This is a genomic window from Polaribacter reichenbachii (assembly GCF_001975665.1).
GTDB lineage: Bacteria > Bacteroidota > Bacteroidia > Flavobacteriales > Flavobacteriaceae > Polaribacter > Polaribacter reichenbachii.
In genome coordinates, this window is the sequence record NZ_CP019419.1 from 403,257 (window position 1) to 633,942 (window position 230,686).

Genomic DNA, 230,686 nt, shown 5'->3' on the forward strand with positions numbered 1-230,686 from the left:
GCATCAAAAGTATTTCTGTTAGTTTGTGTTTTCATCATGATATTATCTTGTTGCCCAAGCTTTTTGGTTAGGTTGTAATTCTGTTATTGCTATGTATTTTCCTGGAGCAGGATCGTATGCCAACATCTGTGTTGCTCCTATTTCTGAAGTACAATACCCTTCTACTGTTAGTGTTTTAAGTATATTAAAAAAAGATCTACCTCTTATTTTAGTATCAATTTTAGTTAATAAACTGTTTGCATCATTACCAGTATCTAGATTTTTGAGCATTATGGTTTTTTGTGTTATTGTACACTCTTCAAAGGAAGTATTATAGTCACTTAAGGCAGTTTCTTGCAAATCATTTAATCCATTAAAAAAACGATTAAACTCTTTATTTGATGAGCAATATTCCATAAAATCGATGATATAGTCGTGCACCTTAGCTTCTTTTGCTCCAGGAGTATCTGTAGTCGGAATAATAACATCTACTAATTCTGCTAATAAATTTTTATAATCTTTTAGTTTTCCTCTGTTAGAGGTACCATAAAAAAAACCTATCCCTTTAAAGGAGGCAAAACTAATACCTATAATTCCCAAAATACCTCCTATAGCTTTTCTTCTATCCATAATTGATAATATTTTATTTTTAGAATTTATATAATTTAAGCTGCTCTTTTTGATCTTTCCCAATTTACTGATTGCGAATTTTTTAGATATCTAAAAAAACCTAATACAACAGATAAATTCATAATAAAAAAATAATATGGTACAAATAGTAGCTTGATTCTAGTTTCTCTATTCTCTAAAAACCAACCTAACAACGCAGCTGCATAAAACAGCACTTGTAACCAAAAAAATATGGGGTAAATTGATAAGGTAAATAAACCGTCTTGGATAGCCAATATTGACAAAACCGGTATTAACGCAATTAAACATAAAGGTGTTAAACTCCAACGTAAAACGCGATGAGAAATATATTGAAAAGACAATGTACCATATTTAAAAACATTTAATAAAGAACGTAATCTTACAATAGATTGAATACCACCTGCTGATATTCTTATTTTACGCTTCAATTCTTCTTTAACATTAGCAGATGCAGTTTCTATGGCATACGCATCCGGATCATATTGAATGGTGTAGCCATCTTGCGCAACACGTAAGGAAATGATAAAATCATCGAGAATCGTATCTTTTTCTACGTGTCTGTACAACTCCGTTCTAATGGCAAACAATTCTCCTGCAGCACCTACTACTGAGTATAATTCTGCATCCCATTTTTTTAAGGTAGATTCATATTTCCAATACAAGCCTTCTCCTGCTCCAGAAGCTACATCACTTTCTTTATCAACGATTCTTTTTTCACCAGAAACACAACCTACTTTTGGGTAACTAAATAAATTAACAATTCGCCTTATAGATTGTTTGCCCAAGTTTGTGTTGGCATCACTAAAAATAACAATGGGTGTTTTTACGAATTCCATACCACGATTCATAGCACCAATTTTACCATTTCTTGCATCTAAATGATGAACAGCTGTGTTAGGATATCCTTTTAATAAGTCTGGTGTACCATCATCTGAACCATCTGTAACCCAAATAATGTTTAATTTTTCTTTAGGATATTCTAATTCTAATGAATTTTTCATTTTTGCTTCTACATAATCCTTTTCATTGTAAGCAGCAATAAACAAGGTTACTTCTGGCTCATAAGTTGTATCGATGGCTTTTTTTTGCCCGATGTTAAACATCCTTCTGATTTTAACAATTGCATATAAAAGAATTCCATAGCCAACATAGGTGTACACTATAATGAATAATAATACCCAAAAAATAATTTCTAAAACTTCCATATTATTTTACTTTTTCCCAAACTTTAGTTTGATGGTTATATTGTTTTAAAACTCTTGCAGGATTACCTACGGCTACTGAGTAAGGAGGTATATTTTTGGTTACAATACTACCTGCTGCTATTATAGAATGTTTACCAATGGTAACTCCCGCAACCACAACTACATTTGCACCAAGCCAAGAATCATCTTCAATAACAATAGGCGAAGTTGACACACCTTGTACATGAATAGGTAAGTTTACATCTTCATAATTATGATTTAATCCTGAGAGAGTTATATTTTGTGCAAGTCTAATATCGTTACCAATTCTTACTGGACCAATAATAGTGTTACTTAAGCCTATTTTGGTTCTATCACCAATAATTACTGAGCCAACGCCATTATTTATAGCTGAAAAATCTTCTATGGTAGAATCTTCGCCCATCTCAAATTTATTCCATGGAACCACATCCATCCTTGTTCTTGGCCTTACAATAGCCCCTTTTCCTTTTTTATGGTAAAAAGGATTTACAAACCACTTGATCCATAATCGTGGTCTGGTTTGCTTTGGAATGAGAATTGACCAATGCACCAATTTTTTTATACGCTCATTCGATTTTATTTTTTCTTTTAATCCCATTGAATATTGTCTTTGGTTGCCTTAATAATTGATTCATAAATGGTTTTTACGTTGTTTACCCAAGTATGGCTTTTTGCAAATTCTATTCTTTTATCTATCAGATTTTGTGAATTTTCTGCCAAAGCCTTTTCTATTAAAACTACATAATCTTCTTTAGTTTCACCTAAATACACGTTTTCTTTAAACATTTGCATTGCTTTAGTTTGTGTAGCAATAATAGGTTTTCCCATAGCTAAATACTCATCAATTTTTCTTGGGTAATTACCTATAGTTAGGTTATTTATTAACTGCGGATTTGTGGCAATATCAAATCCTTTAACATAATTGGGTAACTGAGAGGCATCTTTTCGTCCTAAAAAATACACATTAGACATATTGTGTAGATTAGATTTTTTAAAATTATCATCTTCTGGACCAACTAAAACAATACTCCATTCTTTTCTTTCTTCAGCTATAAATTCTAGTAATTTTATATCTAGCCGTAAACTTGTTAAAGAACCTACATAACCTATAACAGGCGATGGAATTTCTTTAAATTCATCTGGTATTTTTATGCTGTCATCCTCATCACTAAAATGCGAAACATCGCATCCTTGGCCAACCATATAACTGTGTGAATTGTAATTTCTACAGAAATCTTCAAAAAATTCTGAGTTTGTTAACACCACATCTGCTTTTTGAACTACCAATGGTTCTATGCGCTCTCCATGTTTTTGCCAATAAGGCACTTTTACCAAATAATCTCTCATATAATAAGCATACACTTTAGGTTTTAACAACTCCTTTAAGTGTAAACCTAAAAACATTGAGCTATCATTAAAAAGTATTACATCATTAAAATTCATTCTAGAAATTGCATTCTTTATATCGTTTGTATAAATTGTTGCATTTCTTTTATTTAATAGCTTAAATAAAAAATGCACAGGAATAGAATTGATAGACTCTACCAAAGATTTGGGATATAAATTCCATAAATTATCATCAATTTTAACTAAATCATCTTCTTCTCCATTTTTAATTCTAATTCTTTTTTGAATCGTTTCTTTATCTTTTTGACTACTCATAACAGATCTAGTCATTGGTGGATTTACGTATAAAACACGATTATTTTTAGCAAATTCTGCAGCTATGTTTTTACAATTGCTACCTATTTCAATATCCCAAGCTTGTATACCAAGTACAATGATGTCTTTACCTTTAATCATATCTTTATTTTTTAGAATTATTAACATCAATTAACGCATAGAGTTTTAAATATTCTCTAGCCATATTATGCCAAGAAAACTGTTTACTACGAGTTAACCCTTTTTCACAAAGAGAGGCGCTATAATTTTTATCATTTACTATCTTAATGATTCCTTGTGTAATTTCTTCTGGTTTAAATGGATCTATAATATGAGCTGCATCTCCTGCAACCTCTGGCATAGACGAAGTACTTGAAGTTATTACAGGCACATTACAAGACATAGCTTCTAACATTGGTATACCAAAACTTTCTCTCAGTGATGGATATAAAAATACATCGCATTGCGCATAAATAGCTGGTAAATCGGTATTTACAACATAACCTGTTAATAAAATATTATTAATAAGTGATGGGTTATTAATTTCATTTAAAAGTTTTTTCAATTCTGTTTGATCATAATCTAGCATAACTAATTTATGAGCTGTACCTGAATCTTTTAAAAAATCAGAAAATGCTTGTAGAGTTCCTTTAGTATTTTTTTTAGGATCTGTATTCCCTAAGAAAAAGAAAAATTGATCTGGCAATTGGTATTTTTCTTTAACTCTTTTCAACTCTTTCTGATCGGTTATCGGTTTAAAATGCTCGCTAACACCATTGTAAATTGCATCTAGTTTTTGGTTGCCTTTTATTCCAAAAAAATCTCCAATTCTATTTTTCTCAAAATGAGAAACTGTAATTACTTTATGACTCTTTTTTACAACTTTTGGCACAACTAGCTTTCTATAAATATTTCCAAATTTTTGATAAGTACTAGCACTACTAGTTAGTATTTTTAAATAACTACTTTCCATATAAATGATATCATGCAAAATGGTTATTAAGGGAATATTTGTAAAAAAAGGCGCTGTATTACTTGTACAATGTAGTACATCACAACCATATTTTTTTGCAGCCTTTGGTAAGGCTATCTGCTCCCAAGTTGGGTAAGGACCTCCATTTAATTCTATAATTTTAAAATTGGTTGTTTCTTTTAGAACCGAGCTATCTTCATCTGGTTTTACAAAAATATAATACTCATTTTTATGGTCTATAAGCTGAAGATTTTTAATCAATTCTAGCGCAACCATATCCATACCATGTTTTTTCTTACGGAAAATTCTTTGAGCTTCAATACCTATTTTCATAATGCACTATTTTAAGAGTTAATTGTATAATAACTCATTATTCTTTTTTTAATTTTAGGGTAAACAACCACTTCTACAATATACGAAAAGAGTAGCATTAAAAGAAGATATAATGAATATTCAACAATCTTATTATCGATAAAATTTAAGTATGATGCCTCTACAACTAAGTAATGATGAGAAATATAAATCACATAAGAAAAAGGTGCTAAATACTTAAAAATTCCAAATATTTTATCAAAACCAAACCAATTTAATTTGTTCCATACAACTCCAGCAAACATTGCAATAAAGGCAAACATAAAATGCCTTAATTCTACAAAAGGAAATGCTACTAGAGGGTAATCATAAATTTTTGTATACTTAAAATTGATGTACAGATTCAGCCCCAAAAGACATAATATAAGGAGCAAGAAATAGGCGTATTTTTTTATTGATTTAAATGTGTAAATTTCACCTTTTAAGTAGGTATCAGCAAATCTCACTCCAATCCACCAAATTGCAAAGTACATAATTACTCTATTCAAAATAAAAGGATAAAATAAATATGAAATTGTTGCTATTAGCGTTATCGCATTTACATACACATTTAGTTTAGGTGGTTTTACTCGATCTGATAACAGAAAGAAAAGCATATAAAACCACCATTCGTAAGAAAGTGACCAAAGCACTCCATTTCCTAAATATGTAGCCGAAATTACATTTGGTTTTAAAGAAATTACATCTTGAAGCATCAACAAATTCCCTAAAAGAGTTTTAAATTCAGGGTCTACTAATGTGCCTTCTGAGTAACACTTAAAAAGGTAAGCAGATAAAAAAATGAATAAAAGCGGAATATAAATACGTATAAACCTTTTTAAAAAATAAGTTTTAAATGATTTGTCAGGATTTTTTTCCCAAGTATATTTTATTACAAATCCACTTAAAATAAAAAACATAATTACTGCTTCAGAACCAAAACGGAATAAAAATCCGATGTTAATTCCGAAAACATCTATTTTTTGAGGTAGCATATGAAAAAGCACCACATAAATTGCGGAAAATCCACGTATGGCCTCTAATTTTTCTAGCTTTTTATTTTTCATTGGGGGATTTTAAAATATTTGCTATTATTTTTTTTGATTTATTTCTTCTGAGCTTGAAGTGTGTTGTGTATGAATAAATGTTTTATTAGCTCCTTTTATTTTTAATAATGACAACAACATCATAAACATTCCTTTTGGTAAACTTGCTAAAGCATTTAAAGTTTTTAAATTATAAAAAGATTTAGGTACAGAAAAAATAAATGATAATATACAAGCTGATGCCAAAATAATCCAATACTTCGAGTAAATAATATCATTTTTCAAAACATAGTTTGCTATAAGAAAACCAATAGTAAATAATTTTACAGCACCAAGCAACAAGATTCTTGGAGGTTGCACAAACTGAATAGCTTTATCAAAATAATCTACATTTCCTTTTAAAATTAAATGTTTTATGGCTGATAAAATATCTTTTCTAAAATAATGGAACTGTGCAGACAACCACCTACGCCTCTGATTGCCAAATACTTCAGATTTTTGTATTTTTTCATCATAGACAACTGCATCATCTAAATACACGATTTTACGCCCTTCTTTTAGCATTTTTAATTCAATTTCTTTATCAAAACCACCAATAGCAGTAACTGTAGCCATTAATGATTTAAAATACTGATAACGAAATGCCATACCAGAACCAATAATTGCCGACGAAAGTCCCAATACTCTATGTCCTTTTCTAAAAATATTATTGTTAATTTCTTCGCTAATGGCATCTAAAATAGCCCAAGAATTATTCACATTTTTAGCAGTTCTATGGCCTTGAACTGCTATAAAATCTTGTTCAAAAACTGCATTAATTTTTTTTAAAAAATCAGAAGCCATAACATTGTCTGCATCTAAAACTACAGCAATATCGTAATCTGCCTCAAGTTGAGCCATCGCTTTATTTAATGCTTTTGACTTTGTGCTTTTTTCAAAACTAACTTCAATCAACTTTATAGGCAAAGTTTTTAAGGTAGCTAACGTTTCTTTTTGAAAAGAATCTGCAATAATTACAACATCATATAAATCTGAAGGATAATCTTGCTGTAATGCCAGATTGGCTACTTCTACAATTACACCATCTTCTTTATAACCAGGCACTAAAACTGCCATTTTTTTTAGATTTCCGTTATCAGAATATATTTTTTGCTTGTAAAAAAGACTGGCTACCGAAAATATAAAAATATAGAGGGTTGCTAAACCTAAAAGAGTTAGCAAAATGATTTGTATAATATTAAGTGCTAGCATAGTAAAATGGTAAATGGTTAGTTAGAAAATGAAATAACTATTGCTCTTTATTTTTTTAATTTTCTTAATTTATTACGAACTTTTAAACCAAATTCTCTTAAAAATGGTAAGTGTTTTCCACTTTTAAGGTTATACATAAAGGATTCCGATTCAAATATCATTTCAAAATTAGCAGTACATAATACTGGTTTTTTTGAAATTCTATTAATTTCTAATGCTTGGTTTAACTCGCTCTCAATAAACAGTACATAAGGTTTAGACATATAAGCTTTCGCCTTATGGCCTCCGTGATTGTTTGCTTTTTGCCTTGCAGCCATATCAGGTAAATCTAACATAATTAAATCATTATATTTAATATTTTGAGCTGCCAGCCAAGTTTCAGTTTCTTTTCTATATTTTTCTAAACGCGAAGTAACTATAGTACCGATTTTAGCCCCAGGAATAAATAATGGTGGTGCATTTAAAATAAAATCGATGTATTTTTCTCCATCATCATTTTGTTCTGGTGATGGATCTTCGCATAAAACACCATCAATATCAAAACACGCTTTTTCTAAAGTAGTATGGTTTAAAACATTCCATTGAAAATATCTTGGTAAAGGAACAACTTCAAAGAAATAATCTACCATTTTTTCTTTTCCAGGAATAATAAATATTGCACAATATTTTAAATCGAATTTGTCTTCAAGATGTTTTAATTTCTCTTTACATTCTATCATTGCAGAACCAGAAGCAATACTATCATCTATAACTAATACCTTTTTATATGCTCCTTCTTCAAAAAACTGACTTCTTGCTCCTGCTTTGTATATATGACCATTTAAAAAGGAATCAATATCTGTATAAGGTCTATTTAAATATAGTGACAAAAGATTTGCTGGCAACATACCACTTCTTGGTACACCAACAATTAAATCGAAATCACGTGGAATTATACTTAGTCTTTTAAGTATGATATTGTTTAAATCTTTTATGTTTCTATAATTCATAATAATTATTTTTAGAGGATTGTTAGATTGATTTTTATTCTGTAACTAATTTATTTTCAAAAGTTTCTGGTGTAGACATTATTGCCATGGAGCCATAAAACAATAATGCTGTTGGCATACCACCTAATATGGCATTACCATAAGAAGCCAACATAACACCTGCCATTCCAGAAATGAGTGCACTCATTTTTATTTTTGTTATTGGATCTCTAATTTTAAACATTACTTTATAAGAAGCCATACCGATTGTAAAAAAAAGCACACCTAGGTGAAACACTAAACCAATTATGCCCATCTCTGCCCAAATCATAACATACCAACTATCAGTAGCTACATTCGATAAGTATGCGTGAGGTAAAAATCGTTGTGCTTTATCTCCTGCATGCCCAATTCCTCCACCTAAAGGTCTAGATGCTAAATATACTTTTAATTTTGCCTGATTTGCTTTTCTAACCAATAAAGAAGGATTATTAGGATCAAACCCTGTTCTCATTCTTCTTATTTGATAAACTCCATTACCAATCATGGTATACTTAAAAAAAATAAAAATAAGGGCTACAAAAATAACTCCAGCACTCAAAACTTTTATATTTTTTCTCAATACAAAAAAGGTCATCAGTCCTGCAAAAGGTACTGCAATAGAACCCCTTGTTCCAGAAATCATCATTCCGTAAAAACCTAAAATGCTAACTGTGATAAAGAATACTTTTTGAATTCCTTTTTTTGACATTGAATAAATCATAAATACAACTCCAGCATAACCCTGATTACCACCAAATTGACCTGCATCACTAAAAAAAGAAAACACCCTAAGCTTGCCAAAAAGTAAGTGAGTTTCAGCACCACCATTATCTAACCAAGCCTGTTCAGCATAATCTACACCAAAAGCCATTTGAACAAACCCCTTAAATGTTGCAAGAATAGAAAAACAACCCCATACATATAAAAAGGTATCTAACTTTTTATGTGTATTAATTAACATAAAAGTTAAAATTAAAAAGAAGAAAAAATAGAAACCTACACCCCTACCAGCAATCCAAGGCTCAATCATTCTTGCTTCAGGGTTTGCAATTTGTAATATACAATACAGTAACCAAATACCCGCTAATTTTGTAATGGTTTTGTTTGCTGGAGCCCAATCTACCCGTTCTCTAAATCTAGAAAAAATAAGGGCTAAATATGTAATAATCATAATTCCATCAATAGCAAAACCCAATGGTAATCCTTTAATATATCTGCCTATACCAAGTATTACAAAGTTAAGTCCGATAGCTGTATAAAAGCCTAAAATTGGATTTTTAAATAATAAATTTAAATACACAGCGCCAAACACAAGTGCTAAAAAAATACCTACACCTACCATTTTTAGTTTTGCAAGAACTAATGCAACAAATAAAATACCAGCAAAAAATAAGACAATAATCTTAGGATTTGCTAATGCAGCTGAACCTGGTATTTTTTCAAAAGGATTTATATGTTGGTTATTTGTATTCAAAAAAAATTATTTAAACAAAATCTTTAGGCAAATCGATTCTTTAATATTTTATCTTTTAAGTTTTTATAGAATTCTATTCCACTAATAAATATTTCTTTGTATGACAAAGAGAGTTCTTTGTTTAAGAAATACATCCCCATCCAAATGCCAATTAAAGTAAAAATTATCGAAGCAACCGCTACAAATATCAAGGACTCAAAAACAAAAATGGCTATGAAATCTCCAATAACGTTTGCGGCAACCATAACAAATACTTTAATAGCATTAATATTCGGTTTATTTATACTGTCTAATCCAATACCTGTCATTCTATCTATAGGTAATAAAAGACCATAAATGGAAAAGACTCTTACAATATTTACTACATTAAAACCAGTAACAGGATCTACTTTTAAATACTGTTCCCCTGATAAAATCAACACTAAAAATTCTGCAAATACAAAAGTACAAATGCTCATTAATACAAACAGATAGGTTAAAGCACCTGAATAGGTATAAAATAATTCTTTAACCTCATTTACCCTACCTTGTACACTAGCTTTAGACATTTTAGGGAATGCTGTTGCCACAAAACTACGTAGAGGAATTTGCTGTAATTCTGTTAATTTTAAAGGAATACTATATAGTGCAACTGCTTCGTTACCTAAAGGGCTTAAACTTAAAATTAAAGTATCTGCACTTCTTAATAAGTTACTTCCGATGAGTGTAAACGTAGTAAATTTACCAAAATCTAATAATGTTTTATTTGTAGCTGATGTTGCTTTAGTAATTAATTTAGTGCCATCCCAACCTAAAATTATAGTTATAAAAGATGTGAATGCATTAATGATTAATAGTGCAATTACGAGTTCGTTTAATGACATATTTAGGAAAAAGAAATTCACTAAAATGGTTAAAAAAAATAATCCACTATTTATTGATTTTACAATTAATATTTTTCCATACTTTCTATCGGCTTGTAAAACTACCAAAGCATTATTCCAAGGAAGGTTTAAAAAAGCTAAAATAGGATACCATTTGAAAAACAGATTATATCCTGAATTACTAATTGTGTCTTTAAAAACAACATTACAAAATACTAAAATTACTGCTATAAATAGGGTTGCTCCTAAACCAATTAGCGCATTAGAACCTATTAGTTTGTTTCTAGAAGATTTGTCTGCACCCGATAAAAAACGAATTAAACCAGTATTTGTAATACCAAATCGAAACATTTCTACAAAAGAACCACCTGTTATAAAAAGAACCCATTCTCCAAAAACATCTATAGATAAAGTTCTAGCTAATAGCGCAAAGCCACTAATACCTAAAAGTGCAATAACTACGTTACCTGCCAGAGATAAAAAATTATCTTCTTTAATTATTTTTTTCAACATTTTCATTGGCCTGAGTTCAGATTTGGTTTTTTGAAAGAAATTGAAACTTGAATAACGCTTTTATTTTTTTTCTGAATTTTGATCTTCTTCTTGGCAAATCTCCAAGCATAGATTCTACTTCGTTAATATTTACACCATTTACAATTATATTAATTTTTTCTCCACAAGCTTCTTTTAAGTTTCTTATTGCAGATTTATCTGCTGTAGACCATGTTCTGTTTGCTCTACAGACTAATATATTTAAATCTGCATTCACCATTAATTCAGTTGGGTAATTAGAATAAATAATAGCTGGTATTTCAATTATAATAAAATCTAAATTGTTTTTTAATCTGATATTAATACCATTCAAAATATCTATATGATTTTTAGCATTAAAGAAATCATTATTTAAATCATAATAATCATGTTCTGATGGTGATAGGTAGTTAGAAACATCTGCTAAAAAAGCATCATCAACAGCTATTCTTGGATCTGGATACCCTAATATTTTATTTAAAATTGGCGATTTACCTTGTTCTTTAGCTGTAATTTGCTCTTGCTTATAGTTGAGTAATAACACTTTTTTACCTTCTTTTTTAAAGGTTTTTGCAATATTACCAGCCGTAACTGTTTTACCTTCTAATTTTTGAGTACTAAATACTACAATAATTTTAGTTTTATTGGTATTTTCTTCAGAACCAAAAAATTGAAATATATTTTGTGTTACAATTTCTATTAATCTATTTTTTATAAAATTTAAATTATAACTACCTGGGTCTATGACTATTTTAGGTACCATTCCTAAAGAAAGAAAACCAATTTTTTTGCTAGCAATGTGAGAGTTTTTAAGCGAATCATCAAAATATTCCATCACAAAAATTATTCCTAGCGTTAAAATACCCCCTAAAAATGCTGCTGCAATAATTAAAATAGCTCTTTTTGTAGGGTTTGGAGATACAGGATAATATGGTACATCTATAGGCTTTAAATCTGATGATAGTTCACTGTCTTGCAGTTTTAGTTTTGCTAAATTTAAACCATGAAGAATTTCTAAATAGCCTTGTTCTGCTACTGAAATTTCTCTTTCTAAACGTTTCATATTCGCGCCAGCAGGTGCATATCTTGCATAGGTTTCTTCAAAATCGTTATTTTGTTTTTTTAGAACACTTAATTTAGCTTTTAGGTTTTCAGACTCCACAACGTTATTCATCCAATCTGGTAACAACTTAGAAACGGGTAAACCATCAATTGAATTTTGATATGAATATAATTGATCTATACCTTGTTTTATTTCTTCATTCAGTTTTTGTGTTTCATTTTCTAGTTGTGTTATTTTATTAGAACTTTCTGAGCTATAGCTCGATTGATTTTCAGCTTTTATTAATGCTAGTCGATAGTTTAAGTCTCCTAATTGTTTCTTTTTATCGAGTATAAGGTTGTTTTTTTCTTGAATAATTTCTTGTATCTCTAATTTTTTTTCTAGACGTCTTATTCCTGCATTTAAACCAGCTAATTCTGCAATATTCTTTTTATAATCAACATCCATATCTTCTTTAACAACAGCAACAGCTTTACTTTGCTCATAATAATTTATGATTTTAGAAGATTTATTAAATTCAAGAAGCTTATCCTCAGCATTTTTTAACTCAACTCTTGCCTTTTTTAATTCGTTTTGAAAATATTTTACAACAGCATCAGATCTATTTTCTTTTATATTTTTGTAATTTTTAATACAAACAGTATTATATATAGCAAGAGTTTGCTGACATATGCCTGGATCGTTTACAGTGTAACTTAATTTAATTAAATCGCTACTATTTATTCTTTGCGCACTTAAACTAGAAATTGCCTTTAAAGAATAATGATCGTCTTCATCGTAATTTAAAAGTTCATATACATAGTTATCATTACTACTCTTCATTAAAGCTGTTAAATTTTCAACAGTTTTTTCGTACTTGTTTCGATCTATTTGATCAGGAAAAAGTTTGTCATCAATTCCAATGATATTCTTTTGAATATCAGAACTAACATCTTCTTTAGCAACATAATTGTATAAGCGTTTTGGTATTTTTTTTTGAAATTTTTTAAATAAATCTTCTGATATATATTTCGGGTTTGCCTCTGGTAGCATTAAATGTAAAGCCAGTAATCGAATCGCTACTTCTTCTTGAGTTTCTCTAGACTTTATTATATTAATTAAGTTATCAAAAGCAGAATTTGTAGCTTGATAATTAAAGGTTTTATCCATTTCAATAGAAGAACCTGTAGCCAAACCAGTATATAACAGTGTTTCTGATGAATACTCAAAAGACGGTTTCATCGTTAGTAAAATTACCAATACACCTAGTAAAATAGGTACCGTAATTAATAATACTATATGTTTTAAGATTAAGCGAATAAAATCGACTATTGTCATCTTTAAAATTTTAATTAGTTAAACCAAATACAAAACCCGCCATGTCTTCTAACATTTTTTTTACGGTTATAAATTCAGACAATGCTTTTTCATATTCTGCCTCTATATTTGATGTTATATTGTTTATTCTTACATATTCTGATACAGCTACAACACCGTTTCTGAATTCTTTTTCTACCATTTGTTTATTTACTTTAGCATCTGCCAAACTTTTAGCTCTAATTTTTAGTACATTTCTTTTTAAGAGCATATTTTGATACATACGAATTACTGTTTGCCTAATTTCTTGTTTTTGAAATTCTGCCATACTTCTTGCTTCATCAATTTCTAATTCTGCAAGTTTTATTTGATTTTTTCTATTTAAAAAATCAAAAATTGGAAATTTCAAATAAACCCCAAAACTATAATTCACTTGTCTTCTTGTAGTTAATGCGGCTGTACTTGAAACACCATCGTTATCAGTAGCAAAAGTACTTAGATTACCATATAATACATCTCCTTGAATACCAAAATTTCTTGTCCAATAAATTTGCTCTGATGCTAATGTAGACTCCATAACACCAATATGACTTTTTCTAAAATTAACCATACCACTTTTTTTAATTACAGAATCTATAACTACCTCAAGAGGCGGAAATTCAGATCTAATATTGCCTATTTTAATATCTTTAGAGTCATTAAATGTTTGAGCATTTAAATTACTAAATTGTAAAAGAATTAAACCTACAATAGATACAATTTTAAAAATTTTACTCATTCTATACACTTCTTTAATTATACAGTATCTGATTGAAACAATGCAGGTACAGTTCTTAATATCAACTTAATATCATACCAAAAAGAATAATTATCACCTTCAAACTGTTCTGCATATTCGTTATCTAGCCTCATTCTTTCTTCTTCAGACATTTTACCTCCTTTACCTCTTAATTCTACTTGCCATAAACCAGTTATTCCTGGAGGTGCTAAAAATCTTTTCGATAAATCATCTCCTGTTAGCACTTCTGCTTCATACACTGGTAATGGTCTATTACCTACAATAGACATATCTCCTTTTAAAACATTAATTAACTGTGGTAATTCGTCAATACTAGTATTTCTAATAAATTTACCTACTTTGGTAATTCTTGGGTCATCAACAATTTTCACAAAAGTTGAATCGTTTTTAGAAGCCTCTCTTTTTTGAACATTAAACCAATAATCACATATTTGATGAGTATCAATATACATTATAGGAGAGCAAGTTTCTCCCTCTGGTAGTTTACTACATTTTGGACACGGAATGTCTAACGAACTATTTTCTGTTTTTACCTCTTCTTTTTTGTACTGATTTTTTTCTGCTGCTAATTTTTTTAACAATTCGTCAGAACCTGTTCGCATTGATCTTAATTTATAAAAATCAAAAGTTTTTCTACCAACTCTTTTGGATATATAATACACCTTACCTTTCGATTCTAGTCTTATTGCTAATATAATTAATAACAAAAATGGAGATGCTAAAAGAAGTACAGATGAAGCTACAAAAATATCGAACAAACGTTTAGACAGTGGCATTTTATAGTTTGCTGATTCAACAATTTTAGATGCCTTCTGAGGAGGTTCTGGCTTTTTATTTGCACATAAATAAGTTAACCTACTTAAAACATCTTTAGATTGGGTTACAGAGGGTACGTAAAAATCATCTATATGCTTTTTGAATGCTGACTTATAAATCTCAGCATTAAACTCTTTACAAAGTATAATAAAAGGCGTTGAATCATATTCACTTTGTGCTCGCAACCATTTATAGAGAAAAAAACCTGTATTTCCTGGCAAATAATAATCACATATTATTCCGTCGATATTCTTATTAGTTTCTAAATATCTGGTAGCTTCTAAACTATTTTTTAGAGTTACAATTGAACAATTGTAATCTTCCGCTTGGCTAAAATAGTTCTTAATATTGCCAATATATAAAATGTTAAGTTTTGCGCCCATAAAATGCGAATTAGTTTATAACTTTAATATTAATGGTTACCACTCAATTGCATAATGAATTGGGTAAAGGTTCTTTTTTACCAGTTCTTCAAGTTCTTCTGGGTTAAATGGCTTTGTTAAGTAATCTTGGGCACCTAATCTATAACACTTAATACGTTCTTTACTTTCAGATCTACCAGATAGCATTACAACTGGTGTATGTTTGGTAAAACCTCGCTGACGAACTTTAGTTAAAAAACCATAACCATCCATCTCTGGCATTTGAATATCACAAATAATAAGATCTGGTATAGTACTATCAAGCCACTCTAAAGCTTCTAGTGGGTTGTTTTTAGTAATTACATCATAATCTTGGGATAAAAAGTTTTGCAATAACATACAAATACTTACTTCATCATCTAAAATTAATATAGTTTTCTTCATTTTTAATTTATTTTATAGTCGGTCTTCAACTCATTAATAACCTCGCTAGCATAAAAATTGATATTTTTAATAATATGCTTTAAATCGATTTCACCTAATTCGTTTACCGTTTTTCCATCGATTACTAAAAGTTGTTCTTTTAACTTAAAAGCACCAAAAAAATGAACAGTTGGTTTAATTTTATGAACTTCATTTTTTATTTTTAGGAGGTCATTATCTGAAAAAGCTGTGTTGAGTTCATTGATAAATTTTGGAATTTGATCAATAAAAACTTCAACCATTTTTAAGATTGATTCTTTATTGCCTCGACACATTGTTTCTACATCTTGAAGATTATAAAACTTGATGTTTGAACTGCTGGAATTGCTTGAATTTGGGGATAAATTCATAATAGTAACTTTTTTATTTGTTTACACTATAAATATAGCATTTATATTTTAAAGGTAACTTACTTCTTTTTAAATAAAATATTTGTAAAATAATATTGAGACTCGCAGAAATATATTGATGAAAAACTAATATTCAAATTTGAAAAACATCACATATTTCAACTTTTTTTAGAAACTTTAGTGACCTTTAAAAAAGAAAATTGATCTCTAGATGTATTTTTTTATTCTGGAAGCTATCAACAAAATTAATATTGGTTTATGTTTTAAATTCAAGGCAATAAATAACTAGAGCAATATGCCAGCCTTTTAATGTAGTAACTATCATAATTTAACTAATTGGGGAACATTATTATAAAGATAATATTTTTTTTGAAAAACAAAACCATTAATCTAAAAAAACACAAATTATTTTTTTTATCAATTACAAAATGATAATTTTATAAAACTTATAGTATATAAAATAGTGACACATAGTTGTATTTATTCATTTTTTTAAGGTATAATTAAAACCACAGATGACAGATAAAAGCAATATAGTTTTAAAAGGTAAAAAAGTTCTTGTGGTAGATGATAACATAATGAACAGAATGGTAGTTAATGTTATTTTAATTGATTTTGGCGTAATCGTTTCTGAGGCATCTGATGGAGAACAGGCTGTAAACTTTTTAAAAAATAACGCATACGATTTAATTTTAATGGATTTAAAAATGCCTAATTTAAACGGATTTCAAGCTACAGAAATCATTAGAAAAAAAATGGAGTTAACAACACCCATTATAGCTTTAACAGCTAACTCTTTAGATGATGAAAGAGAAGAATGTTTAGAATTAGGTATGAACTATTACCTTACCAAACCCTTTGATAGAAAGGTTTTTATTGATGTAATTTGCAATTATATTTGTTAAAATTATTAAATAGCAATTTTTTACATAAAATTTAGTAGACTTTTGGCAATATAAAATATAACGAGATTTTTAAATTAAAAACGTGTAGTATAATAAACATGTTGTAAAGTGTTTTATAATGGTGAAATAGTAATTTTAGCAAAATACCTGTTGTCTACACTTTCTTACTTTTAAACGCGATCAAATATTCAATAATCTCAATTTAATAAAATAGAAACTAATATTTTATAGTTTTGTAGTATAACTTTAACCTTCGAATAACAATCATAAAAAAAATAAGATTATGAAAAATTTTCCCTCAATTTCATTAGTAATGATTCTTTTAATTTTAAGTTCTTGTAATAATAAATTCCCTGAAGAAGATGATTTAACTCCTGAAACTACTACAATTAACAATTTAAAAGCGAATGCTAGTTTTGATTGGAGTAATTCTAACAAAACCAAAATAAGCATCTTTACTAAAGATAATTCAAACAATCCTGTTGCTAATGTTAAAGTGAGTGTTTGGACCAACTTAGAAGATGAAAGCGGAATAGAAATTACAAATGGAGTTACCAATAGCCAAGGAGAATTAAGTTTTGATTATGATTTTGAAGCAGATATGACTGAAGTTGTTTTAAAAACAGATTTTATTGGTTTTATTCCTGAAGTAAAAGTACCTATAGAAAACGGGAATGTATATTATACGTTTGGTGGAGAGGATACTAGTAAGTCAATAGTAAATTCTAAAAATAAAATACTATACGATAAAGTAGAAAATACCCTTCAAAACAAATTTAATGCAAATATTAAGATAAATTATATAGGTGGCTATGATGGTAATGGTGTACCAAATTATTTAGAAAAAGAAAGAGATTATGTTAGTCGTAATTTTTTATATGATGTTAACGCAGCTCTACCAGAGAACAGACCAGTACCTAAGTACCATCCTGAATACTTAACAGGTGTAAACGAGCAAAATTTAGTAGTTTTAGACAGAGCTGATATTTGGGTTACCTTTGTTTCAGAAGGAGCTGGTTACAGAAATTCACTCGCATACTATACATACGATAGAGATTTTCCACCCAAAACTCCAGCAGATATTACAGAATGTAATGTAATTTTCCCTAATGTATCTTTCAAGTATTCTGGAGGTGGTTTACGTTCTGGAGATAAAGTTTACTTAGGAACTTTTGAAAAAAATACAGTTGTAGGTTGGGTATTAATGAGAAATGGTTGGAATGGACAAGAAGTTACAGAAGGTGGAGGTTTATTATATTCGAATTTAGAATTAAACCCAGAAGAAAATATCGAACATCGCCAACATTCTGTATTACTTTTAGATCAAGAAAGAGATGTTATTTTAATTGGTTTTGAAGACTTGATAAGACCAGGTGGAGATAATGATTTTAACGATGCTGTTTTTTATGCATCAGCCAATCCAATGGAAAATATTGAAATTGAAAACGTTCAGATATCTAACCCAGACCCTGTAGATACAGATAATGATGGAGTATATGATAGTTTCGATGATTACCCAGAAGATCCTGAACGTGCATTTAACAATTACTATCCTAACAGCACCAACTTTGGTTCTTTAGCTTATGAAGATTTATGGCCATCTACTGGAGACTATGACTTTAACGACCTAATTATTGACTATAATTTTAATAGAATTACCAATGCAGATAATAATGTAGTTGCCTTAGAAGGTAAATTTATTGTAAGAGCCATTGGTGCTAGTTATGAAAATGGTTTTGGATTTACAATAGATGATATAAATTCTTCTTTAATTGAATCGGTTACAGGAACAGAATACACAGAAGGTTATATACAAAACAATGCAAATGGTACAGAAGCCAACCAAAGTAATGCAACTATTATTGTGTTTGATAATGCCAAACAACACGGGTTTGCGAATACAAGACAAGACCAAACATATCAAGCTGCAGATACTTTAAAGGTAAATATTAAATTAACAACACCTGTAAATCAAGACGTTTTTGGGTTAGCACCTTACAATCCATTTATCATCATTAATAAAGAAAGAGGTAAAGAAGTGCACTTAGCAAATTATGCACCAAGTGATTTAGCAGACACTTCTATTTTTGGTGTATCTGCCGATGATAGTAATCCTAATATTGGCAAATATTATAAATCAGTAGATAATTTACCTTGGGCAATTAATTTTCCAAGTAAATTTGAATATCCTATTGAAAATGCAAGTATTGATACTGCTCATTTAAATTTTATTACTTGGGTTTTAAGTGAAGGACTTGACTATGAAGATTGGTATAAAAACATCGGTAGTTATAGAAATTCTAGTAATATTTATAGTGAATAATTATTTGACACCAAACCATAAAGTGTGTTAGTAAAGTTATTTTGAAATTTTTCTATAGCAATATTTAAATTGCTCCCTAACGAAAAATTTCAAAATAACTTTGCATTTAAATTAATCACTAAATTTACTGACACATATTTATTATAAAATCAGAAAATTTATAAAACGAGGACTTTTTTTTAATAATTTTAAGATAGTCTAAGAACCTAATAGTTCTATAAAATAACTTCAAAAACCCAGATTTGAGACATAGTTACTAAAACAAACCCAGCACAATAGGCAAGTTAGATGCATATGTAAAGACTACGGTAAGCATCAAAAAAGTAACAATCTAGATTCAAGCTATAGCTATAAGCATAAACGATCAAGACCACTTTAGGAAAAACACAAATACAAGTTCCTAGAGACTGAGGCAGTTCGTTAAAAGCGAATACACCTCTTTATAGACGACTAGTTTAAAAGACTTTAAAATAAAACCTACTGAAAATTTAAACGAATTTACAGGTACTACTATAATCATTTTCTGGAATTCAGCTACCCAAATTAGTTTATCACATCTAATTATAAATTCTTGTAGACAAATAAGCTTGGAAAGATAAAAAAACATCTATACTCCACTTACAAAAGAAGCTGAAAGAGTTATTTTAAAAGACTTCTAAAATAAAATGGAACTAACCAAATTAACACATCAGAAAACACCTTAAAACCTTCAGAAAACAACTGGTATGAGCTCAGTGTCTTTTTTTTGATTTTCTTCTTGAAACTAATACTATTATTTGCGCACTAATCTAATAGAAAAAATTAGAAAACACAAAAAAACTCTTTTACCCTTCTAATGATCTTATACTATGATAAATTCTATCTTTCTTACCCGAAGATAATCTACAAAAAATGTAAAATGCCAATTAGAAACTGGGAATTATTTTAAACCAAGTTTTAAGCTTATATATTTTATCTATACCAAAAAGACAAATCAAAATAAATAGGCCCGATATCTAACTTAATTTGAAGTTGACATTTTATTGTTGCCATAATTTCGAACGCTTAAACATTCAAATACAAACATTAATCATAAATTAATCAACATCTAGTTAATCATTTTAAAACACATTCAATTTTCATTCAACTTTTACAAAACCAAAACCCAATGTAATTATTGATTTCATTACAAAATAACTTTTCTAAATAGGTAATTGAAAATCTAAAAAACAATTATTTAACTCTCGGCATTTCCCCCTTTTATCTCTGTAAATAAGTTACTAAAAGGATTTAGTATGAAATTTATCTAACAGAATTCTTACTGAAAAACAAAAAGATTTTGAAGAATTATTCTTCAAAATCTTTTTTTATAAATCTAGTTTTATTTTTTAGTAGTCTATTGATCAATCAGATCTTTATTTCTATTACCTGAACTATCTGTGTACCAATTAACATAATTCAACCCTCCTGATTCTGCCCATAAACTAAAGAAGTTATATGCATCAGTAATTGCCACTTTTTCTTTTGGAACCTTAAAATCGTGAATAATACTTATAGCCCAAGGATATCCATTATCTGATATATAATTACCGTCTTCATCTTTATTTGTGCCGTTAAAAGTTGTACTATTGTTACCTAAACTTGTTGGACTCATATATGGCAAATGTATTTCTTTTTCCCTAACCATATTTACAATTAAGAAAGGATTAAAAGGAGCAACACCTAACTTTTCTGTGCTAATTGGTTGTGTAAATCTTATTGTTATCTTAGTTTCATTTAAAATATTATCTACATCATCAGCAAGAATAATTACCGCTTTCTCTTGATCTGCTTCAGTTCCATTTTGATTTAGAGTGATAAAGTTTTGCGTAAATACAGAACCAGTTACACTTTCGATTTCAGTAGGTAACAATCCATCAATTTGAAAGCCAATTCCATTAGTAAAGCCAGCACCATTAGCTTTAATATTACACGTAAAATCTAACTGAACTGCCATATTATCTGAATTTAATTTAGCAACTGCTTGATAACTCAAAGCTGCATCATTAAAATCGTAATCTCCAGTTGTAGGCCATAAATCTTCAAAAGAAATTGTACCCTGACCATATTTACTTGGTGTAAAATATTCAAATGCAACCTCTTTATCTTCTGGGTACGCATCATCTATATCAGGAATACCATCCCCATCTGTATCTGTATCATTTACATTTTCAGAGATTACTCGAAATGTAGTCAAATCATTAATTGTTCTTCCAAAATCAGAACCATTATTTGCATCTGGACCATATTTATATTGCCAACCACCTGTTTGTGTATCCATAACAATTAAATTACTACTTGAAGCGCTATTTGCTAACCATAATTCTTGGTTTGAATCAAAAGTCATAGAAGTTGGTTGAAAAGGCAAGCTGTCTGCACTTATTCTAGTGCTTTGGAATACGTTATTAGCATCTAACTCTAATAGATATAATCCAGAAAAAGTACATAAATATAGGGTACCATCATCAGCGAAAGCTAAATCTCCTCCTGATGTACTGTCAAGACCTTCAATATTCCAAGTATTTAACTTTTCTCCAGTAGCAGGATTAAAGGTGTATAGTTTAGCTTTAGTAGAAAAATAAAGCAAACCGTCGTTGGCATTATAGTCTAATCTAGGACCTCCTATACCAAGATTTGCAACAGTTTCCCATATATCTTTTTCAATTGAATATTTCATTAAAGGATAAGGATTTGATCTACCAATAGAATATAACAACTTATTTTCTTGGTCAATTGCACATGTATAACTACCCATTGGCATTTTAGATAAATCAGTAAGTAATCCTGTTAAAGGATCTACCTGAAACAATTGCCCTGATCCATTAACGCTATATAAATAGTCTGTTGTACTTTTTAATCCACTTGACTTTATGGATTTTTTCGATTCAGCTGCATTAAAATTTACTTCTTGATTTACAATATCCTCAATGCTTGCAGTAAATTGTAAACTCTCATTTCTTCGGATATAAACTTTATCATAGAACTTAGGTAAGTTTATAGTTTGCTGTAAAGTACCATTTTTGGCTACACCAGAGAAAATTAATCTATCTAAAACATCAGATTTATAAACAGTTTCTGTTACTATTTCTCCTGATTCATTTTCGAAAGTCTCAGTACCAGCATCATACAATTCATCCGAATATGCATAAATATCATACTTTGCATAATTTCCATCATCAACTATATTAATTTTAACATCATGATAAGTACTAAAATCAAACCCATCTGGAATAGATAGTACTGTACCAGGATCTTCGATGACTATATCATCATCGTCTACAACAGGTTCATCAAAACCACAACTATTTAACAATAATAAGAAAAAGGCGTATCTCAAAAGAGAGTTTAGTGAGGGATTCATACGATTTTGTTTTTTTAAAGATCTTTTCATAGTAAGATACAAATTATAATGTTAATCTTTAAAAGATGATAAAATCTTTTAAAAAATGTTTTATTTAATTTTTAGAATAATAAATTATTATTTACCAGTTCAACAACAAAGTTAAAGCTAAATAAAGTTCATGAAGTTGAAAATAGATGACACTTTTTTTACTGTCGATTAAAGGAACACAACTAAAGTTAAACGCTTAAAAATCTAATTATTAATTTTAGTAAAAAGAACCAACATATATAAAAACACTATGCTTAAATTAGGTTTTAAGACTTAATTAAAAACGAATAAAAGATAACTACAAAAGCAAATAAAAAACCTCAATTAAATAATCTAATTGAGGTGTATTATTCATTAAGAAGTGAATTTTATTTAACTCCCTCTCCTTCTTCGCATTCTTTTGCTACGTATCTCTAACATTTTTTTCTTTCACAATACTAACATAATTATCTTTAGTTGTTTCAGAATCTTTTTCTAAAACAACTATTTTTACTTTTCCCTGTGGGTTAAGTAACACTTTCTGTTATCCTACATCGAATGCCCTCTATAATACTCCAATACTTTTACTCTTAAAAAATAATCGTATTTAGCAATAGACACATTAATTTTTGCATTTTCTAAATTATTTTTACTAGTGATGTAAGCCAGGAAATTAGAAACTCCGTTATTAAATCTAGTTTCGTTAATTTCAAACGATTTTTGAAAAGCTGTTACTTGCTTTTTTAAACTTTGATATCTGGCAAAAGCAGCTTCCATATCAAAATGGACTTGTTGAATGGCATTTTTAATTTCGAATTGCGTTTGCTCTAATGCAATTAACGACTCTTGTACATTCACTTTTTCTAAAGCGACATTATTTTTTGCTCTAAAACCGTTAAAAATTGGCACACTTACAGAAATACCAATTACAGAATTAAAATTATTATCAAACTGATCTAAATAATTAATTTGCTGAGCATTGTAAAGTTTTTGATTAGTTAAGACTTGTATGTTTTGATTATTGATTGACACAAAATCTCCTGTTTCTGCAATAGTTGTTCCTATTTCTGTAAAGGTTTCTGCTGCACTAGAATAATTGGTATTTAACTGCCCAAACAACGAAATTTCTGGTATGTATTGTGCTTTAGCGACACTTACTCCTTTTTTGGCAGATGCCAACCTCAATTCATTGGCTTTAAAAGTTGCTAAGTTTAATAAGGCATCCTTATAAACTTTTTCTGATGTAAATTGATATTTATCTAAACTGAACAAAAAATCATCAGCAGAAACATCAACATTTGAGTTTAAATTTAGGAGGTTTCTCAAATTCAATTTGGCATTATTCAACGCAATTTCAGCTGATAAAATATTGGTTTCATCCGAAGATTTCTGGCCCAATAAGTCTGTATAATCAGCAGGATTCTCTCTACCTTCATCATACAAATCTTTTTGAATTTTTAGTTGTTTATCCGTAGTTATTAAACGCTGTTTATTTAACGCTAATAAATCTTTATTATTTAATACTTGCAAGTAGGCTAATGTTACTGAAAGAATTAAATTTTGCTTTTCTTGTTCTACTTCTAAAGATGCTGCTTTTGCATTTAGTTTTTGTTGTTTTAATGTATTTAACAACCGAAAACCATTAAAAACAGTAGTATTTAAACTTAAATTTGCGTTAGAAAACGTTAACTGTTGATTGATAAAATCATTGGTAAACGGATCTATACTTCTACCATTATTTATCCCTAAATTATAATTAGCATTTACATTTGGTAATAAATTTGCTTTAGATTGTTTGTGATTAATTTTAGCAGTTATAGCTGTATTTTTAGATGATTTTAAACTTAAATTATTTTCTAAAGCGATTTGTAAACATTCTTCTAGCGTATATTTTTTTTCTTCCGGATTTTGGCAAAACATAGAAATACTAAAAGCAAATGCAATTACATAAACGAAACTTCTTTTTATCATTTTTAATACTTTTAAGCTGTTCTAATTTTCATCAGAACAAATTAATTTTTGATGAACATAAATTGTAACTTATTCTGTTTTTAAAGAATCTACAGGATTTGATGTTGCAGATTTTATTGCTTGATAACTCACTGTAATTAAAGTTATTATTAATGCACCTACACACGCAATTGCAAAAACCGACCAAGAAATATTGGTTCTATAAGTAAATTTTTGTAGCCATTGATTCATCATTAAATATGCAATTGGAGAACCAATTAGTAAAGAAATTACAACCAATTTTAAAAAATCTTTAGACAACAGAACCCATAATTGACTTACAGAAGCACCTAATGTTTTACGTATACCTATTTCTTTTGTACGTTGTTCTGCAACAAAAGAAGCCAAACCAAATAAACCTAAACAACTAATAAAAATTGCTAATAAAGTAAATACTTTAGAAAGGTTAGCGATTCTTTCTTCTGATCTAAATTTTCGTCCATATTCTTCATCAACAAATTGATATTCAAAAGGCAAACTAGGAAAATTTGCTTTAAAAGTTTTTTTAATAATCGCTAAATTATCAGCAATACTTTTGTTTGGGTTTAACCTTAAATTAAAATAAGCAGCTCCATCATTAATATCAAATGCATAAATAGATTGCTTTACTGGACTGTAAGGAGATTGCATTATCATATCATCAATAACCCCAATAATTTTTAAAGGCGGGTTTGGTTCATCAGTATCTGGATCTCTTAAATATTTTCCTACTGGATCTTTAATTCCCATATAATCTACAGCAGTTTTATTTAAAATTATAGCTGTAGAATCTGAAGCAAATTTTCTTGAAAAACCTCTTCCGTCAATAATTTTTAACCCCAATGCTTCTACAAATTCGTAAGAAACGTGTGTATAGGCAAAATTTTCTTGAAATCCTGGTGGTTTTCCTTCCCAAGTATAACCACCACTATTAGACCAAACACTAGTTGTTGGGCTAGATGTGGTTGCCATTTCTGTAACTGCACCAGAAGCAATAAATTGATTACGCATTACATCTGACTTGCCTAAAAACTCAGAACTCATTACTGGTATTTGTACTAAACCTTCTTTATTGTAACCTGCTGGTCTATTTTTTGCAAAATCTATTTGATTCATTACAACCATAGTTCCAATAATTAAGGCAACAGAAACTGTAAATTGAGTAACTACTAATATTTTTCTTGGTAATGCTGCATATCTTCCTGTTTTAAAAGTTCCTTTTAAAACAGTTACAGGATTAAAAGATGATAAATACAATGCAGGGTAACTACCTGCTAAAAATGATATAATAATTATAAAGAGAAAAGAAACTCCCCAAAATTGAAAATCTGACCAAGGAAAAATTATTTCTTTACTTGCCAAATTATTAAAACCATTTAAAAACAACAAAACCAACCCAATAGCCAAAATAAATGATAGTAAAACTATTAAAAATGATTCGCTTAAAAACTGAGCAATTAATTGACTTCTTTTAGATCCAATAGATTTTCTAATACCAACTTCAATCGCTCTTTTTTCTGATCTAGCAGTACTTAAATTTATAAAATTGATACAAGCCAGCAACAAGACAAAAACTCCTATAATACCAAATAACCAAACATTTTCTATTCGCCCACCAACTTGTATACCATTTTCAAAATTTGAACGTAAGTACCAATCTTTCATTGGAAATAAAAACATTTGAGGGTTAAACTCTACTTCATCTGGAGCCATTCTTTTTTTTACATCAATAATTTTTGCTGTAACTGCATCCATTGTTGTGTTTTCATTTATTTGCACAAATAGTTGAAAAGAATTATTACCCCAAGATGTTTTGGCGTTCTGAATCCAAGGCCTTTCTGATACATAAAAATCCCAAGAACCAATAAATTTAGTCTCATAAAAATCATTATTAATAGGAATGTCTTTATAAACGGCACTTACTAATAAATCTGCTGTATTATTTACTTTAATAATTTTTCCAATAGGATTTTGGTCCTTAAATAAAGATTTTGCTATAGATTCAGAAATCATAATCGATTTTTGATCATCAATTCCGTTTTTAACACCAGATATAATTTCTAAACTCAACATTTCTGGTGCATCTTCTTGCATAAAATTCCCATTAATATTGATGTTAATATCTCCATATTTTAAATATCTACTTTGTGTCCAAGAAGACATTACTATATGTTTAAAATTGTCTGCATAATCTTTTCTAATTGCAAACTCTAATGGTCTAGGAATAGAGGGGCCAGTTTCTGTTTTTCCGTTGTTTGTTTGGTTTTGAAATATTTGAGCAATAGTTTCTTTATCTTCAAAAAAATCGTTGTAATTCAGTTCATCATTAATCCACAAACCAATCATAACAGTTGCTGTAATACCAATAGCTAAACCTAAAATATTAATTAACGAATACACCTTATTCTTTAAAAGATTTCTAAAGGCAATTTTTATATAATTTTTAAACATAATTTTTACGTTTTATTTTTTCTGATTTTAGTTATTCTGATCGTAATGAATTAACAGGATTAGCATTTGCAGCTTGTAAGGTTTTTGCACTTATAATAATTAAGGCAAATACTATCATAGCAAAAGCACTAACAACAAATACCCAGAAGCTAATATTGGTTTTGTAAGCAAAATTTTGAAGCCAATTATATGTGCCATACCAAGCAATTGGTGCAGCTAGTGCAAAAGCAATTAATACCAAGCTTAAAAACTCTCTACATAATAATGCGTTAATTTGAAATAAAGATGCCCCCAGTACTTTACGAACTCCAATTTCTTTAACTCTTCTGTTGGTGGTATAAATTACTAGCCCTAATAACCCCAAACAACTTATTAATATTGATAACCCTGTTGCCCAGTTTAATAGTTTTGATACTTTTTGTTCTCTTTTGTAAAATTTAGCAATGGTTTCATCTAAAAACTCTAGTCGCATATTTGTATTAGGATATACTTCTTTATAAACATTTTCAATTTTTGAAAGACTATTTTTTAAATTTTCTGTAGAATTGCTTTGCAATGAGATGTGCACAGCCTGAAAATAAGACCATTGACCTCTATACCAATCTCCATGTAAAGTGAGCGGTTTAATATCAGACTTTAAAGAACGTTGATGAAAATCTCCAATAACACCAACAATTTGCAAGTTTTCTTTATCATAAAGTAAAGACTTACCAATAGCATCTTCTGCAGACTTAAATCTAAAAAATTTTCTTGCAGCTTCGTTTATTACCAATTCTTTTATAGTATCATTTCTTTGTACACGACCAGCAAGTAAATCAATTTCAAAAAGATTTAAATAGTTGGTATCACCAGCTAGTAATTGTATTTCTCCATACACTTCTTGATTGTCAATCATTCTTCTCATATCAGTTCTATTACTACTTTGAGATGCAGGTGGATGACCTCCAAGACTAATTTCTTTTATATTTGGAATTGAAGCTAATTTTTCTGAATACAGTTTAATTTTCTCAAAACTTTGTTCTTCTAAAGGTTTGTAAACAGATACAATAGCATCTTTTTTGAAACCCATATCTTTATTTAGTAAAAAATTAATCTGTTTGCCTACTAAAAGAGTAGCTATAATAAAAACTTGGGCAATTGTAAACTGAAATACAGTTAAAAACTTTCTTAAACGCACCTTTTTATCTCCTACTCCTAAATGATTTTTTAAAACTGAAATTGTATTAATTTTTGATAAAACCATAGCTGGATAAAAGCCAGATAAAAAAGTTACTAAAACTAATAACACAATTATACTTATAGCAACAATTGGTACTGTAAACAATTCGAAACTTAAACCTACAGGTACAAAATCTGAAAATACAATTATTAACCATTTAGAAAGTATTAAAGACAAAAGTGCAGCAACCAAAACCAACAAAAATGTTTCTCCCATAAACTGACTTATTAACTGGTTTCTAGAGCTCCCTAAGGTTTTTCGAATACCAATTTCTTTGGCACGTTGTGCAGCTTGAGCTGTATTTAAATTGATAAAATTAATACAACCTAATAGCAATAAAAAAACAGCTACAAATACCAAGTTTTTTAATAATGCTTTACTTGCTCTACCTGCAGACCAATTATAAATTCCATAGTTATCATTAAAATGAATATCATTTAAAGGTTGAAGATTAAATATTCTTTCTTCTCCATACTTTATATCATCTTCATCTCTATGTTCTATAGCAATTTCTTTAAGATCATTTTTTACTGATGCTTTGTTTGCATTAGCACTCAACTTTACATACAATTGAGAGTTAGAATTGGTGTTATTCCATCTTTTACCAATTATATTTCCACGTAATCGTGTTTGCAACAAAGTTGGATGAGAAATAAATTCTTGGAAAATAATATCTGTTCTGTTTTTAAAACTCTCAACAATTCCAGTAACTTTTGCGTTAATAGAATCATTATACACCAAGGTTTTACCTATAATTTCAGAAACTGCTGTATTTGGGAAATATTTTGATGCGCGTTCTTCTGTTAATATTACTTCATTAGGGTTTTGTAGTGTTTTAATATTATTACCTACAATAAATTTATAATCAAAAATTTTAAAATAATTTTCATCTGCATAGATTACATCTTTGGGTAATTTAAATTCTAAATCTTCTGTTCTATTATTAACCTTCATTGGTCTTTCTAAATAAAACTCACTAACTACATCAAAATTAGAATTATCTTGTATAGCACCTTTTAATGCTAAGGTTACTCCTGAATTAAAAAACTCACCTTCTGGCGATTTAAAATCGGTAACTACTCTATAAATTCGGTCTCCATCTTTATGAAAATCATCAAAAGTATAATCGTAATACACCATTAAACCTATTATAAAAGAAGCACTAAAACCAATTGTTAAACCAATAACATTTATAAATGAAAACACCTTGTGATTCATTATATTTCTAAATGCTATTTTTATATAATTTTTAAACATTTACTCAGTTTTTATTGGTTTGTTTTTTAAGAATAATTGAATTTAATTTTAGGCAATAACACTTACACTAAAATATTCTCTGTTACTTTTTGGCCATCTAACATTCTAATAATTCTATGGCTATATTTTGCATCGTGTTCACTGTGAGTTACCATAATAATTGTAGTGCCAGCCTCATTTAAATCGATTAACAAATCCATAACTTCGTTACCATTTGTACTATCTAAATTACCTGTTGGCTCATCTGCTAAAATTAATTTAGGATTATTTACAACTGCTCTTGCAACTGCAACTCTTTGTTGCTGACCACCAGATAATTGTTGCGGAAAATGATTACGTCTATGCATAATCTGCATTTTTTCTAAAACCTCTTCCACTCGTTTTTTTCTTTCTGATGTTTTAACACCTGTATAAATTAAAGGCAGTTCTACATTTTCGAAAACGGTTAATTCATCTATCAAATTAAAGCTCTGAAAAACAAAACCAACATTGTGTTTTCTTAACTGTGCTCGTTTTCTTTCATTATAACCAGCAACCTCTTCTCCATTAAATTTAAAACTACCTGCATCAGGATCATCTAACAAACCTAAAATGTTTAATAAAGTTGATTTCCCACAACCTGAAGGCCCCATAATTGCAACAAACTCTCCTTTTTTTACTTCAAAAGACAACTTATTTAACGCAATAGTTTGTACTTCATCTGTTCTATAAAATTTCTCTAAATTGTTAATTTCTATCATTATTTTTGGCTTTATGCTATTCGCTTTTCGCTATTAGCTTTGGTTTTTTAATTGTAATTTATTTTTACGTCTTTTATGTTATTTCTTTATTCTATTTCCTCTCATCTAAAGTCTACAGTCTAACTACTTCAAAATAATTTGTTCTATTTCGTTGTAAGAATCGTAGCTAGATGTTATTACTTTATCGCCTATATTTAATCCGCTAATAACTTCGTAATATTTTGTGTTTTGACTTCCTAATTGAATATCAACTTTGTAAGCAGAAGCACCATCATCAGATAATTTAAAGATCCAATTACCACCTGTTTTTTGAAAAAACCCTCCAACAGGAATTAACATTGCCTCTTTTTCTGCACTTAAAGCCACTCTAATTTGTAAATTCTGACCTCTTCTAATTCCTTTTGGCACTTCGTTTTCAAAAACCATATCTACTTGAAAACGACCATTTGTAACTTGTGTAAATATCTTTTTTATGACCAAAGTATATTGTTTGTTATTTAGATTAAAAGCTCCTGTTTGTCCTGTATAAATTCTAGAAATATAATGTTCATCAATATCTACCCTTACTTTATAGCCTGTTACCACATCAATTTGCCCTAAACGTTCTCCTTTATTTTTAGATTGACCAATTTCTGCATCTAAAGAAGTTAATTGTCCGTCAATTGGGGCTCTAACAACTAAATCTTCTACTTTTTTTCGCATTAATTTTAAAGCGTTTTGCGTTCTTTGATACGAGTTTTTTGCTTGCTGAATTTCTTGCTTTGTAGCAATAGAATCTTCTTGTAAAATCTCATTTGTCAATTTCATTCTTTGCTTTTGGTAGTTGTAATTGTTTACTGAAGATTCATAATCTTGACGTCCAATTGCACCTTTTTCATATAATTTAGAATTCAAATCGTACAAACGTTTGGCTTCAATTAAATTATTTTCTACATCTGTAAATTGATTTAATCTATTAATTGTATTCTGTCTTGCAGCATTCTGTGAAATTTGCATTTGCGTTAATAAATTATAAACAGATGTTTCTTGGTTTATTAAACTCAATTCTAAATCTGTATTTGCAAGTTTTAAAATAGGCTGTCCTTTTTTCATAATTGCGCCATCTTCTACAAACTTCTCTTCTACTCTACCACCTTCTACAGCATCTAAATAAATAGTTGTTATGGGCAATACAATTCCGCTTACAGGTATATTTTCTTGAAAAACTCCATTTTTTACGGTATTAATTGCAATTCGTTCTTTATTTACAGAAAGTTTTGCGCCACCAGAAGTTGCGTAAATCACATAAATTATCAGCAATAATAGAAGTGTAACACCACCAATCATTAGCAGTTTTGAAGTTGAAAGTTTCTTTTTTTCTATTTTGATGTCCATTTTTACTTATTTATTTCTCTTTCTACATAGACAAGATGATGCCAAAAATAAAAACTACTGATTATCAGTATTTTAATATTTACATCAAAAATAAAAGTGTTCGGTTTTGATACACTTTCTGTTCGGTTTTGATACAAAAAAATCATCTTAATAATTTTCTTTCATCAATTTAAAATCTTGAGTATAAAATTGTAATATTGTAAATATGGTTTTAAAGAGAGCAAAAATATTGGTAATTGATGACGATTTTGATGTGTTAACAGCAATCAGACTTTTGCTAAAACCATTAGTTGCAGAAATTGTAGTTGAGAAAAATCCGAATAATATCAATTTTCAAATTGAAAGTAAAAAGTTCGATTTGATAATTTTAGATATGAATTTTAACGGATTAGTAAATACGGGTAATGAAGGTATTTATTGGTTAAATAAAATAAAACAATTTAACCCAAATATTGCTGTAGTTTTAATGACTGCTTATGCTGATATTGACTTAGCTGTTAAAGGTTTAAAAGAAGGTGCATCTGACTTTTTAATAAAACCTTGGAAGAATGAGAAAATTATTCATACAATAAAATCCATTTTAAAATCAGAAAAAAAACCGAAAGATAATTTTTCTTCAAACAGCATTCCTATAATTGGCGAAAGCGCTGTAATGAAAGATGTTTTTATCAAACTAAAAAAAGTTGGCCCAACAGATGCAAACGTTTTAATTTTAGGTGAAAACGGAACAGGAAAAGATTTAATTGCAAGAGCTTTACACGAAAACTCTAATAGAAAAAACCAACCTTTTATTAAAGTAGATGTTGGTGCATTAACATCAACCTTGTTCGAAAGCGAATTATTTGGTTACAAAAAAGGAGCATTTACAGGAGCAAATGAAGATAGAAAAGGACGTTTTGAAGCTGCAAATGGAGGAACTTTATTTTTAGATGAAATTGGTAATATTTCTTTGGGTCAGCAAGTGCGTTTATTAACGGTTTTACAAAACAGGCAAGTAACCCCTTTAGGTTCTAATAATCCTGTTGCTATAGATATTCGTTTAATTTGTGCCACCAACGAAAATCCTAGTGTTTTAGCTGATGAAAAGAAGTTTCGTAAAGATTTAATTTATAGAATTAATACTTTAGATATTACAATACCTCCACTTAGAGATAGAGGAACTGACATTATTTTACTAGCAAAATATTTTGTGAATTTGTATGAAGAAAAATACAATAAAAGCACTTTTGAGTTTGATGCTGATTTTACTAAAAAACTAAAAAAACATAACTTTCCTGGTAATGTTAGGGAACTGCAATACATTTTAGAAAGAGCTGTAATTATGACTGATGGAAATGTTTTAAATGCAGAAGATTTGGTTTTTTCATCCATAGAAAGAACAGTAGAAAACAATATTCCAGAAACACTAAATTTAGATGATTTAGAAAAAAATGCAATTCTAACTGTTTTAGAAAAACACAATGGAAACATTTCTAAATCTGCCAAAGAACTAGGTATTACTAGAGCTGCACTTTATAGAAGATTAGAAAAGTATGAATTATAAAGGATACATTTTAAAACTATTCTTCAGAATTTTTATACTTATTGCATTAATTCTGGGACTCATTTATTTTAGCTATAAAGATCAAATTACGTATATAATCTTACTTAGTTTTGGTTTAATAATTGCCATTGTAAACTTATATCAATTTATAAAAAGACGTTTTTCTGCTATTGATGATTTTTTTGAATCTGTAAAATACAGAGATTTCTCTAGATGGTTTCCAGAAGATAGAGGCCCTAAAGACATTCGGTTTTTATATAATGGTTTTAATGAAGTGAATAGAACTATCAAAGAAATAAACATTAAAAACGAAACACAATACATCTACCTACAAAAGATTTTAGAAATGATTGATGTTGGAATTATCGCATACAATTTAGAAAATGGCGATGTTTTATGGCTAAATGATATGTTTAAAGAAATTATCGATTTTCCATCATTTAAAAACATTCGTTTTGTTGAAAGCAGAAAACCAGAGCTTTTTAATATTATTTTCGAAACGTATAACAGAGAACCAAATTCTATTACAATTGCCTTACAAAATGAACGTTTAAAAGTTTTAATTTCTGATACCATATTTCAGATTAAAGATGATTCTTTTAAATTAGTTGTGCTTCAAAATATTGACAATACTTTAAATAAAAACGAATCTGAAGCTTGGAAAAAATTATTAAGTGTAATGACACATGAAATAATGAATTCGATTGCGCCTATTTCTTCTTTAGCAGATACTTTACAAAGAAATCTAGAATTAAATATTGAAAATCCTAATGAAAATTCTTTAGAAGTAGAAGATTTAAATGCTGGTATTAAAACGATAAAAAATAGGAGTCAGGGTTTATTAAAATTTGCAAAAACCTACAGAAGTTTAAGTAAAGTAACCAACTTAAATCTTCAAAAAACACAAGTTTCTGAGCTTTTTAATAATATTGAATTGTTAATGGCGCCATCAATAAAAGCTAAAAATATTGATATTCAATTTTCAGTTTCTTCTAAAAGAATACAATTAGATATCGATGTTCATTTAATAGAACAAGTATTGATTAATTTAATCTTAAACGCCAAAGATGCTTGCCAAAAACAACAAAATCCTTTAATTAAAGTTACAGCTTCTCAAACCAAAAACCATAATACAATTATTAAAGTTTTTGATAACGGATCAGGAATACCCAAAGAAATTTTGGAAAATATTTTTGTGCCATTTTTTACAAGTAAATCGACAGGTAGTGGAATTGGTTTAAGTCTTTGTAAACAAATAATGCTGTTGCATAAAGGTAAAATTTTAGTGAACAGTATAGAAAATGAAGGAACCGTTTTTAGCCTTATATTTTAGTCAGTATTATTAAAAAAGTGTTAAAATTAATATTGATTGTAATTTTTTTAAAAAAGAAACGTCTTAATAAGTGATAAGAGTAATCTTATCATTCTTTTTCATAGCAATTTTCCCACTCCTCACTGAGGAGTGGGTTTTTTATTTTTTATATTGGTGTGGATTTTCTCTAATGCCTTTTTTAAAAAACTTTCGAATAGAGCTTCGTAAATTATTATCAATCTTTAAAAACAGATCTTTAACTGTTTCTTTAGGCCTACCTCTAAAAGTTGTTATATGAAAATTATCTTCATATAATAAGGGTTTCTCCGAGAAATAATAATTAGAAACACAACACCTAACATCATCAACCAAAACTTTATTTACAGAATGCCAAGAATTTTGATGTGTTGACATAACAACTAACCTGTTAAACCTACTTTCAATTTCTAATGGTTTATTTTTTACTCCGTTATTCCACAATTCTAAATTTCCACCATTTTCTAATTTCCAATCTGGGCTTACATAATATAAAAGATTTAAAACTCGCCATAACTCTCTATCTTTATTATGAGAATTATCTAGATGTGGACTTAAAAAATTATTTTTTGTCATTAAAGATAAACCTCCAGCATATAAATCTTCATCTGGTAGTATATTTTTAATTTCACATATTTCAGAAATAATTTTTAAAACTGTAGCATCTTGAAATGAATAAATAACTTCTTCTAAAAGCGCATTATATTTGTTCATTTGGTAAGCAATATACTTATTTTCCCTAAGGTTCTTACGTTGTTTAGTTTCAGATAATTTTGGGAAGTTTCTATAAATTTCTAGAACAATATCCTTAGGCAAGAGATCATCAATATAAAAAAAACCAATTTCACATTTTGTCTTTTTAAAATTGCTTTTTAAATATTGCTTCTCTTTGTTTAATCTATCAACTATAAGAGCTGCTATTTCTTTTCTTTTAATCATTTACAATTTTTCTTGATAAAAATTTGGATAGAGCTATAAAATAAAAAAAAGGAACAAAGTACCTTGAGCTTAATTCAGTTTTCAAATTAATTTCCTCCTTATACAGTTCCCACTTTCCGTTTTTAGAAACCCCATCTGAAGTACACTTTGCAATTGTTTTATGAATAACCTTACACTTCGCTTTTCTTTTAAATAAATATAAATTAAACCAATAATCTGATAACGTTTTAAATTTTAAAGGGTATTTTTCATCAATAAACAAGATTTTTTTATAGAAAGTTCCTTGATGATGCAATCCATTTCTCAACCACATTAAAGCAGACCAACTAGGGTTTTTTATTATTTTATTCTTACTGTATACAAAAGGATTTACAACTCCTTGATAACTAATTCTACCTGAAACTAAAAGGCAATTTTCTAAATTGATTTTTCTAAAAACTTCATTTAAAGTGTTATCATCAAAAAAAATATCTTCTGCTCCCATAAAATAAAGCCATTCACCTTTAGATAAAGAAATTCCTTTATTCATTGCATCATAAATTCCTTTATCTACCTCAGAATGAAAAAAAAATGGAGAATTCAAACCATTCAAATACTCTTGAGTTTCATCATTAGAATTACCATCAATAACCCAAACTTCAAAATCTTTAAAGCTTTGGTTTTTAATGCTTTTAATTGTTTTTTTCAACCCATTAAGGTTGTTTAAAACAGGTACAATTATGGATATTTTTGGATTGATAAAATGATATTATTTAAAAAATTTATCTAATTTTTTACTTTCAATTTCCCAACATAAAACTTTTTTTGCTTTTAGCTGATTTTCTTTAATTTTAGATAATAACGCTTTATCTTCTAAAAGATTGTGAATTGTTTTAGCTATTGTTTCTGGCTGATAATCATCAACCAACACACCAACTTTAAAATCACTTATAATTCTTGAAATTTCAGGTAAACGACCAGCAATAATAGGAATTCCTGCATGTATATAATCGAACAATTTGTTAGGTAAAGAAAACTGAAAACTTAAGCCTACTGGTTCTTCTAAAACCATTCCTAAAGTTGCTTGTTTTGTATAATTGAATAATTTATCTCTATCTACTCTCCCTAAAAAATAAACCCTATTATTCAGCTGATGTTTTATCACAAATTTTTTTAATTCTTCTTCTACCTTACCATAACCAATAATAATTAAATCTAAATCTTCAATATATTTCAAGGCTTTTATCATTGGTTTTATTCCTCTGCCAGGATTTAAAACTCCTTGATACAAAATGGTTTTATTTTTAGTAGGGAAACTTACTTCTTCAACTTTTAAAACATCTTTTTTTAATGGAATATTTCTAATTAATCCCATTTTATTTTGATACTTATCATTATAAAAATTAACAATAGATTGACTTACTGTATAGGATTTCTTAATTCTTGGCAAAAAAAAATCTTCTAACTTTCGCCAAAACCCTTTTACGAATTTCCTACCTTGTAATTCTACACTTTCAGAAAATAATTCGTGACTATCATATACTAACTCTATATTTTTTAACTTACTAACAAAAAAACAAGCTGGCAAAGTATCTAAATCATTTGCAAGGATATAATCGTACTTTTTAAATAAAAGATAAAAAAACAAACGAATATTAAACTCAGCATAAAACCAAGCTTCATTATTAAAAAAATGCTTTTTTCTAATAATTTTATAATCTCTATTTACATTAATTGTATTTGGCAAAACTCTTCCATAAACATCTATCTGAAATTTTTTACTGATTAAATAGCTGCAAATTTTATGCACTCTATAATCTGTGGAAATATCATTAGTAACTGCTACAAAAATTTTTTTCTTATCCAATAAAATAAATATTTTAAACTGTTGCTTGTTGCACAACTTCAAACAGTTCTCCTGCTTCTACTTTTAAGGTGTTGTGTTTAAACTTTACAATTAATTGATAATCGTGAGTTGCCATTAAAATGGTTTTTCCGCTTTTATGAATTTCATTTAAAAGCCCCATAACTTCTAACGATGTTTTTGGATCTAAATTTCCTGTAGGCTCATCTGCTAAAATTAATTCTGGGTCGTTTAACAAAGCTCTTGCAATGGCTATTCTTTGCTGTTCACCTCCAGAAAGTTCAAAAGTGTTTTTGTAATATTTAGATTGCATACCAACTTTCTCTAAAACTTCATTTATTTTGGCTTTAATTTCTTCTTTATTTTTCCAGCCAGTTGCCTTTAAAACAAATTCTAAATTCCCGAAAACAGTTCTATCACTTAATAATTTAAAATCTTGAAAAACAATTCCTATTTTTCTTCTTAAAAACGGAATTTCTTTATCCTTTAGGTTTCTTAAATCAAAATCTACAATAGAACCAGTTCCTTTTTGCAGTTTTAAATCTCCATAAAGCGTTTTCATCAAACTACTTTTTCCACTTCCTGTTTTACCAATTAAATAGTAAAAGCCTCCTTTTTGAATCTTTAAATTCACGTTAGATAACACCAAATTATCTCTTTGATAGATGTCTGCATTTTCTAATTGTAAAACTGGTTTTTCCATAAAAATAGTCGTTTTTACAAACTTATTAGTTTCTTATGATTTTAGCATACTAAAATTCAATAATTCTTATTTTTGTAATAAATTATTTTGAATATTTTTTTAGCTTTCATCCAACAAATTAAAAAAATGTTCGTTAATTAGGTTATAACAAAAACAATTGTATGAAATTTAGTTTTAGTATAAAATCTATTTTATCATTTACTTTCTTACTATCAACTTTTGTTGCTTTTTCACAACAATCTATTGCAGAGGCAAGTGTAATTACAGACTTTAACAATGCACTTAAACTTTATAATAATAAAGCATATGCTGCTGCTCAAAAAAACTTCGAAAAAGTACAAACAAATGCCAAAGAAAGTTCTAGTTTAAAAGCAGACGCTTCTTATTATGATGCAATGTGTGCTGTAAAATTAAACCAAACCAATGCAGATGATAAAGTTTTAACTTTTGTTGATGAAAACCCAACAAGCAATAAAAAGAACAAAGCATTTTTTAATGTAGGTAATTACTACTTTGCCAATAAAAAAGCGGCGCACGCTTTAAAATGGTATCAAAAAGTAAATATGGATTTAATTTCTGAGGATAACAGAAAGGAATTAAATTTTAAAATGGGTTATGGTTATTTAGTTGCGAATAGATTAACTTTAGCTAAAGATCGTTTTTTACCGTTAATAAACGATGCTAAATATGGTAATGATTCTAGATATTATTATGGCTACATTGCATATAAACAAGAAGATTATGGCATTGCAGAATCTACCTTAAAAGAAATTGCTGATAACAAATCTTATAAATCAGAAATTTCTTATTATTTATTAGACATCAGTTTTAAAGCTGGGCAATTTGATCGTTGTGTAAAAGTGGGCCCAGAACTTTTAAAAACAGCCAAAAGAAAAGACATTTCTGAAATTTCTAAAATTGTAGGTGAAAGTTATTTTAATTTACAAAAATACGAAGAAGCAATACCTTATTTAAAAGCGTATAAAGGCAAAGCTCGTAAATGGAATAACACAGATTATTATCAATTAGGTTATGCGTATTTTAAACAAAATGATTTTGAAAATGCCATTAGTTATTTTAATAAAATCATTACTCAAAAAAATGAAGTATCACAAAATGCTTACTATCATTTAGCTGAATGTTACTTAAATATTGATAAGAAAAATGAAGCTTTAAATGCATTTAAAACTGCAAGCGAAATGACATTTAGCACTAAAATTCAGCAAGATGCTGCTTTAAATTATGCTAAATTGAGTTACGAAGAAGGTAATCCTTTTGAAAACGTTTCTGATGTTTTACAGAATTATCTAAAAAAGTACCCAAACTCAACTTCTTATAACGAAATTAATGAATTGGTAGTTTCGTCATTTATACATCAACAAGATTATCAAGGTGCTTTAGATTATTTAAAAAAGAAAAAATCGCAAGAAAATTTAATTCTAACTTCAGAAGTTTCTTTATACAGAGGTATTCAGTTGTTCAATCAAAAGAAATTACAACAATCTCTACCATATTTTGCAACTGCTAAAAGTGCAAATGATGCAGAAATTTCTCAAAAAGCAAATTATTGGGAAGCAGAAACTTTGTATCGTTTAGAAAATTATATAGAAGCTTTAGCCAAATTTAAATCAGCAAAAAATAATTTAACATCAATAAACAAAGAAGAATTTTCTTTGATAGATTATAATATTGGTTATACATATTTTAAACTGAAAGAATACGAAAATGCAATTAATGCTTTTAATCGTTTTTCTAAAACTAAAGTTGATGATGAAGTTTTAATTGATGACGCATTTATACGTTTAGGTGATAGTTATTTTGCCTTAAGTAACTACTCAAGTGCCATTAGCAATTACAAAACTGTGGTTGATAAAAATGGTGCTGAAGCAGATTATGCACAATATCAAATTGGTATGAGTTATGGTTTTCAAAACCAAAATGATGCAAAGATTGATGCTTTAACTAAGGTTGTAAATGAGTATAGTAATTCTACTTTAAAAGATGATGCTTTATATCAATTAGCAAATACATACACTAAAATAAAAGACAACAGAAAAGCGCACCAAGCTTACGATCGTTTGTTGGCAAAACACCCAAAAAGTGCTTTTTTACCAAGAGCTTTAGTGCGTCAAGGTTTATTGTATTACAATGAAAATCAGAATAGAAAAGCTTTAGAAAAGTTTAAATTGATGGTGAGTAAATTCCCAAATTCTTCGGATGCTTTAGAGGCTGTAAGAAATGCTAAAAACATTTATGTAGATGAAGATAATTTAGATGGATATGTTGCTTGGACTAAAACTTTACGATTTGTAAATGTTTCTGATAATGAATTAGAAAACTCAACTTTTGCAATTGCAGAACGTAAATACTTTGAGGGTAAAAATGATGGAAGTATTTTAAGTCTAAAAAAATATTTAAGAAATTTCCCAGATGGTAAAAACAGTTTAAAAGCGAATTATTACTTAGCAGATATTTTGTTTAAAGAAGGCTTATTTAATCAAGCAGCAGATAAATACAAAGTTGTTTTAGAAGCTGGCCAAAGTGAATTTAGCGAAGATGTTTTGGCTAAATTATCTCAAATATATTTACAAAAAGAAAATCTTAATGAGGCAATTCCTTTATTAGAAAGATTAGAACTTGAGGCTTATGTTTCAGAAAATATTTTGTTTGCTCAAAGTAATTTAATGAAAGTGTATTCAAAAACAGAGTCTTATTTTTTAGCAATAGAATACGCCGAAAAAATATTGAAAAAAGACAAATTAGATGATAGTTTAGAGTTAGATGCAAAAATTATTATTGCAAGAGCATCTTTCTTAAATCTAGATTTACAAAAAGCGCAAGAATATTATAGTGTTGTAGAGCAAGAAGCAACAGGAGAATTAAAAGCAGAAACCTTGTATTACAATGCCTACTTTAAAAATTTAGAAAACGAGTTTGAAGCATCTACCAAAGTTGTGCAAGAATTAATTGCAAATTATTCTGCTTATAAATATTGGGGAGTAAAAAGTTATGTAATAATGGCTAAAAATTATTACAGCTTAAAAGATGCTTACCAAGCAACATTTATCTTAGAAAACGTAATTAAAAACTTTACGCAGTTTGAGGATATTGTAAAAGAAGCTCAAATAGAACTCGATAAAATAAAAGAAAACGAAGCCAAAACCAATAATTCTATAACTCCACAAAATAAAAATTAATGAAAAAAGGCTTAATCATATTTTTAATTTTCTTTGCATTAATAGGCACAAAAGCGCAACAAACAAAACCTGTTGTTGCAAAAGATACTGTAAAAACTGAGGTTGTAGAAGTAATAACTACTTACAATCCAGAAATTGCAGATGCTAACAAGATTCATAAAAATCCTGTTATAAAACTATCAGACAAAAGCAAAAAGAAAAAACTAACCTATAATATTTTTTCTGCTCCTGTTGCTTCCACTTTTATTCCTAAAAGTGGTGTTGTAAAAGGGATAGATGTAGGTGTAAAAGAACGCATTTACGACAATTATATAGCTGCTGGTTTTGGTAATTTTACATCTCCTTATTTTGAAGCGTATTTGCATAACTACACTCGTTTTGAAAGCGAAATTGGTGTTTCTTTAAAATACCAAGCTTCTTTAGCAAACATAGAAAACACAGATTTAGACAGTGATTTTTCTAACCTTTTAGCAAGTGTTTCTTACGAACAAGAAGAACGTTATTTCGATTGGAAATTTATTTTAAACACAGAATTAAATAATTACAATTGGTATGGTTTACAAGAAAATTCTTTTGCTCCAAGCACCATTCAAAATATAGAAGAAAACCAAGCGTATAAATTTTTTAATGCAACAGGAGAAATAGATTTCTTAGATTCTTATATTGATAAAAGTGTTTTGTCTTTGTCTTATTTTATGGACGATTATAATAGCAGTGAGTTTTTTATCAACCTAAATACAAATTTTGACTTGCCTATCGATTTTATTAGCAGAAGTCTAAATAATTTACAATTAAAAACTTCTTTAGAATTATTAAATGGCGAGTTTAAAAGCAATTACACAAGTGATACAGCTTTAAAATATTCCATTTTTACAGCTAAAGTAAATCCAGAATACAATACCACTTTCAGTGGATTCTCTATAAAATTAGGGGCAAAACTTTTTGGCTCATTTGATGCTGAAAATAATGTAAATAATGTTTTAGTTTATCCAGATGTTAAGATTCAAAAATCGATTATATCAGAAACACTGAATGCTTATGTAGGTGTTTTTGGTGATTTTAAAACCAACACTTACAAGAAATTTACAGAAGAGAATCCTTATGTTTCACCTACTTTATTTATAACTCAAACAGCAGAAAAGTACAATGCTTTTTTAGGTTTTAATGGGGTAATTAATAACGATTTGAGTTTTAACATATCAGCAAGTTATAAAGAAGAGCAAGACAAGGCTTTGTTTATCAGAAATAATTCAAAATCTGATGGTACCAATAACTTTATAAATGGTGTTGTTTTACAAGGTTTTGAATATGGTAATTCTTTTAATTTGGTTTATGATGATGTTAAAACAACATCTTTTTTAGCTGAATTAGAATACGATTTAACCAAAAGAATTACACTTTCTACCAATGTTCAGTTTGATAATTATACAATGACTTCTCAGTTTGAAGCTTGGAATTTACCAACAATTCAGGCTGCTTTTATTGGTAAATACAATAACAATAAATGGTATGCAACCACAAACATTTTTTATATAGGCGATAGAAAAGACGTTATATATGAATCAACTTCTCCATCAGCAGTTAGTGCCATACAAACTTTAGATGCTTTTGTAGATGTAAACCTTAATGGCGGTTATCATTTTAACGATAAATTTTCGGCTTTCTTAAGATTTAACAATATTCTAAACTCAGACTATCAACGTTTTGCTAACTTTAACGTACAAGGTTTTCAAGTATTAGGAGGTGTAACTTACAAGTTCGATTTTTAATTTTACATTTATTAAAGATTAATAAGTATTCTAAAAAAGGTATAAGTTAAAATTACATTTTTCTTATATTTACGCCCTATGCTTTATTACATTATAATCGCTTTTCAGGCTTTTTGTATTTTTCACGTTTATAAAAGTAGAAACGAGACTTATTGGTATTTTGTTATCTTTTTTGTACCTGTAATTGGTTCTATAGTTTATCTATTTATGCACATTTTAAATGGATCTAATTTAAGAAACTTAACAGATGCTGTAGATACCGCCCTAAATCCTACAAAAAAGATTAAAGAATTAGAAAAAAGATTAAGTTTTTCTGAAACCTATCAAAATCTAATTGATTTAGGAGATGCTCATAGAGATAATAAAGATTTTGCATTAGCAATACCTTATTATGAAAAAGCTTTAGAGGGGAATTACAAAAACAATCCTCATACATTAAATAAAGCTGTAAAATGCTATTTTGAATTAAAGGATTATAACAAAGTAAAAGCTTACGCAAATAAAATAGACTTAGACAAATCGTTTAGAAGTTCTATTTATATTTACGCTATTTCATTAGAAAAATGTGGCGATTTTGAAGAAGCAGAACATCAATTTAGAAAAATTGACAAAAGGTATTCTAATTACCCAGAAAGATTAGAACTTTCTAAATTTCTAATTAGAAGAGAGAAAAAAAACGATGCTAAAATTGTTTTAGATGAAATAATTACTGAAATAAACAACATGATAGAAGTAAATCAACGAAAATACAGATACATCTATCAAGAGTCTAGAAAATTATTAAAGGAAACTTAATTCCTGCTTAAATTCACATCACATGAAAAAAATTATAATTTTATTATCCCTTTCTTTTTTAATTTTTTCTTGTAATCAGAAAACTGATAAAAAAGAGAATCCTAAGTTACTTTCTAAAGCAGAAAAAACAGATTCTACTCATATTAAAACCATATTTAATTCTGCTTTAACAGAAGGTAAATCTTATGAATGGTTAAGAGATTTAACAACAAATATTGGTGGTAGATTATCAGGCTCTCCAGAAGCCCAAAAAGCTGTTGAATGGGGAGAAAAATTAATGAAAGAAGTAGGTTTAGATTCTGTATGGTTGCAACCTGTAATGGTACCTCATTGGGTTCGTGGTGAAAAAGAAGTAGCCACTTACACTACAAACGGAATTCAGAAAAATGTACCAATTTGCGCTTTAGGTTTTTCTGTTGCAACTCCAAATTCTGGAGTTTTAGCAGAAGTTATTGAGGTAAAAAGTTTAGAAGAAGCCAAAGCTTTAGGCAGTAAAATGGAAGGCAAAATTGTTTTTTTTAATCGCCCTTTCGATGATACATTAATTAACACTTTTAAAGCTTATGGAGGTTGTGTAGATCAACGAGTAAGAGGTGCTGCAATTTGTGGTGAGTTTGGTGCAAAAGGTGTAATTGTACGTTCTATGACTAATTCTATTGATGATTATCCGCATACAGGGACAATGAGTTATGGAGATTTACCAACAGAAAAACACATACCAACAGCTGCTATTAGTAGTAAAGCTGCCAATATTTTAAGTGACGATTTACAAAAAAATCCTAATTTAAAATTCTACTTTAAACAAAGTTGTAAAACGTTACCAGATGCACCTTCTTTTAATGTAGTTGGTGAAATTAAAGGTGCAGAAACACCAGAAAATATTTTTGTTGTTGGTGGTCATCTAGATTCTTGGGATTTAGGTGAAGGTGCTCATGATGATGGTACAGGTATTGTACAATCTTTAGAAGTTGCCTATTTGTTTAAAAAGAACAACATTAAACCAAAAAACACCATTAGAATTGTATTTTTTATGAACGAAGAAAATGGTACAAGAGGTGCTAAAAAATATGCTGAATTAGCTACTTTACATAAAGAAAATCATATTGGAGGATTAGAATCTGATGCTGGTGGACATACACCTAGAGGTTTTTCTATAGATGCGAATAGTGTAAATACAAAGTTATTACAAAGTTGGAAAAAATTACTATCTCCTTATGGTTTACACGATTTAGACAAAGGTGGTTCTGGTGCAGATATTAGCCCATTAAAAGGCGAAAATGTAACTTTAGTAGGTTACAGACCAGATTCGCAACGTTATTTCGATTATCATCATACAAGCAGAGATACTTTTGATAAAGTTAATAAACGTGAACTAGTTTTAGGTAGTGCATCTATGGCTAGTATTGTTTATCTAATGGATAAATATTTATATTCAAATTCACCCCTAAAACCCTAAAACTTATTGAAAACTATTGTTCTAATATTAAAAATATTTTATAGCATCCTTTTCTGCTTTGCAGGAATTATGCACATCATAAAACCCAACATCTTCAAGCACTTTATTCCGGAATTATTTCCTAAAAATTTAGTGAATTATATTGTTGGGTTCGTTGAGTTTATTTTAGGATTAGGACTCTACTTTACATCAACAGTAAAATATGCATCATTAGGTATTTTTATTTTACTCGTTTTATTATTACCCATTCATATTTGGGATGCAAACAAAAAAAGACCTGCCATAGGTTCAAAGAAATTAGCAATCATAAGAATTCCCCTTCAATTTCTATTGATGTATGGAATATATTTTGTGTATATTCACTAATTATTTATGAAAAGAAGTATCCTTATTTTTATAATATCTCTCTTTTTATTTTCTTGTGGTAAAGAAAAAGTAGATCTAATTGTCTATAATTCTACCACCTATACTATTAATGACTTTTTTCAAAAAAAAGAAGCCTTCGCTGTTAAAGACGGTAAATTCGTTGCAATTGGCACAGATGAAGAAATTCTAGACAACTATATTGCATTAGATACTGTTAATGCTAATGAAAAGGCAATTATACCAGGTATAATTGATGCTCATTGCCATTTTTATAGAATGGGCTTGCAAAAGCAAAAAGCAAATTTAGAAGGTACTAAAAGTTACGATGCTATTTTAGATACACTGGTAGCGTATCAAAAAGAAAAAAATGCAAGTTTCATCACTGGTCGTGGTTGGGATCAAAATGATTGGGAAGTAAAAGAGTTCCCTACAAAGGAAAAATTAGATGCTTTATTCCCATCTACACCTGTTGCAATTACAAGAATAGATGGCCATGCGTTATTAATAAATCAAGCAGCAATTAATTTGGCTGGTATAAATAAAAATACGCCTGTAACTGGAGGAGAAATCATAACCAAAAACGGAGAAATGACAGGTGTTTTGATTGATGCTGCTATGGATTTTATAAAAATACCTGAACCAACAAGACAAGAATCTATTGATGCACTTTTAGATGCTCAAAAAATCTGTTTTTCTTACGGTTTAACTACAGTAGACGATGCTGGTTTAGATAAAAACATAATCGATTTAATTGATGATTTACAAAAGAAAAATCAATTAAAAATGCGAATTTACGCGATGGTTTCTGGTGATAAACAAACACAAATCGATTACTATATTAAACAAGGAATTTACAAAACAGACAGATTAAATGTACGCTCTTTTAAAGTTTATGGTGATGGTGCTTTAGGCTCTAGAGGTGCTGCTTTGCGTGAACCTTATTCTGATAGAGAAAATCATTTTGGAGCATTAATTTATCCGCCAGAAAGATATAGAGAAATTGCCAAACAAATTGCTGCTTCAGAGTTTCAAATGAACACACACGCTATTGGCGATTCTGCAAATACCTGGATGTTAAAGACCTATAAAGAAGCTTTAAAAGATCAAGAAGACAGACGGTGGCGAATTGAACACGCACAAATAGTATCTAGTAAAGATTTTAGAAGTTTTAATAACATTATACCTTCTGTACAACCAACTCATGCAACATCAGATATGTATTGGGCAGAAGAAAGATTGGGTAAAGAAAGAATGATTGGAGCTTATGCTTATAGAAATTTATTAAACCGGTATGGTAAAATAGCTTTGGGTACAGATTTTCCTGTAGAAAAAGTAAATCCATTTTTAACCTTTTATGCTGCCAGACATCGTAAAGATTTAGAAGGTTTTCCAGAAGAAGGATTCCAAATGGGTAATGCTTTAACAAGAAGTCAAACTTTAAAAGGGATGACAATTTGGGCTGCACATGCCAATTTTGAAGAGCAAGAAAAAGGAACTATTGAAGTGGGTAAATTTGCAGATTTTGTAATACTAAATCAAGATCTCATGAGTATTGATGGCAATGAAATACCAAAGACAAAAGCTGTTGCTACCTATTTAAACGGAGAAAATGTTTATACTTTGAAAGAAACTGAAAAAGAAACGGAAGTAAAAGCGGAAACTCTAACAGAAACAGAAAAAACAGAGTAATATTTAATTATGAAATCATATTTATCAACACTTATTATTGTATTAGCATTTAGTTCTTGTTTAAATTCTGAAACACCCATAGAAGAACCAATTGATTATGATGCTTTAAACGAAATTGAAATTCAAGATTATATTACTGAAAACAACTTAAATCCTGAAAAAAGTGATTCTGGGTTATACTACATTCTTAAAGAAGAAGGAGTTGGTGTTTCACCAACAACTACATCAAATGTAACTGTGTATTACAAAGGCTATACTACAGATGGTGTTGTTTTTGATGAAAGCACTGCTGATGGAACAAATTTTAATCTAAATGGATTAATTACAGGTTTTTCTGAAGGTATAACTTATTTAAAAGAAGGTGGTGAAGCTACTTTAATAATACCTTCTAAAATTGGCTACCCATATTATGTTTATTCATCTTTTGCAGGTAAAGTTGTTATATTCGATGTAAAACTTTTAACCATTAATTAAAAAATATTTAAGTCAAAAAAAAAAGAGTTGATATAACAATGTATTATATCAACTCTTTTTTTTTTATAGTTTAGTTAAATTATTTAAGATCTTGTAATAAAACCTCAACAGCTTTTTTTAGTTGATCATCTTCATTTCTTGCTTTCCAACCTGGTTTATTTTCTACCAAAACATCTGGTACAGCTGGTCCATGTTCCATATTTAATCCAGATTCTTTTACATACCAAGCTCTATATGGCATTCTAATTGAACCGTCTTGCAAACGGTGACTCCCCGTAGAAATTACTGCACCGAATGTTGGCTGACCTACTAATTTACCTAATTTTAAGCTCTTAAATGCGTGTGCAAAAATCTCTGCATTAGAATAACTACTTTGGTTAGATAATGCCACTAAAGGTTTAGTATTCACAGATAAAACTGCTCTCTCATTAAAAGGATAATTTTCTTTATACTTTAAATTGTTTTTCTGAAGATTATCAGTTGCATCTCTAGGTACTGTATATGCATGTTGTTGGTAAGTTAAAACAGCTAATAAACGATCAGTGGTCCAACCACCACCATTATTTCTAACATCAATTACAATTCCTTTTTTACCATAACCACTTGCTTTTAATTCACGTTCAAAACGCTCAAAACTTGGTAAGTTCATTCCTTGAATATGAATGTAACCTAATTGTCCATTAGAATATTCATCAACCAATTTTTTACGAGAATTTATCCATTCTTCGTAACGTAAACGACTAATAGTTCTTGTAGATTCTGTTCTTACAACTACCTCTTTTTTATCAGCTAAAGTTAAAAGAATTTCATCACCAGAAGTATTTCTTAAAACACTGTAAAAATTTGTGTTTTTACTAATTTGCTTTCCATTTACAGCAGTAATTACATCACCAGTATTTAAGGAAACATTGGTTTTTGTTGCAGCTGAATTTGGTAATATATAATCGATTTTTACACCATTATTTACATTAAAAACTGCTAAACCTAAAAGACCAACTTTATCACTAGAAACTTCTTCTGGGCTGCTACCTCTATACCCCATATGGCTTGCATTTAACTGACCTAACATATTATTATACATAAAAGTATAATCTTGTTTAGTAGCTGCAGATAAAACCCAAGGCGTATATCTTTTTACAATCTTATCCCAATTATAACCATGATATTGAGGATCGTAAAAACCAGCAGTTATTGCTCTTACTCCCTCATAAAAAACTTGCTCGTTTAATTTATAATTATCAACTGTATAAGTTGCTGAGTGAGAAAAAGATGAAACTTTATCAGTCTTTAAGTTTAAAGATTTTAATTTTCCTCTAGAAGAATAATACAAAGTGCCTTTGTTTAAACTATTGCCACCAACATAATTTACACCTTTTACTTCTTTAGGAGTACCACCTAATAAATCAACTTTATAATATCCGTTTTTTCTAGTTGCAGGATTAGTTGCAGAAATGTAAATACTTTTACTATCTGCACTAAATAGTGCACCATATTCGTTACCAGCCCAACTTGTTAATTGTACTAATCTATCGTAAATTTTATCTTCATCAATTTTTACAACAACCTCTTTTTTATCGTTCTTTTTTTCTTCTTTTGGTTGATAATAATCGCCTTCTTTATAATCAGCTCTTGTTTTTTCCCAGTCAGATTTTTGTAACCAAACCATCCAAGTATCATAATTGATGCCTCCTCTATCTCCTGCTCTATTCGAAACAAAAGAAAGTTTTTTACCATCTGGACTCCAAACTGGTCTAGAATCTGATCTTGGATGCATAGAAATATTCATCTTTTTTGATGGATTTTCTATAGATTGTATATAAATTTCACTATCAAAATCTAAGTCAGATTGCGAGTAAGCAATATATTTACTGTCTGGACTCCAAGAAAGATCATTGGCAGATGCCCAAGTATCTGAATAACTTTTTGGCTTGTCTAATTTTGCATCATTTACATCAGCAATAACCAATTGACCTCTACCAATTCTGTAAGCTAATTTCTTTCTGTTTGGCGATAATAATGGCTCAAAAACATCAATTTTACTATTAGTTAGCTGAGTAACTTTTGTTTTTAAACTTCTGCTTAAAGTCACGTTTTCATCCGTAGAAACAACTTTATACAATTCGTTTTGCCCACTTCTGTCTGATAAAAACCCTAAAGTATTATCATCAATCCAAAAAGGATTATCATCTCTAAAAGGATGATTACTTACATTATTTGCTTTTGTTTTGTCTTTGTTGTTTTCTTTTACAAAAATTTCTCCATTAATACTTAAAGCGATTAATTTACCGTTTGGAGAAACACTTAAATCTCTAATTCCGTCTGAAACGGTTTTAGTTTCTTCTAATTCGAATCTATTATCTGTAGCTAAATCTAAGTTTACTTTACTAGATTTTCCATTCTGAATTTTAAAAACTTCAATTCCGCTATTGTAAACAATTGTACCATTGTTACTCACAGAAAAAGATAAAACTCCATTAACTTTTAAATGTGTTAATTGAGTTTCTGTACCAGATTTAGCACCATTTGTACTTAAAGATGTTTTATAAATATTATACCTACCACTTTCTGAACCTATATAATATAAATTGTTATTTGCATCCCAAAGTGGCGTATGATCGTTCTTTTTACTGGTTGTAATTTGATGATATTCTTTTGTTTTTAAATTATAAATCCAAATATCTCTTTGAGCAGGACCATTATAATCTTCTCTAGAAATTCTACAAGTTCCTTTTACAAAAGCTACAAAATTACCATTTGGCGAAACAGAAGCTTGACTTCCTAAAGCAGTTATAAATCGAGTTGGAGTTTCTCCATTTTGATTAATCTTGTATATTGATGACTCTCTTTCTGTACCCTTAAAAATTCGGTTACTAGAAAAAAGAATATCACCATTTGCCATCCATTGACTTGGTGTATCTGTAGTAGGGTAATAGGTTAATTGGTTGGGAACACCTCCATTTAAATCAGTTTTAAAAATATTTCTACTTCCTTTTCTATTGGACATAAAAATAATTTCGTTGCTTTTAGAATTCCAAATAGGATTACTTTCATAAGCTTGATGAATTGTTAATCTTTTAGGTTGATTAGTGTTGTTATCTAATACCCAAACATCACCATCAAAACCAAATGCTATTTTTGAAGCATCTGGACTAATTGTGGGCGTTCTTACCCAAGAATTCTGGGCGTTTAAAAAAGTTAAATTGCAGAGAACTGCAAAGAATAGAATAGTTTTTTTAGTCATTTTATTTGAATTTAAAACAACTAAGTTAGACTTTATTAAGACTGATTCTTAAGTTTCGAAAATTGTTTAAGACTGTTTTAAGTTTTATTTAACTAATTATCGGTTTTATAAAATCATTAATAGAAGCAACTCCATTTTTTCCTAAATTTTTAATAAAAGCAGAACCTATAATTGCACCATTTGCATAATTACAAGCTGTGTTAAATGTCTGTTTATCAGAAATACCAAAACCAACAATTAGTTTACTTTTTAAATTCATTGCTTTAATTCTTTCGAAATAAGCTATTTGTTGGCTAGAAATTTCTCCTTTAGCACCAGTAATCGAAGCAGAAGCCACAACATAAATAAAAGCTTTAGTATAGGAGTCTATCTTTTTAATTCTTTCTTCGGATGTATGAGGAGTAATTAAAAACACGTTGGTTAATCCATATTTATCGAATAATTTTTGATAATGATTTTCGAATTCTACCATTGGTAAATCTGGTAGAATTAACGTATCTATACCACAATCTACAACTTTTTGACAGAATTTATCTTCGCCATATTTTAGCATCTGATTTAAATATCCCATTAAAACTAAAGGTGTTTTATTGGTTACTTTAATCGTCATTAATTGCTCAAAAACCAAGTCTAAATTAATTCCGTTTTGCAATGCTTTTTGACTACTATCTTGTATTGTTGGCCCATCCGCTAAAGGATCTGAATAAGGCAAACCAACTTCTATAAAATCTACACCACTAGTTTCTAATGCCGAAATTACCTGTGTAGTATCATTTAAATTTGGGTAACCACAAGTAAAGTATATTGATAATAAATTTTTATCTTTTTGTTGAAATAATTCTTGAATTGAATTCATAATTTTTGTTTCATTCTGTCATTACGAGGTATGAAGCAATCTCATAATTAATTAGCAGATTCCTTCACTTTGTTCGGAAAGACGTTGCTAATCTTCTAAATGTTTAATATACGTTTCTAAATCTTTATCTCCTCTACCCGATAAATTTACAACAACCACTTGGTCTTTTTTAAATTTAATTTTAGGTAAAACAGCCAATGCATGTGCAGTTTCTAAAGCAGGAATAATTCCTTCAATTTTAGTTAACTCATAAGCAGCTGTTAAAGCTTCTTTATCTGTTGCGTTCATAAAATTGGCTCTTTTGCTTTCGTATAAATAAGCATGTAAAGGACCAACTCCTGGATAATCTAAACCAGCAGAAATTGAATAAGGCTCTACAATTTGCCCATATTCATCTTGCATTAAAATGGTTTTAGAACCGTGTATAATTCCGACTTCACCTAATTGAGAAGTTGCGGCACTTTCACCTGAATTTACACCTAAACCAGCAGCTTCTACAGCAATTAACTCAACATTTTCATCCTCCATATAATGATAAAAAGCTCCTGCTGCATTAGAACCACCACCAACACATGCAATAATTGTATCTGGAGTTTCTTTACCCGTTTTTTCTTTTAATTGCCATTTTATTTCTTCGGATATCACAGCTTGTAATCTGGCAACCATATCTGGATGTGGATGTGGACCAACAACAGAACCAATTAAATAAAACGTTTCTGGATTCTGAATCCAATAACGAATAGCCTCATTTGTAGCGTCTTTTAAAGTTTTAGAACCAGATGTTGCAGGCACAACTTTAGCCCCTAACATTTTCATTCTGGCAACATTTGGTGCTTGACGAACAATATCTTTTTCGCCCATAAAAACGGTACAATCTAAGCCCATTAAAGCACAAACTGTTGCAGTTGCAACTCCATGTTGCCCAGCACCTGTTTCTGCAATAATTTTAGTTTTCCCTAATTTCTTAGCAATTAAAACCTGACCTATGGTATTATTTACTTTATGCGCCCCTGTATGGCATAAATCTTCACGTTTTAAATAAATATGAGCTCCATATTTTTCTGATAAACGTTTGGCTAAATATAAAGGTGTTGGCCTACCAACATAATCTTTTAATAAAGCTTTGTATTCTTTTTGAAATTCATCAGATTCGATAATTTGAATATAATTATCTTCTAACTCTTTTACATTTGGATACAATAATTCTGGAATAAATGCGCCACCAAATTGCCCAAAATATCCGTTTTTGTCTGGCTGAAATTGTGATTTCATATCTTAATGTTGTGTAATTGTTTATTCGTTTAATCGTGTAAATGTTGGTTTGTGTTTCTTATACATATCAACATGAACACAATTACACATTTAATCTTTTTTTAAACTCTTGTAACTCTTCTATTTTCTTTCTACCTGGTTCAACTTCAAATTTACTATTTATATCTAAAGCGTAAATTGGCAATTCTGAATTGAATATTTCTTTAACTTGATCAACATCTTCTAAACCAATTCCTCCACTTAAAAAGAAAGGTTTATCAAAAGGATATTTTTCTAGAACAGACCAATCAAATTTTGTTCCATTTCCTCCTCTTTCTTTTCCTTTAGTATCAAACAAAAAGAAATCTACTACATCTAAATAAGGTTGTAAAACATCAAAATTAAATTCATCTTTAATTCCGAAAACTTTAATAATTTCTACTTCATTCTTAGAAATATAATGTTGATTTTTCTTCTTTTTAATTTGCTTATTTTCTTCAATAAACAAAGCTCTATTATCTGCTAATTGCTTTTTTAAATTAACAATATAATCTACAGATTCATCTCCATGCAATTGAATGGCATCTAATCTATATTCTTCTACTAAAGAAATTACAATCTCTATATACTCGTTAACAAAAACTCCAGTTTTTTGAATTGAATTTGAAAATTCTGGAATAATGCCTTCAAAATTTCTTTTGGATTTTTCATAGAAAATAAATCCCAGATAATCAGGATTTAAGTCAGCAACTTGCTGAATATTTTCTACGTATTTCATTCCACAAACCTTCAGTTTCATATTATCTAATTTGACTGATAAACTCTTGACAAGCTTCTCCAGGATTTTCTTCTTTCATAAAATTCTCACCAATTAAAAAACCTTGAAAACCAAACTCTTTTAATCCTGTAATGATTTTTGGATCAGAAATTCCGCTTTCAGAAACTTTAATACAAGTATCAGGAATTTGATTTGCCAATTTAATTGAGTGTTCTAAATCCACTTCAAAAGTTTTTAAGTTTCTATTATTGATTCCGATAATCTTGTTATCTAAATCATTAATTTTATCTAAATCTTCTTGCGTGTGTACTTCATACAAAACACTTAAACCCAAATCTGTAGCCAAATTCCCGTAGTTTTTTAACTCTGTAGCTGTTAAACAAGAAGCAATTAATAAAATTACATCTGCACCAATTGCTTTTGCTTCTACTATTTGAAAACCATCTACCACAAAATCTTTTCTTAGAATTGGTTTTTGTTGATTGATTGTTCTTGCCTCCATTAAATCTGCCATAGTTCCACCAAAAAAAGAAGTATCTGTTAAGATAGATTGTGCAGCTACATTTGCATCTAAATATCCATTGGTAACTTCTGCAATAGTTGCTTTATCATTGATGATTCCTTTGGATGGAGATTGACGTTTAAACTCGGCAATTATACCTGTTGAACCAACTTCTAATAAAGCCTTTTTTAATGAAAAAGGTGTTCTATCAAAATTAGGACTTTCTACTAATTTCTTTACAGGAACTTCTGCTTTAATCTTAGCAATTTCCTTCTTTTTAAATGCGATTATTTTATCTAGTATAGTCATTCAATTTTAAATAACATCTCGATACAAATTTGTTCATTCTTCACAAATTCACTCGATGTGACAGTCCGTTTGTCAGTTCGAGTGATTTTCGATTTTATGAGAAAATTGTATCGAGAACATTTTTATTTATTTTTAATTTTATTATTTCTGTTTTTCAAAAAAAAGTAAACAATAACTCCAACAATTAAACCAATAATCATCTGTTTAAAAAGATCTTTGGTTTGAATTCCTACAGCAGTTCCCATCAAAAGAAACCCTGGAATAATAAGAATTAAATTGTTTTTCTTTTTTGTCATCTTAAATACTTACTAATTTTTCTAATGTTTGTTTTGCTTTTAAACCAAAAAGTGATTCTTTAGCTTCTTCAAACGCGTTTTCAAAAGACTTAGTTTCATCAACAATTGTTAGCGCAAAAGCAGCATTTGTTAAAACAACATTATTTTGTGCTTCAGTTCCATTTCCTTCTAAAATTGATTTAAAAATCTTTGCTGCATCTGCAACAGAATTTCCTCCAAAAATATCTGATTGTTGCAATCTCTTTTGACCTAAATCTTCAGGATTTATCAATTGTTCACCTTTTTTAGTAAAGATTTTAAATCCGCTTGTCAACGAAATTTCATCATAACCATCTAAAGCGTGAATAATACCATAATTTATGTTTTCTTCTTCTTGTAAAATGTAATTATACAAACGTGCAACTTCTAAATTAAAAGTACCTAACATATGGTTTTTAGGCGAACTTGGGTTTACTAAAGGTCCTAACATATTAAAGAACGTTTTTAATGCCAATGCTTTTCTAGTTGGTCCAACAGCTTTCATTGCTGGATGAAATTTTGGCGCATGTAAAAAACAAATGTTCGCTTTTTCTAAATGTTCTTTTAAAACATTTTCATCATTGGTAAATTGGTAACCAAAACTTTCTAACATATCAGAAGAACCAGACTGAGAAGACACAGAATAATTACCGTGTTTAGCAACTTTTTGTCCTGTACCTGCAACAATAAAAGATGTTAATGTTGAGATGTTAAATGTATCTTTTCCATCGCCACCTGTACCTACAATATCTATGGTATTATAATCAGAAAAATCTACTTTAATTGCCAATTCTTTTAACGCATCTCTAAATCCTGAAAGTTCTTCCGCAGTAATTGGACGCATCATAAAAACGGTCATAAAAGAAGCCAAATGCGCATCATTATATTTCTCAGCAGCAATATCTTTTAAGATTTGTTTTGCTTCAGATTTAGACAATCTTTCGTGGTTATATAATCTATTTAAAATTGCTTTCATTACGAATTTGCATTGATAAAATTAGTAACCAATTGCTCACCAACATCTGTTAAAATAGATTCTGGATGAAATTGAACCGCAGAAATATTAAAACGTTTATGTTCAATTGCTTGAATTAATCCATCTTCATCTCTAGCTGTTACTACTAATTCTGTTGGAAAACCTACATCTGTTGCTGCCCAAGAATGATAACGTGCTGCTAAAAATGTTTCTGGAACATCTTTAAAAATTTCAGCTTCTTTATTTATAACTCTCATTTCTGTTGCAACTCCGTGAAAAACATCATCTAAATTAATAATTGTTCCACCAAAAACTTCTGTAATGGCTTGTAAACCCAAACAAACTCCAAAAATAGGTTTTATACCTGCATAGGTTTTAATTACTTCTTTTAAAATACCTGCTTCATCAGGAATTCCAGGTCCTGGAGATAACATAATGATATCGTAATTTCCAACATCTGCAACACTGATTTCATCATTTCTAAAAACCGCTGGAAAATTTCCAGTAATTTTTTCTACCATGTGTACTAAGTTATAGGTAAACGAATCGTAATTATCTAATATTAAAATCTTCATTTTAAAAAGCTTTTGGCTTTTGGCTCTTGGCAATTAGCAAAAAGCTAACTGCAAATAGCCAAAAGCATTTTTTTTAAATATTCTCTGCTAAAATCAACGCTTTTTTTAACGCTGCTAATTTATTATTTACTTCTTGTAATTCTTTTTCTTCATCAGAATGGATAACGATTCCTGCTCCTGCTTGGTAATACAAAGTTTTGTTTTTACTTACAAAACTACGAATTGCAATGGCTAAATTTACAGAACCATCTAAACCTATAATTCCTACTGCTCCACCATAAAATCCACGAGATTGATTTTCGTATGTATCTATTAACTGCATTGCCTTGTATTTTGGTGCGCCACTTAAAGTACCTGCAGGAAAAGTATCGCCCACAATTTCTATTGGGTTTCCTTTTAACTGACCAGAAACTGTTGATACCAAATGAATAACGTGGCTAAAATATTGCACTTCTTTAAACACCTCAACTTCTACATTATCTGCGTGTTTACTTAAATCGTTTCGTGCTAAATCTACTAACATTACGTGTTCTGCAGTTTCCTTTTTATCTGCGGATAATTTTTTACCTAACTGAATATCTTTAGCCATATCTCCAGTTCTTCTAAAAGTACCTGCAATTGGATTGATCGTTGCTTTACCTGCAGCAATTTTAATTTGAGCTTCTGGTGATGAACCCATTAATTTAAAAGAACCGTAATCGAAAAAGAACAAATATGGAGATGGATTTATAGAACGTAATGCTCTATACACATTAAATTCATCTCCTTTAAATTTTTGTTGAAATTGGCGTGATAAAACGAGTTGAAAAACATCACCTCTTTTACAATGAGATTTTGCTTTTCTTACATAATCAATAAATTCTTCTCCTTTTACATTTGATGTTTCATCACCAACAATTTCAAATTTTTGAGTATTAAAGGTTTGTGCATCGATAATAGTTTGAATTTCTTTTATGCGAGATTCAGTACCTTCTTCTATATTTTCTATCAATGTCATTTCATCATTAAAATGATTAATGGCGATAATAAACCTGTAAAAACTATATTGTAATAAAGGAATCGCAGAAGGAGCATCTGTTACAGATAATTCAATATTTTCGAAATACTGAACAGAATCATAAGTTGTATAACCATACAAACCATTGAATGATTTTAATTCTGCTGGGCAATCTAAAACTATTGATTTGCTATAATTCTCGAAAATAGTATTAAAGTTTCTGCCAATTTTTTGGTTTTCTAGCTCAATCCCTCTATGAGAAAAACTTAAATGATGATTTTCTGCTTTTATAGAAATCACAGGCTCAATAGCGATAAACGTAAAACTTTCGTCTTTACTATGATAATCTGAACTTTCTAGTAAAAGTGTATTTGCATATTTATCTCTAAAACGTAAATACAAACCTACAGGAGTTATAGTATCTGCAATTTTAGTTTTGTGAATGGTTTTAAACTGTATTTTTTTCATTTTTAGGCTGAATTAGATTCAGAGTCTTTTTAATTTATAATGCTGAAATAAATTCAGCAACAAAAAAGGCTTATCGTGAGATAAGCCTTTTTTATATTTTATTTATATAGGTTTAGTTCTCACTTATTAGATAAGAGAGTTCCACCACCAAGTATTGTTTATTATATTCTTCATACTGAGTTACAAATGTAAAGCGCTATTTCTTTTTGCACAAATTTTATTTTATCTTTTTTTCTCTTAATTAGACTTTTTAAAAGAAAATTTTAATAAATCGATTTCGTTCTTACACTTGTATATGTTATTTATAATTTTAACTCCATATTATAACAGGTTAATCCAATTCTATTTATAATACCAAACAAAAACCTTTAATTTGTACCTCCAAACAACGTGTTTGATTTGAATTTACTGAATTAATGTCTACACCAATGATTTATCTTTTAAATTATTGGTGTTTTCTTTTAAAAACTAATTAATTAACGTGGCAGACAAAACAATTCTGTATATATTTGCCACCAATTAATAATGATTATGAATAATAACAACAATACTAATTTTAATAATCCTAATTTTTAGGATTGGAAGGTTGTTGTTTAAAAATATATAAATAAAGCCTTCCAATTTCGGAAGGCTTTACTTTTTAATTAAAAGCAATATTAAGATGAGTAAAATTATGACAGTAGACATATTGTCTAGTATTAAAGGAGCTCAGCCATCTGAAGCTGTAAATAAATTATTTGAGGTAATTAAAAATGCCAATTCAACGAATAACAATTCTTTTAAGAATAATCATAATAATGCTGTTTCTATAGATGATTTAAGAGAGGATGTTGTAATTGACAGCCCAAATGAAGAGAAAAAAATTATCATTGAAAATTTCCCTAAAGAAAAAAACGGCTATTTAGTTGTTTCTAAAGTGATTGAAGAATAAATATGAAATCGCAAATACACAAAATCCATCAGCAATTGATGGCCAAAGAATTTACTTGTACAAAACTAGTACAAGACAGGTTAGATTTATTAAAATCCAACGCTTACAATTCTGTAAATTCCTTGTTAGATAAAATGGCTTTAGAATTGGCAGCAAAAGTTGATGCTAAAATTGAAAGCGGACAAGAAATCGGACTTTTAGAAGGAATACCTTTCGGAATTAAAGATGTTTATATGGTACAAGGAACTTACACAACTGCAAGTTCTGATTTACTTAAAAATTATAAATCGGCTTATACAGCTACAGCAATTCAGAAATTATTAGATGCAGGAGCAATTCCTTTAGTAAAAGAAAATTGCGATAGTTTTGGTCACGGATCATCCTCTGAAAACACCATTTTTGGTGCCGTAAAAAATGCCATTAATTCTGATTTAGTTTCAGGAGGTTCAAGTGGTGGTTCTGCTGTAAATGTTGCCAAAGATTACACCGTTTTTTCTATTGGTGGAGATACAGGTGGTTCTATTCGTCAGCCAGCAGGTTACAATAATGTCTTCGGATTAAAACCAACTTATGGTAGAATTTCGCGTTTTGGAATTATGGCATATGCATCTTCTACAGATTGTGTTGGGCCAATTGCAAAATCAATTGAAGATATTAGAATCGTTTTAAATGTAATGAGTGGTAAAGATGTTAAAGATCAAACTACTTATCAATCTTCAAAAATATCCGAAGAAACTATTTTAAGTACTGATGAAATAAAAACCGTTGGTTATTTTAAAAACTTTATAGAAAGTGATGCTATTGATACCCAAGTAAAAACAGACTTTTTAGCATCCATAGAAAAAATAAAAGCAAAAGGAATTGAAGTTAAAGAATTAGATTTCTTTGAATCTGATACTTTAGTTTCTACTTATTATACTTTGGCAATGGCTGAAACTGCTTCTAATTTATCAAGATTAGATGGTACAAATTACGGAGCAAGAATTGAAGGAGATAATTTAAAAGACACTTACGCAATTACACGTTCAGAAAATTTTTCTGAAGAATCTAAAAGAAGAATTGTTGGTGGTAATCAAGTATTATCTCAAGGTTTTTCTGATGAAATTTACTTAAAAGGTTTAAACTTAAGAGATCAAATTGCTGATAATTTTGAAAAAGACTTTAAAGAAGTAGATATTATTTTATCGCCAGTAACACCAAATACACCTCCAAAAATCGGAGACAGCTTAAACGACCCTTTAGCAATGTACTTATCTGATGCTTATACAGTTGGTTTTAGTTTAGGGCAATTACCAACCTTAACAATACCTAAAGGAACTGCAACAGGTTTGCAAATTTCTGCAGCAAAAAACAATGATGCCTTGGTTTTACAATTCGCTAATTTCTTAAATGATTTGATATAATGGAGCTAGAGAAATTAAATAATTTACTAAAAAAATACGATTTAGAACTTGTAATTGGTTTAGAAACACACGTACGTTTAAATACAAAAACGAAGCTTTTTTGTTCTTGTGCAAATACAGAATCTGCACATCCAAATACAAATATTTGTTCTGTTTGCACAGGGCAAATGGGTGTTTTACCTTCTATTAACAAAGAAGCAATTACTAAAGCAATTTATTTTGGTAAAGCTGTAAAATCTACTTTTGAAAATGAAGTGATTTCTTGGGATCGTAAACATTATGAATATCCAGATAATCCAAAAAACATACAGATTACACAGTTTCATAATCCTGTAATTCCTGATGGACAAGTTTCTTGTTTTAGAAATGATGGTTCTCAATTTACAGTGAATTTAACACAAGTTCATATTGAGGAAGATGCTGCAAAATTAATGCACGAAAAGAAAGTTTCTCTAGTCGATTTTAACAAAGCTGGAGTGCCATTAATTGAGATTGTAACTGAACCTTGTATCAGACATATTGAGGATGCTTCAACGTACGCACAATACATTCAAAGAATTGTGCAGAATTTAAAAATATCCGAAGCAAATTTGGAGAAAGGTGAATTTAAATCGGATGTTTCTGTATCACTTAGAAAAAAACACAGTTATAATTTAAATCCTAGAACAGAAATCAAAAACTTGAACTCTTTTAAGTTTATGATAGAAGCTTTAAAAGAAGAAGTTGAAAAACAATTAAATTATTATATTGAGCATAAAGAATTTAGACCAGACCAAACCACTGTATTGTTTGATGCAGATTTAAAGCAAACCAAAACAATGCGTAAAAAAGAGTTTGAAGCTGATTATAGATTTATTTCTGAGCCAGATTTACCTTTTGTAAGTATTAAAAATGTTGTTGAAAGTATAGATGTTGATGTTAGTTCTTTGCCTTTTGCAGTTGAATCTATTTTGATAAAAGGTGGAGTTTTACCACAAGATGCTAAGTTTTTTACTGCGGATTCATTGCGTTCTGAAACTTTTATTGCTATTAATAATGTGATAAAAGACCCGTCTTTTGTTGCTAAAACTTTGGTAAACAATATTGGTGCAGATGAATATGCAAATATTCATAATGTAAATCAGTTAATTGAAATTTTCCAATTATTTAAAGCAGATAAAATTACGTCTGTTTTAGTACAAAATGGAATTACTAGATATTTAAAAGACAGAACTTTCGATTACAATAAGTACTTTGAACAGAACACCATTTCTGAAGATAAAATTAAGGATGCTGTACAAAAAGTAATTAACGAAAACGAAGCAATTGCCAACGACATCAAAAATGGAAATCAAGGTAAAGCCGGAATTTTAGTTGGAAAAGTGATTAAAATTATTGGTAAAGGAGCTTCAGGAAAAGTGATTCGTGAAGAGATTCTTAATGCTGTTAGCGAAAATTCAGCCCTTATCAATTCGCCTTTAGCAGTTAGCGAAAAGCCAAGGACTAAAAGCCAACAGCCAGCTGCTAAAAACGAGGAAGAGTTGCAACAAACTCCCATAATAATCAAGGACAACTACAGAAGCCATAAAATATCAGAATTATCTGATGACGCTATCAATACAGAAGTAACATTATCTGGTTGGGTTTCTAGTGTTAGAGATCATGGAGAATTAATTTTTATCGATTTACGTGATTCTAGTTATCAAGTTTTTCAAGTGCGTTTAAGTAGAGAAACTTTCCCAAATTTAGATGAATTGGTAAAACTAAAACCAGAAACTGTAATTATGGTTACTGGTGTTGTTGTTCAGAGAAGAGAAGATGATTATAATACTGGTTTAAGAACTGGAAAAATTGAACTAGAAACATCAGAATTAGAAATACTAAATCTTTCAAAAACATTGCCTTTTGAAATAAAAAGAGCAATGAAAACGAATGAAAATGTTCGTTTTCAATACAAGTTTTTAGATCACAGAAATGATGAAGTTCGCAAGGCAATTGTAAACAGACATAAAGTAATTAAATTACTTCGTGATATCTTGGATGAAGAAGAATTCTTAGAAATAGAAACTCCGATTTTAACTGCAGGTACAGACGAAGGTGCAAGAGAATTTATTGTACCAACAAGAAAACAAGCAGGTTCTTTTTACACTTTACCACAAGCACCTCAACAATTTAAGCAAATGTTGATGGTTGGTGGATTTGAAAAGTATTTCCAAATTGCACGTTGTTTTAGAGATGAAGATTCTAGAGGAGACAGACAACCAGAATTTACACAATTAGATATAGAAATGGCATACGCAAGTATGCAACAAATTATAGATTTAAACACCAAAATGTTTAATGAAATAGTGAAAAAAATCTATGGTAAAAAATGGATTTTACGTCCTTTTGAAGTGATTACTTACAAAGAAGCTATGGATAAATATGGTTGTGATAGACCAGATTTACGTTATGGTTTAGAAATGCAAGACATTACAGAAATTGTAAAAGACACTACTTTCCAGGTTTTTAGTAAACCTATTGATGAAGGTGGAATTGTAAAATGTATTAAAGTTTCTGCGGAAGAGCAAGGCAACAAACGTATGTCTAAAGGTCAGATTGAAAACTTGACTGCAATTGCACAACAAAATGGCTTAGGTGGTTTGGCTTACATTATTGTAAATGAAAACGATTTACAATCGCCAATTATTAAGTTTTTAGGAGAAGAAATTGCTGCAAATATCATAAAAGCTACAGATGCTCAAATTGGTGATATTGTATTTTTCTCTGCTGCTGATTATGCTACTGCAAACAAAGCTTTAGATGCTGTTCGTCAAGAAATGGGACGAATTTTAAAGTTGATAAATCCAAAGGAATTAAGACCTGCTTGGGTGGTAGATTTTCCAATGTTCGAAAAAACGGATGAAGGCAGATGGACGTTTACACACAATCCTTTTTCTATGCCAGCTGTATATGATTTAGAAAAACATATGAATGGTGAAGGTGAAGAAATTGGAACAATTATCGCTCAACAATACGATTTAATCTTAAATGGTTACGAAATTGGTGGTGGTTCTGTACGTGCACACAAAGCAGAAATTTTAGAAGCAACCTATAAAAATATGGGTTACAATAAAGAAGAAATGATAAAAAGTGTTGGAACGATGTACAAAGCGTTTCAATATGGAGCACCTCCTCATGGAGGAATTGCTTGGGGTGTAGACAGATTAATGATGATTTTAGAAAAGAAAACTTCTATTAGAGAAGTGATGGCTTTCCCTAAAACAGGAACATCTGAAGACTTATTATTTAATGCGCCATCCATTTTATCAGACAAAAAAGTAGAAGAAATGAATGTGAAAATTATGAGATAAAATAATTTATTACTTCATTTTAATACATAAAAAAAAATTCTGCGAAAAGCAGGATTTTTTTTTATGTATTCTATTTTAAATTATCTCTATTTCAAAGAAATTTGATATTGTAAAACAGCCATACCTTTATATTTTTTTTGTTCCATTGTTGCTGCATCAAAAATAGGACGATGTTGATATCCTAAACTCAATTTATTTCCGTGAGTTCCGTTCATTAAAAAGTTTACTGTAAAATCATAGACAACCATTCTTTCATTTAAAGCATCCCAATCAGAACTTTGAATGGCAATATTTGGCTGAATTACCATAGGATAATCAAAGACTTTTGTTTTCTTAAAAGCATAACCAAATTGGGTATAAAAAGTTGTACCTGTACCAATCATAGGAAAAGCAACTCCTGCTCCATTATAATCTGTTCCACCACCAGTTGTTGGGTTATTTGCACCCACATTTCTCATATAATCTTTACCAAAATCATAATCATAGTAACCTGCATAAGCTGTAATTGCACCTCCATTATTTAAAGGTAAGTTTAAAAATGAATCTACAGCCCAATGTTTCATATCATATAAATTAGTTTCTGCCAACAAAGCATCTCCATCGCTCATTGCTTTTTCTTGAAACTGAAAACCTGCTCCTATATTAAATACTTTTTTAGCTTGAACATAGGTACCTGTTTGATAGGCAGATTTATTTGATTCGTGTTCAAAAAATTGATATTTAACGTAAGAAGAAGTTTTTATTCTTGGTCTATTATTTGCAAAATCTACTTTACCAGTTGGTATACTTGTTACCAAAATAGGATTTCCAAGAGACAGTCTATAATCTATTTTACCCACTTGCCCTTTAAACCAAACTCCTAAAACTCTACCAATATCATCGTTTTTATTTACCGTATTTAAGGCAAAAACAGGAGAATCTAAACCCATTAATGTTTTATTAGAACGTACATTCCATCTATTTAAACCTTGCCAACCAGATTTACCAAAACCAACTTCGAATTTTTTACTAAATGCATACTCAGCATACATATCTAATACTCTAAAAGGGAAATTGCTAGATTTATAATTGTAGTTATTACCACCAAAAATTGAATAGAAATATAATTTCGGAGTAATTTGAGCTGTTAAAGGAATTCTTAAACGTCTTAAAGAAACATCTGTATAGCTACTTGTTGGTTCGCCATTAATTGTAGAACCTTCATTTAAATCAGAATAACGCAACCAGATTTGGGCTCTTACATTCCATTTTATAACTGGTTTAAATTTTTCTTTTTCTTGTCCGCTTGAAATGATTGAAGAAAAAAGTACGATTATCAACAAACATTTAGTAATTATTTTCATCTTTCTGTTTTAATTATAGGACAAAATTATAGGTTACTTTCTTTTTAAAACGTGACAATAATCATATCTAAAGAAGTTTTTTCATCAGCAATAAATAAAAGAATAAAAGCGCTTGATAGACGTAATTTATCAACTTTAAAAACTTAAAACTGTAAGATTAAAGAACTTTTAATTTTCTTCGGATTTACGAATCATAAAAAAATACAAATATTTAATTTAAGGCACTTTTTAGCTGATTTAAGCCATTTTTAGAGTTATCAACAATTATCAATTTTATCAACAAAAAACTTTTAGAACTTCTGTTTTTCCTTATATTTGATAGGTTGTATTTTTTACAACTAACAATCAAATAATAGAAAATTTTAGACAGATAATGAGCGAAGAAAAAAAGCATAATTATGATGCCTCCAGTATTCAGGCATTAGAAGGTATGGAACACGTAAGAATGCGTCCATCAATGTATATTGGTGATGTTGGAGTACGTGGTTTACATCATTTAGTGTATGAAGTTGTAGATAACTCTATTGATGAAGCAATGGGTGGTTATTGTGATACTATTGAAGTTACAATTAACGAAAACAACTCAATTACTACCAAAGATAATGGACGTGGAATTCCTGTAGGTTTACACAAAAAAGAAGGTGTTTCTGCATTACAAGTTGTAATGACAAAAATTGGTGCAGGTGGTAAATTTGATAAAGATTCTTATAAAGTTTCTGGTGGTTTGCATGGTGTTGGTGTAAGTTGTGTTAATGCATTATCAGATCATTTAACAGCTACAGTTCATAAAGAAGGTAAAGTTTGGCAACAAGAATACGAAAAAGGTAAAACGTTATACCCAGTAAAAACTATTGGAGAAACTGATTTTACAGGTACAATTGTTACTTTTTTACCAGATAAATCTATTTTTCAGCAGTCTACAGAGTACAATTATGAAACTCTAGCAACAAGAATGCGTGAATTAGCGTATTTAAATAAAGGAATTACTATTACTTTAACTGACAAAAGAAACACAGATGATGAAGGAAACTTTATTTCTGAGACTTTTCATTCTGATAAAGGATTGCCAGAATTTATTCAGTATTTAGATTCTACACGCGAGCAGTTAATTGCGAACGTAATTTCTATGGAAGGCGAAAAAAACGGAATTCCAGTAGAAGTTGCTATGGTTTACAACACTTCTTATGCAGAAAATTTACATTCTTATGTAAATAATATTAATACTCATGAAGGTGGTACACATTTATCGGGTTTTAGACGTGGTTTAACAGGTACTTTAAAAAAGTATGCTGATGAATCTGGATTACTTAAAAATGTAAAATTTGATATTGCTGGTGATGATTTTAGAGAAGGTTTAACAGCAATTGTTTCTGTAAAAGTTTCTGAACCTCAATTTGAAGGACAAACAAAAACGAAACTAGGAAATAGAGAAGTTACTTCTGCCGTTTCTCAAGCAGTTTCAGAAATGTTATCTGATTATTTAGAAGAAAACCCTGCAGATGCTAAAACCATTGTACAGAAAGTAATTTTAGCTGCAACTGCAAGACACGCTGCACGTAAAGCACGAGAAATGGTGCAACGTAAAACAGTAATGTCTATTGGTGGTTTACCTGGTAAATTATCTGACTGTTCAGAAACAGATCCTGCTCAATGTGAAATATTCTTAGTTGAGGGAGACTCTGCAGGTGGAACAGCAAAACAAGGTAGAGATCGTAATTTTCAAGCTATACTTCCACTTCGTGGAAAAATCTTGAATGTTGAAAAAGCAATGCAACATAAAGTTTTTGAAAACGAAGAGATTAAAAATATGTTTACGGCTTTAGGGGTTTCTATTGGTACAGAAGAAGACCCAAGAGCTTTAAACTTATCAAAAGTACGTTATCATAAAGTTGTTATTATGTGTGATGCCGATGTTGATGGTTCGCACATTGCTACTTTAATTTTAACATTCTTCTTTAGATATATGAGAGAAATGGTTGAGCAAGGTTATATTTATATTGCTACACCTCCTTTATATTTAGTTAAAAAAGGTCAGAAAAGAGAATATGCTTGGGATGACAATCAACGTGACTTAATTGCTCAAAAATTAGGTGGTGGTGTTAACATTCAAAGATATAAAGGTCTTGGAGAGATGAACGCAGAACAACTTTGGGACACTACAATGAATCCTGAATTTAGAACTTTGCGTAAAGTAGTTATTGACAATCAAACAGAAGCAGATAGAGTATTTTCTATGCTAATGGGAGATGAAGTTCCTCCTCGTAGAGATTTTATTGAAAGAAATGCAAAGTATGCGAATATTGATGCTTAATACTTTAGATTATAATAAATAAAAAAAAGGTGTAAAAAATTATTTTTATACCTTTTTTTTATATTCTAATTTTATATTTTTTTACCTAATACTGAATCCTGCTCTTACAGAAAACACATCGTATTCTTGTACTGCATATTCTGCTGCAATATTTAAGAATAGTAATTTTATACTTAAACCTAAATTAGCCCTCATAGAACTACCGTCATATTTTAAACTAATTGGATCTGTGTATGTAGTATTAGAAGCAGACGTTGTGTACGAACCTAACATATTTACATCTGTTTTATAATTTGTTGTACCCACACCACCATAAATAGTAAAAATAGAGAGTTTTTTAGATGCCAAAACTTGAAAAATAAAAGTCTTTGTATTAAACTCTAATGCTTGAGATGGTTCATCTTCTGGGTCTAAAAAGAATTTAGACTTTACATCGTTCCATCCAACCAAAGCAGATACATCAAAAGGTAAACGTTTAACGAAAGGTATCCATTGTTTTAAATCGTGTTTAATACCAAAACCAAATGTTGAAAATTGATAATCTGTATCGTTTTGCTCTGGAATATATCTAATTATTAAATCGGTATTTTTAAATAAACCAATGCCAGCTTGTAACATTGCAGAAGGAACAACATTGAACCCAATAGATTCTTTTAAACCTGAACCTGGTAAAGATGAAGTAGAAATAGAATTCCCTGTATCATCAGTAAATGTTAATAATGGCCTATCATCTAGCTTTTGAGACCCGAATAAAGTTGGTATTTCTGCAGAAGAAATACTTGAATCTTCTAATTTAATGTTAGAATAATCTGCATTATTAAAAGTAAAAGTTTCTGCTGAAGATGGTACAGAAGCACCATTAGCAATTACAGCAATATCAATACCCAATAACTTATGCGTTTTTGCAGTAGTATACCAACCTCCATTAATTCCGTTTCCAAAACCTGTAGGAAAAGGCTCTACGTATCCTTGTAATAAAGTTCTTGCATCTGCAACACCACCTTCTAAAATAGATTCTAATTCAATTTGTGAATATGAAGTTAACGTAAATGCAGTAAATAAAAATAAAAATACTTTTTTCATATAGTTTATAGTTTAGTTAATTATAGAAAAGTTATTGCATTTTATTGCACAGTAGCTTTAACTTTAAATTTTAGATTGATAGTGAAGCTATCATCTGCAGGTGTTTGGGTAAAATCAGCCTTAATTACATAAGGAAAAACACCAGAATTAATTACTGATAAAATACTTGATGCGTTTGTAGGTATAATAACTTCTACGCCTTCTCCCTTTGTTAAAGTTAGTGATTCATTTATATTAATATTACCTACTGTTAAATCAAAATTTCCTGTTATAGCTTCTCCAGAATAATCATCTGCTAAAGTTAAAGTAACTTTCTCAATTTCTGCTTCAACAAATTCGCTTGCATTATCTAATAAATCTTGAATGTTAATAGAGTTAGACGTTTCAAATGAAGTTGCAGTGTTTAAACCTGTAACCAAAGCATTACTTTCAAATTCATCTATTACAATAAATTGTATTTCTCCATCTTCTTCACAGTTAGTAAATGTAAAAGCTACAAAGAGCACAAGCATTGTTTGAATAATTTTAATTTTTTTCATAATTTTTTTATTTATAAGTTATTAAATGTTGTTTCACAAATATAGAAAAATAATGAAGTTATTATTTACAATTCATACAACATTCCATACAATCGATACAACTTTTAAACATAAAACCAGATTATTCTTTCCAATTTATAGGATTAACCAATAAATTTGATATCTTTTTTTATGACATAAATCACGATAATACATTCAGAATATTGTATTTTTGTGTGAGAACTATTTAACAAATTTTAAAAATATTTATATGAAAGTTACAGTTGTTGGTGCAGGTGCAGTAGGTGCAAGTTGTGCAGAATATATTGCAATTAAAGATTTCGCTTCTGAAGTTGTAATCTTAGACATTAAAGAAGGTTTTGCAGAAGGTAAAGCAATGGATTTAATGCAAACTGCTTCTCTTAACGGTTTTGATACTAAAATTACAGGAAGTACAAGTGATTATTCTAAAACTGCAAATTCTGATGTTTGTGTAATTACTTCTGGTATTCCTAGAAAACCAGGTATGACTCGTGAAGAATTAATTGGAATTAATGCAGGAATCGTAAAAACTGTTTCTTCTAGTTTAATAGAACACTCTCCAAACACTATTATTATTGTGGTTTCTAACCCAATGGATACTATGACATATTTAGTGCATAAAACTACAGGATTACCAAAAAACAGAATTATTGGTATGGGTGGTGCTTTAGATTCTGCTCGTTTTAAATACAGATTAGCAGAAGCATTAGGTGCTCCTATTTCTGATGTTGATGGAATGGTTATTGGTGGACATTCTGACAAAGGAATGGTACCTTTAACTAGATTGGCTACTCGTAACTCTGTTCCTGTTTCAGAATTTATTTCAGAAGAAAGATTAGAGCAAGTTTTACAAGACACTAAAGTTGGTGGTGCTACTCTAACTGGTTTATTAGGCACTTCTGCTTGGTATGCTCCAGGTGCTGCAGTTTCTGGTTTAGTACAAGCAATTGCTTGCGACCAAAAGAAAATTTACCCTTGTTCTACTTTATTAGATGGCGAATATGGTTTATCTGATTTATGTATTGGAGTTCCTGTTGTTTTAGGTAAAAATGGTATAGAAAGTATTGTAGAAATTAATTTAAGTGATGCTGAAAAAGCACATTTAGAAGAATCTGCTGCAGGTGTTTCTAAAACAAATGGTTTATTAGAACTATAATATAAAGTCTTTTTTTATTGACTTATCTAAAATCCAGCTTTTTTGAGCTGGATTTTTTTATTGCTTTTATTTAAAAATTAGATTCTCTTTTTTAGATAAATCATTAATATAAATCTATTTTTTATTTAGCTATTTAAACTACGTATTTTTGTAAAATAATTGCTAAAAAAATGACAAACCAAACAAACACTATTTTAAAAAACGTATTCGGTTATGATAATTTTCGTCCCTTACAAGAAGAAATTATCAACAGAACCTTAGAAGGTAAAGATAGTTTTGTATTGATGCCAACTGGTGGAGGAAAATCGATGTGTTTTCAAATTCCTGCTTTAATTTTTAACGGAATAACAATTGTAGTTTCTCCTTTAATTTCTTTAATGAAAGATCAAGTTCAGGCATTAAAATCAAACGGAATTAAAGCAGACTTTTTTAACAGTTCTATTTCTGTTGAAGAAGAAAACAATGTTATCAATAAAGCAATTAATGGCGAATTACAGCTTTTATATTTATCTCCAGAAAAACTAATTACAGTAAGTAATTCTTGGCTAAAACAATTAAACATAAAATTAGTTGCTATTGATGAAGCACATTGTGTGAGTATGTGGGGTCACGATTTTAGACCAGAATACACACAACTAAAAATATTTAGAAACTCTTTACCAAATGTACCTTTTATGGCGTTAACTGCTACTGCAGATAAATCTGCCAGAAAAGATATAGAAGCGCAATTAGGTCTAAGAAACTCAAAATTATTTATCTCTTCTTTTGATAGAAAAAACTTAAGTATTGAAGTAAGAGGTCAAGTCACTAAAAAGAAAAAACTACAAGAAATTATCACCTTTATTAAAAGAAGGAAAAATGAAAGTGGCATTATTTATTGTTTAAGCAGAAAAAACACAGAAGAAGTAGCTAATTACCTGCAAGGTGAAGGCCATAATGTAGCCTTTTATCACGCAGGAATGAGCAATGAAGAAAGAGAAAAAACACAAACAGATTTTATAAATGATGAAACAAAAATAATTGTAGCAACGATTGCTTTTGGTATGGGTATAGACAAATCTAACGTTCGCTTTGTAATTCATTACAACTTACCTAAAAATCTCGAAGGATATTATCAAGAAATAGGAAGAGCAGGAAGAGATGGATTACCATCAGAAACGATGCTTTACTATAATATGAGAGATTTTGTATTGTATAGCCAATTTGCAGATGATGGCGCAAATACTGCCATGCAAAAAGAAAAGCTGAATAGAATGCTTCAATTTGCAGAAGCCAAATCTTGTAGAAGGAAAATATTATTATCTTATTTTGGAGAACATCTTACTGAAAATTGTGGCAATTGTGATGTTTGCGAAAATCCACCTAAAGATTTTGACGGTACAATTTTATCACAAAAAGCGCTTTCTGGAATTGCAAGAATGAAAGAAAAAGATGGAATTACAATGCTAATAAATGTTTTGAGAGGTAGCAATAACGCAGATATTCATTCCAATCAATATTTTAATCTAAAAACTTATGGAATAGGAAAAGAAATTTCTTTTTTCGATTGGAGAGATTATGTAATTCAAATGGCAAACCAAGGTTTAATAGAAATTATGTATGCTGAAAATTCTGCTTTAAAAATTACACCCATTGGTTGGCAAGTTTTAAAAGGCCAAAAAAAGATTCGACTAACAACGCCTATAAGCCCTAATGATAAAAAGAAGAAACAAAAAATAGTAAAAACTACTGTTTTGGGTGATGTAAATAACGATTTATTTACGGCGCTCAAAAAATTGAGACATTCAATAGCTAAAGAAGAAAATATGCCAGCTTACATTGTTTTTAATGATAAAACATTAAAATTAATGGCTAGTGAACAACCTACTACCGAAAATGAATTTTTAGCGATTTCTGGGGTTGGAATGAGCAAAATGGAAAAATATGGAGATGATTTTATGAATGTAATACGTGAGTTTAATAATGTAGCTAAACCTCGTAAAACACCTACAACACAAAAAACATTCGATCTTTACAAACAAGGTTTAAACCCGAAAGAAATTGCAGAAAAAAGAGAGTTATCTGTAACCACAATTTTTTCGCATTTATCTCAACTTTACTCAGAAGGAAAAGACATCAATTTAGAAAAATATGTATCCGAAGAAATTATAGATAAAGTTAGAATTGTTTTTAATCAATTAAATCGAAAACAAGAATTAAAACCTATTTACGAGAAACTTAACGAAGAAGTTTCTTACAGTCAAATTAGAATTGGCATTACTTTAATTCTTAAAAACGAATAAGAGACATCCTTTTCCTTATTACTGATTATCAAATCAATAAAGCTTTAGATTATATTGGGTGGTTTTTATCAGAAATAGAATAAATTCAGGGTTTTTTATATTCTTTTAGCCTCTTTTTTGTAACCTTTTAGCAAAAAAGGCTGTATTCCTAAAATTGAAGTTTTTTACTTCTACAAAAAGCAATCTTTTTTTATATATTTGGCGCATGAACCCAAAATGGTACTTTAGTGCACTTTTAGTTTTATTTACATTTCTTGGCACTTTCCAAGAAAATATTCCTGTACCTAATCAAGAAATTGTTTTAGAGTTTAATAATTCTAAAATTGATGCTAAAGAAATAGCATATACCATTGCCGATTTAAAAAATCGACTAACTACAGCTGGTGCTTCAAATATTCAAATTAAAGAATCTACAAATGGCACTTTAAAGATTTTTTATTACAGTGCAGATCACGTTTCTCATATTAAAGATGCGCTTTCTAAAAAAGAAAAAATCGCTATAAAAAGTTCATCTAACAATACTGATGAAAATAAGGCCCCATCAGAAAAAACATCAAACTTTAATTTTGATGTTTACGAGTTAGAAAAAGACTCAAATACATCAAATTTTGATGGTAATTCTATACTAGAAATCAAATACGATTCAGATAGATATACAAATACTCAAAACTATGCTTCATCAATAAAAATATTATCTATTGAAGCCAACACTGTTTTTAAATCTAAATCTAGATTTTATAAAAGATTATTTATTGTAAAAAACAGTACATCTCACAACATTCCAGAGGTTAGAGCTGGTCCATTTTATCAGTTCGTATAAAATTATTTAGGTAGATATTTTTTTTAATATCTACCCTCAGAATTGAACATCTTCTCAATCATCTGAAAACAAATCAATAAACATAATTAAATGTCAAAAAGTTCGAGAAGTTATCTATATTTGCTCGTTTTAAAAATTTTTGACTAAAAACATATAAAATGCAAAATAAAGGACTAATTAAAATATTCGCTATTCTTTTCGGATTAGTGAGTTTGTATCAATTATCATTCACTTTTTTAGCTAATAAAGTAGAAGATGATGCAGTAACTTATGCTAACAATAAAACTGTAGAAGGTGATGATGCAAGACAAAAAGCAGCTTACGAAAGAAAATATCTAGACAGTGTTGCTAACAAAGATATTATCGATTTAGGAATAGCAGAATATTCTTATAACGATGTTAAAGACAAAGAAATGAATCTTGGTCTTGATTTAAAAGGTGGTATTAATGCAATTTTACAAGTATCTGTAAAAGAAGTATTAAAAAGCTTAGCTAACGATTCTAAAAATGAAGTATTTAACAATGCATTAGAAGCTGCAGACTTAAGATTAAAGAACAGTAATTCTAATTATTTAGATTTATTTTTCGAAGAATTTGAAAAAATTGCAGGTACTACTAAATTAAGTGATCCTTCTATTTTTGGTACAAAAGCTTTAAGCGAAAAGATTTCTTTTGATGAAGATAATGCAACCGTAAAAGAAACATTACAAGAAGAAATTAACGGTTCTATAGTTACAACTTTAGAAGTTTTAAGAAGTAGAATTGATAAATTTGGAGTTGCTTCTCCTAAAATTCAAAGAATTGGTAACTCTGGTAGAATTCAAATAGAATTACCTGGTGCTAAAGATATAGATCGTGTATCTAAATTAATTACAAGTAAAGCTGAATTACAGTTTTGGGAAGTACATTCTAATGTAGAAGTACAAAACTTTTTCTTTTCTGCAAATGCAAAAGTTGCAGAATTATTAAAAGATGATTCTGTTTTAGAAGTAGAAAAAGACACTACTAAAAAAGATGAAATTGATGATTTATTAGGTGAAGAATCAGATTCTACAAATGTTCAGAAGAATTTATTTACCTACTTAATGCCAAACTTTGCGCAGTCTCAACAACAAGTAAGTTCTGTAGTAGCTTATGCAAAAGTATTAGATACAGCTACTGTTAACGATTTATTATCTAAAAAAGAAATTAGAGCTTTATTGCCAAAAGAAGTAAAATATGCTAAATTCTTATGGGATTATAAATCGAACACAAGTAATGATGATACATCAGAAATAATTGCTTTATACGCTATTAAAGGAAATAGAAATGATGTTGCAAATATTGAAGGTGATGTAATTTTAGATGCAGGTCAAGTATTTGACCAATTAAACAAACCAGAGGTTTCTATGACAATGAATACTTCTGGATCTAAACAATGGGCTAAATTAACTGGTGATAATACTGGTGGTTTTGTAGCTGTTGTTTTAGATGATTATGTGTATACTGCACCATCTGTTCCTGGAGCAATTACTGGTGGTAGAACATCTATTTCTGGAGGAACAATGACAGTTGCAGAAGCAGAAGATATTGCAACTGTATTAAAAGCTGGTAAATTACCTGCTGCTGCAAGAATGATTCAAGCACAAGTAGTTGGACCATCTTTAGGACAAGAAGCAATCGATGCAAGTTTTATCTCTTTTGGTTTAGCTATCGTTTTAGTTTTACTTTGGATGATTTTATATTATGGTAAAGCAGGTTTATATTCTGATATCGCCTTAATTGTAAACATTTTATTTATCTTCGGAATCTTAGCTTCTTTTGGAGCTGTATTAACTTTACCTGGTATTGCTGGTATTATCTTAACAATAGGTATGTCTGTAGATGCCAACGTAATTATTTTCGAAAGAATTAAAGAAGGTTTATTTAAAAAGAAAGGTTTAAAACAATCTGTAGAAGAAGGTTTTAGTTTTAAAGGAGCTTTATCTGCAATTATAGATGCTAACATTACTACATTCTTAACAGGTATTATCTTATATGTTTTTGGTACAGGACCAATTAAAGGTTTTGCATTAACATTAATGATTGGTATTTTAACATCTTTCTTTACAGCTGTATTTATTACACGTATTTTAATTGATGGTGCTGTTAATAAAGGAAGTATATTAACTTTTAATACATCTATTTCTAAAGGATGGTTCCAAAACATAAATGTAGAGTTCTTAAAGAAACGTAAGATTGCCTATATCATTTCTGGAGCAATTATTCTTGCAGGATTAGTTTCTATTTGGCAAATTGGCTTAAAACAAGGAGTTGACTTTAAAGGAGGTCGTTCTTATGTTGTTCGTTTCGATCAAGATATGAGTGCTACAGAAGTTGCAAGTACTTTAAAAGATGCTTTTGGTACAGCACCAGAAGTAAAAACTTACGGACAAGCAAATCAATTAAAAATAACAACTGTTTATAAAATTGAAGAAGAAGGTCAAGAAATTGATGATGTTGTTCAAAATGCTTTATACACAGGTTTAAAATCTTATTTAGGCGATACTACTTACGAAAACTTTAAACCAGGTTTTGAAAAAGAAGGTGCAGGTGTAATGAGCTCTATTAAAGTAGAACCAACTATTGCAGATGATATTAAAACATCAGCTTTATATGCCGTTTTCGGATCTTTATTAGTAGTTTTCTTATACATTTTATTACGTTTTAGAAAAGTATCTTTCTCTATTGGTGCTGTATTAGCAGTATTCCATGATGTATTAATTGTATTAGGTGTTTTCTCTATCACTTACAGTTTTATGCCTTTTGATATGGAAATTGGGCAATCATTTATTGCAGCCATACTAACCGTAGTTGGTTACTCTCTGAATGATACCGTGGTTATTTTCGATAGAATTAGAGAATTTGCTGGTACACATACCAACTGGAAATATAGCGAAGTTGTAGACAAAGCCTTAAGTTCTACTTTAGGAAGAACCATAAATACATCTTTAACAACATTATTAGTAATGTTAGCGATCTTCTTATTTGGTGGTGATTCTATTAAAGGATTTATGTTTGCACTAATTGTAGGTGTAGCAGTAGGTACGTATTCATCATTATTTGTGGCAACACCAATTATGTACGACACAACAAAAAAAGAAGAAAAAAACAAATAGTTTTATTTTAAATAAGAGAAACCGTTTTTAAACTCTGTAAATCAGATTAAAAACGGTTTTTTCTTTAATATATAGCTATTATATTTGCATTCCTTATGAGTATTTTACAACTTCAAGATTTATACTTTAAACCTTTCATCAAAAAAGATGAATTAAGTGCTATAGTAAAACATTTAGCAGAACAAGTAAAAGAAGATTTACCTAAAAACGAAGTACCTATTTTTGTAGGTATTTTAAACGGTTGCTTTTTATTCGCTGCAGATTTTATTAGAGAGTTTAATGGCAATTGCGAAGTATCTTTTGTAAAATTAGCCTCTTACCAAGGTACATCAACAACAGATACAGTAAAACATTTAGTGGGTATTAATGAAGATTTAACAGGTAGAACTGTTATTATATTAGAAGATATTATTGATACAGGAAATACCCTTCAAGAAATTTATAATATCTTTAAAAACTTAGATGTTAAAAAATTAAAAATAGTATCATTATTTTTTAAACCAGATGTGTTTAGAAAAGAATTACCAATAGATTATATAGGTAAAAGTATTGAAGACAAATTTATTGTTGGATATGGATTAGATTACAATGGAATAGGAAGAAATTATCCAGAAATATATCAATTAACACCAAAACCCAAAATGAAAAACATCGTATTATTTGGCCCTCCAGGAGCAGGAAAAGGAACACAAGCAAACTTCTTAAAAGAAATGTACAATTTAGTACACATTTCTACAGGAGATGTTTTTCGTTTCAATATTAAAAACGCTACTGAATTAGGTTTACTAGCCAAAAAATATATGGATGAAGGCGATTTAGTACCAGATGAAGTTACCATAAATATGCTAAAAGCAGAAGTAGAAAAAAATGCAGATGCCAATGGTTTTATTTTTGATGGTTTTCCTAGAACACAATCTCAGGCAGAAGCTTTAGATGCCTTTTTAGGTGATAAAGGAGAACAAATTAATGCAATGGTTGCTTTAGAAGTACCAGAAGATGTGTTAGTAACGCGCTTGTTAGAAAGAGGAAAAACAAGTGGTAGAACTGATGATACTGATGAATCTAAAATTAGAAATCGTTTTAACGAATACAACACAAAAACGGCTATTCTAAAAGACTATTTTGATGCCCAAAACAAATACTATGGAATTAATGGTGTTGGTTCTATAGAAGATATTACCAAAAGAATTGCAGAAGTATTTGATACTTTATAAAAAAGTAATCATACATTTACAAAACACACGCTCAAATACTAAAAATGACAGAAGGAAACTTTGTAGATTACATAAAAATATATGCTTCTTCTGGTAAAGGTGGACAAGGTTCTGCTCATTTACACAGAGAAAAATATATAACCAAAGGTGGTCCTGATGGTGGTGATGGAGGACGTGGAGGACACATAATTTTACGTGGAGATAAAAATATGTGGACTTTATTTCACCTAAAATTTAAACGTCATTTTAGAGCAGAAGGTGGTGGAGCAGGAAGTAAAAGTAGAAGTTCTGGTGCAGATGGTGAAGACATTTATGTTGATGTACCTCTAGGAACAATTATTAAAGATGCTGATACTGATGAAGTAATTGTAGAAATTACTGAAGACAAAAAAGAAGTTATTTTATTACGTGGTGGAAAAGGCGGACTTGGAAACTGGAATTTTAAATCATCTACTAATCAAACTCCTAGATATGCACAACCTGGTATGGATGGTGCAGAAGGTTGGTTTAGAATTGAATTAAAATTATTAGCAGATGTTGGATTAGTTGGTTTCCCAAATGCGGGTAAATCTACTTTATTGTCTGTTATAACTGCTGCAAAACCAAAAATTGCAGATTATGCTTTTACAACCTTAAAACCAAACTTAGGTATTGTAGAACATAGAAATCATCAAACTTTTGTAATGGCAGATATTCCTGGTATTATAGAAGGTGCTGCAGAAGGTAAAGGTTTAGGACATCGTTTTTTACGTCATATAGAGCGTAATTCTGCGTTGTTATTCTTGATTCCTGCAGATTCTGATGATATTAATAAAGAATATGAAATCTTGTTAAATGAGCTTAAAAAACACAATCCTGAGTTATTAGACAAAGATAGATTGCTAGCCATTTCTAAAACAGATATGTTAGATGATGAACTAAAAGCAGAAATAAAAGCTGATTTACCAAAAGGTATAGAAGCTCTGTTTATATCTTCTGTTGCGCAATCTGGGTTACAAGAATTAAAAGACAAACTTTGGAAAATGTTGAATTAAACTTTTTTTAAACAGTAAAATACAAACTCAAACTTTAAAACGTTTGAGTTTTTTTGTGTCTATAATTTAATTCTAATTGGCAATTGATATTTTGTAGTAACAGGAATTCCTCTTTTTACAGCAGGTAAAACAGTTGGTAAACTATCAATAGAACTACGAATTACATTTTCTAATTCTGGTAATTCTGCATTTACTTGACTTGACTGTAATCCGTCAAAAACTATTTCTCCTTTTACGTTGATAATTAAATCTACCAAAACAGTAGTATCAATAGAATCTTTAATAGAAAAAGTATGTTTTTGTAACTCCTCTCCTATTTTTTGATGTATTGTATTTCTAAAACAATCTTGTTTTTTTATTTTATCAATAAAAGAATCGCAATCTTTAAAAGACGGAAAAGTATCTACAGAAGTAAAATCTACAATAGTATCTATAACTTGTACATTCTTGTTTTTAGAGAAAGAGAATTTATCGCACGAAGTGCAAAAAATCATCAAAATTAAAAAAGAAAAAACGCGCATTTATAGTTTTCTTATAAAGCGTAAAATTACTAAATTTTAATGACTTTTAATTTAAAGTTTCTCCTCTTAAAAAATACTCCTTTTTAATCTCTTTTATCCTATTTCTAACAAAAGCAGACATCCCTTCATCAGTATCATAAAAAGTTTCTATATATTTTATATAATGCTTGTAAGCTATCTTTTTATCCTTGTAATAATCATCAGAAAGTTTGGCTAATTGATACAAAGCTCTGTAATTTCTTGGGTTTTCTTTATAAGCATTTTGATATGCATTTATAGCTTGTTTTGGTTTTTTTAATTCATAAAACACTCTTGCCATTCCATAATATTCTTCATCTCTTTTTTCTTTTCCAATAAAAGTAGCCATTATATAATTCATTCTTGCTGAATTATATTTCTCTTGCTTAAAATCGATATGCCCTAAATATGTATGTGCTTTAAAATTTTCTCTGTCTTTAAATTTTAATTTGGTAAAATATTTTTTAGCTTTATCTAAACTATCAATATTATAATACGCTTTACCTAAAAGTGATGTGCCATAGGTTTCTTTAGTATAAAGTGAATCTATATTTAATAAAAATGGTATACTTTCTTTGTACTTTTTATCTCTAAAAAATTGATTTATTTTTAATTTATTTAAGTCTAAATCGTTGGGCGAAATTGCCAAACCTTTATTTACAAATAGCTGAGTAGAGTCTAAATCTTTTAATTTATGAAAACTTTTAGCCAATCTAGAAATTGCTTTAATGTGTGTAGAATCTTTTTGATATGTATCTATAAAACTATTAATCATAGGATCTCTTTGGCCATTTAAAGCATAAGACAACCCTAAATGATAAGAATAATTCGCATTTTCGAAATCGTTTTTAACCAAATATTTAAAAGTAGCTACTGCTTTTTTCGGCTTTTTGTTAATGAGATAAAGTTTACCCAATTGATATTTTAACACCAAATTCAAAGAGTCTTTGGCTAATATTTCTTCATAAATAGGTATGGCTTTTTTTGATTGCTTTAAAGCCCTATAATTTTTAGCCAACTTTAATTTTGCTTTTTCATTATCATTAAAAGTTATGGCTTGTTCTAAATAAAAAGCTGCTTTTTTATAATTATCTATAGACTCATAAATAACCGCTTTTTTATAGTTTGATAAAAAGGAAGCTTCCTTATTATCTAATTCTTTTAACGCCAATTTATATCTGCCTTTGGCAAACAAACTATCTGCAACAGAAAAAGTTGAAGTTTGAGCTTCAACTTTTACAATCGCAAATATTAATATAAATAAAATCTTCTTTTTCATAAATCGTTTATTCTATAAATATGGTAAAAGGTATTGAATATTTTACTGTTATATTTTTTCCTTGGTGTTCTCCTGGAGTCATTTTAGGTAAAGAATTCATCACATTTAAAACTTCATTTTTAATTTCTTCATGTGGTGCTCTTACTTTTACATCAACAACATCTCCTTCTTTATCAATTTTAAAAGCGATAAAAACTCTTTTTCTACCTGGTGCTAAACCTAATGTTTTTGGCATTTCTGAATCAAAGTTTTTAGTAAAATGTTTTTGAACCATTAAAGAAAAACACTTTCTATCTCCTTCTTCACAACCAGGAAAAGTAGGTACTTTGTCTATTACCATAAATGAAACTTCTTCTGTTTCAGTTTTAGAATCTGTGGAACCTTTTTTATAATCATCTGGATTATAAAGGTGAATTAATACCTTTCTACCTGTTTTCGTTTGATAAAGTTGATGATCATCTTGACTTAAATCAGATCCTCTTTCTTTTTCACCTTTAAACATTGTATCAAATTCAGTTCTTTCTTCTGTTGACAGCGATTCAAGATTTGTTTTTTTGAAATCTGAAGGAACTGTAACACCAACATAAATATCAAAATAAGAGTATTTATCTTTAGACTCAGATGTTTTAATTTCACCATCTTTAAATGAAAAATACATTTTTTGAAGTTCCAGTTTATTTTCTATTATTTCAGTTGAACTTTCATCAGAACAAGAAGTATAAAAAAGCATACTTGCTAATACAGGAATCAATACTAAATACTTTAATTGGTTCATTTTTTTGGATTGTTTTTTAGTCATCATAGTAATTCTTTTTTTAATGAAAGTGGGTTTATAAAATTGATTGATAAACATTATGTTTTCAACCTGAAAAAAGTTGGATAGTAAATTATTAATATAGCTTTCTTTGTTTTCGGATTTACTAACTTCTGCATCAGAAATATATTCGTGAATTAAAGTGATTCTCTTTTGATAAACATAAATCATAGGATTAAACCACATTACAATTTTTAAGAATTCGAACAACAATAAATCTAAAGAATGTTTTTGTTGGCTATGTACAATTTCGTGTTTAATTATCTTATCTCTATTGGTTTCTTTAATGGCAGCTCCTAAAAAAATATAATTGAAAAATGAAAAGGCTTTGGTTTCATTAGGAATCATTATCAAACTAAAATCAGATAATTTTTGAACTCCGTATTTTTTAATAAAGTTGATAATCTTAACGAGTTTTATTAGAAATAAAAAAGTACATAATGTAACTCCAATCCAAAATAAAATATTAATATAATTTATAGATTCTGTAAAATTATCAGTTGTTATACTTTCTTTAATTACTTTATCTGGATTTAAAACAATTTCTGGTAATTGTATAAAAAATTCTTGTGGAACAGCTTTTCTAAAGGTTGGTATTTTTATCAACGGAATTAAAAAAGACAATATTGGTGTACTTAATAAATACCATCTATTCTTTGTGAAAAAAGTTTCTTTGCTTAAAAAGAAGTCATAAATAGCTAAGAACAAAACTTGGAATAAAATAACTTGAAGGATGTAATTAATCATTAGGTTTTTATTTTTTATACTTTTTATTTTTTATACTTTTTATTTTGTCACTTCGAGTGATTTTATTGAGATGGTAATCGAAATAAAATTATATCGAGAAGCTATTTATTAGTTCAAAAAAGTTCTCGACACAAATTTTTCATTCTTCAAAATTCACTCGAACTGAAAGTGTAGGAAAACTATTTCTTATTTATCTCTTTTAAAATAGATTCTAGCTCAGTAACATCCATATTGTTTTCTTTTACAAAAAACGATACCAAACTTTTAAAAGAACCATTAAAATAACCATTCATTAATTTGTGTAAACTTTGGTTACTATACGTTTCTTTATCAATTAAAGGGTAATAAGTATAGCCTCTTCCTTCTGGTTTATGCCCAACAAATTCTTTGGTTTCTAAAATTCTAATAATGGTAGAAACTGTATTGTAAGCTGGTTTGGGCTCTGGTAATTTTTCTATGATTTCTTTTACAGAAGATGCTTCTAAATTCCATAAAACTTGCATAATCTGTTCTTCTGCTTTTGTTAATTGCTTTTGCATATTTTTTAACTAATCTTTTAGTTCAATAAAACAAATATAACTAAAAAACTAGTTTAAACTAATTTTTTAGTTTAAAAATAATACTATTTTAATTCGATTACAGATTTTTACCCAAATAAAAAAGGCTTGTAATTCAACAAATTACAAGCCTTTTAAAATATTTAATAAGAAATATATTATTCCTTTTCTGCCATCTTTTTTACATAGTCAGTTACAATAACTATTTGTGTAGCACCTACTTTACCCTCAATATATTTTGCATTTTCGTGGTCTAAAGAAATTCTACGAACAGCTGTACCTTGTTTTGCAACCATACTAGAACCTTTTACTTTTAAGTCTTTTATCAATACAACAGAATCTCCTGATTGTAAAATTGCACCATTAGCATCTCTATGAATTATCTTTTCGCTTTCTGATAAATGATCTCCTGTTTCTTTTGCAAAACGAATTTCATCATCTTCTAAATACATCATTCCTAATAAGTCTTGTGGCCAACCTTCGTTTTTTAAACGATGTAACATTCGCCAAACTGTAACTTTTACAGGCGTAAATTCACTCCACATAGCATCATTTAAACAACGCCAATGATTTACATCTACTTCCTCAGGATTTTCTATTTGAGTTATACAAGTTTCACAAGCCAAAATACTACCATCAAAACCACCAGTAGAAACTGGTTTAACTTCGTAAATAGATAAATTATTTGTTGCTGAACACAGTTCGCATTGGTTACCACTTCTCTTTTCTAAATCTTGTTGTAAGCTCATAAATTCATTTTATTCTAAAAGCAAAAGTAAACAAACACTTTTATTTATTGAGTTGAAAAAAAGGAATTAAAAAGTTTTTGTTTTAAATAACTTAAGTAAATAAGTTCTCGCAAAAATACTTCTTAAATTTGCAGTATAAATTTAAGTATGATTAAAGCTTTTATAAGACATATTAAAAGTATCCAATTTATAAAAGGGGTTTTAGTTGCATTGGCAATGGCAATTCCTGTTTTTATATCTATCTATTTTTTTAATAGTATGGATATTGGTTTTAGTATTGCACTTGGTGCTATATTAAGTGCACCTGCAGATACAAGTGGTAGTTTAAAACATAAGTTTTACGGTATTTTAGCCTCTATTTTTTTAGCTTTTACAATTACATTACTTATCGGTTATTTTAGCGATTATTTGCCTATAATAATTCCATTATTAATAATTTTAGTTTTTTCTGTTTCCTATATTTCTGTTTTTGGTTTTAGAGCTTCATTAATTTCTTTAGCGGGTTTATTAGCCTTGGTTCTAGCCTTTGCTTACGATAGTGTAGAGATTTCTGTTTTTCAGCATTCTTTATTTATTGTATTTGGTGGTCTTTGGTATTTATTTTTAACCATAGCAACACAATTGATTTTTCCTCAAGTTCAAACCGATTTCTTATTTGTTAACTTATTAGAAAAAACTGCCAATTTTATAAAATTAAGAGGTGAATTATTAGTTGAAAAAAACGATAGAGCTTTACTCTTAGAAACCAGTTTTAAACTTCAAATAGAAATAAACGAATTACACGAAACAATAAGAGAAGTAATATTAGAAAAAAGATCTAATGCTGGTTTTAGCAATAGAATTAGACGTCAGCAATTAATATTTTCTAAAATTATAGAAATCTATGAGTTGGCAATTTCTAATCCTATTAATTATGATAAGTTCGATGAATTGTTTAACAATCATCCAGAGAAAATAGATGAATTTAAAGTTTTAATTTTCGAAATTTCTGAAAGATTACACCATATTTCTAAAGTTATTTTAAAGGAAGAAAAACTTTCTTTTAACACCAATTTTGATATCCTTCTTAAAAAAATAGAAAATCAGATTGAGTTATTTGAACTTCAGGTTGGTTTACCCGAATCTAGAGAAGATGTTATTCTGTTATTAAATTATAAAACTTACCAAGAAAAACAAATTCAGAATCTTGTAGATATTGTTAGAATATTAAGTAATTATTCTAAAAATGATAAAATTAGAGGCATAAAAAATGCCGAAAAATTTATAACTCCACATGATTATGATTTTAAAAAATTAAAAGGAAATTTTAGTATAAAATCGCCCATTTTTAGACATTCTTTACGATTAACACTTACCACATTAATCGGTTTTATAATTGGTAGTTTTATTGAATTACAACAATCTTATTGGATTTTACTGACCATCATCGTAATTATGAGACCTAGTTATAGTTTAACAAAAGAACGAACTAAAAACAGGGTTATAGGTACAATTATAGGTGCTTTTGTTGGTGTTGCCATTGTTTTAATTACACAAAACACAATTATTTATGCATTAATTGCTTTAACATCTTTAATAGTTGGTTTTTCTTTGGTAAAACAAAATTATAGAAATGGTGCTGCATTTATAACACTTTATGTTATTTTTATGTATGCTTTAATTTATCCTAATATTTTAGAAGTTATTCAGTTTAGAGTTTACGACACTTTAATTGGTGCTTCTTTAGCAATTGCAGGTAACTACTTATTTTGGCCAGCTTGGGAAGCCAAGAATATAAAAGATTACTTAAAAGATTCTACAAAAAGTTTTTCATCATTTTTAAAAGAAATTAATACATATTATCATAAAAAAGGAGAAACCTCAGTTAGTTATCGATTGGCTAGAAAAGATGCTTTTTTAAAAGTTGGTAATTTAAATGCTGCATATCAAAGGTTAATACAAGAACCAAAATCTAAACAAGAAAATAGCGCAATTATTTACGATTTGGTTTCTATAAGCAATACATTTTTATCTTCTCTTACTTCTTTAGGAATGTACATTAGAAGTAATGAAACTGGTATAGCACCAGAACAATTTGAAATTTATGTAAAACATATTTTAACCAATTTAGAAAGTGTTATTGATAAAACGAACAACATAGAAACCAACAATTCTCTAGATGCAAAAGGCTTAAAAATTGCCAAAAAAAACTACGAAAATCATTTTAAAAATTTATCATCTACCAGAGACCAAGAAATAGAAAAAGGGATACCTATTTCTAATGAAATGAAAGTTGCATTACATGAAACGCAGTTGGTTTTTGAGCAAGTGAGATGGCTACTTAATTTATCAGAAAATTTGGTAAAGAAAATAAATAAGATTTAAGTTTTAGTCAATTTCTAATGATGTAAATTGAAAACTTGTTCCATCAAACAAACCTTTATCAGATAGTTTTAAAGACGGAATAACCAACAGCGCCATAAAAGACAAACTCATATAAGGTGCCCTTAATTGGCTGCCCATTTCTTTAGCCATTTTATCTAATTCTGCATAGGCTTCACCAATTTCTTTGGCTGGTTTATCAGACATAATTCCTGCAACAGGTAATGAAACTATTTTTTCTTTGGATGATGTTACAGCACAAACTCCACCTCTATTTTCGATAATTAAATTTACTGCTTTGCAAATCATCTCATCAGAAACTCCTATTGCAATTATATTATGAGAATCGTGCCCAACAGAACTTGCAATTGCCCCTTCTTTTAATCCAAAATTTTTGATAAATGCTATTGATGGTTCAGCATTTTTATAACGATTTACAACCATCATTTTTAAAATATCAGTCTCAGTATTCGAAACTAAATTACCATTTTCTATTAAAGATTTTACTTCTATTTTATTGGTTACTAACTCACCATCTAAAGCTTCAATTACTTTAATTTTTGCTGATGAAGATTCAAATTTAAAATCTTCTACGTTCTTTTTGTCTGTATTAAAATTATTCAAAACTTCAAAGTCAACATCATTTACAAATGAGTTTCCGTTTTTGGCAACTAATTCACCACTAATATAGGTTTCTAAAACGTTGAATTTCTCTAGACTATCAACCACAATAAAATCAGCAAAATCATCTTTTTGTAATAAACCAACATCCAAACTATAATGTTTTACAGGATTGATACAAGCTGCTTGCAACACTTTAAAAACGTCAATTCCTTTAGCTACAGCTCTTTCACACAGTTGATTTATATGGCCTAACAACAAATCATCAGGATGTTTATCATCTGAGCAAAACATCATATGCTCATAATTATCTGGCAAAAGATTGATTAAAGCTTCAAAGTTTTTAGCAGCAGAACCTTCTCTAATAATTACTTTCATTCCTTTTTCTAGTTTCTCTTTGGCTTCATCAAAAGAAAAACATTCGTGATCTGTAGAAATGCCTGCAGCAATATATTTTGTAGCATCATCACCTCTTAAACCTGGTGCATGACCATCAATTGGTTTGTTGTTATTTTTTGCATGTTGAATCTTTGCTAAAACTTCCTCATCGTCAAACAAAACGCCTGGATAGTTCATCATTTCTGCCAAATATTTAATGTCTGAATTTTCCATCATTTTTTTGATGTCATCAGCATTAATAATGGCTCCTGCACTTTCAAAAGAAGTAGCTGGCACACAACTTGGTGCTCCAAAATTGAATTTTAACGGAACTTTTTTTCCGTTTTCAATCATAAAATCAACACCTTTTACTCCTAAAACATTGGCAATTTCATGCGGATCTGAAACTGTAGCTACAGTTCCATGTACAACTGCAATTTTAGCAAACTCAGAAGGTACTAACATTGAGCTTTCTATGTGAATATGAGCATCAATAAAACCTGGTAAAATGTAGGTTTCTATATCGTGATTAGATTCACGAATAGCAATAATTTTATCATTTTTAACCTCAACTTCTCCTTTAAAAATAGTTTTATTCTGAATATCGACAATGTTTCCTTGTACTATCATGTATTTGCTTTTACACAAAATTACAAATAATAAAAAAGGATTTTATAAATTGTAATGAGAATATTCTATTTTTGATTATGGATGAAAAACAACGCTATCAAAATTTTATCAATTGGGCTAAAAACCAACAATTTTCTTTAAAAAAATTATTCCCAACAATTCAAAAAACAGCACTTTACTCTATTGATTTAAGCATTAACAATTCCACAGTAAAAACGGAAGCCGAATTCAATAATCCTACTTATTTTGAAGCTCAATTATTGGCAATTCAAAATCAAAATCCGAAGAAAATAATTGCTGGTGGTTATTTAGAAAAACGTGCTTTATACACTTCTGATATTTACAATGCAGAAAATTCATCAGAAAAAAGAAACATTCATTTGGGTGTTGATTTTTGGTTACCAGAAAAAACTACTGTTCATGCCATTTTAGATGGCAAAATTGTATGTGCGGTTCATCAAAAAGATGTAAAAGGTTATGGCGGATTTATCATTCTAAAACATCAGTTTCAAGAAGTTGAATTTTATACTTTATATGGACATTTATCCGAAGAAAGTATTCTAAAACTTAATTTGAATGATGAAATAAAAACTGGAGAAAAAATTGGTGATTTAGGAAATTATGACGAAAATGGTGAGTGGGTTCCTCATTTACATTTTCAAGTAATTCTCTCATTATTAAACTATAAAAATGATTTTCCTGGTGTTGTTTTAGAAAGTGAACTAGAGTATTGGAAAATGATTTGTCCTAATCCTAATTTATTATTTATGAGTACTGATTTGCAATAAATTAGTCATTACTAAATGCATATTAAATTTCATTAAAATAATTAATTCTTGAATTCGTAGCAAGAATAAAAACCTTACATTTATAAAGTATAATTTTTAATCAAGATCAATTATGTCTAAAAATATATTACTGCTGCTATGCTTGGCGTTTTCGATACAAATCAATTCGCAAGAAAAACCTAAAAAATGGGATGTAAATAATCCGCATGAAGATTGGAGATACAATTCTTTTCAACTCAGTACAACAGAAGGAACTTGGATGAATCTGGACGTTTCTCCTGATGGAAAAACCATTATTTTCGATTTGTTAGGTGACATTTATAAAATGCCAATTTCTGGAGGTACAACTACTATTTTACGTTCTGGTTTGGCTTATGAAGTACAACCTAGATTTAGCCCTAATGGAAAATATATTTCGTTTACAAGCGATGCTGAAGGTGGTAATAATATTTGGGTGATGAAAGCTAATGGTAGTGATGCAAAATCGATTACCAAAGAAAAATATAGATTGTTAAATAATGCTGTTTGGACACCAGATGGAAAATCTTTAGTGGCCAGAAAACACTATACTTCGCAACGTTCTGTTGGTGCAGGAGAAATGTGGCAATATCCACTTTCTGGAGCTGCTGGTTTGCAATTAACCAAAAGAAAAAACGATCAACAAGATGTAAATGACCCATCAATTTCGCCAGATGGAAAGTATTTATATTATGCAGAAGATATGTATCCTGGAGGATTTTTTCAGTACAATAAAGATCCTAACAAACAGATTTATGTAATTAAACGTTACAATTTTGAAACTGGAGAAACTGAACAAATTACTGGTGGTCCTGGAGGTGCAGCAAGACCTGTTGTTTCTAAAGATGGTAAATTATTGGCATTTGTAAAACGTGTAAGAACAAAATCAGTTTTATACATTCACGAATTAGAAACGGGTAAAGAATGGCCTATTTACGAGAACTTAAGTAAAGACCAAAGTGAGGCTTGGGCTGTATTTGGTGTATATCCGCATTTTGCTTGGATGCCAGATAGCAAAGACATAATTATTTGGGCACAAGGTAAAATTAATCGAATAAATATTGATACAAAGCAGATTCAGAATATTCCATTTCAAGTTGATCAAGAAATTAAATTAGCAAAAACACACAGTGTAAAAAGAAAGGTTTTTGAAGAAAATTTCATATCAAAAATGATTAAAAATGTGCAAACTTCTCCTGATGAAAAAACGATAGTTTTTACGGCTTTAGGTCATATTTACAAAAAGGTGCTACCAGATGGAAAACCAACAAGAATTACAACTTTATCTGATTTTGAAGCTGAACCACATTTTTCTTCGGATGGAAATTCGGTATTATTTGTAACTTGGAATGACGAAGAATTAGGAAACATTTACCAAATAAATTTAGATGGAACCAACTTGGTAAAAATCACACAAGAAAAAGGGATTTACAGAACACCTGCTTTTAATAGTGATGATTCTAAAATTGTGTACAGAAAAGAATCTGGAAATGGAGACCAAGGTTTTGATTACACCAAAAAAACAGGAATTTACTTAGCAAATGCAGATGGAACTGACGCAAAATTGATTTCTAAAAGTGGAGAATTCCCAAGTTTTTCTGCAGATGATAAACGTATTTTCTTTCAAACTGGAGGTTCGTTTTTTGGTGGTTTAACCAAGAATTTAAAAAGTGTCGATTTAAATGGAAAAGAAGAAAGAAGTCATTTTTCATCAAAATTAGCCAACAGATTAGTACCAAGTAACGATAATAAATTTATTGCTTTTATTCATTTGCATAAATTGTATGTTGCTCCTTTTGTAAAAAACGGAAGTGAAATCAACTTAGATAACAACACCAATTCTTTTAACGTAGAAAGTTTGTCTAAAAATGCAGGAATCAATTTGCATTGGGCAAAAGACAACTCAAAAGTATTTTGGACATTGGGTGATGAATATTCATCGAAATCAGTGGTAAATAATACAACAGATCCTTTTGCAAAAACAAATTTAGCAGCAACTGATGTACCTAGTATTATAATAAATCTAACTAAAAAATCGGATGTTCCAGAAGGTAGAATCGCTTTTAAAAATGCAAGAATTATTACAATGAATGGCAATCAAGTGATTGAAGATGGAACTATCATCATCCATAAAAATAAGATTGAAAAAATTGGTAAAACTAATGATATTGATATTCCTTCTGATGCTAAGGTATACAAAATGTTAGGTAAAACCATTATGCCAGGAATTGTAGATGTTCATGCTCACGTTGGTGCTTTTAGAAACGGATTAAGCACACAAAAACACTGGCAATTTTATGCAAATTTAGCTTTCGGAGTTACCACTTCTCACGATCCTTCTGTACATACTGCAGCTGCATTTACCTTAGAAGAGTTGCAAAGAAGTGGCGATTTAGTTGGTCCTAGAATGTTTTCTACTGGTTTTATTTTATATGGAGCAGAAGGCGATTTTAAAGCAGTTGTAAACAATTTAGATGATGCACGTTTTGCAGTTGCAAGAACCAAAGCTTTTGGTGCAAAATCGATTAAAAGTTACAATCAGCCAAGAAGAGAACAGCGTCAGCAAATTATGCAAGCAGCCAGAGAATTAGGTGTAAATGTGGTACCAGAAGGTGGTTCTAATTTTTACTCAAATATGTCTATGATTTTTGATGGGCATACAGGAATTGAACATAATATACCTGTTGCACCAGTATATAAAGATGTTATATCACTCTGGAAAAATAGTGAAACTGGCTACACACCAACTCTAATTGTAAATTATGGAGGTATGAATGGAGAAATGGAATGGTATCAAAAAACTAATGTTTGGGAAAATAAAACCTTATTAAAATACACACCTAGATATGTAGTTGATTCACGTTCTAGACACAGAATTAAAATACCTGAAGAAGAATATAAAAACGGACATGTTTTAACTTCTGAAACCGTAACTGCTTTAGCAAAACAAGGTGTAAAAGTTAATTTGGGTGCACATGGACAATTACAAGGTTTAGGTGCTCATTGGGAATTATGGATGCTACAACAAGGTGGTTTAAGCAATCACGAAGCTTTAAAAGCAGCCACTATAAATGGTGCAAATTATATTGGTGTTGCAGATGAAATTGGTTCTTTAGAAAAAGGAAAATTAGCAGATTTAATTATTCTAGAAAATAATCCTTTAGAAGACATTAAAAACTCGAATTCAGTAATTTACACAATGGTAAATGGACGTTTATATGATGTAGATACCATGAACGAAATTGGAAATTACGACAACAAAAGAAGCAAATTCTATTTTGAAATGGACGGATACAATCAAGGAGTTCCTTTAAATATGCATACTAATAGTTTTATGACACCTAGTTGTAGTTGTCATTAGAAATCCTAATTAAACTTGTAATATCTGAATACAATTAAAATTTAGAATGTCTTTCTGAGCTTGTCAAAGAATAAATAATAGTCTTCGACAAGCTCAAACTGACAAACGTTAACTTAATTAGTTTTTAGCAAATGATAATAAAGGCATTATATCTCCATTATCTGCGGTTCTCAATGCTATAATATATTTTTTCCTTGTTTCATCTGCTTTCACCATATTCGACTTATGCCAACTAAAAATTTCTTTAGCAAAAATGGATTCCATAATAATATCAGCCATTAGTCTTGAATGCCTTCCATTTCCATTCGGAAAACAGTGAATAGATACGATTCTATGTTTAAATCTTATTGCAATTTCATCAGGTGAAAAAGTTTTATTTTCTATCCAAAATTTAGTGTCGTCAAACAAATTTTTTAATTCAATTGCTATTAATGTCCATTTTATTCCAATATTCTTATCAGTTTTACGAAATTCACCTGCCCATTTCCAAACATCAGCATACATCTTTTTATGCAAATTTTTTATAAACTTTTCAGTTAATATATTTTCAGGTTTTGAATTTGTTTTTATAATCCATTCTACAGCTTTTTCTATATTTAATTGTTCAAATTCGTTGTGTTCTCTTTGTGTAGTAATCGATTTTATTTTAAGACCCTCTTTTTCTTCTTCATCTAAAGGAGTTTGTCCTTCATTATAATTTAAATCTAATCCCATAACGATTTGCTCATTTCCCTTTTTAATTCATCTGCCAAATCATTTATAGATTCTTCAATTTTCTTTTCACTGATCGCTTGATCTTCTAATTTCATATTTTGATTTGTTCTCAAAACAATTTTACGTGCTAACTTTTCTGCCTTTAAATTAATTAAATTTTCAATGGTACCATCTTCAGGAACAAATCCATAAATAAATTTCATATTTAAGGCCCTACCTGCATCTTTTAATTTATTTAATGTTATTTGACCTGTAGCTTCTCGTTCTTCAATTTTTTGAATTCCGCCTTTGGTCAAATTTAATTTCATTCCTAATTGTTCTCTTGTCATATTAAGAGAAGTTCTAATAGTATTAATCCAACCTTTTGAAGGAACCAAAATCTTTTCTGCTTCTTTAAAAAGGATTAATTTTTCATCCAATTGTGCTATGAGTAGTTTATTTTTGTTTCTCATTTTATAAAAAACTATACATATAAGTATATAAATTTCAATAAAAGTATACATATAAATACAAAAAAACAAATTTATTAATACATATATGTATTAATATATAAAATTAAGAATACACATAAGTATACTTTAATATAAGTTTAAGTTAGTATTTAATTAGATTCTTTTGGATAAAAAACCTGATCCAAAGCAATATCAAAGGCATTAAGATCTTCGATTTTAGAAATCGGTTTAAAGAAATTTAGACCGATTTTTTTTACATCTTTTCTACAATTGGTTAAAAAACGATCGTAAAAACCTTTTCCATAACCAATTCTATAATTTTGTATATCAGAAATTAAAAGCGGTACAAAAACCAAATCTAATGCTGTTTCTGAAACTGGTTTTGCATTTTTAGGTTCTGGAATTCCGTATTTGTTGAGTTCTATTTGAGTGTCTTTTTCAAGATAAAAATGAGTTAACGTATTGTTTGTAAAATTACTTTTAGAAACTACTATTTTTTTATTTTGATTTCTAAAATAATCAATAATAGGTTTTGTATCTATCTCTTGAAACTTTTCTAAAGTTAGAAAAATATGAATCGTATTAATGTTAGTAATATCTAAATCATAAATCTGATTGTAGATACTTTCTTGAAGTTGACGAATTTCATCCGAAGATAAATTTTGCCTTTTTTGTTTGTATATTTTTCTAAGTTCGGCTTTTTTCATCTTACAAATTCGCTAATTCCGTTTTCGCTTTTTTAGTTAAACCCTGTACAACCAAATCATAAGAATGATTGATTAATTTAAAAACCAAATCATCAGAAACATCAGCTGTATTAATTTTTATAGTATTCCAATGTTTTTTGTTCATATGAAAACCTGGGTAAATACCTTCGTAAACCGAACGTAATTCTTCTGATTTATCAGGATTACATTTTAAATTGATTTTCTGTTCTCCATTTTCCCAATGGTTTAAACCAACCAATGCAAACATTTTATTCATCACTTTAAAAACAAGCGTAACATCATCAAAAGGAAAATGTTCTGTTACGCCTTTTTTGGCCATACAAAAATCTCTTAATTGTACGATATGCATTTTAGTTTTGGTTTTAAAAAAGTATCTTTATAAAACCAAATCTACAATTAATTTTATAATGGAGAAGGAATTTTTAAAACAGACATCATTGATTAGTTATTCTGAAAATAATTATCAAAAGAATAAATATGATGCTATTTCTGATATTATTTTATCAAACAAAATACCTTCTACAGAATGGGTAAATACTTACGGACATAAATTTTCTGAGATTTTTAAGACCATTGTAAACAATAATAAATTAGATGATTTTTTGATAAAATTATTTATGGATGAAGAGCATTCTAATAAAGTTATTTTATTAGATGATTTGGTTTTTGTTTCTACACGTGTTTTAATTACAAAAAGTGAAACTTTAGAATCTGAACAAATGCTTTTTATAGTTTCTTCTAGTTATTTATGGAGTATTCAAGAAAAAGAAGGCGATTATTTTGATTGGATTCGTGAGCGTTTAGAAGCGAATAAAGGTATTGTTAGAAAGAAAAAAACGGATTATTTATTGTTTTTAATTTTAGAATCTATTGTAGACAATTACCAAGAAACGTATCAAAAAAATGCAGCGTTAAGTGCAGACAAATTAAACTCTACTCAAATAAAACCAACTCCAGAATTTACTGCTGCAGTAGAAAAAAGAAAGCAAGAATTATTTAATTTTAAAAAAGCAACTTTAAGTTTAAGAGATACTATTATTAAACTCGAAAAAATAGAAATTGATAATTTTGATATCAAATATTTTAGCGAATTAAAAGAGCAAACGAATAATTTAACTTCGAATATTGATTTTGAATTGCAAGAATTAGAAAGTAAAATAAACTTAATTTTTAGTATTCAAGGTCACAGATTAAATGAAGTCATGAAAACCTTAACTATCTTTTCTGTAATATTTATTCCGCTTACTTTTTTAGCTGGTATTTACGGAATGAATTTTGAAAACATCCCAGAATTAAAATACAAATATGGTTACTTTATTTTACTGGGAATTATGGTTCTGGTAACTGCTGCTGCTGTTTGGTATTTTAAACGTAAAAAGTGGTTTTAATTTTCCTTTTTAACAATGATTAGTTTTATCAGAAAAATTAATGAAATTATGCAAAATAAAAAAGCAACATATTTAGCAATATTAATTGCTATATAAGCCCCAAAAGCTCTACTTGAGCTACTTTTTGCTAACATTATAATTGTGTTATTTACTCTTTCTGAAAACTCCATAAACACATATATATAGAGTGAACAGAAAAACACTAACATCAGCCTAGCATTTTTTATAACTGTTTTCATCAAAAAAATAAAAAATGTTATTATTTTAAAATTTCATACAAAACAGGTTTACTTGGTGTGGCATCATTCTCAAAAGGTGCAATCATCAAATTTAATAAATACTCACCATCTTCTACATCATTTGGCACATAAATAAATTCTGTAATAGTTGCATCCATTCTAATTTCTCCAGCAGTATTCCAAAAAGCATTGTGCGATAATAGTTTACCATCATCCTTTTCTTTATCTACGGAAGGTAAATCTATTAACAAATGTTTTATGCCTTTTTCTCGCAAATAAATGGCCGCTTTTTCTGACAAATAGGTAGGATTAGTGTTCGAGTATTCCATACTTTTTTTATCTTCTAAATTGGGTAGCGTACGAATTACAATAGCATCTCGTTTTTTATTTTTTAAAGCTGTTTTTAATTGTTTTACACCAATTAAAAAATCTCCATTATGAAACAAAGGAGCAATCGTTACAACCTCTGCCAAAAAAATAAAATATTTTAAATTTTTATTTACAGAATGTACTTCTTTGGTAATATGACCTACACATTCTGTATGTGTAATGTGCGAATGTGGATTAAAATGAATACTGTTAAAGTTTACAACTGCACCATTTACAACACTAATTTCATAACCTTCTTGGGTTTCTGCAGAAATCTTTGGTCCATCTGTATACCAAGCATTTACATTTTTTTTTGATGAATCAATTGGAATTGAAATATCTATAGGATTAGAAATATCTACTATTATTTTTCTTGAGTTGTATTCTACTGTTGCTTTCATTTATGCTGAACTGATTTCAGTATTTTAAGTTATAATTATTTACTTTCTACTGGCTTCTAAATATGTTTAAAACTAGTTAAAGACAAATTTTAAATTGCTAATTTACAAATGCTTTTTTAATGCAGCATAAATAAATCAGATGCAATTCCGTCTGATAAAAACTTGCCTTTTTTTGTGGTTTTTAAAATTTGGTTTTCAAGATACAATAATTCTTGCTGTATATATTTTTTTGATTGATTTTCTAAATACTCAACAAAATGAGCACCAAAATCATTTTTTATTTTTGATAAAGAAACTCCCCAAATTGTTCTTAATCCAGTCATAATATATTCATTATATCTGTCAGTTTTAGACAAAATTTCTCTTTCTATTGGCAATTCGTTTTTATGAACTGTTTTAATATATTTCGAGTTATTTCTAACATTCCAACTACGTTGATTTCCGCTAAAAGAATGTGCTGATGGACCAATACCTAAATAAGGTTTACCCAACCAATAAGCAGAATTATTCTTACTAAAAAAGCCTTCTTTACCAAAATTTGATGTTTCATAATGTACAAAATTTGCTTTGTCTAATTCATCAATTAAGATATTAAATTGTTCTTGGGCTTTTTCATCATCTACATTTTTAATAATTCCTTTTTTAATAAAACTTGCTAAAGGCGTTTTTTCTTCGACAGTTAAAGCATAACTAGAAATATGTGGAATATTAAAAGCCAAAACAGTTGCTATATTTTCTTGCCACTGCTCATTTGTACAATCTGGAATTCCGTAAATTAAATCTACAGAAATATTGTTAAAATATTGATTTGCAATTTGCAAACATTTTTTTGCTTCATTGGCATTATGAGCTCTATTCATTAACTTTAAATCCTTTTCAAAAAAAGATTGTACACCAATACTTAATCTATTTATTGGTGATTTTGATAGCTCAATTATTTTTTCTTCGGATAAATCATCTGGATTAGCTTCTAGCGTAATCTCTGGATTTTCTACAACATTATGATTTTGATAAACAGCGTTTACCAACAATTCAATTTCTTTAGTTGATAACAAACTCGGAGTTCCACCACCAAAATAAATGGTTTCTATAATTGCATTACCTAGTTCTTCTTTTCTGATTTCAATCTCTTTAATTAAACAAGAAATTAACTCATTTTTCTTTTTTAATGAGGTAGAAAAATGAAAGTCGCAATAGTAACAAGCTTGTTTGCAAAATGGTATGTGAATGTAGATTCCTGCCAAAATAGTGTTCAGTTTTCAGTAACAGTTTACAGTTAATTTGCTCCAAACTTACTTGGGTTATTAATCATATAATTTATAAGCTTAACTACTTTTAAATTCTCTTTTGTTATAGATTTGGAAACTTCATTTTTTTTCATTGATACAACAAATATTTTTTTAAATACTACTAAAAGCTGTTACTGCTTACTTTTTTACACGCTTCTCATTCTGTTTCACAAAACTTGCCCAACCTGTATAATTCTTACCACCTACAACTTTACCAGAATTATAATAATGGCAAACTGCAGCTGCTAAACCATCTGTAGCATCTAAATTTTTTGGTAAAGTTTTTAAATTTAAAAGCGATTTTAGCATTAGAGCCACTTGTTCTTTACTTGCACTTCCATTTCCTGTAATTGCCATTTTAATTTTCTTTGGCAAATACTCTGTAATTGGTACTTCTCTAGATAAACCTGCAGCCATAGCAACACCTTGTGCTCTACCCAACTTTAACATAGATTGTACATTTTTACCAAAAAAAGGGGCTTCAATAGCAATTTCATCTGGATGATATGTATCTATTAACTCTACAGTTCTTTCAAAAATGAGTTTTAATTTTAGGTAATGGTCATCGTATTTTTTTAAGATCAATTCATTCATTTGAATAAATTCCATCTTTTTACCAACAACTTTTATAATGCCAAAACCCATTATTGTTGTTCCTGGATCGATACCTAAAATAATTTTTTCTATTGCCAAATAATTAGAATAAAGATTTTATAAGTGATTCTGCATTAAACCATAAAAACAAAGCGAGTGCTAATAATAAAATTAAAAAAAGCCCTTTTGTAGGTTTTGATTTTTTTTGTCTTCCAAATTTTCTTTTGAATTCCATTTATATGTGAATTATTTCTTATTAATTTTTAAAAGTTCTTAATACAATTTTATAATCTAAAAATGATAGAACTCTTTTATTGAATTCTATTTTTTATAAACTGCTAACTACTTTTTCGTTGCTCTTAGCATTTCTCTTTTCCCTGGAGGACCTGCTAACCTTTCTACAGTAAAACCAACAGCTTGCATTGCTCTTCTAACGCTTCCTTTTGCAGAATATGTAGTTAAGATTCCTTCTTTTTTTAATGCTTTAAACATTTTTAAGAAAATAGCCTCTGTCCATAATTCTGGTTGATTTGTTGCACCAAAAGCATCAAAATAAATAAGATCAATTTTATTTTCATCTTCTATATGCTCAAAGAATTGCTTTCTTTTTGTGAGCTTAAATGTATCAGAAATCTGATGTCTCTTATCCCAAGAAACTGAATGTATTTTATCAAATTCTGGTTGATATTCTTTTACTTTTAATTCTGAAACATAATTCAGTTTTTCAATTTCATCATCTAAAACAGGATAAGCTTCTACACCCACATAATTAACTTTTAAACTCTTTTTTTTACCTTCTAAAAAAGTAATAAAAGTATTTAAACCTGTACCAAAACCTATTTCTAAAATTGAAATTTCATCCTCTTTTTTATCAGAATTAGTAATAAAATCATCATAAAAATGCTCTAAACCTGCATTTATAAAAACGTGATACGCTTCTTGTATAGCTCCATGTTTAGAATGGTATTGTTCATTCCAATCTGGTAAATGTATGGATGTTGATCCATCAGAAGTTATTATAATTTCTCTCTTCACTATTCTTTAATCAATAGTTTTTTTATCTTAGGAATTGGGCCAATACAAGTTGTTTTATGACAAGCAATACAGCTATTAATTGTATTGTTATAGTTTATCTTTAAAGAGTCTTTTGACGACTCAAAAAGCATTTCATAATTCTTTAAATAAAAGTCAGAAAAACCTTTAAATGCTGCATTTCTATCTGTAGAATCTGTAAGTTTTGCTGTATGAATATTTAAAAATTCTTGGTTAAATTTTTCAGGAGATTTACCTTCTAAAATTAACTTTTTGTTTTCTAAATTTACGGCATACATTTTAAGCATTAAAGCAGCCATTTCTGACTGCTTGTATTCTTTATTTTCTGTAATTACTATTTTGTCTTGTTTTTTTTGAGAACAAGATAAAGTAAATAAAAACAGTAAAAAACAAAGTGAATGCTTCATTATTTTTTCATTAAAACACCATTTGCTTCAAAAGCAAATTCTTTTTTAGGTGCTGTAATTTTTGCTATTTCTTCTTCAGATTTACCAGCATCTTCTGCATAATGTTTTAATTCATCTACAGAAGTTTCTTTTAAAAATGCTTTACCTTCTACAATAACTTCTCTGTCTTTAGAATCTAAAGGCATAAAAAAACCATAATCTTTAAAACGTACCATAGTTTCAGTTTCACCAACAGGTAATTTCATCCAACATCCTTTTTTAGAACAAACCTCGTTTATTTTAGATGCAAATTTTACGTTTACAGTATCACCAACACTTAATGTATTAAATTTTGCCAGCATTTCATCCGAAGACATTGCTTTATCCGAAGTAATTTTATCACCAAAAGAATCGAAATTCATTGCTAATTTTTCTTCTTTAACTTCTGTAGTTTTTTCTTCTTTCCCATTTTTACAAGCTGTAAATACTAAAAGAAATACTGCACAGAATTTTATCAAATTTTTCATCTTATATTATTTTTACGGATTCATCACAAAAGTACTAAATTTAATAAGAAATGTGAATTTACTTATGAGTTTTGAATAAATAAATTGCGTACATTTGCTTTTACATAATCAACAAAAAATGACATCAAGTATAGAAATTCAACGTGTTAAAAGTTCGAAGATAGCTTCTGTAGATTTTGATAATTTACCTTTTGGAAGTGTATATTCTGATCATATGTTAACTTGCGATTTTGTAAATGGCAAATGGCAAGAACCTAAAATTGTGCCTTTTGCACCAATTACTTTAGATCCTTCTGCAAAGATTTTTCATTATGGACAGTCTATTTTTGAAGGTATGAAAGCCTATAAAGATACTGATGAAAATGTGATGCTTTTTAGACCTTTAGAGAACTGTAAGCGTTTAAATAAATCTGCTGAGCGTTTAGTAATTCCGCAAATTCCTGAAGATATTTTTATGGACGGATTAAAAGCGTTATTAGAAGTTGATAGTGATTGGATACCAACAAACGACGGAAGTTCTTTATACATAAGACCTTTTATGTTTGCATCTGGAACTGGTTTTCATGCATCGCCTGCAGACGCTTATAAATTTATTATTTGTTCTGCACCTTCTGGACCTTATTTTGCTGGAAAAGTAAAAGTTTTAATTGAAGAAAAATATGCACGTGCTGCAAATGGTGGCGTTGGTTATGCAAAAGCTGGAGGTAATTATGCTGCGCAATTTTACCCAACACAATTGGCAATCGATAAAGGTTACAATCAAGTAATTTGGACAGATGATAACTCGCACCAATTTATAGAAGAAGCTGGTGCTATGAATATTTTTGTAAGAATTAACGATACTTTAATTACCAGCCCAACAAGTGATAGAATTCTTGATGGAATTACACGTAAAAGTATTTTACAGATTGCAGAAGATAATGGTATAGATACCGAAATTAGAAAAATTTCTGTTGGTGAAGTTGTAGAAGCTGCTAAAGACGGAAGTTTAAAAGAAATGTTTGGTGCAGGAACTGCTGCTGTAATATCGCCAATTTCTGGTTTTGGTTACAATGATAATGATTTTGATTTACCCGAATTAGAAAACCCTTATGCTGCTCAATTAAAGAAATTAATTACAGACATACAAACGAATAAATCTGAAGACCCTTATGGTTGGAGAGTTATGCTTTAAAAAAACAAACTTTTTTTAGTTTGATTGATGGTAAATTAAACCATATAAATAAAAAAAAGCATCAATTAATTTTGATGTTTTTTTTTATTTATAAACTTAATCCTTCAATTTAAACTCCATAAAAACAGGCAAATGATCTGAAGCTTGCTCAAATTCATTTAACACTTTTCCTGAAATATATTCTATTGAGTTTTTAGTGTAAAAAATATAATCGATTCTTTTAAAAGGTGCTTTAGAATTGAAGGTGTTTTCTATTGCAGATTTGTTAAAAGCAGCATTACCAACATCTTTTAATGCAAACATTTTTTGAATAATTGCATCTTTATCTCTGGCTTCAGAATTAAAATCGCCCAATAAAATTGTAGGATATTTCTCTTTATATTGATTGAATAATTTTAAAACCTCATCAAATTGTTTAACTCTAGTACCTTTATCAAAAGCCTCTAAATGAACATTTATTAAAACTACTTCTCGTTTGTTTAAAGTAACTTTTACAATTTGCGCCAAACGCTCTAAATAAAAAGCATTTCTATGAAATGGTGCATCTGCAACTCTTTGTAAAACAAATCTCTGTTGATCTTTTAAAGGATATTTACTAATAACAGATTGTCCAGAAACTACTTTACCAAAATGCATAGAAATGGGCCAATATGGAAAAGGTAAATAACGTTTATCCCAATTAACAGCCTTTGCTCTAAAACCATACCCCAAATTGGCTATTTCTTCTTCTTGATTTATATTATAAGAACGAGAAGCATCATAATCTATTTCTTGAAAAGCAATAATATCTGGGTTTATCCTTTTTATTTCTGATAAAACTTTTTGCAAATTAGCATCAAAAAGAGACTTGGGTTTTGCAACTGGCAAATTATTTGTCATTCCGCTTAAATACCCAATATTATACGTTACAATACTAAAAACGGAATCATTTTCTGTTTGATAATCTACATTTATTTCAGTTAACTTTTCATATTCACTTTCCTTTAATGTAGATGATGAAGCCCAAAAAAAGAAAACTACACAGGCTATTATCAATAATAAAAAAAAACGAAAAATAAATTTAAAGAAACGTTTCATTAGCTTTCTGGCGTATTTTCTGGAGGAGTATCATTTCTAAAATTCTCCAAAACTTTATCTAAAGACTTTTTTATTTTTTCTTTATCTGTGTTGTATTTTGGAGACAAATTACTTTTATCTGGAAATTGCTCTATAGTAACAGTTGTAGAAGGAAAAGCAAATTCAACACCCAATTCTGCAGCTAATTTTAATATAGCCATGTGCAATCTGTGTTTAGAAGATTGTTCTGTACCCCAAGCTAAACTTTTAAAATACACATTCATCATTACTAATAAAGCAGAATCTCCAAAACCAGTAAACTCAACATTATAAGAATCAGATTTTGTTTCTGGATGTTCTTTAATAATAATACGAACTCCGTTTACAAAAGCCTCAATTAATTCTGGTGGTGTGTCATAACGCAAACCTAAATTTGTGTTGTAACGTCTATACAAACGTAAACCACTATTATTAATTACCATTTCTGCTAATTTGCTATTTGGTATTTGATAAACTGTGGTGTCTGCTGCTCTTACTCTTGTTGATCTAAAACCAACTTCTTCTACAGTACCTGTAACTTCTCCTGCAGAAATCCAATCATCAATATGAAAAGGTTTATCTAAAAATATGGCCACAGTACCTATAAAGTTTTTTACAGTGTCTTGAGATGCTAACGCAAAAGCCAAACCACCAATAGTGGCACCTGCTAAAATGGTTGTTGTATCTACACCAAATAATTGTAAGACTTTAAAGAAACCAAAAATTAAAACAACGCCTGTTAGTAAATTATTTAAAATTGGCACTAATTGATCATCTAATCTATTGTCTGTTTTTGAGGTAAACTCTTCATAAATTTTCATAATAACCTTAACCAGTTTTAAGAAAACGTAAATCCAAAATACTGTTTCTGCAATATTTATAGCTAAAAACACCCATTTATTTACAGTTAAAGAAAATTGTAAAGACGGGAAAATGTTATCAATAAATTTTACAGCAACTAACAAACTTATAGGATGTGCTAATTTTTTTAATACAGTATTTATGGCTAAACTAGAATTACTTTTGGTTATATAATGTTGTAGTTTTTGTAAAATAGTATAAGTAATCTTCTTAAAAATTATAAAGATTAAAATAGCTAAAATGAACATAATAATTACCGCTGCAAACTGCCATAGTTCTACACCTAATACTTTAGTATAACCAGAATTGGGAATAAAATCTTGAAATTTATTTACATACCAAGGAAAAACTTCTTTGTAAATTCTATCTATACTTGCTACAGTTTCTGAAGAATAATACCAACTATTTTCTACCTTTTCTACATAGATACTTGGCATTCTTTGGGGAAACAAAACATACCTTTCTTTTGAGTTATAATCTAAAGTATCTTTATAATTAGCGTTTGTTGGTAGTCTATTAAAATCGATAAATAAACCCTTACCATCTAAAACTTTTTTAATTTTTATTGCTTTTTCTATTGCTTTTTTTTCGGGTAAACCTAAGATAGTTTTTGCGGCTTTTTTTGGCTCATAAGAATCGTTTTGCAAAAAATATATATGCGTATAAACTGTTGATTTTGGACTACTTAAATCTACTTTTACAATCTCTTGCGCATTTACTAAAAAGGATAAAAAATATATTAAAACAAGTAGTTTTTTCATAAGAGTAATTTGTTAAACAGCTGTTAAATAATATAACAAATTTAAACCTTTTAATTTTTTTGATGTCAAAGAAGCGTAACAAAAAAACAATTTATATTATGAAAAAATTAATAGGCATATTCGTTTTAGTATTCGTTTTTACTTTAACAACACAAGCACAGAAAAAAAGAGGATATAAAAAAGCACAAATGACTGTTGAACAACATACAGATTTAGCCGTTAAGAGAATGACTTTAGCTTTAGATTTATCTGACAAGCAACAAAATCAAATTAAACCTTTGATTAAAGCTCAAGCAGAAGAAAGAAAAGCAGGAATGGAAAAAAGAAAAGAGGCTAGAAAAAGTGATACTAAGCCAACAGCTGATGAAATGTATGCAATGCAAAGCAAACGTTTAGACGCTCAAATTGCATTTAAAAGCAATATGAAAAAAATCTTAAATGATGAACAATTTGCAAAATTTGAAAAAATGAACAAAGGCAGAAAAATGAAAGGGAAAAAGAATAAAAAAGATATGAAAGAGAGAAGAATGGCTAGAGAAAAATAAAAGTAACTGATTTGGTTGATTGGTTTATATATGGCTCAATTTCCTTTCGAGGGAATTGGGCTTTTTTTTATGCTCTTAAATCAACATACTAATCTTTACTTACCCAAAAAAGTTTTTAGATCTCTTTTCTTAGCTTGATATTTTCTTTCGTAAAATTAAGACTGATTACTACTCTTTAAACCAACTCGAATACTTTAAATAATTATTGGCTATTCTATCAATTTCTCCAGAAATTAATTCTTCTGAAATGTCTTTTACTTTTTTAGCGGGTACACCTGCATAAATACTACCACTTTCTACTTTTGTGTTTTTAGTAACTACTGCACCTGCTGCAATTATAGAATTCGATTCTATAATGCAATCATCCATAATAATTGAACCCATACCTACTAAAACATTATCGTGAATTGTACAACCGTGCACAATTGCATTATGCCCAATAGAAACATTATTACCAATTGTGGTAGGCGATTTTTGATAAGTTGCGTGTATTACTGCTCCATCTTGAATATTAACTTTATTACCAATTTTAATAAAATGTACATCTCCTCTAATTACAGCATTAAACCATATAGAACAATCTGAACCTAAAGAAACTTCGCCTAAAATAGTAGCGTTTTCTGCGATATAACAATCTTCTGGTATTTGTGGATGATTTCCTCTTACTGATTTTATGATAGGCATATTCTTTTGGCTTTTAGTTTAGCAGTAAATGTAAAAATTAAAAAAATACCTCAATAGAAATTTAATGAAAAATCAAATTAATTCCAATAATTTTGATTTTACTTTCTCTACCCTTTGGGAAGAATAAGATGGGATTTTTTTTATTTAAAATAAGACAGCAAATTACTTTTTTGTGAAGCAGAAACCAAAATTTCTTTTCCATTAGAAACAATGACACTTCCTCCTTTTCCTTTTTTGTATTTTGTAATTGCATTTACATTTACCAAATACGACTTATGAATTCTGGCAAACGTATATTCTGTTAAAGCTTCTTCAAAATATTTTAAGGTTTTACTAACTAATTTCTTAGAATTTGCCAAATGGATTTCTGTGTAATTATCATCTGCTTTGCAAAAAACAATATCATCAATATTTAAAACTTCAAAACCATCTTGTTGCGGAATGGTAATTTTACCTTTTGCAGAATTCGTTTTTGGTGCTAATATTTGATGCTGTAATTTATTTTCTTTTTCCTTAATTTCAGTTACAATATTTACAGCTTTTATTAACTCATCAATAGAAATTGGTTTAAGTAAATAATAACTAGCGTGATTGTTTAAAGCCTCTATTGCATAATGATCGTAAGCCGTTACAAAAACCGTTTCGAAAGTTCTGTTTGCTACTTTTTCTAACAAATCAAACGCATTACCAAAAGGCATTTCTACATCTAAAAACACTAAATCTAATTCGTGTTTTTGTATCAGTTCATAAGCTTCATCAATATTTTCTGCTTCACCCAATAAAGAAACATTTGGGCAATATTTACTTAAATAATTGCGTAAAATTTCTCTGCTAATCTGTTCGTCTTCGACTATAATGGCTTTTAATTTCATTATTATTTTTGTTGGGTGTTAGATGTTTGGTGTTTGGTGTATGGTGTTACTCTACTGATACATTTTTTTAGTCAATTTTTGAAAAAGATTTCATAGGTTTTTACAATTTTTTGAGTTATCACTTTTTACTATATAAATTAACTTTAGTTTCATCTAGCATCCAACTTCAGACATCTAACCTATTTACATTTTAAAAGCAACTCCACTTTTGTTCCTTCTCCATTTTGTAAAGCATCAGAAACATTTACAGCAATTCGTTCTTTGTACATATCATTTAGAATAGCAATTCTATTTTTTATCGTGCTCATTCCTTTAGATTTTTGTTTCAGCTGATTTTTTGTTTTCAGTTCCTGCGATTTTTTTCGTCCAATTCCATCATCAATAATAGAAATTGAAACAGTTTCATCATCTTTTTTATGGATTGCTATTTCTAAATTCCCTTTCTCTTTTTTATAACGTAATCCGTGCCAAATTGCGTTTTCTATATAAGGCTGCAATAACATTGGCGGAATTGAAAATTGTTCTAAATCAATAGTTTCATCAACAGTAATTCTGTAATCAAACTTGTCTTTAAAGCGATTATGTTCTAGTTTTACATACAATTCTAGCAATTCAATTTCTTTGTTTAACGGAATAAAATCTTCATCAGAATTTTCTAAAACCGAACGCATTAAAACTGAAAACTCGCTTAAATATCGGTTTGCATTTCGTTCGTCATTTACAGCAATAAAGCTATTTACAGAGTTTAAAGCATTAAAAATAAAATGCGGATTCATTTGAGATCGCATTGATTTTAAAGCCAATAAATTGTTCGCTAATTTTTGCTGTTTGTTATTTCTAAACATAAAATAAGCCAACAAACTCATCAATAAAAAACCACCAATTAAAGAGTAAATAATTAAACGTTGTCTTTGATTACTTTCTTCTGATAATTTTTGATCTATATAAGCCAAACTGATTTTGCTTTGGGCTAATTCTTTATCCTTTTCTAAACTTGCAATTCGATTCTGATTGTCTGCAATTTTCTTAGAAAAACGTTTTATTTGCTGAATTTCTTGTTCTTTTCTAACATATAAAGAATCTACCAAAGCAACATATTCTTTGTAGTTTTTAAGTGCTTTTTCGTTATCACCTAAACTGGCAAAAACCTCAGAAATTTTTCTTGTAGCATCTTTAGCAACCACAATATCTTTTTTCTCTTTTGCATCATTTATACTCTTTTCTAAAAACGGAATTGCACTTTCATAATCCTCTTTTAAGAGGTAAGCATTCCCAATTTTATAATTTATTTTTTGCGAAGTAATTGAATCTTTTTCTTTAGATAGTTTTTTAGAAGAAGTATTACTTTCTGCCTTCTGTAAACTTTTTTTACGAAGCGCAATTTCTTCGTCAAAACGTTGATTAGAGTTATAAAAATCTGCTACTTTTTCTTCTTCTTCTAACGCTCTTTCAGGATTTTCTTTTTTCGCAAAATTTAAAGAATTTATAAATTGATTTTCGGCTTCATTTACTTTTCCTTGTGCAGCTAAAACATCAGCGATTTTAGAACTTACATCTGTAATTTTAGGAGTTACTAAATTTTCTTTCGCAATTTCTAATGCTCTTTGATAATTAGTTTTGGAAAAACTCCATTTTTTTTGAGCAAAACTCACATCACCTAAACCTTCATAAACCAGAATTCTTTCGTAATTACTCAGTTTTTCTGGTATAATTTCTAGATATGTTTTTTCGCTGTCTGTATATTCTTTCTGTAAAAACTGTGCTTTTGCTAAAGCGATTTTAGTAGCTAAATCTTCTTTAATTTGATGCGATAATTTGTAGTTATAAACGGCTAAATCGTATTGTTTCCAATACAAATAAACATCAGCAAGTAATTTATAAGTAGCTGCATTTCTTTGTTTAATTTGCTTGTTTTCTAAAGCTTTTTCTATAAAAGTTAAACTTTTTTCTATGTCTTTTTCTTTATAAAACTTAACAGAATCTAAGTGCTGTAAATACAAATCTTGATTGCTAGTTTTACTTAAAAATTTTGATTTCCCATTTCTAATATTTCCAGAATTTTCTACAAGAACCTTAATATCTTCACTAGATTTTATTGTATAATAAATAGTTTCAAAATCTGGATGAGAAACTCTAAGTTCATCACCAACTCTAGCCTTTACAATATACCTACCACTAATATCTGGGTAATTATAATTAATTCCGTTTACAGAAACTTCAGCATTTTTTATTTTTTCATTATTACTATCATCTACAATTGTAATTCTCACAGAAAACTCCACTCCTTTTTGAGTTATAATATTTTCTTGACTAAAGACAGTTGCAAAACTGAATAAAATAAAAGCAAATAATATGTGTATGTGTTTTAACATTTAATATCTTCTGTTTTCTTTTTTTCTAAAAAGATTACCAATTCTTTTAAAAATATTTGGTCTTTTTATGGTTACCATTCCAACTGTTACAACTGTTACAACTTCACCTAAAAGCTCATTATTCTCTTTCATTTCGATTATTAAAGGTTTTTTGATTGATAAAACATCAATTTCTTGTGTTTCATACCCCAAATAAGAGATAACTAATATAGTTGACTTTGCCTTTTTATTGGGTATTTTGATAGAAAAATTTCCATCGAAATCTGTTTGTGTTCCAATTCCTGTTCCTTTTAATACAATATTGGCTCCAGGTAAAACATCAAAAGAATCTTTCACTTTACCTTTAATAATAACTTCTTTCTCAATTGAATCATTCTCAACAAATGCTTTACCCAATCTAATACTTAAAACTTCAATTTTTTCTTTTTTGGATTGTGCAAAAACAGGTTCTGAACCTGCAATTGTAGAAATTAAAGCCAAACCTGCAGCAACTTTCGATAAATTATTTTTTTGTATTACGTCTAATTCTGTATTCAATTGATTGTTTTTAAAACGACTACAAAGATTCTCTTTATTTCCTAGTTTTTTAGCAATTTCTGAGTTTGATAAATTTGTAAAATCAACAACTTCTTTACTACAACTTTTACAAAACTTACCTTTTTCTGTAGCTGTCATTTTACTCCAATCTTCGTGACAAGGTTTTGGTATTGTAATTTGATATTTCATAGTAAATCGTTTTAAATTCTTTGTAAACATATACACAAATTGGCATCCAAAAAAATCGGAAAAATCAATTATAGCTTATAAAAACAGTAAAAAAACAGGGTTTACTAATTTTATAGTCTTGTTCACTCATTAAAATAACCATTTTACTCATTCTGGATTTATTTAGAAAAAAGATGGTATTAATATTGAAGAGAATTAAACAAATAAAACTCTTTACAATGAAAAAAATTAGTTTCCTAATCTGTTGTCTTTTTACAATTACATTTTTTGCACAAACACAAGTTCAAAAACCATATATAGAAGTAACTGGTGTTGCAGAAACTGAAATTGTACCTAACGAAATTTATTTAGACATCTGTATAAAAGAAAGAAATGAAAAAGGCAAAAAACTAAATATTGAATATTTAGAAAATGAATTAAAAATGGTTTTAAAGAAAGTTGGTATCCCAGAAAAAAACCTTTCTATTTCTGATGTTAATGCTGTACTCGCAAAAACGGGTTGGTGGACAGAAGAAGTTTTATCAGTTGCTAATTACACACTAAAAGTAAATGGTGCAAACAAGCTAAAATTACTTTTTGAGAACTTTAAAAAAATGAAAATTTCTGATGTTAATATTACAAAAGCTACTCATTCAGATTTAATAAACTTAAAGAAAAAAAATAGAATTAAAGCCATAAAAACTGCTAAAGTAAAAGCAGATTATTTATTAACTGCAATTGGTGAACAAACAGGAAAACCAATAATTATAAATGAAATAAATAATGGTATTCAGCCCAATTTTGTAAATGTAAATTACATTCAGCAAACTCGTGGTTATGCATCATTGAGTAAAACTGCAAACTTTAAAAATGAAGCTGTAGAATTTAAAAAGATAAAAATTACATCATCTATTTATGTAAAATTCCAGATAAAATAACATCAACAAAAACACCAAACTTTTAATCAAAATATAAATCTCAAAAAAACATCAATTATGAAATCTATTGTATTAAAAGTAACCTCAATTTTATTTGTTTTAGCAGCCAATTTTAGTTTTGCTAATCCATCCACAGAAGAAGAAACAACAAAAAACCAGACTATAAAAGTGGCGCTTTTATTAGATACTAGCAATAGTATGGATGGTTTAATCAATCAAGCAAAAGCACAACTTTGGGAAATTGTAAACGAACTTTCTTACGCAAAATACGGAATGCAAAAACCGAATTTAGAAATTGCACTATATGAATATGGAAACTCAAATTTACCTTCTAGAGAAGGATTTATTAGACAAGTGTTACCATTTAGTAACGATTTAGATGAGATTTCTGAAAAACTATTTTCACTAACCACAGATGGTGGAAATGAATTTTGTGGTCAAGTAATTGCAACCTCTTTAAAAGAACTTTCTTGGGGTAAAAATAAAAATGATTTAAAGTTATTATTTATTGCTGGTAACGAACCTTTTACACAAGGAAAAATTAATTATAAAGATGCAATTACAGATGCTAAAGAAAAGGATGTTGTTATCAATACTATTTTCTGTGGTAATTATTCTAATGGAATTTCTGGAATGTGGAAAGATGGTGCAGATTTGGGTGGTGGAGATTATTTAACCATTAATCAAGATAAAAAAGTAGTGCATATAATTACACCTTATGATGATGAAATTATCATTTTAAATAAAAGATTAAATGCCACTTATATTTATTATGGTAATGATGGTTATACTAAATTTTCAAATCAAAAAGAACAAGATAATAATGCTTTAGAAATGGATGAAGTTGTTGTTGTAAAAAGAGCAATAAGTAAAAGTTCTAGATTGTATGAAAATTCGAATTGGGATTTAGTAGATGCTGATAAAAAAGAAAAAATAGATTATAAAACTATAGAAAAGAAGAATTTACCAAAATTTTTACAAAATAAATCTGAAGCAGAAATAAAAAATTATGTAAAACAAAAAGCAAAAGAAAGAACAGAAATTCAAGAAAAAATTAAAGAATTAGATGCAAAAAGAAGAAGTTTTATCGCAAAAAAGCAAAAAGAAGGAACTCAAAAAGATGTTCTAAATAATGTTATGATTAAAGCGATAAAAAGACAAGCTAAGTTGAAAAATTACACTTGGTAAATGTTGTTAGTGGGTTTGTTTAAAGTCTGTAAATTTAATTTTACAGGCTTTTTTATTTCACTAAAAGTTGCTGACCAATAGAAATAGTGTTATCATTTAAACCATTAAGTTTCTTTAAAAAATCTACAGTAATTCCGAATTTTCTGCTGATTGAATATAAAGTATCACCTTTTCTAACTTGATACATATTCTCTTTACTCTTTTTAATTACAATAGGTTTTTTAAAGGTTTTACCTTCGTTTAATTTTTTAATTTCTTTGGTGTATTTCCCTTTTTTAACATCATCAAACTCATATAATTTATAGTCTTTAATGATTTTTAAAAGTTTGGCAGGATACTTTTTATCAGTAGCATAACCCGCTTTTCTTAAACCATAAGCCCATTTTTTATAGTTTTTTATATTATAATCGAACAAAAAAGCATAACGTCTTCTTTGCGTTAAAAACAAAGAATGATCGTTGTAAGAAGTTTCTGGATACACATATTTTCTAAAACATTCGCCTTTTTCATCATCATCATGATATACGCGTTCGCCTGTCCAACCTGTATGACATTTAATACCAAAATGATTGTTAGATTTTAAAGCCAATTCACTTCTACCTCTTCCCGATTCTAAAATTCCTTGAGCCAAAGTAATACTTGCAGGTATTTTATATTCGTGCATTTCTTTTACTGCAATTGGCGCATATTTTCGAATATAAGCCAAAGTATATTTATTTAGACTTGGGTTTTTCTTTTTTAATTTTTGGGTAAGTTCTTTTTGGTTTACAGAAGGTAACTCAATAGGTTTTGGCTCAACAATTACAACTCCAGGATTTTTTTTATTAACTACTTTCTTTTTAGAACCACAACTGGCTAAAAATAAAATTGAACATAAAAAAACTAAAACCCTTAATTTCATATTTATTGTATTATTTGTTGTCCTTTTCTCTTTAATTTTTGATTAAAACCTTCTATTCCTTGAATTCCTCCTGTATGAATGGCTAAAATTTTAGTGTTTTCTATGAACTGATTTTTATCAACCAAATCTAAAATTCCGAAAAGCATTTTACCTGTATAAATAGGATCTAACAAAACATCCGTTTCTTTTTTAAAATTGCTGATGAACTCAATTAAAGCTTCATTATATTTTGCATAACCTCCAAAATGATAATTAGTTTGTAAATTCCAATTCCTTTTTTTGACAAATTGTTTAATTTCATCAACTAAAAAATCACCTTTTAAGGCAGGAAAACCAATAATTTTTTGATGCTTTTCAGAAGCATTTATCAAACCAGAAATTGTACCTCCTGTTCCTACAGCAGAGCAAATATAATCGAAATTCGCATCATCTTTTGTTAAAATTTCTTCACAACCTTTTACAGCAAATTCGTTGGTACCACCTTCAGGAATCAGATAAAAATCGCCGAATTTTTCTTTTAGCTGATTTATAAATTCCTCTTTCGATTTATCTCTATAACTTGCTCTTGAAACAAACTCAAAAGTCATTCCGTTTTTATGTGCTTCTCTTAAAGTTGAATTTGTAGCTAAAGTTTTTTCTAAATCTTTCGCTAATTCATCACCTCTAATAACACCAATTGTTTTAAAACCACTTAAATTACCAGCAACTGCAGTTGCAACAATATGATTAGAAAACGCGCCACCAAAAGTTAGCAATACATCTTTATTTTGATTTTTGGCTTCTTGAATATTATATTTTAATTTTCTAAATTTATTACCAGAAACAAAAGGATGAATTAAGTCTTCTCTTTTTATAAAAAGTTCAACATTTTTTTCTTCTAAAATTGGCAAATCTATTTTTTGATTTTCAGAAGTATAAAGTTTATCAAAATCCATTTTTTAATTTACTAAGACGAACTTACAAGCAATTGTTAAGAAAAATTAGAAATCTGTCCTTCTACTTTTTCCCAATCTTCCATTAAAGTATCTACTTTAGCTTTTTTAGCTTTGTAGTTTTTAAAGAAATTAGGCCTTGCAGAAACTTCATCGTAATTTTTTGCTAGTTCTAAATCTAGTTTCTCAACTTCTGCTTCTAGATCAGCGATTTCAGTTTCTATTTTAGAAAGCTTGTTATTTAGCTTTTTCAACTCTTTTTCTTGCTCTCTACTTAATTGATAAGCTTCGTTTTTAGAAGTATCTTTTTCTACTTTAACAACGGTTTTCTTTTCAGCTTCACGTAAATTTTCCATTTTGTGTTGCTCTAAGAAATAATCAATATCACCTAAATATTCTTTTATTTCTTTGTCTTTAAATCCGTAAACAGTACTGGTTAAACCTTGTAAGAACTCTCTATCATGAGAAACTACGATTAAAGTACCATTAAAATTGTTTAATGCTTCTTTTAAAACCGTTTTAGAAGCAATATCTAGGTGGTTTGTTGGCTCATCCATTATTAAAACATTAAATGGCTGTAATAATAATTTACATAAAGCTAACCTATTTCTTTCTCCTCCAGAAAGTACTTTTGCTTTTTTATCTACAGCATCTCCACCAAATAAGAAAGAACCTAACATATCTCTAACTCGCATTCTGTTAGAGTCTGTTGCAGCATCTTCCATAATTTCTAATACTGTTTTTTCTGGCGGTAAATATTCTGATTGATTTTGAGCAAAATACCCAACTTCTACATTATGACCAAGTTTTAAATGACCTTCAAAAGGAATCTCGCCCACCATCATTTTAGCTAAGGTCGATTTTCCTTGTCCATTTTGCCCCACAAAAGCAATTTTAGAATTTCTTTCTATCAATAAATCTACGCCTTCTAAAACGTGTTTATCACCATAGCTTTTGTATAGATCTTCTGCTTCAACAATAATTTTACCAGGTTCTTTAGAAATAGCAAAACGCACATTCATTGCTGCATTATCATCTTGGTCTACTTCAATCAACTCAACTTTATCTAGTTGTTTCATTAAAGATTGAGCCATAGATGCTTTGCTGGCTTTTGCTTTAAATTTATTGATTAAATGTTGCTTTTGCTTTATTTCTTTCTCTTGATTTTTCTGAGCTTGTAATTGTTTCTCTTTAATTTCTGCTCTTAATAACAAGAACTGAGAATACGGTTTTTTGTAATCGTAAATTTGCCCTAAAGAGATTTCAATTGTTCTGTTGGTTACGTTATCTAAAAACATTTTATCATGAGAAACCAGTACAATTGCACCAGAATAACCTTTTAAAAAGTTCTCTAACCAAATAATAGATTCGATATCTAAGTGGTTTGTTGGCTCATCTAATAACAGAATATCATTATTCTGTAAAAGTAGTTTTGCCAACTCAATTCGCATTCTCCATCCCCCAGAAAAAGTATCTGTTAGTTTATCAAAATCTTCTCTTTGAAAACCCAAACCTTGTAATATCTTTTCTGTATCTCCTTGATAATTGTAACCTCCAAGAAGTTCGTAACGTTCTGTATTGTCTGTTAAATCGTGAATTAACTGTGTGTAAGCTTCGCTTTCGTAATCTGTTCTTGTAGCTAATTGATTGTTAATCTCATCGAGTTTTAACTCTATTTCTTTAATTTCTTCAAAGGCTTGGTAAGCTTCTTCTAAAATGGTTCTTCCTTCTACAAAATCGATATCTTGTCTTAAAAAGCCAATTTGCACATCTTTATCAAACGCCATTGTTCCTCCACTACTTTCAATATCTTTAGAAAGCACTTTTAGTAAAGTCGATTTACCTGCTCCGTTTTTACCTATCAGACCAATTCTATCTCCTTTATTTAATTTAAAAGTGATACCAGAAAACAAATCAGTTCCCATAAAAGAAACTGTTAAATTATGAACGTTTAGCATGAAATGTAATAATTGTTACTTAATTAAAGTGGTAAAAAATTTACCTTTGCAAAAGTAGATAAAATTTAAAGTTATGATGTTTAAAAAAGGGACAAAATTATTTAGTATAGTAAATGGAAAATGCCCTAAATGTCATGAGGGAGAATTCTTTAAATATTCTTTTACTTTTAATCCGAAAAAAATCACAAAATTACATGACAATTGTTCGCATTGTAATTTAAAATACATGATGGAACCTTCGTTTTTTTACGGAGCAATGTATGTAAATTACGGAATTACAGTTGCTATTTCTATTGCTGTTTTTGTAATTACAAAACTCTTTTTTGATTTTAATTTATTACAATCTTTTATTTCTGTAATCATAGCCTTATTTGTTTTGGCTCCAATTAACTTACGTTTGTCTAGAATTCTTTGGATAAATATGTTTGTTAGCTATGAAAATAAATAGTTGATATAATTATTGAAAATAATTATTAGGGTGTGAATACCCTGTATTTTGATGTTTTTTTTAGCGACCTTTGAGTCTTTGTCTATTAAACCCCTACCTTAATGAAGCCAATTAAAGCATTTTATCTATGTTTATTTTTATCGTACCAAATCTTTTCTGTAAATAAAAATAGTGTATCTACCACTACTAAAAATTTAAAATTAAAGACTTTAGATAGTTTAATTAATGTAACAAAAAATGTTAAGTCTTTTAAAGATTTTACATTGCAATATATAAATCTTGCATTTAAGCAAAATAAACACAGTATTGCTACTGCTAAAATTTTAAAATTATGCTCAAGAATAGAAGTTGAGTTTAATGACCCCGATTTTGCAATTCTTTTGCTGAATAAACTTATAACTCATAAAAAGAAAATTAAAGACACTTATCTTTTAGGTGGAATTTATCAAAAAAAAGCAAGAGCATATTACGATAAAGATAATTTTGATAAAGCCTTTAATAATTGCGATATTTCTATAAAAAACTATGGTAATACAAGAAAAGATTCAATTTATAAAGCTGATGCTATTTTCTTAAAAGGACAAATTTTAGTTAAATCAAATAATTTTATAGAGGCTATAAAAAATTACGAAATAGCTTCTATGTATTATGAAAATTTAAATGACTTAGCATATACATTTTTTATTAAAACAGCAATTACCTCTATCTATAGTAAAATTGGCTTAAACGAAATAGCAATAGAAAAACTTTTAGATATTATTGAAAAAAAAATATTTTTAAAATATACCATTGGCTTAACTTCTAATTACTACAATTTAGCTATAAATTATAGAGAAATTGACAATATAGAAAAATATAAAGAAAATTTAGATAAAGCTTTAATCCACAAAAAAAACAGTAAATCTAATGATGGTTTTATACCTTATTATATAACTGCAATTGCACAATATTATTTACAATATGGCACTTTAGAAAATGCCAAAACATATTTAAATTATGCTGCTTCAGAAATTAAAGTAAATAAAGCTAATGTTATTAGTATCGACTTTTTTAATAAAACAAAAAGCTTTTATCTCTTTAAAAACAATAAACCCCAAAAAGCATTAGAATTAGCAAAAAAAACACTAGCTGAAATTGAAAAAAAAGGTGATTTAGATGCTAAAAAAGAATTAAATAAATTAATTTTTGATATTTATGTAAGTAAAAATGATTCAAAAAATGCTTTAAAACACTATCAATCTTATGCACAAATAAAAGATTCTATTGCCAATATTAATAAAATAAGTGTTGTTAATTATTATCAAACTTTATCAAAAAAAGAAAAAGAAGAACAATTAAAGAATGATAAAATACTGCTATTAAAAAAAAACAATAAAACGAAAAAACAGCTATTAATTAGTATAATTATCTTTACAATTCTTTTATTAATAATAATATATTTATATTGGAATCGACTCATCTTTCTTAAAGAGAAAAAGATGCAGGATCGTTTTTCTCAAAAACTATTATTAGCACAAGAAGAACAAAGAAAAAGAATTTCTAAAGATTTACATGATGGATTGGGGCATAGTTTATTGTTGATAAAGAACAAAATAGTATCTATTAATGATACATCTATTGAAAAATTAATTAATGATGCAATAGAAGAAATGAGAAGTATTGCTAGAGTATTGTATCCTTTTCAATTAAAAGGTATTGGAATAACAAGTGCTTTAGATAATCTTATGCGTAAACTTGACAAAAATAGCCAAACGTTTATTTTTGGAGATATAGATAATATCGACAACCTTTTAAATGTAGAGCAAAAAGTTAATCTTTTTAGAGTAGTGCAAGAATGCCTTTCTAATATTATTAAGCACGCAAAAGCAAATTCTGCAAGAGTAACTTTAAAACTTATAGAAAATCATCATATATACATTATAATTCAAGATAATGGAATTGGATTTAATTATGTAGAAAAATTAAATGAAGATAAAAGTTTAGGTTTAAAAACACTAAATCAGCGAGTTGATTTTTTAAAAGGTTCTTTAAAATTCAGTTGTTCAAAGAATAAAGGAACCGTTATTAAAATATTATTTCCTTTAAAATGAAACAATCTATTTTTATAGCAGACGATCATCCTATACTTATTAAAGGTTTAAATGATTTGTTAATTGAAAAAAAAATGAATGTAATTGGTTTTGCTTCTGATGGACAATCTGCTCTAAATTTTATTTTTAAATACAAACCCGATATTGCCATTTTAGATGTAGAAATGCCTAATTTAACAGGAATTGAAATTGCAGAAGAATGTAAAAAAAACAATTTTTGCACTAAAATTATTTTAATTACACTTCATAAAGAGATCGACTTATATTTAAAAGCTAAAAAACTAAATATATATGGCTATTTACTAAAAGAATTTGCTTTAGAAGAGATAGAAACCTGTATTAATTCTGTTAAAAATGGCATTCCTTATTTTAGCAAAAATGTTAAAGATTATATAGGTTTTACAGATGAAAATAATTCTATTTTAAAAAAATTAACCTTAGCTGAAAAACGAATTTTAAAATTGATTTCTCAACACAAAACTAGTAAAGAAATTGGTCATATATTATTTTCATCTCCTAGAACTATAGAAAAACATCGTAGTAAAATTATTACCAAACTTAACTTGAGTCAGAAATCTGGTTCACTTTACAAATGGGTTCAAAAAAATAAACACCTATTTAATTAAGAAAAAATCAATTTAGGGTATGGATACCTATAACTACTTTATAAAAAAATACTTTCTTTGGTTCAAGAAAATAAAAAACTTACTGAATCCCCCTTTTAAAGCAATCTTTTTCATAGTAATTAGGTTGCTTTTTCTTTTTTTAATTTATGAAATATTTTTCTAAGTTTAAAAGCATTATTGTTACTGAAACCTACTTATTGCTATTTCTGAATCTAACTCTTTACCAGTTTCTAAATGATTAAACAATTGTTTGGCAACTGTTGGTGCTATCATAACTCCTCTTGTTCCTAAACCATTTAAAATTGCCAAATTAGGATATGCAGGGTGTTTACCTACCAAAGGTCTTCTGTCTCTTACAGTTGGTCTTACACCTGCTGTTTGGTCTATAATTTCGTAAGGAACGGTAATTACTTTTTTTAATTTTTCTATTAACTCTGCTCTACCTTCTTCTGATGGATTTGAAGTTTTATCTGTCCAGTTAAAAGTGGCACCTACTTTGTAATAATTATCTCCTAAAGGAAAAATAAAAAGTGTTGATTTTAATAAAAAATCGATTTTTAAATCTTGTGCGTAAATAGTGATTAATTCACCTTTTACTTCGTTTAAAGGCAAATAGTTAAAGAAAAGATTATTTGTCATTCCATAACCTTCGCAAAAAACAATTTTATTTGCTGTAATATCTTTGTATTCTACCCCATTTTCTTTGAATTTTATTTGCTGATGTTCAAATTCTTCGAAACGGATTTTATGTGCTAACTTTAAATATACTCTATAGATATCTACTAATTTTTTAGTATCGATTCTACCTGTTTTATTTACATTTCCAAAACCAAAATCGGCAATTATTCCTGCTCTCTTTTTAGCTTCTATTTTTGGATCTAAATAATCTACAAGTAAAGGTTTATCTGCAGCTTCAAACCAATTATTTTGGTCTTCTATGGATTTAAAAACTTTTTTAGTTTCTATTTTTTTATCGAACTTGCTATTGAACTTCTGTTCTAAGCGTTCATAAAATGGTAAGGCTACTTCTAATTGCTCTTTGGCGTTCCAAACTGGTGTAAATCTTTTTAAAATAACAGGATTATAAACACCTCCTGCAACTAAAGATGATGTTTGCGAGTCGTCTTCGAACACCATAAATGTTTTATTTGCAGCTAATAATTCTTCTACAAATGCCAAACCTGCTAAACCTAAACCAACAATTATATAATCTACTTTCACATTGTAAAAGTACTTAAGTTTTAATTATTTTACTAGTTTTCTATGAGTTTATAGATAGGTTTAGCCCAGATTGTAGCAATTGTTTGAGCTCTTTTTTATTTTGGTTTTAGTAGCTTATAATTAAAATAAAAAATGTTGATGGTAGGTACTATATTTTATGAAGTTATATGTTAAAAAAAGCGAGTGCGTAAAGCTGAAATAGCTTCAAAAAAAAAAAAAACGTTTACTTGCGCAAACGTTTTTATATAATTTTATGTATGTGTAAAATTAATAATTCCACATATCAATTTCTTTGTTTCTGATATCTTCTTTAATTTTATCTGCCTCTAAAAGCTGGAATAAAGAGTTACCTCTAACATAATCTGAGATTGATCTGTTACCGTAAATGTTTTCTTCTTTTACGATTACACCACTAAATCTTCTTGCATTTAATAAATGATCATAAGATATTGGATGAGAAGCATTCATAGGATTGAAAACTTTAGCATCATGTAAAACCTCTCTTGCAGATGGAAAAAATACCCAAAATAACTCGAATAAAGTTTCGTCTTCTACACCTTCTACTCCAATTGTTTGTACATCTTTACCCATTGGTGCTAATGCTAGTAATCTGTATTTCATTTCACCTTGACGTTTATCAAAATACCACATACCTTTTATCATATAACCTCCAATATCTTCTGCGCCTAAATTATATGTATCTGAATATCCATTTTCTTCACGAACATTTACCAAACGAGACTCTATCTCATCTTGAGTAATTTTAGATGTAAAAAAAGAATCTGTATAAGCATCTTTAATTTTACCTTGTCTAATTCCTTTTACAAGAGTATCGAACAAAGATCTTCTATCTGGAGAAATGTTTGTAGTATCTATTGGAAAATAATAAGGTAAATTTATTTTTTGATTTAAATCTATAAATTCCCAAACTACTTTAGACCACATTACATCTCTATCATCTACATAACCATAAGGTATTGGTCCATCATTGTCTGCAAGTATTTGTTGCTCATTTTTTTTACCTATGTCTTCAGGATCTTTAGCATTTAGTAAACCTGCTTGCGCACTTACTAAACCCGAAGTTATAAGGGCTAAAAATAATATGAAACCTTTTTTATACATAATTTAATCTTTTATCCTAATTAGTAAGCTCTATATTTACTGGTAATACCTTTTTAATTGGCACACCATTAGCTGTAGCTTTAATATCGTAAATATTAATTTGATCTCCTCTTTTAGCTTTTGCTAAAACTTTTTTAGCAGCTGCACTTAAAGTAGTTCCGTTAACAATAATTGTTAATTGACCAGGAACTTTTATTTTAAAACTTTGAACTTTTATCGTTAAATCGAATTCGAAATCGGGTAAACCTGCTGCAATTGGTGTTCTAGATAAACCTGACTTCGGCATTCTTACTGTACCATATTGACCACGAACAGAACCCATTGCTGCTGGTATATCTTTAATTCTAAAAGTTGCTTTAGAATTTACAGTTTTACCACTACTTAATTTTGCACTTACGTTTATTGTTGCAATTTTACCACCTCCTGGTTTTAAAACATATTTACCTCTACTACCAGATAATGATCCTCCAGAAGCCGAAACATTTAAATTATTATCTCCAACACCTGGTAATGAAACAGAAATAGGGTTACTTAAACCTCTATAAACTACATTCATTTTATCTGCAGAAACAACTGCATTACTAGGTTCTGGAATTACAGAATAAGAACTCTCGAATGGCACTTCTACAGGCTCTCCATTTTGTGTAAATGTAATTTTCCCTTTTATATCATGATTACCAACATTACCTGCTGGCATATCTATTATTACTTGCCCAGACTGAATGTTTTTATAATCGCTACCATTTAAAGTAACGTTATCAGGAATCATAGTGGCATCATAACGTCCTAAAACAATTTTACCTGTTACTTTTTCACCAGCGAAATATGCATTTTTATCTAATGCAACAATACCTTTATAATTATTTAAAGATAGAGCTTCTTCCATTTTACCACCTAATAAAGAACTAACAATATCTGCTTCTGTATTTTTAATATCAGCTTGCATTTGAGTTAAACTAGTTAAAGAAGCTACTAATGGAAAACCTTCATATCTTGCTTTTAACCATTCTACTGTGTTTCCTGTTTTACTATTTACAACTGGCTCAGTAGAAAATCTATCTTTTATAGTAGGTGTAAATTTGCTATTCTCACCTAAAACATTAATTACATTAGTTCTATAACTGTCTATTTTACTCAAAAATTCTTGACCCTCTGGAGTATAACCATCACCTTTAAAAAAGTAAACGTCTAAGAACGCAGTCTTATCCATTTTTTCATAATCTTTTTTATCTTCTAGATCAGCAGTCATTTTAGATTTTAACTCACCTAAATAAGAATAAAACTCATTCGAATATCCTTTAATTTGAACAGCTTGCTTATTTAACTCACCAAACTTTGCACTTTGTTCAGAAGCTTTAGTTGCTAAATTAGCATAAGCTTCATTATTTTTTTCTGTTGTAGAAACATTATTTTCTGTAAGTTTCTCATTCATCACACCAAAAGCAGATAATACCTCTTTACTCATATTCATTGCTAACATTGCAATAAATACAAGATACATAAGGTTTATCATCTTTTGTCTTGCAGACATTTTTCCTCCAGCCATAGCTTAATTAGTTTTTTTTATGTTATACATTTAAATTAACTAATTATTTGCTAGACATTGCAGATAACATATTACCATATACTCCGTTTAAAGAAGATAGGTTTTTTGCCAAAGAATCCATTTGATCTTTTAATTTCTGTGTGTTTTCTACTACTTCTGAATTTAAAGATGCTTGTTTAGATGTATTTTCTACTTGTACTTTGTATAAGCTATTTAAAGATTCCATTTGAACAGCTGCTAAAGAAACTTGCTCATTATATTTATTGGTTGATGCAACAGATTCTGATGCAGATGATAAACCTTCTGCAGCATTTTGAAAATTTTTCATACTGTTACCTAAACTAGACATTAAAGTAGCATCTATTTTTGCTTCTTTTAAAAGATTATCTAATTTTTGAGATAATAAACCCTCTGCTCCTACTTTTTCTTCTTTTTCAGCTTTAAAACTATCTTCTCCTAATTCAGGATAAACTTTAGACCAATCAAATTCTTCTTCTGGCGCATCAAATGCAGATACTGCAAATACTCCTGCTTCAACAATTAAACCTATTGTAAGCATTAAACCACCAGTTAAAGGACCTATTGATATGTGTTGTATTTTAAATAATGCTCCAATAATTACTACTGCAGCTCCCATTCCGTAAACGAAATTCATTGTTTTTTTATAACTTCTTGATTGTGCCATTGTTTTGTGTGTTTGTTATTTGATTTACTTATTCTTTTTCTAACTAATTTTTTATTGATTTGTTGTACCAATATAGTTTTGTACTGTTCTAAAACCTATATAGCTTCTTGCTGTATCTGCATATTCGTAGTCTCTAGAAGCAACTTCTAAATAATATGCAACATCTTTCCAAGAACCTCCTCTAACAATTTTTCTTTTATTTTTTCTATCTTCTACATTCGGGTTCATTGTAGAAGCCATATAGTAAGAAGATAAATTATAAGCTGTATTTGTCCATTCAGAAACGTTACCAGCCATATTATACAAACCGTAATCATTTGCGTTGTAAGATTCTGCTTCTACAGTGTACAAAGCTCCATCTACAGCATAATTACCTCTAACAGGTTTAAAGTTTGCTAAGAAACAACCTCTATCGCTTGTAGTACTTCCAGTTCCCCAAGGATATGTTGCAAATTCTAAACCACCCCTTGCTGCGTATTCCCACTCAGCTTCTGTTGGTAATCTAAAATCAGGAACTAAAGTAGAACCTTTTTTCTCTCTTAAATAATCGTTTTTCTTTTTAGTTCTCCAGTTACAAAAAGCATTTGCTTGCCCCCAACTTACACCAACAACAGGATAATCTCCATAAGATTGGTGATAAAAATAATCTTGGTGCATAGGATCGTTGTATGAATAATTAAAATCTCTAACCCAAACTGTTGTATCTGGATATATATTTAAAACTTCTGTTTGTACAAAATCTTTTCTACTACCACCTTTTCTAGCTGCATTGTCTCTATCAAACCAAGAATACTGATAATTTAAAAGCTTTGTATTAAAAGTTCTAACACCATCTACAGCTTCTTCTTTACTAATATAAACTGAATCCATTACTTCTACGTAATCTACATCTGGAAAATCTTCTTTAACCCAAACTATTTCTTCATCCCAATTTAAAGGCTTAATTGTATCAAAACTCCAATAGTTCTCATTCATATATTTTTGATACGCATTAGAATCTGTAGTATCTGCAGCTTTATAAGCATAACTCTGAATACCAGAAGTACGGTTATTACCATTTGCATTTGGAGTAGCTCCTAAAGAAGCAAATTCAGCTTGTTCTGCTAACTTTGTTCTTACTATAGAATCTCTTACCCAAAATACAAACTCTTTATACTCTTTGTTTGTAATTTCAGTTTCATCCATATAATAAGGCCTAACTGTTACCGTTTTTGTAGGTGTATTTAAAGTACCTAAAATATCTTGATCTTGCTTACCCATTGTAAAAGAACCTCCTGGAATTAAGGACATTCCATAAGGTTTTTCTGAAAACCACTTTTTCTTTGCCTTAACCCCTACTAATTCTCCTCTATCATTAGAACCACAACTGTAAAAAACGGTTATTAAAAGTGCAAATATTGCTGCTTTTTTCATATTTTATTTTTGTCTTTACTAAAAGTTCGTAAACCTATTATTTTTTTTGCTAAAATACAATGTTGAAATTACATTTTAACGTATTCATTTTTATTAAATTCTTAAATCACATCATTTTCTGCATTGCTTTATACCATCTTTCTGGTATAATTTGCTTGGTTGCATCTATGTAATCGTTGTAAGTACATGGTATTAACGCATGTCTTTTGTATTTATTATCTGATAAAATATTAATCTCAATCCACCATCTGCCTGTTTTATTGCTTTTATAAAACACTAAAGGATCATCGTCTTCCAAAATTACGGTAAATTTTTGATAGTTCTCTTTACCAGAAAAAGGATAATCTTTTACCCTAAAATTAACACCTTCAACAAAATACCAAATCATCTGTGCAATTAAACTTGCTGTTTGATGATTATTATCGTACTTAGAATTGTACTCGTAAATACCAAATGATGAAACTTTATCGCTAATACCTGCATATCTTGTTATAGCACAAATTTCTTCGCCATAAAAACCATTTGGAGATGCATTATTATTAGCAGGAGCATCACTTTGCCTAACTGCACCAATATCTATAGAAACAATATCTGCATTTCTAAAAGCAGGCTCTATATTTTCTAATTCTTTGGCTTTACCCAATCTACAGGTATCAAAAAAGAGTGAATCGAATAAATCAATTTCTCCTTGAGAATTAAAATACGTTTGATACCCAACATTACTATAATTAAACAAATTATTAGGCTTCTGCATAATAATTTTACTCAAGTAAGATTGTGAGGTTAGTTCATCTTCTAAACTTCCCATATCAAAACGACTATCTACAGCAGTAATATTTACTGATTGCTCTAAAGCATCGTAAGCTCTATAATTTACATAAGTAAGATCTTGACCTCCACCAATTATTATAGGTATAATATCCTTTTTTAAAAGCGATGTAATAATTTCTGAAACCGCAAAATAAGTATCAGAAACAGCTTCTCCCTTTAAAACATTTCCTAAATCTGCAATTTCTGCAGTCCAATTTCCAGGAAAAAGTTCGTATAATTTTCTTCGGATGAAATGTAAATTATCTCCACATCCAAAATTGTTTTCAGAATTTCGATCTTCTTCTACACCAAGTATAGCTAGTTTAACATCATCTAAATCAGGAAAACCTTCTTGTTCTGTATAGATTTTAATTCGATTTCCTAAGCAAAATGGCGAGTGTAATACTAAATGTGCTAAAGCAGTTTCTTTAACAGGGGACAAGAATTCTTTATTCATCAATTTCTATTGTGTATGCAAGATATAAAAAATCTTATTTCTTTTTGGTAGTTTTTCTTTTTGTTACTTTTTTCTTTGCTACTTTTTTCTTTGGTGTTTTAGCCTCAATCATTTTTACAGCCTCTTCTTTAGATAGCTTTTCGATTTCTGTTGTTTTAGGTAACTCTATCTTTATTTTACCTTTTAAAACATTAAAACGACCCCATCTCGCTTTTTCTACGCGAATACCAACATCTTCCCAATTATGGATAACTTTGTCTATTTCTTTCTGTTTTTTAACTTCAATCAATTCAACAATATCATCATCAGAAAGATTATCAAAATCGTATTTTTTATTTACGTTGATAAACATATTGTTCCATTTAATAAATGGTCCAAAACGTCCTACACCTTTTTGTACTGGTAAATCTTCGTAATGATAAATAGGTGCATCCGCCTTTTGCTTGGCTCTAATTAAATCTTCAGCTCTTGGCAAATCAACTTCCATTGGGTTTTCGCCTTTGTCTAAAGAAACAAACATTTTTCCAAAACGAATGTATGGCCCAAATCGTCCATTAGAAACAATAACCTCTTCACCTTCGTAAGTTCCTAAAGTTTTTGGAAGCAAGAATAATTCTAATGCTTCTTCTAATGTAATTGTACCTAAATGCTGATCTTTATTTAAGCTTGCAAACTGTTTTTCTTCGTCTTCTGGAGCACCAATTTGAGCAATTGGTCCAAATTTACCTAAACGTACTAAAACTGTTTTTCCACTCTGTGGATGTTTTCCTAAAATACGTTCTCCAGATTCTCTTTCTGCATTTTCTTTTACATCTTCTACATTATCGTGAAACTTAATATAGAAACTTTTTATCATTTCTATCCAATCTTCATCACCTTCAGAAATATCATCAAAAGAATTTTCAACTTTTGCAGTAAATCCAAAATCTAAAATGTTAGAAAAATTAGCAACTAAAAAATCATTTACAATATTACCAATATCAGTTGGTACTAATTTATTTTTATCTGAACCTGTTTTTTCTGTCAATTGCTGACTTTTTACAGTTCCATCAACCAAAATCATTTGCTCATAATTTCTTTCTACACCTTCATTCTGCCCTTTTTCTATATAACCTCTTCTCTGAACTGTAGAAATTGTTGGCGCATAAGTAGATGGACGTCCGATACCTAATTCTTCTAATTGCTTTACTAAAGATGCTTCTGTAAATCTGTAAGGAGGACTTGTAAAACGCTGTGTAGCATTAATAAAAGCGTAGTTTAAATTTTCACCAACTTTTAAGTTCGGCAACATTCCTGCTTGTTCTTCTTCTTCATTATCAGTTCCTTCTAAATACACTTTTAAGAAACCATCAAACTTTATCATTTCTCCATTAGCAGTAAAGATTTTTTCATTTTCAGAATTCTCTATCTTTACATTTGTTCTTTCTAACTGAGCATCACTCATTTGAGAAGCTAAAGTTCTTTTCCAAATTAAATCATATAATCTATTTTGATCATATTCAGTATCAATAGCGTGCATTTTCATATTTGTAGGTCTAATGGCTTCGTGCGCTTCTTGAGCACCTTTTGCTTTCGACTTAAAAACACGTTGTTTGCTATATTCTGCACCATAATAATTGGTGATTTCTTCTTCAGCAGCATCTCTTGCATCTACAGATAAATTTACACTATCTGTTCTCATATAGGTTATTAAACCTGCTTCATACAAACGTTGTGCAACTTGCATTGTTCTACCTACTGCAAAACCTAACTTACGAGAAGCTTCTTGCTGTAATGTTGATGTTGTAAATGGAGCTGCTGGCGATTTTTTTGCAGGTTTTTTAGTTAAATCTGCAATAGAAAAATCAGCATTTGCACAAGATTTTAAGAAATCTTCTGCTACTTTTTTAGAATCGAAATTCTTAGGGATTGTAGCTTTAAACTTTTTACCTTCATCATTCGTAAATTCTGCAACTACTTTATAATGTGTTTCTGCTTTAAAGTCTAAAATGCTTCTTTCTCTTTCTACAATTAAACGAACAGCAACAGATTGCACTCTACCTGCAGATAAGCCTCCTTTTACTTTACGCCATAAAACTGGCGATAATTCATAACCCACAAGACGATCTAAAACTCTACGCGCTTGTTGAGCGTTAACCATATCATAGTCTATATCTCTAGGATTCTCTACAGCTTTTAAAATCGCTTTTTTCGTAATCTCGTGAAAAACAATACGTTTTGTGTTTTCGTCTTTTAAATCTAATTGCTCTTTTAAATGCCAAGCAATTGCCTCTCCTTCACGATCCTCATCACTTGCTAACCAAACAGTTTCTGCTTTCTTTGCTAAAGTTTTTAATTTTTTAACTACAGGTTTTTTATCTGTGGATATGATATACTTAGGACTAAAATCGCCTTCTACATCTATACCTAATTCTTTGGATGGTAAGTCTGCAATATGACCATAACTCGATTCTACTTGAAAATCTTTTCCAAGAAATTTTTCGATGGTTTTTGCTTTTGCAGGTGACTCAACTATTACTAAATTCTTTGCCATTTATCTTTCTTTTATCACTAAAACGCTTTAAAAACGTAGCTTTTCTGACTGCAAAAGTAGTCAGTTTTTTGTTAAAAAAAATTTTTTCATCACTTTTCGATAAATAATTAACAGATTTACAATAATATTTTTTCTGCCAATTTGTCATTAAAATATAAATTTGGTTGTATCTTTGCCCACCTTCAAATGTTAAATTGAGAGATGGAACAAGTAGAAAAAATTATCGACGAGAGAATACAAGGCAAAGCGCTTGTTACAGAAAATAAAAAAGAAAATTCTAAGAAATTATTCATTGAAAGCTATGGTTGTCAAATGAATATGAATGATAGCGAAATTGTTGCTGCAATCTTAGACAAACAAGGTTACAACACTACTCAGGTTTTAGAAGAAGCAGATTTAGTTTTAGTAAACACTTGTTCTATTCGTGAAAAAGCCGAAACTACTGTACGTAAAAGATTACAGAAATATAATAGAGTAAAACAAGAATCTAACAAAACAATGAAAGTAGGCGTTTTAGGCTGTATGGCAGAGCGTTTAAAAGAAAAGTTCTTAGAAGAAGAAAAAATTGTTGATTTAGTTGTAGGTCCTGATGCTTATAAAGATTTACCAAATTTATTAGAAGAAGTTAACGAAGGTAGAGATGCTGTAAACGTTATTTTATCTAAAGAAGAAACTTATGGAGACATTTCCCCTGTTCGTTTAAATTCTAACGGAGTTTCTGCTTTTGTATCAATAACCAGAGGTTGTGATAATATGTGTACTTTTTGTGTAGTTCCTTTTACTCGCGGACGAGAAAGAAGTCGTGATCCAAAAAGTATTTTAGAAGAAATTCAATCTATGGTTGATAAAAATTTTAAAGAAATAACGCTTTTAGGTCAAAATGTAGATAGTTTTCTTTGGTTTGGTGGTGGTTTAAAAAAGGATTTCAAGAAAGCTACAGAAATGGCTCAAGCAACTGCTGTAGATTTTGCACAATTATTAGATATGTGTGCTACTCAATTCCCAAAAACACGTTTTCGATTTTCTACATCTAATCCTCAAGATATGAGTTTAGATGTTATTCACACTATGGCAAAACACAAAAACATTTGTAAATACATTCACTTACCAGTACAAAGTGGAAGTAATGCAATGTTAAAAGCGATGAACAGACAACATACTCGTGAAGAATATATGGAGTTGGTTGATAATATTTACAAGATAATTCCAGAAATGGCTTTATCACAAGATATGATTGTTGGTTTTTGTGGAGAAACAGAACAAGACCATAAAGACACTTTAGATTTAATGGAATATGTAAAATACGACTTTGGATTTATGTTTGCTTATTCTGAAAGACCAGGAACACTCGCTGGTAAAAAAATGGATGATGATGTACCTGCGGATGTGAAAAAACGTCGTTTAACAGAAGTTATCGATTTACAACAAAAACACGCATTATATAGAACACAAGCCCATTTAGGAAAAATTGAGGAAGTTTTAATTGAAGGAACTTCTAAGAAAAACCCAAACGAATGGAAAGGAAGAAACACACAAAATACTGTAATTGTTTTTCCTAAAGAACATTATAAATTAGGTGATTTTGTAAACGTAAAAGTAGAAGATTGTACCTCAGCAACTCTAAAAGGAACTGCTGTTGGGTATTCTGATAATAATTAAAAAGAGTTACAAAGTTTTAAAGTAACAAAGTCCCAAAGTTAGTTTAAGTCTTGACTTTGTTACTGTACTTTACTTTGCTGCTTTGCAACTAAAAAGAAAATGGAAAACTTACAAGCATTAAAACAACGTTTTGGAATTATTGGAAACGATATTCAATTAAACAGAGCTTTAGAAAAAGCAGTTAGAGTTGCACCTACTGATATTTCTGTTTTAGTAACTGGAGAGAGTGGTGTTGGTAAAGAAAGTATTCCTAAAATAATACATTCTTTATCACATAGAAAACACGCAAAATATATTGCTGTAAACTGTGGTGCAATTCCTGAAGGCACAATTGACAGTGAACTTTTTGGTCACGAAAAAGGTGCTTTTACAGGAGCTACACAAGACAGAAAAGGTTATTTTGAAGTTGCAGATGGTGGAACTATTTTTTTAGATGAAGTTGGTGAACTACCTTTAACAACACAAGTGCGTTTGTTACGTGTTTTAGAAAATGGCGAATTTATTAAAGTAGGTTCATCTAAAGTATTAAAAACAAATGTTAGAATTGTTGCAGCTACTAACGTAAATATGCAAAGTGCAATTCAGAAAGAAAAATTTAGAGAAGATTTGTATTACAGATTAAGCACTGTAGAAATTAACTTACCAGCTCTAAGAGAACGAAATGAAGATATTCATTTATTATTTAGAAAATTCGCATCAGATTTTGCTCAAAAATATAGAATGCCCTCTATTAGATTAGATGAAAGTGCGGTAAATGTTTTATTAAACTATCGTTTTCCTGGTAACATTCGTCAGTTAAAAAACTTAGCCGAACAAATTTCTGTAATTGAAGAAGAAAGAACAATATCTGCCATAAAATTACAACAATATTTACCTAATAACTCTGGTAATTTACCTGCAATTGTAGGTGGTAAAAAAGAAAATGATTTTTCTACAGAACGTGATATTATGTATAAGATTTTGTTTGATATGCGTAATGACATCAACGATTTAAAGAAATTGACATTAGATTTAATGAAAAATGGCAATGTTGATGAAGTACAAGAAGAAAATCATCGTCTTTTAGAAAAAATCTATGATAATAAAGATTTAGAAGATTTAGATATCGAAGTTTTAAATATTCCACAAGAATCATCTGCAGAAAAAGATTATGATTTTATTGAGACCATTGAAGAAGACGAATCTCTATCTTTACAAGACAAAGAAATTGAGATGATTAAAAAGTCTTTAGAAAAAAACAACAATAAACGTAAATTGGCTGCAAAAGAATTGGGCATTTCCGAAAGAACTTTGTACAGAAAAATAAAACAGTACGATTTATAGAATTCTAAATTTAATATGAAAAAAATAATTTTATCATTAATAATAATTAGTGCTCTAATTAGCTGTAAAACTTATTCATTTACAGGTGGAGATATTGGGAATGCAAAAACAATTCAAATTGATTTTTTCCCTAATCAAGCGCCCTTAGTAGAACCAAATCTTTCGCAACGCTTCACAAATGATCTTCTTAAATTATTTATAAACCAAACGAGGTTAACACAATCAAATTCTAACGGAGATTTATATTTTAGTGGAGAAATCACGAATTATAGAATAACACCAATCAGCGGAACTGCTAATCAAATTGCTGCCCAAAATAGATTAACCATTACAATAAATGTGCGTTTTACAAATAAATTAGAAAATAAGAAAAGTTTTGAAAAAGCATTTTCTTATTATTCAGATTTTGCAGCAAATTCTCAATTAACTGACAATATCTTAGACAATGCCTTAGATGAAATATTAGAAAGAATAACGCAAGATATTTTTAATCGTTCAATTGCAAATAATTTTTAGAATTATGAAAAAAATAATTTTATCATTAATAATAATTACAACACTAATTGGTTGTGGTGCTTACTCTTTTACAGGTGGTAATACAGGTGATGCAAAAACAATTCAAATCGATTTTTTTCCAAATCAAGCACCTTTAGTAGAACCAGTTTTAACGCAGCGTTTTACTAATGATTTGCAAGATTTATTTACTCGTCAAACTAATTTAACACTTACAAACAAAAATGGCGATTTACATTTTAGCGGAGAAATTACAGGTTTTAGAGTCACACCAATGAGTGGAACATCAGACCAAACTGCTGCACAAAACAGATTAACAGTTACAGTAAATGTTCGTTTTGAAAATAAGTTAGAAGAAAAAGACGATTTCGAAAAAACCTTTTCTTTTTATTCTGATTTTGATGCAAATTCTCAATTAACTGGTAGTGTTTTAGAAACCGCTTTAGATGAAATAGTAGAAAGAATTACGCAAGATATTTTTAATGCTTCAGTTGCTAAATGGTAATAATGAATGGAATTGGAAGTTGGAATAAAAAAATAGCATTTTGAACAAAAACACATTCATAGAAGTTTTAACTGAAAAACAAAAAATTCAGCAATTAGAAACTGTTGAGTTAAAGTCTACTGTTGATGCATATCCATATTTTCAATCAGCAAGAGCATTATATTTAAAAGGATTAAAAAATCAAGATAGTTTTAAATATAATAACGAATTAAAAATTACTGCAGCTTATACAACAGACAGAACTGTTTTGTTTGATTTTATTACTTCTAAAAAATTCACAAATCCTAACGAAGAAATTCACCAACAAATTATTGATAAAATTTCTGATGAAACTTCATTTAAATCTGAAGATGTAGAACCAGAAGTAACATCAACTAAAGAAGAGGTTCCTGAAGAAATAAAACAAGAAGAATCAACATCAATAGAAACAATATCAGAAGAAATAGAGGTTGAAACTACTAAAAAACCAATAGAAGAGACTGTTGTAGAACCTGTACAAGAAACAGAAGAAAAACTAGAAATAGGAAAACCAATTGCATTTAGCACTTCAGAAAATCATTCTTTTAATCAATGGTTGCAATTATCAACAAAAAAACCAGTAGTTAGAGCAGAATCATCACCTAAAAAGGTCTCAAAGAAAGTTAAGATTATAGAAAAATTTATACAAAGTAATCCTAAAATAGAACCGCTTTCTAAAGACAAAAAAGTTTCTATTTCAGTTTCAAAAAACACACAAGATTCTTCTTTAATGACAGAGACTTTAGCCAAAGTTTATTTAGAACAAAAGAAGTATGAAAACGCAATTCAAGCTTACCGAATTTTAAGTTTGAAATATCCAGAAAAAAGTGGTTTCTTTGCAGACCAAATAAAAAGAGTACAAATTTTACAAAAACATAAATAATGAGTTATACAGCATTTTTAATCGTAATTTTAATTGTAGCAGTAGCTTTAATTTTAATAGTAATGGTTCAAAATCCTAAAGGTGGAGGCTTATCTTCTTCTTTTGGTGGTGGAGGTGCACAATCTTTAGGAGGTGTACAAAACACAAATAACTTTTTAGACAGAACTACTTGGACGTTAGCAATTGCTATGTTCGTTTTAATCTTATTATCTAACGTTGCAATTCCTAGAGCTAATTCTAACGATATGAATTTAGATAATACTTTAGATGGTATAGAAACTACAGTTCCTGCAGAAAATAATGCACCAGCAACTAATGATAGTATTAACTAACTATCAATTTTAAAATATTTAAATGCCAACGTAAATGACACGTTGGCATTTTTTTTTGCATAAATTCTAAGGATAAAATCAATCAAAGTAAAATTGTCAGTTTTATACTGATGGCATAATTTCTGACAATTCTTTAAGCGTTAATAATAATTTAATTAATTAAAAATTTATATACAATGAGTTTAAACATTAAACCTTTAGCAGACAGAGTTCTTGTAGAGCCTGCTCCAGCAGAAACAAAAACAGCTTCTGGATTAATAATTCCAGATAATGCAAAAGAGAAACCGCAAAAAGGAACTGTAGTTGCAGTTGGTAATGGTAAAGTTGATGAGCCTTTAACCGTAAAAGTTGGTGATACTGTTTTATATGGTAAATATGGTGGAACTGATTTAAAATTAGAAGGTAAAGATTATTTAATGATGCGTGAATCTGATATTCTAGCAATTATATAATTAGAGCTATTTGCTTTTGGCTTCTTGCCTTTAGCAAAAAAAATAAAAAATTAATGTAAACTATTTTAGCCAATAGCGAAGAGCTAACAGCTAAAAGCAAAAAATATAAACAATGGCAAAAGATATAAAATTTGATATTGAAGCAAGAGATGGCTTAAAACGCGGAGTTGATGCGTTAGCAAATGCAGTAAAAGTAACTTTAGGACCTAAAGGAAGAAATGTAATTATTTCTAAATCTTTTGGAGCACCAACAGTAACTAAAGATGGTGTTTCTGTAGCAAAAGAAGTAGAATTAGAAAACGAGCTTGAAAATATGGGAGCTCAAATGGTAAAAGAAGTTGCTTCTAAAACCAACGATTTAGCTGGTGATGGAACAACAACTGCTACTGTTTTAGCACAAGCAATTGTAAAAGAAGGTTTAAAAAACGTTGCTGCAGGTGCAAACCCTATGGATTTAAAACGTGGAATTGACAAAGCCGTAGAAGCAATTGTTGCAGATTTAGAAAAACAAACTCAAAAAGTTGGTAATTCTTCTGATAAAATTCAACAAGTAGCATCAATTTCTGCTAATAACGATTCTGTTATTGGAGATTTAATTGCAACTGCTTTCGATAAAGTTGGTAAAGAAGGTGTAATTACTGTAGAAGAAGCAAAAGGTACAGATACTTACGTAGATGTTGTAGAAGGTATGCAATTTGATAGAGGTTATTTATCTCCATATTTTGTTACTGATGCAGATAAAATGATCGCAGATTTAGAAAATCCTTATGTTTTATTATTTGATAAGAAGATTTCTAACTTACAAGAAATTTTACCAATCTTAGAACCAGTTTCTCAATCTGGTAGACCTTTATTAATTATTGCTGAAGATGTAGATGGACAAGCATTAGCTACTTTAGTAGTGAACAAATTAAGAGGTGGATTGAAAATTGCTGCTGTAAAAGCGCCTGGTTTTGGAGACAGAAGAAAAGCAATGTTAGAAGATATCGCAATTTTAACTGGCGGAACAGTAATTTCTGAAGAAAGAGGTTTTTCTTTAGAAAATGCAACTTTAGATTTATTAGGTACTGCAGAAGGAATTACAATTGATAAAGACAACACTACAATTGTAAATGGGTCTGGTGATGTAGAAGCAATTAAGGCAAGAGTAAACCAAATTAAAGCGCAAATAGAAACTACTACTTCAGATTACGATAAAGAAAAACTACAAGAACGTTTAGCTAAATTAGCTGGTGGTGTTGCAGTTTTATATGTTGGTGCTGCTTCTGAAGTAGAAATGAAAGAAAAGAAAGACAGAGTAGATGATGCTTTACACGCAACAAGAGCTGCTGTAGAAGAAGGAATTGTTGCTGGTGGTGGAGTTGCTTTAGTTAGAGCTAAAAAAGTTTTAGAATCTTTAGCTACAGATAATTTAGATGAAACTACAGGTGTACAAATTGTAAACAAAGCAATTGAATCGCCATTAAGAACTATCGTAGAAAATGCTGGTGGAGAAGGCTCTGTGGTTATCAACAAAGTTTTAGAAGGTAAAAAAGACTTTGGTTACGATGCTAAAACTGAAACATATGTAGATATGTTAGAAGCTGGTATTATCGATCCTAAAAAAGTAACAAGAGTTGCTTTAGAGAATGCTGCTTCTGTTGCTGGTATGATTTTAACTACTGAATGTGCTTTAGTTGATATTAAAGAAGATGCACCAGCAGGTGGTGGAATGCCTCCAATGGGTGGTGGAATGCCAGGAATGATGTAGTCAGTAGCACTGACAGGCAAGTGTAAAAACTTGTTCTAATCTTTTTATCTTTGATAAAAAACTTCTTCAATGTCATTTCGACTTTATGGAGAAATCTTAAATAAAAAATCCGATAGATTTATTTCTATCGGATTTTTTTATTGATTACTTTCAATTAACCCTTTCAGGTTTTTAAAACCTGGAAGGGTTAATTTTTTAATTCTTTTTTTTCTGCTTTTTTAACTCACCACTGTGCTCTTTAACAATTTCATCTTCTCTGTATTTACAACAAGGATGCACAGAATTATAAGCTTCTGTTGTTGCTTCTAATTTTTTATCTTCTTCTAATAAAACATCATGACCAACTGCTAAAATATTTTTTTGAACTGCAGCAACATCAGATTTACGTTCATCCATAATCAAATTTAGTTGATGTGTTTCTACACTCCAAACTGCAAACTTTACTCCCTTTGTTTTTAATGCTGCAGTTTCAATTCGCTTTTTACACATTCCGCAAATACCATCAACTTTAAAAGATATTTTTGCATTTTTATTCTTTATTACTTCTTGAGATTGAACTGAAAAGCCAATCAAAAACAAACTGAATACTAAGATTATTTTTTTCATTTTTATTATATTTTAATTAATGTTATTATTACTTAATTACTTTATTTTAAATCGTAAACCAGCATAAATTGATCGCCCGAAAATAGGTGCATACACAATTGTTGTATCAAAATTAGTTCCAAAAGGATCATCGCTAGCTAAAATAGGGTTATTTTGTTGAACATTTGTAAGATTTTCACCCCCAAAATAAACTTCAAATTTACTACTGAATACTTTTGTAATCTGTGAGTTTAATAATTGATATGGCTCTGAATTTACTGGTAATTGATACACTAAAGGGTTTGAACTTGTATCAGGCAAACGCTGCTTACCAATGTTATTAAAAGTAACATCAAACCTCCACTGTGCGTCTTTTTCTGTCAATTCAGTTTCATAAGAAAGGTTGGCAAAAAAACGATCTTTTGGTTGAATCGGTTTTTGCAAATTACCAGATTTATAATCCGAAGAAATATCAAAATATTTATAAGCTGTTCTTAAATTAAAGTTTTTTGCTAATGCATAATTTACTTCTACTTGAAAACTATTCGCAATACTTTTACCATCTAAATTATAAAAAGAAATTTCTTGCGGATTTTCCCAATCCACAATTACTTGGTTATCAAATTTTGTTTGATAAAAATCGAAAGTAATATCACCTTTATTATCGAATAAATTAAATTTCTGCAAATAAGAAACTCCATAATTCCAAGCAATTTCTGGGTTTAATCCATAGATATTACCACCAACATCATCAATATTAATCTGTCTTGCACTTGCAAATAACTGCTGATTTTCTGCGAAAATATTAGCACTTCTTTTTCCTCTACCCACAGAGGCTCTAAAAACTCCTTTTTCCCAAGGCACGTAGCGTAAATGCAATCTTGGTGTAATAAAAGTACCTAATAAATTATGTGTATCTATTCGTAAACCTGCAGTTAAACTAAAATCTTCTAAATTATCGAAAGCATATTCAAAAAAAGCACCTAACGAATTTTCGTTTCTTTCATAATTTGTGGTGTTTACTAGCTCATCAAATTGATCATAAGTAAAGCTTAAACCTGTTTTAAATTTGTTTCTAGTATCACCAATAATTGAATTAAAAATAATATTTGAATACACACTTTGATGCTGTATATCATAAACATTTAACCCAAAATAAGAATCTTGCTGATGGTTACTATATGCCATTTGAAAACCAATACTCTGAAAAGGTATTTCTGGAAAAACATACCCAACTTTTGCTGATGTGTCAAAACGTTTGGTATCAATTTCACTTCCCCAAGCACTTGTAGTTCCTTTATCTAAATCTGGGTTAAAACTAATTTCTCCAGTCTGTTTTTCATCATTTAAAAAACGAACATTTATAAAACTTACCCAACCTTTTTCTGCATCTGTAAATTGCCATCTATTCATAACATTAATCTGGTTAGACAAAGGCATATCTAAAAAATTATCGTTATTCTTATCAAATTTTTCACCTCTATAATTTCCGTGAATGTAAAAACCTGTTCGCCATTTTTCAGAAATTTTCTGATTAAAATGTGTATTTAATTCTAACCTTCCATTTATTGAACTATAAGCATTCAAAAAGAATCTATTGTCTGTAAATGGTTTTACCAATTCTGCATTTATTTGCCCAGAAATACTCTCAAAACCATTAACTACAGAACCAGCACCTTTGGTAATTTGTATACTTTCTACCCAAGTTCCTGGAGTAAAAGTTAGTCCAAAAACCTGACTAGCTCCTCTTACAGATGGTATGTTTTCTTGTGTAATTAACAAATACGGACTTGTTAAGCCCAACATTTGAATCTGTTTTGTGCCTGTTAAAGCATCAGAAAAACTTAAATCGATAGACGGATTTGTTTCAAAACTTTCAGCTAAATTACAGCAAGCTGCTTTTAGCAATTCAGCAGAATTAACAGTAAACATATTTGTGGTTGATAAAAACGACTTCTGAACCGCATTTCGTTTACTTTTAATGGTAATTTCTTCTAGATCACTTTCTGCAGTTAAAAAATGATGAATTGGCTTTAAACTTTTAATTGTAATTGTATCGGTTTTAAAGCCCAAATAACTAATTACTAATTTTGAATATTCTTTTTTATAATTGATAGTAAACCAGCCTTTATTATTGGTTATTGCACTAACGTTTGTATTAAGCCAATGTACTGTTGCCCCTTCTACACCCAAATTGTCTTTAGGGTTGTTTTTATCCATAATCATTCCTTTAAAAGTATTTTGAGAAAAGATTAAAATGGGCATAAACAGTAAAAAGCTATTTATGATATATTTTTTCATTTTTATTGATTTTATTTATGTGATATTGCCTATTTTATCCTTAAAAAAGGACAAATCAATTCTGAATTTCTGTTTTTTACAGAAACTACATTTCAAAGAGTTTACAACAGATAAGACTGTCAGAAAACTCTTAGCTATAAAATCAAATTAAAAAAACTTGGTATAATACCTGATAATCTGTAGGAATATCTGGAGGAGAAAAATCTTTATAAAAAATGTTTTTAGATGCATTTTTTACTAATAATTTTTTAAACGATAAAAAATAAGCAGCTAAAAATTGTTGCTTTTCAAAAGAGAAATTATCTATTTTCTGAAACTGCAATTCATCTTGCCCTTCTACTTTATGCACTTCATCTTTACAACAGCTTTTCATTTTTGCTTCAGAAACGTTGGACATTTCCATTCCACAAGCCTCTGCTTCTCCTGTAAAAGAAACATCAACTAAAAAATCTCCACAATAATGTTTTGCTACAGTAAAAGACAATGTAGAAAATAACACTAAGAGTGCTAAAACTATTGAGGTTATTTTAATGATTATTTTTTTCATTTCTATGTGCAAAAATACAATAAGTAAATTTAAAATTTTGTTAAACTGATTTCAAATCACTAAATAAAATAAGAAATATTAAATAATGAAAAATTTTAATTTATTTTTGCAGACAATTTTACAACATTATGAACGTACCATTTTTAAAACAAGAAATCGATAAGATAATTACATCTACATCAACTATAGAAAAGAAATTACAAACCATTTGTAATTTTTTAGAAGGTGAAGTTTCTTATTATGATTGGGTAGGTTTTTATTTTAAAAATGGTGATAAAAACGAGCTTAAATTAGCTCAATATACAGGGGAAGAAACTGAGCACACAATAATACCTTTTGGAAAAGGAATCTGTGGACAAGTTGCAGTTAGTAATGAAAACTTTGTTGTACAAGATGTTTCTGCACAAGACAATTACATTTCTTGTGGTTGGAAAGTTAAATCTGAAATTGTGATTCCTATTTTTGTAAACGGAGAAAATATTGGTCAAATTGATATTGATTCTCATACTGCAAATACATTTTCTGTAAAAGATGAGGAGCTTTTAGAGTATGTTTGTGAAAAATTATCAAAGATTCTTTAATTTCTTTGATTTTTATTTTCATTTTACTTAAATTTGATGAATATAATTCAAATTCGTAACAATCAAACTATTAAAATGAAAAACCAAAACACTACTGCTGCTTTTTCTTCACAAAATTCATCAACTAATTACACATCAGAAAAACAATCTTTAATATACCAGTTCAGAGATTGGTTAAGAGATTTTTTAGATAATGCCGAGTAAATTTTAGACTTTAACAAATTGTTAATTACTACCCTATTTTGTTACTATCTTTTATTGTGTTTTCTTTAAGGTTTGTTTAGTTTTGCGTGCTTAACAATACAACAACAAATGAGCACTTCAAAAACGATTAAATCTGCATTAATTTCTGTATTTCATAAAGATGGTTTAGCACCAATTGTACAAAAATTAAACGAATTAGGAGTAACAATTTATTCTACTGGTGGTACTGAAAAATTCATTAAAGAATTGGGTATAGATGTAGTTCCTGTAGAAGATGTAACTTCTTATCCTTCTATTTTAGGAGGTAGAGTAAAAACTTTACATCCAAAAGTTTTTGGAGGAATTTTAAACAGACAAGATCACGTAGGCGATGTTGCAGAAATGCAGGAATATGAAATTCCGCAATTAGATTTAGTAATTGTAGATTTATATCCTTTTGAAAAAACAGTAGCTTCTGGTGCGCCAGAACAAGATATTGTAGAGAAAATTGATATTGGTGGTATTTCTTTAATTAGAGCATCAGCAAAAAACTTTAAAGACACATTTACAGTTTCTTCTATGGAACAATATGATGAGTTTTTATCAATTATATCAGAAAATAATGGTGAAACTTCTTTAGAACAAAGAAAAACATTTGCTGCAAAATCTTTTAATATTTCTTCGCATTACGATACTGCAATTTTTAATTATTTTAATGAAGATGAAGTAGTTTTTAAAGCAAGCGAAACCACTTCTAAAACTTTAAGATATGGAGAAAACCCACATCAAAAAGGATATTTCTTTGGTGATTTAGAAGCAATGTTCGATAAATTACATGGTAAAGAATTAAGCTACAACAATCTTTTAGATGTTGATGCAGCTGTAAATTTAATGAATGAATTTGTTGGAGAAGACCCAACTTTTGCAGTTTTAAAACACAATAACGCTTGTGGGTTTGCACAAAGAGCTACAATTAAACAAGCATATGTAGATGCTTTAGCAGGAGATCCTGTTTCTGCTTTTGGAGGAGTTTTAATAGCTAATAAAGAAATTGACGCAGAAACTGCAGCAGAAATTCATAAATTATTTTGTGAAGTAGTGATTGCACCAAGTTATTCTGATGAAGCTTTAACAACCTTAAAAGGAAAGAAAAATAGAGTTATTTTAATTCAGAAAACCACAGAATTACCTGTTCAAAATGTTAGAACAGCATTAAATGGTTTATTAGTACAAGATAAAGATTCTAAAACTGATACTTTAGAGGATTTAACTTATGTTACCGACACAAAACCAACGGATAGCGAAATTAAAGATTTATTATTTGCATCAAAAATTTGTAAGCATACAAAATCGAATACCATTGTATTTACAAAAAATAATCAATTATTAGCAAGTGGAACAGGACAAACAAGTAGAGTTGATGCCTTAAGACAAGCTATTGAAAAAGCAACTAGTTTTGGTTTCGATTTAAAAGGAGCTGTTATGGCCAGTGATGCTTTTTTCCCTTTTCCTGATTGTGTAGAAATTGCAGATAAAGCAGGAATTACAAGTGTAATTCAACCAGGTGGCTCTATAAAAGATCAGTTGAGTATAGATTATTGTAATGCTAATAATATATCTATGGTTATGACAGGAACTAGACATTTTAAACATTAAGAAATTAACAGTTTTACAGATTTATTTTATTAAATTTGTAAGATTACACAGTTAAAAATAAGATAAATATTTTATGGGTTTTTTTGATTTTATGACAGAAGATATTGCGATCGATTTAGGAACCGCAAATACTTTAATAATTCATAATGGAAAAGTGGTTATTGATAGCCCTTCTATAGTTGCAAGAAATAGAATTACAGGCAAAATTATTGCAATTGGTCAAGAAGCTAATTTAATGCAAGGAAAAACCCATGAAAATATTAAAACTATTCGTCCTTTAAAAGACGGTGTAATTGCAGATTTCCAGGCATCTGAAGAAATGATTAAAGAATTTGTTAAGCAGATTCCATCAATAAAGAAAAAAATATTTCCACCAGCCTTAAGAATGGTAATCTGTATACCTTCTGGAATTACAGAGGTAGAAAAACGTGCAGTACGTGATTCTGCCAAACATATGAATGCCAAAGAAATTTATTTAATTTACGAACCAATGGCTGCTGCAATTGGTGTTGGTATTGATATTATGGAACCAAAAGGTAATATGATTATTGATATAGGTGGTGGTACAACAGAAATAGCAGTTATTGCTTTAGGTGGTATTGTTTGCGACCAATCTGTAAAAGTTGCTGGAGATTTATTTACCAGTGATATTATGTACTATATGCGTACGCAACATAACTTACACGTTGGTGAAACTACAGCAGAAAAGATTAAAATAACAATTGGTGCAGCAACTGAAGATTTAGAAACTCCGCCAGATGAAATGTTAGTTCAAGGTAGAGATTTATTAAGCGGAAAACCTAAACAAGTAAAAGTATCTTTTAGAGAAATTGCAAAAGCTTTAGACAAATCTATCTTAAGAATCGAAGATGCTGTAATGGAAACTTTATCTAAAACTCCACCAGAATTAGCTGCAGATATTTATAATACTGGTATTTATTTAGCTGGTGGTGGTTCTATGTTAAGAGGTTTAGACAAGCGTTTATCTCGTAAAACAGATTTACCTGTTTATGTAACAGAAGACCCTTTAAGAGCTGTTGTTCGTGGAACAGGAATTGCTTTAAAAGAACTTAGCAAATACAAGAACGTTTTAATGAATTAGCATTTTTAAGTTTTAACAATGCAACAAATTATCTTTTTTTTACAGAAATTTAAAAATTTTCTGTTTTTTTTATTGTTAGCACTTATTTCACTTGCATTAACTTTTAATAATCTTAATTTTCATAAAAGTAAGTTTGTAAATTCTGCAAATTCTGTAACTGGTGGCTTATATTCAAAAGCTTCAAATATTTCTGAATATTGGAGTTTAAAATCGGAAAATAAAAGTTTAGCCGAAGAAAACACACGTTTAAAAAACTTATTAGAAAAAAACTCTTCAGTAATTTATAATTCAGATTCAACTGTGGTAGACTCTGTTAAATATCATCAAAAATACACGTATACTACTGCAAAAATTATCAACAATAATTATTCTAAAGCGTTTAATTTTTTAACTATTAACAAAGGAGAAACCCAAGGAATTACTAAAGAAATGGCTGTTGTAAATAGCAAAGGAATTATTGGCATTACAGACAATACTTCTAATGGCTACGCTAGAGTACAATCCATATTAAATAGAAATAGTAAGATAAATGCTCGTTTAAAAAACAGTAGTTATTTTGGTACTTTAAGTTGGAATGGTGTAGAGTACAATACCGTTCAACTTTCTGATATACCAAGACAAGCACCTTTAAAAATTGGAGATACAATTGAAACAGGAGGTAAATCTACCATTTTTCCAGAAGGAATTTTAATAGGTACAATATCAAAAGTAAATAAAGGAAATACAGCAGATAATAAAGTAGACGTACTACTTTTTAATGACATGAGTAATCTTGGCTATGTACAGATTATTAAAAATTTAGATAAACAAGAAATAAAAAATTTAGAAACACAAAATGAATAAACCATTTAGTATGGCAATATTATTTTTCTTCCTGCTTTTTTTGCAGGTTTTTGTGTTGAATAATATTTTATTCTTAGGCTATATAAATCCTTACATATACATTGTTTTTGTATTTTTATATCCTTTAAAAGAAAATAGATTTACATTTCTATTTACCAGTTTTTTATTGGGGATTATTATCGATTTCTTTTCAGATTCTGGAGGTATTCATGCTTTTTCAATTTTATGTATTGCCTATTTAAGACTATTTTTTATTCGATTGTTTTTTAAGAAAGTTGAGGCTGATTATCCTTTTTTTAGTTTAAAATCAGAATCTTTTGGTAAAATTTTTAACTATGTTACAACTTTAACTTTTATTCATCACTTAATCTACTTTTCTTTAGCTAACTTTAGCTTCTATAATTACAGTAATGTACTTTTAAACACACTATATTCTAGTGTATTTACGTTACTATTGTATTTTACAGGAACTTATATTTTTACTAAAAGCGAATAATGCAAAGAAGTTTTTTACTCTATTTTTTAATTACCCTTATTGGGTTAATTTTTATTGGACGACTGTTTCAATTGCAAATAATTAAACACGAAAGTTATGACCCTATTCATAATGCTGCTGTTAAAATTATGTACGATTATCCAGAGCGTGGTTATGTTTATGACAGAAATGGAAAGTTATTAATTGCCAATCAGCTTTCTTACGATGTTATGGTGCAACCCAACCAAGTTAAAGAATTAGATACATTAGAGTTTTGTAAACTTTTAAATATTGATGAAGAAGATTTCTTAAAACGATTTAAAAAAGCAGAAAAATACGCTACATATTTACCATCTGTTTTTCTAAAACAATTGGCCAAAGAAGACTTTGCTTTTTTACAAGAAAAATTACATAAATACAGAGGTTTTTATATCCAAAAAAGAATAATTAGAGACTACCCAATAAAAGCTGCTGCAAATGTTTTAGGTTATATTGGTGAAGTAAATGAGCAAAAAGCCAGAGAAAATGATTACTACCAGCAAGGAGAATTAGAAGGTAAAGACGGAATTGAAAGACAATATGAAAACGAATTAAGAGGAAGAAAAGGAAAAAAATACCTCCACAGAAATCGTTTTAACAAAGTTACAGGTTCCTTTAAAGATGGTATTTACGACACTTTACCAGAAAATGGAAAAGACCTTATGCTTACACTTGATATCGATTTACAAGTTTATGCACAAAAATTAATGAAAGGCAAACGTGGAGGAATCGTAGCTATAGAGCCTTCAACTGGCGAAATTTTAGCATTGGTTACTGCTCCTTCTTATGACCCTAATATGTTAGTAGGTAGAAAACGTTCTAAAAACTCAGTTAAATTATTTAACGATACTATCAGTAAACCAAGTTACGATAGAGGTTTATTAGCAGCATATGCACCTGGATCTCCATTTAAAATGATGAATGCTTTAATTGGTTTACAAGAAAAAGTAATTAATCAACAAACAGGTTTTAGTTGTTATGGTGGTTATAGATATGGTAATAGAGCTAATGAATTTATGAAATGTCATTGCGATATTTACGGTACGCCTCTTAAATTAAAAACAGCAATTGCTAAATCTTGTAATAGTTATTTTTCTAATACTTATAAGAGGATTGTAGAAAAAGATAACAACCCTACAGAAGGTGTAAATAATTGGCACAATCACGTAGCTAGTTTTGGTTTAGGTAATTACTTAGGTTACGATTTACCTGCAGGCCAAAAAGGATTAATACCAGATGGTAATTATTATAATAGAAGATTAAATTACAGATGGAATGGTTCATCTATAATCTCGAATGCAATTGGGCAAGGAGAAATATTAACAACACCTATTCAACTAGCAAATTTTACAGCTGCTATTGCCAATAGAGGATATTTTTACACACCTCATATTGTTAAAAAAATTGATTCTAGTTTTATTGATAACCCAAAATACATACAACCTAAAAAAACGACAATAGATAAAGAACATTTTGAACCAGTTATAGAAGCAATGCATGAAGTTTTTAAAACTGGGACAGGTAGATGGAGCCAAGTAAAAGGAATTGAAATATGTGGAAAAACAGGAACTGCCGAGAACTTTGTTATTATTGAAGGTATAAAAAAACAATTGGCAGATCATTCTATATTGGTTGCTTTTGCTCCAAAAAAGAACCCAAAAATTGCATTGGCCGTTTTTGTAGAAAATGGAGGTTATGGTTCTACAATCGCAGCTCCAATTACAAGTCTATTGATAGAAAAATATATTAACGGAGAAATCTCTGCAAAAAACAAGTATCGAGAATTAAATATGTTGAATAAAAGTCTGCAAGAAATTTATGATATTCAATTACAAAAACCTATAGAAATTGCGTCAAGAACGAAATAATATTTTTGCAGGTATCGACTGGATACTAGTTTTTCTATACATTGCGCTAGTTGGTTTTGGATGGGTAAATATTTATGCAGCATCTAAAACAGAAGACAATCATCAAATTTTTGATTTTACCACCAAATATGGTAAACAACTTATTTGGATAGGATTAAGTACACCTTTAGTTATTGCAATTCTTTTTTTTAACTCAAAGTTTTATGAAAAATACGCAAGTATTCTTTATATAATTTCCCTATTCTCTTTAATTCTACTTTTCCCTTTTGGTAAAGAAATTAACGGAGCTAAATCTTGGTTTAATTTTGGTTTTATGGGTTTGCAACCATCAGAATTTGCAAAAGCTTGCACAGCACTTGCTGTAGCCAAATTATTGAGTGATAGACAGTATAATTTTAAGCTAGTTAAAAATCAGATAAAAGCATTTATAATTGTCTTCTTTCCTGCATTTTTAATCTTTTTACAACCAGATGCAGGTTCTGCAATTATTTATTTATCATTCTTCTTTGTACTTAATAGAGAAGGTTTAACTTTAAATTACATCCTTTTAGGCTCTGGTTTTATCATACTTTTTATTTTAACTATTTTCTTCGGATCTAAATGGGTTGTAATAATTTCATTTTTATTAATTACAATACTAGTCGCGTATTTATTCTATAGAGGAGGAAAACGTTTCTTTAGATTCAATTGGTTTAAAATAGTAAGTGTTTATGGAATTATTGGAATTTTTATTTTAGGTACAGGTTACATTTATAAAAATCTTTTACCAGCCCATCAAAAAGATAGATTCGATATTTTATTAGGTAAAAAAGTAGATAATAAAGGGATTGGCTATAACTCTTATCAATCAGAATTAACAATTAGTTCTGGTGGTTTTAACGGAAAAGGATTTTTAAAAGGAGATTTAACCCAAGGAGATTTTGTACCAGAACAACACACAGATTACATTTTTAGCACAGTTGGTGAAGAGTGGGGCTTTCTAGGAAGCAGTTTAGTTATAATTCTTTTTATGCTACTATTGTATAGAATTATTTATTTGGCAGAAACCCATAGTAACAAGTTTGGTAGAATTTATGGCTATGGGTTAGCTTCTATTCTGTTTTTTCACGTAATAGTTAATATAGGTATGGTTATTGGTCTTTTACCTACTGTTGGTATACCTCTACCCTTTTTTAGTTATGGAGGTTCTTCTTTATGGGGATTTACTATCTTACTCTTTATCTTTATAAGATTAGATGCTCACAAGAACTACGATTTTTAAATAAAAAAAATACTTTTAAAAAAAATAGGCACAAAAAAAACTCTGAATAGAAATTCAGAGTTTTTTATTTTTTTAAATTAAAATCTTAGATAGCAGCAACGTGCTTCGTTAATTTAGATTTTAAGTTAGAAGCTTTATTCTTGTGAATAATATTATTCTTAGCTAATTTATCAATCATAGAAATTACACTTCCTAATTTTGATTCAGCTTCTGTTTTATCTTCAACAGCACGTAAATCTCTAACAGCATTTCTTGTAGTTTTATGCTGATATTTATTACGTAATCTTTTTGATTCGTTACTTCTAATTCTTTTTAATGCTGACTTATGATTTGCCATAATTTTGTATTTTCGTTTTTTTTAAAACTTTTGTAGTCCGTACGGGAATCGAACCCGTGTTACCAGGATGAAAACCTGGCGTCCTAACCCCTAGACGAACGGACCATAACAATTAATTATCTCTCAATTGCGGGTGCAAATATACAACCTTTTTTAACTTTTGCAACATTTTTTAAAAAAAATTGCATTTTTTTTTAAAATTAATATGCCTTAGCAAAAAGTACTCTTTTTGATGATGGATTTCCTGTTAAAACACAAACTCCTTCCTCTTCTATTGCATCATTAGGTATACATCTAATAGTAGCTTTAGTATATTCTTTTATTCTATCTTCAGTTTCTTCTGTTCCATCCCAATGAGCAGAAACAAAACCTCCTTTTTTAATTGCTTTTTTAAATTCTTTAAAATCATCAACCACAGTTGTGTATTCTTTTCTATAATCTATTGCTTTTGTAAATAAATTTTCTTGAATCTCCTCTAACAGATTTTCAATAAAAGAAACAACATCAACTTGAGAAACAATTTGCTTTTCAAAAGTATCTCTTCTAGCTATTTCTAAAGTACCATTTTCTAAATCACGATTACCAATAGCAATTCTTACTGGCACACCTTTTAATTCGTATTCTGCAAATTTTGCTCCTGGCCTAAAAGTATCTCTATCATCAAACTTAACAGAAATACCTTTCTTTCTTAAGTCTTTTACAATTACATTTACTTTTTCTGATATAGCATCCAATTGCTCATCATTCTTATATATAGGAACAATAACAACTTGTATTGGCGCCAATTTAGGAGGTAGCACTAAACCATTATCATCTGAATGTGTCATTATTAAACCACCAATTAAACGTGTAGAAACTCCCCAAGAAGTGGCCCAAACGTATTCTTGCTTACCTTCTTTAGAAGTATATTTCACATCAAAGGCTTTAGCAAAATTCTGGCCTAAAAAATGAGATGTACCTGCTTGTAACGCTTTTCCATCTTGCATTAAAGCTTCAATAGTATAAGTATCTTCTGCACCTGCAAAACGTTCACTATCCGATTTTACTCCTTTTACAACAGGCATTGCCATAAAATTTTCTGCAAACTCAGCATAAACATCTTGCATTTGTTTTGCTTCTGTAATTGCTTCAGTTCTTGTTGCGTGTGCAGTATGACCTTCTTGCCATAAAAATTCTGCGGTTCTTAAAAACAATCGAGTTCTCATTTCCCATCGAACAACATTAGCCCATTGATTAATTAAAAGCGGTAAATCTCTATAAGATTGAATCCATCCTTTATAAGTATTCCAAATAATTGCTTCTGATGTTGGTCTAACTACTAACTCTTCTTCTAATTTAGCTTCTGGGTCTACTCTTAACTTACCTTCATTATCAGGATCGTTTTGTAAACGATAATGCGTAACTACAGCACATTCCTTAGCAAAACCTTCTGCATTTTTTTCTTCGGCTTCAAATAAACTTTTAGGAACAAATAATGGAAAATAGGCATTCTCATGACCCGTTTCTTTAAACATTCTATCTAGTTCTGCTTGCATTTTTTCCCAAATAGCAAAACCATAAGGTTTAATTACCATACAACCTCTTACTGCAGAATTTTCTGCTAAATCAGCTTTAACCACTAATTCATTATACCATTTAGAATAATCTTCTGTTCTTTTCGTTAACTTCTTACTCATAATTTAATCTTTGGCACAAATATTGTTATCTTTATAGTGAAATTTTTGTTAAATATATCTTTTTTACAAAACTGATACAAAACTACTATAATTTATAGGTTTTTAAAGCAAAAATTCATTAATATAGATACTCTAAAAAAATAAAATATTATGAAACTACATTATAAGAACTTAAAGCTAAACCAACTGGTATTATTTGTAACAGCTAATGTTTTGTTAGTTTCTTGCGGAACGTACCAAAGCGTTTACAACGATGATGGTATTTATGGGGATGCTTCACAAACCAGAGAACAAGAGCAAAAAGTAATTGTGGTTAATGAAGACGACTACCAAGATTATGAAGATAATTACTTTACCAAAAGTTTAAACAATTTACAAACTATAGAAAATAATGAAATATTTACAGATGTTGATGATTATAATTCTGAAGATGTTTATGTAGATGATGAAACTATAGATGAGACTTTAAATTATGATGCTAGCCAACCTTGGGGTTATGAAGATAATGATGTTGTTGTTAGTGTAAATCTAATATCAGATCCTTATTGGTATGGTTATAATCCTTGGGTATTTAATAGCTGGAATTATTATGGAGACCCTTATTGGAATAATCGTTTTTGGGGATACAGAAATTGGAGATATAACCCTTATTGGCATCCTTATCATAATAATTGGGGTGTTTATGGCGGTTTTTACACCAACTTTTATAACAATCGTTTTTGGCCTAATAACAGAAATTATAGGAATTACAGAAACTATAATTATGGTAGAAGAACAGCTTACAATAATACTTATAGCAGAAGAAATAATATAAATTCTAATAACAGAATTAGCACGAGTAAAAGAAATACAACCACCACAAGTAGAAGATCTACAAGTACAACGAGTAGAAATAGAATTGCAACTTCTCCTACAAGAAACTCTTCTACAACAAGAAGAAGCACAACCACTAGACGTAGTACTAGCCCAACAAGAAGTGCAACAACAACTAGAAGAAGCACTACATCTAGAAATGGTAATACAAGTACTAGAAGATCATCTTCTGCATCAAGTAGAAATAGCAGAAGTTACACACCTTCTAGAAATTCATCATCTAGCAGTAGAGCAAGAACTTCTACTAGCAGAAGTTCTTCTAGATCATCTTCTTCTACAAGAAGTAGTAGCAGTAGCAGCAGATCTTCTTCATCTTCATCTAGAAGTTCTAGTAGTTCAAGCAGAAGTTCTTCTTCTAGAAGAGGTAATTAAATAAAATTCTTTAGAAAAAAATTCAAAACAGTATGAAACGATTTTTTACAATAGCGACTTTGTTCGCAGTAACTTTTACGTCTTTTTCGCAATCCTTAGGCTATCAAGATTTAGGACTTTTATTCTCTCAAGACGATAATAACGGAACTGCTCGTTTTACAGCAATGAGTGGTGCTTTTGGAGCATTAGGTGGAGATATTTCATCAATAAATATAAATCCTGCAGGTTTATCTGTCTTTAATAACAGTCTATTAACAGGTACTTTAAACTCTAGAAGCTCAGATATTAATGCCAATTATTATGGCAACTCTACAACAACACAAAATGAATTTATTAATTTATCGCAAGTTGGTGCTGTATTAGTTTTTGATAGTGCTTACAAAAGTGATTGGACAAAATTTGCAATAGGTTTTAACTACAGAATTACAAAAGATTTTAATGATAACTTTATTGCAACAGGTAATAGTGACGTAACTACATTCAGCGAATTTCCTTTAGATAATAATGATCCTGCTTTTAATTATAATATTGCAGATGGGCAAAGCTTCGATAATCGTTACACAGGTGAATTAAGTGAATTTTCTGTTGGTTTTTCATCAGTTCATCAAAATAAATTACACGTAGGTTTAGGTCTTAATTTTTATGATTTAAATTTTAGTCAGCAATCAGATTTAACTGAATTGAATAGCGATGCAGATGGTAACGAATTAGACGCTTTTCTATATCAAGAAAACTTTTCTACAGGAACAGGTTTCTCTGCAAATGTAGGTTTTATTTATAAAGCAAATCAAAGTTTTAGATTTGGTTTATCTTACCAAACACCTACTTGGTTTACAGAAATTATCGAAGAAACTAATATTGTTGATAATGATGGTTATTTTGGTGATACAGAGATTGTGGTTAGAAATGATAATGATAATGCAGTTTACAGAAACACAGACTTTGGTGGTTTTCCAAGCCAAAATTTTATTTACAGACTAAAAACACCAAGTAAATTAACAGCAAGTGGCGCACTAATTTTTGGTAAAAAAGGGCTATTAAGTTTCGATTACACCAATAAGAACTTTAAAAACATTAGGCTTTCAGGAGCTGATTTTTCACCAGAAAATCAAGATTTTCAAGACAATTATAAAAACACTCACAACTTTAATATTGGTACAGAATGGCGTTTTGATAGATTTAGTTTAAGAGGTGGTTATAAATTTGAGCAAAGTCCAGATATAGCTGCTTTAGAATCTGATGATTTAAAAGGGTATTCTTTAGGTGGTGGTTATAATTTTGGGAATTTTAAAATAGATTTTGCATACAGTGATAGTAATAGAACTGCAGCCTATAATTTCTATTCTGGTTTTGATGTAAATGCCGCAGATTTAACTTTAGATAATAGAGTTTTTACAGCAACAGTTTCATTAAGCTTGTAGTAACAAAAGACATTTTTAAAAAAGACCTTATAATTCTAAAACATACAAGGTCTTTTTTATTGCATTTCAGTTTTTTGCCGTAATTTTGCGACTTACAATTATGATTATGCAAGAGACAAAAATTACCATACAAGAAACTACGAATAACACCATATTAAAATTTAATAGTACCAAAATTTTAATAAACGGAGGTAGTTATGAATTTTCTAATATAGACGAAGCTAAAAACTCACCTTTAGCACAACAATTATTCTACTTACCCTTTGTAAAAAAGATATTTATCACAGCCAATTTTATAGCAATACAACGTTTTGATATTGTAGAATGGATTGATGTACAAGATGAAGTTGCAGAACAAATTGAAGCTTATATTGCAGACGGAAATGTGGTTGTTAATGAACAAACCTCATCAACCAAAAAAGAAGCAATAGAAGTTTATGCAGAAGTTACACCAAACCCTGCAGTAATGAAATTTGGCACAAACAAATCATTGACTCAAACTGATGTTGAATTTAAAAATATAGAAGAAGCAAGTAAATCATCACCTTTAGCGCAAGCTATTTTCAATTTTCCTTTTGTAAAAGAAGTTTTTATTTCTGATAATTATATTTCAGTTACTAAATATGATATGGTAGAATGGAATGAGGTATTTGCAGAAGTAAGAAGCTTTATCCGTGAGTATTTAGTTGATGGTAAAACGATAATTAAAGAATTACCAAATCAAACATTAACAGAAACAAAAGCAGAAAATTCGGCTCCAAAAGTAGCATTAGAAGGTATACCGGCACAAATTGCAGATATTTTAGAGGAATACATTAAACCTGCTGTTGCTGGTGATGGAGGAAATATTGCTTTTCGTTCTTATGATGAGCAAAACAAAGTGGTTAGTGTAATTTTACAAGGCGCTTGTAGTGGTTGCCCATCTTCTACTGCAACTTTAAAAAACGGAATTGAAACTTTGTTAAAAGAAATGTTACCTAATCAAATTAACGAAGTTGTAGCTATTAACGGATAAGAATGTCAGCAGAAAAAATAAATCCATACAAAGATTCTAAACTAGGCAAAAAAGAACAAGTTGCCCAAATGTTTGATAATATTTCTGAAAATTACGATGGTTTAAACAGAGTAATTTCTTTAGGAATAGATGTAAAATGGCGTAAAAAAGTTGTAGAAATTGTTGGTAAAAACAATCCAAAACAGATTTTAGATATTGCTACAGGTACAGGAGATTTAGCTTTAATGATGGCAGACTTAAATCCTTATAGAATTGTTGGTTTAGATATTTCTGCAGGTATGTTAGAGGTTGGTAAACAAAAAATTGCCAAAGCGAATTTATCTGATAAAATAGAAATGATGGTTGGCGATTCTGAAGCTATGCCATTTGATGATAATACTTTCGATGCTATTACAGTTTCTTTTGGTGTGCGTAATTTTGCAAACTTAAATAAAGGGTTAAAAGAAATTGCACGTGTTTTAAAACCAACAGGAGTTTTAGTTATTTTAGAAACGTCTAACCCAGTTAAATTTCCTTTTAAACAAGGTTATAAATTATACACAAATCTATTTTTACCAGTTGTTGGTAAATTGTTTTCTAAAGATAAAGTTGCTTATTCTTATTTATCAGAATCTGCAAATTCTTTTCCTTTTGGTGAAGCTTTCAACAATATTTTACGAAAAAATGGGTTTACACATACAAAAGATACACCAGTAACTTTTGGAGTTGCCACAATTTATACTGCAAGCAAATAAAAATGATTAAAAAAATTATTCTTTTTAGCGTTTTTCTGATGATCTCAGCAACATTTTTTGCACAAAGAGAGCGTGTAGAAAACTTACCAACTTTCGATAAACGAAAAATACATTATGGTTTTTATTTAGGAATGAATCAAAATGATTTTAAACTAAATTTAAGAAATAGCGATGTTTTTGATGCAGACATTACTGTAGAACCAACTTATGGTTTTAACGTAGGTTTAATTGCAGAATTACGCTTGCATAAAAATTTAAGTATACGTTTAGAGCCAGGTTTGGTAAGTAATTCTAAGAATATAATTTTTAAACATTTAAACTCTACAGGTAACCCACAAGATAGTATTAGAGAAATTGGCTCTACATATTTACATTTTCCAGTGGTTTTTAAATTTAGTACAGACAGGTACAAAAACATTCGTCCTTATTTATTGGCTGGTGTTTCTTACGATCATAATTTTTCTAGTAACGAAGCCAATCAAGATGATAATTCATCTGGACAGTTTAGAATGACAACTAGTAATTTTATGTATGAAGCAGGAATTGGGATTGATATTTACCTATCGTACTTTAAATTTTCACCTTCTATTCGTGGAGTTTTCGCTATCAACAATGAAATAAAATACGATGATGACCCTAACAGTAATTGGACAGCTCCTATAAATTTTATGGGAACTCGTGGTATTTTCTTGAATTTTGCTTTTGAATAATTATTAGTTTTTACACAGAAGTTTTTATGTTTATTAGTGATAATAAATTATTAAAAATTCAATTTGATTTATTTTGATAAAATCTCACTGAAATTTATACACTAAAAATTGCTACTGATTACTGCTAACTGAAAAACTGAGTACTAAACATTTCTCTTAAATTCACTTAACAAAATAGCAGTTGCAGTTGCCACATTTAAGCTTTCAGTTTCTTGAGTTTCTCCAAATCTAGGTATTGATATTTTATTATTTATCAACTTTTTAATTGCATCAGATACTCCATTTGCCTCATTACCCATAATTAAAATAGCTTCTTTTGGCAATTCAGATTTGTATACATTTTCACCATCCATATCAGCAATAAATGATGGCAAATTGATTTCTTTTAAATAGTTTTCTAAATCTAAATATTTAATAGAAATTCTTGTTAAAGATCCCATACTTGCTTGCACAACTTTCTGATTGTAACAATCTACAGTTTCTTTAGAGCAGATTAATTGTGTTACCCCAAACCAATCACACAAACGAATAATTGTTCCTAAATTACCAGGGTCATTTACTTTATCTAAAGCAATCGTTAATCCATTTTTTTGAAGCGATTTTTCATCAGGAATCTTAAATAAACCTAAAACTTTATTCGGAGATTTTAAATTGCTGATTTTTTGCAATTCAACATCAGAAATTCTAATAATTTTATCCGAAGAAATTGTAGTTTCAAAATCATCGGTAGCAAATAAAAGATCAACCTCAAAAGAAGAGTTTAATAGTTCTTTAACAACTTTAACACCTTCTGCAATAAACAAATTGTATTTTTGTCGATACTTTTTTTGAGATAAACTTGTTATAGTTTTAAGTTGATTTTTTGAGATGCTCATTAATTTGTTCTAAATAGAAATATAACGTTGAAAAATACTATTTTTGATATTCTTTGGACTGCTAAAATAATGAAAAAACTTTCGTTCTATTTTTTATTCATCCTCTTTTTAATATCATGTAATTCTACAAAACATGTTATTGAAGGAGAACATATGCTTATTAAAAACGATATTTTTATAGACAGTGTAAAAACACAAGGTGCTGATTTACAAAAATACATTCTACAGAAACCAAATCCGCGTTTTTTAGGTTTACCTTTAGGTTTATACATCCATAATTTAGGAAATCATGATAAGCCAAAAACGCCAAGTGAGTGGGCGAAAGAAAACCCGCGTTCTTATAATTTTGTGAAAAGTATTTTTTCTGAAAAGCAAAGTATTGCTTACGCAAATTCATTTATAAATCTTAATGAATCTTTTTTAGATTATAAAGCTCCAGAAATTGTTAGTGATTTAAAAGTAAGAAGAACTGCGGATAACTTATGGGCGTATTATAAAACGCAAGGCTATTTTAACTCTTCTGTAAACGCTAAGATTAAAAGAGATTCTACACACAAAAAAGCGACTGTTAGTTATCATATTAAAAAAGGAAAACCAACAACTTTAGACACGATTAACATAAAAATAGAATCGCCTGTATTAGATTCAATTTATAAAAACTCAAACTTAGAAAGCCTTTTAAAAATGGGCGATCAATACAAAGACCAAACCTTTAGAAAAGAAGCTGCAAGTGTTGTAAAATTATACAGAAATAAGGGTGTTTATCATTTTACAGAATCTGCCTTAGGCTTTTATGTAGATTCTACAAGAACAGATTTTAAAACAAATGTAGATTTTATAATTTCAGCAAATCGTTTAATTGATGAAGATGGCCAATACAAAGAAAGACCTTATAAAGTACATACAATTAAAGAAGTAAATGTAATTACAGATTACTCATATACAAGAAAAGACAAAACATTTAGAGATACTTTAACTTATAATGGCATCAATTTTTCTGCATATCGCAAAATACGATATAATCCTAAATATTTATCGCAATCCTTATTTTTAAAACCGGGAGAAACTTATAAAGATACACTTACCAACTTAACAAGAACACATTTAAAATCTCTTCAAAATTTTAAATCAACCAACATTTCGTTTACCACAATTCCGGGTACAGATGATGAGCTTAAAATGGATATTTTACTAGCTCCGTTAGAAAAATACACTTTAGGTGTAGAAACTGAGTTAACACATTCTAATATTAGAAATTTAGGGGTTTCTGGTAAATTTTCTATTACCAACAGAAATACTTTTAAAGGTGCAGAATTATTAAAATTATCACTTTTGGGTTCTTGGTTCAATTCTAATAACGGGCCTGGTTGGGAAATTGGTGCAGATGCATCTGTAGAAATACCTAGATTTTTAGCCCCTTTTGGGTTAAGTAAATTAGTACCAAAAGAAATGTCGCCAAGAACATTAATTTCTTTGGGGTCTAGTTTTCAAAAAAATATTGGTTTAGACAGGCAAACATTTACTTTTCTTACGGATTATAAGTGGCAATATAATTCAAAGAAAACTATACAATTAGAAGTTTTAAATATGCAATACATTCAGAATTTAAATGTTGGTAGTTTTTTTACTATATATAATTCTGAATACGAAAGCTTAAACCAAGTTGCACAATCTTTTGATAATTTCAATTATAATAATACTGATAGAACTTTAGATTTACCAGAAGAAGCAATTTCTTTTATGCAAGCTGTTGCTAATGATAATTCTTTTCAAAATTCAAATCCAGAGGAATTTAATAATACCTTAAATATTTTAGATCGATATAATATCATTACTTCAGATTTTTTAATTCCTACTATTGCTTATAATTACACCTATAATAATCAATCTGATTTTAAAGACAATAATTTCTCCTTTTTTAGAGTAAGAGTTGCCAATTCTGGAAATATTTTTGGCCTATTATCAAAAAAGACAAATACCAATAATAAGAAAACTTTTTTAAGCATTCCTTTAGCAGAATATTTTAAAACGGATATAGAATATAAAAAGTTCTGGACACTTGGTACAGGCAACTCAGTTTTTGCTTTTAGAACTTTTTTAGGTGCAATTTTTACTTATGATAATTCTGATATTCCTTTCACAAAAAGTTATTTTGCTGGTGGTTCTAATGATATCAGAGCTTGGCAAACCTATGAGTTAGGACCAGGAGGTAGAAATTCTGGATTAGAATACAATGTTGGTAGCTTTAAATTTTTAACCAGTGCAGAATATCGTTTTGATGTAATTAATAGGTTAAAAGGGGCCATTTTTGTTGATGCAGGTAATATTTGGGATATTTCTAGTTCTGATTTTGTAGAAGAGGAAGCCAAATTCAATAGTTTATCTTCTTTAAAAAATATTGCTGTAGGTTCTGGTTTTGGCGCAAGATTAGATTTTAATTTCTTAATAATTCGTTTCGATGTTGGTTTTAAAACTTATGAACCTTATTTAGATGATAACAAATGGTTTAAGAATTATACTTTTAATGATGCCGTTTACAATATAGGTATCAATTATCCTTTCTAAAAAAAGGTAACGTTTTCGTTATTTTATGCGCCCTAATTGTAAAAAAACATACTAATTTTTAGTATTTTTGGTAAATATTTCAATTAAAAAATAGAAAAAATGAGTCATAATATTAAACCTGGTGTAGCAACAGGAAAAGAAGTTCAAGAAATTTTTAATTATGCTAAAGAAAAAGGATTTGCTTTACCAGCAGTTAATGTAATTGGTTCTAATACAATTAATAGTGTTTTAGAAACAGCTAAAGAATTAAACTCGCCTGTAATCATTCAGTTTTCTAATGGAGGGGCACAATTTAATGCAGGTAAAGGTTTATCTAACGAAAACCAAAAAGCTGCAATTGCTGGTGGTATTGCTGGTGCAAAACACGTAAACGAATTAGCAGAAGCATATGGAGTACCTGTAATTTTACATACAGATCACTGTGCTAAGAAATTATTACCTTGGATAGACGGTTTATTAGATGCTTCAGAAAAACACTTCGAAGAAACAGGTAAGCCTCTTTATAGTTCTCATATGATTGATTTATCTGAAGAGCCTTTAGAAGAAAATATGGAAATTTGTAAAACATACTTAGCTAGAATGAGCAAAATGGGTATGACTTTAGAAATTGAATTAGGTATTACTGGTGGTGAAGAAGATGGTGTAGATAATTCTGATGTAGATGCTTCTAAATTATACACACAACCAGAAGAAGTAGCATATGCTTACGAAGAGTTAATGAAAGTTTCTCCTCAATTTACAATAGCAGCTGCATTTGGTAATGTACACGGAGTTTACAAACCAGGTAACGTAAAATTAACACCAAAAATCTTAAAAAATTCTCAAGAATTTATCACTAAAAAATATGGTGTAGAAGAAAATCATATCGATTTTGTATTCCATGGTGGTTCTGGTTCTACAATAGAAGAAATTAGAGAAGCTATTGGTTATGGAGTTATTAAAATGAATATTGATACTGACTTACAATTTGCATTTACAGAAGGAATTAGAGATTATATGCAAGGTAAAGCAGATTATTTAGCAACTCAGATTGGTAATCCTGATGGAGCAGATCAACCAAACAAAAAGTATTACGATCCAAGAAAATGGTTACGTTTAGGAGAAGAAACTTTTAAAGCACGTTTAAAACAAGCATTTGCTGATTTAAATAATGTAGATACTTTATAATTTTATAAATAAAATTACTAAAAAAGCATTTTGATACTTTCAAAATGCTTTTTTTTTGTTTGCTACAAATACTTCATAAAAAATCTTTTACATTTGTAATCCGTTTCTTTTTTGCAGAAACGTTTTAAACAAACATAATTTTAAACAATCAAATCTATGAGTGCTTGGTTTAAAAGAACTGATAAAGGAATACAAACTGCTACAGAAGATAAGAAAGACACACCCAAAGGTCTTTGGTATAAAACGCCTAGTGGTAAAATTATAGATACAGAAGAATTAAAGAAAAACTTATATGTGAGTCCAGAAGATGGTTATCATGTAAGAATTGGAAGTAAAGAATATTTCGAGTTATTTTTTGATGAAAACAAATTCGAAGAATTAAATGAAAAATTAACTTCTAAAGACCCTTTAAAATTCGAAGACACTAAAAAATACCCAGAAAGATTAAAAGCTGCACAAGAAAAAACCAAATTAAAAGATGCTGTAAGAACAGCTGTTGGTAAATCTTTAGGTAAAGATATTGTTATTGCTGCTATGGATTTTGCTTTTATTGGTGGTTCTATGGGTTCTGTAGTTGGTGAAAAAATTGCACGTGCAATTAATTACTCTATAGAAAACAAAATTCCGTTTTTAATGATTTCTAAATCTGGTGGAGCAAGAATGATGGAAGCATCGCTTTCTTTAATGCAATTGGTTAAAACATCAGCAAAATTAGCACAATTAGCAGAAGTTAAAATACCTTATATTTCTTTATGTACAGATCCAACCACTGGTGGTACAACAGCTTCTTATGCTATGTTAGGCGATATTAATATTGCAGAACCTAATGCATTAATTGCATTTGCAGGTCCAAGAGTTGTAAAAGATACTACAGGTAAAGAATTACCAGAAGGTTTTCAAAGATCTGAATTTGTTTTAGAGCACGGTTTTTTAGATGCCATTTACGAGCGTAAAAACTTAAAAAAACAAGTAAATTTATATATCGATTTAATTCAGAATTTACCAATTAGATCAGAAGTAAAAGCTTAGAAAATCAAAACTTTACAAGTTATAGAAAACCAATAAAAGTGATACTTTTATTGGTTTTCTTTTAAAAAATAATTCTATATTTGCACCCTCAATGAAAAACTCATTGATATACATAAAAATCATTTAAAGAATATTGGCATGTACTTAACAAAAGAAATTAAAGAAGGAATCTTCGAAAAACACGGTAAAGGAAAAAATGATACTGGTTCTTCAGAAGGTCAAATTGCATTATTTACGCACAGAATCAACCATTTAACAGAGCACTTAAAGAAAAATCGTAAAGATTTTAACACTGAACGTTCTTTAGTAATGATGGTAGGTAAACGTAGAAGTTTATTAGATTATCTAAAGAAAACAGATATCTCTAGATATCGTGCAATAATTAAAGAATTAGGAATTAGAAAATAATTTCTTAACAAAAAGAGGCTCTATAAACGTGCCTCTTTTTTTATTTTTATTTCTTAAGTAAAGAAATGAAGTTGAGAAATTTAGAATTATAGTATTAGCAATTTCTCATCAAAATTAAATTCTGACTAACAAACAGAATTTTATAAAAAACTCAAAAGAACTAACAGCCCTTTTGAATTTCCATTGGAAAAACACACAACAACTGCAACACAACAACAAACAAATTAAAAATTAGAATTAAACATTTTTATGATTCCAAAAGTATTTAGAGAGGTCATAGACCTTGGAGATGGAAGAACCATCTCTTTAGAAACCGGTAAATTAGCAAAACAAGCTCACGGTTCAGTTGTTGTACAATCAGGTAAATGTATGTTATTATGTACTGTAGTTTCTAACTACACACAAGCAGATGTTGACTTTTTACCTTTAACTGTAGATTATAGAGAAAAATTTGCTGCTGCAGGACGTTATCCTGGAGGATTCTTTAAAAGAGAAGCAAGACCAAGTGATGGAGAAGTATTAACAATGCGTTTAGTAGACCGTGTTTTACGTCCATTATTCCCAAAAGATTATCACGCAGAAACTCAGGTTATGATTCAAATGATGTCTCATGATGATGATGTTATGCCAGATGCAATGGCTGGTTTAGCTGCATCTGCTGCTATTCAATTATCAGATTTACCATTCGAAACTCCTATTTCTGAAGTAAGAGTTGGTAGAGTAAATGGTGAGTTTGTAATTAACCCAACAAGAGCTCAATTAGCTGAAGCTGATATTGATATGATGATTGGTGCTTCTGCAGATTCAGTAATGATGGTAGAAGGTGAAATGGACGAGTGTTCTGAAGAAGAAATGGCAGAAGCTATTAAATTTGCACACGAAGCTATTAAAGTACAATGTGCTGCTCAAGTTGCTTTAGCAGAAGCATTTGGTAAAAAAGAAACACGTGAATATGCTGCTGAAGCTTCTGATGAAGATTTAGCAGCTAAAATTCATGAACTAGTATATGCTAAAACTTACGAAATTGCAAAAGCAGGTTCTGCAAAGCATGAAAGAAGTGCAGCATTTAGTGAAATTAAAGAAGAAGTTGTAAATTCTTTTTCTGAAGAAGAGCAAGCAGAATACGGAAAATTAATTTCTAAATATGTTGCAAAAGCTCAAAAAATTGCAATTCGTGATTTAACTTTAAATGAAGGTTTACGTTTAGACGGACGTAAAACTACAGATATTAGACCAATTTGGTGTGAGGTAGATTACTTACCATCTACACATGGTTCATCAATCTTTACACGTGGAGAAACTCAAGCTTTAGCAACAGTTACTTTAGGCACAAGTAGAGAAGCTAATCAAATAGATATGCCATCTTACGAAGGTGAAGAAACCTTCTATTTACACTATAACTTCCCTCCTTTTTCAACTGGTGAAGCTCGTCCTTTAAGAGGAACTTCTAGACGTGAAGTTGGTCATGGAAATTTAGCACAAAGAGCATTAAAAGGAATGATTCCTGCAGATTGCCCTTATACAGTAAGAGTTGTAAGTGAAGTATTAGAATCTAATGGTTCTTCTTCTATGGCAACTGTTTGTTCTGGAACAATGGCCTTAATGGATGCAGGTGTACAATTAAAGAAACCCGTTTCTGGTATTGCTATGGGATTAATTTCTGATGGTGATAACTATGCTGTTTTATCTGATATTTTAGGTGATGAAGATCACTTAGGAGATATGGACTTTAAAGTTACAGGTACTGCAGATGGTATTACAGCTTGTCAAATGGATATTAAAATCAAAGGATTAAGTTACGAGATTTTAGTAAAAGCATTAAAACAAGCAAGAGATGGTCGTTTACATATCTTAAAGAAGTTAACAGATACAATAGAAACACCTAATAATGATGTAAAAACTCACGCTCCAAAAATGATTACTAGACGTATCCCTAATGATATGATTGGTGCATTTATTGGTCCAGGTGGTAAGCATATTCAAGAGTTACAAAAAGAAACTGAAACTACAATTGTAATTACAGAAGACCCAGTAACAGAAGAAGGTATTATCGAAATTTTAGGAACTAAACCAGCAGGTATGGATGCTGTAATTGCAAAAATTGAATCAATGCTTTTTAAACCAGAAAAAGGTTCTGTTTACGAAGTAAAAGTAATTAAAATGTTAGATTTTGGTGCAGTTGTAGAATATACAGAAGCTCCAGGAAACGAAGTTTTATTACACGTTAGTGAATTAGCTTGGGAACGTACAGACAATGTTACTGATGTTGTTAATTTAGGTGATATTTTAGATGTAAAATATTTCGGAATTGATCCAAGAACACGTAAAGAAAAAGTTTCTAGAAAGGCAATTTTACCAAAACCAGAAGGTTTTAAAGAAAGACCACCTAGAGATAATAATCGTGGAAGAGACAACAGAGGTAGAGATAATCGTGGACGTGATAACAGACGTGATGATCGTAAACCTAGAGAAAGAAAAGAAGATTAAATTTTATACTGAACTCGTTTCAGTATCTTAATAAGTTTAAGAAAAATCGCCAATGATAATTGGCGATTTTTTTATGCTTTTTCGTTTCTTTGTGTTTCTTATGAAAATTCAAAGAATTACTTATTTATCTTTAGGAACAAACCAAGGAAACAAATTGGAAAACCTACAAAAAGCAATCAATTTAATTGCTGATAAAATAGGTGCTATTCTTAAAATTTCTTCAGTTTACAAAACAGCTTCTTGGGGTTTTGATAGTAACGATTTTTTTAATATCTGTTTAAAAGTTACTACTTATCATCCACCGGAAAAATTGATGCAAATTCTTTTAAAAATTGAAAGTGATTTAGGCAGAGAACGAAACAGTTCAACTGGTTATTCTGATAGAAATATAGATATTGATATTTTATTATTCGATGATGAAATCATCTTTTCTAAAACGCTAATTGTACCTCATTCAAAAATGTTAGAACGTAAATTTGTGATGGTTCCACTATCAGAAATTGCGGGTTCAATTCTTCATCCTATAGAAAAACAAAAAATAGCTGTTTGTTTACAAAATTGTAATGATACTTCTGAAATTTCTTTGGTTAATGAAAAATTAAAACGACCAATTCCTATATCAGAAAAATACAATTACATTGCTATAGAAGGGAATATTGGCGCAGGTAAAACATCATTATCTAAAATGATGTCTGATGAGTTTAATGCAAAAATTGTTTTAGAACGTTTTGCTGATAATCCTTTTTTACCAAAATTTTACGAAGACAAAGAACGTTATGCTTTTCCTTTAGAGATGAGTTTTTTGGCTGATCGTTATCAACAATTATCAGATGATTTAGCGCAACTAGATTTGTTTAAAAATTTTGTGGTTTCTGATTATTATATTTTTAAATCGTTAATTTTTGCACAAATCACTTTACATAAAGACGAATATTTATTGTACAGAAAAATGTTCGATTTAATGTATAAAGAAATTACAAAACCAGATTTATATGTGTATTTATATCAAAATACAGACAGGCTTTTAGAAAACATTAAAAAACGAGGTAGAGATTATGAGCAAAATATAGAAGCTTCTTATCTGCAAAAAATACACGATGGTTACAAAAGCTTTATAAGCACACAGCAAAATTTAAACACCTTAGTAATCGATGTTTCTGAACTTGATTTTGTAAATAATCCTGAAGATTATATAAACATTATCAATCAAATAAAAAAAGGTTAAAAGCTTATTTTTTAAGCTCTAATTTTTCTGCAAAGTAATCGCAAAAATCACGCATTGTTGCACTCATTTTTTGATCGTCTGTGGCTCTTTCAAAAGTATCTGCCATAGAAACTAATGTTTGATGATAGAACTGTTTCATTTCATCAACTGGCATATCTTTTGTCCATAAATCCATACGTAAAGTATCTTTTTTCTTGTGATCCCAAACAGAAATCATTACTGCTTTAGAGGTTTCTTTATCAATTCCACCATCTTTTGCAGTCCAAGAAATTGCTTCAGGAACTTTATTTTCGTCTAAACCTATTTTAAATTTTACTTCAGAATTATGTTTAACAGCCATTATCTTTTGGGTTTGTATTTAGATTTTGTGAAGATTACATCTTCATCCATTTTTAATAATTCTTGCAAAGATACATCATTATGTTGCATATAAGAATTAACAATTTGCCAACCTAACCAAACCCCTATTTTGCCTGGTGATAAATTATCTTGATCTGTATAAAATTTAGAAAAAGGAGCATTATCTAAAAACCTTTGATTCAGTTTTGTGTCTGTACTAAATAATAATTTTTTATCGATAAAGTACATCCAAACTTGTTCTTCATTTGCAATTGCCCAATTGAACTTATCTTCTGAATAGCCCATTATCTCTTGATCAGAAACTTCGGGTAAATACGAATCTAACAAATACATTTTTTTGCCTTCATAAATCATTTTATCAATAAATCTTCTTTTGTTTGATGGCTGTACTTGCTGTTCTATAATTGCACTTGCAACATCAACAATTATATGTTTTTTAGTATTATTTTCTTTGATGTATTTTGGGTAATCTGCATAAAATTGATGTTGTTTTCCCAAATATACATCCAAAGAAACAAGCATTAAACTATCTGCATAAATTACTCTATTTTCATAATCTATGTTGCTTAAAAGTGTAACTACATTAGGTACTTTAAACTTCGGATTGTAATATTTAACATGTTTAAAAAGTGATGAAAATTGTTTTTCTTCATCATTAAAATCAGCATAAATCTTTTGTGTTTCTGCAAACAATTTTTGTTCTTCTTTATCATTTATTTTAGCAAATGCCAAGCTATCTGTAAATGCATCAGGAAATAAATAAGGATACTTCTGTTTTACTTTTAATAAACTTTCTGTTGTTGCGTTATAAAAATCAACATCATATCTCTTTACAGAAAAATCAACTTTTACTTTAGAAACATCAATTTGTTGTTGTTTTTTATCAGAACAAGAAAAAAACAGACAGAAAACCATTAAAACTGCAAATAAAAATCTCATATTCTTTGTATCTTAGTCTTTGAATTAAAGAACGATAAAAATACTAAAATAGTTTATCAATGAATACCGAAAAAGTAGCTGAATACATCATCGATTGGTTAAAAGATTACGCAATTAATGCAAGAGTAAAAGGTTTTGTTGTTGGAGTTTCTGGAGGAATAGATTCTGCTTTAACATCGACTTTATGTGCAAAAACTGGTTTACCTACTTTATGCGTAGAAATGCCTATTCATCAAGCAGCAAGTCAGGTTTCTAGAGCAGAAGAACATATTGCACAATTAAAGAAGCGTTTTGATAACGTAAGTGAAGTTAGAGTTGATTTAACTGCTACTTTTGAAGATTTTAAAAATGTTGTACCTACCATAGAAGATACTGCAAAAGTAGATTTATCTTTAGCTAACACAAGGGCTAGAATTAGAATGACTACTTTGTATTATTTAGCAGGAATTAATAGTGCTTTAGTTGCTGGAACTGGTAATAAAGTAGAAGATTTTGGTGTAGGTTTTTACACAAAATATGGTGATGGAGGTGTGGATTTAAGTCCGATTGCGGATTTAATGAAATCGGAAGTTTATGAATTAGCTGCTTATTTTGGTGTACCAAATTCTATACAAGTTGCACAACCTACAGATGGTTTATTTGGTGATAGTAGAACTGATGAAGATCAAATTGGCGCTTCTTATGATGAATTAGAATGGGCAATGAAAATGCAAAATGAAGGTAAAACAGCAGATAATTTTACAGGTAGAGAACAAGAAGTTTTTAAAATTTACATTAGATTAAACACCATTAATCAGCATAAAATGCAACCTATACCGGTTTGCGAAATTCCAGAAAACTTAAAGTAAATTTGCCGCCGTTAAAAGCTTTTTAATTTTTTTAAAGTTTCTTCTTCTAGATCCTCTTGAAATTTCGAACGGGAACATAATCATAAGAATGATAATTTTAAATAATATTATAATTTTCATCTAAATAAGTTGTCTATATATTTAGACGCATATTTTAAATTTGGTCACATTTTTAGATAAAATAAATTGCAAGAAGCGTTGAAGTTTTAGAATATATATCACAAAAAAAATACCTTAACTTAATTGTTAAGGTATTTTTTTTAAACTCTTTTTTGCTACTTATTAAAGTAAGTTAGCTGCGATCATCATTTTTTTAATTCTTACTTGCGCTCTTCTTTTCGACCCCTTAGAAATTTCGAACGGCAATGAGATGAACATAAAAATGATCTTTAAAATTTGTAATACTTTTTTCATAATAGTCTTTTTGTTCTTTTTCCTATAACAAATGTACACAAAAAGAAATTAATGACTACAATCATATGTAAAGGAAAAACCCCCTTTTTTATAAAAAAAATATCAAAAAAAGTAAACCAAAAATCAAAAAAACAAAATAAACAGCTAAAATACAAGTAATTACAATTCAGTTAAAAGAAATTAAAATTTTAAATTTTGCCTTGTATCAACAAAAAGTGTGTTTTTCCGCAATTAAGAAAATTTAATTTTTAAGAAAAGTTAAAAAAGTTGACTAAACTACTCTATTTAGTTTTTCAAAAAGTCGCATTTTTAGATTTGTATAGTTTCTAATGGTTTCTAAATCGATATTAACACCGCTATTTTCTGTAGCTTCTTTCATTAACTCTTCTATTTTTTCGCCGATTAAAACTCTCCTTAAGTTAAAAACAGCATCGTTTACAGCTTTCTTTAAAACCTCTAAAGCACCAGTTACAAAAATATTTTGACCTTCCCAATTACTGAGTTGATGCTTTTCTTCGTCCATTAAAATAGAAGTAACTGTATTTGCAATATCTGTATTTTTATGATTGATTAAACCATCTATATCTACTTTTTCTAATTGATTTAATTGATGAATAATTTCGTTATAAATTTCTTGAAAAGTAGTGTTTGAAAATTCAATTTCATCATCGTGCAAATGCACATAAATTTCTGCTGAAACTGTATTTAGATATTTTCTAATAGCTATCGTTTCTTTATCATTTTCATCTACATTGACAACTTCTTCAGTAAACTCTACTTCTTCATTACCAAATAAAAGTAAAATTCTAATAATTTCATTTTCTAAAATTGCTAATTGATCTACTTTTTGAGTAGAAACAGAATCAGCAACTTTAACCAAGCCCATTTGTGCACTTTCTTGCTGCATAAAATATTCTGGTGGTGGCTCATTTGGGTCTTGCTGAGGGTTACTAGGTTGTTTACGATGTTGTTGTTGTGTTTTCTGTTTATTAGCTTTACTTCTTTCTTGTAAATTTTTCTTTAGTAATTGTGCCAATTCACTAAATAAAACACGTTCTGAAATTTCCATAATTCTTGAACATTCTTGAATGTAAACTTCACGTTGAATAGAATCTGGAATTTTAGAAATACTTGTAACTATATCTCGAATTACACTTGCTTTTTTTATAGGATCGTTGTTAGAATCTTTTAAAAGCAAAGACACTTTAAAGTTGATAAAATCTTGAGCTGAATTTTCTAAATATTCTTTAAGTTCTGCATTAGAATGTGCTTTAGCAAAACTATCAGGGTCTTCTCCATCAGGAAACTGAACTACTTTTACGTTCATTCCTTGTTCAAGAATTAAATCTATTCCACGAATAGAAGCTCTAATTCCTGCTGCATCTCCATCAAAAAGAACGGTAATATTTTTTGTTAATCTGTTTACTAAGCGTATTTGATCTGATGTTAATGCTGTACCAGAAGAAGCTACAACATTCTCTACACCTGATTGATTAAATGAAATTACATCTGTATAGCCTTCTACTAAAAAACAATTGTCTTGTTTTGCGATTTCTTTTTTAGCTTGATAAATTCCGTAAAGAATTTTACTCTTATGATAAATATCGCTCTCAGGTGAATTTAGGTATTTTGCTGCTTTTTTATCGGAAGTTAAAATACGACCACCAAAACCCAAAATACGCCCAGACATAGAGTGTATAGGAAACATAACACGACCTTTAAAACGATCGAATTGTTTGTTTTCTTTTACAATTGTTAGTCCTGTAGAAGCTAAATATTTTAAATCGTAACCTTTTTCTAAAGCTGCTTTTGTAAAATTATCCCATTCATCAATACAATATCCTAGGTCGAATTTTTTGATGGTTTCGTCTGTAAAACCTCTTTCTTTAAAATAACTTAAACCTATTGCCTTACCCAAATTGGAATTCAGCATTGTATTATGAAAATAATCTCTGGCAAAACTAGATACCAAAAACATACTTTCTCTTTCATTCATCTGAGCTTTTTCTTCTGATGTTTGCTCAGTTTCTTCAATTTCTATATTGTACTTTTTGGCTAACCATTTTATGGCTTCTGGGTAAGAATAATGTTCGTGTTCCATTAAAAATGAAATGGCATTACCACCTTTACCTGTAGAAAAATCTTTCCAGATTTGTTTTACTGGAGATACCATAAAAGAAGGTGATTTTTCGTCTACAAACGGGCTTAATCCTTTAAAATTACTTCCTGCTTTTTTTAGTTGTACAAATTCACCTATAACCTCTTCTACTCTTGCAGTTTCAAAAACTCGGTCTATAGTACTTCTGGAAATCATTAGTTTAATTCTAATTTTAAACCCTTCAGGTTTTAAAAAACCTGAAGGGTTTTTGTATATTAAAAAGCCTTATTTCTTTTTGTTGTTTTTGCGAACTTCACTTTAAAGTTAGCAATACGCGTTAAGGATTGAAACGACATCCTTTTTTCTTTTTCAGAAAAAAGATATAGTGTAAAGCCTGACCTGAAAGGTAACGCAAAAATAAATTAAGATGCTGCTCTTAACTTCTTTAAAGTGCTGTTAGACAATTTAGATTCTGCATAGTCTTTGGTTACATTAAAAACCTTGTCATCAGAACTTGGTAAATCGAACATTGCATCTGTAAAAATAGCCTCGCATAAAGAACGTAATCCTCTTGCACCTAATTTATATTCTACTGCTTTTTCTACTATATAATTTAATGCTTCTTCATCTATTGTAAAGGCAACTTCATCCATAATAAACAATTTTGCATATTGTTTAATAATTGAATTTTTAGGCTCTGTTAAAATAGCACGTAATGTTTTAGCATCTAAAGGATTCATATAACTTAATACTGGCAAACGCCCAATAATTTCTGGGATTAAACCAAAAGATTTTAAATCTAAAGGTGTAATGTATTGTAATAAGTTTTCTTCATCGATTTTATCATCTTCTAAAGATGCTCCAAAACCAACTGCTTGTCTGTTTAAACGCTTACTGATTAATCTGTCTATACCAGAAAATGCACCACCAGCAATAAATAAAATATCTTTAGTATCTACTTCTATAAATTTTTGCTCAGGATGTTTTCTACCTCCTTTTGGTGCTACATTTACAACTGCGCCTTCTAATAATTTAAGTAAAGCTTGTTGTACACCTTCTCCTGAAACATCTCTTGTTATGGATGGATTATCGCCTTTTCTGGCAATTTTGTCTATCTCATCTATAAAAACAATACCTCTTTGTGCTTTTTCTACATCGTAATCTGCGGCTTGTAAAAGACGACTTAAAATACTTTCTACATCTTCACCAACATAACCTGCTTGTGTTAATACTGTAGCATCTACTATAGAAAAAGGCACGTTTAACATTTTTGCAATTGTTCTTGCTACCAATGTTTTACCTGTACCTGTTTCACCAACCAAAACAATATTCGATTTTTCTATTTCTACTTCATCTTCTGTATTTTTATCTTGCAATAACCTTTTGTAATGATTGTAAACAGCAACTGCCATTGCACGTTTAGTTTCATTTTGACCAATGATATATTGATCTAAAAAGTCCTTAATTTCTCTTGGCTTTTTTAAGGTTAAATCTTTAGATAAACTACTAGTTTTAGATTCAGAAATTTCTTCTTCTACAATGCCATGTGCTTGCTCTATACATTTATCACATATATGAGCATCCATACCAGCAATCAGTAAATCTGTTTCTGCTTTTTTACGTCCGCAAAACGAACACTCTAAATTTTCTTCTTTCGACATTTGAATTGGTTTTTGGCTTTTAGTTATTGGTTGTTGGGAGAAAAATTTCACCAAACAACTTTAAACCATCAACATAATATTATTACTTTCTTGTTAAAATTTCATCGATCATACCATATGCTTTAGCTTCATCAGCTTTCATCCAGTAATCTCTATCAGAATCATTATGAACTTTTTCTATAGTTTGTCCAGAATGATTTGCAATAATTGCATACAATTCATCTTTTAACTTTAAGATTTCTCTTGCAGTAATCTCTATATCAGAAGCCTGACCTTGAGCACCACCTAAAGGTTGATGAATCATAATTCTAGAATGTGGTAAGGCAGAACGTTTACCAGCTGCACCTGCACACATTAAAACTGCACCCATAGAAGCTGCCATTCCTGTACAAATTGTTGCAACATCTGGCTTAATAAATTGCATAGTATCGTAAATACCTAAACCTGCATAAACGCCACCACCTGGTGAATTTATATAGATAGAAATATCTTTATTTGCATCTACACTTTCTAAAAACAACAATTGTGCTTGTATAATATTTGCAACTTGATCGTTAATACCTGTACCTAGAAATATAATTCTATCCATCATTAAACGAGAAAAAACATCCATTTGAGTAATATTCATTTGGCGTTCTTCCATAATATATGGTGTTAAACTACTTGTTATTTTGGTATATGCAGTACTACTAATTCCATGATGTTTTGTAGCATATTTTTCGAACTCTTTTCCGTAATTCATTTCTTGATTCTTTTAAAATATTTGATTTGTAAAGATAAGAACTATTCTCTTAATATTGTGTTAGAGTTTTTAGGCAAAAAAACCTGAATTTTTCAATTCAGGTTTTGCTTTATTATAAGGCATCTCTACTTTACTAAAGATGAAAAAATCTTATTAAAAATTATTTCTTATATGCTTCTTTAACAAACTCTTCGTAAGAAACTTCTTTTGTTTTAAAGTTGATGTTCTCTTTAAAGAAAGTCAATAATTTTTGACTAATTAATTGAGATTGTAACTTTTGCGCTTCTTCTTGGTTTTGTAAAATTCTACCAGCAATTTCATCTAATTCTTTTTCTTCTGGATTCATGTTACCAAACTGAGCCATTTGCGTTCTGATAAATCCTTTTGCGTAATCTACCAATTCAGCATAATCCAATTTAATATCATTATCTTTCATAAGCTTACCTTCAATTAATTGATAACGTAAACCTTGTTCAGATTTTTTATACTCTTCTGTTGCTTCTTCTGGTGTTAATTGTTTTTCACCAGCAGATTGTAACCACTTTTGTAAAAATTCAGCAGGTAAATCGAATTTAGTATTTTCTATTAAATACTCTTGTACAGCATTTAATAAATATTGATCTCCTTGTTGTGCGAATTGCTTTTCAGCATCTTCTTTAATTTTTTCTTTTAATTCAGTTACTGTAGAAACGCTACCATCAGCAAATAATTTATCGAATAATTCTTTGTCTAATTCAGCTGGTTCTGTTTTTGTAATCTCTTCTACAGTAAAAGTTACTTTGATATCTAAATCGTGAATTTCTTCATGAGATACTCCTAAAAGATGTTGTAGTTTATGATCGTCTTCGAATAATTTCTTAGTCTCTAATTCAACAACATCACCTACTTTAGTACCAATTAATTTCTTTTCGTTTTTCTTACCTTTTAAATCGTTAACCAAAAAAGTACCTTTTTTATTGATTTCTTTTTCTTCGTTAACAAAAGTACCAGTAACATTAGAATGCTCAGTAGCTTCATCTAAAGAACTCATTTTTCCATAACGAGTTTGAATGTTTTTTACCTCTTCTTCTAATAACTCATCAGTAGCAACAATATTATATTGCTTTATTTTATTTTTTGCTGATAAATCAATTTCAAATTCAGGAGCTAATCCTAATTCAAATTCAAAAGAAAAAGTTTCTGCATCCCAATTAAAATCGTCTTTAATTTTTGGTAAAGGATTACCTAAAATATCTAATTTTTCTTCTGTTATAAATTTATTTAAAGAATCTTGTAAAAGTTTGTTTACTTCATCAATCATTACAGATTTTCCATATTGCTTTTTAACCATTCCCATAGGTACGTGCCCTTTTCTAAAACCAGGAATATCTGCTTTTTTACGGTAATCTGTTAAAACCTCTGTTACTTTTGCTTGATAATCTTCTGCAACAATATCAACTTTTACAACTGCATTTAATGCATCTACGTTCTCTTTTGTAATATTCATTTCTCTTTAATCTAGTTCTTAAAAAATCGAGTGCAAAATTAATCAATTAAATTGATTTTACAACTCTTTAAACACTTCTATTTCAGTAATTTCGAATCACATTTAATTTCTGTAAAGAATTAAAAACTAAAACTGTAGCAGTGATTCGTTTATAAATAAAAAAAATACTTAATTTTGCTTAACTAAAATTCTCTTTAAAGAGATACAAAAAATCAACAAAAATGCAATACAAAAGAATTCTTTTAAAATTAAGTGGTGAGGCTCTTATGGGCGATAGACAATATGGAATAGATCCAAAACGTCTTGAAGAGTATGCTAAAGAAATTAAAGAAGTTGTAGAAAAAGGTATACAAGTTGCCATTGTAATTGGTGGTGGAAATATTTTTAGAGGAGTTGCAGGTGCAAGTAATGGTATGGATCGCGTACAAGGAGATCATATGGGTATGTTAGCAACTTGTATAAATGGTTTAGCTTTACAAAGTGCTTTAGAAGATCAAGATGTACATACTCGTTTACAAACCGCTTTAGAAATTAAAGAAGTTGCAGAACCTTATATTAAAAGAAAAGCTATTCGTCATTTAGAAAAAGGACGTGTTGTTATTTTTGGTGCAGGTACAGGTAATCCTTATTTTACTACAGATACAGCTGCTGTTTTAAGAGCTATAGAAATTAATGCAGATGCTATTTTAAAAGGTACAAGAGTTGATGGTGTTTATAATGCAGACCCAGAAAAAGATAAAAATGCTGTAAAATTTGATTCTATTTCTTTTAAAGACGTTATTACAAAAGGATTAAAAGTTATGGATATGACTGCATTTACATTAAGTGAAGAGAATAAATTACCAATTATTATTTTTGATATGAATAAAGTAGGAAACTTAATGAAATTAGTTTCTGGAGAAAAAATTGGTACTGTTGTTGATGTTTTATAAAAAAATCTTTAAATTTTAAAAAGATGGATGAAGAAATTGAATTTATTTTAGATACTGCTAAAGAAGCAATGAATAATGCCATTGCGCATTTAGAAAAAGAATTACGTTCTATTAGAGCTGGTAAAGCAACACCTGCAATGTTAAGTACAGTTATGGTAGATTACTATGGCTCTCAAACACCTTTAGGGCAAGTTGCAAACGTTAATACACCAGATGCAAGAACGTTAAGCATACAACCTTGGGAAAAAAACATGTTACAACCTATAGAAAAAGCAATTCAGATTGCAAACTTAGGTTTAAACCCTATGAATAATGGTGATGTTATTATGATTAATGTACCACCATTAACAGAAGAACGAAGAGTTGGTTTAGCTAAACAAGCTAAAGCCGAAGCAGAGCACGCTAAAGTAGGTGTTAGAAATGCAAGAAAAGATGCCAATAACGACATCAAAAAAACAGACATTTCTGATGATATGAAAAAAAATGCAGAAGCTGATGTACAAGAGCTAACCAATGCTTACACTAAAAACATTGAAGATATTCTCGCTGTAAAAGAGAAAGAAATAATGACAGTTTAACTGTTTCAATCCTTAAAAAAAGAGTGTTTTAAAACACTCTTTTTTTGTTTCTATTACCCACTACTTTTTAACTACCTTTGCACAAATTTTTTTTAAATGAATTTCTGGACAATAGTTGCGGGTATAATTTTAAGAAACCGCTACTTGGTTTTATTAGGTATTGCTATCATTACTGGCTTGTTAGCAACACAAATGAAAAATATTCGATTTTCGCATACAGAAGCTAATCTGTTGCCAGAAAATCACGAAGCTAACTTAGAGTACAATAAATTTTTAGAGATTTTTGGTGAAGAAGGTAACCTTGTAATTCTTGGTATAAAAGATTCTACTGTTTTCACACCTCAAAAATTCAATAACTGGAATCGTTTGGTTGATCAGTTTGATGAATTAGAAGAAATCGATTTTACGCTTTCTATTGCAGATGTTCAAGAACTAAAAGCAGATAGAAATAAAAGAAAATTTGTATTAGAACCGCTTTATGAAGATGAGCCAGAATCATCTGAAGAAGTCTTAGAAATAAAAAAACAACTTTTCGAAAAACTTCCTTTTTACGATAATTTACTTTTTAATAAAGAAACAGGTACATTACAAACTGCTATTTATATCAATAAAAAAATAATAAATACGCCAAAACGTAGAAATTTTATTTTTGATAGTTTAATACCAATAGTAGAAAAATTTGAAAAAGAAAATAACGTAGATGTTCGTATTTCTGGGATGCCTTATATTAGAACCTTAAATGCTCAAAACATTCAAGACGAAATTTTATTATTTGTTTTAGGAGCTTTAGTAATTACTGCTATTATATTCTTTTTCTTTTTCAGGTCTTTTAGAGCTACTTTTATTACACTTCTAGTTGTATTAATTGGGGTTATTTGGGCTTTTGGTTTTATTGGTTGGTTTAACTATGAAATTACGGTTTTATCAGCTTTAATTCCGCCATTAATTATTGTAATTGGTGTACCTAATGCTGTGTTCTTAATTAATAAATATCAACAAGAAATAAAAAAACACGGTAATCAAGCAAAATCTTTACAGCGTGTAATTTCTAAAATTGGTAATGCTACTTTAATGACCAATATTACAACTGCATCTGGTTTTGCAACTTTTGTTTTTGTAAAAAGTAATTTACTTCGTGAATTCGGAATTTTAGCATCTGTAAACATTATCAGTATATTTATTCTAGCTTTATTGATTATACCAATCATTTATAGCTTTATGCCTCATCCAAAGAAAAAACATTTAAACCATTTAGAAAGAAGGTGGATAGAAAATGTAGTAAATTGGATGGAGAAAATGGTAAGAGAACAAAGAATTGCTGTTTATTTTACCACCGTTATTTTTATTGTTTTAAGTATTATTGGGGTTTATAAAATTAGAGTTTCTGGTAGTTTAATAGAAGATATGCCTAAAAGTATGGGCTTTTATAAAGACATTAAATTCTTTGAAAATGAGTTTGGAGGTATAATGCCTTTAGAAATTTTGATAGATACCAAAAAAGAAAAAGGAGTAATGAAATTATCTACCTTAAAAAAGATGGATAAAATTAATGAAACTATTGAAGCTTTTCCAGAATTATCAAAACCTATTTCTGTTGTAAACTTGGTAAAATACTCGAAACAGGCTTACTATAAAGGCAATCCAAAATATTATCAATTACCAACAAGACAAGAAGAAAGCTATATTTTTTCGTATACAAAAAACACAAATAGCGATGCTGGTTTGTTAAATAATTTTGTTGATTCTACTGGTCGTTATGCAAGAATAACAACCTACATGAAAGATATTGGTACAGATAAAATGGATGTTATTCAAGAGCGCTTAAAAGCAGTTGTTGATAAAGAATTCTCATCCGATAAATACGAAGTTTCGTTTACAGGTAAAGCTTTGGTTTTTATAAAAGGAACCAATTATTTAATTACAAATCTAGTTTTATCTTTATCATTAGCCATCTTTCTAATAGCAATTTTTATGGCTTGGATGTTTAGATCTCCACAAATGATTTTAATTTCTTTACTACCAAATATTTTACCTTTATTAATAACAGCAGGTTTAATGGGCTTTTTCGATATTCCAATAAAACCTTCTACAATATTAGTGTTTAGTATTGCTTTTGGTATTTCGGTAGATGATACAATTCACTTTTTAGCTAAATATAGACAAGAATTAATCGCAAATAAATGGCGAATAAAACCATCTGTTTATGCTGCTTTAAGAGAAACAGGTGTTAGTATGTTTTACACTTCAATTGTATTGTTTTTTGGTTTCTTAACCTTTACTTTATCAAGTTTTGGAGGTACAATTGCATTAGGAGGCTTGGTATCAGTCACTTTACTTTTAGCAATGGTTTCTAATTTGTTATTATTGCCTTCTTTATTATTAACTTTCGAAAAGAAAATAGCCAATAAGAAAGTATTTAAAGAACCAAAAATGAAAATTATACCTCCTAAAGATGAGTAGATAATTTCGAAACTTTATTGCAAAAAAAAATCTTTACTAAACACAAAATTTAGTAAAGACATTTCCTAGATTTAATTCGGTGGGGGGGGGGGGGGGGGGGGGGGACTATAATTATTTAGAAAATTTAATTCTCTTTCACAGCAATTTTTGGTTTCTAAACAAGTATTCTTTTTCATTACAAATTTATCATACATTTAAGAAATAATCAACTGTGTTTTCACGCAGTTTTTATTAATTTTGTAATTATGAGAGAGAGTTTTGGCAAATATACAAGAGAAAGAGTATCAGACATTCCTTTTGATGTAAATGACCCTGTATACTCAACATATAAAGAGAAAGTACCACATTTTTTTGGTCAGGCTGTGTATATTTATTCTTTTGAAAAACAAAGAATGGTTTATGCTTCTGGTTGGGAAGATTTATTAGGTTACAAAGACAAAGAAATTACTTTATTAAAAATTGTAAGCAGCTCTTCAAAAAGACACTTTAACTTCTCTAATGAGTTAAATGATAAAGCTTTACAATTCTTAAAGACAAAAAAGGAAGATCTAGACAAATACAGTTTTACCATAGAAGTTGAAAAAATTCATAAAAACGGAGAAGTAATTCCTTTGTTTTCTAGAGTTGGTGTTTACAAATCTTTTAAAGGTAATATTCTAGAAGTCATAGGTATTTCTGAAAAAATCCATACAAGAAAATTAGGTAATGTAATGCAATATGCAGCTTATGGACCAGAAAAGAATGGGTTCGAAGACACATTAAACGAACAATTATTTAACGAATTAGGTATTTCTAGAAAAGAAAAAGAAGCTCTAGTGTTAGCATCTAAGGGTTTTGCTTTTAAGGAAATAGCTTCGAAATTAGGGGTTAGCCAATCTGCAATAGAAAAAAGGATTATACCATTATACAAACGATTTAATGTAAAAAGCTTACCGCATTTAATCAGTTTTGCTTACGATAATTACATTTTATAAATTACGATTATACGAGATTTATTTCTGATATTTTCTTCTCATTAATACCGATTTTAAGCAGCATCTGTTTCCATTTATTTTGCGCTTCATTTTCTGTAGATTTCTTACTTCCTAAAACCCAAATAACATTTTTAGTTTTTAGTAAAGCTCTATTTATCTTATTTTCTGGTAATAAAGTATCAATAAAGCTTAGTAATTTTATAGGTGATATTAATTCGTCTTGTATTGGCTCACTTGGATTTATATCATCAATCATTAAAAAATCTGTGGTTTTCCAGTTCCAGATTTCATAAGTTTCTAAATTATCATCTTTATCAAAAAAATAATTAAAAATTTTAATTGCATTTACATACAAACTACTTTCGTTTTTAATGCTCAGTTCGTTTAAAATACCTACTCCTAAACTTGTTTTTCCTGTTCCAAAATCACCATAAATTAATAAATGCTTTCCATCTCCTTTTTGAGAATTTAAAAAGCTTTCTACTTTTAATTTATTATCTGAACTAATATTAAAATCCCATTGACTTAATCGAAACTGAAAAGGAAACTTTGCATAAAACTGATACATTTTTGTAATGTACCAATATCTAGTTGCAAAAAGTAAATAGATCCCTAACAGAATCAATAACACTAAAACAAATGTATTCACCTCATTTACAACAGATAAATAAAACAAAAAAGCACCAAGAGTAAAAAAACAAACATCAGTAAAAGTGTCAAAAGCAACATTTCCCCATTTTGGTTTAAAAGTATATTTCGATTTTTTAGGAATAAATAGTACATCAGAATCTGACTCCTTTTTACTTAATAAAGGGCCTAAAAAATTATAAATCTCAAAAAGTAACCAAACCAAAGAAACATAGATTGCTGCTTTTAAAGCATCAATTTTAAAAAAATGATACAGTAAAAAAGAAGGAATGAACCCTAAAGAAATATGCCCAAATTGATTGGCTAGCCAAGCATAGGTTAAGGTTATGCCTCTGTAAGAATCTTTACCAATTAAATCTGCTTTTAATTGTTGTAGAATATTTTTATTTGTAATTGTCTTTTTCATAGTGAAATAAATATGATCAAAGATAGATTTTTTTTAGATTTTTTTAAATTTCAAGAAAAAACCTTTACTAATTTTATTTCAAAAAAAGTATCTTTACATTTCAGTAAATTTTGTAGTAAAATCAAAGAATAGTAAAATATGACAGAGAAAAACGTTGCCGAAATTTTAAAAACGGATACAGTTTTACAAGAAGTTCACGTAAAAGGTTGGGTTAGGACATTTAGAAGTAATAGATTTATAGCTTTAAATGATGGTTCTACTATAAAAAATATACAATGTGTTATCGATTTTGAAAACACAGACGAAAATACACTTAAAAGAATTACCACTGGTGCAGCAATTGCTGTTAATGGTACTGTTGTAGAAAGCCAAGGAAGAGGACAAACTGTTGAAATACAAGTATCTGAAATTGAAATTTTAGGAGATTCTAATCCAGATGAATACCCTATTCAGCCCAAAAAACATAGTTTCGAATTTTTAAGAGAGAATGCGCATTTACGTATGCGAACTAATACATTTAGTGCAGTTATGCGTGTGCGTTCTAAATTATCTTTTGCGGTGCATAAGTATTTTCAAGAAAATGGTTTTAACTATGTAAATACACCTATTATTACTGGTTCTGATGCAGAAGGCGCAGGAGAAATGTTTAGAGTTACCAATTTCGAAGACAATAAAGCTCCTTTAACCGAAGATGGAAAAATAGATTATTCTAAAGACTTTTTTGGTAAAGAAACCAATTTAACAGTTTCTGGACAATTAGAAGCAGAAACGTTTGCAATGTCTTTAGGTAAAGCCTACACTTTTGGACCAACTTTTAGAGCAGAAAATTCGAATACCACTCGTCATTTAGCAGAATTTTGGATGATAGAACCAGAAGTTGCTTTTATGGATTTAGATGGTAATATGGATTTAGCCGAAGATTTTATAAAATCAGTTATTAATGATGTTTTAGAAAACTGCAAAGACGATTTAGCATTTTTAGATCAGCGATTAACACAAGAAGAAAAAAGTAAACCACAAGCTCAAAGAAGCGAAATGAGTTTACTTGAAAAACTTAAGTTTGTTGTAAAAAATAATTTTAAACGTGTTTCTTATACAGAAGCTATTGATATTTTAAGAAATTCGAAACCGAATAAAAAGAAAAAATTTCAGTTTCCTATTACAGATTGGGGAGCAGATTTACAATCTGAACACGAACGTTTTTTAGTAGAAAAACACTTTAAATGTCCAGTAATTTTGTTTGATTATCCTGCAAATATCAAAGCATTTTACATGCGTTTAAATGATGATGGCAAAACTGTAAGAGCTATGGATGTTCTTTTTCCAGGAATTGGTGAAATTGTTGGTGGTTCTCAAAGAGAAGAACGATATGATGTTTTAGTTGAAAAAATGAAAGCTTTAGATATTGAAGAACAAGAATTATGGTGGTATTTAGATTTACGTAAATATGGTACTGCAGTTCATTCTGGTTTTGGTCTTGGTTTTGAAAGATTAGTACAATTTACCACAGGAATGAGTAATATTAGAGATGTTATTCCTTTTCCTAGAACTCCACAAAACGCAGAGTTTTAATAAAATCTTAAAATTAAATATTCTAATCGTCATTCCTAAAAAGAATGACGATTTTATTTTAATCGATTCCTTATATTTGTTTCTATGCTAAAACAAAGTTTACAATACAAACTACTTCAAAAATTATCTCCTCAACAAATTCAGTTGATGAAATTAATACAATTGCCTACACAAGCTTTTGAAGAACGTTTAAAGCAAGAAATTGAAGAAAACCCAGCTTTAGATACTGGTAAAGATGAATCTGATAATTTTGATGAAGATTTATCTAACGAATATGATGATGCTGGTACAGAAAAAATAGAGGCAGAAGACATTAATATTGATGAGTATTTGAGCGATGATGAAATACCTAATTATAAGACGCAAGCCAATAATTACTCCTCAGATGATGAAGAAAAAAATGTGCCTTATGCTGCAGGAACAAGTTTTCATCAATCTTTAAAAAATCAATTAAACACTTATAGTTTAGATGATGATGAACGCGCAATTGCAGAATTTTTAGTGGGTAGTATAGATGATAGTGGTTACATTAGAAGAGAAATTATTGATTTAGTTGATGATTTAGCGTTTACCGCAAACATTTTCACAACCGAAGAAAAAGTAATTTATGTATTAAAAAAGGCAGTTCATACTTTAGATCCTATTGGTGTTGGTGCAAGAGATTTAAAAGAATGCTTAATCATTCAATTAAAAGCAAAAAACAGTAATAAGACTAGAAGTTTATCAATAGATATTTTAGAAAATGCTTTCGATCATTTTGTAAAAAAACATTACAAAAAACTACAAGAAAAGTTTAATATTTCTGAAGAGGAATTAAAAGAAGTAAATAAAGAAATATCTAAATTAAATCCGAAACCTGGTAGTTCTTATGCTGGTAATAATAAAATTGCAGAACAAATTGTACCAGATTTTTCAATTAAAATTACTGATGGAGAATTAGATTTAACCTTAAACTCAAGAAACGCACCAGAATTGCACGTTTCTAGAGAGTATAATAATATGCTAAAAGGTTATAAGGAATCGAATACAAAAAGTAAGTCTCAAAAAGATGCTGTGTTTTTTATCAAACAAAAATTAGATGCTGCAAAATGGTTTATAGATGCTATTAAACAGCGCCAGCAAACGCTTTTAGTAACTATGAATACAATTATGCATTATCAATATGATTATTTTTTAACGGGTGATGAACGCAAGTTAAAACCAATGATTTTAAAAGATATTGCTGATAAAATTAATATGGATGTTTCTACCGTTTCTAGAGTTGCAAACAGCAAATACGTTTCTACACCTTACGGAACTAAATTAATTAAGGAATTCTTCTCAGAATCTATGAAAAATGACCAAGGTGAAGATGTTTCTACTAAAGAAATAAAGAAGATATTAGAAACAGTAATAGCAGAAGAAAACAAAAAGAAACCTTTAACGGATGAGAAGTTATCTAAAATTTTAAAGGAAAAAGGTTACCCTATAGCAAGAAGAACAGTTGCTAAATATCGTGAGCAATTAGATTTACCTGTAGCTCGTTTACGTAAAGAAATCTAGTGCGTTTTCACAAATTCATATCAACCATATTACATCCTATAGTAATTCCTACTTTAGGTGTTATGTTGTATTTTCTTTTAATACCAATTAACCTTAGTAGCGATAAGAAATTTAGTATTTTAAGCTTAATATTTATATCTTCTTATTTAATTCCGCTTTTGGTTTTAGTACTCTTAAAGAAATTTAAATTCATTAAAAATTTTCAGACAGAAAGTATTAAAGAAAGAAAATTACCTGTTGCATTAATGATTTTTCTTTTTTATTTTCTAGGTAATACAATGAATAACATACCAAGTTTAAGAGACTTGAGTCTATTATTTTATGCTACTTCAATTGGATTAATAATTATTTATATACTCTTCTTTTTTAAAATTAAAGCAAGTATTCATTTGCTATCCTTAAGTATACCTACAGGTTTTTTTTTAGTTTTAAGCACTAATTACTCACAATCATACATCTTGGTAATAATTATACTAATAATACTTTCTGGAATTTTAGCAAGTGCTAGATTACATTTAAAAGCTCATAACAGAACAGAAGTATATATTGGCTTTTTCTTAGGGTTAATAACTCCTATTGTATTAAATTATATACTATAATATATAAAATATAAGTCCGAATTTAAGTATTCCGGAATTTACATCTTCTCCATTAAAAGTTGCATTTTCAAAAATGGGTGATAAACTGTAAAAAACATTAATATTAAATTCGTCAAAACCTGCTGAGAGTGTTAATCCATATTGGAATTGATTATAAGAATTAACATTATTATAGTTAAAAACAGTTGAATTCTCTTCAAATTCAAATTTATTAGAAAGGTTATATAGAAGTTTTACACCACCATAAACCCTCCAAAAACTGTATTTATTCGCTGTTGATGTTCTCCACCTTAACTCTAAAGGAACCTCTAAATTATGAGATTTAAATAAATTGGAGGTTAATGAACTTGCATCACCAAAACTTGTAACATTATTAAATTCTTCTACCTTTAAATTATGATTAAAAAAATCAAAACCATAACCAACACCTAGTGCGAAAGAAACATTACCCTTCTTATTTAAAGTAATATCTTTAATAAAACCAATAGAAAAAGCATAAGAAAAACCACTTCTACTAATGGTTTCTGGTTGATTAAATAACTGAGCATAAGATATAGAAGTGTAAAGTTGATCTTCGGCATAACGATCTCCCAATTGTAAAGAATCTTTTTGAGCAAAAAGATTCGCACTAAAAAACAGTATAAAAATTAAGTAAATAGCGTTTTTCATTATAAAGAATAAGAGTATAAATATACGATAATATAAAATTATTAAAGTAAAATAAAAAAGGGTTAATTCAATTGAATTAACCCTTTTTTTTATAATATATTGTACTACTTAATTAGCAGGTGCTGTAGAAGAATAGTTAATTTTAAGAGCATTTACATCTCTTAATTTTAATCTAATATCTATAATTGTACCTACATTAGATTCTTTATCCGCTTTTATTGAAGTTGTCATAAAAGGATGCATAGCTTCTGCTAATTTATCTCTTTTACTAAAAATAAAAGCAGGTACTTGCTCTGCAGTAGAAATTTTATCATTTAACTGAATCTTGTTATAACCAACACCATCTCTATTAGGATCTTTAGATTTACCAACATAGATAGTACTTACCAAACTTTTATCTTCTAACTTTTTAATTTCAGTAGCACTTGGTAATCTTGGATTTTCAATTACTAGATTCGTTTCTCTCATAGTAGTAGTTACCATGAAAAAGAATAATAACATAAAAACGATATCTGGTAATGCTGCTGTATTTACAGCAGGAATCCCTTTCTTCTTTTTTCTAAATTTAGACATAGTTTTGTTTTAAATTTAAATTAATTATGAGGTTGGCTCAGCATCAGAAATAATTTGAGGATAAGCAGTTTTAATTGCTTCTACCTTTTTTCTTAATGCATCAACTTGATTCAAACCTTCTGAACTCTTTTTAGCATCTTTAAAAGATTCTTCTAATTCGTCGAAAGTAATTCCATAACGTTGTTTAGATAATCTATTTCTTAATTCGCTATAAGCTCTTAATAACTCATTTTGAACCTCAATATAAGTTCCATAACCTGTACCTCTATCACTTTGAACAGAAATAATGGCTTTGTTAGGATGATCTGAAGAAGAATCGCTTCTTTCACCTTGGCAATAGTCACATGCTTTACCAGGAGAACCATCTTCACCAGGTTTTCCAATTCCTCCACCATTGTCAATAAACTTAACAGCGGCGTCTTTAATATCTTTAATTTCCATACGTTCTCCTTCTACAAGAAGTTCGTTATTTCTATTAATATTTACCTCAAAGATATTTTTCTCTTTAATTACTGGCGGAACATAATCTGCTGGTGGTTTTTCTGATAACTTCTTAGAGACACCTGAATCTACGTTCATTGTTGTGGTTACTAAGAAGAAAATTAACAACAGAAACGCAATGTCTGCCATAGAACCTGCATTAATTTCTGGATTTTCTCTTCTTGCCATAAATTATGATTTAACTAATCCTTTTAATAAATCCCAAATAAAGAATCCACCTGCGATTACACCTAATATAACACTATACCAAATTCCAGTACCTACCCAATGATTGGTAGAAGAACCTTCTTCACCACCAGGTAAAACACCTATTCCATTTGCATCATAAACTGCGTTGCTATCTGATAAGAAATATGCAATAACTAAAAGAACAGCTAATACAGCTAAACCACCTAAGGTTTTCTTTAAGTTCTCTGGATTTCTTACTAAACTAACCAAAGAAAGAACTACTGTAATTATTACACCTGCTAAAAACAACCAGGTAGAATAATAGATAAGTGGACTAACAACGCTGTTAGCAACATCTACATTTGTTTCAATAACTTCAGCATCTTCCATAAATATTCTTATGAAAAGGATACCTCCAATTATAGCAATTGCAGCAATGAAAATACTTAAAATTTTATTACTTTTCATATTGAATATTATTTTTTATACTTTACTAATAAATCTACCAAAGAGATAGAAGCGTCTTCCATATTATTTACAATACTATCGATTTTTGCAACGATGTAATTATAAAAAATTTGAAGAATAATAGCCACAATTAAACCAAATACTGTTGTTAATAAGGCTACTTTAATACCACCTGCAACTACTGCTGGAGAAATATCATTTGCTACAGCAATATCGTTAAATGCTCCAATCATACCAATTACAGTACCCATGAAACCTAACATTGGTGCTAATGCTATAAATAAAGAAATCCAAGAAACGTTTTTCTCTAATTGCCCCATTTGAACTCCACCGTAAGAAACAACAGCTTTTTCTGCTTCTTCTACACCTTCATCAACTCTATCTAAACCTTGATAAAAAATAGATGCAACAGGTCCTTTTGTATTTCTACAAACTTCTTTTGCTGCTTCTACACCACCTGAACTTAAGGCATCATCTACATTTGCTAATAATTTTTTAGTATTAGTTGTAGCCATATTTAAATAAATAATTCTTTCAATGGCAATAGCTAATCCTAAAATTAAAGCTACTAATACAATTCCCATAAATCCTGGTCCACCATCAATAAAGTTTTGCTTTAATATTTGGTGAAACGTTTGTGATTCTGTTGCTGCTTCTTGAGCAAAAGAGGATTGTACAGCTCCAAAAAACATAAATCCTGTTACAGATAAGACATTTACTACTTTTTTCATCTTAGTTATAAATTAATTTTAATAGTTAACGGGTTAAAGATATAAATTTTCATCTCAAAAACAGAAAATAAAAAGCAAATTATCTATTTTTTGCTAACATTAGGTTTATTTTCGTTTAAGAGACTGCCAAGTAACAAAAAATGTTATGCATAAAAAAATTTTTTTTACCTATTTCTTGCTTTTAACACGTTTTATTTCTAAAAAAATGGAGTTCACAAAAAACTTTGCTAAAAATTTAGTTATTCATTAGAAATTTCGCCCCTAATTGATTTTTCAAAATAGGTTGTAAACTCTTTTAATGATAAATTTTCATTTAAAAGATACATTAATTTAGCCACTGCAGATTCTGTGGTTATATCTCTACCACTTATTACACCAATTTCTTTTAGTATTAAACTGGTTTCATAATGACCTTGTACAACACTACCTCCAGAACATTGTGTTACATTAACAATTCTTATATTTTTTGAGATGGCTTTTTTTAATAATTCTAAAAACCAAAGTTCGTTTGGTGCATTCCCTGCTCCATAAGTTTCTATAATTATTCCTTTTAAATCATCAATATTTAAAATACTCTGCACAACTTTTTTTGTAATACCTGGAAACAGTTTTAAAATAACAATGCCATTCACCAATTCCTTTCTAACCACAAGCTCCTTTTCTTTTGCTGATGGTTTGCTAATATAATATTGATTAAAATTCAAATTAACACCACTTTCTGCCAAAGGCGGATAATTCATAGAGGTAAATGCTTCAAACTGCTCTGCATTGATTTTTGTAGTTCTATTTGCTCTGTAAAGCTTGTATTCAAAATACAAACAAACTTCAGTAATAATTGGTTTATTGTTTTTTTGACAACAAGCAATTTCTATAGAGGTAATTAAATTTTCTTTAGCATCTGTTCGTAAATCACCAATTGGTAGTTGAGATCCTGTAAAAATAATAGGTTTTTGCAAGTTTTCTAACATAAAACTTATCGCAGAAGATATATAAGACATCGTATCTGAACCTGTAAGAATTACAAAACCATCAAACTTTTTGTAATTATCTTCTATAGTTTCTGCAATTTCTCTATAATATAAGGTGTTCATATTAGAAGAATCCATAGGTTCATCAAAAGAAATTGTTTCTATATTACAATTTAATTGTTGCAATTCTGGAATTTTTTCTACTATCTGACTAAAATCAAAAGCCTTTAAAGCATTTGTATTATAATCTTTAATCATACCAATGGTACCTCCTGTATAAACAATTAAAATGTTTGGTTTATTTGCCATATTGACATCTATTCTTAATGAATTCTTAATTTTATCGATTAAATCTATGCCAATAAAAGTTCTTTTCTCTAAAATTTAGATTGGAATAATTTATGTTGTAAATTTATCAAACAAAAATGATATAAATTTTTAAAACATAATAAAATTATGATGCAGTTCTATATATTAATTGGTGTAATCTCTTTAGTGAGTTGGCTTGTTAGCAATCAATTAAAACAAAAATTTAAAAAATACTCTCAAATTACTTTAAGAAACGGAATGAGTGGTGCAGAGATTGCCACAAAAATGTTAGCTGATAATGGTATTTTTGATGTAAAAGTAATTTCTACTCCTGGTAGATTAACAGATCATTATAATCCAAAAGACAAAACTGTTAACTTAAGTGAAGCCGTTTACAACCAAAGAAATGCTGCAGCTGCAGCTGTTGCTGCTCATGAAGTTGGGCACGCAGTGCAACACGCAAAAGCTTATCAATGGTTATCTTTAAGATCTCAATTGGTACCTGTAGTTAGTATTTCTTCTAAATTTTCTCAATGGATGGTAATTGGAGGTTTAATTTTAGGTGCTGCTTCTGGCAACTCTGGTATAGGTTTTTATGTAGCTGTTGCTGGTTTAGCTTTAATGGCAATTGCAACTGTTTTTAGTTTTGTTACTTTACCTGTAGAATATGATGCAAGTAATAGAGCTTTAGCTTGGTTAAGAAACAAAAATATGGTTTCGCAACAGGAATTAGCTGGTGCAACAGATGCATTGAAATGGGCTGCTAGAACTTATTTAGTTGCTGCTTTAGGTTCTTTAGCTATGCTTTTATATTGGGGAATGCAAGTTCTGGGTGGCAGAGATTAACTACATTTTACAAAATATATTAAATATAAAGCTTCGATTTTTTCGAAGCTTTTTTTATGCAGGAAACTTTTTATTGATTTTATGCGTCTTGTTTAAATAGAAAAAGAAATCTGTTTATCGGAATTTTAACCCAGTTCATCAGAATTGCATTTTAAAACTGTAACAAATCAAGCAATTTTACAGTGTTAATTAAAAATAACAGTTTATAAAAGTTCGAGTTTAACAAGTTTCAACCAACAGCTCAATTAATATTTAGAAGAGCAATTTAAAAAATCAACCTTATGAAAGCTTTAAAAATTACCATCTTTTTTTTCTTCGGAATTTTAACCACCTTTTCACAACACAAAATCTCTGGTAAAATTGTTGATGAACAAAATCAACCTCTACCATTTGCAAACATCGTTTTATATAAAACTGGTGAAGATGCAAAACCTAATGGAACGGTTTCTTATGATGATGGAACCTATATTTTTGATAAAATAACTGCTGGAAATTATAAAATGGAAATTTCGATGCTGGGTTTTACAACTCAAAAAATAGAAGCTTTTGATTTAAATGCAGATAAAATACTTAACATCACTTTAAAAGAAGAAACACAAACCTTAAACGAAGTTGTAGTAAAAAGTAAAAGACCTATTATTAAACAAACTGCAGAAAAACTAATTGTAGATTTAGAAAAATCTGAAATGATTAACACCAACTTACAAGATGTTATGCGAAAAGTACCTGGTGTTTTGGTTACAAACAACGGAATATCTATTGCAGGTAATAGCGGTGTTCGAATATTAATCAACGGAAAAACTACAGAATATATGGATGTTGAAACCTTATTAAGAGATTTTCCTGCAGATAATATTGCTAAAATTGAAGTTGTAGAACAACCTGGTGCAGAATACCAAGCTTCTGGTTCTGGAGCAATCATTAATATTATTTTAAAGAAAAATGTAAAATTAGGTACGCATGGAAGTGTAAATACTTGGATTGGTGAAGACGAAGGTTTTGAATGGGGTTCTGGTTTTTCTATTGCTAGCTATAAAAACAAATTAAACTGGCAAGCCAATGCTGGTTATTCTCAACCAACTTGGAGAGACGATTTATTCTTAGTAAGAACTGTTGGCGATGAAACTTACGATCAAGTTACCAGAGAACCTTACGATCCTGATAATTTTAGAATTGGTGGTAGCTTAGATTATTACATAAATGATAAACATTCTATAGGTATTGGAGCTAGAATTAATACAAGAAACTCAACCAGAATAGCAGCAAGCGAAACCATTATTTCTGATGTAAATACTACAAATACTTTATTTTCTGAAAATAGTTTTGATAGAGAAAGAAAGAACTTTAACATCAACCCTTATTACGAATACAAAACGGATACAGACAAATTAGTTATCGATTTTAATTATGTAGATTTCTCTAATGACAACACTAATACTTTATCTGATGTTGCAGGCAGTACAATTGATTTTACAGATAGAAAATATATTCAAGATGGTACCTATTCTATAAAAACATATAGAGCAGATTATTCAAAAACATTTTCTGATAATTTAAAAATTAGTGCTGGTACTCGTTTTGCTGATGTAAAAACCGACAACGATTTGCAGTCTTTTTCGCAAAACACAAATGGTAATTTTGATAAAGATGATGAAGAAAGTAGTCGTTTTGTAATTGATGAAACAATTTTTGCCTTGTATTCTAAAATTAATGCTACTTCTGGTAAATGGTCTTTTTCTGGTGGATTACGTTATGAGGATAGTAATACAGATGGAACATCAACATTTTTACAAAACGGAATTTTAACATCCGAAGTAAAAAAACGACCAATTAAAAAAGTTTTTCCAAGTGCATCTATCAGCAGAAAATTTAATGATATTTTAGGTGCTAGTTTATCTTATAGTTACAGAATTCAAAGACCTTCTTACAGCAGCTTAAACTCTTTTGCTACTTATTTAGATCCATATTCTGCAGGCGAAGGAAATCCTAATTTAACACCTGCTTACACAAATAATTATCAATTTAACTTAACTTACGAAGGACAACCATTTTTTACAATAGGGTATAGTAAAACAGACGATGTACTTTTTCAATTAATAAAACAAGACAACGAAACTGCACAGATAAGACAGCAAGATGTAAATGTAGAAAATAATGCCAACTGGAATTTTAGATTATTTGCACCAGTAAACTTTACAAAAGGTTTAGAAGGTTACACAGGTGTTATTGTTACCAACACAGATTACCAATCTTCTACTTATGGTGTAGATTTAAACAAATGGAATTTAATTTGGTTTCTACAAGCTAGTTACCAATTACCTGCGGATATTAATTTTGAATTGAGTGGAAATTACGGAACAGGAGCTTTAGAAGGACAAATTGAAGCAGATTGGTTTGCTGAATTAGATTTTTCTTTTGGTAAAAAGTTTTTAGATGATAAATTAAAAGTAAATCTTGGTTTTAGTAAAATGTTAAATAGAGGTTTTAACGGAACTATAGATTATGGAAATGGAACTGCCTCAGTAGAAAGTAATGGTTCTAGACAAAATATTCAGTTAAGATTTGTTTATAGTTTCGGTTCTAAATTTGGTAAGAAAAAAGCAAGCAGAAATAGAAATACAGACGAAGAAGACAGAATTAACGATAGTAATTAATATCTTCGTTTTACTATGAATACGAAATTAAATAAATCTGATTGGGTAATTCTTGCCTTAATTTACGGAGTTACTATTCTCTTAGGCTGTATAGATTATTATAAAGAAGGGAATAAGTTAATTGAATATTTAATAGATTTTCCATCAACAGCCTTTTTATCAACGGTATTAATATTGGTATTTATTCAAAAAATTGTACCTACATTTTTAGTTCATAAAAAAGCTTATTTACAATTTTTTATCATTAGTTTAATATTGTTAACTGTTGTTGGTACTTTAGAAAATTTGATTGGTAGATTAACTTCAGGAGGATCTTTGAGCACCATTTCTAATTATTTTACTTATTTGCAAAATGGTTTGTACAATGCTACTGATATGGTTGGTTTTCCTTTAGGTGTTTTACTGATGAAAAAATTTTATGAAGGTCAACAAGATTTATTAGAAGTTCAAAAACAACAAAAAGAAAATGAATTAAAATTATTGCGCTCTCAAATAGATCCTCATTTTTTATTCAATAATTTAAATACGTTAGACTCTTTAATTGATACAAATCCTATTAAAGCTAAAGAATATATTAATCGCTTGTCTTTAATTTACAGATATTTAATTAAAACTAAAGATGCAGAAGTTATGGAACTTGCAAATGAAATTGAATTTGCAAAAAATTATATCTTTTTAATACAAACAAGATTTGCTGATGATTATGAGTTTAAAATTGAAGAAAATATTTCTTTAGTTGATAAATTTATACCTACAGGTTCTTTATTAACATTATTAGAAAATGTAGTTAAACACAATAAATCTGATGGAACAAGTGCTATTAAAACCACAATAACAATCAATAAAGGTTGGCTGATTATTACCAACTCTAAATCGAAAATAAAATCAACTAATGAATCTTTTGGGACAGGTTTAGACAATTTAAAAGCACGATATAAATTACTTTCGGATGAAAAAATTCAAATTCATAATATGGATGCTAAGTTCGAAGTTTTTATTCCGATAATAACTTTAAGTGAATAATACTGTCTGTTTGAGCGCAGTCGAGAGGTTTTATTTCGTTTTCAACTGCACTCAATCTGACAATAATTAAGTTAACTATGAAAATTTTAATTTTAGAAGACGAAATTCCTGCATATCAAAAACTAACAAAATGTTTAGATGCTTTTTTTGATGTAAAAATTTCTCAAGATTGGGCACGTTCTATTATTGATGGCAAAAAATTATTAGCAGAAAATTCGTACGATTTTATTTTATCTGATATTCAATTGTTAGATGGTTTGTCTTTTGATTTGTTTAATTCCGTTAAAATTGAAACTCCTATTATTTTCTGTTCTGCTCACGATGATTATTTATTTCAAGCTTTTAACACCAATGGAATTGCATACATTTTAAAACCTTATTCGCAAAATGATTTTAACAAAGCCATTTTAAAATACCAAGCTTTGTTTAAAAAAGGAGATTATAACACTTTAAACAATCATACAATTGATGCTTTAAAATCTGCTTTACAAGAAGAAAATACTACTTATAAAAAACGATTTGTAATTAAAAAAGCAACCGGAATTCAATTATTAAACACTATTGATATTGCTTTAATTACAGCTTCTGGCGATTTTTGTTTGGTAAATGACAAAGACGGAAAACGACATACAATTTCTCAGAATTTAGGTTCAATTCATCAGCAGTTAAATCCTAAAAAGTTCTTTAAAATTAACAGAAGCGAAATTGTAAATATCGATTTTATAGAAAATATAGAAAGTCATTTTAAAAACCGATTACTGATTTCTATGAAAAACCATAAAGAAAAAGTAATGACGAGTTCTTCTACCACTTCTGATTTTAGAAAGTGGTTAGAAAATTAGCTTTGGAAAAAGCCAGCAAACAAGTCTAGCCCTGATTGAAATGGCATCCTTTTTATGTCAGTTCGAGTAAATTTTGAGGAACGAAAAATTTGTATCGAGAACAAAGAAAAAGATATAATGGAAAGCAGGAAATAGCTACAAATAAAAAAACCTTCTTAATTACTTAGGAAGGTTTTTTTATAATTTAAAACACACTATTAGTTATATATTCTTTTTAACTGGAAACAAACCAAATGTTAATCCAAATCCTACAGCAGTAAACATTCCTGTAAAAAAATCTAAAACATCGTTTTCTAATTTGCTAATTGTCATTAAAGCAACACAAATTAATAAAATAATACCCCCTAGAATTCTATAATGGATTTTTCTCAAAACTTAATCATTTAACTTTAAAACAGCCATAAATGCTTCTTGTGGAATTTCTACATTACCAACCTGACGCATTCTTTTCTTTCCTTTTTTCTGCTTTTCTAATAACTTACGTTTTCTAGAAATATCTCCACCATAACACTTTGCAGTAACATCTTTACGCAACGCTTTGGTAGTTTCACGCGCTATAATTTTTGCTCCAATTGCTGCCTGTATAGGAATATCAAATTGTTGACGAGGAATTAAAGTTTTTAATTTTTCGACAATTTTTTTACCAATAGAATATGCATTATCTGCGTGTAATAATGCAGAAAGTGCATCAACTGGCTGTGCATTTAATAAAATATCTACTCTTACTAATTTCGATTCTTTCATACCAATTGGATGATAATCGAAAGATGCATAACCTTTAGAAACGGTTTTTAAACGATCGTAAAAATCGAAAACAATTTCTGCCAAAGGCATTTCGAAAATTAACTCAACTCTTTGTGTTGTTAAATAGGTTTGGTTTACAATTTGTCCACGTTTTTCGATACACAAACTCATTACTTGACCAACAAAATCTGATTTTGTAATAATAGAAGCTTTAATAAAAGGCTCCTCTACTCTATCTAATCTAGAAGGATCTGGTAAATCTGTTGGGTTATTCAACATAATTAACTCATCTGGTTCCTTTTTTGTGTAAGCGTGATAAGAAACGTTAGGTACAGTTGTAATCACTGTCATATTAAACTCACGCTCTAAACGTTCTTGAATAATTTCCATATGTAACATTCCTAAGAATCCACAACGAAATCCAAAACCTAAAGCTGCAGAACTTTCTGGTTGAAATACCAAAGAAGCATCATTTAATTGCAGTTTTTCCATAGAATAACGCAACTCTTCATAATCTTCTGTATCTACAGGATAAATACCTGCAAAAACCATTGGTTTTACGTCTTCAAAACCATCAATAATTTCTGTTGTTGGTTTGTGAGCGTCTGTAATTGTATCTCCAACTTTTACTTCTTTTGCAGTTTTAATACCTGTAATTAAATACCCAACATCACCAGTTTTTACAGATTTTTTTACAACTTGTTCTAGTTTTAAAGTACCAACTTCATCTGCAAAATAATTTTTACCTGTAGCCATGAATTTTATTTCTTGGCCTTTTTTGATTTCTCCATTTATCACTCTAAAATAAGTCTCAATTCCTCTATAAGAATTGTAAACCGAATCGAAAATTAAGGCTTGTAATGGTGCATCTGGATCTCCTTTTGGAGCAGGAATTCTATCTATAATTGCAGCTAAAATATTATCAACTCCAAAACCTGTTTTACCACTTGCATGGATTACTTCTTCTGGATCGCAACCTAATAAATCTACAATATCGTCTGTTACTTCTTCTGGATTTGCAGAAGGTAAATCTACTTTATTTAAAACCGGAATTATCTCTAAATCGTTCTCTAAAGCTAAGTATAAGTTAGAAATTGTTTGTGCTTGTATACTTTGTGCAGCATCTACAATTAACAAAGCACCTTCACAGGCTGCAATAGATCTAGAAACTTCGTAAGAAAAATCTACGTGACCTGGAGTATCAATTAAATTTAAAATAAATGGCTCTCCATTATGAACATAATCCATTTGAATGGCGTGCGATTTTATGGTAATTCCACGTTCTCGCTCTAAGTCCATATTATCTAATAACTGATTCTGTTTTTCACGTTCTGTTACAGAGCCAGTATAATCTAACAATCTATCTGCTAATGTACTTTTACCATGATCTATATGTGCGATTATGCAAAAGTTTCTAATGTTCTTCATACTTCGTTTTCTAACTACTTTCAACTGACAAAGATATGTTATTTACACACCTTGTCAAATAAAAAAAGCACAATGAAACCATTGTACTTTTACAACTATTTTTAGGTTAGATTAATAATCTCTATCTAACTCTGCAATTGCAACTTTAAACTCCTCCCAGTTTATGGTTTCGTCACCAGACTTATCATAACCTTTTAACATTTCTCCTGCTACAATACCTCTTAAAAACCCAGAAACTCCAGCATCTTTTAGCAACTCTTTAATTTCTGATTTATTTAAAGCTCCATCTTGGTCTTTATCATAATTTTGAAAAGCTGCTTCTGGATTTGTGAATTTTTCGGTCATTAACGAATGAATATCTTTTAATATGTTTTCTTTTGCGCCCATAATTTTTAAAATTTGTGTTTATAAAAAATTTAGTCTTGCCATTCTGCAATAAACAAGTTGGTATCTCTACCACCTCCGTTATTTCTATTTGATGAAAAAGCTAGTTTTTTTCCATCGTTAGAAAACACAGGAAAAGCATCAAAAGTTTCTCCATGTGTAACTCTTTCTAGATTTTTACCATCAATATCAATTAAATATAAATTGAAAGGAAAACCTTTTTCTGCTTCAAAGTTTGATGAAAATAAAATCTTTTTTCCTGAAGGATGAAAAAACGGACTCCAATTGGCATTTCCTAAATCTGTTAATTGACGTAATTCTGAACCGTCTGCATTACAGATATACAACTCCATTTCTGTTGGTTCTACTAAACCTTCTGCTAATAAATCTTTGTAAGCTTTAATTTCTTCTTGAGTTTTTGGTCTAGAAGAACGGAAGATAATTTTAGTTCCATCAGGAGAGAAAAAAGCACCTCCATCATACCCCAATTCGTCAGTAATTTGTTTTACATCAGAACCATCTATATTCATTGTGTACAATTCTAAATCGCCACTTCTGGTTGATGTAAATACAATTTTATCTCCTTTAGGTGATACTGTAGGCTCTGCATCATACCCTTTTTCATTGGTCAACTGTTTTACAATATTTCCTTCTAAATCTGCCACAAAAATGTCGAAACTATCATAAACAGGCCAAATATACTTGCCGTTTTTACGTAATGGAACTTCGGGGCAATTATCATCGACCAAATGTGTAGATGCATAAATAATATGTTTGTTATCTGGCAAAAAATACGCACAAGTTGTACGTCCTTTTCCAGTAGAAATCATTGGTGGCATTTTATCTTTAAAATTCTCATCAGCATTCATTAAAAACATTTGATCACAGCCAACATTCCAATTTTTATAGTTGGATTGAAATACCAATTGCTTATCATCAAAACTCCAATAAGCTTCAGCATTATCGCCACCAAAAGTAACTTGTCTTATACTTTTAAAATGTGTTTCTTCTGGATAAATTAAAGAGTCTTTTACAACTTCTTTTGTCGATTTTTCTGCGTTTGGTTTTTTATCGTTTTTGCAAGAAAACAGCAAAGACACTAATACTAGTAAAGAAAGAATTCTCATTTTCTTATTTATTAATTAACTTTGCTAAAATAATATTATCATTATGAAAAACGTTGTATTTTTTATCTTTTTGAGCATTTTAGTTTCTTGTAAACCAGAAATTAATCAACAAAACCGAATTAAAGAAGATGTAACTTTTTTAGCTTCGGATGCTTTAGAAGGAAGACAAACAGGAACTGAAGGTGAAAAAAAAGCAGCCGAATATATTTCTAAACGTTTTTCAGAATTAGGCTTACAAGAAAAAGGAACACAAAAATACTTACAGCCTTTTACCTTTAAGCCAAAAACCAATCCGCATGACGAAGTAAAATTTAATGTAAATGGTGATGGAACTATTACAGGAAATAATGTAATTGGTTTTCTAGATAATAAGGCAGAAAACACAGTAATTATAGGCGCTCATTACGATCATTTGGGTTTTGGTGGAGAAGGTTCTTTGTATAGAGATTCTATAAAAGCCATACACAATGGTGCAGATGATAACGCTTCTGGAATAGCTGTTTTATTGAATTTAGCTGCAAAACTAAAAGCAAAAAACACTAATAATAATTTTCTTTTTATGGCATTTTCTGGTGAAGAAATGGGCTTATTGGGCTCAAATTATTTTGTAAAAAATCCAACAATAGACACCAAAAAAGTATCTTATATGATTAATATGGATATGGTTGGACGTATGAAAAAAGATTCCTCTTTAGCAGTTTATGGCACAGGAACTTCGCCAATTTTTAAACAAACATTAAAATCTCATAATGATAATTTTAAATTAATTCAGCAAGAATCTGGAGTTGGACCAAGTGATCATACAAGTTTTTATTTGACTGATATTCCTGTTTTACACTTTTTTACTGGGCAACATGAAGATTATCATAAACCAGGTGATGATTCTGAAAAACTGAATTATGAAGGTATGCATTTAATTTCTGATTATATTTTCAATATCATTTCTGATTTAGATGATAATGGAAAACTTACCTTTAGAAAAACCAAAAACGAAAGCGAAAGTACACCACGTTTTAAAGTTGGTTTAGGCGTAATTCCAGATTATTTATTTGATGGAAAAGGAATGCGAATTGATGGTGTTTCTGAAGATAAACCTGCACAAAAAGCCGGACTTAAAAAAGGCGATATTGTCATAAAACTAGGCGATAGTACAGTTACAAATATGATGAGTTATATGCGAGCTTTATCTATCTTTGAAAAAGGAAGCACTACTAAAGTTGTCGTTAAAAGAGGTGATAAGGAAGTTGAGAAAATAATTCAATTTTAATTTAGAAACTCTAAATTTGCAGCATGATTAAAATAGACAACATAGAATTACCCGATTTTCCTTTATTGTTAGCACCAATGGAAGATGTTTCAGACCCACCTTTTAGAGCATTGTGCAAAGAAAATGGTGCAGATGTTGTGTACACAGAGTTTATCTCTTCTGAAGGATTAATTAGAGATGCAGCTAAAAGTGTTATCAAATTAGATATTTACGAAAAAGAAAGACCTGTAGGAATTCAGATTTTTGGTGCAAATTTAGATTCAATGTTAAAAACCATTGAAATTGTAGAGAAATCGAATCCAGATATTATTGACATCAATTTTGGTTGTCCTGTTAAAAAAGTAGTATCCAAAGGTGCAGGAGCTGGAATTTTAAAAGATATAGACTTAATGGTTTCGCTTACAGAAGCTATGGTTAAACACACCAATTTACCAATTACAGTAAAAACACGTTTGGGCTGGGATCACGATTCTATACGAATTGTAGAAGTTGCAGAGCGCTTACAAGATGTTGGCTGTAAGGCAATTTCAATTCACGGAAGAACAAGAGCACAAATGTATAAGGGTGATGCTGACTGGAAACCTATTGCCCAAGTAAAAAACAACCCAAGAATGCATATTCCTGTTTTTGGAAATGGAGATGTTACATCACCAGAAAGAGCAATGGAAATGCGAGATAAATATGGTTTAGATGGCTGTATGATTGGTAGAGCTTCTATTGGTTATCCTTGGTTTTTTAACGAAATAAAACACTTTTTTAAAACTGGCGAATATTTACCTAAACCTACAATTGGTGAACGTACAGAAATGGCAAGGCGTCATTTACAAATGGCTATTGATTGGAAAGGTGAACGTTTAGGAGTTGTAGAAACTAGAAGACACTATACCAACTATTTTAAAGGGATTCCGCATTTTAAAGAATACAGAACTAAGATGGTTACTTCAGATGACCCTAGAGATGTTTTTAATGCGTTTAATGAAGTAGAAGAGAAATTCGGGAATACTATTATTCCAGAAATTAGATAAGTTACTTCTCTACAAATTCTTTAGATATTCTACTACTTGCAATTTTAGCGGCTATAAACCCAAGTGTTGTAATTGTAAAAATTACTATTAAAAGGTTAGAAAACCTAAATTCTACAGGATAAGCTAAGTTTTCTGTTATCATAAATAAGCCAAACTTTAATTGTATAAAAACAGCTATTACACCTATTAATAATCCTAAAATCATTCCTGTAATAGTTAATAAAAAACCTTGTAAAACAAATATTCGTTTTATCTCTTTTATGGTTGTTCCTAAATTAAATAAGGTTTTCAAGTTTTGTTTTTTATCAATAATCATCATTATTATTGCACCAATTACGTTAAATAACGCAATGATTACTATCAATGTAAAAATTAGATAAGACACAAAATTCTCTGTATTTATCACTTTATAAAAAACTTCATTTAACTGTTCTTTGGTTTGTACTTTAAAAGAATCTCCTAATTTTTGTTGAAGCTCTTCTGCAAATTCATCTGCCAATAAATTATCTGTTAGTTTTAATTCAATTGCAGTAACTTGATTTTCTTTAAACCTTAAAAGTCGTTTTGCTTCTTCTAAATTTACAAATACAAATTTACTTTCAAAATCTTCTGTACCTGTATATAACCCTACAATCTGAACATTGGTTTTGTAAAATGCATTGGTAGGATTTATAAAACCTGTACCTGGTTTTGGTATCATTATAGATAAAGGTTCTCCAAAACTTCTTACACCTAAAGATAACTTTGCAGCTATAGTTCTACCAATAACTGCGGTTTTTAGATATTCATTTTCTAACCAATTACCAACACTTAAAGACGAATCTATATTTGTAATTTGTGCATAATTCTCTTCTACACCTTTTATATAAGCAATTTCATTCTTATCCTTATATTCCAAAAAAACACGTTCTTCAATAATTTTAGAACTTGCTTTTATTGCTGTATTATTATCTAAAACTTGCTGAATAGCATCATCAATAAAAAAAGATTTACCCTTTACAACAGAAATTTTTATATCAGGATCTGAAGCATCTAGCAAACTATAACTAAAAGTTCGCAAACCAGAAAAACCAGATAAAATTATAAATAAGGCCAAAGAGCCTACTATTACACCAAAAGACGCAATAATTGTAATAATGTTAATGGCATTATTACTCGTTTTTGTAAATAAATATCTTTTAGCTATGTATAGAGAAAAATTCAATGAAGTATATTGAATTTATATTTTTTTACGTCTAGGTAAAACATCCGGATTTTTAATCGGGTTTTCATCTTCGCCCTTTAAAGATTTATCAATCTCTTCTAAATAATCTAAAGTATCATCAGCAAAAAACAATAATTCTGGCATTCTTCTTAATTGATTTTTAGTTCTTTTTGCCATTTCATGACGAATAAAAAAGGTATTTGATTGTATTCCTTTTACAATTTCGTCTCTTTTTTCTGATGGAAAAATACTTAAATACACCTTAGCAACTCCTAAATCTGAAGTTACATGTACTTTAGACACAGATATAATAACACCCTTCATTCCATCTTGTGCAGCTTTCTGCAATACATCTACCAAATCTTTTTGCAGAACTCCTGCAATCTTTCTTTGTCTGTTTGTTTCTTCCATATCGCAAATTTACGATATTTTTATGGAGTGTATATCTTATTTTTAATAGCATACATCACTAAACCCACTCTGTTTTTTACATTTAGTTTTATAAATAAGCAATTTCTATAGCCATCAATTGTTTTGGGGCTTAAACACATTCTATCTGCAATTTCTTTGTAGGTTAATTCAGTACAAGCTAATTTTAAAAATATTACCTCTTTTTCTTTTAGAACTATTTCTTCTTCTGCATTACCAGAAATAGATTTCATTAATAAATTAGTTACATTTTTAGAATGATAAAAGCCATTTTCGGCAATTTCTATCAATGCTTTTTCTAAAACAGCTTTTTCTGTATCTTTAAGTAAATAACCAATTGCGCCTGCTTTAAGCATTTTTAGAACAGTTTTATCATCATCTTCGACAGACAACGCCATTACGTTAACTTCTGAATGATTTTTATGTATCCATTCTGTTGTTTCAATACCATTTAAAATTGGCATATTAATATCCATTAAAACTATATCTGGTATATTTTCTGATGAACTTGTGAATTGTTCAACTAATTCTTGTCCGTTTTTACAGGTGTACAACACTTCAAATTTCTCAAAAGTATTAACCATTGTTTGTATGGCTTGCGATAATAATGTGTGGTCATCTACAACAACTACCGAATATTTTGTCATAATTTATAATTAATTTCCAAGGTTGTTCCTTTATTTTTTTCTGATTTAAACACGGCTTCAGCACCAATTAAATGCGCTCTATTTTTAATATTTATCAACCCTATACCATCTTTTTTCCCTTCGGATGAAAAACCAACTCCATTATCTTTTGCTGTTATTAATAAATTACTTTGTAAATAATCTAAAGTTACTTTTAACTCAGAAGCTCTAGAATGTTTTATAGTATTTGAAAAAAATTCTTGTAAAATTCTAAAAATGATAATGGTAGATTTTTTGTCAATCTCTTTTTCATTTCCTTTAATTTCTAAAGTAGATGCTATAAAATTTAAACGATTAAAGCGATTTATTTCTAATTGAATCGCTTCTTTAAGCTCTATATTCTTAATTGCTTCAGGGTTAATCAATTTTGATAAAGATCGTACTTCTGTTAATCCTTGAGAGATGGTTTTAGTTACTTCTGCTATATTTTCTTCAGTAGCATTTTGCAACTGTATTTTTGCCAAAGTTAGTAATTGACCTATATTATCATGCAACTCCCAGCTAATGTTTCTTAGGGTTTCTTCTCTAATTTCTATTTGAGTTTCTGCAATTTCTCTTTCAAAACGTTTTTTGTCTTCTTCTTGTTTTTCTAATAAAAATGTTTTTTTCTTTTGAAAAACCGTAAACAATATTATCAGTGCTACTACAATAAATAGTATTATTAATGATGATATTATAAGTACTATATTTCCTTCTTGCATCTAATTAATCCATATATAAAACACAAATTAAGTAAAATAATTATGGAATAGAGTAATTCATCACCAAAATCCGCTTTAAAAAATTTAAAATAAACAATTGTGAAAAATGGAATTGTAGTTAAATAAAAAATTAAATAACCAACAGAAACCCAAAAGGGTAATAATTTTTTATAATTTAAAACTTTATCAGACATCAATAACTCGTTAAAATAAATGATAACAAAAACACTATTTATTAAAGCTTCGAAGGGTACTGAATATGATTGCAATTCTTTTAAAAAAAAACTAATAAAATAGAGTATATTAAAAATAATTACTAATATTTTAATGGTATTTAAATTTCTTTTATTAGTTATTAAATGATAATATATTAAAGCAAAAATATTAAACTCAAAAAAAGTATAAATATTAAATAACCATAAATTTTTTGTACTAAAAATATAAGTACCAATTAAATTGAATATTACACCAGTAAATAAAAAAAGGACAAAAAACTTATAAAAGGAATAACCTTTGAATTTATTGTAAAAAAAAACAGATAAAATTAAAGTTAAATATTCAAAATATTTATAAATATCAGCAAGTTCAAAAGACATTATTAATCAGTTTTAGGATCGATAGAACCTCTATTAAGAGCAGAACTATCATCATCTTCTTGCATAAATCTAAAAGATAAAATTGAGGCTCTATTCACTTTTTTTGTAGATTCACCGGCATATTTATGTAAAACACTTTGCATAGATACAGGTTTACCTTTTGTTGATTTTAATGGTTCGTAAGCAACGTTTTTATCATCACCAATATTTGTTGTAGGCATTAAAATAAAAGAAACCCTATTTTGATAAGCTTCTATTTTATAATCTGAAGGATATGCTGCTGTAAAAATTTTAACACCAGTTAATTTAATATCTTTCTCTCTAGATATTTTTTCTATATAAGCAATATATTGTTTAAGTTCATCAATACTAAAAAATTCAGAAACAGTAGCTACAGTATCCTTTCCTTTAGATTTTTGTGTAATATACTTATCTAATAATATTTTTTGTCCATTATCATATTCATTAAACATACTTGCCATTTCTTTATAAGTAATAGCTTGGCTTGGTCTTTTATTATTAGAGTAACAAGATAGATCTTCTTTATCTGGATTTGACTTTTCTGCGTTACAGGAAACTATTAAAAGTGTAAATACAAATAAGAAACATAATTTTATAATTGGAGATTTCATTTTATATAAATTAAAGTTATTAATGTGAAAATATACTATATTTTTTAGAGGTAGACATCAATAGATATAAAAAAAGGGGTTTTTCCTCAAGTATTATCAATGTTTTCACTCTTTACTACTATCTTTAATTAGATGATATTTGAAGTGTTATATTTACTTAGGTAAATATGTTTCGTAAAAGGGGAAATTGCTAAAAAAACATCTTTAATTAAAGATGTTTTTTTTATGACAAATAATAAAATAAAAAAAGCCTTGAAACTATTCTGTTTCAAGGCTTTTTTAAAATTGTACTTTAAGTAATTAATCGGCTAAAATTATAGCTTTATTATCATTTAATTCTAATGTACCAGAATTAATAGCTAATGTTAAAATTTTATCATCTGCTTCGTCTGGAATTAATTTACCATGCAAATCATCTAACTCTAAATTAATTTGAGAGTGAATATGAATATAAATAGTTCCTTCTTTTAAAACAGAAACTATTGGTGCGTGATTATTTAACATTTGAAACTCGCCATTTAAACCAGGAACTGATAAAGAATCAACTTCTGATGAAAATAAAATAGCTTCTGGTGTAACAATTTCTAAAAACATATTTCTTTAGTTTTTAGTTTTTAGTTTTTAATCTTTAGATAAATACGAGTTGCTAAAAATCTTAAACTTAAAACTTAATTTATGCCTCCGCTAACATTTTTTCTCCAGCATCAATTGCATCTTGAATTGATCCTCTTAAGTTAAATGCTGCTTCAGGATATTTATCTAACTCACCATCCATAATCATATTAAATCCTTTAATAGTGTCTTTAATATCAACTAAAACTCCTGGTATACCAGTAAATTGTTCAGCTACGTGAAAAGGTTGAGATAAGAAACGTTGTACACGTCTAGCTCTGTGAACTACTAATTTATCTTCTTCAGATAATTCTTCCATACCTAAAATTGCGATGATATCTTGTAATTCTTTATAACGTTGTAAAATTTCTTTTACTCTTTGTGCACAGTCATAGTGTTCATCACCTAAAATATCAGCAGTTAAAATTCTTGAAGTAGAATCTAAAGGATCTACTGCAGGATAAATACCTAACTCAGCAATTTTACGAGATAATACTGTTGTAGCATCTAAGTGAGCAAATGTTGTTGCTGGTGCTGGATCTGTTAAATCATCTGCAGGTACATAAACCGCTTGTACAGATGTAATAGAACCTTTTTTAGTAGATGTAATACGCTCTTGCATTGCCCCCATTTCAGTTGCTAATGTTGGTTGGTAACCTACTGCAGAAGGCATACGACCTAATAATGCAGAAACCTCAGAACCTGCTTGTGTAAACCTAAAGATATTATCTACGAAGAAAAGTACATCTTTACCTTGTGCTTCTCCTGCCCCATCTCTAAAGTATTCTGCAATTGTTAAACCAGATAATGCAACACGTGCACGTGCTCCAGGTGGTTCATTCATTTGACCAAAAACAAATGTTGCTTTAGAATCTTTCATTCCAGATTTATCAACTTTAGATAAATCCCATCCTCCTTCTTCCATAGAATGCATAAAATCATCACCATATTTGATAATTCCAGATTCTAACATCTCTCTTAGTAAATCATTTCCTTCACGAGTTCTTTCTCCAACTCCTGCAAACACAGATAAACCACCATGTCCTTTTGCAATGTTGTTAATTAACTCTTGAATTAATACAGTTTTACCTACTCCTGCACCACCAAATAATCCAATTTTACCACCTTTTGCGTAAGGCTCAATTAAATCGATTACTTTAATACCTGTAAATAAAACTTCTGTAGATACAGATAAGTCTTCAAATTTAGGTGCAGCTCTATGTATTGGCAATCCATTATTACCATCTTTACTTAAGTTACCTAAGCCATCAATTGCATCTCCAGTAACATTAAATAAACGACCATAAATATCGTTTCCTATTGGCATTTGAATTGGACTTCCAGTAGCTACTACTTCAGCTCCTCTTTGTAATCCATCAGTAGCATCCATAGAAATAGTTCTAACAGTATCCTCACCAATATGTTGTTGAACTTCTAAAACTAAAATAGAGCCATCAGCTTTTTTAATTTCTAATGAGTCATAAATTTTTGGAAGCTCATTGCTTTCAGTATTGAACTCAACATCAATAACTGGCCCAATAATTTGAGAAACTTTACCTGTTGTTGTAGACATTTTTGTATCTAATTAAATTATTATTATTTTATATAGGATTTACCCTCTCTTTTTCAAGGCGCAAAGTTACTTTTTTGATTGCAATTAAAAAAGTTTTTTTAACTAAAAAAGCCTCATCAATTTGATGAGGCTTTAATATTATTGTATTAGAAGATTAGTTCTTAACTTTAACTTCTACTCTTCTATTATTAGCTCTACCTTTTCTAGTACTATTAGAATCTACTGGATTGTCTTCACCAAATCCTTTAGCAGTTAATCTAGATTCGTTAATTCCTTTTTTAACAAAATAATTTTTAACAGCATTTGCTCTTTTGTCTGATAACATTAAGTTGTAAGCTGCAGTACCTGTACTATCTGCATAACCATTGATATCAAATTCAGCTTTTTCGAATTCATTCATAACTCCAATCATACCATCTAATTGTTTAGTAACTCCTGATTTAAAACTAGCTCTGTTTGTGTTAAACAAAATTGCTTTAAAAGTACCTTCACCAATTAATTCTTTGTAAGATTTAGGTGGAGCAGGACAACCTGAGTTAGAAGCAACACCAGCTTCATTTACACATTTATCATCTTTATCTAATACACCATCACCATCAGTATCTGGCCAAGGACATCCGTTATTAGCAGCAGGACCTGCAACATTAGGACATTTATCATTTTCACCTACAACACCATCTCCATCAGCATCAGGACAACCTTTATTTGCTTTTGTTCCTTTAGCATTAGGACACATATCATCTTTATCAGCAACACCATCACCATCAGCATCAGGACAACCATTCATTGCAGCTAAACCTGGCGTGTTAGGACAAGCATCATCAGAATCTTTTACACCATCACCATCAGCATCAGGACAACCATTGAATTCTTCTAAACCAGCAACTTCTGGACAAGCATCATTTTTATCATACACACCATCACCATCAGTATCAGTTCCACCAAACTTAACAATTACACTTATTGAATTTTGGTAGTGAGATCTTACGTTTTTAGCAAAACCTAATTTACTTCCGTGTTGAAAGTTAAGACCTAAGTTATTGTTGAACCAAACATTAAAACCTAAAGCTCCATGCCCCATTAATTCAGAAGTATCATTGTAACCACTATCAACAAAATCTCCTCCTAAACCAACATAAGGATCAAACCAACCTGTATCACCAAATAAGTTATTTAAGTCATATTTTGCCATAGCACCAATAGACCATAAAAGGTAATCAGAGTCATCTTCTTCAAGGTGATACTTAATTTTATTTAAAGAACCAGCTAATTGTATACTAAATCCTTTCCCTATATACTTATCTGCTGCAATTCTAGAGATTGAAGGTAAAATATTCCAATCCTTGTTACTTAACATATCATTAAACTGACTACTAAAATCAGTACCATGATACATATCAACTGAATTCACACCAAAACTAACAGCCCAAGGGTTGTTTTCATCTTGTGCGTTAATGTTGCTAACCATAACTAACGCAAATAAAGCTATCACAGCTATTTTTAATCGTTTCATTTTCAAGTTTTTAAATTAAAAGTTCTTTATTTTTATACGCAAAAGTAAGTTGTTAAAACTTATTTACAAAGACAAATCTACAAAATATTAATAAAACAGCAAGTATTTATCAGTTCTAAATAACTTTTAATTCCTTACCTACCTTAGTAAAAGCAGAAATAGCTTTATTTAAATGATGAACAGTATGAGCCGCTGAAAGCTGAACTCTTATTCTTGCTTTTTCCTTTGGAACTACTGGAAAAAAGAAACCAATTACATAAATTCCTTCTTTTAATAATTTATTAGCCATAACTTGAGAAAGCTTTGCATCATATAACATAACTGGCACAATTGCTGAGTCTGCTCCTACTAAATCAAAACCTACTTTTTCCATTTCTGTTCTAAAATAATTGGTGTTCCATTCAAGTTTATCTCTTAAAGAAGTGTCATTAGAAATTAAATCGAATACTTTTAAGCTAGCACCTACAATTGCAGGAGCTAAAGAATTAGAAAATAAATAAGGGCGTGATCTTTGGCGTAGAATTTCAATAATTTCTTTTTTTCCGGTTGTATAGCCTCCCATTGCTCCTCCTAAAGCTTTACCTAAAGTTCCAGTAACAATATCAACTCTATCCATTACATTTTTTAACTCGACAGTTCCTCTACCTGTTTTACCTATAAAACCTGTTGCATGGCATTCATCAACCATAACCAAAGCATCGTACTTATCTGCTAAATCACAAATTTCATCTAATTTCGCCACTATTCCATCCATTGAGAAAACTCCATCTGTAACAATAATCTTAAAACGATGATTTTGCTTATTAGCTTCAATTAACTGCTCTTCTAGAGAATTCATATCATTATTATTGTAACGATACCTAGCTGCTTTACACAAACGAACTCCATCTATAATAGAAGCGTGATTTAAACTATCAGAAATAATTGCATCTTCTTTTGTTAATAATGGCTCAAAAACACCTCCATTCGCATCAAAAGCTGCTGCATATAAAATTGTATCTTCTGTTGTGTAGAAATCTGCAACTTTTTGTTCTAATTGTTTGTGAATATCTTGTGTACCACAAATAAAACGCACTGAAGACATCCCAAAACCGTGAGTATCCATAGTATTTTTTGCAGCCTGAATAACCTCTGGATGATTTGATAACCCCAAATAATTATTGGCACAAAAATTAATAACCTCTTCTCCTGTAGAAATTTTAATAACTGCATCTTGAGAAGATGTGATTATTCTTTCTGACTTATATAAACCTTCGTCTTTTATATTTTGAAGCTCAAAACTTAAAGTATCTTTAATTTTTCCGTACATTTATTATGAATTTAACAAACACAAAGATACAAAGTTTATTTTCTTTGACTATACCTCAACAATATCAATTTCTTTATTAATATATATGAGTAGTTTTTTATCAACCTTAAAATTCATTGATTTTAAAACTTGTTCATATTTTAAAATCTGTTGCTTGTGTTCTGATGACTTATTTCCGGTTTTATAATCGATAATTGAAACTAAATCATTTGTAAAAACCAAACGGTCTGGAATTACAATTTGATTATCAACATCTACAATTTCTCTTTCATTATATGTAACTACATCCTCAGAAAAATATTTATTTATTTCTGGATGATATACAACTTCATTAATTTTAAGTTTTAAAGATTTTGATTCAAAATCATCAATTATTCCTTGTTGTACATATTGATTCACAACTTTTTCAACATCATTTTTAGTGATGATTTTCGATAAAATTTCGTGAAACAAATTACCAAAATCAATTGCTTCTCCTTGATTTGTATCCCATAATTTAGATGAACTCGCTAACAAAACTACATTGTGTTCTTGCCAAGGTGTAGAAATAAATTTTTCGTGAATTTGAGAAACTGAATTTTCTTTTTGAATACTACTAACTCTAATATCATTACCAAAAGAGTATTCTAAATCATCATCATTCCAAAGATTTTGTTCTTTTAAATAATTAATTAAAACACCTGAATAAAAGTTTGTATTTACCTCACCTTTTGCTGATATTTTTCGCTCAGTAATTATATGCAATTGCTCTACAGCTCTTGTTAAAGCAACATACAATAAATTAAAATTATCTAGCTCTAATTCTTGTCTTTGATGATGGTAAATTTGCTCTCCTTTCTCACTTACTTCCGCTAAACTTTTATTGAAATCAACCAATAATTCTTTGAATTCCCCATAATTATCGGGCAATTCATCTAACCAAACTTTAGGGTTTATTTGCCTGTAAACATCTACATCACAAGGAAAAATTACAATAGGAAACTCTAAACCTTTTGATTTATGAATCGTCATAATTTGAACTGCATTTGCACTTTCTGATGCAACAATGCTTAACTTTTCTTTTTTTAGTTCCCAGAATTCTAAAAAGGAATTAACATCTATCGATTTTCTTTGTTGCTCTAAAACAACATCTAAGAAAAATTGCACATAAGCATCAGAAGTATTTACTAGGTTAAAACCTCTAATAATTTCTTCTATTTTTTCGTAAAATGGCAATTGATTAAAAGTAGATATTTCAAAAGAAATTCCGTATTTTTTTAGAGCTTCAAACAGTTCTAGATTTTCTGATTTAGCAAATTCTTTAAAGAAAATATGTTTCGGATTTTCGATTTGTAAATGCTGATATAAAAAGCACAAAATTTCGAAACGTGTTTCTTCATCATTAGGGTTTTGCAACAGTTTTAAAACATCAACAATAAAAGTAACTTTTATACTATTTTGTAAAAGCAAAGTTTCTGACGAAACAATATCTACTCCGTTTTCTGAAAGGTAATTTGCAACAGCAATTCCGTCTTTTTTTGTTCGTGTTAACACACAAATTTCATCTAAAGAAAAGCTTTCTTTTAATTGATTTATTTTTTCTAAAACTTTCTTCGGATATTTTATTTTTTCATCATCTTTATGATCTTCTTTTTCAAGAAAATTAAGTGAAACAAATCCGCCTTTTTTAGCATTTTCTAATTGCTTATTACCATCAACAAATATTTTTTTATAAGATTCATTATGCAAAAAATTGGATGTAAATTGAAAAAATGAATTGTTAAAATTGATAACCTCTGCATAGCTCCTAAAATTAGTTTCTAAGCTTTTGATTTCTTTGTTAATATGAAAAGGATTTTTTGCATCTGAACCTAACTCAATAAACTGCTCTGCTTTTCCTCCTCTCCATCTATAAATTGCCTGTTTTCCATCACCAACCAATAACAAATTACTCTTTTCTTGCGCTAAAGCATTGTCTATTAACGGAATTAAATTACTCCACTGTAAGACTGATGTATCTTGCATTTCATCAATAAAAAAATGTTGAAAACGTTGCCCAATTCTTTCGTAAATAAAAGGTGCAGGTTGTTCTTTAATATTATCAGAAATTAGTTGATTAAACTCAGCATTTAATCTGATATTACTTTCTTCTTTTATACTATCTAATTCTTGATTGATGTTATTTAAAACCGCTAAAGGAATTATGTTTTTTAAAGCCAATTTATTCATTAAAAACTGACTGTATATTTCTTTTGCTTGATTGTAAAAACCAATAATTTCTGGAACAATATTCTCTATAGTTGATGCAATTACATCCGAAGTTGATTTCGCATAATATTGATGATTTTCTATTGCTTTTTCTATAGTTTCTGCTCTTGATAAAAAATTAAAATCTACCGATTTTAAACTTACATCAGCAAAAAACTTAGGAATTGTTCCTCTCAGAAAGTCTTTTTGAGTTAAATCATTTTCGTCCAATAAAGCCAAACAATCTTGCCCTACTTTTGATAGTGCTGCTTTTACCTCTTTTTGATGTAAAAAAAGTTTCGATTTTAAATCAGTAAAATCTTCTAGTTTTTTATCAGCAAGACCTCTAAAATGTTTAATATCATCTTCGTTCAATAAAACTTTTGAGAACTCATTTAAATCTCTAGATATATCCCAAGATTTATCATCATCAGTTTTATCTAAAGAATAATCAATTAAAAGTTTCGTCAGTTTTCTATCTGTTCCGATTTTAGAAATTAAAACATCTACAGCCTCATTTAATAAAGAAACTACATCCATTTCTACTTCAAAATTCAAAGACAATCCTAAATCATAAGCAAAACTTTTTATTATTTTATGCGTAAAACTATCTATAGTAGTAATTGAAAAAGCGGAATAATTCTGAAGAATTACATCTAAAATCTTTTTACTTCTCGCTTGAATTGTAGGTTTATCAACAGCAACTTCATCAATAATAATTTTAAAAAGATCGTTTTCTATACCTTCAGAAAAATCTTCTAAATTAGACAAAACACGCTCCTTCATTTCTCCGGCTGCTTTGTTAGTAAACGTTATTGCCAATACTTTTTGAAAAGTAAAAATATCCTCAGAATTTAGTAAGACCTTGAGATATTCTTTTACTAAAGTAAAGGTTTTTCCGCTTCCTGCAGAAGCATTATATACTTGAAAAGTTGAAGTTTGCTGCACAATTTATTTTTAAAGACGAATTGCACGAATTTACACAAATAAGTTCAAAATTTAAGATTCAATATCCAAAAAAGGAAAGCAAACATCCTTAGAAAAAATATAGATTTACTTCGTAATATTTTTTCTTTAAAATAAAGTTAGAACAGTTTTCTAACCTAAACCAACATCCAAAGACATCATTACAATAAAACCACCTATAAAACCAAGTGTTGCAATATCTGTGTATTTATCTCTTTGCGTTTCTGGTATTACTTCTTCTACAACTACAAAAATCATAGCTCCTGCAGCAAATGCTAATGCATAAGGTAAAATTGGCGTAAAGAATGAAACTGCTAATGCTCCTAAAACTGCTGCCATAGGCTCTACAATTGCAGATAATTGTCCATACCAAAAACTTTTAAATCTGCTAACTCCTTGTCTTCTTAAAGGCATTGCCACAGCAAAACCTTCTGGAAAATTCTGAATTCCAATTCCGATTGCTAAAGATATTGCTGCAATTATCATTTCTGTTTGTTCTACCCCCACTAATGTTGATGCTGCCCCAAATAACACACCTACTGCTAACCCTTCTGGAATATTATGTAATGTAATTGCCAAAACCAACAACGTAGATCTGTGTAATTCTGTTTTTACACCTTCTGCCTCATTTTCTTTAAAATTGATATGTAAATGAGGTAAAATTTTATCCATTCCAAAAAGAGATAAAGCACCTAGTGCAAAACCGATTGCAGCTGGTATAACTTTAACAAACCCTTCTCCAGGACTATTTTCTATAGCTGGCGATAACAAGCTCCAAAAACTTGCTGCAACCATAACTCCACCTGTAAAACCAAGCATTCCGTCTAAAACTGCTCTATTTAATTTCTTAAAAAAGAATACTAAAGCAGCACCTAAAGCTGTTAATCCCCAAGTAAAAAGTGAGGCATAAAATGCTGCTTGAATTGGATGTTCTTTTCCAAAAGCAACTAATTGTTCGAATGTATTCATAACTTTTTTATATATATATTATTGGCAATTTTGTTAGAAATAGTTAACTTTTTGTTTTCTATTTTAATCGATAAAGAATCGTCATAACCTTCTTTTTCTAAAACTGTTATTTGTTTTCCTAAAGTGATACCCTTTTTATCTAAAAATTGTAAAAATTCTGAAGATGAATCATCTACACCAACACAAACTCCAGAATCGTTTTTTAATAAAGACGATAGTAAAATTTTATCAATCACATTTAAATTACCTTCTTTATCCGGAATTGGATCTCCATGAGGATCATGTGTGGGGAAACCCAATAAAGCATCTAACTGATTAATTAATTTAGGTGATTTAATATGTTCTAATTGCTCTGCAACTTCGTGCACTTCATCCCATGAAAAATTAAGTTTATCTACCAAAAAAACTTCCCAAAGTCGATGTTTTCTAACAATATTAGCTGCTATTTTTTTTCCAAATGAAGTTAATTTAACTCCTTGGTATTTTTTATAAATAACCAATTCTTTTTCTGATAATTTTTTAATCATATCTGTTACAGAAGACGCCTTTGTTTCTAACTTTTTTGCAATGGCATTTGTACTAATTCCTTTATTAGAAATTGTTTCTAAATGATAAATGGCTTTTATGTAATTTTCTTCAGACTGACTAAACATCAACTTAATTTAGATTACAAATATACTCATTTTTGATTTATATAAAATAATTTTTAGACTTGTCTAAAAATTATTTTATATTTGCTTAAAATTTTAGAAATGAAGAACTTAATAATCGTACTTTTTTTAATCGTAGCGAATAATATTATTAGTCAAACAATATCAGGAAAAATTACTGCTACAAATGGAGATGAAATTCCGTTTGCAAACATTTATTTAAAGAAAACTAAATCCGGAACTTCATCTAACGAAAAAGGGTTTTACGAATTAAAAAACATAGAAAAAGGAACATATATCTTAATTGTTAGCAGTATTGGTTATCAATCAAAATCATTAAAAATTACAATTAAAAACAATGAAAATTTAGTTAAAAATATCACTTTATCAGATGATAATTCTTTGGATGAAATTGTAATTTCTGGAACGTTAAGACCGGTTTCTAAAACAGCAAGTCCTGTACCTGTAGAAGTGTATAGCGAAGCTTTTTTTAAGAAAAACCCTACGCCTTCAGTTTTTGAATCGTTGCAAAATGTAAACGGAGTAAGACCTCAATTAAATTGTAACGTTTGTAATACTGGCGATATTCATATCAATGGTTTAGAAGGCCCTTATACTTTTGTTTTAATTGATGGAATGCCAATTGTAAGTGGTTTATCTACAGTGTATGGTTTAACAGGAATTCCGCAAGCTTTAATAGAAAGAGTCGAAGTCGTAAAAGGACCTGCATCTACTTTATTTGGTTCTGAAGCTGTTGGCGGAATTATAAATATCATCACTAAAAAACCATCAAATTCGCCAAAATTAACCACAGACACTTTTGTAAGCTCTTGGGGAGAAGTAAATACAGATTTAGGTTTACGTTATCAATTATCAGAAAAAGCTCAAGGATTATTAGGTGTAAATTATTTTAATTTTCAAAATAGAATTGATAATAACGATGATAATTTTACAGATTTAACGCTTCAAAACAGAATATCACTTTTTAATAAAATTAATATTGAGCGAAAAAGCAATAAAGTTTTTACCATTGCTAGTAGATATGTTTATGAAGACAGATGGGGAGGAGAATTAGATTGGGAACGTGAGTTTAGAGGATCTGATATTAAATACGGAGAAAGCATTTACACCAACAGATGGGAATTATTTGGTACATACCAATTACCCACCACAAAAAACATTAATTTTCAATTTAGTACAAATGGGCATTATCAAGATTCTTTTTATGGAACAGATGCTTACGATGCAGAACAATTTATTGCGTTTGGGCAATTGGTTTACAACAAGCAAATTAAAGAAACTCACGATATTTTATTAGGTCTAGCCTACAGATACACTTCTTATGACGACAATACTTTTGCCACTTTCGAAGATGATGGAATTACAAATAAACCTTCTATAATTCATTTGCCAGGTATTTTTTTACAGGATGAAATTAGTTTAAGCAAACGCAAAAAATTGTTACTTGGTGTTAGATGGGATCATAATAGTTTACACGGAAATATATTCTCGCCAAGAATAAATTACAAATGGAATTCTAGAAATAATTCTAATATTTTTAGAGCAAGTATTGGAAATGGCTTTAGAGTTGCCAACGTTTTTACAGAAGATCATGCTGCGTTAACAGGTGCAAGAGAAGTTGAGTTTGATGGAGATTTAGACCCAGAAACTTCGTGGAATGCGAATCTGAATTTTGTGAAGAAGATAAATACCGAGAATTCATTTATCACCTTAGATGCAAGTGCTTTTTACACCTATTTTGATAACAGAATTTTACCTGACTACGAAACAGATGTAAACAAAATTATTTACGCTAATTTAGACGGATATTCAGTCTCTAAAGGAGTTTCTTTAAATGCTGATGTACTTTTTACAAATGGTTTATCTTTTAATGTAGGTACTACTTTAATGGATGTTTCTGTAACTGAAAATAATATTAAAACAAGACAATTATTAACGGAAAGTTTTAGTGGAGTTTGGTCTGTTTCTTATCGTTTTAACAATGATTTAAAACTAGATTATACTGGTAATTTATATGGTCCAATGCGTTTACCCTTATTAGGCCCAAATGATTTAAGAGACGAATATTCGCCTTGGTATAGCATACAAAACATTCAATTGTCTAAAAAGTTTTCGAATAGTTTTGAGGTTTATGGTGGAGTAAAAAACCTATTAAATTTTACACCCGCTGCAAATAGTATTTCTAGAGCTTTTGATCCTTTTGACAAACAAGTAGACCCAAATGATCCAGATGCTTTAACTTTTGACCCCAGTTATGTTTATGCTTCAAACCAAGGAATAAGAGCTTTTGTAGGTTTACGTTACACAATCTTTTAATTAAAGTAGATGAAAATAAATAAAGTTCTAACTTTTATTCTTTTCTTCGGATGTTTTGCAGTAAATGCGCAACAAACAGAAATTAAACTAAAAGAATATTCATTTTCTGAGACTGAACGTCTGCAAGAAAACAATCCTAGACCTTTATTTATTTTCATCTACACAGATTGGTGTAAGATTTGTGAAGGAATGAAAAAAACTACATTTAAAAACAATGAAGTTATTTCACTATTAAATAAGCATTTTTATTTTATCAAATTAAATGGAGAAGAAAAAAAAGACATCACTTTTTTAGGCAAAACATTTGCATACAAACCTACAGGAAATAAAACAGGTACACACCAATTAGCTAAAGAATTGTCATCAATAAAAGGCAAAATAAGTTACCCAACAACAACAATTCTAAATTCAAAATTTGAAATAGATATTCAGGTTGATAGTTTTATCAACAGTAAAAAAATGAAGAAAATATTAGAAAGCTATCTAAATCACTAGTGGTCCATTTCCCAAATACGTTTTCTACCTGTATCTCTTCTAACTCTACTTCTACCAGAAGAGCCACCACCTGAACCAGAAAATGAAAAACGATAAACAATAGCACCACCAACATAAATATGAGATCCTTGGCTTTGTAAACCATAGTAATTTATCTTGTACATTGCTTGTCCATTTAATCCAAATCTATCAGTAAGCCAAAGAGTTCCACCTCCACCAATATTAATAAACGGAGCTAAATAATCTTTTGTATCTACTAAACTACCCCCTAATAAAGCATAAATAGAAAGCGTATTTTCTGATGTTCCAAAATCGTATCTAATATCTCCATCAAAAGTTGTATACTGCTTTCCTTCATTTCTAGATGTTGATATTGCTGCGGATAAAGTGATATTGGTAAATGCATAAGTTGCTAGTGTAAATCTTGGAAACTGATCAGAATATCTAAAGCCTACAGCAGAACCATCTTTTGCAGAGTAGAGCAAACCTGCAGCTCCTACACCAATTGCCCATTTATTATTTGCGTCTTGAGCCTTAATGTTACTTTTAATCATCAACATGAAAATTAAAAGAATTAGAATTTTTAATTTCATAATCCGAGGGTTTTATTCGTATTCATAACTTCTTTTCTTACAAATATATTATAATATTGCATAAAACATATTTATCCATTGTTTTTTCTTGGTTAAGAAAGTTACATTTGTAAAAATTTATTACGTTGAGTAAGCAGAACATTGTAAATCAATATCAAAAATCTGCGAATGTTTCGCAGGTTATTACAGCCCTTCAACAAGACAAAAATCATTTTCAAATTACGAATTTGGTGGGTTCTTCGTTGTCTTTTGTTATATCTGAAACTTTTAAAAGTGCTGACAAACCTTATCTTTTAATCTTTAATGATAAAGAAGAAGCTGCCTATTATTTAAATGATTTAGAGCAACTTTTAGGTGATAAAAATGTACTCTTTTATCCTGGCTCTTACAGAAGACCTTATCAAATAGAAGAAACTGACAATGCCAATGTATTATTGCGTTCAGAGGTTTTGAACAGAATAAATTCTCGTAAAAAACCAGCTGTAATTGTAACTTATCCAACTGCTTTGTTCGAGAAAGTAGTTACAAAAACAGAACTAGACAAAAACACCTTAAAAGTTGGTATTAGCGATAACTTATCGCTCGATTTTGTAAACGAAGTTTTATTCGAATATAAATTTAAACGTGTAGACTTTGTTACTGAGCCTGGAGATTTTTCTGTAAGAGGTGGAATTATAGATGTTTTTTCCTTTTCTAATGATGAACCTTACAGAATAGAATTTTTTGGTGATGAAATAGATAGCATCAGAACTTTTGATGTAGAAACGCAATTATCTAAAGAAAAACTAAAAAAAGTTTCAATAATGCCAAATGTAGAAAACAAGGCATTACAAGAAAAAAGAGAAAGTTTTTTAAAATACATTTCATCAAAAACAGTAATTTTTACTAAAAATGTAGATTTACTTTCTAATAAATTGGATAAGTTTTTTACCAAAGCCGAAGATGCTTTTAAAGAATTATCTAAAGAAATTAATCATTCTAAACCTTCTGAATTGTTTTGTGATGGTAATTTCATCAAAAATCAATTGCAAGATTTTACACTGGTAAATTTTGGAAGTTCAAATTCTGATGAAAAATCTGATGTTGTTTTTAACACACAACCGCAACCATCATTTAATAAACAATTTAATTTATTAATTGATAATTTAGAAGAATATCATAAAGCAGGTTTTACCAATTATATTTTCTGCGCCAACGAACAACAAGCAAAACGTTTTCACGATATTTTTGATGATGCAGAACAAAAAGTCCATTACGAAACTGTAGTTTTTCCTTTATATCAAGGTTTTGTTGATGTAGATAGCAGATTGGTTTGTTATACAGATCATCAAATATTTGAACGTTATCATAAATTCCGATTAAAAAATGGCTATGCCAAAAAGCAAGCCATTACACTACAAGAATTAAATAAACTTGAAATTGGTGATTATGTAACCCATATGGATCATGGAATTGGAAAATTTGGTGGCTTACAAAAAATTGATGTTCAAGGTAATAAACAAGAAGCTATTAAATTAATTTATGGCGAACGCGACATTTTATATGTAAGTATACACTCGCTTCATAAAATTTCGAAATTTAACGGTAAAGATGGTAAAGCACCTAAAATATACAAACTAGGTTCTGGTGCTTGGAAAAAAATTAAACAAAAAACAAAAGCTAGAGTTAAGCATATTGCGTTTAATTTAATTCAGTTGTATGCCAAAAGAAAACTACAAAAAGGCTTTGCTTTTGGTCCAGATACACACATACAACACGAGTTAGAAGGTAGTTTTATGTATGAAGACACTCCAGATCAATTTACAGCTACGCAGGATGTAAAAAATGATATGGAAAAAGAACAACCTATGGACAGATTGGTTTGTGGTGATGTTGGTTTTGGAAAAACTGAAGTTGCTGTAAGAGCTGCTTTCAAAGCCGTTGATAACGGTAAACAAGTTGCCATTTTAGTACCAACAACAATTTTAGCTTTTCAGCATTACAAAACTTTTTCAGAAAGACTAAAAGATTTTCCTATCAAAATAGATTATTTAAATCGTTTTAGATCTGCCAAGCAAAAAACTACTGCTATTGATGGTGTAAATAATGGAGAAGTTGATATTATTATAGGTACACATCAACTTACTAATCAACGTATAAAATTTAAAGATTTAGGCCTTTTAATTATTGATGAAGAGCAAAAATTTGGTGTTGCTGTTAAGGACAAATTAAAAACATTAAAAGAAAATGTAGATACCTTAACGCTTACTGCTACTCCAATTCCGAGAACTTTACAATTTAGTTTAATGGCTGCCAGAGATTTATCAGTAATAAAAACACCACCACCAAACAGACATCCTATAGAAAGTAATGTAATTCGTTTTTCTGAAGAAACCATTCGTGATGCAATTTCTTACGAAGTTTCTAGAGGAGGTCAAGTTTTCTTTATCCATAATAGAATCGAAAACATTAAAGAAGTTGCGGGTCTATTACAAAGATTAGTTCCATCAGCAAAAATAGGAATTGGTCATGGGCAAATGGAAGGTAAAAAGTTAGAGGAATTAATGCTCGGTTTTATGGCTGGCGATTTTGATGTATTAGTATCAACAACCATTATAGAAAGTGGTTTAGACGTACCAAATGCCAATACAATTTTTATAAATAACGCAAATAACTTCGGATTGTCTGACTTGCATCAAATGCGTGGAAGAGTAGGTAGATCTAACAAAAAAGCCTTCTGTTATTTTATAACACCTCCTTATCATATGATGACAGATGATGCTAGAAAACGTATAGAAGCTTTGGTTTTATTTTCTGATTTAGGAAGCGGAATTAACATTGCCATGAAAGATTTAGAAATTCGTGGTGCTGGAGATTTATTAGGTGGTGAACAAAGTGGTTTTATTAATGATATAGGTTTTGATACCTATCAAAAAATATTACAAGAAGCTATTGAAGAACTGAAAGAAAATGAATTTGCAGATCTGTATCCTACAGATAAGTTAAAACCAAAGGAATATGTAAAAGAGGTTCAAATTGATACTGATTTTGAAATCCTTTTTCCTGATGATTATATCAATTCTATTACAGAAAGATTAGCATTATATAACAAACTAGGTACTTTAAAAGAAGAAAAAGAACTACAAGTTTTTGAATCTGAAATTACAGATCGTTTTGGAGAAATACCAACTAAAGTTGAAGATTTATTAGATTCTGTTAGAATAAAATGGTTAGCAAAAGATCTTGGTTTAGAAAAAATCATCTTAAAACAAAAAAGAATGATTGGGTATTTTGTTGCGAATCAACAAAGTGATTTTTACCAAACAGAGGCATTTTCTAGAATGTTAAAATACGTTCAAAAAAATCCTAAAAGTTGTGTTATGAAAGAAAAACAAACCAAAAATGGTTTACGCTTAATGATAACTTTTATAAAAATTGATACCGTAAAAACCGCACTAACCATTTTACAAAAGATTTAAAATATCTTTTTAATAGATTGAATTAAATCAAAACTTGAAAATGCAAAATACCCACGCAAAAAATTTATCAATATTACTTCTAGGAACACTATTTGTAAGTACTTCTGGAGTTTTAGGAAGATATATTGCTATGCCAGCAGAAGCCATTATTTTATGCAGAGCTTTTATAGCATCAATTTTAATGTTTGTTTTTTGCAAATACAAAAAAGTAGATTTTAAAATAAAAACAACAAAAGATAAAATTTCATTTTTAATAGGTGGTTTTTTAATGGGTGCACATTGGGTAACTTATTTTTACGCACTAAAACTATCTAATGTGGCATTAGGTATGTTGTCTATTTATACTTTTCCTGTAATTACTGCTTTTTTAGAACCTTTTTTTAGCAAACAAAAAATAAATGTTGTTCATATTTTTTTAGCAATTTTGGTGTTAATTGGAGTCTATATCTTAGTCCCAGAATTTTCTTTAGAAAACAATAAATTAAAAGGGATTTTATTCGGTATACTTTCTGCCTTCTTTTATGCACTAAGAAATTTAATGGTAAAAAAAGAGGTGACAAAATACAATGGTAGTATGCTAATGTTCTATCAAATGATTGTAGTTACTGTTTTACTATTACCAACTTTATTTTTTAGCGATTTTTCTAATACTGTCAATCAACTTCCATTCTTACTATTAGTAGCTTTATTAACTACAGCAATTGGTCATACTTTAATGGTGAATTCCTTGCAACATTTTTCTGCAACAACAACAAGTATAATTAGCAGTGTACAACCAATTTTCGGAATTATCATGGCATATTTCTTTGTGAAAGAAATTCCATCTTTTAACACCTTTATCGGGGGTGGTTTAATTTTATCTACAGTAATTATAGAAAGTTTTAGAAGTAGAAAGTAATTTTATTTTTTCTGATAAAAAAAGTATTACACCCCACTACTCTTTTCCAAAAACATACCATTTTAACACTAAAACGAGCTTTAAATTAGAAAAAACCAAAAATTCATTATATAGAATCATTAAAAATAAGGTTGTTTTTTTCAAATATTATTAATTAGATTAATTAAAAATAAGCATTTTATTCCCCAAAACTTCATTTAAATAAAAATACCATAAAAGAGTTAATCTTATTTAGACTAATTACAAATAGAAGTATATTTGTCAAAAAAATAACGAATGCCTTTTATAAGAATCTACATATTTTTCTTTTTATCGTTTACTGCTTTTGGTCAAACAGGAGATTTTTACGGAAAAATTAAATTTAATAATAACGAGCCAGCAATCGGAGCTTTTATTATGGTAAAAGGGGCTAATTTCTACAAAGAAATCAGTAGTGATATTGATGGGGGGTTTTATTTAAAAAAGGTGCCTTTTGGCAAATATTCTTTCGTAATCCATTCTTTAAATTCAGTACCAAAAACCATCAACGTTACTTTAAATTCAAAAAAGAAAGTTCTTAATATTACTTTAGATTTTAAAGACAATGCGTTAGATGAAGTAAAAATTACCTCTAAAACAGAAGAAACTAAAAAAGAAACACAAGGATTTGCAGTAAATGTTATAAAGACAAAAGAAGCTAGTCTTAGAAACATTCAAACTAACGAATTACTTAACACAACAGTTGGTGTTAAAATAAGACAAAATGGAGGTTTAGGTTCTGATGTTAATTATAGTTTAAATGGTTTATCTGGTAATGCTGTACGAATATTTATAGACGGAATTCCAAGTTCTATGTATGGTTCTTCTTTTAACCTAAACAGTATTCCTGCTTCAATGATTAAAAATATTGAAGTTTATAAAGGTGTAGTTCCTGGGCATTTAGCAGATGATGCTTTAGGAGGAGCAATTAATATTATTCTTAATAATGATGCAAAAACTAATTTAAACGCTTCTGTTTCTTACGGATCTTTTAATACACTGCAAGCAAACGTAAATGGATTATATCGATTTAAAGAATCTGGTTTTACTATAAAATCTTCAATCTTTCATAATTATTCTGATAACAATTACAAAGTTTCTGGTAGAAGTATCGTAACCACAGGTTTAGGAGGTGTACAAACACCAATTACTGCAAAAAGGTTTAATGATGCTTATAGATCTACTGGGGGTATGGCTCAAATAGGATTTACAAATGTTAAATGGGCAGACCAATTTTTAATTGGTTTAACGGGTTCTGATGATTATAAAGAAGTGCAACACGGCGCTTTCATGACCATTACACCTTATAAAGGTCGATTTTTAGAATCTGATGCATTGGTAGCCAACTTAATTTATCAAAAGAAAAACTTTATCACAAAAGGATTAGATGTAAACATAAACGGTTTATATGGAAATAGAAATCGTGTTGTTAATGATACTGTTGCTGCAGCTTATAGTTGGAATGGAGAAAGAGCTATCGATTTTAGAGGAGACATTTTTGATTACACTTGGGGTTCTCAACAAGAAGGTGGTCCTACATTAGCTACCATAGAGAGAAAAGTTGCCTCTATTAGAACAGGATTATCTTATGCAATTAATAATAATCACAAGGTTTTAGTAAATCACGTGTATAGTGGCACTGATAGAACAGATAGTGATGTTTTAGTTTCTTTATTAGAAAACACATTTAAAGGAACTAGAAATCTTTACAAAAACATTTATTCTTTAACTTATGAGTTAACTGCTTTTGAAGATAAATTAAAGGCAAATATTTTCGGTAAACATTATCAACAGGAAACTGTTAGTATTGATCCTGAAATAATCACAAATTCTAACGGGATTAATGAAATTGTAGATGATATAATTAGTAGTAATAAAAAACATAATGGCTATGGATTTGCGCTTTCTTATGAACTTTCTCCTAAAACTACATTATTAGCATCAGCAGAAAAAGCAATTCGTTTACCTGATGAAACAGAAGTTTTTGGTAATGATGGAGACAATGTTGTAGCAAACCCAACTATAAATCCAGAGCAAAGTAACAATTATAACTTAGGTTTCAGGTTTGGTAATTTTAACTTCAACAATCATAATTTTACGATTTCTACAAACTTATTTACAAGAAATATTAAAGACAGAATTGGTTTACCTATAGAAACTTCTTTTAATGTAGATGATGAATTAATCGTCTATGTAAACCAAGGTAGTGGAACATCTAAAGGATTTGACGCACAATTAAATTATAATTACAACAATAATTTCGGATTAAACTTTAATATATCTCGTTTCGATTTAAAGATTAAAAATAACGGTGTAGAAATAGATGTACCAAACACTCCTTTCTTTACTATGAATGGTAGTTTACGCTATTCTTTTAAAAACTTAATTCAACAAAATTCTCGATTAAATCTATTTTACTCAATCTATTTCACAGATGAATTTTCATACCTAACTCCACAAGGATCAAATACTGTTGGTAATGATTTTTTTGAAGTTCCTACACAATTGTCACAAGATTTAGGACTTAGTTATGCATTTCCAAACAAGAAACTAGTAGCGAGTTTCGATATAAAAAACATTTTTGACAAACCTGTTTATGATAATCTATCTGTACAAAAACCAGGTAGAGCTTTTTACCTAAAATTAAATTACACAATAAATAAATTTTAACCATTCAAAATACAATCAAAATGAAACTTAATTTTTTAAATCTAAAATCTTTAGCAATACTTACCCTTGGTATAAGTGTACTAACAGCTTGTAGCGATGACGATATTAATGAAACAGTAGATCCTGTAGATCCAATTTCTGAATCTAGATGGATTACAATTGCAGGAGCAAAAATGGGAGATAATCCTGGAGATGGTAATGGAGGAACCTTAATTTACGCTGTAAGTAAAGAAGATGCTAAAGACCCATCTGTATCTATAAATCCTTTTGAAAACGGATTTATTGCACCTTCTAACAGAACTGCTAGATTACAAGCATCAGAAGATGGTAACACAATTTTTAATATTTCTTATGCTGGTGATACTGGTGGAAACTATACGAAATATACTGTAGAAGGCGGACAAACTTTTACACAAACTGGTACAGAAATTAGTATTGCTCCTTATGTTGGTACTGCTCCAAGATGGATAAAATTATTTGATGGCGACCAAACAGGTTCTGCTGTTTACGTATCTACAGAACACCAAGTAAATGATAATGGAACTCCAGATGATGTTTCAGATGATGTTTACACTCATACAGAAGCTACAATTGGTGTAGTTACTTTAGATTTGGTAAATTCTGCAATTAATAATTTTCAAGAACATGTTGTTGCATTAAGTGCAGAAGAAGAAGCTAATGGTTATTATATTTCTAGAATAGATATGCCTACTTTAAATGCTGCAGGAAATAAATTATATATTGGTGCACGTTTAAGCAAAGTAAATCCTGCAACTGTAGAAAGCGATAGCGGTTACGAAATTTTAGGTTCTAAAACAATTGTATTAGATTATCCTTCTTTATTAAACCCAACTGTAATTACATCTACTGTTGGTCATGGAAACACAAACGGATACAGAAGTATTAATGCTTTTGAATATAATGGAAGTGTTTACCAAGCGAACCAAAGTGATCCAGAAGGTTCTCATATTTTAAAAATTGATGCAAATAATGAATATGATAATTCTTATGATTTTAACCTAGATGATGCATTAGGCGTACAAGGTGCTTATATACTTGCTTGGAGACCGGCTGCAAATGGTAAAGCTGTATTAGCTTATCGTCATGAAGGTTCTGCAGATGGTGTTGCAGGTGCTCAAGGCTTTTTTGCTTTAGTAGATTTAAATGCTAAAACAGCAGTAAAAATTGATGCAATTCCTTATGATCCTGATTTTTACTTATTCCAATACCAAGGTTTTGCTGTAGATGGTAATGAAATTTACTTAACACAGGCTCCTGTTGGCCAAAATGGAAATATTTATGTAGTTGATACAGAAACTGGTACTGTAACTAAAGGTGCTGAGTTAGTAAACGCAGAAGGAAGTCACTTTATTGGTGCTTGGTAAACTGTAATAACAAAATATAAAAAGAGGCGTAAATTAAATTTTACGCCTCTTTTGTTTTATGAATAAATCTTCTATTTTAGTAAAGTAAAAAGCTAGCAAACAAGTTTAGCCCTGATTGAACGACTTGTTTGAGCTCTTTTTGTTTTTCACAAAAAAGCGAGTAGTGAAAGCAGGAAATAGCTACAAAAAAAAATCTTTATATTAATGATACTAATTTCTACCTTTTTCATCAGGATATAATCCTGGCAAATTATCGCTTTGAAAATAAGCTTTTGTATCTATATTTATTCCTGTAATTTTTCCTTTAAAAGCAGCTCCAGTATCTATATTCCAAAGATTGGCAATGTTTACAGGAGTTGGAATTCCGTAATTTGTTGTTGGTGTATGGCCAATATAAATTTCCTTATAATGTTGCAATCTCTTAGGATAAAACGAAGTGTCTTTTGCAATCTTTTGATCCATTGCCAAAGTCATTTCCCAAAGTGTTCTATCTAAACAAAATGTTTTTTGAAATGGTTCCTTTTCTACACCGTGCATAGATGTAAAACCTGCATGTAAAAACAGTCTATTTTCATCATCTAAATGATACATCGTCATATTTTCGAAAAAAGTAAGGTGTTCATTTTTTTCTGCTATAGAAAAATCGTTATAACTCTCCATTGTTTCTTTGCCTCCATGCATATACCAAGAAGGATTTACGGTATCGTTTTTAAGCCAATCTTCGCACCAAACATCATGGTTTCCTTTTATAAAAACGCAGTCTATTATTTTAGATAAATCTATTAAAGTTTCTACAACTTGTGCAGACTCGCTCCAACCATCTACATAATCTCCCATAAAAATAACCTTATCTCCATCTTTGAGTTCTAATTGATTTAACACTTGAGTTAGTGCTCTTAAACCTCCATGAATATCGCCAATTGCAAATGTTCTCATTGTAAATTTTTAGTTAAGCAAAACTAACTGCTTATTTGTAAATCGAAAATAATTGATATTAAATAATTATTAAAAATATTGACCAATACCAAAAACTAAACCTCCTTTAGATTGCCCTGTATGATTTAAAATACTAAAACCATAATCTATTCTAAAGGTTGCATTGTATATTTTTTTGCTGATAAAACGTAAGCCAACCCCAGAATAAATTCTGATGATTTCTTTCTTAAAAAAGTCATTTAACTTACCTCCGGGCGTTCTCCAAGCTCCTAAATCTGTAAAAATATTAGTCTGAATTGCCAACCAGTTTTTATCGTAAACTGTATGCCTGTATTCTGAGTTTAGTACAAAACTACCTGTACCTCTATCTACCAAAATACCTACACCTCTTAAATTTAAGTTATTGTCTAAAGCAAAAGGTGCAAAAGGAGTATTTTCATTAGAAGACAAGCCTAATCGCAATCTATTTGCCCAATTACCTTTATCTCCAATTCTTTTGTAATAAAAGAAATCGTTCCAAAAAATATAAAAATCATTCTGAAAATCGTTTTCTGTGAGCACAAATTGTGCATACAACACACTTTTAAAACCACTTACATATTGATAAAAATAGTCTAAACTATTGTAAGCATACACCATTTTAAACAGCATTTTATTTAAATTTAATTGCTTAGGAATTGATGGATCTGTGACACCAGATAAATATTGATACTTTTCTTTAAATAAATTTACGCCAAAATTAATCTCGTTTTTTAGGTTAATTTGATATAAACCCAAAGCTTCAAAAGAAATATTATTATAAAGGTAATTTGCAGATTGCTGTCCAAAATAAAGTGGTTCTTCACTTTTCCAGTTTTGATGATTTAAAGCCAAACCCCATTTTTTAGAAAACAGATTTGGGGCTCTAAAATTTATAGCATAAGAATCGAAACCATTATTTTGATAAAAACCACCAAAGGTGATGTTTTTGCCTAAAAAATTATAATCGTACAAACCTAATTTATACGAAAACTGGTTATTTGTAGCTGTCCAAAGGTTTATGTTTGGTAGTATTGTATAATTTTCATCGATATGAATAGAAACATTGTAACCTTTTTTATCTGCAGTAAACACCCGATAATGTGCATTACTAATTGCTGGTAATCTTTTTAGGAGAACAATATCATTTTGAAGTATAATTGAATCTAATTGTTGCTCTTCTTTAGTGGCTAAGATTGATTTTAAAAAAGGAACATCAGTTTTTTTTGCACCTTCTATTTTTATAGCTACAATTTGTTTTTCTTGTGAAAAAACATCCGCAGAAAATTCGATAAAAAGTAAAAAAAAGAGAATAATTCTCAAGGTCATTATTGAGCCGTAAACTGGTTTTGTATTACCAAATTTACCCAATTATCTTCACTTACAGCCATTAAAGTAAAACTATAGGTATTATCTACAACTAAATTTTCTGGAGTTACTGTATTTATATTTAATACTACATTGCTTGTATCGTAAAATTGAAAGTAGTTATCGTAAGTGTAAGTGCCTGAAATAAATTCATCATCTTCATCAGAAATTACTTGAAAAAAGATTGCATTATCTGTAGTACCAAATTCAGACCAAGTGAATTTTGGCATAGTACTTTCTGTTTGATCTATGGTTACTTCTTCTTCCCAAATTGTAGAACTCGTTTCATTTTTTAAACGAATAGGATTTGATTTATGCAATTTACCATTCGTTAAAAAAGTAACAATACACCAAGCTTCTTCTGAGTCTGATCGTGAAAATTTTTCTAATTTTCCGCCAAAAACATCGCTAGAAGTTAATAATTCTCTTCTATAATTAGAGAAATCTTTTTCATCTACATCTGTACTTTCGGTTTCAAAATATTTAATTTCTGTTGCTCCTTCTATAGGATAATAAAAAATATTAGTTAAACTCGTATTATTATCTTCACTAGCAGCACAAGCAATTACTTCGTCTAATTCTCTATTGGTATTCGCATTTATATATTCTTCTAAATTTCTTGGTGTTGTAATATCATTATCTTCTGAACAAGAAAAAAACAACAAACTACTAATAAGTATAAAAAGAATAGCGTTTAACTTCATATTAAATATTACATTTTAAATGTCATAATAGGTAAGTTGGCATGATTAGAAACATCTTCTGAAATACTACCAGAAAAAAGATGTGCCAAACCTGTTCTACCATGTGTTATTAATGTTATTAAATCTGCACCTGCTGCGTTAGAATAGCTTAAAATACCTTCTTCTATAGATTTTGCACTAAAGTAATTAACATTAATTAACCTATCTATATTGCCTTCTGCTTTCATTAAAAAATTATTTGCTAAGGCATCCATTTCTGGGGTAGTTTTAAAGTTTTCGTTTGGTAAATTTACGTACAATAAGTGTTTTTTTGCATCTAAAAATTCTAAAGTTTTTAGCATTTTCTTATACGCAGGAATCGATTCTTCAGAAAAATCGGTTGCAAAAACAATATTTGTAAAATCTACATCGTTCAATTCGTTTTTAATAACCAATACTGGCACTTCTGAGTGTCTTATTACTTTTTCTGTGTTAGAACCTGTAAAAAATTCTTTAAGACCGGTTGCACCTTGAGATCCCATAATAATTAAATCGGCATTTATCTCTTTTGCTATTTCATTTATTTCGCTAAAAACTTTGTAATGTTTTACAACTGGCACCACATTTACTTCATTTAAAAAGTCTTTTTGTAAAAAATCTTTAAACTTTTTTTCTGCCATTTTTAAAAAAAATACTGCTTTTTCCTGACTAAATTCTGGGCTTTGAGATAAACTAATTTCTTGTAAATCTAACATATGTAATGCATAAATAACTACATCTGTTTTTTTAGAAAGAAGTGCTGCTGCTTTTAATGCGTGTTCAGAATGGCTAGAAAAATCTACAGGTACAATAATTTTTTTCATAATGGTCTATTTAATATTACTGTGGCAAATATAAATTTGATATCTATTTTATTTTAAGATATATATCATATTTATGAAATTAATTATTATATAATTCTCTTAAAAGTGATTCTGCGGGTTTATTTTGTGGTGTAAATCTGTTATTTTCTACTCCACCGACCATTTCGTGCCTATGAAACCACTTCCACACAAAACCACCAGCAAACCATTCTTCTTTCCAAAATTGATTGTGTATTGCTTGTAAGCCATTGGCTTGTGCTTCTAAATTTACACTGCCTTGCATTCTATTAAATTCCCAAGGGCGTCTGCCAGTAAAATCTATACTTCTATAACCAAACTCTGTAAATAAAACAGGTTTCTTATTTTTTTCTTGAACCCTTCTGATCTCTTCTTTATGTACTTTCCATCCATTTTCAAAATCAGCAACAGTTGGTGATTTTTTTTCTGACAAAGGAAAATAAGCATCAATACCAATAAAATCTAATTGTTGCCAAAAAGGCAATCTTTTATATTCGTCCCAATTTGCTGCGTATGTAAGTTTACCTTTGTAAACTTCTCTAATTTCTTTAATTAATTGTAGCCAGTATTTTGGTCTGTTTATTACAAACTCTTCTAATTCTGTACCAATACAAAGAATTTCTGCATTAATATTTTGGGCAGCTTTGGCATACGTTAAAATGTAATCTCTGTAAGAATTTTCTAAAATAATCCAATTTTCTTCTGAATTTGCTTTTAAATCGCCTGTAAAACCACCTCTTCTCATCCATAAATGAGGTTTTATCATAATTTTTACATCAACTTTTTGAAACTCTTTAGCATATTGAAACAGCCCATTTTCTGATTCGCCAAACCATTCTCTGTTGGTATTAAACTCCACTTTAGGAATATCGATATTTCGAATAAAACTGTAAGGCATTAAAGCTACATAATTACCTTTCGTTTTTAAAACAGGTTTTATATGATTAATGTTTATAGAATCTCTTGATGCTACAAAACTTAATCCATTAATTTTTTTTGATTGACTTGTGCAAGACAATTGCAAAAAGACGAGTGCTATTAAAAAGAGATTTTTTGTTTTCATAAATCCCTTAAAAATAGTTCTTTTTACTAAAACAATGCTCTTAAACCAATGTTAAAACTTTGTCCTAAGCCAGTATCATTACCTCTCACAAACTTACTGTACAAAATTTCTAAGTTTAAAGTGTCTGTTAATTGATATTTACCTCCAAAACCTACAGAAGAAAAATCTTGAGTAAAATCTCCAAAACGTTGATAATGTTGTACAAAACCTAAAATTGTAGATTTATCACTCGGAAAATAACTCATAAATAATCCTGGTGCTAAAACCACTGTTTTATTAGCAAAACTGTTATCATCACCAAAATTATATTCTGTATTTAACTCTGTAAATAATTGCCAATTACCACTTGGTAAAGTATAATCGTAGAAAAAACGATTCTGAAAAGTATAAGCAGTTTGATCTAAATAAACACCATTTGCATCAGTTTCGTTATCTATTAAAGGAATATGAAAAGCACTTTGTATCGAAAAATTACCAATACTTTTTATAGGCTGCCATTTTAAAGCTGGTGCAAAAGAAGACAAACCATTTCTAGAATTAGCATCACTAGCAAAATTAAAGACAGAAGTAGCACTTTTACCATTATTTGTATTCGATCTGTATTCTAACAATAAACCGATATTCAATCTGTTATTATCAGAAACTCCTGTAAAAACATCTATGGTAGATGTAAAGTAATTTTCTCTTAATTTATCTGCTTTTATTCCATTATTTGTGGCTTTAGTTTCTGTATATAGATTGTTAAAAAACTTAATATCCCATTGTTCTTTGTTTAATAATTTTGATGGTGTGTAAGTTTGAATATTACTAGTTTTTGCTGAATTTAACTCATTATTTTCTTGAGCAACTATTGTAAAATTTACAAGAAAAAAGAAAGCTACTAAAATTTTGAAATTACTATTTTTCATTTTGGTTGATTTTAATTTGTTTTCGATAAATATTACAACATCAGTCTTATCATTTTTTGAATGCTTACAGTTTTCAATTATTACTCATTATTTATATTGGTTCTAAATTAGATTCCCCAATTAAGTTATTAACTTTAGCTTCGACATAAATTCAAGAATCAATCATCAAACTATGGAACACATTGTTATTATTGGAAATGGAATTTCTGGTGTTACTGCTGCAAGACATATCAGAAAAAATTCTGATAAAAAAATTACCATAATTTCTGCAGAAACCAAATACTTTTTTTCGAGAACTGCTTTAATGTACATTTATATGGGGCATATGAAATTTGAACATACGCAACCTTATGAAAATTGGTTTTGGGACAAAAATAACATCAACTTAAAAGAAGGTTTTGTTTCTAAAATTAATACTGATGATAAAACTTTAGAATTTAAAGATGCTTCTACACTTTCTTATGATAAATTAATTATTGCAACTGGTTCTAAACCGAATAAATTTGGTTGGCCAGGTCAAGATTTAGATGGTGTTCTGGGTATGTATCACAAGCAAGATTTAGAGAATTTAGAAAAATTTGCTCCTAATAATGAAGTTTGTAAAAGAGCTGTAATTGTTGGTGGAGGATTAATAGGTATTGAATTGGCAGAAATGCTAAGAAGTAGAAAAATACCTGTTACATTTTTAGTAAGAGAAGCTAGTTTTTGGAACGGAGTTTTACCCGCTCAAGAATCTGAAATGATTAACAAACACATTCAAGAACATCATATAGATTTACGTTTAAGCACCAATTTAAAAGAAATAAAATCTGATGAAAATGGGAAAGTTAAATCGATAATTATTGAAGAAACTGGCGAAGAAATTCCTTGTAATGTTGTTGGTTTAACTGCTGGTGTAACACCAAATATCGATTTTATAAAAGATTCAGGAATTGAAACTAAAAAAGGCGTTTTAGTCAATCGTTTTTTAGAAACTAATATTGCTGATGTTTATGCAATTGGTGATTGTGCAGAACAATATGAAGCTATTGGTCAAAGAAGAAATATTGAGGCAGTTTGGTACACAGGAAGAATGATGGGAGAAACTTTAGCCCAAACTATTTGTAATAAAAAAACAGCTTATAAGCCTGGGCATTGGTTTAATTCTGCTAAGTTTTTAGACATTGAATACCAAACCTATGGATGGGTTTTTAGTGAAAGAAACAAGAAAGAAAACGAAGCTTATTTTCAATGGCAACATCCTAAAGAAAATATTTGCATTACCATTTCTTTTGATAAAAATACGCATCAATTTCTAGGGATAAATACTTTTGGAATTCGAATGCGACACGAAATTTTTGATCGTTGGCTAAATGAAAATCAGACTATAGAACACGTTTTAGAATTTCTAAAGGATGCCAATTTTGA

General features: G+C 29.2%; 192 protein-coding genes and 1 tRNA gene (2 of these 193 only partly in view). 80 read left to right on the forward strand and 113 right to left on the reverse strand.

The window, feature by feature from the left end; genetic code table 11:
• From BW723_RS01820 to BW723_RS01895, 16 genes are all read right to left on the reverse strand, one after another.
• Positions 1-38, reverse strand: partial view of a GMC family oxidoreductase gene (locus tag BW723_RS01820; RefSeq protein ID WP_317197674.1) — the 5' portion only. The gene continues 1,639 nt to the left of window position 1, outside the view; only the first 38 of its 1,677 coding nucleotides appear in the window; the start codon lies at positions 36-38; its stop codon lies off the left edge, out of view.
• A 4-nt stretch (positions 39-42) separates the two neighbouring features.
• Positions 43-609, reverse strand: a complete 567-nt coding sequence (locus BW723_RS01825; protein ID WP_068363129.1) for a gluconate 2-dehydrogenase subunit 3 family protein — start codon at positions 607-609, stop codon at positions 43-45.
• Between the two features lie 35 nt (positions 610-644).
• Positions 645-1,835 carry a glycosyltransferase family 2 protein gene (locus tag BW723_RS01830; RefSeq protein ID WP_068363126.1) on the reverse strand — a complete coding sequence of 397 codons (1,191 nt, stop codon included), beginning with the start codon at positions 1,833-1,835 and terminating at the stop codon, positions 645-647.
• 1 nt (position 1,836) lies between these two features.
• A complete protein-coding gene (locus tag BW723_RS01835) occupies positions 1,837-2,454 on the reverse strand; it encodes an acyltransferase (protein WP_068363122.1) in 618 nt (205 codons plus the stop codon).
• Entirely contained in the window at positions 2,445-3,659 is a 1,215-nt protein-coding gene (locus tag BW723_RS01840) for a glycosyltransferase (protein ID WP_068363641.1), read from the reverse strand. The genes BW723_RS01835 and BW723_RS01840 overlap by 10 nt, the downstream gene beginning before the upstream one ends.
• Positions 3,660-3,663: 4 nt before the next feature.
• Positions 3,664-4,824 (reverse strand): glycosyltransferase family 4 protein, encoded by a 1,161-nt coding sequence (locus BW723_RS01845; protein ID WP_068363119.1) that lies wholly within the window; start codon positions 4,822-4,824, stop codon positions 3,664-3,666.
• 11 nt (positions 4,825-4,835) lie between these two features.
• The gene (locus tag BW723_RS01850) at positions 4,836-5,909 is read right to left on the reverse strand and encodes an acyltransferase family protein (protein WP_068363117.1); all 1,074 of its coding nucleotides are present in this window, start codon (positions 5,907-5,909) and stop codon (positions 4,836-4,838) included.
• A gap of 24 nt (positions 5,910-5,933) precedes the next feature.
• The gene (locus BW723_RS01855; RefSeq protein ID WP_083139876.1) at positions 5,934-7,004 is read right to left on the reverse strand and encodes a glycosyltransferase family 2 protein; all 1,071 of its coding nucleotides are present in this window, start codon (positions 7,002-7,004) and stop codon (positions 5,934-5,936) included.
• Between the two features lie 182 nt (positions 7,005-7,186).
• On the reverse strand, positions 7,187-8,128 hold the full coding sequence (locus BW723_RS01860) for a phosphoribosyltransferase (protein ID WP_068363111.1): 942 nt from the start codon (positions 8,126-8,128) through the stop codon (positions 7,187-7,189).
• Positions 8,129-8,162: 34 nt separating this feature from the next.
• A complete protein-coding gene (locus tag BW723_RS01865; RefSeq protein WP_083139844.1) occupies positions 8,163-9,623 on the reverse strand; it encodes an O-antigen ligase family protein in 1,461 nt (486 codons plus the stop codon).
• 23 nt (positions 9,624-9,646) lie between these two features.
• Positions 9,647-10,999: an MATE family efflux transporter gene (locus tag BW723_RS01870; RefSeq protein WP_068363108.1), complete on the reverse strand. Its 1,353-nt coding sequence runs from the start codon at positions 10,997-10,999 to the stop codon at positions 9,647-9,649.
• Between the two features lie 16 nt (positions 11,000-11,015).
• Positions 11,016-13,397, reverse strand: coding sequence for a GumC family protein (locus BW723_RS01875; protein WP_068363106.1), 2,382 nt, complete (start codon positions 13,395-13,397; stop codon positions 11,016-11,018).
• Between the two features lie 10 nt (positions 13,398-13,407).
• Entirely contained in the window at positions 13,408-14,154 is a 747-nt protein-coding gene (locus tag BW723_RS01880; protein WP_068363104.1) for a TolC family protein, read from the reverse strand.
• Positions 14,155-14,171: 17 nt separating this feature from the next.
• Complete coding sequence (locus BW723_RS18085) at positions 14,172-15,374, reverse strand: sugar transferase (protein ID WP_068363101.1); 1,203 nt, start codon at positions 15,372-15,374, stop codon at positions 14,172-14,174.
• A 36-nt stretch (positions 15,375-15,410) separates the two neighbouring features.
• Complete coding sequence (locus BW723_RS01890; protein ID WP_068363098.1) at positions 15,411-15,797, reverse strand: response regulator; 387 nt, start codon at positions 15,795-15,797, stop codon at positions 15,411-15,413.
• Positions 15,798-15,799: 2 nt separating this feature from the next.
• Positions 15,800-16,186: an Hpt domain-containing protein gene (locus BW723_RS01895; protein WP_139059127.1), complete on the reverse strand. Its 387-nt coding sequence runs from the start codon at positions 16,184-16,186 to the stop codon at positions 15,800-15,802.
• A 515-nt stretch (positions 16,187-16,701) separates the two neighbouring features.
• Between BW723_RS01895 and BW723_RS01900 the strand changes: the two genes are divergently transcribed.
• The gene (locus BW723_RS01900; RefSeq protein WP_068363092.1) at positions 16,702-17,091 is read left to right on the forward strand and encodes a response regulator; all 390 of its coding nucleotides are present in this window, start codon (positions 16,702-16,704) and stop codon (positions 17,089-17,091) included.
• A 283-nt stretch (positions 17,092-17,374) separates the two neighbouring features.
• A complete protein-coding gene (locus BW723_RS01905; protein WP_083139841.1) occupies positions 17,375-19,414 on the forward strand; it encodes an LruC domain-containing protein in 2,040 nt (679 codons plus the stop codon).
• 1,375 nt (positions 19,415-20,789) lie between these two features.
• Here the strand turns inward: BW723_RS01905 and BW723_RS01915 are convergent.
• The 6 genes from BW723_RS01915 to BW723_RS01940 all read right to left on the reverse strand — a co-directional run bounded on the left by BW723_RS01915 (position 20,790) and on the right by BW723_RS01940 (position 31,832).
• A complete protein-coding gene (locus tag BW723_RS01915) occupies positions 20,790-22,769 on the reverse strand; it encodes an LruC domain-containing protein (protein WP_162274029.1) in 1,980 nt (659 codons plus the stop codon).
• Between the two features lie 582 nt (positions 22,770-23,351).
• Positions 23,352-24,773 (reverse strand): TolC family protein, encoded by a 1,422-nt coding sequence (locus BW723_RS01920; protein ID WP_068363080.1) that lies wholly within the window; start codon positions 24,771-24,773, stop codon positions 23,352-23,354.
• Between the two features lie 69 nt (positions 24,774-24,842).
• Positions 24,843-27,242 (reverse strand): ABC transporter permease, encoded by a 2,400-nt coding sequence (locus tag BW723_RS01925; RefSeq protein WP_068363077.1) that lies wholly within the window; start codon positions 27,240-27,242, stop codon positions 24,843-24,845.
• A 31-nt stretch (positions 27,243-27,273) separates the two neighbouring features.
• Entirely contained in the window at positions 27,274-29,718 is a 2,445-nt protein-coding gene (locus BW723_RS01930) for an ABC transporter permease (protein ID WP_068363075.1), read from the reverse strand.
• Between the two features lie 62 nt (positions 29,719-29,780).
• Positions 29,781-30,458: an ABC transporter ATP-binding protein gene (locus BW723_RS01935; protein WP_068363072.1), complete on the reverse strand. Its 678-nt coding sequence runs from the start codon at positions 30,456-30,458 to the stop codon at positions 29,781-29,783.
• Positions 30,459-30,581: 123 nt separating this feature from the next.
• Positions 30,582-31,832: an efflux RND transporter periplasmic adaptor subunit gene (locus BW723_RS01940; RefSeq protein WP_068363069.1), complete on the reverse strand. Its 1,251-nt coding sequence runs from the start codon at positions 31,830-31,832 to the stop codon at positions 30,582-30,584.
• Between the two features lie 205 nt (positions 31,833-32,037).
• On the opposite strand from BW723_RS01940, the gene BW723_RS01945 reads away from it, so the two are divergent.
• Positions 32,038-33,375, forward strand: coding sequence for a sigma-54-dependent transcriptional regulator (locus BW723_RS01945; protein WP_068363066.1), 1,338 nt, complete (start codon positions 32,038-32,040; stop codon positions 33,373-33,375).
• Entirely contained in the window at positions 33,365-34,708 is a 1,344-nt protein-coding gene (locus tag BW723_RS01950; protein WP_068363063.1) for a sensor histidine kinase, read from the forward strand. Before BW723_RS01945 ends, BW723_RS01950 begins: the two co-directional genes overlap by 11 nt.
• Before the next feature lie 138 nt (positions 34,709-34,846).
• Here BW723_RS01950 and BW723_RS01955 read toward each other — a convergent pair whose 3' ends face one another.
• Genes BW723_RS01955 through BW723_RS01970 form a run of 4 tightly spaced genes read right to left on the reverse strand, consistent with a single transcriptional unit; the run spans position 34,847 to position 38,208 of the window.
• Positions 34,847-35,662 carry a 2OG-Fe(II) oxygenase gene (locus tag BW723_RS01955; RefSeq protein WP_175335420.1) on the reverse strand — a complete coding sequence of 272 codons (816 nt, stop codon included), beginning with the start codon at positions 35,660-35,662 and terminating at the stop codon, positions 34,847-34,849.
• The gene (locus BW723_RS01960; protein WP_068363060.1) at positions 35,655-36,350 is read right to left on the reverse strand and encodes a glycosyltransferase; all 696 of its coding nucleotides are present in this window, start codon (positions 36,348-36,350) and stop codon (positions 35,655-35,657) included. Before BW723_RS01960 ends, BW723_RS01955 begins: the two co-directional genes overlap by 8 nt.
• Positions 36,351-36,410: 60 nt before the next feature.
• Positions 36,411-37,508 carry a glycosyltransferase gene (locus BW723_RS01965; RefSeq protein WP_068363057.1) on the reverse strand — a complete coding sequence of 366 codons (1,098 nt, stop codon included), beginning with the start codon at positions 37,506-37,508 and terminating at the stop codon, positions 36,411-36,413.
• A 13-nt stretch (positions 37,509-37,521) separates the two neighbouring features.
• On the reverse strand, positions 37,522-38,208 hold the full coding sequence (locus BW723_RS01970) for a cell division ATP-binding protein FtsE (protein WP_068363054.1): 687 nt from the start codon (positions 38,206-38,208) through the stop codon (positions 37,522-37,524).
• Positions 38,209-38,369: 161 nt separating this feature from the next.
• Here BW723_RS01970 and BW723_RS01975 point away from each other — a divergent pair, with 161 nt between their 5' ends.
• From BW723_RS01975 to BW723_RS02005, 7 genes are all read left to right on the forward strand, one after another.
• A complete protein-coding gene (locus BW723_RS01975; protein ID WP_083139838.1) occupies positions 38,370-41,405 on the forward strand; it encodes a tetratricopeptide repeat protein in 3,036 nt (1,011 codons plus the stop codon).
• Positions 41,405-43,174 (forward strand): TonB-dependent receptor, encoded by a 1,770-nt coding sequence (locus BW723_RS01980; protein ID WP_068363051.1) that lies wholly within the window; start codon positions 41,405-41,407, stop codon positions 43,172-43,174. The genes BW723_RS01975 and BW723_RS01980 overlap by 1 nt, the downstream gene beginning before the upstream one ends.
• A gap of 78 nt (positions 43,175-43,252) precedes the next feature.
• The gene (locus BW723_RS01985; RefSeq protein WP_068363047.1) at positions 43,253-43,969 is read left to right on the forward strand and encodes a hypothetical protein; all 717 of its coding nucleotides are present in this window, start codon (positions 43,253-43,255) and stop codon (positions 43,967-43,969) included.
• Positions 43,970-43,991: 22 nt separating this feature from the next.
• Positions 43,992-45,425, forward strand: coding sequence for a M20/M25/M40 family metallo-hydrolase (locus BW723_RS01990; RefSeq protein WP_068363044.1), 1,434 nt, complete (start codon positions 43,992-43,994; stop codon positions 45,423-45,425).
• Positions 45,426-45,494: 69 nt separating this feature from the next.
• Positions 45,495-45,791 carry a DoxX family protein gene (locus BW723_RS01995; RefSeq protein ID WP_227431562.1) on the forward strand — a complete coding sequence of 99 codons (297 nt, stop codon included), beginning with the start codon at positions 45,495-45,497 and terminating at the stop codon, positions 45,789-45,791.
• Between the two features lie 6 nt (positions 45,792-45,797).
• A complete protein-coding gene (locus BW723_RS02000) occupies positions 45,798-47,480 on the forward strand; it encodes an amidohydrolase (protein WP_083139836.1) in 1,683 nt (560 codons plus the stop codon).
• A gap of 9 nt (positions 47,481-47,489) precedes the next feature.
• A complete protein-coding gene (locus BW723_RS02005; RefSeq protein WP_068363038.1) occupies positions 47,490-47,954 on the forward strand; it encodes an FKBP-type peptidyl-prolyl cis-trans isomerase in 465 nt (154 codons plus the stop codon).
• Between the two features lie 79 nt (positions 47,955-48,033).
• On the opposite strand, the gene BW723_RS02010 is transcribed toward BW723_RS02005, so the two are convergent.
• The 9 genes from BW723_RS02010 to BW723_RS02045 form a co-directional block, all read right to left on the reverse strand.
• Positions 48,034-51,195 carry a S41 family peptidase gene (locus BW723_RS02010; protein ID WP_068363036.1) on the reverse strand — a complete coding sequence of 1,054 codons (3,162 nt, stop codon included), beginning with the start codon at positions 51,193-51,195 and terminating at the stop codon, positions 48,034-48,036.
• Between the two features lie 88 nt (positions 51,196-51,283).
• The gene (gene trpA / locus BW723_RS02015; RefSeq protein WP_068363033.1) at positions 51,284-52,051 is read right to left on the reverse strand and encodes a tryptophan synthase subunit alpha; all 768 of its coding nucleotides are present in this window, start codon (positions 52,049-52,051) and stop codon (positions 51,284-51,286) included.
• Positions 52,052-52,138: 87 nt separating this feature from the next.
• A complete protein-coding gene (gene trpB / locus BW723_RS02020; protein WP_068363029.1) occupies positions 52,139-53,323 on the reverse strand; it encodes a tryptophan synthase subunit beta in 1,185 nt (394 codons plus the stop codon).
• 82 nt (positions 53,324-53,405) lie between these two features.
• Entirely contained in the window at positions 53,406-54,101 is a 696-nt protein-coding gene (locus tag BW723_RS02025) for a phosphoribosylanthranilate isomerase (RefSeq protein WP_068363026.1), read from the reverse strand.
• A gap of 1 nt (position 54,102) precedes the next feature.
• Positions 54,103-54,891 (reverse strand): indole-3-glycerol phosphate synthase TrpC, encoded by a 789-nt coding sequence (gene trpC, locus BW723_RS02030; protein ID WP_068363023.1) that lies wholly within the window; start codon positions 54,889-54,891, stop codon positions 54,103-54,105.
• Between the two features lie 122 nt (positions 54,892-55,013).
• Positions 55,014-55,187 (reverse strand): hypothetical protein, encoded by a 174-nt coding sequence (locus BW723_RS17815; protein WP_169835729.1) that lies wholly within the window; start codon positions 55,185-55,187, stop codon positions 55,014-55,016.
• Between the two features lies 1 nt (position 55,188).
• On the reverse strand, positions 55,189-56,181 hold the full coding sequence (gene trpD, locus BW723_RS02035) for an anthranilate phosphoribosyltransferase (protein ID WP_068363020.1): 993 nt from the start codon (positions 56,179-56,181) through the stop codon (positions 55,189-55,191).
• Entirely contained in the window at positions 56,181-56,756 is a 576-nt protein-coding gene (locus tag BW723_RS02040; RefSeq protein ID WP_068363629.1) for an anthranilate synthase component II, read from the reverse strand. Before BW723_RS02040 ends, trpD begins: the two co-directional genes overlap by 1 nt.
• 73 nt (positions 56,757-56,829) lie before the next feature.
• Entirely contained in the window at positions 56,830-58,221 is a 1,392-nt protein-coding gene (locus BW723_RS02045) for an anthranilate synthase component I family protein (protein WP_068363016.1), read from the reverse strand.
• A gap of 661 nt (positions 58,222-58,882) precedes the next feature.
• Here BW723_RS02045 and BW723_RS02050 point away from each other — a divergent pair.
• Genes BW723_RS02050 through gatB/aspS form a run of 3 tightly spaced genes read left to right on the forward strand, consistent with a single transcriptional unit; the run spans position 58,883 to position 63,887 of the window.
• Complete coding sequence (locus tag BW723_RS02050) at positions 58,883-59,152, forward strand: Asp-tRNA(Asn)/Glu-tRNA(Gln) amidotransferase subunit GatC (protein WP_068363012.1); 270 nt, start codon at positions 58,883-58,885, stop codon at positions 59,150-59,152.
• Positions 59,153-59,154: 2 nt separating this feature from the next.
• Positions 59,155-60,555 (forward strand): amidase family protein, encoded by a 1,401-nt coding sequence (locus BW723_RS02055; RefSeq protein ID WP_068363009.1) that lies wholly within the window; start codon positions 59,155-59,157, stop codon positions 60,553-60,555.
• Positions 60,555-63,887: a bifunctional amidotransferase subunit GatB/aspartate--tRNA ligase AspS gene (gatB/aspS, locus tag BW723_RS02060; RefSeq protein WP_068363006.1), complete on the forward strand. Its 3,333-nt coding sequence runs from the start codon at positions 60,555-60,557 to the stop codon at positions 63,885-63,887. Before BW723_RS02055 ends, gatB/aspS begins: the two co-directional genes overlap by 1 nt.
• 86 nt (positions 63,888-63,973) lie before the next feature.
• On the opposite strand, the gene BW723_RS02065 is transcribed toward gatB/aspS, so the two are convergent.
• Positions 63,974-65,230 carry a hypothetical protein gene (locus BW723_RS02065; RefSeq protein WP_083139830.1) on the reverse strand — a complete coding sequence of 419 codons (1,257 nt, stop codon included), beginning with the start codon at positions 65,228-65,230 and terminating at the stop codon, positions 63,974-63,976.
• Positions 65,231-65,603: 373 nt separating this feature from the next.
• On the opposite strand from BW723_RS02065, the gene gyrB reads away from it, so the two are divergent.
• Positions 65,604-67,541 (forward strand): DNA topoisomerase (ATP-hydrolyzing) subunit B, encoded by a 1,938-nt coding sequence (gene gyrB / locus BW723_RS02070; protein ID WP_068363003.1) that lies wholly within the window; start codon positions 65,604-65,606, stop codon positions 67,539-67,541.
• 81 nt (positions 67,542-67,622) lie between these two features.
• Here the strand turns inward: gyrB and BW723_RS02075 are convergent, their stop codons facing one another.
• Both BW723_RS02075 and BW723_RS02080 read right to left on the reverse strand, forming a co-directional pair.
• Positions 67,623-68,624, reverse strand: a complete 1,002-nt coding sequence (locus BW723_RS02075) for a DUF6588 family protein (RefSeq protein ID WP_068363000.1) — start codon at positions 68,622-68,624, stop codon at positions 67,623-67,625.
• 41 nt (positions 68,625-68,665) lie between these two features.
• Positions 68,666-69,163 carry a hypothetical protein gene (locus tag BW723_RS02080; protein ID WP_068362997.1) on the reverse strand — a complete coding sequence of 166 codons (498 nt, stop codon included), beginning with the start codon at positions 69,161-69,163 and terminating at the stop codon, positions 68,666-68,668.
• 250 nt (positions 69,164-69,413) lie between these two features.
• Here BW723_RS02080 and mdh point away from each other — a divergent pair, with 250 nt between their 5' ends.
• From mdh to obgE, 6 genes are all read left to right on the forward strand, one after another.
• On the forward strand, positions 69,414-70,340 hold the full coding sequence (gene mdh, locus BW723_RS02085; protein WP_068362994.1) for a malate dehydrogenase: 927 nt from the start codon (positions 69,414-69,416) through the stop codon (positions 70,338-70,340).
• A gap of 170 nt (positions 70,341-70,510) precedes the next feature.
• Complete coding sequence (gene recQ, locus BW723_RS02090; RefSeq protein ID WP_068362992.1) at positions 70,511-72,622, forward strand: DNA helicase RecQ; 2,112 nt, start codon at positions 70,511-70,513, stop codon at positions 72,620-72,622.
• Positions 72,623-72,827: 205 nt separating this feature from the next.
• Positions 72,828-73,442 carry a hypothetical protein gene (locus BW723_RS02095; RefSeq protein ID WP_157578328.1) on the forward strand — a complete coding sequence of 205 codons (615 nt, stop codon included), beginning with the start codon at positions 72,828-72,830 and terminating at the stop codon, positions 73,440-73,442.
• A gap of 158 nt (positions 73,443-73,600) precedes the next feature.
• Positions 73,601-76,579, forward strand: coding sequence for a protein translocase subunit SecDF (secDF, locus tag BW723_RS02100; RefSeq protein ID WP_068362986.1), 2,979 nt, complete (start codon positions 73,601-73,603; stop codon positions 76,577-76,579).
• A 95-nt stretch (positions 76,580-76,674) separates the two neighbouring features.
• A complete protein-coding gene (locus BW723_RS02105) occupies positions 76,675-77,793 on the forward strand; it encodes an adenylate kinase (RefSeq protein ID WP_076686317.1) in 1,119 nt (372 codons plus the stop codon).
• Between the two features lie 44 nt (positions 77,794-77,837).
• Entirely contained in the window at positions 77,838-78,827 is a 990-nt protein-coding gene (gene obgE, locus BW723_RS02110; protein WP_068362983.1) for a GTPase ObgE, read from the forward strand.
• A 59-nt stretch (positions 78,828-78,886) separates the two neighbouring features.
• Here the strand turns inward: obgE and BW723_RS02115 are convergent, their stop codons facing one another.
• From BW723_RS02115 to BW723_RS02135, 5 genes are all read right to left on the reverse strand, one after another.
• Complete coding sequence (locus BW723_RS02115; protein WP_226789225.1) at positions 78,887-79,321, reverse strand: hypothetical protein; 435 nt, start codon at positions 79,319-79,321, stop codon at positions 78,887-78,889.
• Between the two features lie 73 nt (positions 79,322-79,394).
• Positions 79,395-80,645: a tetratricopeptide repeat protein gene (locus BW723_RS02120; RefSeq protein WP_076686319.1), complete on the reverse strand. Its 1,251-nt coding sequence runs from the start codon at positions 80,643-80,645 to the stop codon at positions 79,395-79,397.
• A gap of 7 nt (positions 80,646-80,652) precedes the next feature.
• Positions 80,653-82,206 carry a M56 family metallopeptidase gene (locus BW723_RS02125; protein ID WP_068362978.1) on the reverse strand — a complete coding sequence of 518 codons (1,554 nt, stop codon included), beginning with the start codon at positions 82,204-82,206 and terminating at the stop codon, positions 80,653-80,655.
• A 179-nt stretch (positions 82,207-82,385) separates the two neighbouring features.
• A complete protein-coding gene (locus BW723_RS02130; RefSeq protein ID WP_068362975.1) occupies positions 82,386-82,745 on the reverse strand; it encodes a BlaI/MecI/CopY family transcriptional regulator in 360 nt (119 codons plus the stop codon).
• A gap of 176 nt (positions 82,746-82,921) precedes the next feature.
• Positions 82,922-83,512 carry a PhnA domain-containing protein gene (locus BW723_RS02135; RefSeq protein ID WP_068362972.1) on the reverse strand — a complete coding sequence of 197 codons (591 nt, stop codon included), beginning with the start codon at positions 83,510-83,512 and terminating at the stop codon, positions 82,922-82,924.
• 147 nt (positions 83,513-83,659) lie between these two features.
• On the opposite strand from BW723_RS02135, the gene BW723_RS02140 reads away from it, so the two are divergent.
• Positions 83,660-85,876, forward strand: coding sequence for an FUSC family protein (locus BW723_RS02140; RefSeq protein WP_068362969.1), 2,217 nt, complete (start codon positions 83,660-83,662; stop codon positions 85,874-85,876).
• Positions 85,877-85,879: 3 nt separating this feature from the next.
• On the opposite strand, the gene ade is transcribed toward BW723_RS02140, so the two are convergent.
• A complete protein-coding gene (ade, locus tag BW723_RS02145) occupies positions 85,880-87,502 on the reverse strand; it encodes an adenine deaminase (RefSeq protein WP_068362966.1) in 1,623 nt (540 codons plus the stop codon).
• Between the two features lie 77 nt (positions 87,503-87,579).
• On the opposite strand from ade, the gene BW723_RS02150 reads away from it, so the two are divergent.
• The gene (locus tag BW723_RS02150; RefSeq protein WP_068362963.1) at positions 87,580-88,290 is read left to right on the forward strand and encodes a peptidoglycan DD-metalloendopeptidase family protein; all 711 of its coding nucleotides are present in this window, start codon (positions 87,580-87,582) and stop codon (positions 88,288-88,290) included.
• 112 nt (positions 88,291-88,402) lie between these two features.
• Positions 88,403-91,669: an amidohydrolase family protein gene (locus BW723_RS02155; protein ID WP_068362960.1), complete on the forward strand. Its 3,267-nt coding sequence runs from the start codon at positions 88,403-88,405 to the stop codon at positions 91,667-91,669.
• 117 nt (positions 91,670-91,786) lie between these two features.
• Here BW723_RS02155 and BW723_RS02160 read toward each other — a convergent pair whose 3' ends face one another.
• The 4 genes from BW723_RS02160 to BW723_RS02175 form a co-directional block, all read right to left on the reverse strand.
• Positions 91,787-92,383 carry a mobile mystery protein B gene (locus BW723_RS02160; RefSeq protein WP_068362957.1) on the reverse strand — a complete coding sequence of 199 codons (597 nt, stop codon included), beginning with the start codon at positions 92,381-92,383 and terminating at the stop codon, positions 91,787-91,789.
• A complete protein-coding gene (locus tag BW723_RS02165) occupies positions 92,374-92,835 on the reverse strand; it encodes a mobile mystery protein A (RefSeq protein ID WP_068362954.1) in 462 nt (153 codons plus the stop codon). Before BW723_RS02165 ends, BW723_RS02160 begins: the two co-directional genes overlap by 10 nt.
• Positions 92,836-92,984: 149 nt before the next feature.
• Positions 92,985-93,542, reverse strand: coding sequence for a 5-formyltetrahydrofolate cyclo-ligase (locus BW723_RS02170; protein ID WP_068362951.1), 558 nt, complete (start codon positions 93,540-93,542; stop codon positions 92,985-92,987).
• Between the two features lies 1 nt (position 93,543).
• Entirely contained in the window at positions 93,544-93,912 is a 369-nt protein-coding gene (locus BW723_RS02175; RefSeq protein WP_068362948.1) for an MmcQ/YjbR family DNA-binding protein, read from the reverse strand.
• 58 nt (positions 93,913-93,970) lie between these two features.
• On the opposite strand from BW723_RS02175, the gene BW723_RS02180 reads away from it, so the two are divergent.
• Positions 93,971-94,951, forward strand: coding sequence for a CorA family divalent cation transporter (locus tag BW723_RS02180; protein ID WP_068362945.1), 981 nt, complete (start codon positions 93,971-93,973; stop codon positions 94,949-94,951).
• Positions 94,952-95,210: 259 nt separating this feature from the next.
• On the opposite strand, the gene BW723_RS02185 is transcribed toward BW723_RS02180, so the two are convergent.
• The 6 genes from BW723_RS02185 to BW723_RS02210 form a co-directional block, all read right to left on the reverse strand.
• On the reverse strand, positions 95,211-95,960 hold the full coding sequence (locus tag BW723_RS02185; protein ID WP_068362942.1) for a cyclase family protein: 750 nt from the start codon (positions 95,958-95,960) through the stop codon (positions 95,211-95,213).
• A gap of 116 nt (positions 95,961-96,076) precedes the next feature.
• The gene (gene hemW / locus BW723_RS02190; RefSeq protein WP_068362940.1) at positions 96,077-97,204 is read right to left on the reverse strand and encodes a radical SAM family heme chaperone HemW; all 1,128 of its coding nucleotides are present in this window, start codon (positions 97,202-97,204) and stop codon (positions 96,077-96,079) included.
• 183 nt (positions 97,205-97,387) lie between these two features.
• Positions 97,388-97,942, reverse strand: coding sequence for a crossover junction endodeoxyribonuclease RuvC (gene ruvC / locus BW723_RS02195; RefSeq protein WP_068362937.1), 555 nt, complete (start codon positions 97,940-97,942; stop codon positions 97,388-97,390).
• 243 nt (positions 97,943-98,185) lie between these two features.
• Entirely contained in the window at positions 98,186-98,878 is a 693-nt protein-coding gene (gene mnmC2, locus BW723_RS02200) for a tRNA (5-methylaminomethyl-2-thiouridine)(34)-methyltransferase MnmC2 (RefSeq protein WP_068362934.1), read from the reverse strand.
• Positions 98,878-99,303: a hypothetical protein gene (locus BW723_RS02205; RefSeq protein ID WP_068362931.1), complete on the reverse strand. Its 426-nt coding sequence runs from the start codon at positions 99,301-99,303 to the stop codon at positions 98,878-98,880. The genes mnmC2 and BW723_RS02205 overlap by 1 nt, the downstream gene beginning before the upstream one ends.
• Complete coding sequence (locus BW723_RS02210) at positions 99,303-99,809, reverse strand: DUF4920 domain-containing protein (protein WP_068362928.1); 507 nt, start codon at positions 99,807-99,809, stop codon at positions 99,303-99,305. Before BW723_RS02210 ends, BW723_RS02205 begins: the two co-directional genes overlap by 1 nt.
• A 118-nt stretch (positions 99,810-99,927) precedes the next feature.
• Here BW723_RS02210 and BW723_RS02215 point away from each other — a divergent pair, with 118 nt between their 5' ends.
• Positions 99,928-100,983 (forward strand): branched-chain amino acid aminotransferase, encoded by a 1,056-nt coding sequence (locus BW723_RS02215; RefSeq protein WP_068362926.1) that lies wholly within the window; start codon positions 99,928-99,930, stop codon positions 100,981-100,983.
• Positions 100,984-101,079: 96 nt separating this feature from the next.
• Here the strand turns inward: BW723_RS02215 and BW723_RS02220 are convergent, their stop codons facing one another.
• Together BW723_RS02220 and BW723_RS02225 are read right to left on the reverse strand one after the other, a co-directional pair.
• Positions 101,080-102,060: an endonuclease/exonuclease/phosphatase family protein gene (locus BW723_RS02220; RefSeq protein ID WP_068362923.1), complete on the reverse strand. Its 981-nt coding sequence runs from the start codon at positions 102,058-102,060 to the stop codon at positions 101,080-101,082.
• The gene (locus tag BW723_RS02225; protein WP_068362921.1) at positions 102,060-103,700 is read right to left on the reverse strand and encodes a mechanosensitive ion channel family protein; all 1,641 of its coding nucleotides are present in this window, start codon (positions 103,698-103,700) and stop codon (positions 102,060-102,062) included. Before BW723_RS02225 ends, BW723_RS02220 begins: the two co-directional genes overlap by 1 nt.
• A gap of 98 nt (positions 103,701-103,798) precedes the next feature.
• Between BW723_RS02225 and BW723_RS02230 the strand changes: the two genes are divergently transcribed.
• Positions 103,799-104,245 (forward strand): Spy/CpxP family protein refolding chaperone, encoded by a 447-nt coding sequence (locus BW723_RS02230; protein WP_068363617.1) that lies wholly within the window; start codon positions 103,799-103,801, stop codon positions 104,243-104,245.
• Positions 104,246-104,413: 168 nt separating this feature from the next.
• On the opposite strand, the gene BW723_RS02235 is transcribed toward BW723_RS02230, so the two are convergent.
• The 4 genes from BW723_RS02235 to BW723_RS02250 all read right to left on the reverse strand — a co-directional run bounded on the left by BW723_RS02235 (position 104,414) and on the right by BW723_RS02250 (position 108,899).
• Entirely contained in the window at positions 104,414-104,929 is a 516-nt protein-coding gene (locus BW723_RS02235) for a gamma carbonic anhydrase family protein (protein ID WP_068362918.1), read from the reverse strand.
• 140 nt (positions 104,930-105,069) lie between these two features.
• Positions 105,070-105,801, reverse strand: a complete 732-nt coding sequence (locus BW723_RS02240; protein WP_068362916.1) for a LytR/AlgR family response regulator transcription factor — start codon at positions 105,799-105,801, stop codon at positions 105,070-105,072.
• 179 nt (positions 105,802-105,980) lie between these two features.
• Positions 105,981-108,173 (reverse strand): tetratricopeptide repeat-containing sensor histidine kinase, encoded by a 2,193-nt coding sequence (locus BW723_RS02245; RefSeq protein WP_068362913.1) that lies wholly within the window; start codon positions 108,171-108,173, stop codon positions 105,981-105,983.
• Complete coding sequence (locus BW723_RS02250; RefSeq protein ID WP_068362910.1) at positions 108,174-108,899, reverse strand: carboxypeptidase-like regulatory domain-containing protein; 726 nt, start codon at positions 108,897-108,899, stop codon at positions 108,174-108,176.
• Between the two features lie 218 nt (positions 108,900-109,117).
• Here BW723_RS02250 and BW723_RS02255 point away from each other — a divergent pair, with 218 nt between their 5' ends.
• Positions 109,118-109,816, forward strand: a complete 699-nt coding sequence (locus tag BW723_RS02255; RefSeq protein WP_068362908.1) for an SIMPL domain-containing protein — start codon at positions 109,118-109,120, stop codon at positions 109,814-109,816.
• Between the two features lie 57 nt (positions 109,817-109,873).
• Positions 109,874-111,004: a vWA domain-containing protein gene (locus BW723_RS02260; protein WP_068362905.1), complete on the forward strand. Its 1,131-nt coding sequence runs from the start codon at positions 109,874-109,876 to the stop codon at positions 111,002-111,004.
• A 52-nt stretch (positions 111,005-111,056) separates the two neighbouring features.
• Here the strand turns inward: BW723_RS02260 and BW723_RS02265 are convergent, their stop codons facing one another.
• Genes BW723_RS02265 through BW723_RS02275 form a run of 3 tightly spaced genes read right to left on the reverse strand, consistent with a single transcriptional unit; the run spans position 111,057 to position 114,795 of the window.
• Entirely contained in the window at positions 111,057-111,905 is an 849-nt protein-coding gene (locus BW723_RS02265; protein WP_068362902.1) for a glucosaminidase domain-containing protein, read from the reverse strand.
• 2 nt (positions 111,906-111,907) lie between these two features.
• Entirely contained in the window at positions 111,908-112,840 is a 933-nt protein-coding gene (locus tag BW723_RS02270) for a 1-aminocyclopropane-1-carboxylate deaminase/D-cysteine desulfhydrase (protein ID WP_068362899.1), read from the reverse strand.
• A 35-nt stretch (positions 112,841-112,875) separates the two neighbouring features.
• Positions 112,876-114,795, reverse strand: coding sequence for an ABC-F family ATP-binding cassette domain-containing protein (locus BW723_RS02275; protein ID WP_068362896.1), 1,920 nt, complete (start codon positions 114,793-114,795; stop codon positions 112,876-112,878).
• Between the two features lie 73 nt (positions 114,796-114,868).
• Between BW723_RS02275 and BW723_RS02280 the strand changes: the two genes are divergently transcribed.
• The 3 genes from BW723_RS02280 to BW723_RS02290 all read left to right on the forward strand — a co-directional run bounded on the left by BW723_RS02280 (position 114,869) and on the right by BW723_RS02290 (position 117,959).
• Positions 114,869-115,243 (forward strand): DUF983 domain-containing protein, encoded by a 375-nt coding sequence (locus tag BW723_RS02280; protein ID WP_317197681.1) that lies wholly within the window; start codon positions 114,869-114,871, stop codon positions 115,241-115,243.
• Positions 115,244-115,344: 101 nt separating this feature from the next.
• Positions 115,345-117,333, forward strand: a complete 1,989-nt coding sequence (locus BW723_RS02285; protein ID WP_068362893.1) for a tetratricopeptide repeat-containing sensor histidine kinase — start codon at positions 115,345-115,347, stop codon at positions 117,331-117,333.
• Positions 117,330-117,959: a DNA-binding response regulator gene (locus BW723_RS02290; RefSeq protein WP_068362889.1), complete on the forward strand. Its 630-nt coding sequence runs from the start codon at positions 117,330-117,332 to the stop codon at positions 117,957-117,959. Before BW723_RS02285 ends, BW723_RS02290 begins: the two co-directional genes overlap by 4 nt.
• A gap of 180 nt (positions 117,960-118,139) precedes the next feature.
• On the opposite strand, the gene BW723_RS02295 is transcribed toward BW723_RS02290, so the two are convergent.
• From BW723_RS02295 to topA, 7 genes are all read right to left on the reverse strand, one after another.
• Positions 118,140-119,180, reverse strand: a complete 1,041-nt coding sequence (locus tag BW723_RS02295) for an NAD(P)/FAD-dependent oxidoreductase (RefSeq protein ID WP_068362885.1) — start codon at positions 119,178-119,180, stop codon at positions 118,140-118,142.
• Between the two features lie 267 nt (positions 119,181-119,447).
• The gene (gene porN, locus BW723_RS02300) at positions 119,448-120,302 is read right to left on the reverse strand and encodes a type IX secretion system ring subunit PorN/GldN (protein WP_068362882.1); all 855 of its coding nucleotides are present in this window, start codon (positions 120,300-120,302) and stop codon (positions 119,448-119,450) included.
• A gap of 16 nt (positions 120,303-120,318) precedes the next feature.
• Positions 120,319-121,848 carry a type IX secretion system motor protein PorM/GldM gene (porM, locus tag BW723_RS02305; RefSeq protein WP_068362879.1) on the reverse strand — a complete coding sequence of 510 codons (1,530 nt, stop codon included), beginning with the start codon at positions 121,846-121,848 and terminating at the stop codon, positions 120,319-120,321.
• A 43-nt stretch (positions 121,849-121,891) separates the two neighbouring features.
• The gene (porL, locus tag BW723_RS02310) at positions 121,892-122,533 is read right to left on the reverse strand and encodes a type IX secretion system motor protein PorL/GldL (RefSeq protein WP_068362876.1); all 642 of its coding nucleotides are present in this window, start codon (positions 122,531-122,533) and stop codon (positions 121,892-121,894) included.
• A 51-nt stretch (positions 122,534-122,584) separates the two neighbouring features.
• Positions 122,585-123,946 carry a T9SS ring complex lipoprotein PorK/GldK gene (gene porK / locus BW723_RS02315; protein WP_068362872.1) on the reverse strand — a complete coding sequence of 454 codons (1,362 nt, stop codon included), beginning with the start codon at positions 123,944-123,946 and terminating at the stop codon, positions 122,585-122,587.
• A gap of 106 nt (positions 123,947-124,052) precedes the next feature.
• Positions 124,053-125,213, reverse strand: a complete 1,161-nt coding sequence (locus tag BW723_RS02320) for a formimidoylglutamase (protein WP_068362869.1) — start codon at positions 125,211-125,213, stop codon at positions 124,053-124,055.
• A gap of 34 nt (positions 125,214-125,247) precedes the next feature.
• On the reverse strand, positions 125,248-127,746 hold the full coding sequence (topA, locus tag BW723_RS02325) for a type I DNA topoisomerase (RefSeq protein WP_068362866.1): 2,499 nt from the start codon (positions 127,744-127,746) through the stop codon (positions 125,248-125,250).
• A 201-nt stretch (positions 127,747-127,947) separates the two neighbouring features.
• On the opposite strand from topA, the gene miaB reads away from it, so the two are divergent.
• The 8 genes from miaB to groL all read left to right on the forward strand — a co-directional run bounded on the left by miaB (position 127,948) and on the right by groL (position 135,181).
• Entirely contained in the window at positions 127,948-129,405 is a 1,458-nt protein-coding gene (gene miaB / locus BW723_RS02330; RefSeq protein ID WP_068362863.1) for a tRNA (N6-isopentenyl adenosine(37)-C2)-methylthiotransferase MiaB, read from the forward strand.
• Between the two features lie 99 nt (positions 129,406-129,504).
• Positions 129,505-130,728 carry a sigma-54 interaction domain-containing protein gene (locus BW723_RS02335; RefSeq protein WP_068362859.1) on the forward strand — a complete coding sequence of 408 codons (1,224 nt, stop codon included), beginning with the start codon at positions 129,505-129,507 and terminating at the stop codon, positions 130,726-130,728.
• A 15-nt stretch (positions 130,729-130,743) separates the two neighbouring features.
• Positions 130,744-131,244 (forward strand): LptE family protein, encoded by a 501-nt coding sequence (locus tag BW723_RS02340; RefSeq protein WP_068362856.1) that lies wholly within the window; start codon positions 130,744-130,746, stop codon positions 131,242-131,244.
• A 4-nt stretch (positions 131,245-131,248) separates the two neighbouring features.
• Positions 131,249-131,746, forward strand: coding sequence for an LptE family protein (locus tag BW723_RS02345; RefSeq protein ID WP_068363612.1), 498 nt, complete (start codon positions 131,249-131,251; stop codon positions 131,744-131,746).
• A 40-nt stretch (positions 131,747-131,786) separates the two neighbouring features.
• Positions 131,787-132,647, forward strand: a complete 861-nt coding sequence (locus BW723_RS02350; protein WP_068362854.1) for a hypothetical protein — start codon at positions 131,787-131,789, stop codon at positions 132,645-132,647.
• A complete protein-coding gene (gene secG, locus BW723_RS02355; protein ID WP_068362851.1) occupies positions 132,647-132,979 on the forward strand; it encodes a preprotein translocase subunit SecG in 333 nt (110 codons plus the stop codon). Before BW723_RS02350 ends, secG begins: the two co-directional genes overlap by 1 nt.
• A gap of 176 nt (positions 132,980-133,155) precedes the next feature.
• Positions 133,156-133,431: a co-chaperone GroES gene (locus BW723_RS02360; RefSeq protein WP_068362848.1), complete on the forward strand. Its 276-nt coding sequence runs from the start codon at positions 133,156-133,158 to the stop codon at positions 133,429-133,431.
• Between the two features lie 112 nt (positions 133,432-133,543).
• Positions 133,544-135,181: a chaperonin GroEL gene (gene groL / locus BW723_RS02365; RefSeq protein ID WP_068362846.1), complete on the forward strand. Its 1,638-nt coding sequence runs from the start codon at positions 133,544-133,546 to the stop codon at positions 135,179-135,181.
• Between the two features lie 195 nt (positions 135,182-135,376).
• Here groL and BW723_RS02370 read toward each other — a convergent pair whose 3' ends face one another.
• The 3 genes from BW723_RS02370 to BW723_RS02380 form a co-directional block, all read right to left on the reverse strand.
• On the reverse strand, positions 135,377-135,787 hold the full coding sequence (locus tag BW723_RS02370) for a heavy-metal-associated domain-containing protein (protein WP_068362843.1): 411 nt from the start codon (positions 135,785-135,787) through the stop codon (positions 135,377-135,379).
• 36 nt (positions 135,788-135,823) lie between these two features.
• Positions 135,824-138,067 carry a TonB-dependent receptor gene (locus BW723_RS02375; protein ID WP_068362840.1) on the reverse strand — a complete coding sequence of 748 codons (2,244 nt, stop codon included), beginning with the start codon at positions 138,065-138,067 and terminating at the stop codon, positions 135,824-135,826.
• Positions 138,068-138,209: 142 nt separating this feature from the next.
• Positions 138,210-138,614, reverse strand: a complete 405-nt coding sequence (locus BW723_RS02380; RefSeq protein ID WP_068362837.1) for an HYC_CC_PP family protein — start codon at positions 138,612-138,614, stop codon at positions 138,210-138,212.
• A gap of 128 nt (positions 138,615-138,742) precedes the next feature.
• Between BW723_RS02380 and BW723_RS02385 the strand changes: the two genes are divergently transcribed.
• From BW723_RS02385 to rodA, 8 genes are all read left to right on the forward strand, one after another.
• Positions 138,743-139,195 carry a GAF domain-containing protein gene (locus tag BW723_RS02385; protein ID WP_068362835.1) on the forward strand — a complete coding sequence of 151 codons (453 nt, stop codon included), beginning with the start codon at positions 138,743-138,745 and terminating at the stop codon, positions 139,193-139,195.
• A gap of 75 nt (positions 139,196-139,270) precedes the next feature.
• Positions 139,271-139,399, forward strand: coding sequence for a hypothetical protein (locus tag BW723_RS18075; RefSeq protein WP_257787020.1), 129 nt, complete (start codon positions 139,271-139,273; stop codon positions 139,397-139,399).
• A gap of 108 nt (positions 139,400-139,507) precedes the next feature.
• Positions 139,508-141,034: a bifunctional phosphoribosylaminoimidazolecarboxamide formyltransferase/IMP cyclohydrolase gene (gene purH, locus BW723_RS02390; protein WP_068362832.1), complete on the forward strand. Its 1,527-nt coding sequence runs from the start codon at positions 139,508-139,510 to the stop codon at positions 141,032-141,034.
• A 73-nt stretch (positions 141,035-141,107) separates the two neighbouring features.
• Entirely contained in the window at positions 141,108-142,136 is a 1,029-nt protein-coding gene (locus tag BW723_RS02395) for a rod shape-determining protein (protein ID WP_068362828.1), read from the forward strand.
• Positions 142,137-142,154: 18 nt separating this feature from the next.
• Positions 142,155-142,979 carry a rod shape-determining protein MreC gene (gene mreC, locus BW723_RS02400; RefSeq protein ID WP_068362825.1) on the forward strand — a complete coding sequence of 275 codons (825 nt, stop codon included), beginning with the start codon at positions 142,155-142,157 and terminating at the stop codon, positions 142,977-142,979.
• A 52-nt stretch (positions 142,980-143,031) separates the two neighbouring features.
• Positions 143,032-143,475 (forward strand): hypothetical protein, encoded by a 444-nt coding sequence (locus BW723_RS02405; protein ID WP_237150090.1) that lies wholly within the window; start codon positions 143,032-143,034, stop codon positions 143,473-143,475.
• A complete protein-coding gene (mrdA, locus tag BW723_RS02410) occupies positions 143,475-145,361 on the forward strand; it encodes a penicillin-binding protein 2 (RefSeq protein ID WP_068362819.1) in 1,887 nt (628 codons plus the stop codon). Before BW723_RS02405 ends, mrdA begins: the two co-directional genes overlap by 1 nt.
• Positions 145,342-146,622, forward strand: a complete 1,281-nt coding sequence (gene rodA, locus BW723_RS02415) for a rod shape-determining protein RodA (protein WP_068362816.1) — start codon at positions 145,342-145,344, stop codon at positions 146,620-146,622. Before mrdA ends, rodA begins: the two co-directional genes overlap by 20 nt.
• 85 nt (positions 146,623-146,707) lie before the next feature.
• Here rodA and rpsT read toward each other — a convergent pair whose 3' ends face one another.
• The 3 genes from rpsT to proS all read right to left on the reverse strand — a co-directional run bounded on the left by rpsT (position 146,708) and on the right by proS (position 148,635).
• Entirely contained in the window at positions 146,708-146,959 is a 252-nt protein-coding gene (gene rpsT / locus BW723_RS02420; protein ID WP_068362813.1) for a 30S ribosomal protein S20, read from the reverse strand.
• Positions 146,960-146,992: 33 nt separating this feature from the next.
• Positions 146,993-147,064 (reverse strand) — tRNA-Glu (locus BW723_RS02425).
• A 95-nt stretch (positions 147,065-147,159) separates the two neighbouring features.
• The gene (proS, locus tag BW723_RS02430) at positions 147,160-148,635 is read right to left on the reverse strand and encodes a proline--tRNA ligase (protein WP_068362809.1); all 1,476 of its coding nucleotides are present in this window, start codon (positions 148,633-148,635) and stop codon (positions 147,160-147,162) included.
• A 150-nt stretch (positions 148,636-148,785) separates the two neighbouring features.
• On the opposite strand from proS, the gene BW723_RS02435 reads away from it, so the two are divergent.
• The 5 genes from BW723_RS02435 to porT all read left to right on the forward strand — a co-directional run bounded on the left by BW723_RS02435 (position 148,786) and on the right by porT (position 153,760).
• Entirely contained in the window at positions 148,786-149,880 is a 1,095-nt protein-coding gene (locus tag BW723_RS02435) for a hypothetical protein (protein ID WP_139059126.1), read from the forward strand.
• Positions 149,881-149,912: 32 nt separating this feature from the next.
• Positions 149,913-151,301, forward strand: a complete 1,389-nt coding sequence (locus BW723_RS02440; RefSeq protein WP_068362804.1) for an OmpP1/FadL family transporter — start codon at positions 149,913-149,915, stop codon at positions 151,299-151,301.
• 106 nt (positions 151,302-151,407) lie between these two features.
• The gene (locus BW723_RS02445; protein ID WP_068363609.1) at positions 151,408-152,316 is read left to right on the forward strand and encodes a NifU family protein; all 909 of its coding nucleotides are present in this window, start codon (positions 151,408-151,410) and stop codon (positions 152,314-152,316) included.
• Positions 152,317-152,318: 2 nt separating this feature from the next.
• Positions 152,319-153,050: a bifunctional demethylmenaquinone methyltransferase/2-methoxy-6-polyprenyl-1,4-benzoquinol methylase UbiE gene (ubiE, locus tag BW723_RS02450; protein ID WP_068362801.1), complete on the forward strand. Its 732-nt coding sequence runs from the start codon at positions 152,319-152,321 to the stop codon at positions 153,048-153,050.
• Between the two features lie 2 nt (positions 153,051-153,052).
• The gene (gene porT, locus BW723_RS02455) at positions 153,053-153,760 is read left to right on the forward strand and encodes a type IX secretion/gliding motility protein PorT/SprT (protein ID WP_068362799.1); all 708 of its coding nucleotides are present in this window, start codon (positions 153,053-153,055) and stop codon (positions 153,758-153,760) included.
• A 143-nt stretch (positions 153,761-153,903) separates the two neighbouring features.
• Here the strand turns inward: porT and BW723_RS02460 are convergent, their stop codons facing one another.
• The gene (locus BW723_RS02460) at positions 153,904-154,635 is read right to left on the reverse strand and encodes a TrmH family RNA methyltransferase (RefSeq protein WP_068362796.1); all 732 of its coding nucleotides are present in this window, start codon (positions 154,633-154,635) and stop codon (positions 153,904-153,906) included.
• Between the two features lie 69 nt (positions 154,636-154,704).
• Here BW723_RS02460 and tamL point away from each other — a divergent pair, with 69 nt between their 5' ends.
• The 6 genes from tamL (at position 154,705) to folK (ending at position 163,516) form a co-directional block, all read left to right on the forward strand.
• Positions 154,705-157,200: a translocation and assembly module lipoprotein TamL gene (gene tamL / locus BW723_RS02465; protein ID WP_068363607.1), complete on the forward strand. Its 2,496-nt coding sequence runs from the start codon at positions 154,705-154,707 to the stop codon at positions 157,198-157,200.
• A 99-nt stretch (positions 157,201-157,299) separates the two neighbouring features.
• Positions 157,300-158,367: a class II fructose-bisphosphate aldolase gene (gene fbaA, locus BW723_RS02470; protein WP_068362793.1), complete on the forward strand. Its 1,068-nt coding sequence runs from the start codon at positions 157,300-157,302 to the stop codon at positions 158,365-158,367.
• A 156-nt stretch (positions 158,368-158,523) separates the two neighbouring features.
• Positions 158,524-159,396, forward strand: coding sequence for an acetyl-CoA carboxylase, carboxyltransferase subunit beta (gene accD, locus BW723_RS02475; RefSeq protein WP_068362790.1), 873 nt, complete (start codon positions 158,524-158,526; stop codon positions 159,394-159,396).
• Between the two features lie 138 nt (positions 159,397-159,534).
• Positions 159,535-159,804: a 30S ribosomal protein S15 gene (gene rpsO / locus BW723_RS02480; protein ID WP_068362788.1), complete on the forward strand. Its 270-nt coding sequence runs from the start codon at positions 159,535-159,537 to the stop codon at positions 159,802-159,804.
• 249 nt (positions 159,805-160,053) lie between these two features.
• Positions 160,054-162,291 (forward strand): polyribonucleotide nucleotidyltransferase, encoded by a 2,238-nt coding sequence (locus tag BW723_RS02485; protein ID WP_068362785.1) that lies wholly within the window; start codon positions 160,054-160,056, stop codon positions 162,289-162,291.
• Positions 162,292-162,391: 100 nt separating this feature from the next.
• Positions 162,392-163,516, forward strand: a complete 1,125-nt coding sequence (gene folK / locus BW723_RS02490; RefSeq protein ID WP_068362782.1) for a 2-amino-4-hydroxy-6-hydroxymethyldihydropteridine diphosphokinase — start codon at positions 162,392-162,394, stop codon at positions 163,514-163,516.
• Positions 163,517-163,520: 4 nt separating this feature from the next.
• On the opposite strand, the gene gldC is transcribed toward folK, so the two are convergent.
• Positions 163,521-163,856: a gliding motility protein GldC gene (gldC, locus tag BW723_RS02495; protein WP_068362779.1), complete on the reverse strand. Its 336-nt coding sequence runs from the start codon at positions 163,854-163,856 to the stop codon at positions 163,521-163,523.
• Positions 163,856-164,815, reverse strand: coding sequence for a gliding motility lipoprotein GldB (gldB, locus tag BW723_RS02500; protein WP_068362776.1), 960 nt, complete (start codon positions 164,813-164,815; stop codon positions 163,856-163,858). Before gldB ends, gldC begins: the two co-directional genes overlap by 1 nt.
• A 59-nt stretch (positions 164,816-164,874) precedes the next feature.
• On the opposite strand from gldB, the gene nadE reads away from it, so the two are divergent.
• The gene (nadE, locus tag BW723_RS02505) at positions 164,875-165,663 is read left to right on the forward strand and encodes an NAD(+) synthase (RefSeq protein ID WP_068362773.1); all 789 of its coding nucleotides are present in this window, start codon (positions 164,875-164,877) and stop codon (positions 165,661-165,663) included.
• 685 nt (positions 165,664-166,348) lie between these two features.
• Here the strand turns inward: nadE and dnaG are convergent.
• The 4 genes from dnaG to tig all read right to left on the reverse strand — a co-directional run bounded on the left by dnaG (position 166,349) and on the right by tig (position 172,064).
• Complete coding sequence (gene dnaG, locus BW723_RS02510; protein WP_068362770.1) at positions 166,349-168,391, reverse strand: DNA primase; 2,043 nt, start codon at positions 168,389-168,391, stop codon at positions 166,349-166,351.
• 206 nt (positions 168,392-168,597) lie between these two features.
• Positions 168,598-169,836 (reverse strand): ATP-dependent Clp protease ATP-binding subunit ClpX, encoded by a 1,239-nt coding sequence (gene clpX / locus BW723_RS02515; RefSeq protein ID WP_068363604.1) that lies wholly within the window; start codon positions 169,834-169,836, stop codon positions 168,598-168,600.
• 82 nt (positions 169,837-169,918) lie between these two features.
• Positions 169,919-170,578 carry an ATP-dependent Clp endopeptidase proteolytic subunit ClpP gene (gene clpP / locus BW723_RS02520; protein ID WP_068362767.1) on the reverse strand — a complete coding sequence of 220 codons (660 nt, stop codon included), beginning with the start codon at positions 170,576-170,578 and terminating at the stop codon, positions 169,919-169,921.
• A gap of 160 nt (positions 170,579-170,738) precedes the next feature.
• Positions 170,739-172,064: a trigger factor gene (gene tig / locus BW723_RS02525; protein ID WP_068362764.1), complete on the reverse strand. Its 1,326-nt coding sequence runs from the start codon at positions 172,062-172,064 to the stop codon at positions 170,739-170,741.
• Positions 172,065-172,285: 221 nt separating this feature from the next.
• On the opposite strand from tig, the gene pyrH reads away from it, so the two are divergent.
• The 4 genes from pyrH to BW723_RS02545 all read left to right on the forward strand — a co-directional run bounded on the left by pyrH (position 172,286) and on the right by BW723_RS02545 (position 177,008).
• Positions 172,286-172,996: a UMP kinase gene (pyrH, locus tag BW723_RS02530; protein WP_068362761.1), complete on the forward strand. Its 711-nt coding sequence runs from the start codon at positions 172,286-172,288 to the stop codon at positions 172,994-172,996.
• Between the two features lie 23 nt (positions 172,997-173,019).
• The gene (gene frr, locus BW723_RS02535; RefSeq protein ID WP_068362758.1) at positions 173,020-173,574 is read left to right on the forward strand and encodes a ribosome recycling factor; all 555 of its coding nucleotides are present in this window, start codon (positions 173,020-173,022) and stop codon (positions 173,572-173,574) included.
• 96 nt (positions 173,575-173,670) lie between these two features.
• Positions 173,671-176,034, forward strand: a complete 2,364-nt coding sequence (locus BW723_RS02540; protein ID WP_068362754.1) for an efflux RND transporter permease subunit — start codon at positions 173,671-173,673, stop codon at positions 176,032-176,034.
• A 245-nt stretch (positions 176,035-176,279) separates the two neighbouring features.
• On the forward strand, positions 176,280-177,008 hold the full coding sequence (locus tag BW723_RS02545; RefSeq protein WP_068362752.1) for a helix-turn-helix transcriptional regulator: 729 nt from the start codon (positions 176,280-176,282) through the stop codon (positions 177,006-177,008).
• Between the two features lie 7 nt (positions 177,009-177,015).
• Here the strand turns inward: BW723_RS02545 and BW723_RS02550 are convergent, their stop codons facing one another.
• Complete coding sequence (locus tag BW723_RS02550; protein ID WP_068362751.1) at positions 177,016-178,062, reverse strand: hypothetical protein; 1,047 nt, start codon at positions 178,060-178,062, stop codon at positions 177,016-177,018.
• A gap of 138 nt (positions 178,063-178,200) precedes the next feature.
• Between BW723_RS02550 and asnS the strand changes: the two genes are divergently transcribed.
• The 3 genes from asnS to BW723_RS02565 all read left to right on the forward strand — a co-directional run bounded on the left by asnS (position 178,201) and on the right by BW723_RS02565 (position 181,775).
• Complete coding sequence (gene asnS / locus BW723_RS02555) at positions 178,201-179,634, forward strand: asparagine--tRNA ligase (protein WP_068362749.1); 1,434 nt, start codon at positions 178,201-178,203, stop codon at positions 179,632-179,634.
• An 84-nt stretch (positions 179,635-179,718) separates the two neighbouring features.
• Positions 179,719-181,176 (forward strand): RNA polymerase factor sigma-54, encoded by a 1,458-nt coding sequence (rpoN, locus tag BW723_RS02560; RefSeq protein ID WP_068362746.1) that lies wholly within the window; start codon positions 179,719-179,721, stop codon positions 181,174-181,176.
• The gene (locus BW723_RS02565; protein ID WP_068362743.1) at positions 181,176-181,775 is read left to right on the forward strand and encodes a hypothetical protein; all 600 of its coding nucleotides are present in this window, start codon (positions 181,176-181,178) and stop codon (positions 181,773-181,775) included. The genes rpoN and BW723_RS02565 overlap by 1 nt, the downstream gene beginning before the upstream one ends.
• Here the strand turns inward: BW723_RS02565 and BW723_RS02570 are convergent.
• From BW723_RS02570 to BW723_RS02595, 6 genes are all read right to left on the reverse strand, one after another.
• Positions 181,770-182,444, reverse strand: a complete 675-nt coding sequence (locus BW723_RS02570) for a porin family protein (protein ID WP_068362740.1) — start codon at positions 182,442-182,444, stop codon at positions 181,770-181,772. The genes BW723_RS02565 and BW723_RS02570 overlap by 6 nt on opposite strands.
• A 108-nt stretch (positions 182,445-182,552) precedes the next feature.
• Positions 182,553-183,017 (reverse strand): ExbD/TolR family protein, encoded by a 465-nt coding sequence (locus tag BW723_RS02575; protein ID WP_068362736.1) that lies wholly within the window; start codon positions 183,015-183,017, stop codon positions 182,553-182,555.
• 24 nt (positions 183,018-183,041) lie between these two features.
• The gene (locus BW723_RS02580) at positions 183,042-183,686 is read right to left on the reverse strand and encodes an ExbD/TolR family protein (protein WP_068362733.1); all 645 of its coding nucleotides are present in this window, start codon (positions 183,684-183,686) and stop codon (positions 183,042-183,044) included.
• A gap of 3 nt (positions 183,687-183,689) precedes the next feature.
• Entirely contained in the window at positions 183,690-184,154 is a 465-nt protein-coding gene (locus tag BW723_RS02585) for a hypothetical protein (protein ID WP_175335419.1), read from the reverse strand.
• A gap of 8 nt (positions 184,155-184,162) precedes the next feature.
• Positions 184,163-184,885: a MotA/TolQ/ExbB proton channel family protein gene (locus BW723_RS02590; RefSeq protein WP_068362727.1), complete on the reverse strand. Its 723-nt coding sequence runs from the start codon at positions 184,883-184,885 to the stop codon at positions 184,163-184,165.
• Between the two features lie 239 nt (positions 184,886-185,124).
• A complete protein-coding gene (locus BW723_RS02595; protein WP_068362724.1) occupies positions 185,125-186,162 on the reverse strand; it encodes an asparaginase in 1,038 nt (345 codons plus the stop codon).
• 147 nt (positions 186,163-186,309) lie between these two features.
• On the opposite strand from BW723_RS02595, the gene BW723_RS02600 reads away from it, so the two are divergent.
• The 4 genes from BW723_RS02600 to BW723_RS02615 all read left to right on the forward strand — a co-directional run bounded on the left by BW723_RS02600 (position 186,310) and on the right by BW723_RS02615 (position 191,527).
• Positions 186,310-187,008, forward strand: coding sequence for a zinc metallopeptidase (locus BW723_RS02600; RefSeq protein ID WP_068362721.1), 699 nt, complete (start codon positions 186,310-186,312; stop codon positions 187,006-187,008).
• Positions 187,009-187,289: 281 nt separating this feature from the next.
• Entirely contained in the window at positions 187,290-189,662 is a 2,373-nt protein-coding gene (locus BW723_RS02605) for a TonB-dependent receptor (protein WP_068362718.1), read from the forward strand.
• A gap of 15 nt (positions 189,663-189,677) precedes the next feature.
• On the forward strand, positions 189,678-190,685 hold the full coding sequence (locus BW723_RS02610; protein WP_068362714.1) for a sensor histidine kinase: 1,008 nt from the start codon (positions 189,678-189,680) through the stop codon (positions 190,683-190,685).
• A 77-nt stretch (positions 190,686-190,762) separates the two neighbouring features.
• Complete coding sequence (locus BW723_RS02615; RefSeq protein ID WP_068362711.1) at positions 190,763-191,527, forward strand: LytR/AlgR family response regulator transcription factor; 765 nt, start codon at positions 190,763-190,765, stop codon at positions 191,525-191,527.
• A gap of 201 nt (positions 191,528-191,728) precedes the next feature.
• Here BW723_RS02615 and BW723_RS17670 read toward each other — a convergent pair whose 3' ends face one another.
• The 4 genes from BW723_RS17670 to BW723_RS02630 all read right to left on the reverse strand — a co-directional run bounded on the left by BW723_RS17670 (position 191,729) and on the right by BW723_RS02630 (position 195,210).
• Positions 191,729-191,899 carry a hypothetical protein gene (locus BW723_RS17670; RefSeq protein ID WP_157578329.1) on the reverse strand — a complete coding sequence of 57 codons (171 nt, stop codon included), beginning with the start codon at positions 191,897-191,899 and terminating at the stop codon, positions 191,729-191,731.
• A gap of 3 nt (positions 191,900-191,902) precedes the next feature.
• A complete protein-coding gene (gene lepA / locus BW723_RS02620) occupies positions 191,903-193,699 on the reverse strand; it encodes a translation elongation factor 4 (RefSeq protein WP_068362708.1) in 1,797 nt (598 codons plus the stop codon).
• A 111-nt stretch (positions 193,700-193,810) separates the two neighbouring features.
• Positions 193,811-194,086 carry an EF-hand domain-containing protein gene (locus BW723_RS02625; RefSeq protein WP_068362705.1) on the reverse strand — a complete coding sequence of 92 codons (276 nt, stop codon included), beginning with the start codon at positions 194,084-194,086 and terminating at the stop codon, positions 193,811-193,813.
• Positions 194,087-194,115: 29 nt separating this feature from the next.
• Positions 194,116-195,210 (reverse strand): TolB family protein, encoded by a 1,095-nt coding sequence (locus tag BW723_RS02630; RefSeq protein ID WP_068362702.1) that lies wholly within the window; start codon positions 195,208-195,210, stop codon positions 194,116-194,118.
• 43 nt (positions 195,211-195,253) lie between these two features.
• Here BW723_RS02630 and BW723_RS02635 point away from each other — a divergent pair, with 43 nt between their 5' ends.
• Together BW723_RS02635 and dusB are read left to right on the forward strand one after the other, a co-directional pair.
• On the forward strand, positions 195,254-196,477 hold the full coding sequence (locus BW723_RS02635) for a M28 family peptidase (RefSeq protein WP_068362695.1): 1,224 nt from the start codon (positions 195,254-195,256) through the stop codon (positions 196,475-196,477).
• Between the two features lie 23 nt (positions 196,478-196,500).
• Positions 196,501-197,502 carry a tRNA dihydrouridine synthase DusB gene (gene dusB, locus BW723_RS02640; RefSeq protein WP_068362692.1) on the forward strand — a complete coding sequence of 334 codons (1,002 nt, stop codon included), beginning with the start codon at positions 196,501-196,503 and terminating at the stop codon, positions 197,500-197,502.
• 1 nt (position 197,503) lies between these two features.
• Here dusB and BW723_RS02645 read toward each other — a convergent pair whose 3' ends face one another.
• The 12 genes from BW723_RS02645 to BW723_RS02705 all read right to left on the reverse strand — a co-directional run bounded on the left by BW723_RS02645 (position 197,504) and on the right by BW723_RS02705 (position 211,571).
• A complete protein-coding gene (locus BW723_RS02645; protein WP_068362690.1) occupies positions 197,504-198,706 on the reverse strand; it encodes an ABC transporter permease in 1,203 nt (400 codons plus the stop codon).
• Between the two features lie 15 nt (positions 198,707-198,721).
• Positions 198,722-199,117 (reverse strand): 30S ribosome-binding factor RbfA, encoded by a 396-nt coding sequence (rbfA, locus tag BW723_RS02650; RefSeq protein WP_068362689.1) that lies wholly within the window; start codon positions 199,115-199,117, stop codon positions 198,722-198,724.
• 20 nt (positions 199,118-199,137) lie between these two features.
• On the reverse strand, positions 199,138-199,782 hold the full coding sequence (locus tag BW723_RS02655) for a response regulator transcription factor (protein WP_068362688.1): 645 nt from the start codon (positions 199,780-199,782) through the stop codon (positions 199,138-199,140).
• Positions 199,779-200,522: a sensor histidine kinase gene (locus BW723_RS02660; protein ID WP_068362685.1), complete on the reverse strand. Its 744-nt coding sequence runs from the start codon at positions 200,520-200,522 to the stop codon at positions 199,779-199,781. The genes BW723_RS02655 and BW723_RS02660 overlap by 4 nt, the downstream gene beginning before the upstream one ends.
• A gap of 598 nt (positions 200,523-201,120) precedes the next feature.
• Positions 201,121-201,750: a hypothetical protein gene (locus BW723_RS02670; protein ID WP_068362679.1), complete on the reverse strand. Its 630-nt coding sequence runs from the start codon at positions 201,748-201,750 to the stop codon at positions 201,121-201,123.
• Between the two features lie 300 nt (positions 201,751-202,050).
• Positions 202,051-202,344 carry a FoF1 ATP synthase subunit delta/epsilon gene (locus BW723_RS02675; RefSeq protein WP_068362674.1) on the reverse strand — a complete coding sequence of 98 codons (294 nt, stop codon included), beginning with the start codon at positions 202,342-202,344 and terminating at the stop codon, positions 202,051-202,053.
• A gap of 79 nt (positions 202,345-202,423) precedes the next feature.
• Entirely contained in the window at positions 202,424-203,935 is a 1,512-nt protein-coding gene (gene atpD, locus BW723_RS02680; protein ID WP_068362669.1) for a F0F1 ATP synthase subunit beta, read from the reverse strand.
• A 154-nt stretch (positions 203,936-204,089) separates the two neighbouring features.
• On the reverse strand, positions 204,090-205,448 hold the full coding sequence (locus BW723_RS02685; protein WP_068363602.1) for an OmpA family protein: 1,359 nt from the start codon (positions 205,446-205,448) through the stop codon (positions 204,090-204,092).
• 115 nt (positions 205,449-205,563) lie between these two features.
• Entirely contained in the window at positions 205,564-206,757 is a 1,194-nt protein-coding gene (gene kbl, locus BW723_RS02690; RefSeq protein WP_068362667.1) for a glycine C-acetyltransferase, read from the reverse strand.
• A gap of 48 nt (positions 206,758-206,805) precedes the next feature.
• A complete protein-coding gene (locus BW723_RS02695; RefSeq protein WP_068362665.1) occupies positions 206,806-209,931 on the reverse strand; it encodes a UvrD-helicase domain-containing protein in 3,126 nt (1,041 codons plus the stop codon).
• A gap of 150 nt (positions 209,932-210,081) precedes the next feature.
• Complete coding sequence (locus BW723_RS02700) at positions 210,082-210,918, reverse strand: ZIP family metal transporter (RefSeq protein WP_068362663.1); 837 nt, start codon at positions 210,916-210,918, stop codon at positions 210,082-210,084.
• A complete protein-coding gene (locus tag BW723_RS02705; RefSeq protein WP_068362658.1) occupies positions 210,915-211,571 on the reverse strand; it encodes a metal-dependent transcriptional regulator in 657 nt (218 codons plus the stop codon). The genes BW723_RS02700 and BW723_RS02705 overlap by 4 nt, the downstream gene beginning before the upstream one ends.
• Positions 211,572-211,670: 99 nt before the next feature.
• Here BW723_RS02705 and BW723_RS02710 point away from each other — a divergent pair, with 99 nt between their 5' ends.
• Positions 211,671-213,905, forward strand: a complete 2,235-nt coding sequence (locus tag BW723_RS02710; RefSeq protein ID WP_068362651.1) for a TonB-dependent receptor — start codon at positions 211,671-211,673, stop codon at positions 213,903-213,905.
• Positions 213,906-213,914: 9 nt separating this feature from the next.
• Entirely contained in the window at positions 213,915-214,400 is a 486-nt protein-coding gene (locus BW723_RS02715) for a thioredoxin family protein (protein ID WP_068362647.1), read from the forward strand.
• Here the strand turns inward: BW723_RS02715 and BW723_RS02720 are convergent.
• Positions 214,397-214,993: a hypothetical protein gene (locus BW723_RS02720; RefSeq protein WP_139059125.1), complete on the reverse strand. Its 597-nt coding sequence runs from the start codon at positions 214,991-214,993 to the stop codon at positions 214,397-214,399. The genes BW723_RS02715 and BW723_RS02720 overlap by 4 nt on opposite strands.
• A gap of 125 nt (positions 214,994-215,118) precedes the next feature.
• Here BW723_RS02720 and mfd point away from each other — a divergent pair, with 125 nt between their 5' ends.
• The 4 genes from mfd (at position 215,119) to BW723_RS02740 (ending at position 223,422) form a co-directional block, all read left to right on the forward strand.
• Positions 215,119-218,451, forward strand: coding sequence for a transcription-repair coupling factor (gene mfd / locus BW723_RS02725; protein WP_068362640.1), 3,333 nt, complete (start codon positions 215,119-215,121; stop codon positions 218,449-218,451).
• Positions 218,452-218,491: 40 nt separating this feature from the next.
• On the forward strand, positions 218,492-219,349 hold the full coding sequence (locus BW723_RS02730; RefSeq protein ID WP_068362638.1) for a DMT family transporter: 858 nt from the start codon (positions 218,492-218,494) through the stop codon (positions 219,347-219,349).
• Between the two features lie 276 nt (positions 219,350-219,625).
• Entirely contained in the window at positions 219,626-222,037 is a 2,412-nt protein-coding gene (locus BW723_RS02735) for a TonB-dependent receptor (RefSeq protein WP_068362635.1), read from the forward strand.
• Between the two features lie 20 nt (positions 222,038-222,057).
• The gene (locus BW723_RS02740; RefSeq protein WP_068362631.1) at positions 222,058-223,422 is read left to right on the forward strand and encodes a hypothetical protein; all 1,365 of its coding nucleotides are present in this window, start codon (positions 222,058-222,060) and stop codon (positions 223,420-223,422) included.
• Positions 223,423-223,632: 210 nt separating this feature from the next.
• Here BW723_RS02740 and BW723_RS02745 read toward each other — a convergent pair whose 3' ends face one another.
• The 6 genes from BW723_RS02745 to BW723_RS02770 form a co-directional block, all read right to left on the reverse strand.
• Positions 223,633-224,358: a metallophosphoesterase family protein gene (locus BW723_RS02745; RefSeq protein WP_068362630.1), complete on the reverse strand. Its 726-nt coding sequence runs from the start codon at positions 224,356-224,358 to the stop codon at positions 223,633-223,635.
• A gap of 69 nt (positions 224,359-224,427) precedes the next feature.
• The gene (locus BW723_RS02750) at positions 224,428-225,705 is read right to left on the reverse strand and encodes a BamA/TamA family outer membrane protein (RefSeq protein ID WP_068362627.1); all 1,278 of its coding nucleotides are present in this window, start codon (positions 225,703-225,705) and stop codon (positions 224,428-224,430) included.
• A complete protein-coding gene (locus tag BW723_RS02755) occupies positions 225,705-226,448 on the reverse strand; it encodes a hypothetical protein (protein WP_068362624.1) in 744 nt (247 codons plus the stop codon). Before BW723_RS02755 ends, BW723_RS02750 begins: the two co-directional genes overlap by 1 nt.
• Positions 226,449-226,456: 8 nt before the next feature.
• Entirely contained in the window at positions 226,457-227,290 is an 834-nt protein-coding gene (locus BW723_RS02760) for a universal stress protein (RefSeq protein WP_068362622.1), read from the reverse strand.
• 79 nt (positions 227,291-227,369) lie between these two features.
• On the reverse strand, positions 227,370-228,371 hold the full coding sequence (locus tag BW723_RS02765; protein ID WP_068362619.1) for a glycoside hydrolase family 113: 1,002 nt from the start codon (positions 228,369-228,371) through the stop codon (positions 227,370-227,372).
• Between the two features lie 26 nt (positions 228,372-228,397).
• The gene (locus tag BW723_RS02770; protein ID WP_068362615.1) at positions 228,398-229,279 is read right to left on the reverse strand and encodes a transporter family protein; all 882 of its coding nucleotides are present in this window, start codon (positions 229,277-229,279) and stop codon (positions 228,398-228,400) included.
• Positions 229,280-229,451: 172 nt separating this feature from the next.
• Between BW723_RS02770 and BW723_RS02775 the strand changes: the two genes are divergently transcribed.
• Positions 229,452-230,686, forward strand: the 5' portion of a protein-coding gene (locus BW723_RS02775) for an NAD(P)/FAD-dependent oxidoreductase (protein ID WP_068362611.1). The gene runs 115 nt beyond the window's last position; only the first 1,235 of its 1,350 coding nucleotides appear in the window; its start codon is at positions 229,452-229,454; its stop codon lies beyond the right edge, outside the window.

Coding starts and splice junctions, on each gene's coding strand:
- porK (WP_068362872.1), bottom strand. CDS start 123,946: ATGAAAAAAGCAGCAATATTTGCACTTTTAATAACCGTTTTTTACAGT.
- BW723_RS02080 (WP_068362997.1), bottom strand. CDS start 69,163: ATGAAAAAAATTAAAATTATTCAAACAATGCTTGTGCTCTTTGTAGCT.
- trpB (WP_068363029.1), bottom strand. CDS start 53,323: ATGAAATCACAATTTCAGCCAGACAAAAACGGATATTTTGGGCAATTT.
- gldC (WP_068362779.1), bottom strand. CDS start 163,856: ATGGCTGTTAAACATAATTCTGAAGTAAAATTTAAAATAGGTTTAGAC.
- BW723_RS02380 (WP_068362837.1), bottom strand. CDS start 138,614: ATGAAAAAAATAATCATTAAAATAACCTCAATAGTTTTAGCACTCTTA.
- BW723_RS02770 (WP_068362615.1), bottom strand. CDS start 229,279: ATGAAAAATAGTAATTTCAAAATTTTAGTAGCTTTCTTTTTTCTTGTA.
- BW723_RS01935 (WP_068363072.1), bottom strand. CDS start 30,458: ATGATAGAAATTAACAATTTAGAGAAATTTTATAGAACAGATGAAGTA.
- BW723_RS02550 (WP_068362751.1), bottom strand. CDS start 178,062: ATGAAAAAGACAATTACAAATAAAAATATTCTACAACAATTAAAAGCA.
- asnS (WP_068362749.1), top strand. CDS start 178,201: ATGACAGAGAAAAACGTTGCCGAAATTTTAAAAACGGATACAGTTTTA.
- BW723_RS02140 (WP_068362969.1), top strand. CDS start 83,660: ATGATTAAAGCTTTTATAAGACATATTAAAAGTATCCAATTTATAAAA.
- BW723_RS02395 (WP_068362828.1), top strand. CDS start 141,108: ATGGGTTTTTTTGATTTTATGACAGAAGATATTGCGATCGATTTAGGA.
- rpoN (WP_068362746.1), top strand. CDS start 179,719: ATGCTAAAACAAAGTTTACAATACAAACTACTTCAAAAATTATCTCCT.
- BW723_RS02575 (WP_068362736.1), bottom strand. CDS start 183,017: ATGTCTAAATTTAGAAAAAAGAAGAAAGGGATTCCTGCTGTAAATACA.
- clpP (WP_068362767.1), bottom strand. CDS start 170,578: ATGAATTACGGAAAAGAGTTCGAAAAATATGCTACAAAACATCATGGA.
- BW723_RS02715 (WP_068362647.1), top strand. CDS start 213,915: ATGAAAATAAATAAAGTTCTAACTTTTATTCTTTTCTTCGGATGTTTT.
- BW723_RS02025 (WP_068363026.1), bottom strand. CDS start 54,101: ATGAAACTGAAGGTTTGTGGAATGAAATACGTAGAAAATATTCAGCAA.
- BW723_RS02685 (WP_068363602.1), bottom strand. CDS start 205,448: ATGAAACGATTAAAAATAGCTGTGATAGCTTTATTTGCGTTAGTTATG.
- rbfA (WP_068362689.1), bottom strand. CDS start 199,117: ATGGAAGAAACAAACAGACAAAGAAAGATTGCAGGAGTTCTGCAAAAA.
- gatB/aspS (WP_068363006.1), top strand. CDS start 60,555: ATGGAGCTAGAGAAATTAAATAATTTACTAAAAAAATACGATTTAGAA.
- groL (WP_068362846.1), top strand. CDS start 133,544: ATGGCAAAAGATATAAAATTTGATATTGAAGCAAGAGATGGCTTAAAA.
- BW723_RS02010 (WP_068363036.1), bottom strand. CDS start 51,195: ATGACTAAAAAAACTATTCTATTCTTTGCAGTTCTCTGCAATTTAACT.
- BW723_RS02625 (WP_068362705.1), bottom strand. CDS start 194,086: ATGGGCGCAAAAGAAAACATATTAAAAGATATTCATTCGTTAATGACC.
- BW723_RS02335 (WP_068362859.1), top strand. CDS start 129,505: ATGGAAAACTTACAAGCATTAAAACAACGTTTTGGAATTATTGGAAAC.
- BW723_RS02125 (WP_068362978.1), bottom strand. CDS start 82,206: ATGATTAATTACATCCTTCAAGTTATTTTATTCCAAGTTTTGTTCTTA.
- accD (WP_068362790.1), top strand. CDS start 158,524: ATGAGTGCTTGGTTTAAAAGAACTGATAAAGGAATACAAACTGCTACA.
- BW723_RS02580 (WP_068362733.1), bottom strand. CDS start 183,686: ATGGCAAGAAGAGAAAATCCAGAAATTAATGCAGGTTCTATGGCAGAC.
- BW723_RS02290 (WP_068362889.1), top strand. CDS start 117,330: ATGAAACAATCTATTTTTATAGCAGACGATCATCCTATACTTATTAAA.
- BW723_RS01830 (WP_068363126.1), bottom strand. CDS start 1,835: ATGGAAGTTTTAGAAATTATTTTTTGGGTATTATTATTCATTATAGTG.
- BW723_RS01970 (WP_068363054.1), bottom strand. CDS start 38,208: ATGGAAAAACCAGTTTTACAATTAGAAAATGCAGACATCTATCAAAGA.
- BW723_RS02180 (WP_068362945.1), top strand. CDS start 93,971: ATGGAGAAGGAATTTTTAAAACAGACATCATTGATTAGTTATTCTGAA.
- BW723_RS02155 (WP_068362960.1), top strand. CDS start 88,403: ATGTCTAAAAATATATTACTGCTGCTATGCTTGGCGTTTTCGATACAA.
- BW723_RS02590 (WP_068362727.1), bottom strand. CDS start 184,885: ATGAAAAAAGTAGTAAATGTCTTATCTGTAACAGGATTTATGTTTTTT.
- BW723_RS02660 (WP_068362685.1), bottom strand. CDS start 200,522: ATGCAAGAAGGAAATATAGTACTTATAATATCATCATTAATAATACTA.
- trpA (WP_068363033.1), bottom strand. CDS start 52,051: ATGAATTCAATTCAAGAATTATTTCAACAAAAAGATAAAAATTTATTA.
- BW723_RS02570 (WP_068362740.1), bottom strand. CDS start 182,444: ATGAAAAACGCTATTTACTTAATTTTTATACTGTTTTTTAGTGCGAAT.
- BW723_RS02260 (WP_068362905.1), top strand. CDS start 109,874: ATGAAATCTATTGTATTAAAAGTAACCTCAATTTTATTTGTTTTAGCA.
- BW723_RS01870 (WP_068363108.1), bottom strand. CDS start 10,999: ATGTTGAAAAAAATAATTAAAGAAGATAATTTTTTATCTCTGGCAGGT.
- BW723_RS02075 (WP_068363000.1), bottom strand. CDS start 68,624: ATGAAAAAAGTATTTTTATTTTTATTTACTGCATTTACGTTAACTTCA.
- secG (WP_068362851.1), top strand. CDS start 132,647: ATGAGTTATACAGCATTTTTAATCGTAATTTTAATTGTAGCAGTAGCT.
- gyrB (WP_068363003.1), top strand. CDS start 65,604: ATGAGCGAAGAAAAAAAGCATAATTATGATGCCTCCAGTATTCAGGCA.
- BW723_RS02275 (WP_068362896.1), bottom strand. CDS start 114,795: ATGCTAAACGTTCATAATTTAACAGTTTCTTTTATGGGAACTGATTTG.
- gldB (WP_068362776.1), bottom strand. CDS start 164,815: ATGAGATTTTTATTTGCAGTTTTAATGGTTTTCTGTCTGTTTTTTTCT.
- BW723_RS02115 (WP_226789225.1), bottom strand. CDS start 79,321: ATGATTTTTTGCACTTCGTGCGATAAATTCTCTTTCTCTAAAAACAAG.
- BW723_RS02435 (WP_139059126.1), top strand. CDS start 148,786: ATGAAACTACATTATAAGAACTTAAAGCTAAACCAACTGGTATTATTT.
- BW723_RS01875 (WP_068363106.1), bottom strand. CDS start 13,397: ATGACAATAGTCGATTTTATTCGCTTAATCTTAAAACATATAGTATTA.
- purH (WP_068362832.1), top strand. CDS start 139,508: ATGAGCACTTCAAAAACGATTAAATCTGCATTAATTTCTGTATTTCAT.
- BW723_RS02735 (WP_068362635.1), top strand. CDS start 219,626: ATGCCTTTTATAAGAATCTACATATTTTTCTTTTTATCGTTTACTGCT.
- BW723_RS02215 (WP_068362926.1), top strand. CDS start 99,928: ATGACATCAAGTATAGAAATTCAACGTGTTAAAAGTTCGAAGATAGCT.
- BW723_RS02055 (WP_068363009.1), top strand. CDS start 59,155: ATGAAATCGCAAATACACAAAATCCATCAGCAATTGATGGCCAAAGAA.
- BW723_RS02065 (WP_083139830.1), bottom strand. CDS start 65,230: ATGAAAATAATTACTAAATGTTTGTTGATAATCGTACTTTTTTCTTCA.
- BW723_RS01835 (WP_068363122.1), bottom strand. CDS start 2,454: ATGGGATTAAAAGAAAAAATAAAATCGAATGAGCGTATAAAAAAATTG.
- BW723_RS01945 (WP_068363066.1), top strand. CDS start 32,038: ATGGTTTTAAAGAGAGCAAAAATATTGGTAATTGATGACGATTTTGAT.
- BW723_RS01920 (WP_068363080.1), bottom strand. CDS start 24,773: ATGATAAAAAGAAGTTTCGTTTATGTAATTGCATTTGCTTTTAGTATT.
- BW723_RS02545 (WP_068362752.1), top strand. CDS start 176,280: ATGAGAGAGAGTTTTGGCAAATATACAAGAGAAAGAGTATCAGACATT.
- porN (WP_068362882.1), bottom strand. CDS start 120,302: ATGTATAAAAAAGGTTTCATATTATTTTTAGCCCTTATAACTTCGGGT.
- BW723_RS02675 (WP_068362674.1), bottom strand. CDS start 202,344: ATGTTTTTAGAAATTGTTACACCAGAAGCTATTTTATTTTCATCAGAA.
- BW723_RS02040 (WP_068363629.1), bottom strand. CDS start 56,756: ATGAAGATTTTAATATTAGATAATTACGATTCGTTTACCTATAACTTA.
- folK (WP_068362782.1), top strand. CDS start 162,392: ATGAAAATTCAAAGAATTACTTATTTATCTTTAGGAACAAACCAAGGA.
- BW723_RS02205 (WP_068362931.1), bottom strand. CDS start 99,303: ATGAAGCATTCACTTTGTTTTTTACTGTTTTTATTTACTTTATCTTGT.
- BW723_RS01980 (WP_068363051.1), top strand. CDS start 41,405: ATGAAAAAAGGCTTAATCATATTTTTAATTTTCTTTGCATTAATAGGC.
- BW723_RS02050 (WP_068363012.1), top strand. CDS start 58,883: ATGAGTAAAATTATGACAGTAGACATATTGTCTAGTATTAAAGGAGCT.
- BW723_RS02740 (WP_068362631.1), top strand. CDS start 222,058: ATGAAACTTAATTTTTTAAATCTAAAATCTTTAGCAATACTTACCCTT.
- BW723_RS02630 (WP_068362702.1), bottom strand. CDS start 195,210: ATGAGAATTCTTTCTTTACTAGTATTAGTGTCTTTGCTGTTTTCTTGC.
- BW723_RS01845 (WP_068363119.1), bottom strand. CDS start 4,824: ATGAAAATAGGTATTGAAGCTCAAAGAATTTTCCGTAAGAAAAAACAT.
- BW723_RS02705 (WP_068362658.1), bottom strand. CDS start 211,571: ATGTTTAGTCAGTCTGAAGAAAATTACATAAAAGCCATTTATCATTTA.
- BW723_RS02360 (WP_068362848.1), top strand. CDS start 133,156: ATGAGTTTAAACATTAAACCTTTAGCAGACAGAGTTCTTGTAGAGCCT.
- BW723_RS02615 (WP_068362711.1), top strand. CDS start 190,763: ATGAAAATTTTAATTTTAGAAGACGAAATTCCTGCATATCAAAAACTA.
- BW723_RS02265 (WP_068362902.1), bottom strand. CDS start 111,905: ATGAAATTAAGGGTTTTAGTTTTTTTATGTTCAATTTTATTTTTAGCC.
- BW723_RS01990 (WP_068363044.1), top strand. CDS start 43,992: ATGAAAAAAATTATAATTTTATTATCCCTTTCTTTTTTAATTTTTTCT.
- mdh (WP_068362994.1), top strand. CDS start 69,414: ATGAAAGTTACAGTTGTTGGTGCAGGTGCAGTAGGTGCAAGTTGTGCA.
- pyrH (WP_068362761.1), top strand. CDS start 172,286: ATGCAATACAAAAGAATTCTTTTAAAATTAAGTGGTGAGGCTCTTATG.
- BW723_RS18075 (WP_257787020.1), top strand. CDS start 139,271: ATGAAAAACCAAAACACTACTGCTGCTTTTTCTTCACAAAATTCATCA.
- BW723_RS02605 (WP_068362718.1), top strand. CDS start 187,290: ATGAAAGCTTTAAAAATTACCATCTTTTTTTTCTTCGGAATTTTAACC.
- rpsT (WP_068362813.1), bottom strand. CDS start 146,959: ATGGCAAATCATAAGTCAGCATTAAAAAGAATTAGAAGTAACGAATCA.
- BW723_RS02000 (WP_083139836.1), top strand. CDS start 45,798: ATGAAAAGAAGTATCCTTATTTTTATAATATCTCTCTTTTTATTTTCT.
- BW723_RS01850 (WP_068363117.1), bottom strand. CDS start 5,909: ATGAAAAATAAAAAGCTAGAAAAATTAGAGGCCATACGTGGATTTTCC.
- BW723_RS02130 (WP_068362975.1), bottom strand. CDS start 82,745: ATGCAAAAGCAATTAACAAAAGCAGAAGAACAGATTATGCAAGTTTTA.
- BW723_RS02760 (WP_068362622.1), bottom strand. CDS start 227,290: ATGAAAAAAATTATTGTACCTGTAGATTTTTCTAGCCATTCTGAACAC.
- BW723_RS02160 (WP_068362957.1), bottom strand. CDS start 92,383: ATGGGATTAGATTTAAATTATAATGAAGGACAAACTCCTTTAGATGAA.
- clpX (WP_068363604.1), bottom strand. CDS start 169,836: ATGTCGAAAGAAGAAAATTTAGAGTGTTCGTTTTGCGGACGTAAAAAA.
- BW723_RS02370 (WP_068362843.1), bottom strand. CDS start 135,787: ATGAAAAAAATAATCTTAGTATTCAGTTTGTTTTTGATTGGCTTTTCA.
- BW723_RS02375 (WP_068362840.1), bottom strand. CDS start 138,067: ATGAAAAAATATATCATAAATAGCTTTTTACTGTTTATGCCCATTTTA.
- lepA (WP_068362708.1), bottom strand. CDS start 193,699: ATGAAGAACATTAGAAACTTTTGCATAATCGCACATATAGATCATGGT.
- BW723_RS18085 (WP_068363101.1), bottom strand. CDS start 15,374: ATGGGCGCAAAACTTAACATTTTATATATTGGCAATATTAAGAACTAT.
- ade (WP_068362966.1), bottom strand. CDS start 87,502: ATGATAGTACAAGGAAACATTGTCGATATTCAGAATAAAACTATTTTT.
- BW723_RS02235 (WP_068362918.1), bottom strand. CDS start 104,929: ATGCCTATCATAAAATCAGTAAGAGGAAATCATCCACAAATACCAGAA.
- frr (WP_068362758.1), top strand. CDS start 173,020: ATGGATGAAGAAATTGAATTTATTTTAGATACTGCTAAAGAAGCAATG.
- secDF (WP_068362986.1), top strand. CDS start 73,601: ATGCAAAATAAAGGACTAATTAAAATATTCGCTATTCTTTTCGGATTA.
- BW723_RS02385 (WP_068362835.1), top strand. CDS start 138,743: ATGAACGTACCATTTTTAAAACAAGAAATCGATAAGATAATTACATCT.
- BW723_RS02210 (WP_068362928.1), bottom strand. CDS start 99,809: ATGAAAAATTTGATAAAATTCTGTGCAGTATTTCTTTTAGTATTTACA.
- BW723_RS02610 (WP_068362714.1), top strand. CDS start 189,678: ATGAATACGAAATTAAATAAATCTGATTGGGTAATTCTTGCCTTAATT.
- BW723_RS02600 (WP_068362721.1), top strand. CDS start 186,310: ATGATGCAGTTCTATATATTAATTGGTGTAATCTCTTTAGTGAGTTGG.
- ubiE (WP_068362801.1), top strand. CDS start 152,319: ATGTCAGCAGAAAAAATAAATCCATACAAAGATTCTAAACTAGGCAAA.
- BW723_RS17815 (WP_169835729.1), bottom strand. CDS start 55,187: ATGACAAAAAAGAAAAACAATTTAATTCTTATTATTCCAGGGTTTCTT.
- BW723_RS01905 (WP_083139841.1), top strand. CDS start 17,375: ATGAAAAATTTTCCCTCAATTTCATTAGTAATGATTCTTTTAATTTTA.
- dnaG (WP_068362770.1), bottom strand. CDS start 168,391: ATGATTTCCAGAAGTACTATAGACCGAGTTTTTGAAACTGCAAGAGTA.
- miaB (WP_068362863.1), top strand. CDS start 127,948: ATGGAACAAGTAGAAAAAATTATCGACGAGAGAATACAAGGCAAAGCG.
- topA (WP_068362866.1), bottom strand. CDS start 127,746: ATGGCAAAGAATTTAGTAATAGTTGAGTCACCTGCAAAAGCAAAAACC.
- BW723_RS01900 (WP_068363092.1), top strand. CDS start 16,702: ATGACAGATAAAAGCAATATAGTTTTAAAAGGTAAAAAAGTTCTTGTG.
- BW723_RS01940 (WP_068363069.1), bottom strand. CDS start 31,832: ATGGACATCAAAATAGAAAAAAAGAAACTTTCAACTTCAAAACTGCTA.
- BW723_RS02185 (WP_068362942.1), bottom strand. CDS start 95,960: ATGAAAGCAACAGTAGAATACAACTCAAGAAAAATAATAGTAGATATT.
- BW723_RS02250 (WP_068362910.1), bottom strand. CDS start 108,899: ATGAAATATCAAATTACAATACCAAAACCTTGTCACGAAGATTGGAGT.
- BW723_RS02245 (WP_068362913.1), bottom strand. CDS start 108,173: ATGTTAAAACACATACACATATTATTTGCTTTTATTTTATTCAGTTTT.
- porM (WP_068362879.1), bottom strand. CDS start 121,848: ATGGCTGGAGGAAAAATGTCTGCAAGACAAAAGATGATAAACCTTATG.
- BW723_RS02005 (WP_068363038.1), top strand. CDS start 47,490: ATGAAATCATATTTATCAACACTTATTATTGTATTAGCATTTAGTTCT.
- tig (WP_068362764.1), bottom strand. CDS start 172,064: ATGAATATTACAAAAGAGAACGTAGATGCATTAAATGCAGTTGTAAAA.
- atpD (WP_068362669.1), bottom strand. CDS start 203,935: ATGTCTACAACAACAGGTAAAGTTTCTCAAATTATTGGGCCAGTTATT.
- BW723_RS02255 (WP_068362908.1), top strand. CDS start 109,118: ATGAAAAAAATTAGTTTCCTAATCTGTTGTCTTTTTACAATTACATTT.
- BW723_RS01985 (WP_068363047.1), top strand. CDS start 43,253: ATGCTTTATTACATTATAATCGCTTTTCAGGCTTTTTGTATTTTTCAC.
- tamL (WP_068363607.1), top strand. CDS start 154,705: ATGAAAAAACTTTCGTTCTATTTTTTATTCATCCTCTTTTTAATATCA.
- trpC (WP_068363023.1), bottom strand. CDS start 54,891: ATGACTATACTAGATAAAATAATCGCATTTAAAAAGAAGGAAATTGCT.
- BW723_RS02540 (WP_068362754.1), top strand. CDS start 173,671: ATGAATTTCTGGACAATAGTTGCGGGTATAATTTTAAGAAACCGCTAC.
- porL (WP_068362876.1), bottom strand. CDS start 122,533: ATGGCACAATCAAGAAGTTATAAAAAAACAATGAATTTCGTTTACGGA.
- BW723_RS02750 (WP_068362627.1), bottom strand. CDS start 225,705: ATGACCTTGAGAATTATTCTCTTTTTTTTACTTTTTATCGAATTTTCT.
- BW723_RS02045 (WP_068363016.1), bottom strand. CDS start 58,221: ATGAAAAAAATACAGTTTAAAACCATTCACAAAACTAAAATTGCAGAT.
- BW723_RS02440 (WP_068362804.1), top strand. CDS start 149,913: ATGAAACGATTTTTTACAATAGCGACTTTGTTCGCAGTAACTTTTACG.
- dusB (WP_068362692.1), top strand. CDS start 196,501: ATGATTAAAATAGACAACATAGAATTACCCGATTTTCCTTTATTGTTA.
- proS (WP_068362809.1), bottom strand. CDS start 148,635: ATGAGTAAGAAGTTAACGAAAAGAACAGAAGATTATTCTAAATGGTAT.
- mrdA (WP_068362819.1), top strand. CDS start 143,475: ATGCAAAGAAGTTTTTTACTCTATTTTTTAATTACCCTTATTGGGTTA.
- BW723_RS02270 (WP_068362899.1), bottom strand. CDS start 112,840: ATGGATTTTGATAAACTTTATACTTCTGAAAATCAAAAAATAGATTTG.
- porT (WP_068362799.1), top strand. CDS start 153,053: ATGATTAAAAAAATTATTCTTTTTAGCGTTTTTCTGATGATCTCAGCA.
- BW723_RS02240 (WP_068362916.1), bottom strand. CDS start 105,801: ATGAAATTAAAAGCCATTATAGTCGAAGACGAACAGATTAGCAGAGAA.
- BW723_RS02585 (WP_175335419.1), bottom strand. CDS start 184,154: ATGAAAAGTAATAAAATTTTAAGTATTTTCATTGCTGCAATTGCTATA.
- BW723_RS01925 (WP_068363077.1), bottom strand. CDS start 27,242: ATGTTTAAAAATTATATAAAAATTGCCTTTAGAAATCTTTTAAAGAAT.
- obgE (WP_068362983.1), top strand. CDS start 77,838: ATGACAGAAGGAAACTTTGTAGATTACATAAAAATATATGCTTCTTCT.
- BW723_RS02745 (WP_068362630.1), bottom strand. CDS start 224,358: ATGAGAACATTTGCAATTGGCGATATTCATGGAGGTTTAAGAGCACTA.
- BW723_RS02710 (WP_068362651.1), top strand. CDS start 211,671: ATGAAGAACTTAATAATCGTACTTTTTTTAATCGTAGCGAATAATATT.
- BW723_RS01950 (WP_068363063.1), top strand. CDS start 33,365: ATGAATTATAAAGGATACATTTTAAAACTATTCTTCAGAATTTTTATA.
- BW723_RS02105 (WP_076686317.1), top strand. CDS start 76,675: ATGAGTATTTTACAACTTCAAGATTTATACTTTAAACCTTTCATCAAA.
- BW723_RS02220 (WP_068362923.1), bottom strand. CDS start 102,060: ATGAAACGTTTCTTTAAATTTATTTTTCGTTTTTTTTTATTATTGATA.
- BW723_RS01840 (WP_068363641.1), bottom strand. CDS start 3,659: ATGATTAAAGGTAAAGACATCATTGTACTTGGTATACAAGCTTGGGAT.
- BW723_RS02120 (WP_076686319.1), bottom strand. CDS start 80,645: ATGAAAAAGAAGATTTTATTTATATTAATATTTGCGATTGTAAAAGTT.
- BW723_RS01880 (WP_068363104.1), bottom strand. CDS start 14,154: ATGAGTAAAATTTTTAAAATTGTATCTATTGTAGGTTTAATTCTTTTA.
- BW723_RS01955 (WP_175335420.1), bottom strand. CDS start 35,662: ATGATTAAAAGAAAAGAAATAGCAGCTCTTATAGTTGATAGATTAAAC.
- BW723_RS02460 (WP_068362796.1), bottom strand. CDS start 154,635: ATGAGCATCTCAAAAAATCAACTTAAAACTATAACAAGTTTATCTCAA.
- BW723_RS01890 (WP_068363098.1), bottom strand. CDS start 15,797: ATGAAGAAAACTATATTAATTTTAGATGATGAAGTAAGTATTTGTATG.
- BW723_RS02700 (WP_068362663.1), bottom strand. CDS start 210,918: ATGAATACATTCGAACAATTAGTTGCTTTTGGAAAAGAACATCCAATT.
- BW723_RS02670 (WP_068362679.1), bottom strand. CDS start 201,750: ATGAAATCTCCAATTATAAAATTATGTTTCTTATTTGTATTTACACTT.
- BW723_RS02730 (WP_068362638.1), top strand. CDS start 218,492: ATGCAAAATACCCACGCAAAAAATTTATCAATATTACTTCTAGGAACA.
- mreC (WP_068362825.1), top strand. CDS start 142,155: ATGCAACAAATTATCTTTTTTTTACAGAAATTTAAAAATTTTCTGTTT.
- kbl (WP_068362667.1), bottom strand. CDS start 206,757: ATGTACGGAAAAATTAAAGATACTTTAAGTTTTGAGCTTCAAAATATA.
- BW723_RS02320 (WP_068362869.1), bottom strand. CDS start 125,213: ATGAATAAAGAATTCTTGTCCCCTGTTAAAGAAACTGCTTTAGCACAT.
- fbaA (WP_068362793.1), top strand. CDS start 157,300: ATGAGTCATAATATTAAACCTGGTGTAGCAACAGGAAAAGAAGTTCAA.
- BW723_RS02135 (WP_068362972.1), bottom strand. CDS start 83,512: ATGAGCTTACAACAAGATTTAGAAAAGAGAAGTGGTAACCAATGCGAA.
- BW723_RS02280 (WP_317197681.1), top strand. CDS start 114,869: ATGATGTTTAAAAAAGGGACAAAATTATTTAGTATAGTAAATGGAAAA.
- BW723_RS02225 (WP_068362921.1), bottom strand. CDS start 103,700: ATGAAAAAACTACTTGTTTTAATATATTTTTTATCCTTTTTAGTAAAT.
- BW723_RS02445 (WP_068363609.1), top strand. CDS start 151,408: ATGCAAGAGACAAAAATTACCATACAAGAAACTACGAATAACACCATA.
- BW723_RS01855 (WP_083139876.1), bottom strand. CDS start 7,004: ATGGCAGTTTTAGTGCCTGGTTATAAAGAAGATGGTGTAATTGTAGAA.
- BW723_RS02595 (WP_068362724.1), bottom strand. CDS start 186,162: ATGGCAAATAAACCAAACATTTTAATTGTTTATACAGGAGGTACCATT.
- BW723_RS01975 (WP_083139838.1), top strand. CDS start 38,370: ATGAAATTTAGTTTTAGTATAAAATCTATTTTATCATTTACTTTCTTA.
- BW723_RS01995 (WP_227431562.1), top strand. CDS start 45,495: ATGCACATCATAAAACCCAACATCTTCAAGCACTTTATTCCGGAATTA.
- BW723_RS02755 (WP_068362624.1), bottom strand. CDS start 226,448: ATGAAGTTAAACGCTATTCTTTTTATACTTATTAGTAGTTTGTTGTTT.
- nadE (WP_068362773.1), top strand. CDS start 164,875: ATGAATACCGAAAAAGTAGCTGAATACATCATCGATTGGTTAAAAGAT.
- BW723_RS02285 (WP_068362893.1), top strand. CDS start 115,345: ATGAAGCCAATTAAAGCATTTTATCTATGTTTATTTTTATCGTACCAA.
- BW723_RS02175 (WP_068362948.1), bottom strand. CDS start 93,912: ATGCATATCGTACAATTAAGAGATTTTTGTATGGCCAAAAAAGGCGTA.
- BW723_RS02345 (WP_068363612.1), top strand. CDS start 131,249: ATGAAAAAAATAATTTTATCATTAATAATAATTACAACACTAATTGGT.
- BW723_RS02720 (WP_139059125.1), bottom strand. CDS start 214,993: ATGAAATTAAAAATTCTAATTCTTTTAATTTTCATGTTGATGATTAAA.
- recQ (WP_068362992.1), top strand. CDS start 70,511: ATGACAAACCAAACAAACACTATTTTAAAAAACGTATTCGGTTATGAT.
- BW723_RS02340 (WP_068362856.1), top strand. CDS start 130,744: ATGAAAAAAATAATTTTATCATTAATAATAATTAGTGCTCTAATTAGC.
- BW723_RS02485 (WP_068362785.1), top strand. CDS start 160,054: ATGATTCCAAAAGTATTTAGAGAGGTCATAGACCTTGGAGATGGAAGA.
- BW723_RS02095 (WP_157578328.1), top strand. CDS start 72,828: ATGAACCCAAAATGGTACTTTAGTGCACTTTTAGTTTTATTTACATTT.
- BW723_RS02635 (WP_068362695.1), top strand. CDS start 195,254: ATGAAAAACGTTGTATTTTTTATCTTTTTGAGCATTTTAGTTTCTTGT.
- rpsO (WP_068362788.1), top strand. CDS start 159,535: ATGTACTTAACAAAAGAAATTAAAGAAGGAATCTTCGAAAAACACGGT.
- BW723_RS01930 (WP_068363075.1), bottom strand. CDS start 29,718: ATGTTTAAAAATTATATAAAAATAGCATTTAGAAATATAATGAATCAC.
- BW723_RS02230 (WP_068363617.1), top strand. CDS start 103,799: ATGAAAAAATTAATAGGCATATTCGTTTTAGTATTCGTTTTTACTTTA.
- BW723_RS01860 (WP_068363111.1), bottom strand. CDS start 8,128: ATGAATTATAGAAACATAAAAGATTTAAACAATATCATACTTAAAAGA.
- BW723_RS02655 (WP_068362688.1), bottom strand. CDS start 199,782: ATGACAAAATATTCGGTAGTTGTTGTAGATGACCACACATTATTATCG.
- BW723_RS02165 (WP_068362954.1), bottom strand. CDS start 92,835: ATGAGAAACAAAAATAAACTACTCATAGCACAATTGGATGAAAAATTA.
- BW723_RS02150 (WP_068362963.1), top strand. CDS start 87,580: ATGGATGAAAAACAACGCTATCAAAATTTTATCAATTGGGCTAAAAAC.
- BW723_RS01895 (WP_139059127.1), bottom strand. CDS start 16,186: ATGAATTTATCCCCAAATTCAAGCAATTCCAGCAGTTCAAACATCAAG.
- BW723_RS01825 (WP_068363129.1), bottom strand. CDS start 609: ATGGATAGAAGAAAAGCTATAGGAGGTATTTTGGGAATTATAGGTATT.
- BW723_RS02765 (WP_068362619.1), bottom strand. CDS start 228,371: ATGAAAACAAAAAATCTCTTTTTAATAGCACTCGTCTTTTTGCAATTG.
- BW723_RS02170 (WP_068362951.1), bottom strand. CDS start 93,542: ATGAAAAAAGCCGAACTTAGAAAAATATACAAACAAAAAAGGCAAAAT.
- trpD (WP_068363020.1), bottom strand. CDS start 56,181: ATGAAAGCAATTTTAAATAGATTATATAACCACGAAAGATTGTCTAAA.